Raw genomic sequence first — 221,260 nt, 5'->3', positions numbered from 1 at the left:
TTAAGACAGTACTTTCCGAAAGGCATCGACCTGTCGGTCTACTCACAGGCCAAACTCAACGCAGTAGCACGAAGGCTGAACGAGCGACCACGAAAGACCCTGGATTACGAAACACCGGCTGAACGATTCCATCGAACTATTGCATCGACCGGTTGAATCCGCCCCCGCCGTGTGGACAACGGCGCTGCACACAGGACAGGCCTGTGCACAGCCGGCCTGCTGCCAGTGCCGCCGTTGCCCACACTTGAACACTGACGCGCCCTCGTTGCGGGCTTGCCCAAAATAGAAAAATAGTAGCGAAACGAACCGAACTCCCGCGCATTGTTATCGGGAGTGACAACGGGGTAGCGATAGGGCGGCAAATTGAGCAAGCGTTTTCAACCGTCGTCCCGCCACCGCACGTCCGCCGATGGGACGATGACTTTGGGTAGTCGGATAACGAAGCCAGACTAGCCGATCGTCGGGGCGAAGGGCTGCCAGAAACGCTCGCTGTGCGGATAACGTTTTACGCGTTTTTCAGTGCACGGCGCAAAACCATACTGCGTCGTCGCAGAGCAGACCAGGGAGCAAAACGATCTGGTGGGTCATGGGTGGGTCCTGTGATGCGTTAGACGGATGAAATACGGCACTCGATACGAGGCCATCGTCGAATGGTAAGGGCGCGCGCTGGTCTGAACAACTCGCTTTCGGAGCGACGTTCAGTTTCCGATGACGTATCGATCCGGATCGATCGATCAAAGGATCCGTCGACCGATTCAGCCCAAGGGGCATGATGAGGAAATGGATGCGGCGAATCTGCATCCGTCAGGCGAGCGTTCCACGCCCCAGCGCGTTTGGCCAGTTGCAGGCATATGACGCCGGCGTGCGACACGCCGCCGCTGTCCTTTCCGGAACACTGCGCAAATGTCATGCCGCCGAAGTAGATAACCGGCCATTCATAGCCATGGTTCGGCCGTTTCGGACACTTGTCAGTAATCAATCGCCCTATCGTGGACGCAATGCGTTCAGGCAGTCCGACGACAGCCAACTGTAATGCGAACGACTCTCCATGTTCATGCAGGAACCCTAAGGTCTTACCGTTGTAACCAACGGTAAGGAGACGGTAAATGTCGACATTCCACCTGTCACAACGATGCAATAAGCTGTACCTACGACTTTCGATGTCAGCAGTTGCGGGAGCGGCCGCGCTCGCATTCGCTACGATGCCCACAGGGGTGTCTGCGGCAAGGGACGATCATGCGGCCCAGACCCTAACGCCAATCAAGCATGTGATCATCGTTGTCGGCGAAAACCGAACGTTCGACCACGTGTTCGGCACCTACCAACCCCCGCAAGGCCAATCAGTGTGGAATCTGCTGTCGCGGGGCATCGTCAATGCGGATGGTTCGCCGGGCCCGAACTTCAACAAGGCGCAGCAATACGAAGCGCAATTGGTTGGACCGGCAAAATTCGCGGTAGCCCCGCCGAACAAAACCCCGTACATGCCGCTGCCGGCCCCCAATACCGGCGGTGCGCCGACGGCGGCCAGCGACGCAAGTCCGCCACCTTTCGCGACGCACGATGCGGCCGTGCAGGCCGAAGGCACGGCACTCGAGGCGTCCGACATCGATCAGTTGCTGAGCGGCGCGACAGGACTGCCGAAGGATGTAAAGGATTCGCGGGTGGCCAACTACAACGCGTTGCCGAGCGGTCCATATCTGTTGCAGCCGCCACTCTACGATGCGTACATGGGAGGTCCGGTGCACCGCTTCTATCAGGCGTGGCAGCAAGCGGATTGTGCCGTCGCACATGCGAGCCGCGAGAATCCGAGCGGGTGCCTCGGCGATCTGTTCGCCTGGGTGGAAACCACCATCGGCGCGGGCAGCAACGGCAAGCCGCAACCGACGCCATTTACCGATCAGACCACCGGCGAAGGCTCGAATGCGCTCGGCTTCTACAACGTCAACAACGGCGACATGCCGTACTTCACGAAACTGGCCCAGCAATACGCGATGAGCGATAACTATCACCAACCGGTGATGGGCGGAACCGGGGCGAACAGCATCATGATCGGTGCGGCTGATGCGTACTACTACACCGACGGCAGCGGCAATGCGGCAACGCCGCCGTCGGATCAGATCGAGAACCCTGATCCGTTGGCCGGCACCAACAACTGGTACACCCAGGACGGTTACTCGGGGGGCAGCTATAGCAACTGTTCGGATCCGGGCCAGCCCGGCGTCGGCGCGATCCGCCAATACCTTGAATCGCTGCCCTACGATCCCAAGCCGAACTGCGCGCCGAAGCACTATTACCTGCTCAACAATTACAACCCGGGATATAACGGCGACGGCACGGTGCTCGACAGAACGAAGTCGCCGTTCACGATCCCCCCGTCACCCGTGCGCACCGTCGGGGACACGCTGCTCGATCGCAAGATCCCGTGGAAGTACTACGGGGAGGGCTGGAACAGCTTCATCAAGGATCCGTCGACAAGCGTCTACTGCAACATCTGCAATCCGTTCCTGTACGAGACGTCGATCATGACGAACCAGCAGGTCCGGGACACACATCTTGCGGACTTGCCAGACCTGTACGCGGATATCCAGGCGGGCCAGCTGCCAGCTGTGTCGTTCGTGAAGCCTGGCGGACTGCTCGATGGACATCCGACATCGTCGAAGTTTGGGCTTTACGAGGCATTCGTGAGAAAACTGGTCGACGCGGTGAAGAGCGATCCGAAGCTATGGGCCACTACGGCGATCCTCATCACCACCGACGAGGGCGGCGGCTACTACGATTCCGGCTATGTGCAGCCCATCGACTACTTCGGTGACGGCTCGCGTATACCGATGATCGCAGTGTCGAAGTATTCCGCTGGCGGGCGCATTTCGCACGGCTATGCGGATCACGCGTCGTTGGTCAAGTTCATCGAACGCAACTGGGGGCTGCCACCGATTACCGGACGTAGTCGTGACAACTTGCCGAACCCGGTCCAGCACAGCGACAACCCCTACGTGCCGGTCAATGCGCCCGCGATCGGCGACCTGTTCGATCTTTTCGACTTCGACCGGGACTCCGACACGCACGGGCATCATGACGGGTCGCACCCGGACCATGATGCAGGCAACGGCGGTAAGGGCTGGTGGCCTTTCTGACCATAACCTGGAACGCTCGCGCGACCGGTACAACGTAAAGTAGGACCGCCGCGCGTTCCGGCGGCGGTCACGGGGGGCAGATGATTGGTGCGATCCTGCGGCTGACCGGCGATTTGAAGGCTGTGCGGGCACTCGAGGGCTGAGGGAAACTGAATCGCAACCACGCAGTGCTATCGGATGCCCACCCGCCGCGCGGTCGCATCGATCGCCGCTTCTGCCTTCGAGACGATTTCGTCGATTTCCGGCCGGCTGACCACGAGCGGCGGCGACAGCAACATCCGGTCGCCGCTCGCGCGCATGATCAGATTGCCGTTGAAGCAGAAGTCGCGGCACATCGTACCGACATCGCCGCCATTCGCGAAGCGCTTGCGCCCGAGCGGCTCCTCGGCGAGTTGCACGCCCGCCACGAGGCCCGCGCCGCTGATCTCGCCAACGATAGGATGACCGGCGAACGTCTCACGCAGTTTGTTCTGAAAGTACGGACCCGTATCCACTTTGACGCGCTCCACGATCCTCTCGTCGCGCAGCAGTTTCAGATTCGCAAGCGCGACGGCCGCTGCGACCGGATGCCCGGAGTAGGTGAGGCCATGATTGAAGTCACCGTTGTCGATCAGTGCGCGGGCGACGCGATCATGTAGACCGACAGCCCCCATCGGCACGTAACCGCTCGTCAGTCCCTTCGCGAGCGTGATCAGGTCCGGCTCGAAGCCGAAGTGCTGATGCGCGAACCATTCGCCGGTTCGGCCGAAGCCGCCGATCACTTCGTCCGCGACGAGCAGCACGTCGTACTTGCGGCAAATGCGCTCGATTTCCGGCCAATACGTGTCAGCCGGAAAAATCACGCCGCCCGCTCCCTGGAAAGGCTCACCGATAAATGCGGCGACATTGTCCGCACCGAGTTCGAGAATCTTCGCTTCGAGCTGCCGCGCGCGAGCCAGTGCGAATTCTTCCGCCGTCTGATCGCTTGCCGCTTCGCCGAAGAAATAGGGCTGATCGATATGTACGATGTTCTCGACTTTCGATGGCATCTGCTCATGCATATAAGCCATGCCGCCGAGCGTGCCGCCCGCGATCGTCGACCCGTGATAAGCGTTTTTGCGCGCGATGACGAACTTCCTCGCGGGCTGTCGTTGCGTCGCCCAGTATTGATGGACGATGCGCAGCACGGTGTCGTTGCCTTCCGAGCCGCTGTTGCAGTAGAAGAAGTGATTGAATGGGGCGGGCGTCAGTTCGGCGAGCAGGGCAGACAGTTCAATCACGGGCGGATGCGTCGTCTTGAAGAACGTGTTGTAGTACGGCAATTCCCGCATCTGCCGGAATGCGGCGTCGGCCAGTTCCTGGCGGCAGTAGCCGATGTTCACGCACCACAGTCCCGCCATGCCGTCGATGATCTTGTTGCCCTCCGAGTCCCACAGGTACACGCCTTGCGCCTTGACGATCACGCGAGAACCCGCGCGATTGAGCGAGCCCATATCCGAGAACGGATGGATGTGATGCGCGGCATCGAGCGCGCGGTATTCGGCGGTGCTGCGCGATGTGGCTTGCGAGGTCGGCGCGTCTTTCGTGCCGCCATGCTGCGACGTTTCCTTTTCCGCATACATCACGTCTTCAGTCTTATAGCTCATACTGCCTCCGTCTTTTCAAGGTTCTCATTGACCGACTGGCCCGCGGCACTCACACGTGCAGCAGCAAATGCCGGCGTTCCCACGAACTGATCACGCGGAAAAACGCTTCGTATTCGGTCTCTTTCAACGCGAGGTATGCGCGGACGAACTGCTCGCCGAGTACTTCGGCAATCGGTTCGCACGCGCTCATCGACGTCAAGCCTTCTTCGAGATTGCGCGGTAATTGATAGGGCAGGGCATAGCCGTCGCTCGCCAGCGGTTCGGTCGCGGCGAGCCGCTGTGTGATGCCGAGATAGCCCGCCGCCAAGGTCGCGGCAATCGCCAGATACGGATTGCAATCGACACCCGGAATCCGGTTCTCGATGCGGCGCGCGACCGGCGCGGAATGCGGAACCCGGAAGCCGACCGTGCGATTGTCATAACCCCACGCGACATTGATCGGCGCGGCCATGAAACGCGACAGACGCCGGTACGAATTGATGTACGGCGCGAAGATCGGCATCAGCGCCGGCGTGTATTTCTGCAAGCCGGCGATAAAGCCGGTGAACAGCGAGGTCGGCTCGCCGTCGGCGGCGGTGAAGAGGTTGTGGCCGGTTTCCATATCGACGAGGCTTTGATGCATGTGCATCGCCGAGCCCGGCTCGCCTTCCATCGGCTTCGCCATGAAAGTCGCGTACATCTTGTGACGCAACGCCGCTTCGCGCACGGTGCGCTTGAATAGAAACACACTGTCCGCGAGCTTGAGCGGATCGCCGTGCATGAAATTGATTTCCATCTGCGCGGCGCCGACTTCGTGTATCAGCGTATCGACTTCGAGTTCCTGCACGTCGCAGTACTCGTAGATGTCTTCGAACAACGGGTCGAATTCGTTGACCGCTTCGATCGAATACGCCTGGCGTCCGGTTTCCGCGCGACCCGTGCGTCCGACCGGCGGTTGCAACGGCAGATCGGGATCGCGGTTCATGTCGACCAGATAGAACTCGAGCTCCGGCGCGATCACCGGTTTCCAGCCGCGCGCCTTATATAGATCGAGCACGCGCCGCAACACGCAGCGCGGCGAGATTTCGACCGGGGTGCCGTCGAAATGCACGCAATCGTGAATCACCTGCGCGGTCGGGTCGACTGCCCAAGGAATCATCCGGATCGTGCTCGCGTCGGGTACGCACACCATGTCGGGATCGGTGACGCCGGTCAGCGAATCGCTTTGCGGATAGTCGCCGGTGACGGTCTGGATCATCACCGCCTGCGGCAGACGCATCGATTCGCCCGATTCGAACTTGCTGCGCGGAATGATCTTGCCGCGCGCGATGCCGGCCATGTCCGGAATAATTGCTTCGATTTCGGTGACATGATGCTTTTTCAGAAATTCGTCGATGTCATGCATGATTGTTCTCTCTGTTCTGGTCCGCGACCTGGGTCATGTGTGCAGGGCTTCGTGTATGCGTGCGCTGGCGTTACTGACGCTGATTGCTTCGATCAGGCCGTCCGCTGCGAGGGCTTGGACCTCGAGGTCTACGCCCAGTCGCGCGATGCCCTGACCGTGCAATGAATTGACCCGCGCTTCGTGGGCGCAACCCGCGAGGCGCTGCAGCATGCCGCCGCGCGTCAGTACGATCGAATGCGATGCGGCGTATTGCGCGTCGAGCGAGTCGTCCTTGTTCCCGCGATGGTCGTTCAGTCCGCCGACCACGTGCGACGGATGAGCGCGGAGCATCGTTCTATCGGCGGTAATTCCTGCTATTGGTTGGTTTCGCATAACGAATAGGCGTGTCGATCCCACGCCGCACATCACGTGAACGGCGTTAAATAGCGCGCGCGGCGAGGTGGGAAAACGCCAAGGCGAGTCGACGCCAAAGCGAATCCGCGCAATAACGCGCAGCGCTTACCCGATTAGAAGCGGTTCGATTGAATCCGTCGCGATGCGCGGTGATCAGTCAGTGTGCCGCGCGGACGCAAGCAGCCAGCTCGCGAAAACGCGCGCAAACGGACGAATCGAGCAGCGAAAAGAGATGAAAGAGGAGAGGCGCTACGGCAGCAGCGAAGCGACTTCGTCTGTGCGCACCGCGATGAACGCGCGGGTGGAGAGGACGTTGCGGCGCCGAACGGAACGACGCGACAGGACTGTGATGACGGACAGAAAGCGGCGAAACGCAAGGCTGCCGTTGCTGCCGTCGGCGCTGGCGCCGTCAGCGCAAGTACAACGCGCCTGACTGCGATTCCAATTCACCAAAGGGCCTCGGACTCTCACGATGACACTCGACTGGCGTAGTTGAGGGTATTGAACGGCCTGTTTCGAATCCACAGCGGATATTGAAGAAACAGGACACGGGTTGATCGAGAAGAAACGGTACTGGACGGTAGTAGCTTAATTCGCCGCGCCGCCCACAAGATCTCCCACTAGCTAGGATATACGAGCTAAAAATGCCGTCAATTTATTTTTAGGTTTTGGCAAAGCGGCATCGAGCCTGATGCCGCGTGTTTCGTCTACTGTTCATTCACTCCGCGAGACGTGCGCGCACCGTGTATTCGCCTTCGTTGCCCTTGTCTTCGAGCATGTGTGCCATCGCCATATTGAAGTCGGTCGGCAGTGGCTCGACCGGATAGCCGCGCTTTTCCCACGCATCGAGACCGCCCTTCAGCGCGCGCACATGATGAATGTTCTTCCGATGCAATTGCCTGACGATGCGCTTCGCGGTCGCCTCGTTGGGACACACGCAATAGACGACGATCGGCCGCTTCAGGTATTCCGGATGAATCGGATCGGGCGACTCGAGATCGAGCGGCCGGGCGCCGGCAATGCGGTGCGATTCCTTTTCGCGCACGGTGCTCGGGCGCGCGTCGAGAATCAGCGGCGGTTCGTTCGACTTCATCATCGCGTCGAGCTGATCGGGCGTGATGCGAGTATGCGCGAGCCAGCGACGAAACTGCAAGCGCCGCAACAAGCGATACACCAGAACCGCCGCGAAGATCACCGCGCGTCGACGCGAAAGACGGATTTAAGCACAGGTGGCGAGTCGGCGTTGTGAAAGAACGCCGACGAAATCGCGCGCGACAGACGAATGGGCGCGGCCCACGACGCGGCGCGGCCTGCACGCGCCGCGCGGCAAGTGGATCAAACCGGGTTGAGAAGCATGATTTGCCTCGCTTCAGGCGAGGCGGTCCGGGAAGAGGCCCGTTGCCTCACGCATCCTCGGACGGATCATAGGGCACCACGCGCTCATGCTCGTCCGCGTGATTGCGCGCGACGATCGCGCGCGCCGCGGCGTTCGCGTCGAGATTGAACGCCTGATGCGGCACGCCCGGCGGAATGAACAGGAAGTCGCCCGGCTCGGTGATGACCGACTCGCGCAAGCCCGGGCCGTAGCGCGTCTCGATCTTGCCTTCGAGCATATAGATCGCGGTCTCGTAGTCGGCGTGAAAGTGCGGCTCCGCATGGCCGCCAGGCGGGACCACGACCATGTACATCGACAACCCGGTGCTGCCCGCGGTGCCCGCCGAAATGCCGACGAAATAGGGCAGCTGCTGCATCGTCGCCATTTCCCGTTCGGGGCGCACCTTGACCACCGGGGCTCGCGCGTCGTGCGTAACGTTTGACATGGTCGCTCCTTTCGTCGCCGCCGTGCCGGGCGGCTTCACGCATGCCGAACTGAAAGTCTAGACGATACGGGCGCCAATGTCGGACGGGATCGAGCGGACCTGGTGAAGCGCGAGCGACCGCGAAATCGCGTTGCTACAATGGTCGGCATACCCCGACAGAGATCACGGAGACAGCGCATGGCCACGCTTCAGCCCATCAGCCGCTACCCGGTCCCCGAGCCGAGCGAGTGGCCCGAAGACATCAGTGCCCGCATTCTCGAAGTGCAGGAGAAAGCGGGTTTCGTGCCGAACGTGTTTCTGACGCTCGCGCATCGGCCCGACGAATTCCGCGCGTTCTTCGCTTATCACGATGCGTTGATGCTGAAAGAGGGCGGTCTAACGAAAGGCGAGCGGGAGATGATCGTGGTCGCGACGAGCGCGGTCAACGATTGTCTTTACTGCGTGGTCGCCCACGGCGCGATTCTGCGCATCTACGAAAAAGCGCCGCTGCTCGCCGATCAGGTCGCGGTCAATCACCGCAAGGCTGACATCACGGACCGCCAGAAGGCGATGCTCGATTTCGCGCTGAAGGTGTGCCGCGCGTCGGGCACGGTCGACGAAGAAGACTTCCAGACACTGCGCGGCCACGGCTTCACCGATGAAGACATCTGGGACATCGCGGCAATCACCGCGTTTTTCGGGCTGTCGAACCGGATGGCCAACGTGATCTCGATGCGTCCGAACGACGAGTTCTATCTGATGGGGCGTGTGCCGAAAGCCGCGGCGGATACACCGAAAAAGTAGCCTCGGCTGGAATCGCTTCAGCATCTCTATCGGCAATTCGCATCACGCCTGCACGGGGCGAGATGAACGCCGCGCGGACGTCATCACCACGGTGTCGTCGATCGGGAAATGCAGCAGTGCCGCGATCAATCCCGCCGCGACCGTCGCTACCCATAGCAGTGAGTACGAGCCCGTCAGATCGAACACGAGGCCACCGAGCCACGCGCCGAGAAACGAGCCGATCTGATGGCTCAGAAAGCACACGCCGAACAGGCTGCCGAGGTGACGGGTGCCGAACACCTTGGCGACTAGCCCGCTCGTCAGCGGTACGGTGCCGAGCCACGTGAGGCCCATCACCGCCGCGAAAATCACCACGGACACAGCGCTTTTCGGCAGCGCGAAGAATGCGGCGATCGTCGCGCTGCGAATCAGATAAAGCCAGCCGAGCACATGATGTTGGCGGAACCGGCCGCCGAGCCAACCTCATGCCCAACTGCCCGCCATGTTGAACAGGCCGATCAGCGCAAGCGCGGTGGCGCCCAGCCCGATCGGCATATGACACAGCGTCAGATACTCGGGCAGATGCGTCGCAATGAACGCGAGCTGAAAGCCGCAGGTGAAGAAGCCGAGCGTCAGCAAGCGGTAGCCGCGATGGCGCATCGCTTGTGACAGAACCTCGCGCAGCGGCGCCGCGGGCGCGTCCTCGAACCGCGCCTGAGCCGGTCGCGTCGAGCCACGCCTGCCAGTCTTCACTCGCGGCGTTCACGTGAATCAGCGTCGCGCGTCGCAGGCTCGGGACGCCGCGCTCGTCGCGCAGCGTTTCCAGATAAGCAGGGCTGCACACGGGCACGAAGCGCTCGCCGAACAGGCGCGTCCATGCCGTGCCGGCGATCGGCGCGCGACTCATGCGGATCGCAAAGTCGAAGCCGTCGACCGGAAAGCCGACCTGGCGACGCGAGGTGTCCACGCTCACGACGACATGCGGCCAGCGCGCGCGAAAACCGGCGAGGCGCGGCAGCAGCCAGCGCGACGCGAAGGTCGGCGCGCAGCTGAGCGCGATCGGCCGATCCGCGCGATGATTGGGCAGACGTTGCGTGCCGATCGCGATCAGCGAAAACGCCTCGGAGACGTACGATAGATAATCCGCGCCAACCGCCGTTAGCGAGATGCCGCGCGGCTCGCGCACGAACAGTTCGACGCCGAGCGCTCCCTCGAGTCCGACGATGCCGTGACTGATCGCGCTCGGCGTAACGTTCAGCTCGGCGGCGGCGAGCTTGAAACTTTGATGCCTGCCGGCCGCTTCGAAAAAGCGAAGCGCGGGCAGGGGCGGCAGACGAAGCGGCATGTGCGTTCCCCAAGGCGCCGCGTCGTGCGCGGCGCGCGTGCCGGGTGGTGTTGGCGGGTGTAACGAGCTTGCTGTTTGGCGCAAGCATACCTTGCGCCGGCGCCTGGCGAGTGGGTGGTCAAACCGCCGGCAAAATCGCCGCAAGAAGCCGCCGCTGCAAAATCATGGCAAGGCCTGTCGATTTTCCGCGGCCTCGTTCGTCGTCCCTACAGGAAGGGCGGCAAAGCGACGATGCCCGCTCGTCTTCCGTCCGTTTTTCTGACGATTTCTCGCAAGGAGATGACTGATGAACGACGCAAACACTTCGATGCATACGCTGAAACCGGCCCGCGAACTGGCCGACTTGCCCTCGCGCTTTCCGGACGAGAGCCCCGAATATCGACGCGCGCGCAACGCGTTGCTCGCCGAGGAGATCGAGCTGCGCCGCCGGATCGAGCGTGTCGCCGCGCAGCGTCGCGCGCTGCCGGCGGGCGGCGTCGTGCCGGAGGATTACCGCTTCGACGGCGAAGCGGGCCCGGTCACGCTATCGCAGATGTTCGGCGCGCACGACACGCTCGTGACCTACAACTGGATGTTCGGACCGCAACGCGCGCGGCCGTGCCCGATGTGCACGTCGCTACTGAGCGCGTGGGACGGCGAAATGCCCGATATCCTGCAGCGCGTCGCGTTCGCGGTGATCGGCCGCTCGCCGATCGACAGGCTGGTCGCGTTCAAGCAGGAGCGCGGCTGGCGGCATCTGCGGCTGTATTCGTCGGGCGGCAACACGTTCAATCGCGATTACGCGGCCGAAGATCCCGCCGGCGACGACCTTCCCGCGTTGAACGTATTCACGCGCACGGGCGGCGTCGTGCGGCACTTCTGGGCCGAGGAGATGGGGCCGTCGACGTCGGACCCCGGACAGGACCCGCGCGGCGCGCCCGATCTGATGCCCTTGTGGACGATCCTCGACATGACGCCGGGCGGCCGTGGCACCGACTGGTATCCGAAGCTGGCGTATTGAGCGGCGCTGCCCTGGAGCGATCGAGCGCTACGAATGCGTCTGCGCCGCGTGGCTCTGGGCGAGCGCGGTCCACAGAAACGTGCCGACCGCGCTCGCCCGCATCGGCAGGCTGAACAGATAGCCCTGCACCGCGCGCGCGCCGAGCGCCTTCACGACCTGGGCCTGCAACGGAGTTTCGAGTCCTTCGACCACGCATTCGTGCCCGAGGTTGCGGCATAGGTCGATCACGGATTTGATGATCTTCTTCGATGCGCTGTTGGTATCGACGTCGCTCACGAAGCTGCGGTCGATCTTGATCGCGTCGAATGGCAGCCGATGCACGTAGCTGAGGCTCGAATAGCCGGTGCCGAAATCGTCGAGCGACAGCCGGCAGCCGGCCTGCTTCAGCATCGTCATCGCGCTGTGCGCCTGCTCGAAATCGCGCGTCAACGCGGTTTCGGTCATTTCGAACGTCACGCGATGCGGCGACACGCCGCTTGCCGCGACGATGTCGATCAGGCGGCGCGCGCGCGCCGACGTCGAGATATCGATCGCGGACAGGTTGAACGACAGATACAGATCGGCGGGCCAGTGCGCGACCTCGGCGAGCGCCTGGCGCAGCAGCACGTCGGTGATGCCGAGGATCAGCTCGGTCCGCTCGGCAATCCGAATGAATTCCTCCGGCCTGACCATGCCGAGCCGGGCGTTGTGCCATCGACCGAGCGCTTCGAGGCCGATCGGCCGGCGCGTGAGCAGATCGTAGATCGGCTGGAACTCGAGGAACAGCTCCGCTTCGAGGTCCGCATGGCGCAGCTCCTGCGTGACGAGGCTTAGACGCCGCATCTGCGTTTCGTGTTCGGTCGAGAAAATCACCGGCATGCCGCGGCGGTTTTCCTTGCCGACGTAGAGCGCGGCGTCGGCACGTTCGAACACCTGCGCGACCGTGGAGCCCGCGTCGGGAAACGCGGCCCAGCCGATCGTGCCCGACAGTTCCGCGACATTGTCGGCGACTTGATAAGGCTGGCTGAGCGCATCGCAGATACGCTGCCCCAACTCGACCAGCGCTTCGTTCGACACCTTGTGGCGCACGAGCACGCCGAATTCATCGCCGCCCAGACGCGCGAACATCAGGCCCGTTTCGCCGATCAACACGAGCCGCGTGCCGACTTCCTGCAGCACGAGGTCGCCGCTCGCGTGACCGTAAATGTCGTTGACCTGCTTGAAGCCGTCCAGATCGATGAGGCCGACGTTGAAGCCGCCACCGGTTTCGAGCGCCTGCTCCGATATCGCGTTCAGCGCCGCGAAGAAACTGCGCCGGTTCGGCAGGCCGGTCAGACTGTCGATGCTGGCGAGCCGGTAGTTGTCGTCGCTGAGCCGTTGGGTGTTGTGCTGGCTTGCCTGCAGTTCGCGTTGCGCGTGTACCGCGTCTGCAAAGGTGCGCCAGTAAAGCTGGATGACCGCCGCGAGCGCGACGCCGACCAGCGCCATGTCGACGGCCATCGCGAAGAACACCGGCGAGCCGCTCGACACGAGGAAGCCGGAGAAACTCAGGATGACGATGCAAAGCAGTAGAAGCGCGGGCTTGCGCAGATGGATCAGGCAGAACATGCTGCCGACCAGCGTCGTCGCCATATAGAACGCGACCTGCGCCTGCTGGTAGGCGGTGCCGTACGGAAACAGCAGCACCGACCAGCCGCTGAACGCGACGCCGAACACGCCGACGATCCATGTCACGCTGCGCAATTCGCGGACCGCCTGAGCGTCCGTCATCTTATGGTTGCGTTTGCGCCACCAGCGCACGCAGCGAAACACACACAGCGCGCCGAGCGTGCCGGGCACATACATCGACAGCCAGGCCGGCGCGCTGTCCAGATGCGTCGCCGCCACCGCCGCCGTGTTGACGAGCAGGATGAAGTAGAGAAGCGGTACCTGGCGGCGGAACGCGTGCAACTGCGCACGCATCAGCTCCCGGTCACCCTCGGCGACCGACAGTACCTTCTTCAATCTCGCAAGCCAAGCCATCGCCATCCCTTTAACGTTTGCGCGCTAAACGCAGCTGTTTATATCGGCGCGAGGCTGATTAACTTGAGCGCTCAAAGGGGTAACGGAGCATCGCAGTCAAGGGTCCGTGAACCCGGCTGCGCGCTTACGGATAGTCGGGCGGTAAGTACTACCTGGCGGCGCGTGTTGGCGGCGCTGGAACCAGACGTTTGTGCCGGATGCCGATCGCGAGACTCGAGCAAAAGGCGGCCTTCGCGCATGCTCAAAGCGTGGGGCACGACAGCACCCGCTGCGGCCGCATGGCGGTGCCGGGCTGGCCGGCCGGCGCGGGCGTGCCACGCGGCGCGGCCGAGACGAGCCGGACCGCGTCGGCGCCAGCATTCGCGAGCACGTATTTTTCCGGGCTGTCATCCGGCTGCCAATACGCGCGAAACACGTCGCCGTCGCTGAACACGAGCAGCTTGCCGTGCACGGTTTTTCCGCCGCCAACGAAGTCGACCGGTTCGCCGTCGCGTAGAGAAAAGCTCTGCGCGGCGCTGGAATTGGTCGCACCGACGAGGGTCGCGCACGCGTTGTCGTCGGCCGCGGCCGCCGCCGACGACAACGCGGCGAGCAGCGCGCATGTTGCAAAGTGGCGAATTCTCACTTCTTTATGTCTTGCCGATAGTTAACTTGTGACATGTGTCGCAAATGGCGCGCCCGCGCATCGCGAAAAGGGCTATCGTCATCGGGAAGCCGGCGCGGGATCGCGTAACGCGACCTAAAGTACTGAAATTGCAACGGATTGTGATGCGCGGCGAATGCTCATAAGGCGGCGCGCGCGCATAAGCTCGCGATTCTTATGGCAGTTTGGGGCGCAAAAACGTCAAACCGGCGCCTCCGCCTTGATACAAGCCTTACACCAAGGGTTTGCGCGAAGGTGCGCCTATGCGTTAGTGTGTCGGTCCCGGCGCCTCAGAGGGCGCCGGTTCCATGATTACCATACGGGAAGTGCTATGAACAAACAGGAACTGATTGATGCAGTCGCCGCAGCGACGGGCGAAAGCAAAGCGGCAACCGGCCAGACCATCGACGCGATCGTCGAGGCAGTGACCAAGGCCGTGGTGAGCGGCGATACGGTGCAACTGGTCGGTTTCGGTTCGTTCTCGACCGGCGCGCGCGCGGCACGCGTGGGGCGCAATCCGTCGACGGGCGAAGAGATCCAGATCGCCGCGGCCAAGACGGTGAAGTTCACCGCAGGCAAGGCGTTCAAGGAAGCCGTCAACGCGTCGTAAGCAACGCGCTTCACGCCGGAGCATTCGCGATGCGCGCCGCAGCCCCGCTGTGAGGCGCGCGTGAGTGATGCGTCGGGCGTGAGGATCACGCGCTGCCCAGCCCGGCCAGGCGATTCGCCGGCAGTTGGTGCGGCGCGTGTGTCTGGCTCCTTGAGCCAGGCGTTCGTGGGCTCGACCGGCTTCGATCGAGTCTAAAGCGGACCCGCCGCGGCCATCGCGATCGGGCGGTCCGTGCGTTGCCCTGTCAGCCCGCGCGACGCTTGCGGGTTGCCTCGGCGAGCGTGGCGAGCACCGGTTCGGTCTGCGCCCAGCTCACGCAGGCATCCGTGATCGACACGCCGTAACGCAACGGCACACCGGCCTTCAGGTCCTGACGGCCTTCTTCCAGATGACTTTCGAGCATCACACCGATGATGCGGCGCTCGCGCTCCGACAGTTGCCGCGCGATATCGTCCGCGACCTCGATCTGCCGCAAGTGCGATTTGTTCGAGTTCGCATGCGAGCAGTCGATCATCACCTGCTCGCGCAGACCCGCTGAACTCAGCGCTTCACAGGTCGCCTGCACCGACGCGCTGTCGTAGTTCGGCCCTTTCTTGCCGCCGCGCAGGATCACGTGCGCGTCGTCGTTGCCGCGCGTTTCGAAGATCGCGGCCATGCCCATTTTCGTCATGCCCATGAACGCGTGGCTCGCACGCGCCGCGACGATGGCGTCGGCGGCGATCTGCACGCCGCCGTCGGTGCCGTTCTTGAAGCCGATCGGGCAGCTCAGGCCCGACGCGAGCTGACGATGACTCTGGCTCTCGGTCGTGCGCGCGCCGATCGCACCCCACGCGATCAGATCGGCGATGTATTGCGGGCTCAACAGGTCGAGAAACTCGGTCGCCGTGGGCAGGCCCAGACCGTTGATGTCGAGCAGCAATTGCCGGGCGAGACGCAGGCCTTCGTTGATGCGGAAGCTGCCGTCCAGACGCGGATCGTTGATGTAGCCTTTCCAGCCCACCGTCGTGCGCGGTTTCTCGAAGTACACGCGCATCACGATCAGCAGATCGTCCCGATAGTGATCGGCGGCGGCCTTCAGCTTGCGCGCGTATTCGATCGCCTGGTCGTGGTCGTGAATCGAACAGGGGCCGACGATCAGCACGAGCCGGTCGTCGCGGCTGTGCAGAATGTCGGCGATTTCGACGCGAGTCTTCTCGACCAGCGACTGCACCGCGGGCGGCACCGGCAGTTCGTCCTGCAGCAGCGCGGGGGAAATCAGCGGACGGACCGCGCCGATGCGCACGTCGTCGATGCGCGTGGTGTCCTGGGTGGCGTCGGCCGAGCCGACTTCCTGATCGTGCAGGGGATTGTCGAGGGCGCTCAAGATGTTCTCCGCAATCGGTTGATGAGGCGGCCTTGCCGCCTGATTATGCGAGCGCCGCCGCGATGAGGGCGTGCGGGCGCCGCGTGGGTTTGACGTGGACCGTGCGGGTTGGGTTACTGCGTGCCTCGGGCGAGGTTTGACGCAAGGTCTTGCGTCGGGCTTGACGCGAAGCCGACGCGACCGCGCACGGATGCGCTGGCGCGATTATGACACCCGCGCCGGCCTCATGGCAGGTGGACCGGCGGGCAGGCGGCGCGGCGGATTCAGAGCTTCTTGAGCAACGCCATCGCGGCGGCCGGATTGCGCTCCTTGAAGCCGCTGATCACATATAGATAGACGTCGCGCGTGGCGGCTTTCGCGGGCGGCTCCGCGCAGGTCTCGAGATCGTCGGGCGTGATGCCCGCGGCGAGCTGGCGCGCGCGTTCGGCCCATGCGTCGAGCGCTTTCGTCGAATAGCCGTTGGCTTGCTTTTCGCTCGTGCCCATGATGCGCGCGTAGACGAACGGCGCGGTGATGTCGGCGATCTGCGGATACTCGCTGTCGGCCGCGAGCACGACCCCGACCTTGTACTTGCGCGCCAGCGCGATGAGTTCCGGTGTCCTGAACGACTCGTGACGAACCTCGACCGCGTGCCGCAGCTTCTGTCCTTCGATGCTCGCGGGCAGCAGCTTCAGAAAGGCCTCGAAATCGTCGGCGTCGAATTTTTTGGTCGGCGCGAACTGCCAGTTGATGGGCCCGAGCTTCTGCTTGAGCAGCAGCACGCCGCTTGCGAAGAATCGCTCGATCGTGTCGCCGGCTTCGGCGAGCACCTTGCGGTTGGTCGCGTAACGCGGCGCTTTCAGCGAGAACACGAAATCGTCGGGCGTCTCCTGATACCACTTTTCATAGCTGGCCGGTTTCTGCAAACCGTAGAACGTGCCGTTGATTTCGATCGACGTCAGATGCCGGCTCGCATATTCGAGTTCGCGGCTTTGCGTCAGGTCTTCCGGATAAAACGGCCCGCGCCACGGCGCATAGGTCCAGCCGCCGATGCCGATGCGAATGCGTGCGGCGGACGTGGATCTGGACGACGTTTCGGTTGATTTTTTCGTTGGCGCTTTCTTTGCGGCCTTCGGTTTGTCGCCGCGTTCTTCGTCAGACTTCTCGCTTCGCTTGTTGCTTTCCTTCGCGCTTGTCGCTGCGGGCACTTGGGCTCTCCTTCGGGCTGCGGCGGGAAAGCTCGTAGATTAGCCGCTTTTCTCGCGGCGCGCGGCGCTGGCTTCGTCGAAACGACGGCTCGCTGCGGCCACTTCCACGCGAAAGCGCTGCAACGCGCCGAGTGCGAGGTCGGGCGGCGTCAGCGCGACCCACAGCACGTCGATCAGCTGATCGGCGGTGGCGTCGATATCGATCTGCCGGTTCGTCAGCGTCGCGTCCCACAGCACATGCTCCATCGGGCCGAACACCATCGAGCGCAACAGGCGCAGCGGCATGTCGGAGCGAATCTCGCCGCTTTGCTGGCCTTGCGCGAGCACGCGCATCAACGGCGCGGTGTAGCGGCGCTGCAGTTCGGTCAGCGCTTCGCTCAGTTCGTGATGCCGCGCGCGGCCTTCGGACAGCACCAGCGCGCACAGATCGGTGCCATTCACGAGCATCAGCCGCAGATGCATGCGCACGATGAACGCGAACTGCTGGCGCACGTTGCCGTCGCGCGGCAGGCCCGCTTCGATCGCGTCGATGATCTCGTCGTACCAATCGCCGATGACACGAGCGCACAACTCGCGCTTGCCGCGAAAGTAACTGAACACCGTCGCCTCGGAAACGCCCAGGCGCTGCGCGATTTCCGCGGTCGTCGCGCGTTCGTAGCCCTTTTCGGAGAACACGTCGCGCCCCGCCTGAAGAATCTCCTTCACGCGCTGCTGCGACTTGCGCCCGGCCGGCTGGCGACGCGAGACAGGTAATCCGGCCTTCTCGGCAACCGTCATATGAGTAAAATTCAGATTTTTGATGCGGATTGGGGCTTGAGCCGGCGATTGAACGCTGCGTCTGTGCCCGATGAACGCGATCGTAGCACCGAATCGGCCGGCTGACGCGGGTTTGTAAATTTCTGAGTAACACTCAAAAATACCTATTGACGCTTACGTCAATCTGGCGTGAAATGCGCGTTGACATGCTTTCGCGTGCCGCTTCGCGCTCCACCAGCGGCCGCCCACGAACTCAGGAGACACCGCAATGCCCAATCTGCCCGGTTTGCAGTTCCCGCTCGGCGAAGAGATCGAAATGCTGCGCGACAGCATTGCGTCGTTCGCCGCCAAAGAAATCGCGCCACGCGCCGGGGAAATCGATCGCACCGATCAGTTCCCGATGGACCTTTGGCGCAAGTTCGGCGACCTCGGCGTGCTCGGCATGACGGTTTCCGAAGAGTACGGCGGCGCGAACATGGGCTATACCGCGCACATGGTCGCGATGGAGGAAATTTCGCGTGCGTCGGCATCGGTTGGCCTGTCGTACGGCGCGCATTCGAACCTGTGCGTGAACCAGATTCATCGCAACGGCACCGACGCGCAGAAGCGCAAGTATCTGCCGAAGCTCGTGTCGGGCGAGCACGTCGGCGCGCTTGCGATGAGCGAGCCGAACGCGGGCTCGGACGTGGTCAGCATGAAGCTGCGCGCCCAGAAGAAGGGCGATCGTTACGTGCTGAACGGCACCAAGATGTGGATCACCAACGGCCCCGACTGCGACACCCTGGTCGTCTATGCAAAGACCGATCCCGAAGCGAATTCGCGCGGCATTACCGCGTTCATCGTCGAGAAGGGCATGAAGGGTTTCTCGGTCGCGCAGAAGCTCGACAAGCTCGGCATGCGCGGCTCGCACACCGGCGAGCTGGTGTTCCAGGACGTCGAAGTGCCGGAGGAAAATGTCCTTGGGGCATTGAACGGCGGCGTCAACGTGCTGATGAGCGGTCTCGACTACGAACGCGCGGTGCTCGCGGGCGGCCCGACCGGCATCATGGTCGCGGTGATGGACGCGGTCGTGCCGTATATCCACGACCGCAAGCAGTTCGGCCAGTCGATCGGCGAATTCCAGCTGATCCAGGGCAAGGTCGCCGATCTGTACACGACGCTGCAGGCATGCCGCGCGTATCTGTACGCGGTCGGCCGCCAACTCGACACGCTCGGCAACGACCATGTGCGCCAGGTCCGCAAGGACTGCGCGGGCGTGATTCTGTACACGGCCGAAAAGGCGACCTGGATGGCTGGCGAGGCGATCCAGATTCTCGGCGGCAATGGCTATATCAACGAGTATCCGGTCGGTCGTCTGTGGCGCGATGCGAAGCTCTATGAAATTGGCGCGGGCACGAGCGAGATTCGTCGCATGCTGATCGGCCGGGAGCTGTTTGCCGAAACGCTGTGATGCAAGCGCGCGTGAGCCCCCTCAATACGCCGCACTTTGGAGAAGCGACGTCATGCCGATCATCGAATCAAAACTGAACCCACGCTCGGACGACTTTCGCGCGAACGCGGTGGCGCTCGAAGCGCTCGTTGCCGATCTGCGCGCGAAGATCGAGCAACTCGCGCAGGGCGGCGGCCAGGCCGCGCGCGACAAGCACACGAGCCGCGGCAAGCTGCTGCCGCGCGAGCGGATCGCGCAACTGCTCGATCCGGGCACGCCGTTTCTCGAACTGTCGCAACTCGCCGCGTACGGCATGTACAACGACGACGCGCCGGGCGCCGGCGTGATCACCGGCATCGGCCGCATCGCGGGACAGGAGTGCGTGATCGTCTGCAACGACGCGACCGTGAAGGGCGGCACCTACTATCCGGTCACCGTGAAGAAGCACGTGCGCGCGCAGGAAATCGCCAGCGAAAACCGCTTGCCGTGCGTGTACCTCGTCGACTCGGGTGGCGCGAATCTGCCGAATCAGGACGACGTATTTCCCGATCGCGATCACTTCGGCCGCATCTTCTACAACCAGGCGAATCTGTCGGCCGCGGGTATTCCGCAGATCGCGGTCGTGATGGGCTCGTGCACCGCGGGCGGCGCGTATGTGCCGGCGATGAGCGACGAGTCGATCATCGTCAAGAACCAGGGGACGATTTTTCTCGGCGGCCCACCGCTCGTCAAAGCCGCGACCGGTGAAGTGGTCAGCGCCGAAGATCTCGGCGGCGGCGACGTGCATACGCGTCTGTCGGGCGTCGTCGATCATCTTGCGCAGAACGATGCGCATGCGCTCGGCATCGCGCGCAGCATCGTCGGCCATCTGAACCGCGTGAAGCCGGCGCCGCTCGTATTGCAGGAGCCGAAGCCGCCGCGCTACGACACCCAGAGCATCTACGGCGTGATTCCGGTCGACACGCGCAAGCCGTTCGATATCCGCGAAGTGATCGCGCGTATCGTCGACGATTCCGCGTTCGACGAATTCAAGGCGCGCTACGGCACCACGCTCGTCTGCGGCTTCGCGCATATCTGGGGGCACCCGGTCGGCATCGTCGCGAACAACGGCATTCTGTTTTCGGAGTCGGCGCTGAAGGGTACGCACTTCATCGAACTGTGCTGCCAGCGCAAGATCCCGCTCGTGTTTCTGCAGAACATCACCGGCTTCATGGTCGGCCGCAAGTACGAAAACGAAGGCATTGCGAGGAACGGCGCGAAGATGGTCACCGCGGTCGCGACCGCGAAGGTGCCGAAGTTCACGGTGATCATCGGCGGCTCGTTCGGCGCGGGCAACTATGGCATGTGCGGCCGCGCGTATTCGCCGCGCTTCCTGTGGATGTGGCCGAACGCGCGCATCTCGGTGATGGGCGGCGAGCAGGCCGCGTCGGTGCTCGCCACCGTCAAGCGCGACGGCATCGAAGCGAAGGGCGGCAACTGGAGCGCGGAGGAAGAAGAGTCGTTCAAGCAGCCAATCCGCGAGCAATACGAGCGTCAGGGCCATCCGTACTACGCGAGCGCGCGGTTGTGGGACGACGGTGTGATCGACCCCGCGCAAACTCGCGACGTGCTTGGGCTGGGTTTGTCGGCGGCGATGAACGCGCCGATCGAAGACACGCGTTTCGGCGTGTTCAGAATGTGATGGCCCGCGTCACCGCGATGCGACCGCGTAGGGCAAAGGAGTGTTACGCATGCAATACGAAACGCTGAAGGTCGAGTTTACCGGCCAGATCGCGACGGTTGCGCTCAATCGTCCGGACGTGCGCAACGCGTTCAACGAAACGATGATCGCCGAGCTGACCGCCGCATTCACCGCGCTCGACACGCGCGACGACCTGCGCGCGGTCGTGCTCGCCGCGAACGGCAAGGCGTTCTGCGCGGGCGCCGACCTGAACTGGATGAAGAAAATGGCCGGCTACTCGGACGACGAGAACCGCGCCGATGCGATGCGGCTCGCCGGCATGCTGTCGGCGGTATATCGCTGCAACAAGCCGGTGATCGCGCGTGTGAGCGGCGACGCATACGCGGGCGGCATGGGCCTGATTGCCGCGTGCGACATCGTCGTCGCGGTCAACAGCGCGCACTTCTGCCTGTCCGAGGCGCGGCTCGGGCTGATTCCCGCGACGATCGCGCCATACGTGATTCGTGCGCTCGGCGAGCAGGCGTCGCGGCGCTACTTCCTCACCGCCGAGGCGTTCGACTGCGCGACCGCGTTGCGGCTGGGTCTGGTCAGCGAAGTGGTCACCAGTGCCGAGCAGCTCGATGCAACGGTCGCGCAGCTCGCGCAGACGCTGTGCGCGAACGGCCCCCAAGCGGTGCGCGCCTGCAAGCGGCTCGTGCAGGACATCGCGGGCCGCGAGTTGAGCGACGCGCTGATCGAGGACACCGCCGTGCGGATTGCGAAAACGCGGGCCGGCGCAGAGGGCCGCGAAGGCGTGGCGTCGTTCCTCGAAAAGCGCACGCCGGGCTGGCGCAACTGACATGCTCCGCTAACAACCATCGCCCCGTACCGCCCATTTCATCGAGACACTCATGTTCAACAAGATCCTGATCGCCAACCGGGGTGAAATTGCGTGCCGCGTCGCGGCGACCTGCAAGCGGCTCGGCATCGCGAGCGTGGCCGTCTATTCGGACGCCGACGCCAACGCGAAACACGTCGCCGCCTGCGACGAAGCGGTGCATATAGGCGGTTCGACGGCGGCGCAAAGCTATCTGCGCATCGAGCGGATCATCGAAGCCGCGCGCGCGACCGGCGCGCAGGCCGTGCATCCGGGCTACGGCTTTCTTTCGGAAAACGAAGACTTCGCGCATGCGTGCGAGGCGGCCGGCATCGTCTTTATCGGACCGCCGGTCGAAGCGATTGCCGCGATGGGCTCGAAGGCCGCCGCGAAAGCGCTGATGCACGCGGCCGCGGTGCCGCTCGTGCCCGGCTATCACGGCGACGACCAGGAGCCGCAGCTGTTGCAGCGCGAGGCGGACACGATCGGCTATCCGGTGCTGCTGAAGGCGAGCGCGGGCGGCGGCGGCAAGGGTATGCGCGTGGTCGAGCGCAGCGCGGACTTCGCGGCCGCGCTGTTGTCGTGCAAGCGAGAGGCGGCGAGCAGCTTCGGCAACGATCGCGTGCTGATCGAGAAGTATCTGACCCGGCCGCGTCACGTCGAGGTCCAGGTGTTCGCCGATCAGCACGGCGGCGCCGTTTATCTGTTCGACCGTGACTGTTCGGTGCAGCGGCGTCATCAGAAAGTGCTCGAGGAAGCGCCCGCGCCGGGGCTCCCGGCCGAGGTCAAGCGCGCGATGGGCGAGGCGGCCGTGGCCGCCGCGCGCGCGGTCAACTACGTTGGCGCGGGTACGGTCGAGTTCATCATGACGCCGACCGGCGAGTTCTATTTCATGGAGATGAACACGCGGCTGCAGGTCGAGCATCCCGTCACCGAGATGGTGACGGGGCAGGACCTCGTCGAATGGCAGTTGCGCGTTGCCGCGGGCGAGAGTTTGCCGCTCACCCAGCAGCAGTTGAAGCTCGACGGCCACGCGATCGAGGCGCGCATCTACGCCGAGCATCCGGCGCGCGGCTTCCTGCCGTCCACCGGCACGCTCAAGCATCTGCGCATGCCCGAAGGCGTCGAGTTCGCGATCGACGCGGCCGGGCTCGGCGAGCCGGGCCGCAAGGCGCCGGTGCGTATCGACAGCGGCGTGCGCGAGGGCGACACGATCACGCCGTTCTACGATCCGATGATCGCCAAGCTGATCGTGCACGGCGCGACGCGGGGGGAGGCATTGGCGCGCCTCGCGCGTGCGCTGCATGCCTGCGAGGTGGTCGGGCCGCACACGAACGTCGAGTTTCTGCGGCGCATCGTCGCGAGCGAGCCGTTCGCGACCGGCGAGCTCGACACCGGTTTGATCGAGCGTCATCACGACGTGCTGTTCGCGCCGGCACAGAAGCCGTTCAAGGAAGCGCTCGCGCTCGCGTGCGCCGCGTTGTTGACGCGCGAGGGCGGCACCGCGCACGGCGCGTCGCCGTGGGACGCGTTGTCGCACTGGCGGCTCAATAGCGGCTACACGCAAACGCTCGGCTGGCGCGTGATCGACGACGGCGCCAACGACGACAGCCCCGACGCGTTCACGGTCGTTTTCGCGCGCAGTGGGGACACGCAAGCGCTCGTGCAAACACTCGAACACGACGGCGTGCGCGAGGACTTCACATGGTCGGTCGGCGCGGGCGCCCATGAATTGCGCGCGACGATCGGCGATGCGCGCGTGACGGGGCGTGTATTCGTCGACGGCGACAGGTTCCACGTGTTCTGCCACGGCGAGACGCTCGCATTCGAATGGCAGAACCTGCTCGCGCATGCCGCGGATGCCGAGCACGGCGAAGGCCGTCTGACCGCGCCGATGCCGGGCAAAGTGATCGCGGTGCTGGTCGAACCAGGCGCGGTGGTCGAGAAGGGCGCGCCGCTGATCGTGATGGAAGCGATGAAGATGGAGCATACGATCGGCGCCCCGGCGGCGGGCACGGTCGCCGAGGTGCTGTATGCGGTCGGTGATCAGGTCGCCGACGGCGCGCAACTGCTGGTGCTGGAGGTGCAGCAGGCGGGTGAATAAGCGCGTCGAGTGGCAGAAGAGCGAGTAGGTGAATCAGGCGAGCCGCGCGTAGCCCGCGGCGCGCGCTTCGCTTTCCAACTCGCCGATGCGCGCGTAGTCGGTCAGCGGCAACGTCGAAAAACCCCTTAAACGCAGCCGTTTTGCGCGCTCGGGGCGGACGCTCAGCGCCTCGTTCAACGCGTCGCGCAACGCGGCGATCGTGGCCGGCGGCACATTGGCCGCGGCGATCAGCGGCAAGCCGGGCGAGGCGGCGGTCATGCCGATCGCGCGCACGCGCCCCGCGAGTTCCGGCAGCACGTCGCAAACGAAGGCGAAGGTCACGCAGTCGATCGCGGTGACGTCCGCGCGATTGTCCGCGACCGCGCGCAGCGAGCCGACATGCGAGCCCGTGCGCAGCACCGCGCCGAAGAACATGCCGGCGCGCGCGAGCGGCGCGACCGCGTGACGAAATGCGTTCATGCCGCTGTTCGAATCGTCCTGGTTGTAGGCGGCGCGTGCGCCGCGGCACGAGGCGAGTGAGTCGAAGCGCGCGTCGGCGCGCGTGACCAGTACGCTCGAGTAATGCGCGCCGTCGCAGCCGGGCGCATCGAAACAGGGTGTCGCGACCAATTGCACCTGCGCGTGCAGCCCCTGCATCAGCGGATAACCGCAGGTCTGGGAAATCAGCAGATTCGGGCGCCGCCAGAAGCCGTGCAGTTCCTCGTCCGGTTCGACGATGCGGCACGCGGGCTTGACCCGGCGCAGCACGTCGTCGAGCCACTCGCGCCATTCGAGGTCGAGCGCGGGTGTCACGTTGTACATCGGCAGGGCGGCGATCCAGCTCATGAAGGCGTTTCTCGCGCCTAATGTCTGACCAATTTGAATTCATCGAGACCGAGCCGCACCGGCTCGCTCGGCGTGAATTGCCATCGCTGCGCGGCTACGGAGAGGATCTCGTCCTGCGCATCCTCGAACGCGACCAACAGGTCCTGCTTGCGACGGCTCACGGCGCCACAGAACTCGACCAGCGCGTCGGCGCTAACTTCAAAAATCTGCGCACGATCGTCGCAGCACACGCGGAACGCGACCGTCGCGCATTCCGTCACACAGGGCCGGAACCCTTCATCGACATAGACCGACATGGCGAACTCCTTCGGACGCCTGAATCGACAGGATGACAAACCGCGCCTGCCAGGTATGTGGGAGAACCGGCATTGACGGCCAAATGCCCGGGCCGCGGCAGGCGCGACGGTCCGGAAACTGGCGGAAAGTAAGCCAGAAACTGGCGGCGGACTCGTTGAAGTCCGAGCCAGGACCGCGGCGTAAACCGTGGCCGGAGGGAGACGGCGGCGGTTCGACTCGCCATCGGTCTCGCCTGCTAGTGGGCCGCCCCGGGTCAGAATCGCGGCGGCACTGCTCAGAAAACGCTTAAATCGGGCGCTCCAATCCAATGTCGAAATCGACGCGAGAGCCGCTCGCGCCGGTCTCGGACTGTGTTTGGATTTTCTCACCAACCTCGCGGTGCAGATCGGCGTAGGTATCCACTTTACGATTAGCGCGCGTTTTGTGCAGGCGATGCGTCCGGCGGGGCTGGCCGGGTTGCGTGAGCGGCCGGGATATTGAGCCGACGGATCAGCGGGCCCAATGTCGTCGCCTGAATCAGTAGGCTGAATACCACGACGAGATACGTGACGCCGATGAACATTTCGCGTCCGTGAAACTCCGGCAGCGACAGCGCGAGCGCAATCGAGATGCCGCCGCGCAGTCCGCCCCACGTCAGCACGACAGCCGAATGCGGACTGAGCCGCCGGAAGTTCTGCAGCGCGAGCAGCGGAATCGCGACGCTGACGCCGCGCGCGAACAGCACGACCGGAATCGCCGCCAGCCCGAGCCAAACGATCTCGACGCGCAGCGACAGCGCAATGATTTCGAGTCCGATCAGCCCGAACAGCACGAGATTGAGCAACTCGTCGAGCAGGTCCCAGAAGTTGAACAGATGCTCGCGCGTCTTCTCCGACATCGACGTCGACGCGCCGTGATTGCCGATCACGAGCCCCATGATCACGACCGCGAGAGGCGCTGACACGTGCAGCGCTTCGGCGAGACTATAGCCGCCGGTCGCGAGCGCGAGTGTGATCAGGATTTCGACCGGATAGCTGTCGATACCTCGCAGCAGCAGCGACGCGCCGAAGCCGAGCGCCGCGCCGAGCACGAGCGCTCCGGCGACTTCGCGCAGCAGATCGAATGCGATCGCACCCGCGGAAAATTCGTTCGCGCCGGTCGCGAGTCCCACTAGCGTGACGAATGCGACGACGGCCGTGCCGTCGTTGAACAGCGATTCGCCGGTAATCTTGGTTTCGAGGCTTTCGGGCGCCGCCGCGCGCTTGAGCACGCTGAGTACCGCGATCGGATCGGTCGGCGAGATCAGCGCGCCGAACACGAGACACCACAGCAGGCTCACCGGCTGGCCGAGCCATTGCGCCGCGTAGTAAAAGCCGAAGCCGACCACCGCGATCGAAATCAATACGCCGATCGTCGCGAGCATCAGCACCGCGCGCCGCTGCGTGCGCATCTTCGACAGATCGACGTGCAGCGCGCCGGCGAACAGCAGCAGACTTAGCAGGCCGTGAAACACGATGTCGGCAAAATCGATCTGCACGACGATCTTGCGCGCGGCGATCGCCATCGCCGGATAGTAGAACCCGAGCGCAGAAATGCCGACGCAGACGACGAGCCCCACCGCGGTGATGCCGAGCGTGTCGGGCAACCTGATGAATCGATAATTGAGGACGCCGAACAGCGCGACGATGGCGAACAGCGCACCGGCAATCTGGAAGACGCTCATCGTGCACGCTCTCCCGCTTCGCGGCGGCGCGAACGCGTGATCAGGGTGGCACCGAGGTAACTCGCGCGACAAGGCATAAAACAGGCAGGCAGAGAATGCCGACACAATTGCGATATTGAACTAGCGAGATGTTTCACCAGCAATTCCTTATTCAGGCTCATTCAATCCGATAAGCGATCTGCGGTCTGTAATGACACGATCTTTGCCGCTGGCGATCGAGCGACGTACCGGGACGGACGCTTTATTCAAACGCAGCGGACGATGCGGCCAGACGCAGCGTGCTTTTTATCGGACCACGAGCGGATGACGGCGAACCGGGCGGAGCCAGGCTCGCCAGAGGGCACCACGATGGGCAATGGCAGTGTTCGGACTACTGAAGCGCCGGAGGAGTTCCGGTCTTTATTTTGAGATATAGCTTTTTATTTCGAGATGGTTCGCGGGGCTTGATTCGTCGAGGCTATTCAATCGAATCTGAATAAACGGTATGAATCTGTAATCCGAATTTGCTGGTCCGATGACTTCACATTGCATGGAGCCTTGTGATTCATTGTTCCAAAATCTGTAAAGCATATATCTAATCTCACAGTAAAACTGTTTTGCTCGTCATTGAGCATCGTTGACGCCGGAATTGGCAGGTCGAGAGCAGGGAAAGCCCTAACCGGGAATCGCCCAGGATATGACAATTGTTGACAAACGCGAGTCGAGAATGACGCAGCATCGATACATGGCGAAATGCTGTTGTGTAGCAATGGGTGAAGACGGAGAAGAGCATGGAGCAAACCTATCGTTATCGGGGATTCGACATCGTGGTCAACGCGTTGCGCGCGACCGATATGTCCACCCATGTCGGCAGTGCCACGGCGCGGCGCGCGTACGTGGCGAGCGTCACGTTGAAGACGCGGCTGATCGGCGGCGAGTGGTCGACCGCTTTCCGGGTAGCTTCGGTGCCCGGTCGTTCGTCGACCGATCTGCGGGAAGTGCTGGCGGCTGGATTCGCGGCCGCCACTCGGGTCGTCGACGACGTGGTAAGCGTGATGGGCGACGGGTTCGCGCGCAAGGCGGCCTGAGTTCCACACGGGGCGCTCGGCGCCGTGGTGCCACGCGGCAGGCGTGATCGCGCACAGGGGTGCCCAAGCGGTCCCGGCATTTCAAAGCGCTCGCGATCGTTGACCGTCGACTACGGTTGTCGGTCGTGGCGAGCGTCGAAATAACCACGTGTATCCCTGCGGTGCGTGTGGGTCCCAGGCAGGGCGTGCTCGTCTCCTCAGCGTCCTGTTGTTTTAATCCCGCCCCCCTGTGCGGGATTTTTTTTGTCAGTCGACATTGCGGGCGCTCGGTAATGCACTGCCACATCCGCACGGCAGGAAAAAACAACAATTTTAACTTTTGTTTGCATTGCGTTTCTTGCTTAATCGTTATAGTCGAACGGGAATCACGAAAATGTGATTCGGGGTTCACTTTTTATATTTTATGCACAAGCGACACAATGAAAAGTGCATGTTTAGCTCGCGATTTATGTCGGCTGTGTCAAATGCGGGTGAAAAAGCAAGCGGAACAAATAATGCTTATTCGAAAATCCTTTCTGTTTGCCATTATTGTCTCCGTCGTGGGGACGACTCAGACCGATAGTCCGGCCCGCGCGCATGAATGCGGCGGACGGCACACTGGCCACGTGATCGCTTGCTAACGGGGCAGCAAGGAAAAAAGCCTCGAACACGAGGCGTGATCGAGGCTGCCGAAGGACAGACTCAATGCCTGTCTGGGAAGGTCGATCGGACCCGTGATCGACCTTCCCACTATAGCGAGTTACCCGCCGAGCAACTGTGAACAAATGTCGCGGTCGAATCGACCGGCGAATTCGCGAATAAATCTGAATCGTAGCGTCGGATTCGACTAGCATGCGCGCACAGGCTTTCCGGCGGGCGAGATCGCCGCAGTCGAATTCGATGCTGATCCGGATTCCCTGGTCAATGCCGCGGCGCCGACCGTGCGCACGACGTTCACGGGTCTTTACGGCGTCGACGCGGCGATGCCGTCGCACATGATCGACGAGATCGTGATGCGCGAGGAAGGGCACGAAGCGGTCGAGGCCTTTCTCGATCGGTTCAATCATCGTTTCGTCACGCTGCTGTATCGGGCATGGAAGAAGTACCGCTATCCGGAAAGCTTTCGCGCGGGCGGCAGCGATGCGCATTCGCGCAATCTGTTGTGCCTCGCCGGCTTTGGCTGGGGCGACAAGCCGCAACGCGCCGGCTTGTCCGATTCGCGGATGCTCGCGCTGCTCGGTCTGCTGATCCAGCGAACGCGCACACCTGAAGGGCTCGCGGGTGCGTCGGCAAGCCTGTCGCAGCCGATGCGGGCCGACACGAACGATGTGGCGGTCGTCGCGTTCTATCGCAATCCGGGTAGCGGGGATGGTTGGAAGTATGTGATCGGGAAGAAGAAGCTCGAAGCGGACAAGCCGTTGAAGATCTCGTTGATGGATCAGTTTCTAGTGCCGGCGGGCAGTGCGGCCCACGATTAAGAGGGCCGCCGACTCAATCCGTGCGACCGAGATAGCCCGGTAGCCCCAATGCAGAGTCGCTCCTGGCCAGCTGCAAGGCTTCCTTGAGCAAAGCTGTGAACTTTTCGTCGCTATCGGACCGCGGCAACGTCGCGCGAAAGAAGTCGGCCCAGCGAAATTCTTCCAGCGGGACACTGGTCTTTTCATAGCCGCCGGCATCGCGGACCGCTGCCGCGAGGCTTCGGTATTCATCGTCCTTCATTTCCCACACGTGCTCCGCCAATTCGGCAAACGGCCGGCGCACGCCTTGCGCGTCATACGGAAAGGTCCATCGCTGGTTTTCCATGCTGAGCCAGAACGATGCCCACGTGTACGACGAAAGATCCCGCACCAGCACGACCGGAACCGCGCGCACGCCCACCTGCCACAGCGCCGCCGCCACATGGTGATGATCGATCGCGAACGGTATGCCGTTGGGTCCGCAGACGACCGGTATCGGCTTTTCGGCGATGGCCATCTCCAGGTCATGGCTGCTCAGGGACCGGTATTGGCGGGCTTTTTCGCGGACCTCCCGCGCGCCGTGGGTCATTTGTGTGGGACGGAGCTCTTCGATTTGCCGCGTGTCCATGTCGGTCTCCTTGTCTGGATGCGTTGACGCGACTCCCGCAAATTTCATGCCCCCGGGCGAGCCGTCGCCCACTTTCCGCCAGACGTCTACGGCGCATCGTCCACACACAGCACCGGATCGCTGACCAGACAATCCGCATCAGACGCGGCAGGTCCGCCGCCGCGCGTTTTCAACGACGTCTGCTGCGCGGCGATGCGCAATCCCTTGGGCAGCAGCACCCACATGCGCAGCCGCTCTTTGGTGTGGCTCGCCTGGGTCTGCGCGGTTTGACCGAAGCCGTAGAAGTAGTCGGCTCTGACGGCGCCCTGAATCGCACCGCCCGAGTCCTGCGCGAGCATCAGGCGGTTGATCGCGCCGGGTGCCTGAGGGTCGTCACGCGTGGACACGAATACCGGCGCGCCGAGCGGCGTGGTGCGCGGATCGACGGCCACCGAGCGGCCCGCCGACAGCGGCACGCCCAACGCGCCCAGCGGACCGTTCGGTGAATCGGGGATCACACGAAAGAACACATAGCTCGGATCCGAAACCGCATACACGGGATGAGGTTTCGGCGTGGTCGTCGCCAGGGTGAAACCGCGTAGCAACGGCGACGTGGGTTCGCCATCGTCACCGTCGGCGGGCGCCGCGTTGCCTTCGTTGCTCGTAGCGGGCGCGCCGTCGTCGCTGACGTCGACCTCCATCTCCATGCCGCGCACGACGAGCTTGCGCGCGCCGGCCGTCGCGTTGCCGCTGTGCGCGAGCGGCGGCAGGAACGGCCGGCCGTTCTGTTCCGCATAGGCGAAGCGGCGAATCGAGCCGTCGCTCATGCGGACCTTGCCCGCGCCTTGCAGCTGCATCGAGTACAACATCACGGGGTCGTCGACATAGGCGAGGATCGGCGCCTTCAGTGCGCCGCGCTCGATCTCGGCGCGGGTGTAGTACGGCACGATGCGCCCGCCATCGAGCCGCAGGCGAATCTTCTTGTCGCGGATATCCGGCACGCTATCGCGCAGGTCCAGCGCGTAGACGCCTTTGAGGTCGCCACTCGTCGTATCGCTGAGCGGGATCACGTTACGTCCATCGATGCGAGCCGCGCTCACGTCACCTCGCGCGCGGTCCGGCAGGCGCCGCGCGTCGAGGTAGAGCATGTCGGCCGGCGTGCCATAGACCGGATAAAGATAGGCGCCGCCGTACTGCTGGCTGCCATTGAGCAGCGGCTCGTAGTAGCCGGTCATCGTACCGTCGAGCGAGCGGTCGGGATTGCGGATCTGGTACGCGTTGAAATACGTTTCGAAGAATCGCCGGATCGCCGCGACGTCGCCAACGTCCACCGTTCGCGCGGCATTGCACGGTTCCGACCAGCCGCTGCGCGCGCCGAGCACGGTGCAACTGCGGCGAAACGCTTCCCATGACGCGGTGACGTCGTCCGTGTCCCACCCGGGCAGGTCGGCGAAAGCGATCGGCTCGTAGTAAGCGTGGCGCGTGGCGAAGCCGCCGCTCAACGCAGCCTTGGGACGCGGGTGATTGGAGCCGGTGGACGTGCCCGAGACCGTCGCGTGTGTCGTTACGGGAGCCGGCATCGGCCCAGGCATCGTCGGCGGCGCGGGTGGCGATGCTTGCGCCGTCGGCGTCGCCTGCTCGACCGGCGATGTCGCGGTATGGCTCGTGTCCCCCAGGATGACGCTGGTCGCGGGCGTGTTGCTCGCGCAAGCCGCGAGCGTGGCTGTCAGCGCAAGCAGGAGAAGCTGAGCCCGTTGCATGCGGCCTCCTTGCGGACCATCGCGAACGTCGCGCGCGCTAGCCTGGCGGCTTGACGGCATCGATGGTGAACGTGGCGGCGCCGAACGCGCCGGCGCAATCCGCCGTGCCTGCCGGGCAACGCGGCTTGCCCGCGAACGGCGAGTAGCGCGGGCCGCGACGCGCGGCCGCTTGCTGCTGGGCATCAGCGGGGAATGACTGGAACGGCGCCGCGGACTTCAATCCACCGTCGGAAAAATCGCGCGGTGTCGTCGATACGAGCGTCAGAAAGTGGTTGGGACCGGGCGGGTTGCCCGCCAGCATCGGCCAGCTGGCGCGCGGCAACGACAGCGTCTGACCGGCGGCGATCCGGTTGTTGCGATCGAGTCCGTTCGGAAACAGCATCAGGTACTGACCGTCCGGATCGACCATGAACACATACACGTAGCCCGCGCGGTTGCTGTCGAGTTTGAACTGCAGATAATCCTTGCCGATCGTGGCGGACGTGCTGCGCGGTGTGGCGGTGATCTGAATCGATGGATCGGCCAGCGTCACGATTCGCTCGAGTTCGCTCGCGGGGGTGAAGGGCGCGAGGTCGTCGGCCTGCGCGGGTGGTGTGGCGGGCGCGGCAACCGTGGCGGGCGAGGCAGGAGCAACCGGGGCAACAGGGGCAACAGCAGCAACGGCTGCCGGTCTTTGAGCGGCATTGCCAGGCGTCGGCGCAGCCGTGTCGCGCGCATCCGTGCTTGCCGTGACAGCCGGGCGCGCGGCCGGTGGCGAACGCATGGCAAACCACGTACCGACCGCCGCGAGCGCCACGACGCAAACGGCACCTGCTGCGATCAAGCCCGTGCGTTTCTTTTGACTACCGCCAGCCGCAGGAACGGACGCTGTGCCTGGCTCATTGCGCTTCGCCTCGACTGTCGCGGCCGTCGTTGTTCGCGGCGCACTGGTACCCGCTGTCTCGACGGAAGCGCGAGTCGTGGGTTCGATCGTCGCAGCGGCGTCATCACGCGTATCGATGGCAATGCCCAGTTCGTCCGCCAGCGCCTGAACGCTTTGCGGGCGCTGTTCGGGGCGGACCGCGAGCGCATGGTCGATCGCGCGCAGGAACCGCTCGCTATAGCGGCCGGCCGCCGCCGTGGCGAGCGGCACATACGTGTCGCTCATCAGTCTGCCGACCGACGGCGGCGGTGTCTTGCCCTGAATCGCGAAATAGATGACCGCGGCGAGTGCGTACACATCGGTCCACGGCCCCTGTTTCAAGGCCGCCACTTCGGCATACTGCTCGACGGGCGCATAGCCGGGCTTCAGGATCACCGTCAAGGCCTGGGTCATGTCGCCGATCACGCGCCGCGCCGCGCCGAAGTCCAGCAGCACGGGGCGGCCGCTGCCCTTGAGCAGCATGATGTTGTCCGGCGCGATGTCGCGGTGATAGCACTGCGCCGCATGCAATACCGCCAGCGCTTCGAGCAGCGGCGCGAGCAGGGCGCGCAGCCATGCTTCATCGGGTGGGGCGCTCATGCGGCGCAAGCCGTCGCGCAGCGTCACGCCCTCGTAGTACGGCATCACCATGTACGCGGTGCCGTTGGCCTCCCAGAACCGGTACACCTTGACGAGCGAATGATGATCGAAGCGGGCGAGCAGCCGAGCCTCGTTGATGAAGCTTTTCAGGCCGGCGCGAAAGGTGTCTTCATGACGTTCCGAGCGGACCGACACTTCGGCCGCGCCGACGCGCGAGGCCAGCGCAGCGGGAATGTATTCCTTCAGCGCGACGTGACGTCCTAGCTGGGTGTCGTAGGCGAGATAGACGATACCGAAGCCGCCTTCGCCAATCAGATCGACGATCTCGAACTCGCCGAGCCGTGTGCCCGCGGGCAGCGCATGTTGCGCGTTCGAACCCTGCGCGGCGGGGCGGGTGACGACTGTGCGATCGGCGTTCGCCGCTTCGGCGGGGTTCTGCTGGCCGTCCGGTCCGGACGCCCGTTGCACGATCACGGTTTTGTCGTCGGGGCTGCTCATCGGCTGTGGCTCCCTGGAGGGTACGACGGCAGAGCCCGGCACACGCGAGCGCCACCCTCACGCGCAGGCGCGTCCGTCTTTAAGACGAATGAGCGGGTCATTTTTTGAAATCAGGCGGGCGCGCGTGCCTGAGCGGGTGGTCCGCGTGCGGCCGCCGGTTTCAAAATCGGCCGGCCGGATTCGTCTATACGGTGTTAGTCAACCGCTGCGTGCAGCTTGCGGGTTGTACGCGCATTCCATCCCAGCCGCTTCCTTTTGCCTTCTTGCAGGAAGTTGAAGTGAACGAGCGCCAAGGCTTATCGAGCGGGATGGCACACCGCGTCGTGCGACGCGACTCGCGGCGCGCGGTCGTCGCATGGGCACACCGGATCGATGCCGCGTGGATCGCGGGCGCGCTCGTCATGGGCTCGATGCTGCTGGGCGCGGCGGGCAATACGCTGGCCGCTGGCACGTCCGCCGCCGCGGCGCGGCCCGCGAGCGCCGTGGCCCTCGCGCCCGAGTCGTTCGGCTTTCGTCAGGCCGATGAACGCGAACGCGACGCCGAAACGATCAACACGTTGACGTCCGAGGGACGTCTGCTGCTGTCGCGAGACCGCGTCAAACTCCCTGCCTACGACTATTGCAGCATGTCCGTCGCGGCCGCCGAGCGCGGCGACTTCCGCGACAGCGTCGATGCCGCGGCGCGCGCCCTGGTGGTGGCCGGGCAGACCAACAATGCGGATCTGGCGGCCCTGTCCAAACGCGATCTCGCGATCGCCTACAGCTATGCCGGCGACCTCGACAACGCCGAACGCTACGCCCGCGATGCGCTCGCTTCGACGCCGAAGGCGCCCGAGCAGGTCTTTGCTCCGGCCAACAAGGTGCTCGGCGATGTCGCGTTGCGCCGGGGCAAGCCGCAGCAGGCGCTGGCCGCCTACGAAGACGCGCTCACGACCGCCTCGCCGCGTTACAAACCGCTGGTGCTGATGTCGATCATCAACGCGCAGCTCGCCGAGGGCGATACGCCTGGCGCGCGCCAAACCTTCGATGCCGTCGGCGCACCGGCCACCGCTGAACTCGCGCCCGCCTACCGGCGCATCGAAGGCAATCTGCTGCTGGCCGAAGGCAAGCCCGAGGATGCGAAACATGCGTTCGAAGCGCTGTTGAGCCAAAGCGGCAATTCCAGCGACGCCAACTACGACCGCCTGTGGGCCCACGAAGGAATCGGCCGCGCCGACCTCGCGCTCGGCGACAAGCCGCATGCGCGCGAAGCCTACCTGCTGGCCGTCGACGACTCCGAGAAAATCCGCGCGCGGTTTCGCAGCGACGAGTTCAAGACGGCGCTGTTCGGCGACACGCAAACGGTATTCGAAGAGGCCATCGCGCTGACGGTCGAAGCCGGCGACTACGAGAGCGCCTGGAGCCTGTCCGAACGCAGCCGGGCGCGTGCGCTGCTCGACGTCGTGCGCAACCGCGTCGACGCCGGCGTCGACGACCGTCAATTGAACGGGCAGGTGCCGAGTCTTGCCGCGACGCGCGGCGCGCTCCGGCCCAACGAGGCGATCGTCGAATTTCACAGCCTGCCCAACGAGCTGATCGTCTGGGTGGTGCGCAACGATGGCCTGACCGGCCACACCTTGCCGATCGCGCGCGCGGACATGGATGCCGCCGTGACCGACCTGCGCAATGCGATCGTGCGCCGGCGACCGGCCGCGCTGACCTATGGCGACAAGCTCGATGCGTTGCTGATCGCGCCGCTCGGCTTGCGTGCGAACGAGCGGCTCATCATCGTGCCGCACGGCGCGCTGCACTATCTGCCGTTTCAGGCGCTGCACGATGCCGACGGCTTTCTGATCGAACGCCATGCGATCGCGCTCGAACCATCGGCGAGCGTCGCGGTACAACTCGCGCAACGCCAGCAGAAGATCGCGAGCGATCTGGTCGCGTTCGGCAATCCGACCATCACACCTGCCTATGCGCTGCCAGGGGCCGAGGCCGAAGTGCAGGGCATCGCGCCGCTGTTCGCGCGCAACGAGGTGTTTCTGCATAGCGATGCCACGCGCCTGAGCTTTCGCGACAACGCGCCCGCCGGACGCGTGTTGCACGTGGCGACGCACGCCCAGGCCGACACGATCGATCCGTTGCACTCGAGCATCCTGCTCGCGCCCGCGACGCAGCCGGCCGACGGCCCGGACGCGCTGCTGGCCAAAGACATCTACAACCTGAAGCTCAACAACGTCTCGCTCGTCACGCTGTCGGCCTGCGAGACGGGGCTTGGCCGGATCGCGCGCGGCGACGAAATTCTCGGCTTCACGCGGGCGTTCTTCTATGCGGGCGCCACCAGCCTGATCGTGTCGATGTGGCCGGTCGCGGACGAATCGAGCGCGCTGACGATGCGCACTTTCTACGCGCAACTCGCGCAAGGCCATGACGCGATCGACGCGATGCGCACCGCGCAACTGGCGGTTCTGCACACGCCGCGCTTCGCGCATCCGTTCTTCTGGGCGCCATTCGATCTGATGGGTGGCTGGCGTTTGACCATCGCGCGTCAGCAGCAGGGATGAACCAAACAGACCCTAGACCGATGAACAGACTCCGACTGATCGCCGCGGCGGTGTCCTGCAGTAGTGCGCTTGCGTGGGGTCAGACGCTGCCGAACGCGGGCAGCATCCTGAACCAGACGGCGCCGCGCGAGACCCGGCCGGCGCCGCCGGGCGGCACTCAGGCGTTACCCGCCGTGCCGCCGCCGGCGGCGCCCGTGACGGCGCCCGGCCCGACCTTCCTGCTGAAGAGCATCACGTTGAAGGGCAACGACACGATCGCCAGCGACGCGCTGCTTGCGCCCGTTCAGGACAAGCTCGGCAAGCAAACCAGCTTCGCCGGGCTCGAAGCGATTGCCGCGCGCATCACGCAGATTTATCGCGATCACGGCTATCTGCTCGCCCAGGTGGTGATCCCGCCGCAGGACGTCACATCCGGCAACGTCGAAATGAGCGTGCTCGAAGGGCGCGTCGGCCATGTGCGGCTCGACATCGCGGCCGGCACGCCGATCCGCGAAGATCTGTTGCGCGCGCGGGTCGCGCAGATTCCGTTGGGCAAGCCGCTGCAGCAGCACGAACTCGAACGGACCATGCTGCTGCTGTCCGATCTGCCGGGTATTCAGGTTTCCTCGGCAATCGAAGCGGGCGAGGAGCCGGGCACGGTCGATCTGACCGTCAACGTCGCGCCGGCCAAACGCTGGACCTTTGCGCTCGATGTCGACAACTTCGGCGCGGAGTCCAGCGGTACCTGGCGGCTCGGCGCGCTCGCGCGTCTGAACTCGCCGTTCATGATCGGCGACAACCTGGACCTGCGGCTGCTCGCCAGCGAACGCAGCGACACCCTTTACGGGCGCGTCGGCTACGAAGCGCCGATCAATGCGCAAGGTACGCGCGTCGGGGTCGCGGTGTCGCGGCTCAACTATGCGCTCGGCCAGGAATTCGCGTCGCTCGATGCGCAGGGCGAGGCGACCGTGGTGGACTTCACGCTCACGCATCCGCTCGTGCGCACCCGCAATCAGAGCCTGTTGGGGCGCGTCAATCTGGAGTATCGCGACCTGATCGACAACGTCGGCATCGTCGATCAACACAATCCCAGATCGCTGGTGGAGGGCAGTATCGGCCTGAGCTATGAAAGCCGCGACGCGCTGTTCGGCGGCGGCTTCAATAGCGCGGATGTCGAGCTGTTGATCGGCAGTCTGCATTTCCGCAACGCGCAAGCCGAGGCGCTCGACGCCTCGCCGCTCGGGCGCAACACGCAAGGCACCGAAGTGCGCGCCACTTTCTTCGCCAACCGCCTGAACGCGATCACCGAGCGGCTCAGCGTGTTCGCCGGCGTGTCCGGCCAGTGGGCCGGAACCACGCTCGACAGTTCGTCGCGCTTCCTGCTCGGCGGCCCGCACGCGGTGCGCGCTTATTCGCCGTCCGAGGCACTGGTCGACGAGGGGTTCGTCGCCACCCTCGAAGGGCGCTTTGCGATCGATGCGCGGGCGACCGTGTTCACGTTCTTCGACTTCGGTACCGGTTGGTACAACGCCACGCCGCGTCCGGGCCAAGGATCGAACGTGATCACGCGCAGCGGCGCGGGTCTCGGCGCGTTCTGGGCCGCGCCGGGCGGCATTGCGCTACAGGGCACCGTCGCATGGCGCACGACCGGGCCCGATACGACCGGCAACGACAGGCTGCCGCGCTTTTATGTGCAACTGACCAAGACGTTCTAGCAGGCAGCGAAACGCAACGACACGCAACGAAACGAGACGAAACACAACGACAAGCAGCAGCAATCTGTGCCGAGGTGTGCGATGAACAAGCGATGCAATGTGCGACCCGGGCATGTGAGCACGATCGCCGGCGCGGTCGCCGTGTTATTCGCGGCGTCGTATATGCCGCTCGCGCTCGCGAATCCGACCGGCGCACAGGTGGTGGCCGGCACGGTCAGCATCAACTCGCCGGGCGCGGGACAGATGCACATCACGCAGGGCTCGTCCAATGCGATCGTCAACTGGAACACGTTTTCGATCGGTAGCGGCGAAGCGGTCAGGATCTCGCAGCCGTCGGCTTCCGCCGCGCTGCTCAATCGCGTGACGGGCAACGACCCCAGCGTGATCGCCGGACGCCTGCAGGCCAACGGCAAGGTGTTTCTCGTCAATCCGGCGGGGGTGATCTTTGCGCCGGGATCGTCGGTGAACGTGGGGTCGATGATCGCCTCGACACTCAATATCTCCAATGCCGATTTTCTTGCCGGCAACTTCCATTTCGTCGGCGCGTCCGCGGCGGCGCTCAGCAATGCGGGCTCGCTGACGGCGGCTGCGGGCGGCACCATCGCATTGCTCGGCGGCACGGTCAGCAATAGCGGCACGGTCAGCGCAAAGCTGGGCAGCGTCGCGCTGGGCGCGGGCAACGACATCACCGTCGACTTTGCCGGCGACGGTTTGACCACCCTGAAGATCAACCAGGGCGCGGCGCACGCGCTGATCGGCAATACCGGCACGCTGGCCGCCGACGGCGGCACCGTGGTGATGAGCGCACAGACGGCCGACGCGCTGGCGGGCACCGTCATCAACCAGCAAGGCATCGTGCGCGCGCAGAGCCTGAGCGAACACGACGGCCGCATTCTGCTCGACGGCGGCACGAACGGCGTGACACAGGTGAGCGGGACGGTCGACGCCAGCGGCGGCGCGGGGCAAGCCGGCGGCAGGATCGACGTGACCGGCTACGACGTGGCGCTGCTGGCCGGAGCGTACGTCGATGCGAGCGGCGCCGCGGGCGGCGGAACCGTGCACTTCGGTGGCGGCCCGGCGGGTACGGACCCCTCCGTTCGCAATGCCAATGCGATCTGGATGTCGCCGACCGCCAGTCTTCACGCGGATGCGCTCGTCGACGGCAATGGCGGCAACGTCGTGGCTTACAGCGAAACGGCCAGCCGCATTTACGGCACGTTGACCGCGAAGGGCGGGCCGCAGGGCGGTAACGGCGGCTTGATCGAAACGTCCGGCCACACGCTCGACACGACCGGCATGAGCGTCGACGCATCGGCGGCGAAGGGTCAGGGCGGCAGGTGGCTGCTCGATCCGTTCGAGGTCGACATCGTGACGCAGGTGCCGGATGTCACCGCGGCGCCGGTCCCGACGCAGACCGCAGCCGATTCGAACACGATGACGTTCGGGCCGATCACGGGCAGCACGTTCATCCTGAACACCGCGCTTACCGGTCCGCTGAGCCTCGGCACGTCGGTGACAGTACTGACAGGGACCGATCCCAACTTCGGCGCGGGCGATATCGCCGTCGACGCGCCGCTCAACCTCACGACCGGCACGCTTCCCGCCACGCTGAAGCTGAGCGCGACGGGATCGGTGCTGGTCAACAACACCATCACGTCGAGCGCGGGGCCGCTCAGCCTCGTATTCGATGCGAACGTGGGCGGCACGAGTCCGCTCAGTCTGGTCTCGTTCCAGGGCGTCACGGTGAAGACCAACGGCGGCAGCGTGACGTTGGGAAGCGGTGGCGCGAGCCCGGTCCTGATCCAGAACTCGAACATCGACACCGCGGGCGGCGATCTGACGGTCACCGGCACGTTCCCGATCAATGGCGTGGCGATTGGCTATCTGGTCACATCGTCGTCGGGCATTTTCATCGACTCGTCGACCATTTCCACGGAGGGCGGCGTGTTCTCGCTGTCGGGTGTCGCGCTGGGCCCGAACGCCAACGGTGTGGCGATCAACGGCACCAGCTCGCTCTCGACGACGAGCGGCGCGCTTCGCATCACCGGCACGGCTACCGCCGGCGGCGGAGGCAACGACGGCGTGATCGCGCAAGGTGACAATACGATTCAAACCGGCAGCGGCGCGCTCACCATCAGCGGCGCCGGCAGTTCGAATATCGAGGATCAGGGCATTGGCGTGCTTCTATCCGGCACTTCAGCCAGCACGGCGAGCGGGGCACTGAGCGTGAACGGCAGTTCTTCTGGCAGCAGCGCGATGGGCGTGTTCCTGAGCGGCGGCGCCACGGTGGGCGAGGGTCCCGCGCTGCAGCCCGGGCTCAGCAGTTCGGGCGGCGCGATCACGATCAACGGTAGCGTGGCGCAAAGCGCGCAAGGGGGCTTCGGCGTCGAGATTCAGAACACCACGATCTCTAGCACGACCGGCTCGATCGGCGTGACGGGCAATGTCACCGGCACCGCCGCCGGCGGCACCTTCGCGGACGGCGTCTATTTTTATGGCACCACGTTGAGCACCGGCAGCGGCGACATTTCCGCCGCCGGCAGCGTGTCGTCGAACATGAACGTCAGCATCGGCCTCGACATGCATGGGTCGTCGGTCCAGTCGACGAGCGGCAACCTCGAGTTCACCGGACAAAGCGTGGGAGCCGCGGTCAACGGCGACTCGGTGATCGGGCTGATGTTCGAGAACACGCTCTGCGTGGACTGCATCCAGACAGCCCCCGTATCGGTGACGACCGGCACGGGCACGGTGAGCCTGTTCGGCAGCGGCACCGGTCCGTTCGTGCAGGGTGTGCTGATCACCGACGGCACGACGATTACGTCGACCAACGGCGGGGCGATCGATATCCGCGGCGCAGTGAGCGGCCCGGCCGGCAGCAGTCCGAACCTGCAGAACGACTATGGCGTGCTAATCGCCAATGGCGCGATCAGCGCGACCGGGACGCGTACCACCACGATCGGCATTGCCGGTTCGACCACGACGTCCGATCCGGGCGTCGCGATCGGCCTTGCGGTGCCCGAGACCGAGCAGAGCGAGTTTGGGCTGATCAATCCGAGCTCCATCGCCACCGGCGGCGGCGTGACGAGCGCGGTCGCCAATGCCACCGCCGACAACGTGACAATCTCGACGACGAATCCCGCTTCGATCGTGTTGCGCGCATTCAATGACGGCACGGCGAGCAGCCTCGCCATCACGCAGGCGACGCTGTCGTCGCCGGGCGGCGTGCTGTCGATCATGCCGGCGTCGGTGGACCCGTCGAGCTTTTCGATCACCGCTCAGAACGCGACGCCGATCACGCTGCTCGGCACGGGCGGCGGTCTCAGCATCGACGCCCCGACTTTCTCGACCTTCGCGTCGATTCCCAGCATCGTGCTCGGGTCCAGCACGCAAACCGGGCGCATCACAGTGAACGGGCAGTGCGTATCGGCCGGCTCGCCTTGCGTGCCAACGCGTCCGGGCTTCGCGAACAATCTCACGCTGTCCAACCCGGGCGCGGGCAGTCAAGGAATCGCGCTGACCTACGGCATCTCGACTCCGGGCCACACCTTGATGCTGCTGTCGGCGGGTCCCGTCACGGACCCTGGCGGCATCCAGGCCGCCGGGCTGATTCTCGCCGGCCCCGGTACCTTCACGCTGACCGATCCGCAAAACGACGTCGGCGTGCTGGCGATGGCCAACGCGGGGAGCGTCGACTTCTCGAACTCGCATGGCTTCGTGATCGGCCCGCTGACGAGCCAGACGTTCGACTCCGCCGCGAGCCAGTTGAGCCCGATGAGCGTGACGAACTCCACGCTGACCGGCAGCCTCGTCGCGACCGCTACGACCGGCAATATCGGGCTGGGCGCGAGCACGCCGTCCGCGACGGCTCCGAATACGAATCTGAGCGCGCGCGGCTCGATCGATCTGGTGATGGAGAACGGCGTGTTCGTCGATGCGAACTCCGGCACACTTGGCGCCGGCAATGCATGGCGCGTCTGGGCCAGCACCTGGAACGGCGAGACACGCGGCAGCGTGCAGCCGAACACCGCGCAGCCCAATTTCTACGGCTGCCTGTTTGGCTCGGGCTGTAGTTGGGGCGGCACGGTGCCCACCACCGGCAATCATTTCGTCTATGTCGCACGGCCGACGGTCACGGTCACCGCGGACGGCGCGACGCGCTACGTCGGCGCACCGAACCCGGGGTTCACCTACACGACGAGCGGTCTGATCAACGGCGACACTGCCGCGGGCACGTTGAGCGGCTCGGAGACGACCACGGCCACTCTGACTTCACCGGCGGGCGGTTATCCGATCGACCCCAACGTCACGTCCAGCGTGGGCTATATCGTCAACGAAGTGCCGGGCACGCTGACGGTGATTCCGTTTCAGAGCACGATCCCGAATCCGCAGGGCCCGATCCCCAATCCGGTCGCGCAAAGCGGTCTGCAGACGTTTTTCAGCAGCCAGGAGCAGACGTTCGTCTACGAAAACAATCTGCAGGGCACCAACATCTGCATCGGCTCGAACCAGCCGCTCTTCAGCACGACGCCGCCTGGCGAGAAACAGGACATCCTCGCGGTCGAATGGAAGCGGGTGCGTTCGCAGCCGAACCTGAACAGCTGCATGCTGACCAACACCCAGCACGGCTGCGGTGACTTCTAGCGGGAGCCGGGCGAAGCGGGCGGGACGGGTGGCGCGGCGCCTGCGGGCGAATGCAGCGCGCGCAGTTGCGCGATGGCGGCCTCGGCGCTCGCGACGAACCGTTGCGAGAGCCGCCATGCTTCAACGACCTCCTGATGGACGGGCTGCTCCATGCCGAGGTGAATCCGGAAGAATCGTTCAGCGTGGATGGCCGGGTGGTAATGCTGGCGCACCCGCTTCGCGTCGATCAGCCGCCGGTTGCCGAACAGCTTGCTCAATGCCCACGAAAACGCGCCGTCTTCTCCGCCGACGCGACGAAAGAACGCGTCGAGCGGAAACCCGCCCAGCGCGCGATACACCGCCCGCCGGATCACGAGACTGCTTGGCACGGTGTTGCTGAGGATTGCGGCATATTTATCGAAATCGGGATGCTCGACGATCGCGCGCGGAAAGCCCGCATAATCGACATCGAGCCGCACCGATGCCTCGCCCGGATAACGCTGCAGATAGCCACTCGCCGCGGCCAGCGCGCCGGGCAGATATTCGTCGTCGGCGTCGATGAATCCGAGCAGATCCTCGGTCGCGTGCATCGCGGCCCAATTGCGCGCGGCGGCGACGCCGCCGTTCACGTACATGCGCAGTACTTCCACGCGCGCGTCGAGGCGGCCGTAATGTTGCGCGACTTCGATCGAAGCATCGGTCGAGCCATCGTCGACGACGATGATTTGTGCCGCCTCCGGCTGGATCAGGCAGCTTTCCAGTGCGCGGCCAAGCGTTGCCGCCATCTGCAGACAGGGAATGATGATCGAGATCGGCATGATGCGAGCCCCGTTCCGATGCTGATCCGCCGCGTTACGCCTGTGCCGGGCCGGGCATCAATTGCGTCGCCTGGGCGTCGTCGCCGATCCACACCGCGAACGCCGTGAAGTTGTCGTGATTCGTGCTGGCGCTCGCGCGCACCTGTTGCGCGAGCGCGTCGAGCCAGGCGCCGGGTGTCGCCGCATGGGCCAGCGCGTCGGCGATGCCGGCGTCATCGGCGTACTCCCACAGGCCGTCCGTGCAGATCAGGAAAGCGTCGCCGTCATGCAGCGGGAAAGTACCGTCGACGCCCGCAATGGAGAGTGCGTCGCGCGTGCCCAGCGCCGCATACAGCACGTTGCGGCGCGGATGATGACGCATCTCCTCCTCGGCGAGCAGCCGCGCGTCGACCATCTGCTGAACCATGCTGTGGTCGCGCGTGCGCGCGCAGATCTCGCCATGGCGGAAACAGTAGAGGCGGGTGTCGCCGCAATGGGCCCACGCGGCCGTCGCGCATTCGCGGTCGATGGCGAGCACCACGGCCGTCGAGCGCATGTCTTTTTCATTGCCTTTGCCGCGCAACTGTTCTTCGACGATGTTCTCATTGGCATGCGTGAGCGCGCTGATCAGCCGGTCGCCCGTCGGCGGCAATTCGGCAACGGTCAGGTAGCGCAAATCCGCCAGCACCGAAGCGACGACGAGGCGCGAGGCGGTGTCGCCGCCGCCGTGTCCGCCGGCGCCGTCGGCGACGACGCAATAGTAGAGCCGTTCGCTCGACCAGTCGCCGAACGAATCTTCGTTGCGCGGGCGGTCGCCCCGGTCGGTCAGGCTTGCGGTGGCAAGTTGCACCGTTGACCTCTCGTATGCTCGCGGTCTGTCGAGCTCATTCCTGCGCGTGCGACTGCGCGGACAGAATGCCCAGAACCAGCAGGATGACGATGCGATTGCCCGGCGATATGTCGATGCCGAGGTTGTGCTCGATCCATCGGCCGATTTGCGTGCGGGCGAAGTCGGCGGGTATCGAGCCTTTTTTCAGCGTGACGCCAAGCTTGCGCGCCCGGTAGTGATACGACGCGATGCCGTAACGCGCGGCCACCTGCGACAGACCGCCTTTCTCGTTCGACAGCCAGCCGAGACTGCCGGCGAGCAGCATGCGCTCGGCATCGTCGAGCGAAGCGATGAAATGCGACGCGGATTCGCGTACCTCGGCTTCGTGCAGACCGTATTGCAACAGGACCGAGCCGATCGGATCGGGATGAAAAGCCGTTTGCCGGTCGATTTCGAGCATCACGTCGCCTTCGTCGAGCGACACGTTGCGCTGATGGCTCGCGCTGCGCAGACAGTCGATCAGATAGCGGCGGAAATAGGCGCACACGGCATGGCTGGTCGAAGGCGCGCTGTGCAGTGGGAAAGTGGGCAATGCCGTCGGCGCGGTATCGAGGCGGAACACCTTGAGATAGAGGAACTGCGAGATCAGTTCTTCCTTGTCCTCGCCCAGCGCCTGCAATTCCGATGGATGGTAGCCGGTCAGCGCGCGGCGCACGATCGTATAGATCGACGCCATTTCGTCGTGGCTCAGGCAGGTGCGGCGTTGCCACAGGTCGGGCAGTGCGCTTTCTCCAGCGTGGTCGGCAATTGCAGCGCTTTGGATATCTGCCACTTTTCACCCCGAGGTGGTGAGCCCCGCTTCTTAAGGGCGGAGCCCGGCTGCTGACACTACCCATTTCGCCGCGTGTGTGGTGCGCCGGTTTTCTGTCCCCAATGAATCCGGCACTCGCTTTGCCGCCATATCGGGCAGATTGCGTATGCCAAACGCTTGCAATACCGGCAATTCCGCCGTGCAACCGGCGCGTGATTGGAAAACAGACTTAGTCTATTGGCACGTTTTATTTATTACAAGGTAAAACTTAATATGTTATTCACCACTTTGGCGACGGGTTCTATCGCTACCAGGACTAACCCTGAACGCAACGTAAGCGCTTACCGGCAATCCAGGAAGGTCAAATTTTTTAAAAAATCCGGGCACCTGATTCGTTTACCCAGATGTCGGGCGATCCCGCCAATCGACCGTCCTGAAAGGGCGTGCTGATGAGGTCGTAAGACGACTGTCCGAGCTTGCGATTGTAATGGTGCCAGAACGAAAAGGTTAAAACGTCTTAAGTGTTTATGGAGTTTAATGGTATTACATATACTGTTTCGCTTAATAAACCAAATCCGTTTCTATTGCTATCCGGCTTTGATTTTCCGGGCTGCGTGCTATTCTCATATCGGATTGCCGCCGAGAAAGGACAACGCTCGCTAAAAACATCGCAATAGCTGGCGAAGGCAATCTAATCAGAGTTAACACGTATTTCCGGGAACGCTGATTCCCGGCGGGCAAGGGCAACCCGTACCGGTCACTTACGGTGCGTCGAGACTACTCATCCGAGACCGATACCAGACATGGCCACGCTTCTCGCGGGCGAAATGCTTGCCGACATATCAGCTGCCAGTCCATGCGGGGACGACCTCGAGTACGACCCTGACTTCCTTGCGCTCGAGCAGGTTGTCCACGGCAAGCCGGAGGTGCAGTTCGGCGAGACCATGGTCGCCGCCACGCCGCCTGACTGGAAAGTGGCCGAAGCGCTGTCGCTCGATCTGCTCGCAAAAGGCCGCGACTTGCGCGTCGCGGTACACCTGGCGCGCGCGCTACTCAATCGCCGTCGTTTCGCCGGCTTCGCCGAGGGCCTCGCACTCGTCGAAGGCTTGCTCGAACAGCGCTGGGACCATGTCTATCCACAGCTCGATCCCGACGACGACAACGATCCGACCGCCCGCGTCAACGCGCTCGCCGCCCTCGTCGAACCGTCCGGCATGCTGGTGGACGTGCGCGACGCACCGCTCGCGTCGTCGCGCGCGCACGGTGGCGTCAGCTTGCGCGACATCGAATATGCGACCGGCGAAGTGCCGCTGCCCAAGGGCGTCGAGGCGGCGTCGCTGAGCTCGATCGACGCGGTGATCGCCGACGCCCACCAGGACGCCGCCGAAGCGCACACGGCCTTGCTCGCGGCCACGCATAGCGCGATGCGCATCGAGACGGTATTGACCGAGCGTGTCGGCGCGGCGCGCTCCATCGATCTGTCGCCGCTATCGAGGCTGCTGCGCCGTGCAGCCGACTTTCTCGGCGAACGTCTCGACGTCCCGGGCGGAGCGCCGCAAGCATCGCCGAACGGCGACGTGACCCCGGGCGAAAGCGCCGGCGCGGCGCCGGCACCGGTGCCGCTGTCCGGCGACATCACGGACCGTCAGGACGTGATCCGCATGATCGACAAGATCTGCGCGTACTACGAGCGTCACGAACCCTCCAGCCCGTTGCCGCTGCTGCTGCGGCGCGCGCGCCGGCTGGTCGACAGGAACTTCATGGAAATTCTGCAGGACCTCGCGCCCGAAGGCGTGCGCCAGGCCAGGCAGGCCGGCGGTATCGAAAACGAGTAAGCAGTCAGGCGGGGATGGGCTTTTTCGCTTCTAGCAACGCCAGTCATGCGGCACGCTGCTCGCGGCCGTGCGGCGTCAACCAGGGGAATGGTCGTGGCCAAGGAAAGCAGCCAGAAATTCATCGCGCGCAATCGAGCGCCGCGAGTTCAGATCGAATATGACGTCGAAGTCTACGGGTCGGAGAAAAAGGTCAATCTGCCCTTCGTCATGGGCGTGCTGGCCGATCTCTCCGGTCAGCCGGCGGACCCGCTCGCGCCGGTGGCGGATCGAAAGTTTCTCGAGATCGACGTCGACAACTTCGACGAGCGTCTGAAGTCGATGAAACCGCGCGTCGCCGTGCAGGTGCCGAACATGCTGACCGGTCAGGGCAACCTCGCGGTCGACATGACCTTCGAGAGCATGGACGACTTTTCGCCCGCGGCGGTCGCGCGCAAGGTGGACGCGTTGTCGAAGCTGCTGGAGGCGCGCGGCCAGTTGCAAAACCTGCTGACCTATATGGACGGCAAGACCGGCGCCGAGGAGCTGATCGCGAAACTGCTCAACGATCCTGCGTTGCTGCAGTCGTTGGCGTCCGCACCGAAGCCGCAGCAATGAGCGTGATCTACAGGGGAGTCTGACCATGGCTGAACCTAGCACCCAAGGGCAAGCGCAACCCGGCGAGGCGTCGCTTGAAACGAGCGATTTCGCGAATCTGCTGCAAAAGGAATTCAAGCCGAAGAGCGAGAAGGCGAAGGAAGCCGTCGAGACGGCGGTGCGCACGCTCGCCGAACAGGCGCTGCGCGATACGAACGTGATTTCGGGCGATGTGCTCGCGACGATCGAATCGCTGATCGCGCAGATCGACGAGAAGCTGACCGCCCAGATCAATCAGATCATCCACTCGGAAGAGTTCCAGAAAGTCGAGAGCGCGTGGCGCGGCTTGCACTATCTGGTCAACAACACCGAGACGGACGAGACGTTGAAGATCCGCGTGATGAACGTATCGAAGGGCGATCTGTACAAGACGCTCAAGAAATACAAGGGCACCGCGTGGGATCAAAGCCCGATCTTCAAGAAGCTATACGAAGAGGAATACGGCCAGTTCGGCGGCGAGCCGTATGGCGCGTTGGTGGCCGATTATTACTTCGACAACGGCGGGCCCGACGTCGATCTGCTGACGCAGATATCCAGGATCTCGGCGGCCGCGCATGCGCCGTTCATCGCCGGCGCCGATCCCGCGGTGATGCTGATGGATTCATGGCAGGAGCTGGCCAATCCGCGCGACCTGACGAAAATCTTTCAGACGCCTGAGCATGCCGCGTGGCGCTCGCTGCGCGAATCCGAGGATGCGCGCTACGTCGGTCTCGCGATGCCGCGTTTTCTCGCGCGCGCGCCGTATGGCGCCAAGACCAATCCGGTCGAGGAATTCGATTTCGAGGAAGACACGGCCGGCGCGGACAGCGGCAAATACGCATGGGCCAATGCCGCCTATGCGATGGCGAGCAATATCAACCGCTCGTTCAAGATGTACGGCTGGTGTTCGCGGATTCGCGGCATCGAGTCGGGGGGCGCCGTCGAGAACCTGCCGGTGCACGCGTTCCCCACCGACGACGGCGGCATCGACATGAAGTGCCCGACCGAAATCGCCATTAGCGATCGCCGCGAAGCCGAACTCGCGAAGAACGGCTTCATGCCGCTCGTGCACAAGAAGAACTCCGATTTCGCCGCCTTCATCGGCGCGCAGTCGCTGCACAAGCCCGCCGAGTTCGAAGACCCCGATGCCACCGCGAACGCGAACCTGGCCGCGCGTCTGCCCTACCTGTTCGCCTGCAGCCGCTTCGCTCACTACCTGAAGTGCATCGTGCGCGACAAGATCGGCAGTTTCAAGGAGAGGGACGACATGCAGCGCTGGCTGCAGAACTGGATCCTTCAGTACGTCGACGGCGATCCGGCGCACTCGACGGAAGAGTCCAAGGCACGACGCCCGCTCGCGGCTGCCGAGGTGGTCGTCGAGGAAGTCGAAGGCAATCCCGGTTATTACACGTCGAAGTTTTTCCTGCGTCCGCACTACCAGTTGGAAGGCCTGACCGTATCGCTACGGTTGGTTTCGAAGCTTCCGTCCGCCAAGGCGGCATGACGGAAATCCCCATTCAGTGACGAATTGCTTTGAGCGGAGAAGAAGATGGCCATCGACATGTTCATGAAGCTGGGCGATATCAAGGGCGAGTCTCAGGACAAGACCCACAAGGAAGAAATCGAAGTGCTCGCGTGGAGCTGGGGCATGAGCCAGAGCGGCACGATGCACATGGGCACGGGCGGCGGCGCCGGCAAGGTGTCGGTGCAGGACCTGTCATTTACCAAATACAGCGACAAGGCGAGTCCGCCGATCATGGCAGCCTGCACCAAAGGCACGCACATCGACACGGCGTTGCTGACGGTGCGCAAGGCAGGTGGCGACAATCCGCTCGAGTACTACAAGATCACGTTGAACGGCGTGCTGATCAGTTCGTATTCGACCGGCGGCTCGGGCGGCGAAGAACGCTTCACCGAGAACGTCACGCTCAACTTCGAAAAATTCCATGTCGAGTACCAGCCGCAAAACGCGAAGGGCGAGAAGGAAGGCGGGGTGGTCGAAGTGAAGTGGAACATCCCCGCCAACGCGACTACCTGATCGGCTGAACGCAAAGGGCGACTGCACTGCGGCGGTCCTGCCGTCGCAGTGCGGCGGCGGGTGGGACGACTCGAGCCAGACCGGAGCGAACCGGCATGAACGCAGAAGAATGCTTGCGCGAAGGCGATCTCGACGGATGTCTGCGCGAATTGCAAAAACAGGTTCGCAAGGATCCGTCGAAAGCCGCCTATCGCGTCTTTCTATTCCAGTTGCTCGCGGTGACGGGCGCCTGGGATCGCGCATTGACGCAACTGAACGTCGTCGGCGAACTCGACGCGGCCGCGTTGCCGATGGTGCAAACCTATCGTGAAGCGTTGCAATGCGAGGCGCTGCGCGAAGCGGTTTTCAAGGGCGAGCGCGCGCCGCTGATCTTCGGCGAGCCGACCGGCTGGCTTGCGTTGCTCCTCGAGGCATTGCGGCTCGACACCGCGGGCGATAGCGGCGCGGCGGCCGCCGCGCGCGCGCGGGCGCTCGACGAGGCGCCCGCCAGCGCCGGCGCATTGAATGGCGAACCGTTCAGGTGGCTCGCCGACGCCGACAACCGGCTCGGCCCGACTCTCGAAGCCGTGCTGAACGGCCGCTATTACTGGATTCCTTTTTCGCGCATCAAACGGATCGAAATCGAGCCGCCGTCCGACCTGCGCGACCGCGTCTGGATGCCGGCCGTTTTCACGTGGGCCAACGACGGCCAGGCCGCCGGTCTGATTCCCGCCCGCTATCCGGGCACGCTCGCCGAGCCGAATCGAGCGTTGTGGCTCGCGCGCCTGACCGAATGGATCGGTGACGATCCCGTGCTCGCGCGGCCGGTGGGACAGCGTATGTTCGCCTCCGATGCGAACGACTACGCGCTCTTCGACGTGCGCACCATCGAACTGACGAGCGGCGACGCGCCTGCCGAACAGGACGGCGCGGCCGCTCCGGATCATGGCTGAACTGACCGCGCGTGATCGCCTGCAACCGTCGCTGCTCGACCGGCTGACCGATCTCGAACCGGAGGCGAAGCAGGAAGCGCGCGAGCGGCGCGTTCTGTCGATGCGTGCGCTGCGCGAGAGCGTGCAGCGCGACCTCGGTTGGCTGCTGAACGCGAATGGCCTCGCGTCGGTGCAGGATCTGAGCGGCTATCCGTATGTCGCGACCTCCGTGATCAATTTCGGCCTGCCGGACATCGCCGGCAAGACCGCCTCAGGCATCGATCCGTCGCGGCTCGAGCGGCTCGTGCGCGATGCGATCTGGGCGTTCGAGCCGCGCATTCTGCGCGACACCGTGCGGGTCAGTTCGATGCAACTCGAAGAGACGACCGGGGGGCGCCACAACACCGTGTCGTTTCTGGTGGAGGGCGATCTGTGGGCGCAGCCGTATCCGGAGCGGCTCTACTTCAGGACCGAACTCGACCTGGAAGTCGGCGAAATCCGCGTGATCGACCAGGGCGGGCCGCGCTGAAGCCATGAATCCAGACCTGATCAAATACTACAGCCAGGAACTGCAGCATCTTCGCGAGATGGGCGGCGAGTTCGCGCGCGAATTTCCGAAGATCGCCGGGCGCCTCGGACTGGAAAACCTCGAATGCGCGGACCCCTACGTGGAGCGTCTGCTCGAAGGCTTCAGTTTCCTCGCGGCGCGCGTGCAACTGAAGATCGACGACGAGTTTCCGCGCTTCACCCAGCATCTCGCGGAGCTGGTGTACCCGCATTACCTCGCGCCCACGCCGTCGATGGCCGTGGTGCAGATCCAGCCGGACCTGACCAGCTCCAATCTCGCGGACGGCGTGCGGGTTCCACGCGGCAGTACGCTGCGCAGCGTGCTCGACAAGAACGGCTCGACGCGCTGCGAATACCGCAGCGCGCACGAACTGACGCTTTGGCCGCTCGACATCACGGAAGCGCGGTTTTTTACGCACGCGGGCTCGCTCGGTGGCATCGACAGCGCGCTGCCGGCGAGCATGGCGGCGGGCGCCGCTGTCAAGGCCGGCCTCAGGCTGCGCCTACGCGCCACCGCTGGTCTGAGAATCAACCAGCTGAAACTCGACCGGCTGACGCTGTATCTGCGCGGCGCGGACGGGATGGCCACGCGTATCCACGAGCGTCTGCTCGGTTCGGTGAGCGGCGTCGTCGTGATGCCGGCCAAACGTCCGGCGTCCTGGCATGTGCAGTTGCCGGCGAGCGCGCTGCGGCCGCTCGGGTTTGCCGACGATCAAGCATTGCTGCCGGTCAGCCGACAGTCGTTCCAGGGCTACCGGCTGTTGCAGGAGTATTTCGCGTTTCCGCAGCGCTTCATGTTTCTCGCCATCGACGGTTTGCACGCGGCGTTGCGGCGTTGCGCGGACACCGAAATCGAAGTCATCGTGTTGCTCAAACGCGGTGATCCGCTGCTCGAACAATCGCTCGATGCCAATAATTTCGCGCTGCATTGCACGCCCGCGATCAATCTCTTTTCGCGGCGTACCGATCGCATCGCGCTGTCGGACGAACAGTTCGAATATCACGTGGTGGCCGATCGCACCCGGCCGATGGACTTCGAGATCTATCAGATCGAGAGTGCGACCGGCTATAGCGCGGGCGCCGGCGGCGAGCAGCGCTTCGAGCCGTTCTATCACGCGCGCGATCTCGGCGCCACCTATCGCGCCGGCGCGTACTACCAGGTGCGCCGCGAAAAACGTCTGCCGTCGGCGCGTCAGCATGAGCGCGGCCCGCGCACGAGCTACCTCGGCAGCGAGATGTTCATCGCGCTGGTGGACGCGAGCAACGCGCCGTTTCGCGCTGACCTGCGGCAACTCGGCTTGCAGGTGCTGTGCACGAATCGCGACCTGCCACTGACGATGCCGGTCGGCGTCGGCCCCGCCGATTTCACGCTCGATGTCGAAGCGCCGGTGCAGAGCGTGCGCTGCGTGAGCGGCCCGAGCCGGCCGCTGCCGTCGTATGCGCACGGGGCCGTGGCGTGGCGGCTGTTGAGTCACCTGTCGTTGAACTACTCGTCGCTGCTCGATAACGATGCACAGGAGGGCGCCCGCGCGCTGCGCGATCTGCTGAGTCTCTACTGTCCCGCCGACGAGATCGCGAGTCAGCGGCTGATCGAGGGCGTGCGCTCGATCGATTCGCGCTCGGTGACGCGACGCTTGCCGGGCGCGGGACCGATCGTATTCGGCCGCGGTCTCGAAGTGACGCTGACGCTCGACGAAGCCGCGTTCGAAGGCGCCGGCGCGTTTCTGCTCGGTGCCGTGCTCGCGCAATATTTCGCGCAATACGTATCGATTAACTCGTTCACCGAGACCGTCGTGAAGACGCTGTCGCGCGGCGAGATCATGCGCTGGCCAGCGAGGGTCGGACAATGCCGGACGCTCTGACACTGTTGCGCCGGCTCGAAGACGATGCGCGCCGCTTCGACTTCTTCCAGGTCGTGCGGCTGCTGGAGAACGCGTACGCGGACAAGCCGCGCGTCGGCGAGTCGATGCAGCCGCGCGACGATGCGATCCGTTTCGTGCAGGAGCCCGAACTGGTTTTCCATCCGACGACGCTCGGTGACTTCACCCCGGCCGGCGAGCATCACGCCGCGCGCCTCGCGGTCAAGTTCTTCGGCCTGCTCGGGCCGCATGGTCCGTTGCCCACCCATCTGACCGAGTACGCTCGCGACCGCGCCCGCAACGCGAACGATCCGACCTTCGCGCGCTTTCTCGATGTCTTTCACCACCGGATGGTGTCGCTGTTCTATCGCGCGTGGGCCAATGCGCAACCGGCCGTGAGTCTCGACCGTCCGGGGCGCGATCGCTTTTCCTTTTATGTCGGCAGCGTGTTCGGGCTGGGCGAGCCGACGCTGCGCGAGCGCGACGCGGTGCCCGATTTCGCCAAACTGCACTTCGCCGGATTGCTGGGCGGCCCGACCCGTCCGGCCGCCGGTTTGAGACTCGTGCTGGCGCGTTTTTTCAACCTGCCGGTCGACATCGAACAGTGGGTCGGCCATTGGATGACGCTGCCCGCGAATTCGTTGTTGCGCCTGGGCGCAGCGGACGGTTCGGCCGCGCTCGGCGTGTCGACGCTGCTCGGCGCGCGCGTCTGGGATTGCCAGCATAAATTCCGCATCGTCATCGGACCGTTGAGCCGCGCTGATTACGAGCGCTTCCTGCCGGGCGGCGAGAGTCTGAAGCGCCTCGTCGACTGGGTGCGCAATTACGCGCGCGACGGGCTCGATTGGGATCTCCGGCTGGTGCTGAAACAGGAGGACGTGCCACGCCTGAAGCTCGGGCGCCACACGCGGCTCGGTTACACCACGTGGACGCTCGGCCACCCGGCGCGCGGCGATCAGCGGCAGCTGGTGTTGCGGCCGACCGGCCCGGACGGCCGTTCACGGATTGCCGTGGCGGCCCGCGAGGCGTCCGCGGGGGCGCCGCCATCGACATCATCGAGGGAATAGAAAAATGGCCGAGATCAAACGGGCAGCGTTGTTCGGCAAGCTGAACAAGCTCGGATTCCGTGCAATCGAGAGCGCGAACGTGTTTTGCAAGTTGCGCGGCAATCCTTATATCGAACTGTCGCACTGGTTCCACCAGATCCTGCAACTGCAGGACTCCGACCTGCACCGCATCATCAAACACTACGGGCTCGAGCCTTCCGCGTTGGCGCGCGATCTGACCGAAGCGCTCGACCGTCTGCCGCGCGGTTCGGCTTCGGTGACCGACATCTCGTCGCAAGTCGAGGAGGCGGTCGAACGTGGCTGGGTGTTCGGCTCGCTGATGTTCGGCGAGTCGCAGGTGCGCACCGGCCATCTGGTGGTCGGCCTCCTGAAGACGCCGTCGCTGCGCAACGGGCTCTACGGCATCTCGCGTCAGTTCGAGCGCATCAAGCTCGATTCGCTCGTCGACGAATTTCACGGCCTGCTGCGCGAGTCGCCGGAAGCGGCGATGAGCGCGAGCGATGGTTTTCAGGCGGGCGGCGCGCAGCGCGAAGGCGGCGACGCGGACACCACGGGCGGCCCGGTGCCGGCCGCCGCGCTGGGCAAGCAGGAAGCGCTGCGGCGCTTCACCACCGATCTGACCGAACAGGCGCGCAACGGCAAGCTCGACCCGATCGTCGGGCGCGACGAGGAAATTCGCCAGGTGATCGACATCCTGATGCGCCGCCGCCAGAACAATCCGATCCTGACGGGCGAAGCGGGCGTCGGCAAAACCGCGGTGGTCGAAGGCTTCGCGCAGCGCATCGCGGCGGGCGACGTGCCGCCGTCGCTGCACGACGTGCAGTTGCGCACGCTCGACGTCGGTCTGTTGCAGGCGGGCGCGAGCATGAAGGGCGAGTTCGAGAACCGCTTGCGGCAGGTGATCGAGGAAGTGCAGGCCTCGGAAAAGCCGATCATCCTGTTCATCGACGAAGCGCACACGCTGGTCGGCGCGGGCGGGGCGGCCGGCACCGGCGACGCGGCGAATCTGCTGAAGCCGGCGCTCGCGCGCGGCACGCTGCGCACGGTGGCCGCGACCACGTGGGCCGAATACAAGAAGCACATCGAGAAGGACCCCGCACTGACGCGGCGCTTCCAGGTCGTGCAGGTCAGCGAGCCGGACGAGACCCGCGCGATCCTGATGATGCGGGGTGTCACCTCGACGATGGAGCAGCACCACAAGGTGCAGGTGCTCGACGAAGCGCTCGAAGCCGCGGTACGTCTGTCGCATCGCTACATTCCGGCGCGGCAGTTGCCCGACAAGGCGGTCAGCCTGCTCGACACCGCCTGCGCGCGCGTGGCGGTCAGCCAGCATGCGACGCCTGCATCGGTCGACGATTCGCGCAAGCGGATCGTCGCGCTCGAAACCGAGCTGACGATCATCGGCCGAGAAAGCGCGGTGGGTGTCGACACGCGGGAGCGTGAAGCCGCCGCGGCGGAAAAGCTCGCCGCCGAACAGGCGCGTCTCGCCACGCTCGACACCCGCTGGCAGGCGGAAAAACAACTGGTGACGCGGATTCTCGCGCTGCGCGCGCAACTGCGCGGCGAGACCGGCAAGGTGGAAGGCGCGGCGCAAGCCAGCAGCACGAACGAAGCGAACGAAGCGAACGAAGCTGCGAACGGAACGGTAGACGAAACAGCGGCCACCGGCGCGACTGACAACCCCGCCAGCGACACCGCGACGCGCGAAGCGCGGCTCGCCGAACTGCGCGAGTTGCAGGCGCAGCTCGCGCAGCATCAAGGCGAAGATCCTCTGATCCTGCCGACCGTCGACCAGCAGGCGGTCGCCTCCGTCGTGCAGGACTGGACCGGCATACCGGTGGGCCGGATGGTCCGCAACGAAATCGAAAACGTCCTGAAGCTCGCGGAGAACCTGAACCGGCGCATCATCGGCCAGGCTCATGCGACGGAGATGATCGCGCGGCGCATTCAGACTTCGCGCGCGGGTCTCGACAATCCGAACAAGCCGATCGGCGTGTTCATGCTCGCTGGCACCTCCGGAGTCGGCAAGACCGAGACCGCGCTGGCGCTCGCCGAGGTGCTGTATGGCGGCGAGCAGAACGTCATCACGATCAACATGAGCGAGTATCAGGAAGCGCATACGGTGTCGTCGCTGAAGGGCGCGCCGCCCGGCTACGTCGGCTACGGCGAAGGCGGCGTGCTGACCGAGGCGGTGCGCCGCCGTCCATACAGCGTGGTGCTGCTCGACGAGGTCGAGAAGGCGCATCCCGACGTCCACGAGCTGTTCTTCCAGGTGTTCGACAAGGGCTGGATGGAAGACGGCGAGGGCCGCGTGATCGACTTCAAGAACACGCTGATCCTGTTGACCACCAATGTCGGCACGGATCTGATCACGAGCTTGTGCAAGGACCCGGAGCTGATGCCGGAGCCGGAGGGTATTGCGAAAGCGCTGCGCGAGCCGTTGCTGAAGGTGTTTCCGCCGGCCTTGCTCGGGCGCGTCGTGGTCATTCCGTACTTTCCGCTGTCCGACGAGATGCTCGGCGCGATCATCCGGCTGCAGCTCGGCCGGATCGAGAAACGCATCCGCGTGTCGCACAAGATTCCGTTCAGCTACGACGACGACGTCGTGAAGCTGATCGGCAGCCGCTGCACCGAACTCGAAAGCGGCGGACGCATGATCGACGCAATCCTGACCAACACGCTGTTGCCGCGTATCAGCACCGAGTTTCTGACGCGCATGATGAACGGCAGCCCGGTCACGAAAGTGCAGATCGGCGCGCGCGACGGTGAATTTCTCTATACGTTCGATTGATCGAAAGGGGAGGATGCCTTCTTATGCCGCAACAAGTCAGCATGGGCGCGACGCTGCAATGTTCGTTCGGCGCGGCGCCTTCGACGCTCGTGGTCTTGCCGGTCAACCGGGTGATGGGCGAAGGGCCGCCCGCGGCCAACATCATGGATCACATTCCGCTCGTCAACATCATGCCGTTCGGCGTGTGCAGCTCGCCCGCCAATCCGACCGTCGCCGCCGCGACGGCGGCGGCGTTGGGCGTGCTGACGCCGATGCCGTGCATTCCGGCCACCATGACGCCGTGGACGCCGGGCGCGCCGACCGTGCTGCTCGGCAACCAGCCGTCGCTCGACAACGTGTCGACCTGCATGTGCAACTGGGGTGGCGTGGTCACGATCGTCAATCCGGCGACAGTCAAGACGATGATTCCGTGACATGACCACGCAAAACCCGAACCGACACATCACCGTCAGTTGCGCGCCTGCCGGCGAGGATCTGCTGTTTCTGCATCTGGGCGGCACCGAGGAGTTGGGGCGCCTGAGCGAATGGCGGCTCGATCTGCTTGGCAAGCGCAACGATCTGCAGGCCGGCGATCTGCTCGGGCATGACATCTCGATTGCGCTGTCGTTGCCGGAGGACGGCGAGCGGCAATTCAACGGGATCGTCACGGCGTTCCGGATCGTCGCACCGGGCGACAACACCCGCAACCGCATGGCGCGCTATGAAGCGGTGGTGCGTCCGCGGCTGTGGCTGCTCACGCGCGCGTCGCACAGCCGCTTTTTCCATGAAAAGAGCGTGCTCGATATCGTGACCGGCGTGCTGCAGGACTACAACATCGACGTCAGCAATAAATGCCAGGCGACCTATCCGCCGCTGCAGCACTGCGCGCAATACCGGGAGACCGATTTCGCCTTCGTGAGCCGCCTGATGGAGCACGAGGGCATGTACTACTACTTCGAGCACAAAGGGGGCAAGCACACGCTGGTGTTGACCGATTCGAGCGACGTTCACGGACCGATCGAACACTATGCGTCGATTTCGTACGATGCGTGGTACGAGCCTTCGAACGAGAAGGAATGCGTGTATGCGTGGAGTTCGGGCGCGGAATTGCAGACCGGCAAGTACGAAGTCAACGACTACGATTTCGAAAAGCCCACCTTGAGCAATCAGCAAGGCCTGCTGTCGCGCGCGACGCGGCCGAAAGTGTACGATCCGCCGGTGTACGCGATGCAGGAACATCTGAGCGGCCACGCGCAGTCCAGCGATGGCGACCGCTATGCGAAGGTCGGCATCGAGATCCGTCAGGCGCGCAACGACAGCATTTCGGGCCGATCGAGCGCGCGCGGCATCTGGCCGGGCGGTCAGTTCAAGCTCGAAAATCACGCCTGCGATTCGCAGAACCACGAGTATCTGGTGGTCAGCGCCGCGTACGAGATCAATTCGGATGTCTATGTGTCGACGGTGCGCCACGATCCTTCGCTGCCGCTCTTCGACTGCGCGTTCACCGCGTTGCGCAAGGAAAACCACTTCCGCTCCGAGCGGCTGACGCCGCAGCCGGTCGTGGCGGGCCCGCAGACCGCCATGGTGGTCGGCCCGGACGGCGAAGAAATCCTCACCGATAAATATGGCCGCATCAAGGTGCAGTTTCATTGGGAGCAGTTCGCTCCGCCGGCCGATGCCGACGCGCGCATGAAGCGGTGCTGGGTGCGGGTGTCGCAGAGCTGGGCCGGCAAACGCTGGGGCACGTTCTTCTTGCCGCGGATCGGTCAGGAGGTGGTCGTCGAGTTCGTCGAGGGCGATCCGAACCGGCCGCTCGTGACCGGTTGCGTCTACAACGCGAACACGATGCCGCCGTACGAACTGCCGGCCAATCAGATGTTCTCGACGCTGAAGAGCCATTCGACCAAGGGCGGCAGCGGTTTCAACGAAATGCGTTTCGACGACGACAAGGGCAGCGAGCAACTGTTCTTCCACGCCGAGAAGGACCACGAGACCTGGGTCAAGAACGACATGCTGAGTAACGTCGGCAACGACCGGCATCTGAAAGTGACCGGCAACGAGTTCGTGGCGATCACCGGTGCGCGCCACGACGCCGTGACGGGCGACCAGAACGCCCAGGTCGATGGCAACGCGTCGCTGAAGGTCGGGCAGAAGTTGCAGGAAAAGGTCGGCATGGACTATGCGATTGACGCCGGCATGAATATCCACATCAAGGCCGGCATGAACATCGTGATCGAAGCGGGCGCGAGCATTACGCTGAAGGCGGGCGGCGCCTTCGTGGTGGTCGGGCCGGTCAGCGTGGCGGTGTCGGGCACACCGATCCTGCTCAATTCGGGCGGCTCGGCGGGCTCCGGCAGCGGCTCGTCACCGACCGCGCCGAGCGCGCCCAAAGACGCCGACGACGGAACCAAAAAAATCAAATCGTGAGTGATGCACCTGACCGCTCGTGGGGAGCCAAGTGAACTATCCGATTCTTTCGCTGCGGGTTGCGCGATTCAACGACGAGACGCTGGCCGAGCCGATCGCGATCGCGTTCGGCCCCGCCGGAGGCACGATTGGCCGGGCCAACGACTGCACGCTGGTGCTGCCCGATCAACAACGCGCGATCTCGCGCGTTCACGCGCGCGTCGAGTTTCGCGGCGGCGACTATCTGCTGTGCGATCTGGGCAGCAATCCGAGCGTGCTGAATCAGCGCGCGTTGGGCGGCACGCGCGAGGCGAGGCTCGCGGACGGCGACCGTCTGCTGATCGGTCCGTATCTGCTCGAGGTGTCGATCGGCGAGCAGGCGGCCGGCGTGCGCGGTCTGACGGGCGGGCGTGATCCGCTGAGTGCCGCGCAGGTGCTCAGTGGACCGTTGCCGGCCGATTCGCAAGGCGACGCGTTGCGGATCGGCGCGCTCGATCCGCTCGGCCAGCCGGGCTTCGGCGAACCGCAGCGGATCTCGTCGGGTCCGGGCTTTGCGGGCTCGGAAAGCGATCATGTGTCGCCGGAGTTGCAGGCGTTTTCGGCGCCGCAAGCGTCCCGGCCCGACCCCGGCCGGCCTGCCACACCCACGGGGGGCATTCCGGCGGACTACGACCCGCTCGCGGATGCGTTGGCGCAATGGGAAACGCCCGGGCAGGCGGGCAGCGGCTCGCCGGCCGCGCCGCATCCTGCGCACGAGTTGCCGGGGTGGCCCACTGCGCCCGCGCCGGCGGCCGCGCCTTTGGGCGGCCCGACCGGCTTGCCGCCGGGATTGCTCGATCCCGGCGCGGCAGGGTCGGCGGCGACACCGTTCGATGATCTGTTCGGGATCCCGACAACGCCGTCGACGCAGTTTGCGCCACCGACCCCTTTGGCTCCCGTGGTGCCGGTGGTCGTGCCGGTGGTCGCGCCGCAGGCCGCCACCGCGCGGGTGGCTGTGCCTGGCGCGGCGCCGGGGCCGTCGTCCGCTGCGCAGCCCGCGTTGGAGCCCGTGGCGCAGCAGCTTCAGCAGCCGGTTCCGTCCGCGGGCCCGATCACGTCAGCGCCTGCCGCGCCGGCGCCGATCGCCCAGCCGGCCCCGGTTCGCCACGCGGCCGCCGCCACTTCCGCGAGCCAGAACCCAGCCACCCTGCAGGCGCTGCTCGAAGGCCTCGGCCTCGATCCGTCGCGCGCGCCGAACCTGCCCGAAGCGGAGTTCGCGCGTCTGATCGGCACGATGCTGCGCGACGCGCTGCGCGGCACGATGGGCGTGCTGCGCGCGCGCTCGATGACCAAACGCGAAGCCCGTCTCGACACGACGATGATCGTCGCGCGCGACAACAATCCGCTCAAGTTTTTCCCGGACGTCGACAGCGCGCTGGCGCAGATGCTGACTGGCCGATCGGCCGGCTATCTGCCGCCCGACGAGGCGCTCAGGCGCGCCTTCGACGATATCGAGGCGCACGAGCTCGCGGTGCTCGCCGGCATGCGCGCGGCGCTCGCGCACGTGCTCGGACGCTTCGATCCCGCTTCGATCGAAGCGCAGCTGAAAGACTCCGGTGCGCTCGAAAAAGTGCTGTCCAACCGCAAGGCGAAACTGTGGGATCTGTTCGTCGCATTGCAGGGCGCCGTCGCGCGCGAAGCCGACGACGATTTCCAGAAGCTCTTCGGTCAGGCGTTCAATGACGCATACGAGGCCCAGATCGACGAACTGCGCGCGGCCCGCGAGCGTCAGCCGAAGCATCCCGCCGATCCCACCTAGAAACGTTTGAACGAGACAACATGTCCTGGAACAGCAAAGTCATCTGGTCGGAGGGGATGTTTCTGCAGCCCCAGCATTTGCAGCAGCACGACCGCTATCTGCAGCGGCAACTGGAGACGCGCGCCGCCGGCCTGCGTCCGTACAGTTGGGGCTTTACCGCGCTGGAGATCGACGAGTCGCTGCTCAAGCTCGGCAAGCTCGCGCTGCTGTCGTGCTCCGGCGTGATGCCGGACGGCACACCGTTCGATCTGCCCGCCGACGATGACTTGCCCGAGCCGCTGGAGATTCCCGAAGGCACGCGCAACGTGCTGGTCCAACTGGCGCTGCCGGTGCGCAGGCCGGGTGTCGCCGAAACCGGCAACGACGCCAGCGAGGAGAACTTCGCGCGACACCGTGTCGCCGAATTCGACGTCAGCGACAGCAACGATCCTAATGCCGGCGCGGCGTTGCTGCAGATCGGCAAACTGCGCGTGCGTCTCGCGCTCGCCCCCGAAGTGGCGAATGCCTACACGACGCTCGGCGTCGCGCGCGTGCTCGAACGGCTGCCCGACAACCGCGTCGTGCTCGAAAACGACTACAGCCCGCCGTGTCTCGACTATCGGGTGGCGCGCCGTCTCGCGGCGTTCGTCGACGACCTCGTGGGCCTTCTGCATCAGCGCGGCGAAGCGCTGGCCGGACGGCTCGCACAGCCCGGCGTGACGGGTGTCGCGGAAGTGGCAGATTTCCTGTTGCTGCAGTTGATCAATCGCCACGAGCCGCTGGCCGCGCATCTCTCGACGATGACCGGTCTGCATCCCGAGGCGCTGTACCAGGCGGCGGTGCAGTTGGCCGGCGAGCTGGCGACCTTCAGCCAGGCGTCGAAGCGGCCGCCGGCGTATCCGGTGTATCGCCATGAGTGGTTGCGCGAAACCTTCGCACCGGTGATCGACGACATTCGCGCGTCGCTGAGCATGGTGATGGACCCGCACGCCGTGGCGATCCCGCTCGAAGAACGCAAGTTCGGCTTGCGCGTGGCGATCGTGCCGGACAAGACGCTGTTTGCCGGCGCCACCTTCGTGCTCGCGGTACGCGCGCAAATGCCGGCCGAGCACATCCTGACCGGCTTCGCGCCACAGGTGAAGATCGGCCCGATCGAACGCATTCGCGATCTCGTCAATCTGCAATTGCCGGGCGTCGGCCTGCGCGCGTTGCCCGTGGCGCCCCGGCAACTGCCGTTCCATGCGGGCTTTACCTACTTCGAACTCGATCGCGGCAACGAACTGTGGAAACAGTTCGCGAATTCCGCGGGCATGGCGTTGCACGTCGCCGGCGACTTTCCCGGACTGACGATGGAGTTCTGGGCAATTCGCCGCTGATGCATTGATTGAGGAAGTTCATCGTGAGTCCAGACGAACCGCGTGGCCCCGCCGACGATCCCGGCGCGACGATTCTGATTCCGACACCGGGCGGCGCGCGGGCGGCGTTCATGGCGGCCGCGGCAACGCCCGCGCCGATGCTGCCCGGCGGCGGCGGTCTGAATCCGCTGTTGCGCGCGGCCAACCCGCTGATCGAACTGGCGCTGCCGTTGCGGCAGTTGCCGACCCATCCGAATGTGGAAGACCTGCGCAACCAGCTGATGCAAATGGTGCGCAGCTTCGAGACGCAAGGCCGCGCCAACGGCATCGACGACGAGAAGCTCGGCGCCTCGCGCTATTGCCTGTGCACGTTCCTCGACGAAGCGATCGCCAGCACGCCATGGGGGGCGGGCTTGTGGGGCAGCCGCAGCTTGCTGGTGACATTCCACAACGAGGCCTCGGGTGGCGAGCGCTTTTTCCTGATCCTGCAGCGTCTCGCGCAGAACCCCGCGGGCAATATCGACGTGCTCGAATTGATCTACGTGATTCTCGGCCTCGGTTTCGAAGGACGTTACCGTCTGATCGACGGTGGCCGCACGCAGCTCGACACGATCCGCGAACGCCTCGAACAGATGATTCGCGGACAGCGCGGCGCGGCCGAACGCGATCTGTCGCCGCACTGGCTGCCGGTCAAGGTCGAACGCAAGCCGTTGCTGCAACTCGTGCCGTTGTGGGTGGCGGCGGCAATCGCCTGCCTCGTGCTGGTGATCGTCAATCTGGTGTTGAGCTTCAGGCTCAACGACATGTCCGACCGCGTGTTCGAAGCGCTGCACGCGATCCGCGTCGCGCCGGCTCCGGTGCTTGCGTCGAAGCTGGCGGCGGCGCCCAAACCTGCGCCGAAGCTAGCGCAGTTCCTCGCGCCTGAAATCGCCCAAGGCCTCGTGCGGGTCTCGGAGTTGCCCGACCGGACCGTCGTCACGATCAATGGCGACGGCCTGTTCGGCTCGGGCAGCGCCGATCTGGCCGCGGGTTTCGTCCCGCTCATCCAGCGTATCGGCGACGCGTTGAAGGAAGTGCCGGGCAACGTGGTGGTCGCGGGTCACACGGACAGCCAGCGAGTCTTGTCCGCGCGCTTCCCGTCGAACTGGCATCTGTCGCAGGCGCGCGCCGAAGCGGTGCGCGACATGCTCGCGTCGCGGGCCGGCAACCCAGCCCGCTTCAGCGCCGAGGGGCGCGGCGACGCCGAGCCGATCGCACCGAACGACACGGCCGCGAATCGTGCGCGCAACCGCCGCGTCGATATCACGGTGCTGGCGCCGGGAGCGGCATCGTGAAGGCCTTCGGGATGAGTCCGTCGCGGGTGGCACAGGGGAGCCGGGTATGAAAATCTTTGGCTGGCTCAGACGAGCCATCGTGCTGTCGTTGCTCGGCGTGCTCGCGCTGTCGCTGATCGTGTGGGTCGAGGGGCCGCTCGTCGCGTACGCGGGTCATGAGCCGCTCGAAAGCAACAGCAGCCGCTGGGCCGTGATCATCGTGTTGCTGCTGGTGTGGGCGGTGTACTGGAGCGTGCGCTGGATCGCGGTGCGTCTCGCCAACATCCAGTTCACTCGCGTGGTGGCAGAGGGACCGGCCGAGCCCGCGCCCGGCAAGAAAGAATCCGAGGCCGACATCGCCGCGTTGAAGCAGCGTTTCGAAACTGCCATGGCGACCTTGCGCAAGGCGCGGGTCAAGGGGCGCTTCGGTAGTCAGTACGTGTACCAGTTGCCGTGGTACATGTTCGTCGGCGCGCCCGGCACGGGCAAAACCACCGCGCTGTTGAACTCCGGACTCAAGTTTCCGCTCGCCGAGCGGCTCGGCAAGCAGTCGATCGGCGGCGTGGGCGGCACGCGCAATTGCGACTGGTGGTTCACCGACGATGCGGTGCTGCTCGATACCGCGGGCCGCTTCACCACCCAGGATAGTTTCGCCGAAGCCGATCAGGCCGCGTGGGCCGGCTTCCTGCAACTGCTGCGCAAGTATCGGCCACGCCGGCCGCTGAATGGCGTGATCGTGGCCTTGTCGACGCGCGACCTGCTGCAACTGTCCGACACGCAACGCGCGCAGCAGGCGCAAGCCGTGCGCGAGCGTCTCAGGGAACTGTACGGCAAGCTCGGCATGCGTTTTCCGGTCTACGTGATCGTGACCAAATGCGATCTGCTCGCGGGTTTCGCGGAATTCTTCGACGACCTCGGCCGCGACGAGCGCGAACAGGTCTGGGGCATGACGTTCCCGTTCACCGAGCGAGGCTCACCGGACGACGCACTGGCCGCATTTCCCGCCGAATTCGACGCGCTGGAAAAGCAGCTGCAAGCCCGCGTGCTGAACCGTATGCAGCGCGAGACCGATGTGCGCCGGCGTGCGCTCGTCTATGGATTTCCGCAGCAGTTCGCGGGTCTGCAAGCCGTACTGAAAAGCTTTCTCGACGAAACCTTCAGTACCTCGCGCTTCGAGGAGTCCGCGTTGCTGCGCGGCGTGTATTTCACGAGCGGCACCCAGGAAGGCCGGCCGATCGATCGCGTGATGAGCGCGGTCGCCTCGGCGCTCGGCTTCCAGCAACAGGTCGTGTTGCCCGATCCGGCGAGCGGGCGCGCTTACTTCATCACGCGGCTGCTGCGCGGCGTGATCTTCGAGGAAGCCGGCCTCGCGGGCGTGAACCAGAAGCTGGAGCGGCGCCGCGCCTGGTTTCAGCGCGCCGCGCTGGCGGCGATCGGCATCGTCACGGTGCTGGCGCTGGTTCTGTTCTTCGTCAGCTATCAGCGCAATCGCGCTTACGTCGCCGATGTTCGACAGCACGTTGCCGGGTTGCAGAAGCTCGCGCAGACCACCCAGCCGGGCGACAACCCGCTTGCGCTGCTGCCGCTGCTCAATGCCGCGCGCGACCTTCCCGGCGGTTATGCGGACCGCGACAGGAGCGTGCCGTGGCTGTCGCGCCTCGGCCTTTATCAGGGCGACAAGCTCGGCCTCGAAGCGCAGACCAGTTATCGGCGGCTGTTGCGGCAGACTCTGTTGCCTCTGGTCGTGAGCCGCATGGAAGAAGAATTGCGCCGCGGTGACGCGAACAATCCCGACTTCCAGTACGAAGTCTTGCGCGCATATCTGATGCTGGGCGATTCGCTGCACTTCGACGCCGACTCGGTGCGCTTGTGGGCCGATGTCGATTGGCGCCGCGGGCCGTTGCGCGATGCCAGCGACGATCAGCGCAACGATCTCGACGGCCATCTCGCCGCGCTGTTCCAGCCGGCGCGCTTCGATGCGTCGCTGCCGCTCGACAAGGATCTGATCGCGCAGGCGCGCGCGACGCTCGCCAAAATGCCGCTGACGCAGCGTCTGTTCAACCGCGTCAAACGCGATCTCGAACAGAGCAGACTGCCGGAGTTCAGCGTCGCCGACGCGGCCGGGCGCAATGCCGCGCTGGTGCTCGTGCGCAAGAGCGGCGCGCCGTTGACGCGCGGTGTTTCAGGCGCGTACACGCGGGCCGGCTATCAGAAGTTCGGCCAGTTGCGCGATGCGGCGGTGATCGATATCGCGAAGGACGATTGGGTGCTCGGCCGTCAGGAATCGGTATTGACGCCGAACGGTATCGAGGATCTGAAGGCGGGCATCACCCGGCTTTACTACGACGAGTACATCCGCCAGTGGGACGCGTTGCTCAACGATATCGACGTGGTGCCGTTCGACGGCGTGCAGCAGGGGGCACGCGTGGCGAATGTGCTCGCGGCGTCCGACTCGCCGCTGCGCTCGCTGATGCTGGCCGCGGCGCAGGAAACCACGCTGGGCAGCACCAAAACGGGCGGTTCGCTGACGGAGCAGGGCGTTGCCGCATTGACCAACAAGCTCGATGCGGCCAAAAAACGCCTCGAGAGCGCGCTCGGCAACCAGCCGGAAGACGCGGCACCGCCCGCGCCGGCCGAACTCAATCCGGTCGACGCGCATTTCCAGGCGCTGCACGAACTGGCCGGCAAACCCGGCGCACCGGGCCCGGCTCCGCTGGACGCGCAACTCGCCGCGCTGAAGGACGCCGCGACCTATCTGGAGGCCGCGGACTCGGCGCGCCGTCAGGGCTTGCCGCCGCCACCCGGCGATGCGTTGAACAAGCTCAAGCTGGTGGCCCAGGGGTCGCCGCCGCCGCTCGCGACGGTGGCCACCAGCGTCGCGAGCGGGGCGGGGTCGCTGATGGTGGGCGGCGAGCGGGCGCGCCTGAACGCGTTGTGGCAGGCGAACGTGGCGCAGCTGTGCCGGCAGGCACTCGACGGTCGCTATCCTCTCGTGCGCGGCTCGACGCGCGACGTCGCGCCCGACGATTTCGGCAGACTGCTGAGCCCAGGCGGCCTGATCGACGATTTCTTCCAGAAGAATCTGGCAACGATGGTCGACATGTCGGGACCGCAGTGGAAATGGCGCAGCGGCGTCGATACGCTCGGCATCCCGGTCGACGTGCTCGGCCAGTTCCAGCGCGCCGCGCAGATCCGCGACGCGTTCTTCCGGGCCGGCGGCCGGGACGTGTCGGTGCGCTTCACGGTGAAGCCGCTCACCATCGATCCATCGATTAGCCAGTTCACGCTCGACATCGATGGGCAGCAAATGGTCGTCAAACCCGACACGCCGCAATCGATGGTGTTCCAGTGGCCGAGCGGCAAGGGCACCGGCCAGGCGCACGTCGAGTTCACGCCGGCGGGCAGCACACCGGCGGCGCGCGCCGACGGACCGTGGGCACTGCTGCATCTGATGGACGACGCGCGTCTGCAACCCACCGCGCAACCCGACCGCTTTCGCCTGAGCTTCGACTCGGATGGCCGGCGCGCGGAGTTCGAACTGGCAGCCAGCAGCATCGTGAATCCGTTTCGCCGTGCCATGCTCGAGCAGTTCCGCTGTCCGGATCGGCTATGAGCGGCGAGCTTGCGCAGGAGCCGACATCCGGGCCCGGCTTCTTCGGCAAGGTGCGCACGCATGGCGACTTCGTGGGACGGCGCTTGCCAGTCGAGTTCGTCACGCGCTGGGATGAGCGCTTGCAGGAAGGCATGTTGCTCGCGCGGCAGCGCTTTGGCGCGCAGTGGCTGGAACTGTATCTGAATGCCCCGGTGTGGTGTTTCGTGCTGGGCGCGGGTCTGTATGGCCCGAGCGCGTGGGCGGGTGTTCTGACGCCGGGCGTGGACCGTGTGGGGCGCTATTTTCCGTTCACGATCGCAGAGGCGATCGACGGCGCCGAACTCGCACGGCGACTGGCCGATGCGCAAGGATGGTATGACCGCCTGGTGGCGCTCGCATTGTCGACACTGACGCAGGAATTCGCCCTCGATGCTTTCGACGCGGCGTTGCGAGCCGAGAGCCTGTTCAATGGGGATCGCGCATCGATGCCGTGGCGGCTCGCCATCCCTGATGCGGCCGACGGCGGATTCGCCGCCTTGCTCGAACAGACCGTCGCAATGGGACACGCGCTCTGGTGGAGCGACGGATCGCCGGCCGTGCCGGCTTCGGCGAGAATTTCCGCGGGCACGACGACCGGCTTGCAGTTCGCGAGTCTGCTCGACGTCGGCACGCAAGAGTGGGATTCGGTGATCGACGTAATTGCGAACCCGGGCGCACAGCAACGGCATCACTGACGTCGCCGCCGCGGGTAAGGGTAAGCGTTTCAAATTGACTTCCCATCATTCGTCTTTAAAGGATGAGGCTGTCATACGCCGGTTCCCGCCGGTGTTCGCCGACGGTCCGTAAAGGGGCGCTGGCGGCCTCACCGCAACTCCATTCTGCGGAGATCGCCGTATGTCACGCCTGACCCATCCGTCTTCCGCACGACGCATTCCGGGCGGCGTTCTGTCCGCCACGCTGTGCTTGCTCGCATTGCTGTGCACGGCCTCGCGCGCAGCCGAACCGGTCCTGAACGAGCAGGACATCAACGAGCAGTCGGTGACGCGCGCGCTCGAACCCGACCAGTCGAGCGAGTCGGGCGAGAACGTCGTGACGCGCGGCTTCGTGCTGTCGAACAAGCCGCCGTCCGCCGCGCCGCGCCCCGCGCCCGCGAGAAAACCCGCCGCGCAAATCCTGATCACGTTCGCCACCAATTCGGCCACGCTCACCGACAGCGCGAAGGCCGCACTCGACAAGGTCGCCGGTGCATTGCAGTCGGAGAAACTCGCGGCGTACCGGTTTCGCGTCGAAGGGCACGCCGATCCTCGCGGGTCTCCCGATGCCAACATGAAGCTCTCCGAAGACCGTGCGGCCGCGGTGGTCGCATATCTGACGCAGAAAGACGGCATCTCGGCGGAGCGGCTATCGTCGCTCGGCAAAGGTTCTTCCGATCCGTTGAACAAGCGCAATCCGACGGCGCCCGAGAACCGTCGGGTGACGATCGTCACGGTCACGGATTAGGCGCTGTCGAGGTTGCCGCCGATGACACGTTATCGCGTGTATTGCAACGTGGCGACGGGCGCGGCGCTGCTGTTCGCGTGCGTCACCACGATCGCGCTCGCCGCGGGTCCGCAGGACTCGAACAACGCCGCCGACAGACCCGCGGCCGTCGACGACGACACCGGAGCGGTGCGCTTGCCGCTTGCCCGGCTCGCCGCCGCGTTGGCCCCCGACGCGCGCCTGCAACTGTTCACCGTGACGGACCAACCCGGCCTCCATGTGATGCAGGCGGCCAGCCTCGAGCAACAGGGCGCGATGTTCACGCGCGTGGTGGCATTGCTCGAACGCCGCGATATGCCTCGCGACCGCGTGGTGTCGGCGGCGGCCATCGCGGCTCACGCGCGGCGCTTTGGCACCGACCCCGCCGGGCTGACGGCGGGCAACAACTTCAGCACGGAGGAGTTGGCGCATTTTTTCGAACTCGCGCGCGAGCAGGGCGTGGTGCTGAACCAGGGCGAGCGCACGTTGCAGACGATTCTCGTGCGATGGCGTTTGATTCGCGAGGAGCAGGGGATCTCGAAAGCGACGAACGCACACGATTTTCTGATCACCATTCCCGGGCTGGGTCGCGCGCCAGGCGGCGAGATGATCGACGCCACCGTCAGGGCCGCGATCCTCAGTCACGAATTAGGCCATTGGCGGTACTTTTCGGACGGCGCATACGCACATGCGTGCCGCGCGTTCTGGTGGCAGGTATTGAGCTTCGAGGAACGCGCGGAGTTGACCCGGCAACTGGAGAATCTCGGCTACGACCCGAGCGACCGGATCGTGATCGATGAGATGCAGGCCTATTTGCTGCATACGCCTGCGCGCTATATGCCGATCAGCGACACGCCGGGACCTGGCGGCGTCGATGTCGGCAAGGTGCGGCGGCGCTTGCAGGAGGCGGTCGCGAGAGCGAGCGGATAGCAAGGACGAAGCGAGCCGCGCGAATCGCGCGACACACGCTGTCGAGGTGACGCATGACGGATTACGCAGAACCCAACCGCATTTTGCCGCGCCTGTCGCACGCGCATGCGACCGCTGCGTTTAGCGACGAGGTGGCCCCGCTGCTGGTCGACCTGTGGGCTGATGATTATGTTCGGCGCGTGGCATCGTGCGAATTGCTCGAAACTTCCATGGGTCAGTTTTCATATCTGTTCGATATGACGACCGAGCGCCTCGTCGCGGTGTGGGGAATCAGTCAGGGAAAGAGTACGGTGCCGCGCAAGGAAATCGCGACGCGGATGCGCGGACATCCGCTCGCCAACGGCGGGACCTATCACCGGGGGCACGCCATTGCGCACACGCTCGGCGGCTCGACCGATATCAACCTCGTGCCGCAGCTGGGCAAGATCAATTCGGGGCCGTTCCAGGCGTTGGAACGACTGGCGGTCAGCCATGCGGGAGCGCTTTACTTCATCTACTAGCTGTACGGGCCGGGCAATAGTCAGGTGCCCGTTGGCGTGGAGCAGGGGCTTCTGATGCCGGGGGCGACTGCGTGCACGTTCAAGCTGGCGACGTTTGGGAATTGAGGCAAGCGCGGCGGTCCGCAATAAACGACGCTATGCGCGTCTTTTTGAAAGCCGCGCGCCGCGATTGGGGAAATACGCCGTGTGTCGGCCTTCGTCGGTTAACCCCTCGACGAATCGGACCGTCTACGATAAACAGTACCGCAGACACCGACGTAACGGACCCCGATGATGCCATCCGCTCGCCGTTTCCTCGTCATGCTGGCCTCAGCCTTCCTGCGCGCACGCGCGGGCGGTGCGCTGGCGCTGTTTGCGTCGGCGGTGCCGCTCGTCCACGCGGACGTGGTCGTCTCGTTCGCCGAGAGTCCCGTGTCGGTGATTCGCGGCGCCTCGCTGTATCGGACGGGCGAGGGCGCCAGGCTGCGCGACGACGACATCATCGAAACCGACGCCGGCAAATCCGCGCAGCTCGAAGACGGTGCGGGGACGCTGATCGCGCTCGGGCCGCAAACGCAAATACTGCTCAAAACGCCGTCGGCGTCGCACAATGCCGCGGCGGGACCGCTGCGAATCACGATGCTGAGCGGCTGGCTCAAGGTTGGCTGCAACGTGAGCGCAGGCGCGCAACCGCCGCTGTCGATCGAGCTTCACGGCCTCGACATCAAACCTTCAGGCAATGGTCCGTGGTCGGTCGTCGCGATGACCACCGGCGAGCGCGCCGCAATCTTCGCGGAGTCCGGGGATGACGCGATCGTCGTCGTTCGCGCCCCTGCCCAGGCGCCCAGGCAGATCCTGCACGCGGGCCAGTACCTCGAGCGACATGCCGACGGGCCCCTGCGCGCGCAAGCCCGGCCATCCGCAGAGTTCATCGGCACGATGCCGCCAGGCTTTCGGGACGCGCTGGTCGGGGTGGCGGGACGGCTCGCGAGCAGGCACGAACTTGCCGCGCCACTGCGCGCCGTCGATTACGCCGACGTCTCCGACTGGCTCACGAGCAGCGTCAGCGAGCGTGCCACCTTCGTCAAACGCTTCGTGCCGCGCCTGAAGACAGCGGCCTTCCGCGCGCAGGTCGACGCCCATCTGGACGTTTTGCCGGAATGGCGGCCGATATTGCATCCGCCGCCACCACGCCCGGCGAGCGAGCCACACAAAAGGCCCGCGCAAGCGCCGCCGCTCGCGCGTCCGCAATCCGGCGCCGGATCGTTGTACCGGGACAAACCCACGCCGGACGACGCCGACGACGCGCATTGACATACCATGCACCACCAGGCGTTGACTCCCTTGCAACCATTCGCGTGGAGCGGCCATGAACCTGTCGTTGACTCTGAAATTCAATCTCGCCTTCCTCGTCGTGTTCGCCGCGGGATTCGCCGCGACGGGTTTCGTGGCCGACCGGGTGTTGCGGGAAAACGCCGTGCAGACGACCGTGCGCGACGCGAGCCTGATGATCGAAGCCGCTACCGCGGCGCAGAACTACACGTCCGATCAGGTGACGCCGCTGCTTTCCACGCAGATCAAATACGCGTTCGTCCCGCAGTCGATTCCCGCGTATTCCGCCGTCGAGAGCCTGCTCGCGATCCAGAAGAAGTTTCCGGGCTTCTCGTACAAGAGCGCGATGCTCGATCCGACCAACCCGCGCGACCGCGCCACGGACTGGGAGACCGATGTGATCCGGCGCCTGCATGACCACCCCGAATTGCCCGAACTGATTGGCGAACGCGCGACGCCGTCGGGCCCCAGCCTGTACATCGCGCGGCCCACCCGCATCGACTCGGCCGCGTGCCTCGAATGCCACAGCACGCCCAGCGCGGCGCCGCGCACGATGATCGACAAATACGGGCCGGCGAACGGCTTCAACTGGCCCCTGCATGAAACGATCGGCGCGCAGGTCGTGTCCGTGCCGATGTCGCTGCCGCTGGGACAGGCGCACAGCGTCTGGCGCACGTTCATGCTGTCGTTCGCCGCGGTGTTCGGATGCGTGCTGATCGCGCTGAACCTGATGGTGCATTTCCTCGTGACGAAGCGGCTCAAGGCTTTGTCGCGCGCGGCCGACGAAGTCAGCCTCGGCAAGCTCGACACCGCATCGTTTTCGACGCGCGGCGGCGACGAAATCGCCTCGCTCGCGGTCTCGTTCAACCGCATGAAAACGAGTCTCGTCGAAGCGCTGCGGATGCTGGGGGCGTAAGCTGGTGTGATCGGCCAGCGCCCCTCGACCGGAACCCGAATGAGCAACGAAGCAACGCCTACGCGCATTGGCAAGTACCGCATCGACCGCGTGCTGGGGACGGGCGCCATGGGCGTCGTCTATCTCGCGTTCGACCCGCACCTGGAAAGACCGGTGGCGCTGAAAACCGTGCGTCGCGAACTGCTCGCCGGCGAGGACACGAGTGGCGACATGCTGCTGCGTTTTCGCAACGAGGCACGCGCGGCCGGTCGGCTCGCGCATCCGAACATCGTCACGGTCCACGATTTCGGCGAAGACGGCGATAGGGCTTATATCGTGATGGAGTACGTCGCCGGGCATGGCCTCGATACATTGCTGGTGCCGGGCCACGCGTTGCCGCTGTCGGACGCTTTCCACTGGCTCACGCAACTGCTCGCCGCGCTCGCGTATGCGCATGAGGCCGGCGTCGTGCACCGCGATATCAAGCCCGCGAATCTGCTCGTCACGGCGGCGGGGCTTCTGAAGGTCGCAGATTTTGGCGTCGCGCGCATCGGCTCATCCGCAACCTCGTCCGGGTGGATGATCGGCACGCCGAGCTACATGTCGCCCGAGCAGTTCGAGGGCGAATCGGTGGATGCCCGCGCGGACCTGTTCTCGGCCGGCGTCGTGCTGTACCGGATGCTGACCGGCCGCCAGCCGTTCGTCGGCTCGCCGGCCACGATCAGGCAGAAGATCATCAAAGATGCGCCGGCCCGGCCATCGGAAATCGTCTCCGCGTTGCCGCCGGCGCTCGACGCGATGGTCGCGAAAGCACTCGCGAGGCGGCCGGACGACCGCTTCGGTTCGGCCGCGCAATGGCTCGCGAGCTTGAGGTCGTTGGCCGTCTCACTGGCGGCGGCCGACGATGACCGGACTATCGTGATGCCGTTCGCGAATTGGTCAGCGTCCGCTTCCTTGCCAGCGCATGCGACGGGCGTCGACCCCGCACCTATACCCGTGCCTTCGGCGCCGCCGAGTTGGCCGCCCGAGATGCTCGCGCGCATCGAACGCCAACTCGCGACCCAGATGGGCCCGCTCGCGAGCCTGCTGGTGCGACGCGCGGCCACCCAGACGAATGACCTGCCGACGCTCGGCGCGCAGCTGGCGGCGGCGTTGCCGGACACGGCGCGGCTCGAATTCGAGCAGGCCTTCGCGCGGCTGACGGCTGGCTTGCCCGATATGTCGATGATGACCACGTCATCGCCGGGCTCACGCGTCGCGACGGCTGCCGCAAAGGTATCGGCTGTATCGCCCGCGAGCGCCGCGGGCACGTCACCAGACAGTGCGATCGATCAGGCCGGCATCGATGCCGTCGCCGTTAAGCTGGCCGTCTATCTGGGCCCGATCGCGAAGATGATCGCCAGTCGGGAGGCGCGGCACGCCGCGAATTTCGACGAGTTCGTCCAGCGGGTCGAGCACTGCATCACCGACCCCGCGCAACGCGGTCGATTCCGGCACGATGTCGATTCATCCCGTTAGCGCCTCGACCGGCAAGCCTCTCCCTGACCGGCTTCACTGCACGCAGGTAAACGAGCTCGCGCTGTTCACGTCGCCCGCGCCGTTATAGCTGGGCCACGCCGGATACTGGCATAGCGGCCGCGTGCGTCCCGGCACACCCTCGGTATCGGTGACCACCTGATGCGCCGGCGGTGTGCCGTGCTCGACCCAGTTCTCCAGCGTCGTCAGCGAGTCCCACGACGCATTGAACTCGGTGCCGACCGCGTGCTGCAGCCCCGGAATCTCATAGAAGCGCGCGAACGAGCCGACCGCGCCAAAGCCCATCGTCACCAGCATGCGCTGATAGTAGATCTCGGTTGCCCGCGTGCTGACGGTCTGATCGACGGTGCCGTGCGCCATCAGCAACTTGCCGCCGTGCCGCATGAAGGGCGTCAGGTTCGCATCGGTCGCGTCAAGCCCCGACAGCATGCTGACGCGGCCGGACCATCGACCGGCAATCGCGGGGTTGTACTTCAGCGAGTCTGCGTCCGGGTTGTCCATCACCGTGTAGCGGACGAAGTCGTCGGCGATCTGGCCGTCGAACATTGCGGTGCTTTGCAGCGGATACGACGGCTGCGTCGTGCCGAGCGCGAGCGTCGTGACGGTGCCTTCGAGCGGTGAACTGCTGCCCACCCCGAGATCGGCGCCATACACGTTATAGCCGGGATACAGCGTTTCGCCGCTTTCGAGCGGGTACGCAAACACGAGCGGCGTGTTCATCGTGTTCAGCGCCGCGATCTGCCGGTCCGACAGGCACGTGTCGCCGCGCGCGATACCGCCGGCGCAACGCAAAGGCTTGCCGTCGACGCTGGCCGTCGCCGGGTTGAACGTCGCATTGCACGCCTGCACGTTGCTGATGAGACCGTCGACCACGCCGTCGAGTCCGTCGCAAGCCTGCATGACCGCGTTGAGCAGCAGCGCGCGCTGCGCTGTGTCGAGATATGCGCCGGGCGCCGCGAAGCCTTCGGTCACGCGCAATTGCTGCAGGCTCAGCGTCGTAAAGTCGTACGCGGGATAGAACGCGATGATGCCGTCCCAGTCGCGCGGCCAGCGCTGCGCGACGGTCAGCGCCTCGCGCCCGCCAGTTGAGCCGCCCGCGAAATACGCCCTGGACGGATGCGTGCCGTAATGCGCGTCGATGATCACGAGCGAGGCGTCATGCGTTTTCTTCAGCGCTTCTCCCATGAAGTTGTCGTAGGCCTCGGCGTTGACGGAGAACGCGCCGTTCACCGAACCGTTGGTCGCCTCGTGCCCGGAATCGCTCGCGAACACCGCGTAGCCGCGCGACAACGGTCCCGGCAGAGCCGCCGGCGCGCTCGGCACGTTACCTGTGATGGCGGGAATCGAGCCGTCGAAACCCCCGCCGCCGAGCATCAGGATCTTGCCGTTCCACTGGTCCGGCAACGCGACGTTGAACAGGATGTCTGGCGCGGATGGATCGACCGGATGAATCGCGCCGGCCACGAGGCAGTACGATCCGGTAGCCGTCGCGCCGCTGCCGCTCGCCGCCACCTGGGTCGCCGAGGTGACGACGGCGCCTGTCGTCGGCAGACCGATCTCACGGGCGCGGATGGTCAATCCATTCAGATTCGGACAGCTGAGTTTCGATCGGGGTGGTGGCTCGTGCCTTTTGCATGCCTCGCCCTGGCATTGTCCTGCTGACGAACCCGCGTATGCGACGTAGCTCCACATCGCGCACAGCGCCAGCACACAGCACGCCCCCACCCACGACGGCACGCGCCCACGCGCGCGCCACGACTCTCTGCTCAAGTTCATCGCCGTGTCTCCTTCCAATGAGGCCTGGAGACGGCACCGGACGTCGCGGCATCAGCCCCCTATGCCATGACGTACCCATGACCTTTGACCTTTGTTGTTTTTGCCCACGGCGCGGCCACCGCGTGCGCAACGCCACGTCGCGTCTTGCGCGCAATACCGCCCGACACCGCATATCCGCACTTGCATTCGATTTGGTAGAAGTCTTTCATCGGCCTGTCGATGTGGTTCCGGTCGGCCAGAATCAACCAATCAATCATAGTCGCTAACTCACGCAACGCGCGCCGAATCGTCATCGCGGGCACGCCAGAGTGTCGTACTCGCTCGACACTGCGAAGCCGGTGCGATGTTGATGGCCAATTCGGCGAGCCTGTATGCGCAAACTGCGTCGGAGCCCGAACCTCATCAAGTTACCCGCGCGGAAGTCATGCACGAACTCGAGGAGCTGGAAGCGGCCGGATATAACCCGTCGGTCGGCGACGATGGTTCGTATCCCGTCGACATTCAAGCTGCCGAAGCGAAGGTCGCGGCCATGCATCGAGCGGAAAGAGGCGCGGCGATGAGTGCGGGACAGAGCGGGCAACTGGTGCGCACGCATTGAGGGCAAAGGCGAGAACCGGAACGGAACCGGGTTGGCTGCGTCATCGTATGTAGGTCGAGGCCGGCAATCGCTAATTGCGCCCGGTCGTCGCGGAGCTGTTCGTCAGCGGGAGCAGTAGCTGGTTGCTCCCGCTGCGGACAAAGGCACGAAGCGTTCGCACTGAACCAGATTCTCCGCATTCATCGGCTTCGTCAAAAAGAACCCTTGCACATAGTCGCAACCTGCGTCGCGCAGCGCATGCAGCTGTTGATGCGTTTCGACACCTTCGGCCGTCACTTTGATGGCGAGTTCGTGCGACATCTGAATGATGCCCCGAACGATCGAGGCGGCCGCCGCGTCGCGTCCCAGCGTTGCCGTAAACGAGCGGTCGATCTTGACGATGTCCGGCGAAAAATCGGCCAGATAACGCAGGCTCGAGTATCCCGTTCCGAAGTCGTCGATGGCGATGCGCACGCCAAGCCGCTTGAGCGCCATCAGCGTTGCCTGCGCGAGTGAGGGGTTTTCCATCAACGCGCTTTCGGTCAGTTCGATCTGGAGGCAGCGCGGCGGCACCCGGTGTTTTCGCAGCGCCTGGTCGACTATGGCGACAAGCGAGTCATCCCTGAGCTGACGCGCGGACACGTTCACCGACATGGACAGCTCTTTTCTTCCGGCGGCCTGCCAGACGGCCAGTTGAGCGAGGGCCGCGTCCACGACCCATGCCCCGACTTCGACGATGAACCCGCTTTCTTCGAGGATCGGAATGAAGCTGCCCGGACCCACCAGGCCTCGTGCTGGATGATTCCATCGAACCAGTGCTTCGACGCCTTTCACCGCCAGAGAGGCTGGCTCATGAATACCCTGGAAATGCAGCACGAATTGGTTCGACGCCAGCGCCGTGGGCAGATTGCACTCGAGTTCGAAATCGCCGAGCACATCGCTGGATGCTTCGTCGGCGAACCGGAAGCCGTTGCGACCGCCTTTTTTCGCCGCATACATCGCGATATCCGCGCTCGTCAGCAGCGCCTCGTGATCGCGGCCGTGCTCGGGAAAGATCGATATGCCGATCGACGCCGTGACGAATGGCGCGGCGTGGTCTTTTCGAACGTCGCTTGAAAACAGGTTGAGAAGAGACTGCGCCAGGCTCGCCAACGTGGCCTTGTCGCTCTCGCCCCTGACGATCACCGCGAACTCGTCTCCGCCGAGGCGCGCTACACAGGCATCCGGCGCAAGCGCTCCCTGAATGACTTTGGCGATGTCCTGCAACAGACGGTCAGCGGCCGTATGGCCCAGCGTATCGTTCAGGACCTTGAATCGGTCGAGATCGACGAACATCAGACTGAAGGCGACGTTCTGCCTGCAAAGCGTCTTCATCTGGCGGATCAGCGCGCCCCGGTTAGCCAAACCTGTCAGGCCATCGGTGTAGGCCAGATGGTCGAGCGCCGCGAGGCGTTCCTGTTCCAGCGTGATGTCTTCGCTGACACCGACGATGCGCACCACGTTCGCGGAGCCGTCGCACACGGGATAGGCCGTGCTTCTGATCCAGCGCAGGCAACCATCCGGACGGCGGATGCGGTATTCGACGCGACCTTCCGCCACTTCGGACGCGACGCGGTTCATCTCGGCGAGCAATGGCTCCAGATCTTCCGGCACCACGAGATCGAGCCACGCGGAAGGCCTGTTGCCAAGCTCTTGAGGCGTAATGCCGAACACGCTTTCGACACCTGCGCTGACATGATGACAGTGTTCAAAATGCGAGCTATACGAATAGAACACGAGCCGGACATGCAACTCCATCTCATGCATCAATTCATCGCGTTCGCGCAGTGTCTTCAACAGCTCGGATTGCTGGGTGACGTCCTCGGAAGCACAAAGCAGCGCGCTCACCGCACCGTCGTCGCCCGTCACTGGCGTGAGCGTGGAGTTCCACCACCTGGTACGCCCCCTCGTCGTCGCGCAGCTTCCAGTGAACGATGTGCTCTTGCCGGAAACGGCGCCCGCCAAAGCCTTCTCGGCCGCCGTGCGGTCCTCGCCGGTCCAGAATGCGAGCCAGTCCGCGCCGGACAGTTGCTCCGGTGACTCCGCTTCCATCAACATCGCGCCATGCTCCGACACCCGCAGCATTTTTCCGTCGGTAGCGAGCACCTTCAGGCAGTCGCGATTCGCGTGCAGAAGCCCGCTCGCCAGTGCGGTGGCGGCGCTTTGCCGCGCGTAATCCAGGCCGAGTTTGCGACGAACGATCGCGAGACCGGCGACGCCCGACACCATCGACAATGCGACACGTAGGGTAATCGCCGCTTCACCGGCCGCTTGATGCACAAGAGCACCGATGCCAACGCCGGCAACGACGGCAATGCAGAGACTCGACAACGGTATGGTCCTGCGTTGACCGTACCGCGACAGGAAATAGGAAAGAAACTGCTGGTTGCGGGCTGACCAGCCATTGGCATATGCGTCGCTATCGACCCGGGACTCAATCGGGTTGGTTTCTTTAGGGCACGAAGCCGCTTTGAATCTCACGCTGTTCTCCGACTACCGGGTTGAGCGACGGCTCGAACGCTGCGAGCCGCCTCACTTTTATTATTACGGTAGGAAGTCACAAATCTTTAATGCGGGGAAACGCGCGGGAACCGCGGTTCGCGTGAGATCGGGGGCGGATTGCGCGCCCATCAGCCTTGGTGGGGCTTGACCTGCGCGAACTGACGAATGCGCTCCGCAAGAGCGGGTATTCCCGAGTCGCGAGCCACGTAGTGAGCGACCTGCCGGGTTGCCAGATCGATGGTCACCTGATCGTCGGGGGTCTTCGTGTTGGGTCCGTCAACGGCGGGATGGTATTCGATACGCAGTTGCCTCGCGTTGGCGACGAGCCGTAAATAGCCGAAGTTGCGGTCGTCGTAGCTTTCGAGGACCACGGCATCCGTGTCTTTCGACGCAGCCTGGATCAACTGCGGCGCGCGAAGGGGCGGCTGTCCGTTGGTGGTGAGTCGCTGTACGGCGTGACCGCCGTTCCCGCAAACGATGTAAGGGATGTGGGTGCCATCGGAACGGGTTCGCGTAAAGCGCTGATAGTTGTGCGCGTGTCCCGCGAGGTCGGCATGCGGCCAGATACCGACCTCATTGCAAACCGTATCGATCTGCTGTTGCATGTCGACGCTCCAGCCATGACGGCCGCGCGCCACATAGGGCGGATGGTGATGCGCGAAAAGCAGGGCGCCTCGATAGTTCTCTTTCTTCACCCGCAATAACGCCGCTTTCAGGAACTTCAACTGGCTGTTGCCGATGTGACGGTCCGCGATCACGCCTGGGTCCTCGAGCGTATTGCTGTACAACGCAATGATGCGCACGAACGGCGCCTCGAACGTGAAGAAAACGCCTGGCTGAATTTGCGCCGTCCGTGAAAGATTGCCCGCATCGGGAGAGACCTGGAAGCAGTCGGAGCAGAAGTTCCTCAGAAACGCCTGCAGGCTCTTCTCATGCTGCAACGGCGAAACCATTCCGTCGTGGTTGCCGGCAGCGGCGAGAATCGGCGCATGATAGTTGCGGTACGGCTCATAGAACTGATCGTAGTAGTACTGCGCTTCGCCAAAGCTGTAGACGATGTCGCCCAGCAGGAAGTTGAATTGCGGCACCTCGGCGGGATCGGCTTCGTCGAAGTCGCTGACCATCTTGTCCGAAACTTCATTCTGGGTGGACGGACCTTTCGTACTACCGCAATCGCCGGTGGCGTGAAAGACGATCTGTCCGTTCGCGCTGATCGTATCGAGGAGCTTCTGGTTGTTGTCCACCACCTCCGCAAAGGTCAGCCGGGGCTCGGTGCCGCCGCGCGGTGGCGGAAACGGCAGCGCCTTCAGCTTGTGCTCGCGGTTCAGTTCGTCGATGACCTTGTAGGCTGCGGCATCGGATGCGTGCCTGACCACGAAAGTTTGCGGGTCCGGCGTGGGTTGTGGCTGCGAGAAAACGGGCGCGGCGAGAATCCTGTCGCTGCGATTGCCGCGTGCGGCTGGCGATTCATCTGAACGCTTTTTCGGCATTTGCAATCCTCCTTGATCGGCGAACGGGAGCGGCCACGCTGTTGTCGGCAAACCGTCGGCATGTGACGGCGCCGTCGCTGGCCGGATGCACGGTTCAGACGAACCTGAAACGGGGAAGTTCAGATTCGCTTGCCGTTGCGCGACCCGTGCGGCCCGAATTGCGGCGCACCGCTGTTCCGTGCGAAAGCCGGGCGTCGATGTGATGCAGATGCAGCGTAGCCGCCGCCGTCAACATGATGAAGAATGCAATGAAGTTGGACACCCCCATGCCAACCCGCGTATCGAAACGGATCCTTCGCAACTGCGCGGGCGCCAGCGCGGCTCAGTCCAGTCGCGGCTTGAACGCATACTGCCCAATCTCGCCGCCGCGCGCGACCACCGCCGTGCTCTCGGGAATTTCCTCCCAAAAGCCCGGCAAGTCCGCGAGCGGCTCGGACAACACGAGGAACGCATTCTCGCCGGCCGTCTTGATGCGCTCGTCGTCGGGATACAACTCGCGCAGATGACGGAACGACGTGCTGTGAAACAGCGAGCGCGACTGTCCTTCGCTCGAATAGCGGACCGCGATGATCTGCTCGCCGTCGGTCGCGCACACGGTCATGTTCAGCGGTTCATCCACGCCATGCCGGCGGCCGGTGGCTTCGACGAATCCGACCATCCGTTCGAGCGCGGTGACGGGCGCGAGCTCCAGCCCGAAGGTCAGCGCGAGAAAAAACAGCACCTCGGAATCGGTCGAGCCTTCGATGGACGGGAACAGATCGGGGTCGATCTTCACCATCAGGTCGCGGCGCACCGCCGGATAGTTGCGCACCAGGCCGTTGTGCGCGAACAGCCAGCGGCCGTGGCGGAACGGATGACAGTTGGTTTCCTGCGACGGCGTGTCGGTCGCCGCGCGCACGTGCGCGACGAACAGCGGCGAGTGGATTGCCCGCGCGGCCTCGCGTAGATTGCGGTCGCTCCACGCGGGCTGGATGCAGCGGTAGCGAAACGGAATGTCAGTGGGATGTCCATACCAGCCGATCCCGAAACCGTCGCCATTGGTGGTGGTGGCGCCGAGCCGGGAATGCATGCTCTGATCGATCAGCGAGTGCCGGGCGTTGAACAGCACGGTTTCGAGCTGAAGCGGATTGCCGGTATAAGCGAGCCAGCGGCACATGATTGCTCTCCTGTCGGTTGCGCGTGACAACCCTACACCACCCGCGGGCGGCGATTGTAGGACCAAAGTCCGATTGAGGCAGACACCGTACCTGTCACTATGCCAGATGGCGTTTAGGTGCTTGCGTGCCGGGCATCGCTTTGAGCTTGCACCGGCCTGATCTGATAGAGGCAGGACGCGCATGAGCCACTTTCTGGACAGGTTACGTTACTTTACGGCCCCCCCGTCCCCAGATCTCGGATGGTCATGGTGCTGTCACAGATGAACACCGGCAATGGGAGGATGCTTACCGCCAGCGCTGGCAGCACGACGAGATAGTTCGCTCCATGGGCGTCGTCACCGGGATCGTCTGGGTTTCGCTGATCCTGATCTACCTGTCGGAAGTGCGGCGCACACCGGTCGTGGGTTCCGTCGCTTAGCCGTGTTCGTGTTTGCTCCGCGCGAGTGGTCGACTGCGCCGTTGCCGCTCGACGGACCGCCCCGCAAAAGACGAGGCGGCAAATGTGCAGCACTGAGATTCGCGCAGGCTGCAGGCTCTGCCGGCCAGCCTGCTTTTTTGCTGATGGAGGTGCCGATGAAACGCCGTGAACTGTTGGTTGCGCTGGCCGCAGGCGCGCTCGCCGAGGGTTCTACCGGCCTGGCGCAGGCAAGCCAGGCGAAATTCACCGGTCAGATTGATCTGCCCAAGCCCAACCTCAAAGGCACGATGTCCCTCGAAGAAGCCATCGAGAAGCGCAGGTCCGTGCGCAGATTCGCGCCAAAGCCGCTGCCGGTCGAGGCCATTGGCCAACTGCTGTGGGCCGGGCAGGGCATCACCAGCTCGGACGGCAAGCGCGCGGCTCCGGCGGCCGGCGCTTTGTACGCGCTCGAACTTTACGTGGTGACCGCCACGGAGGTGATGCACTATCTGCCTGATGGCCACCGGGCCGAGACGCGGGCGACCCACGACCTGCGCCCCGAGCTGAGAGCACTGGCGGTCAACCAGGCGTCCGTCGAGGCGGCCCCGGCCTTGCTCGTGGTGGCCGCCGACCCCAGTCGGCTGACCGCGAGGTATGGCGGGAGAGCGAATCTGTATGCCGATCTCGAGGTCGGGCACGCGACCCAGAACATGCTGCTCCAGGTCGTCTCGCTTGGGCTCGTCGCGGTGCCCGTGGGCGCCGTCGACGGAGCTCCGGCGGCGCGCCAGCTCGGCCTGCCTCACGCCCAGACCGTCGTCTATTTGGTCCCGGTAGGTTTTCCGGTCTAAGTCATTGCGTGAGAATGAAATGAACGCGCCCCACCCGCGAACGAAAGGTGCCCGATACTTTCAAACAGGACCTGGACCTCGCGTTCGATACGCTGACGGCAATAGAAGACACCTACAAGGCATCGCCCGCTCCCTGACACGCGGGCTCGAGGACTGGGGTCCTTCCCGGCGCGACGGCATGCGCGGACATCGATGCACCGGCCAGCAGTGCGGCAAACACGAACTTCGAAGGAGCGGGTATCGTGTGTGCCATGTCAACTCCGCGTGGTGCCTATGAAGCCGATTCTCGTGCGCTCGACCCTGGTGGAATATTCGAAGCGTCGTGCTGTCCGTTTCGCGATGACGGTGATCGCGACGATCATGGCCGGATGCGTTTCCTCCTCACAGCTGAGCGGTCATGTCACACCTTCGCAAGCTTCCGAGGCCAAGGCGCTCGACCTGGCGGTCGCCAATCCGCAACGCAGTCAGACCGCCCGGGCGCGCGACGTCTATCGTCACCCGGCGCAGACGTTGCGCTTCTTCGATCTGAGTCCGACGCAAACCGTGCTGGAGATCGCGCCGGGCGGCGGGTGGTACACGGACATTCTGGCGCCCTATCTGCACGACGCGGGTCACCTGTACGAAGCGCAATATCTGAGCACGTCCGAGGACCTGGCCTCGGAAGACCGGTCAATCGATGCAGAGTATTTGCGTAAGCTCGCGGGCGCCCCCGCAATCTACGGGAACGTCGTGGTCGGCACATTGCACGCGGGCCAGTTTTTCGGCTTCGATGCACACGAGCGGTTCGATCGCGTGCTTACTTTTCGCAACATTCACAACTGGATCAAGGATGGGCAGCTCGATGCCAATCTGCGTGCGTTCCATGACGCGCTGAAGCACGGGGGCGAACTTGGCGTGGAAGAACATCGCGCCCGGCCCGGCTCGACGGTACAGCAGATGATCGAAACCGGATATGTGACTGAAGCTTTCGTGATTGACCGGGCACAGGCGGCCGGCTTCGTGCTCGCGCAACGCAGCGAAATCAACGCGAACGCGCGAGATACGAAAGATTATCCGCATGGCGTATGGTCGCTGCCGCCGGGCTACGCGGGCGGTGACGTCGACCGCTCGCGCTACGCCGCAATCGGTGAATCGGATCGCATGACGCTGAGATTCGTCAAGCCTTAGCGTGTTCTACGGGCGCCAGCCGCGGGCGGTAATCGGCCGACGCGTTGGGCTGCGCTCAGTTTGTTGCACGACCCGCAGTAGCGTATCGACGGCAGGACGGCCGGGTAGCTGCATCGTCGCGCTCGGAAACAAATCGTTCGATTCGAACGGGGTTCTCTCTTGCGATTCAGACTACAGCTTCGATGCGTACCGGCATCGCGCTCATTACCGGCATGGCGTTGATCGGATCAAGACCAACTGTAGTGCTGAGCAACTGGTTTGGATTGGCGCCGGCGTAGGTCTCGGGTTCCTCGTCGGGCAACGGTCCCCAGCCGTGCGGGATGGACACGACGCCTCGGCGCAGCGCGGCGTCCCCTTTGACGATGGCTCGAATGCGGCCGTGCGGCGAAACAATGGCCACGCACTGGCCTTCGGTCAGTCCTTGAGCAGCCAGGTCATCGGGATGCACAAAGGCCGGATTGAACGGCATGCGCCGGCGGACCGCGGGCAGGTGGTGGTACATGGTGTTCTGCACGTCGCGCACGCGCCGCACCGCCAGGCGATGCGTGAACCCCGGCGGCGCCCCCGCTTCGTTCAGTACGCCCGCCAGTTCGCACTCGACGTCGTCCGGCATCACGTCGAAGCGCGCGGCGTTCCCTGGCTCGCCGGGCTGCACGATCATCGGTTCGATCTCGTAGACTTTCCCTTGTGGGTACAGCTTCAGTTCGTCAAATGAGATCGAGCCGTGGCGAACCAGGGTCGCCAGCAGCTCTTCGGTGGTCGGAGCTGTGCGCATATCGAGCGGAACGTCGTCGAACATGATGGTCTTGCCCAGGCGCCGCGCCAGATCCCAGAATACGAACCAGTCGTCCACGACTTCGGATCCCTCCGGCGGCGTCGCCACGGCGGCCGAGTATTGTGCGTAAGGCTGAAACATGATGTAGGACTCATAGTCGCGCGAATGCAGGTCGGCGCGCTCGAACATCAGCTTCGGTGGAATCACATAGTGCGCGAGCCGCGCGGTGTTAGTCATGAAAGGCTCGATGCATACCAGCAGTTGCAGTTGGCGCAGCGCATCGGCGATGCGGCGCTGGTCGGGCACGGCATCGACTGGATTGCCGCCGTCGACCAACAGCGCGCGGATCTGGCCGGCGCCAGGCGTAGTGATTTCCTGGGCCAGCGTGCCGCTCATCTTCTGGCCGAACAGCATGCCATAGCCGCCGACACGGCTCTTCCAGCCGGATTCCCAGGAACGGCGTGGCGCAATCACTTCGGCGCGGCGCTGGTAGCGTGGGGCGACTACGCCGGGGTTCGGTACAGGGTCGCCGGGGCGAGCGAAGCGGCCACACACGACGTTGAGGCATTCGACCAGATGCTCGGCCAGATTGGAGTGCGGCGCCATGTTGGGCCCGGTTCCCGACGCGGCCGAGCCACGCTTGCGGCGCAGGCCGCCGGCCTCCCGCACGGGTTCCGCGAAGGCCGCAGCGGCGGCTTCGAGCCCTTCGACGCTTACGCCGGCGCGCTGGGCGACGTATTCGGGCGTGAACGGCTCGACCGCGCGCGCCAGTCGCCGCAGGTCCTTGACGTAGCGCGCGCAGAATTCAGCATCGTGCCAGCCGCGACACAGAATGATGCGCAGCAGGCCAGCCAGGACGGTCGGGTCCTCGCCCGGCAGCACCTGCAGGAAGACATCGGCATGGCGGGCGGTCTCTGTCTCTCGTGGATCAATCACCACCAGCTTCAGGCCGCGCTCCTTCGCTTCGTGGAGCTGCTTGACCGGATTCTGCAATGCAAAGTTGAACGTGGATAGCGACACCAGCGGATTGGTGCCGACGAACAATAGCGCGTCGGCGAGCGCATACGGATCTTTGCCGGCAGCCCAGCCGCCCAGTCGCTCAAATGCCACCCATTTGGCCGACTGGTCGATGGTCATTGTAGAGAAAAACGAATTCGAACCCAGCGCCGCGAGGAAGGCGGGCAACATATGATTGGCGGCGAGGTTAGAGTAGTTCATGGTGCCGCGAAAGGCTGCGACCGCATCGGCGCCGTGGCGCTCGATCAGTGCCTGGAGTTGCGCCGCGATCTCGGCCAGCATCACGTCAAGCGGCATCTGCACGAAACTGCCATCGGGCTGCCGTTTCAGCGGGTGCAGGAGCCGCTCCGCGCTGTTATGCGCCTCATGCAGATACGCACCCTTGATGCAGGCGTAGCCGCGCGTGAGCGGATTGTCGCGGTCGCCCCGCGCAGCAACGACGCGTCCGGCGTCGTCCAGGGTCAGGCGCAGTGAACAGTTGCCGGCGCAGATGCGGCAGGCGGTGACGGCTTCGCGTGGCACGGCGAGCTCCTCGTGTAGTGTGGCCCACACCTCGTAACCACCCACAACTTTCGGCGTAAAGGTTAAAGCCGAGCCGGATACCTGCGCGATGACAGAGCACCCGCATACGACTAGCGCTAGATCGCCGCCAGATTGCGGTCGTCCATTCGTTATTATAAACGACGTTCATATTTTGGCAAATAGCCCGACGACCTGTTGCGAGCGCGGCTGCCCGCAAGTCCGGCACGCCGCGCCCCGGCAGGGACATCGGGCCTCGCGACGGCCCGTCGCACGAGAAGCACGCCCTCACGAAGATGGGAGGTCAGATCTATATTGGGCTATTTCGTGCATGTATGGACCCGACGCAATGCTGCACCAGCCAGTGCAGCCGGGCATTGAACAATTGGCCGCGCCTCTGCGCTGTCGAACTCAATCCTCGCCGGCGTCATGAGAGCCCAAGCTATCGCTCTTCCCGATCAACTTTCTCGCGATGGCCTCCGCGCGCGTCATGTCATCGTCAGGCGCTGGTGCCGCGTTCGCACCTGCCTGCGCGGTGGCGCTGGTGCTTAGCGCTCCGTCGCGTTGATGCGTATCGACCGCCACTGTCATCGAGAGGCCTCGCTTTTCTAGCGCCCTGCTGCTGTCTCACACGACTTTGGCGCGCCGTGCTTTCGCCCGTTGTCGGCCAGAGGGCGATGTCCGCGTCTCTCATATGAATGACGGCTGAGTCCGTGAAACCGGCCCGTCGCGCTTCACGTCTGCAGTACCGCCGGAGGGCCGAGCGAACGGGCGTAGTTCGCAATGGGCGCGTTGAGCTGCTTCATGCAAAATAGTCACATCCAAGATGTGGAGGATGACTCCGTGGGTATCAACTTCGACTTGAACGACTTGCAGGCGTTTCGAGCAGTAGTGGAACTGGGAAGCTTCCGCAAGGCCGCCGAGGCGGTGAGCATTTCGCAGCCGGCCTTGAGCCGCCGGATCGACAAGCTCGAGGAAGCACTCGGCGTGCGTCTATTCGAGCGCACCACGCGCAGCGTCACGCTCACCACCGTCGGCCGGGTATTCGCGCCGAGCGCCGAGCAACTGCTTGATGATCTCGACGTCGCTTTGCTCGGCATCCGCGATGTTTCTTCGAGCCGACTGGGACATGTCACCATCGCCTGCGTGCCTTCGGTGGCCTACTACTTCCTGCCGAGCGCCGTCGCGAGCTATCATCGCCGCTTCCCGCGCATCAGGGTCAAGATGCTGGATATGAGCGCGAATGACGTGCTTGGCGCCGTCATCAGCGGAGAGGCGGATTTCGGCGTGAGTTTTCTGGGCAGCCAGGAGTCCGAGGTCGAGTTCAAGGTTCTGCTGCAGGAGCGCTTCGTGGCCGCCTGCCGCCGTGATCACCCGCTCGCGCGCAAAAAGCGCGTGACCTGGAACGAGCTTTACGAGCACGAGTACGTCTCGGTGGACAAAACTTCCGGCAACCGACTGCTGCTCGATCAGGCGCTGTCGGCCGTGGCGCCGCGTGCGCCGAGCGTCTGCGAGACGCGTCACGTAACGACCATGCTCGGTTTAATCGAAGCGGGGCTCGGTGTCGCCGCAGTGCCGTCGATGGCCATGCCCGGGCGCGATCACCCCATCCTCACGAGCGTGCCGCTCGTCGAACCGGTGGTGAAGCGGCGCGTGGGAATCGTGAGACGCCGCGGACGTCCACTTACACCGGCTGCGCAGGAGTTTCACAGGACGATTGTCGAGATGAAGCGCGGCGGCGTCGCATGCAGCGATGCCGTGGGCAATAACACGTCTCCAAAAGAGCGGCCAGCCAGGAAAACCGCATCGTGAGGTTGGCAAGACCGCTTCGTTCGCTCTATCTGCAGGTTTTGCTGGGCATGATGCTCGGCATGGCGCTCGGTCACTTCTTGCCGCAAGCGAGCCCGCTGCTCAAGCCCTTGAGCGACGGGTTCATCGGCCTCGTGAGGATGATGATTGCGCCGATCGTTTTCTGCACGATCGTCTCGGGGATCACGTCGCTTGCGAGCGGGAAGGCCATCGGGCGCACAATTTTTCAGGCGCTGGGACTGTTCTATTTTTTGACAGCCGTGGCGCTTGCGCTCGGACTCGTCACGGCCTTCGTGCTGCGGCCCGGCGCGGGCATGCACATCGACGCTAACCATCTGGACGCGAGCATCCTCGCGCAATATGCGAAGCACGCGCAGCCGGGCGGCCTTGTCGCATTTGCGCTGAGCGTCATCCCCGAGACGATGCTTGGCGCCTTCGACAAGGGCGAGGTCCTGCCAGTGCTGCTGCTCTCGCTGCTCTTCGGCTTTGCGCTAAATTCCTGTCCGGAGGCGGGCAGGCCGGTGCTCGTGCTCATCGACGGCATTGCCCAGGCCCTGTTCCGCATCCTCGCGATGATCATGCGACTCGCTCCGCTCGGGGCATTCGGCGCGATGGCTTTCACGGTGGGCCGCTACGGCATCCGCTCGGTCGGATCGCTCGGGATGTTGATGGTGTCCTTCTACGTGGCATGCCTGCTGTTCATTGCGCTGGTGCTCGCTCCGCTCGCGCGGCTGCACGGCTTCGCACTTTGGCGGCTCTTGCGCTACATGCGCGAGGAGTTGCTCATCGTTCTCGCGACATCGTCGACGGAGCCGGTACTGCCGCGCCTGATCGCGAAGCTTGAGGCGCTCGGCTGCGACAAGGGCGTTGTGGGGCTTGTGCTGCCCGCAGGCTACTCGTTCAATCTCGACGGCACCGCGATCTATTTGACGCTCGCCTCGATGTTCATCGCGCAGGCGTGCGACGTGCCGCTTTCCGCGCCGCAGATCGCGATGATGCTCGCCGTTATGTTGCTCACGTCCAAGGGGGCGGCGGGTGTGTCGGGCAGCGGATTAGTGGCGCTCGTCGCGACGCTGACGGTGATTCCCGATCTGCCCGTCGCCGGGGTGGCGCTACTGGTGGGCATCGACCGCTTCATGTCCGAGGCGCGCGCCCTGACGAGCGTGATCAGCAACGCCTGCGCGGTGATCTTCGTTTCGATGTGGGAGGGTGCTTGCGATCGTAAGCGTCTTGCGCGAATGCTCGGGGCGGCAGCGCCAGGCGGCGCGGACGGTGCGGGGGATCCCGCGAGAGATACCTCGGGGATGTGACAGGAAGGCCGCCTGAGGCAAGCCTTCATTCAGGTTTGCGTCAATGAGCGGAGACGGTATCTAGCCCTGTCGATTTGACGTCTGCCTGTACGCCAGGTGAAGCGAGGTAGTCGAGCAGGGCTTTCGCTTCCTTCGGATGCTGTGCGCTGACGGGAATGCCGGCGGCGAAACGCGTGACCGACTGCAGGGACTCAGGAATCTTTCCGACGAAGGTCGCCCCCTTGACGGGCAGCAACTCGCTCACCTGCTGGAAGCCGATTTCGTAGTCGCCGTTCGCCACCACCGAGGCTACTGGAATCCGCGGGATCATCTTCGCCTTCGCCTTGACCTGATCCTCGATGCCGAGCTTCCTGAACAACTCCCGCTCAATGTAGACACCGCTTGCGCTGTCCGAGTACGCGATCGACTTCGCATGCAGCAGGGTCTGCCGAAGACCTTCTGCCGAACTGATATCGGGTTTCACCGCTCCTTCGCGCACGACCATGCCGATGCGCGAATCGGCCAGCTCGACCCGCGATCCGGGGATGACCTTGCCTTTCCGGATCAGTTCGTCAAGCGCATATCCGACCATGATAACGGCGTCGGCGGGCTCGCCACGCTCAAGCCGGTTGGGGATCGCTTCGGGCGATTTGCCCATCGACGGACCAAGCGCGGTGTCGAGCGTGTTGCCCGTCCCGGATGCGAACTTCGGGCCGAGCACCTTGTACGCTGCGGTAAAGCCACCCGAGCTCATGACGTGCAGCTCGGCGGCTTGCACGTTCGCCGCAACAGCCGAGGTTGCGACCAGTGCTGCGGCGCATAGTGTCAGAAACAGATTTCTCATGATCGGAGTCGTGTCAGATTGTGTGTTTAGCCGCATGCGGAGCGAGACGCGAATCAGTGCGCCGGAGTCAGCGTCGCTGCGCGGCGGCGATAGAGTGCAAACGTCGCCATCAGGGCGCACGCTGCCGCGAAGCTCATCCAGTAGCCAGGTGCGGCCTTGTCGCCGGTCATGTGAATGAGCGCCGTGGAGATCGCCGGTGTGAAACCGCCGAATACGGCGGTCGCGAGGCTATAGGCGAGCGAGAAGCCCGCGACGCGTACCTGCGCCGGCATCACTTCCGTCAGTGCGACGATCATCGCGCCGTTATAGATGCCGTACATGAACGAGAGCCAAAGGAGGGCGAGCAGCATGTTGAGGAAGCTGGGCGCGTGAGCGAGCAGCGACAGGGCCGGGTGCGCGGTCGCGATGGCGAGCACCGTCATGGCGATGAGGAGCGGCCGGCGGCCGATCCTGTCGGAGAGGGCTCCGCCGATCGGCAGCCACACGAAGTTCGACACGGCCACACACAGCGTCACAAGCAAACTATCGGCGGTGCTGAGGTGCAGGACCGTCTTGCCGAAAGTCGGCGCGTAGACCGTGATGAGATAGAAGCTCGCGGTGGTCATCGCCACCAGCATCATGCCTGCAATCACGACGGTCCAGTTCTGGACCAGCGTCGTGAATACCTCCTTCATGCTCGGGCGATGCTGGCGAGCCTTGAACTCCTCGGTTTCCTGCAGATTACGACGCAGCACGAACAGGAACGGCACGATCATGCAGCCGACGAAGAACGGCACGCGCCATCCCCACGCCGCGATGGTAGCGGCGTTCAGCGATTGGTTGAGCGCGAAGCCGAGGCCCGCGGCCACGACGATCGCCACCTGCTGGCTCGCGGACTGCCAGCTCGTGAAGAAGCCCTTGCGGCCGGGCGTGGCCATCTCGGCGAGATACACCGACACGCCGCCCAGCTCCGCACCCGCGGAGAAGCCCTGCAACAGCCGCCCGAGCAGCACAAGCGCGGGTGCCACAAGGCCAATGGTCGCGTAGCCCGGCACGAACGCAATGAGGATGGTGCCGCTCGCCATGATGGAGAGCGTGACGATGAGCCCCTTGCGGCGGCCGACGTCGTCGATGTACGCGCCGAGCACGACCGCGCCGAGCGGGCGCATCAGAAAACCGGCACCGAAGACCGCGAACGTCATCATCAACGAGGCAAATTCGCTCCCGGCCGGAAAGAAGACGTTGGCGATCTGCGTCGCATAGAAGCCAAACAGAAAGAAGTCGAACTGCTCCAGAAAATTTCCGGCCGTCACGCGGAAAACCGCCGCGGCCTTTGAATGTCCCAGCGAAAGGGTAGAGGGTGAGGGGTGCATCAATGTGTCTCCTGAAATCCCGAGATATGCGGTGGTCCCGCTCTTTGTCTTTTCGGGAATTTTGGCCCGTGGCCAATCAAACGATAAGTGCAATCTTCTGAACGATTGATGTCGAATGGTTATCAATCGGCGCCCTTTTTCGCCGCCGCCGCGCGTTAGCTGTGCGCCAGCGCGTGGCGGCGACCATCAGAGGCCAGCGGTCAGGCCACGAAACGACACTGGGAAGCGGCCGTACGCGTGTCCATATTGCGTCCGCGGTTCAAATGATCGTCAATTTCCGCAGCGCAGCCCAGCATGCGCGGATAGAGGAAGATCGTGAACGCGGCCGTTTCAAGGTCCGCCTCGCTGAACTCCCCGCGCTTGAGCGGCTGCCACAGCATCTTCAACAGCAACGCGGCAATCACGGCATCGACATTGACGCAATAGACATTGCGCGAGACACCTGCGTCGAACAAAGCCTGCACCAGCACACGGTAAAACGCATGAAACGCGTTGTACTCGCCGCGGGCTTCATAAAGGTTGGCGATGAAGATTTCCCGCGGGTCGTGGTTCACCGGCTTGTCTTTGAAGACCGGATGATTAACACCCGGAAGTTTCGCAATATCGAGGCTCCCCAACTGCTTCTGGCGCGTCTTGTACTGCGCGTATCGCTCGACGGAGCGCCGGGCGAGCGCTTCGAGGTCCACGGTATGACGAGCATCGGTCGGATCTTCAAGGCCGCTGCTGCTGAACACCTCGTTGAGGAACGCAATGCCTTCGTAGCCGTTGCCGCCATGCGTATATCCAGTGTGCGTGAGGAACCCCGCCAGAGCCTTGTTTAGCTGCACCCGTTCGGGACTTTCCGGGCCATCGGCAGATACCGCGCCCTTTGCGCCTTGCGCCGAAATGGCGCCGGGTCCGTTCGTGAGCAGCAAACCGACAAGGGTCTTGAACGCGAAAAGGTCGTCGACAGTCGGTTTCAGGTTTAGCAGCGCTGCGAAGGCGATTTCCGTCAGAGTGCGTTCGCCGAGTAATTCTTCGGTGGCGAAGCCGCAAAATCCGTCCGGGCCGTGCTGCGAGGCGTCCGCTGAGGCGCCGATCATGGTGCCGAAGAGCTTTGTCCACCACGGCAAGCTTTCTGCGGTCAGGCGGGAGATCCGCTTGCGCATGAGCGGGCCCCAGGCGAGTGTCGTCGTGATCGCCGCGAGTACTGCTTCCGGGCGCGGATGGCCCGGGCCACACGACAGCCATCGGATGATTGCGGAACTTACGCCGCGCGAGGCGAGCCCGCCCAGCATGGCTTGCGCCTCTGGATCGGCTTCATCGCAGAACAGCGCTGCAGTGTCCGCGGTGTGGACGGCCTCGACATCAAAGGTCTCGTCGAACGCGTCCGTGAGCCTGGCTGTCGCGAAGCCGTCGATCATCAGTGCTGCCGCCTCGCGCGCAGCACGCTGGCGATTCGGCCCGACGATCGCCGCCGCGGCCGCGAGCACGGCGTTGGGCGCATTGCCCGCCTCGCGCGAAGCCTGCGCGGCCGCCAGTTCTGGTGTCCCGTGCAGATTCACTGCAGCGCCAACAGCCACGTCGATGAGCTTTGTGTCGTTTGCCCCGCCGAACTCCCGCAACAGCGCGAGGCAGATGTTCTCCTCGAGCGAGTGCGTCGCTGCTTCGAGCATGGATACCCCGTGCAGGCTGCTCACCTGCGTTTTTGCGTCCATCTGCGAGGCGCCCGAAGCGTCCTTCAAGGGTTGGCGCGGCGGGATTGCGCCGATCTGGCTGTTCGCCCGCGTAATCTGTTCGTTGTACGGCGCGACTGCTTCCACGACCGGCAGGGCGAGGTAGTCTGGCAGTTCGATCCCCTGATCCGAGCCAAACCACGGTTTGAGCGAGAGGCTGCCTTCCGGCTCAAAGTCGGGCATCGTCGCGTTCGCGCGCATCACTGCGGTGAGCGCGGCGGGAATGTGCGCGATGTTTGTCACAACGGCGCCCTTCACCGAGCAGCATGGATCGTCCGGCGTAAAAAGACGCTCGACGCCGAACTTCTCCATGAACCAACGCTCCTTTGCAAGAGCATCGTCGGCGCCGCCCGCCATTGCGCCCGCATGCCCCACCGCGCGCGTCAGACGACTCTTCCAGCGACCTACCACGCAGGCAATGACGGGTTTCGTAAATGTGGCGTCGGCCTCGTAGTAGCCGCCCGGCTCACAGTACAGTACGGCAGCCTTGCTGCGCGCGTCGTTGGCGAGGGCAAAGGCGAACTCCGGCGCCGCATAGTGGATGTAGACGTCCTTGCCGCTGGATACGACGGTCGATGTACCCCAGCCGCTCATGCGCAGATATTGCGCAATGGTGGTGCTAAACCCGCCCGAGTTGGAAAAGATCGCGATCGAGCCCCGCCGCAAAGTTGCGCCGGGATCATCGCCGCCGAGCGCACCCCCGATGCGCACCCGCTGCCAGGAGTCCGCGACGCCCAGCCCGTTAGCGCCAAAAATGTCGATGCCTGCTTGCTGGCCCATCGCGCGAATTTCCCGGGCGTCGTGCACGGAGATCTTCTCCGTAATGATAAAAATCTTGCGCAGATCGGGATTGACGCGGATCAGTTCGGCCACCCCATCGCGCGCGGCCGACGGCGGCAGATAGACGACGCCGCAATTGAAACGATGCCCGGCTTCGAGGCCTTCGCGCACGTTGTTATAGACGGGGATGTCGCCGGCAGGCGTCACGAGCACCTGCCCGCGCTTGCCAGGCGCGGTGCCGAATACGATATTCCCACCGGAAAACGCGTGGCTCACCGGCGTCACGTCCGACGACTCGCCGCCCAGAATGTTGAGCACACAAACGCGGTCCTCGCGCGTGACTATTTGTGCAAGCGACTGGATGCCGACGAAATACCTGAAATGATTATTGCCTTGCTTGACCATGTCGATCTCCTTACGCCTTTGCCGTATCCGCCTGCGGTTGCGTCTGACGCGCGCCGATGCGCGTTGCGACCTGCGCGCGTCCTCCCGATTGCATCCACGCATCGGCCTTCCGTGCGTACTGGATCACTTCGCTGATGTCGGAGTCAAAGCCGAACAGGCGATAGGGAAGGCCGAGCGAATCACAGGTGTCGCGCAGTGCCGACATGCCACGAACAAGGTTTGGACCGCCGCGCCCAAGGACGACATAAAGCGGGGTGGGACCGTGCTCGCTGAAGTGCTCGCGTAGCGCATCGGCCATCGCGCGCAGTGTTTCGTAGATATCGGTGTTGTTGGACTTGCCGCCAATGATGAACAGTACGTTGGACTGCTTCAGCCAATGTCGGAAGCAGATGCGCGCCACTTCCTTCATTTTTTCGTAGGGAGGATTGCCGCCGAAATCCGAAGAGATGATGGCTGCGTCGCCCAACATCTCCGTGACGAGCGAGTTGGCCCCGCCGCCGAACGTGGGCGCGAGGATCGTTCCCTTGTCATTGATCACATAGACATCGCTTTGACCCTGGTGCGTGCGAAGCTGGTTGATCTCCTGCTCGAAGTCTGAGTAGTCGGCAGCGAACAGGTGAGCAGGCAGGCCGAGGCGCGAGAAGCGCGGGTCGTCACGGTCGAACCCGCACTTGAAGTCGCAGGCCACGGGTGTGAGCCGACCGTTCTTGTCCTCGCGCATGCGGATCGGATTCAGCTCGAGCGTCGTCATGCCGAAGTCGTGAAAGAGCTCCCAGAGCTTCGGCAATTGCTGCACGAGTGGGGAAATGATCTCGCGCGGCGCGCCGATCTCGCTCAACGCATTCGCGACGACGAACGCCTTCAGGCCGGTCAATGCATCAAAGGGCACCATTGCGACGTGCTTTGGATCGACCTCTTCGATGTCCATGCCACCCGCGTGCGACAGCGTCATGGTGGGAGCGCGAAAGCGGGTGGAATCGGTGATCGAGAAGTAGACTTCATGTTTGGCCGGTACGCCTGCTTCGAACGTGACGCCGTTCGCCTTGGCCCTCACATGACCCACGACGTGCTCGGCGAAGTACAGCCGCTCTTTCTCGGCGAGCGCCGTCTTGAGATCTGTCGCGCGCCCGAGCAACCCGGCCTTGCCCTTCTTGCCCACGCCGCCCTTGAATACCGGCTTGATAAAGACCTGCCCGTGGCGGTCGATCAGCGACTTTATCTCCTCTTCGCTGGCGCTCGGCCCCAGCACTTCGCTGGCCGGGAATCCGACGAATTGCAATAGGCGCGCGCCGTGCAACATTCCGGTGATCTGCATATGAGTGTCTCCTGAAATTCAAGGCAATGACGAATGAAGCAGGTACTGAGTTCGCTTAGCTCGCTGCGGAAGGCGCGAAATGCTCGTCTGCCGTGGACTCGCTTGAAAGCGGCGGCAAGATTCACAACGCGAGGTGGGTCATGCGAGATGGGCATCGGCTACCGTTGGCGGCACCCGTGACCGGGTTGCACTGGAATGCGGCGAAACGCTGTTCTGCGTTTCGCGCCTGTCTCCGATGCGTTCTCTGTCGACGCGTTTATGAACTTCTTGAGCATCGATATTTGCTCAAGACGCCCCGAACGAGAAGTGCAATTTTTTGAAGCATTGATGTTCAACGGTTATCAATATCGTCGAACGCCGTTACATTGCGGCGACAAGTGCTGCTTTCATGGTGGGCCTCACGGCGATGTTCAGGATTGCGCAGGGAACTGGCCGAACTGAAGGAACAGGCCGAACCAGTCCTCCATGTGCCACGTGGTGGTCATGCGCTTGAAATTTCGGCGAAAGCTCTAACCGGTCGACTTCGCAACTCAACCCAGTCGCACGCGGCCAGCTTTACCGTCGGCATCGTTGGGTGCAACTTTCTTGATGTCACTTCCGACCCAACGCTCTTCAGAAGATTTCAGATGCGATCGCATCGCCGCTTCTGCAGCAATAGGGTCTCCTGCTTGCAGTGCATGCAGAACATTTTCGTGCTCTTCAACCGCAGCCATCCATGTGGCCGTATTTTCGACGAGTTCGCTAATCCTCGCCCCGATCGGATCGCGCCTCGCGTCAAACAGATCGGCCACATACCGGCTCAACACCGTATTGCCGGCCGTTTCGGCGATGATCAGGTGGAATTGCCGGTCCGGTTCCACAGGAGATTTGCCGGCAGAGGCGAGGCGATGCATCGCATCCAAGCTGCGCCGCAACCGGTCCAGAGAGCCGGCCGTAAGCCGCGTGCTGGCGAGCACGACGAGGCTGCCTTCGATTACGGCCCGGGCCTGCATGATTTCCGTCGGACTTTCGCCTAATACAGCCAGTGACCCTTCACGTTCGTTTGCGGTTTCGAGCACATAGACGCCCGAACCCATGCGGGTCTCGACGCTGCCGCCGATTTCCAGTGCGATCAACGCCTCGCGCAGAGACGGGCGCGAAACACCCAGTTGCTGCGACAACTCGCGCTCCGGCGGCAGTCTCGACCCCGGCGGGAAATCCCCTCCGTGGATGAGGCCGCGAATCTGGTCGGCGACTAATTGGTAAAGCCGCTTTGGCTCGGTCTGTTTCATTTTGCTGCCGGAAGGATAAATGGCCCGGGTCGTCTGTCGACCAGCGATCAAAGTCTACCACGCAAGCCTGACAAGGTTTTCAGCGCATTTCGCAGGAACAGTTCGGGTTTGCCCTTGGTAAGGCCAGAAGAAGTATCTTGCAAATTGGCTTGACCAAAATCGCCGTTTATTCTTTAATCTGCATCAGATTGGCCTGACCGACGGCAGCGCCTCTACACAAAAGAAGGAGACACGTGTGACAGATCTGAGCACTGACCTGGCCCCGCGCGTGGTGGACGGCTTCGCGTTAAAGGAACCCCCGGAGCTATTGAAACTGAGCGGACTGGGCAAGCGGTTTCCCGGTGTCGTTGCACTGGAGGACGTGCACTTCCAATTGCGCCGTGGCGAAGTGCACGCGATTTGTGGCGAAAACGGCGCTGGCAAGTCGACCCTGATGAAAATCGTCAGCGGGCAATACCAGCCGGATGCCGGCACGATCGTTTTTCGCGGCATGGAAAGGCGGTTCGCGTCCTCACTCGAGGCACAGGAAGCAGGCATTGCGATCATTCACCAGGAACTGAACCTGGTGCCGCACCTGTCGATTGCGGAAAACATCTACCTGGCACGCGAGCCCAAACGCGGGCCGTTCATCGATCGCGCACGACTGAATGGGAACGCCCAGCGCGCGCTCGCCCGCATTGGATTGTCGTTGCCGCCCACGAGGCTGGTGGGGACGCTGTCGATCGCCCAGCAACAGATGGTCGAAATCGCCAAGGCGCTCTCGCTCGACGCCCAGGTGCTGATCATGGACGAACCCACTTCGTCGCTCACGGAATCCGAAACCATGCACCTGTTCCGGATCATCAAGGAGTTGCGCGAGAGCGGGGTCGGTATTGTCTACATCTCTCATCGTCTCGATGAACTGAAGCAGATTGTCGACCGCGTGACGGTGCTGCGCGACGGGCACCACATTTCAACCGACGATTTCGCGGCGACCAGCATGGATGAGATCGTTGCGCGAATGGTCGGCCGGGCGCTGAACGATGCGTACCCGCCGCGCCGCTCGGTCCCGACGCAGGACGTGCTGCTGCGGGTCGGCAATCTGTCGCGCGCACCGGCATTTGGGCCGGTTTCGTTCGAACTGAGGCGAGGCGAGATTCTCGGCTTCGCCGGTTTGATGGGCGCAGGCCGGACCGAAGTGGCACGGGCGATTTTCGGCGCTGACCAACCGGACGGTGGCGAGATTCATATGGGGAGCGAGCGCGTCTCGATCCGCTCGCCTATCGATGCGATTCGCCACGGTATCGCGTATCTGTCGGAAGACCGCAAGAGCGACGGCCTCGCGCTGAAGATGCCGGTCGCGACCAACATCACGCTGGCCAATATCGAGGCGGTGTCGGGTCGCGCCGGCTTCATTCGTTTCGCCGAAGAAGCGGCCATCGCACAGCGTTACGTCGAAACGCTCGGGATCCGCACGCCGACCGTCCATCAACTCACGCGCAACCTGTCCGGCGGCAATCAGCAGAAGGTTGTCATCGGCAAATGGCTGTTTCGCGAATCGAAGATTCTGTTTTTCGACGAGCCCACGCGCGGGATCGATGTCGGCGCGAAATACGCGATCTACACGCTGATGGACCAGCTCGCCGCGCAGGGCATCGGCGTTGTGCTGATCAGTTCGGAATTGCCTGAAATTCTCGGCATGTCCGATCGCGTCGCAGTATTCCACGAAGGCCAGATCGCCACGATCCTGGAGACGCGCCACACCAATCAGGAAGAAATCATGCACTTCGCATCGGGACGAAATCATGCTTGAAATAACAACCGAACAGACCACTACTGTCGACACCAGCGCGAAGCTCCGGCGTCGCGACCTGATTCAGAAATTTGCCGCGCTCGGCAGTCTGATCATGCTGGTGGCCGTCTTTTCATTGACCAGTTCCGCTTTCTTCTCGGTCGACAATGGCATGACAGTGGCCTTGCAGGTGACGTCGATTGCCTATCTCGGCGTGGCGGCAACCTGCGTGATCATTACGGGCGGAATCGACCTGTCCGTGGGTTCCGTACTCGCGCTGTCTGGTGTGGTCGCCGCGTTGCTCGTCAAGGCTGGCGTGCCGATTCCTCTCGGCATGCTCGGCGGCGTCGTGGTGGGTGGCCTGTGCGGATTCGTTAATGGCCTGTGCGTCACGCGTATGGGTCTGCCGCCTTTTATCGCCACGCTCGGCATGATGCTGGTCGCGCGTGGTCTCGCGCTTCAGATCACTGGCGCGCGCCCGGTTTCGGGACTCGGCGACGCGTTCGGCGAACTCGGAAATGGCGCGTTGTTCCGCATCTCGCATATCGGTGCAGACGGGTTCCCCGATACGGTATTTCCGGGGATCCCGTATCCCGTGATCATCATGGTCGTGCTGGCGGTGGCCGTGTCGATCATGCTGACGCGCACCTCGCTTGGCCGCCACATCTACGCAGTCGGATCGAATGCCGAAGCCGCGCGGCTCTCCGGCGTCAATGTCCGCCGCGTCACCTTGTTTACCTATGTGCTGTCCGGCGTGCTCGCCGGTCTGACGGGCTGCGTGCTGATGTCGCGCCTCGTCACGGCGCAACCGAACGAAGGCGTCATGTACGAGCTCGATGCGATCGCCAGCGCCGTGATTGGCGGGACCTCCCTGATGGGCGGTGTAGGCACGATCTCCGGTACGGCCATCGGTGCGTTTGTGATCGGGGTGCTGCGCAATGGTCTGAACATGAACGGCGTATCGAGTTTCATCCAGCAAATCATCATCGGACTGGTCATTCTCGGCACGGTCTGGATCGACCAGGTCAGAAACCGTCGATGAAGCACATCGAATGAAGCCATTCGAGAAGTCCAACAAAGCAGTGCAATCACCAACCCAAGGAGTGAGACATGAGGAAGACGTATCTGGTATTGGCCGCCGCACTTTTGACCGCAGTGACGGCGCACGCGAATGCGGCGGGCGGAGAGATCGCCGTGATCGTCAAGACGGCCAACTCGAATTATTGGCAGAACGTGCAAAAGGGTGCAACGGAGGGCATGAAAGGGCTGAACGGCTACACGATGACGTTTCAGGGACCGGCGACCGAGTCAGCCGTGGCGGACGAGGTCAATATGGTCGAGAACGCGGTGAACCGGCATGTCGCGGCGATCGTGCTCGCGCCGTCCGATCCCGACGCGCTGATCCCGGCAATGAAGAAGGCCTGGGAGGCAAAAATTCCGGTCGTCCTGATCGATTCGCTCGTGTCCGATTCCGGCAAGCAGTATTACCAGTCGTTTCTCTCGACCGATAACGTCAAGGCCGGTGAGTTGTGCGCGAAAGCGATGATCGACCGTGTCGGACAGACGGGGAAAGTCGCTGTGATGTCGTACGTCGCCGGCGCCGGTTCCGAGATTGGCCGCGTGGGTGGGTTCCGGAAGTATCTCGCGCAGCACTCGAAGCTGCAGGTTGTCGGACCGTTCTACTCGCAGTCGCAGATGGCAACCGCGCTCAATCAGACGACCGACGTGCTGTCGGCCAATCCGGATCTGAAAGGCATCTTCGGTGCGAATGAACCGACTGCTGTGGGAATGGGGCGCGCGTTGGCGCAGTCCGGGAAAGCCGGCAAGATCGTCGCGATCGGCTTTGACGGCAATCAGGACCTCCAGGGCTTCATCAAGGACGGAACCATCCAGGCCATCGCTGTCCAGGGCTCGTATCAGATGGGCTACAAGGGTGTCAAAACGGCGGTGGATGTCATCGAACACAAGCCGGTTACGAAGCAACTGGATACCGGTGTCGTGATGGTCGAGAAGGACAACATCGATCAGCCCGCCGCGAAGAATGTCTTGTATTGAAGCGCGATGCGGACGACGCCAGACGGCGTTGTCCGCCCTTGAGTCCAGCGCTACTCAAGACGCGCTGTGAAGCGTTGAACATCCAGCAATGAATCCCTGGGAACGGAATTCCTGATGAAAGCAAGTGATCTGCGTGAGGTGTCGCGTGCCGGGGTGCAATTGAGCGCACTGGGTATGGGCTGTTCGCAACTTGGCGGTTTGTATCGCACGATGCCGCCGGAACAGGCGCGCGCGCTGATGGACGAAGCATGGTCGCTCGGTCTGCGCTATTTCGACACTGCGCCGTTCTACGGCTACACGCTTTCGGAACGCCGCGTGGGCAACGCGTTGTCAGCGCGGCCACGCGACGAGTTCGTGCTGAGTACGAAAGTCGGCAGGCTTCTTCGGCCGGATCCGACTGTTCAATGCGGCGACGACGGCTGGGCTGAGCCGCTTCCTTTCCGGCCGCACTACGACTACAGCTTCGACGGCGTCATGCGGTCTTTCGAAGACAGCCAGCAGCGTCTCGGTATTGCGCAGATCGATCTGCTGTATGTGCATGACATCGGTCGAATGACACATGGGGATGCAAACGTCGAATTCTGGAAACAGCTGACAGAAGGGGGCGGTTTCCGCGCGCTCGACACGCTGCGCAACGCGGGGGTGGTCAAAGCCATCGGCCTCGGCGTGAACGAGTGGCAGGTCGCGCATGAAGCCATGCAGGAATTACAGCTCGATGTGACGTTACTGGCGGGCCGCTATACCCTCCTCGAGCAGGATTGTCTCGCGCCGTTTCTCGACAATTGCGTACGGTATGGGAATTCGATCGTGGTCGGCGGTGTGTTCAATTCTGGCGTGCTGGCAGGTAACGGCAAGTTCAATTACGGGGACGCCCCCGCCGGTGTCGTGTCGCGCGTCAACCGGCTGGCTGAGGCTTGCCGCGAATTCGAGGTTCCGCTACCCGCTGCGGCACTGCAGTTTCCGCTTGCGCATCCTGCGGTTGTGTCGTGCGTGGTGGGCGCGCGCAGTGTCGAACAGCTTCAGCAGAACGTCGCGTGGTTTGAGCAGGCGCTGCCAGCCGGATTGTGGCAGGAGCTGAAGTCGGACGGTCTGATCGCGGACACCGCACCTTTGCCCGAGGTGGTCGAGTGAGCCTGCGTATCGACGCACATCACCATTTCTGGCACCTCGCGACACATTTCGGCGACTACGCCGGTTGGCTTGCCGCCTGTGAAGATTACTGTGACCGGTATGCGGGCGATGAGGACAAAGACGCTGTATTCGGCGGCAACGCTTATCGCTTCTACCGGCTCGAAGAATAGGGAGAGTGTAGTGCAACGAATGGGAATGGTCATCGGTATCGATCCGCGGCACATCGACGAATACAAACGCTTGCATGCGCAGGTGTGGCCGACGGTGCTCGATCGCCTGAAACGCTCGAATGTCACCCGCTACTCGATTTTCCTGCGGGAGCCCGAGAACCTGTTGTTTGGTTACTGGGAATACGTCGGAACTGACTATGAAAGCGATATGGCCGAGATTGCGAGCGACCCGGAAACACAACGTTGGTGGAGCCTGTGCAGCCCGTGCCAGAAACCGTTGGTGAGTCGTGCGCCGTCGGAACACTGGGCACAGATGGAAGAAGTCTTTTACCTCGAATAGCGTTGTCTCGACACGGCACTCGTTTGACCTCGCCATGAAGAAACAAATTAACCGGGCTCGCATCGAAACCGCACTATGGCTTCGCGGGTTCTGTAGCTGAAAAAGGAAACCTCATGCTCACTATTATTTGTGAAACTCCCGGCGTACTACGCGCTGAGACGCGCTCACGGCCACCGCGCGATCGCGGCGAAGTGTTGCTGCGCGTGCGACGCGTCGGCGTATGCGGCACCGACCTGCACATCTTTACCGGCAATCAGCCATTTCTCGCCTACCCCCGCGTGATGGGACACGAACTGTCAGGGACGGTCGAAGAAGCCGACACGGATTCCGGCCTGGACGCCGGCGACCCGGTCTACGTGATGCCCTACCTGTCATGCGGTCAGTGCATTGCGTGCAGGAACGGAAAAACGAACTGCTGCGTGAACATTCAGGTATTGGGCGTGCATCGTGATGGCGCATTGACGGAGTATCTAAGTTTGCCGCGTCAGTTCGTTCACAAGGCTGAAGGAATCACGCTCGATCAGGCGGCAATGATCGAGTTTCTCGCCATTGGCGCGCACGCGGTTCGTCGCGCGGACGTTCAGGCGGGACAGCGCGTGCTGGTAGTCGGTGCAGGTCCGATCGGTATGGCCGCAATGATCTTTTCACGTCTGCGCGGGGCCACGGTGACGGCGCTCGATACACGGCTCGATCGTCTCGACTTCTGCGCTGAGAAAATTGAAGTGGCGGCTACTGTGCAAATCGGTGATACCGACGTCGCCGAGCTGGCGAAACTCACCGACGGCGAATTCTTCGATGTGGTCTTCGATGCGACGGGTAATCCGGCTGCCATGGAGCGTGGCTTTGAGTTTATTGCGCACGGCGGGAAATACGTGTTGATTTCCGTGGTGAGAGACAAGATCACTTTCTCCGATCCGGAGTTCCACAAGCGCGAAGCCACCTTGATCGGAAGCCGCAATGCGACTGCGGAAGATTTCGAAACTGTGCTCAGGGCCATGCGTGCCGGTCAGGTGCCCGATGCGGCACTCAACACGCACCGGATGAAGCTTGCCGATGTTCCTGCCGAATTTTCGAAACTGCTCGAACCGTCCGCAGGTGTAGTGAAAGCCATCATCGAATGCTGACTCTGACGCATATCGGATATTTGCCATGAGCCAGCCAATTCTCCAGTTCGGCACTAGCCGCTTTCTTCAGGCGCATGTCGACCTGTTTGTTTCGGAAGCCATGACGCGGGGTGCCGCGCTCGGTGGCATTACAGTCGTGCAGACCACCAGCAGCGAGTCCAGTCAGAAGCGTATTGCAGCGCTGGCAGAGGGCGGGGGATATCCGGTACGGGTTCGAGGTATGCGTCACGGCGTGCTGGTGGACGAGATGCTGAGCGGCAACGCGGTGCGCGTAGCATGGCACGCCGAGTCTCATTGGGCACAAGTGCGAGACGCCGTGGCAGAGCACGTCGAAGTGATTGTTTCCAATACGGGAGACAGGGGATTCCGGCTTGATGACCGAGATACCGCGACGCTCGTGAATCATCCGGAGCGCGTGCCACAGAGCTTTCCGGCCAAGCTGCTGGTGTTGCTTCATGCCCGTTGGGAACGAAACCCTGATGCGCCGCTTTCCCTTTTTCCATGCGAACTCGTGGTCAATAACGGCGATACGTTGCGCGAACTTGTCGTGACTCTCGCGGTAAAGTGGCGGCTGCCGGAGCCGTTCACTACCTACCTTCGAACGCGTTGCATATGGGCCAATTCGCTCGTCGACCGCATCGTTTCGCAGGCGATCGAACCGGTGGGCGCCGTTGCCGAACCGTATGCGCTCTGGGCGATTGAGCAGCAGCCGGGGCTGGTTCTACCCTGCACCCATGAAAACATCGTTTTGACTGACGATCTGCAGCACTTCGAGCGCCTGAAGTTGTTCCTGCTCAATCTCGGTCACAGCTATCTGGCGGAGCGGTGGCTAGAGGACCGCCGACCGGTTGACGAGACCGTATGTCAGGCAATGAACGACCCGATACTACGCGCCAGTCTGGAAACTGTCTGGGCGGAAGATGTGCTCCCGACATTTGCGGTCCTCGGTCAGCGCGAGCAGGCTCTCGCCTATCTCGTCGAGTTACGCGAGCGCCTACTCAATCCGTTTCTTGAGCACCGGATAGCGGACATCGCGCAGAATCACACAGAAAAATTGCAGCGGCGTTTTCTGCCGCTCGTGCAACTTGCCGACAAACTCGGCGTGAAGCCTGGACCGCTGCGAATACGCGCGATGCTGGAGCGCGTCGCATGTCGTTTGCCTTGACGTTCTTCACGTCCTGATAGACGTACGACGCGATTATCGACCGGTCCCGCGTTACATTTCCGACGTCGGCCCTCGTATGCCAGTGCTCGAACAGATCCGGGGCGATTTCATGACAACGACCTCAGGGGCAACACCACGGCGCGCTTTTCAAAACCGATTCCCAGCGCAAATTCGGGAATAATCGGACGCCCAATAAAAAGCAAACGTTTGACTGACCGTATTTAACATTTAAAACGCTTAACTTTGCTCTGGAATAGCCGATATATAGATTGGAATTATTTGGGGCCGCGCATTAAGTTCCGCTGTACAATGCGCCGCTCATCCTGAGCGAAAGGGTATCTCATGAGTTACACGCTCGTACCGCAGCGGCGGGGCTCTCAGTTGCCTTGGCTGAAAAAATAAGACCTGGGCGCGGCTCTCCTGAAGAGGTCTCTAAAGGGCGAGTGTATCAACGGTGCCGCCTCACGATTTGGGAATTATTATGGCGGACGCAATGATGTAACGAATAATGGTTATCCTGATTCCGTAAGTAAAAATTACAGCAGATTGCCCGACCGGTACGCGGTGCAGTCTGCAACAAACAATATGGCCAGTTCGACGGGGATGGCGTATGAGCAGTGCATCAGACATTTCGAATCTCTTCCGGATGTTGGGCGTGAGCCCGTCGCATTATCAAGAAATAGAAAGAATAGAGCAGGGGCAAGGTTCGCGTGGGCGTTGGTCCATGCAGACCACCTCGTCGCCAGGGGACACGACCCGGGACGACTCGGCTCGCGAGGCTGAAGCCGTTCTTCCCACCGATGTGACTGAAGTGGCGCCCGCCGCGCCGCCCCAGCTGATTGCGCCAGCCGTCCCCGCTGCCGTGTCCGGATCTCTTCCGGTATTGCAAGCCGCCCCCGAACAGCCGGTCCTTCAGTTCAATCCCGAACCTGTCACCGCTCCTCAACAGCCGGACTCTCTGAGCGCCGTGTTTGCGCGCCTGCGGGAACGGAGCGAGCCTCAAGAAGGTGTTCCGCAACGCCAGACGTCATGAACTTCGTCACAGTCTTTTCCGTCAATGACGGCCTGGTCAAAACCACGGTGGCCGCGAACCTGCGCGTCGTGCCGAACCGGCGCACGCGCTAGAAGACCTTTCCATGGCACAGATCAAACGTAGGCTGAGCAAGACGGAGCAGCGGCGGCAAACGCGCAACACGGACCAGAGTGACGATGCCGGAAGTTGGGACGACAAACTTCTGGAAGCGGGGACACCGCTATGGGCGTCGAGCTGGCTGCGGCTGGCAGTGACGCTATTGGCCGCGCTGTTGTTCACTTCTGCCATGACGGTCAATCTGGCCGTGTCGAAGCAATGGACGTTTGGCATCCTTTGCATGGTCGTCGCGGTTCTGCTGAACCGCATTCGCGGCAGGATCATCACGGTGTCCCTGGTGGCATTGTCGGTGTTTATGTCCTTGCGCTACCTGTACTGGCGCGTGACGCAGACGCTGTCCTTTACCACCTCGCTCGACATGACCTTTGGCTGCCTTCTGCTGCTGGCCGAAGGGTACGCGGTGCTCATGCTGTTGTGCAGCTACTTTCAGACGCTCTGGCCTCTGCATCGCCGGCCTGCGCGATTGCCGGCCGATAGCTCGGCATGGCCGACGGTGGATGTGTACATTCCCACGTTCAATGAGCCGCTGCAGGTCGTGCGGCAGTCGGTGCTGGCCGCCACGCTGCTCGACTGGCCGGCCGACAAGCTGCGCGTGTATGTGCTGGACGACGGCCGTCGTGACGAATTCCGGCAATTCTGCGAGCAGGCTGGCGTGGATTATCTGACCCGGCCGGACAACGCGCATGCCAAAGCAGGCAATCTCAACGCGGCACTCTCCAGGACGAGCGGCGAGTACATCGCAGTGTTCGACTGCGATCACGTCACCACGCGCTCGTTCCTGCAGGTCTGCATGGGTTGGTTCCTGAAAGATCCGAAGATGGCCATGGTGCAGACGCCGCACGTCTTCTACTCGCCCGATCCGTTCGAGCGCAACCTCGAAACCTTCCGCAAGGTGCCCAACGAGGGTGACCTGTTTTACGGTGTGCTGCAAAACGGCAACGACTTGTGGAATGCCGCTTTTTTCTGCGGTTCCTGCGCGGTGCTGCGGCGTTCGGCGTTGGAGGATGTAGGCGGCGTGGCGACGGAAAGTGTCACGGAAGATGCGCTCACCGCGCTCAAGATGAGCACGAGGGGCTACAACACGGCCTATCTCGCCATCCCTCAGGCAGCGGGTCTCGCCACCGAGAGTCTGGGGCGTCACGTCGGTCAGCGCATACGCTGGGCACGAGGCATGGCGGAAATATTCCGTCGCTTCAACCCGCTGTTGATCGCCGGGCTAACACTGCCTCAGCGTCTGTGTTACCTGAGCGCGATGATGCACTTTTTCTTCGGCTTGCCGCGCATCGTGTTTCTGATCACACCGATGGCGTATCTGTTCTTTGGCGCGCACGTCTTTCATGCTTCCGCGCTGATGGTGCTGGCCTATGTCGTGCCGCACCTCGTGATTTCGAGCCTCGGCGCCTCGCGCATTCAAGGGCGTTTCCGACATTCGTTCTGGAGCGAAGTCTACGAAACGGTACTGGCCTGGTACGTGATTCTGCCCGCGTTGCAAGCCGTACTCTTTCCAGGCAGCAAAGGCTTCAACGTGACGTCCAAAGGCGGGGTGATCCGTCAGTCCTTCCTGGACTGGGCGATGGCCCGGCCCTACATCGTTCTGCTGCTCATCAATCTGACCGGATTCATGGTGGGTGTCGCAGGTCTGATCCGCAGTCCGGGCTGGCCCGAAGCGACGAGCATTCTGTTCAACCTGGTATGGGTAACCTACAACATCATGAACCTCAGCGCGGCCGCGGGGGTAGCGAGCGAATCGAGACAGCTGCGTCTCGCTCCGCGGGTCCAGATCGAACTGCCGGCCGCCGTGATTCACGCCGACGGAACTCGCATCGACTGTCAGACCAGCGACTATTCGCACGGTGGTCTGGGGCTGGTGCTGCCTGAGGGCGCACCGTTGCCGGAGCACGGCGATCGCATCACGGTGGCGGTGTTGCGCGACGACTACGAGGACGTTTTCCCGGCCGAAGTGCAGGTGTGCCGCGGACGCACCATCGGCGTGAGTTTTCCGACCCTGACGATCGCTCAGGAGCGCGCCTGGATAGGGGCGACGTTTTCGCGCGCCGACAGCTGGATCGCCTCATGGGGCAGCTATCGTCCCGACAGGCCGCTGCGAAGCCTGTTCGAGGTGCTCGGCGTCGGCATGCGCGGCTTCGGGGAGTTGTTCCGGCATCTGTTCCTGGGTGGGCGTGAGCGCCTTGGCCGTTCGTCCGCAGACCCGGCAAGCGACTTGGGAACAAAGCAATCGTGAGTGTCGGCTACCTGTCGCTTTTGCGCTCCTTGACGAGCGCGCGCCGGTTGGGCGCGGTGTTGTGTTCGGTCCTGTTGCTCGGAGCGGGCGACGTGCTGGCCGCGACGGTGCCGGCAGCATCGTTCGCATCGCAGGCGTCTACGCCGGCGATGCCCGCGTCGGCTGTCCCGGTCGATGCCGTGCGGCAAAGCCCGCACCCGGAACTCAGCGCGGCGGCGCCGGCCGACGCGTATACCTACCGGATTCCGCTGCTGCGGCAAAGCACGGAGCAGGGATTGACCTTGCTCGGCGAGGATGCCTATGCGGGCATGGACTTCGGTTTGCGCCGCGACGAGCGCGTGGTCAGCGCGCGGCTCGTGCTGGACTACAGTTACTCGTCCACATTGCTGCCTGCGCTCTCGCATCTCAAGGTGTTGCTCAACAGCGTCGTGGGGGCGACCGTAGCGTTGCCCGAACCGGCGCCGCGGACGCCGGCGCATATCAGTGTGGATCTGCCGGTGTCGCTGCTGTCCGGGTTCAACCAGCTCACCCTCGAGTTGATCGCGCATAGCAAGGCGAGCGATCAGGGCAACAATCCGCTGAGTTCCGACCTGTGGCTGAAGCCCGGGCCGGACAGTGCGCTGGAACTGACCGTGGTTCCGGCGACCCTGTCCAGTGACCTGTCGCAACTGCCCGCGCCGTTCCTCGACGTGCGCGATGTGCGCAGGGTGGACCTGCCCGTCGTGCTGCCGCAAGCGCCTCGCGCGCAGCGCCTCGAATCGGCCGGTATCGTGACCTCGTGGCTGGGTGCGCAGGCGGGCTATCGCGGTGCGCACTTCTCCGCGAGCCTGGGTGCGATACCCGCGCACGGACATGCGGTGGTGCTCGCGCTGCCGGGCGAGGTGCCGGGCTTGACCCTGCCTGCGGTGGAAGGGCCGATGCTGGCCATCGTGCCCAACCCCAATGACGCTAACGGCAAGCTGCTGCTGGTCATGGGCCGCAACGACGCGCAGATCCGCGAGGCCGCGACCGCGCTGGTGCTTGGCGCGAAGACGCTGTCGGGCTCTCGGGTCGAGATCGACGCCCCGGTTTCCGTTGTGCCGCGCAAGCCTTATGACGCACCCAACTGGCTGCCGGGTGACCGCCCGGTGCAGTTGGGCGAGATGCTATCGGCGGACCGCTTGACGGTGCAGGGCTTTCGCCCTGGGGCGATCAATGTGGACCTGCGTCTGCCGCCGGGTCTGTTCGGTTTTGACAACAGCGGCGCGGTGCTGAACCTGCATTACCGTTATACGGCCCGTCCGGCGTCAACGCGCTCGGAGCTCGGTGTGCTGGCCGGCAACACGCCCCTGCAGACCTTGCCGCTGACAGGCGACGCGTCGGACGGTTATGCGGTGATACGCGTTCCGACCTATCTGCTGCCGTCGTTGACGACGCTGCAATTCGACTATCGCTACGAGTCCGTGGCGCCGCAAGACCACGTCGAGGATGTGCCCGGCGGCCCGCTCCTGAGCGCCGTCGATCCGACTTCGACGATCGACATTTCCCAACTGCCGCGTTACGCCGCCATGCCGGATCTGCGCGCCTTTGCAGACGCAGGCTTTCCGTTCACGCGGATGGCCGATCTGTCCGAGACGGCGGTGATCCTGCCCGCACAGCCGGTCGCTGGCGACTATTCCGCTTACCTGACGCTGATGGGCAGCATGGGTCAAACCACGGGTTATCCGGTACTGGGCGTGACGGTGGGCGATCCAGCGCAGGTTGACGCGCTGCGTCGCAAGGACCTGCTCGTGCTGGCGTCGGGCGATAACCAGCCCTTGCTCAAAGCATGGCGTGATGATCTGCCGCGCGGCTTCTTCGCTCCGGTTGCTTCATCGGACCGCTGGATCGCCGCGTGGTGGGAAAGGCTGACGGGTGGGCATACGCAGGCTGAACGCGAGGCCGCCATCGCCGCACTGTATAGCAGCGACGACCATGACGGCATGTTGGCGGGACTCGAGTCGCCGCTGGCTCGCGGCCGCAGCGCGGTGGTCGTAGCGGGCAATACGCCGGACGGTCTCGACGCTGTCGTGGACGTGCTGCAAGCCAACCGCTATCTCATCAGCAAGCGTCCGGACGACAAGATCAGCGGCAGCCTCGTGGTCGTACATGACGGCACGCTCACCACGCTGAGCAACGATCAAAGCTATTTCATCGGGTCCTTGCCGCCTGGGCTCGCGCTCGAATGGTTCTTCGCGAGCCACATCCTGCTGCTGCTCGTGGCGACGCTCGCCAGCGTCGTGCTCATAGGTTTGCTCGGCGGCGTGTTTCTGCACCGGCGTGCCCTGAATCGATTAGACCTGGATATTCCCCAGACATCGCAACGTGAAGAAGGACGAAGAGGTTCTCATGTTTAGAAGACGGCCTGACATCTCCCGGGCACGCCTTGCGCGTTGCATGACTGCGCAACCAGTATGGCCGGCACTGTTGCTCGGTTGTGTGTTCGTCACATCGACGGTAACCCAGGCCGCGCAACCAGCGGCGGCTGCCGCCGCTGCGCGGCAGGACGCGTCGGCTTCGGCCGGCGGCGCGGCCAACCCGTCCGCGTGGCCGGCAACGGGAGATAGCAACGCGGCGCCGCTGCAGTCCGCGCCGGACGCCGGAGCCGCTACCGCGGCTTCTTCGACGGTGACCTATTCGCTGCAGCAACTCGGCGCGCAATACGCGCTCAACCTGCGCGGCGTCGACGGCAGCAATACGCTGCCGGTCGGCGTGCGCGACGATCGGGTCGTCACAGGTGCGCGACTGAACCTGCGCTATGCCTATTCGCCGGCGCTGCTGCCCGATCTGTCGCACATCAATGTGCTGGTCAACGATCAGGTGGCGGCATCGATCGACGTGCCCAAAAACACCTCCGGCACCAACCTGCAGCGCACTATCACGCTGCCGCCGTATCTGTTCACCGCGAACAGCAAGCTGCGTCTGCAACTGATCGGCCACTACACCAACCAGTGCGAAGACCCGCTGCATTCGAGCCTGTGGGCCAACATCAGCAACGACAGTACGCTGAGCATCGACACCCAGCCGCTGGCGCAGGCCGGCGATCTGGCTCGCCTGCCGCGACCCTTCTTCGACGAGCACGATATTCGCCGGTTGAACCTGCCGTTCGTGTTCGCCGGCAATCCTGATACGGCCGCGCTGGAAGCGGCCGGCGCCGTGTCGTCGTGGTTCGGCGCATTGGCGACCTATCGCGGCGCGCAATTCCCGGTATCGATCTCTACCGTGCCTGCCAGGGGCAACGCGGTCGTCATCGTCGACAGCGCGGCGCAAGCGAGCCTGGCGGACTCGCCGCTGCAAGGTCCGACTCTCGCCGTCGTGACCAACCCCAACGATCCCAACGGCAAGCTGTTGCTGGTGATGGGCCGTGACGGCAAGGAACTCAAGCAGGCCGCCGACGCGCTGGTCACGGGCAGCCAGACGCTGTCGGGTTCGAGCGCGCTCATCACGCGGTTCGCCGACCTCGCGCCGCGCAAGCCGTACGATGCGCCGCGCTGGCTGCGCACCGACCGTCCGATGTCATTGGGCGAACTCGTCGACGCCAAACAATTGCAGGTGTCGGGCTACAGCCCCGATCTGATCCGCATCAATATGCGCGTGCCGCCCGACCTGTTCGGCTGGCACGCGCCCAACGTGCCGATCGACCTGCATTACCGCTATACGCCGCAGCCTTATATGGTCAATTCGTCGCTGCTGTTCAGCGTCAGTGACCAGTTCATGAAGTCGATTCCGCTGCTCTCGCTCGAACGGCTCGAGGGCGGCAGCAAGCTGCGGGGTGAAGTTTTGCCCGACAGCAGCCTGCCGCGCCAGGCGAAACTGGAAGTGCCGCTGGAGGCGCTGTTGCAGCCGAATACCCAGTTGCAGTTCCGCTACATGTACGACTACATCAAGCAGGGCGAGTGCCGGGACATCATCATCGACAACGTGCGCGGCGCGGTCGATCCCGAATCGACGATCGATCTGTCGCAGTATCCGCACTACATCGCCATGCCGAACCTGGCCTCGTTCGCCCAGGCGGGCTTCCCGTTCACGCGCATGGCCGACCTGTCCGGAACGGATGTCGTATTGGGCCCCAACGCGGGCACACCGGAATACAGCACGTATCTGGCGGTGATGGGCCGCATGGGCGATTCGACCGGCTATCCGGCGCGCGGCGTCACCGTGCTGCGCGGTCAGCGCATCGACGCAATGCCGTCCGACAAGGATCTGCTCGTGATCGCCTCGGGTGCGGATCAAGCCTGGCTCAAGGACTGGGCGCAGACCATGCCCGCGGCGTATGACCACAGCGCGCAGTTCGCCGTATCGGATCTGCCGGGTCGCGTGCTGGGCTGGTTCCATGCCAACCCGCGCCTCGACGCCGAACCCCGCCGCCTGTCGCTGGCCTGGTCGGGGCCGGGCGTGAGCGCCGTGCTCGCAGGCTTCGAATCGCCGAAGCAACCGGGCCGCAGCGTGGTCATGCTGGCCAGCAATCAGCCCGACGGCCTGAAGGATGCGGTCTCCGCGTTGCTGGATGCGCCGAATTCGGGCAAGCAGCCCATCCAGGGAAGCCTCGTGTCCATCCGCGGCACGGAAGTCGATTCGCTCGTGAGCGAGCATACCTACTACGTCGGGCATCTCGGCATCTGGCGCGGCCTCGACTGGTGGCTGGCTTCATTCGGCCTGTCGCTCGCGTGGGTGCTGAAGGCGCTGGGCATCATCGCGCTCGTGCTGATCGCGGTTGGTCTGTTTTCGTTCTTGCGGCGCCGCCAGGCCCGGCGCGACGCTGAAGCCCGTGAGCGGCTGCGGGCATCGCGGCAGCAACAATCATAAGCAAGGAAAGTCATGTCAGTCAGACGCAGCCGCAACCGGGCCTGGATTCTCGGACTGATGGTCGCATCGGTCGGCCACCCGGGCTGGGCGCAGGATGCTACGTCCAACATGCTGCTGGAACAGGGCCGCTACTGGCAAACGCATGACAAGCCCGATCTGGCCGCGCAGTCCTGGTCGAAACTGCTGCTGAGCGACCCGAAGCAGCCCGAGGCGCTGTATGGGATGGGCACGATCGCCGTCGGCAAGCAGCAGTTCGCGGCGGCGAACGGGTATCTGGCCAGACTTCGTGCGGCCGCGCCGGGCAGCCGCTTCGTGCCGCTGCTCGAGCAGAGCTTGCGCCTCGCGGTCGAACCGGGTAAGTCCACCTTCGCCAAGGCGCGCCAGATGGCGCAAGACGCCGTCAACCAGAAGGATCAGGCCGCGTTGTTGGCGGCCATCGCCGAATATAACAAGGCCTTGGGCGGTAAAGCGCCACAGGGCAGTGTGGCGCGAGAGTATTACAGCTATCTCGGCTATACGGATGGCGGTGTGGATCAGGCCATCCAGGGCCTCGAGCGCCTCAATGCCGAGACGCCGAACGATCCGAACACCATGTTGCCGCTGGCCCAGCATATGGTGCGCGACGAACAGGATCGCGCGGCGGGTGTCGCCCTTCTGGAAAAGCTTGCCGCTCGTCCGGACATCGGCGGCGAAGCGACGGAAGTCTGGCGCTCCGTGCTGACTTGGGTCACGCCCACGCCGAAAAACAGATCGTGGTTTGAAGACTATCTGAAGCTGCATCCGGACGACGACGAAATACGCCATCAGATGCTGGCGCCGCATCCGCTCGCACCGGCCGGTCCGGTCGTGGATGCACGACTGACACGCGGTTTCGCCGCGTTCAAGTCAGGCGACATCACCACGGCCGAACAGTCCTTTTCCGCTGTGCTGCGTGACAAACCCGACAGCACGGATGCGCTGGGGGGACTGGGCCTCGTGCGCATGCAGCAAGGTGACCTGGCGCAGGCGCAGACGCTGCTGTCGCGGGCGGTGTCGCGTCCGGGCGCGGGCGCGAACTGGGCCAAGGCCCTCAATTCCGCGCGCTACTGGCTGCTGGTGAACCAGGCCGAGGGCGCGCAAAACGTGGGCGACTTCGCCGCCGCGCGACGCGAACTCGATCAGGCGTTGCGTCTGGATCCAGCCGAGCCGGGCGGGCGCAATGCGTCGGCCCGGTTGGATGCGGCGCAGGGCGATCTGACGCGTGCTGAAAAGGGCTACCGCGACGTGCTGGCGACAAGCCCCGATAACCGCGAGGCGGCGAGCGGCCTCATCGATATCCTGGCGCAGACGGGACGCGCCGATGAGGCCCAGAAGTTGATCGACGGCATGTCACCCGAACAGAAGGCCGGCATCGGCGGGCTCGATCGGCTGCGCGCCGCCGTCGCCGCCGCTCGGGCCGATGCCGCCGCGCAGCGTGGCGATCTGAGCACGGCCCGGCACATTCTGGAAGACGCCCAGCGCAGCGCGCCCGACAACCCGTGGATTCGTCTGGAGCTGGCGCGCTACGATCTCAAACAGGGTCATGCCGACGAAGCGAAGCAACTCGTCGACGGTCTGCTCGTCACGAACCCGGACAATCCCGAAGCGCTCTATGCGAGCGCGCTGCTGGCCATGCAGATGGGCGACTGGACGCGCGCGCAGGACACGATGACGCGCATCTCCACCGCCTCGCGCACGCCGAACATGATTGCGACGGCGCAGCAGATCGATTTTCAGATGGTCGTGGCGCAAGCCTCGCAAACGGCGCTCGAAGGCAATCTGGAGGATGCGCGCAGTATGCTGGCGCGGCTCGAACCCGCGGCGGGTCAAGACCCGGCCAAGGTGGGCGCGTTGGCGCAGGCGTATGTCGACGCGGGCAACACGCCGCGCGCCATGAGCCTGATGCACGGACTGATGCCTAACGGTCTGAAGGGCAGCGGCCCGGATGTGCAACTGGCTTATCTGGGCCTGTTGCTCAAGACCGGCCAGTATGTCCAGGCCGGGCTCGCGATGCGTGAGTTGCACGGCCAGACGCTGACCGCGGACCAGCGCCGGCAACTGGACGAGCTGAACTACCTCTACACCGTGCGACTGGCTGACCAGCAACGTCAGCAAGGTGACCTCGCGCAGGCCTACGACACGCTGGCGCCGATCCTCGCGAAGCGGCCCAACGACAGCCTTGCCACGGCCGCGCTCGCGCGCATGTACGCCGCCGATGACAAGTATGACCAGGCACTGTCGCTTTACCAGAAGGCGCTCGTCAACGACCCCAACAATCCGGGTTTGCAACTGGGCGTCGCGATGGCGGCAGTGCAGGCCGGCAAGAACAGCGTTGCCGATGCGGCATTGAAAGAGGCCGTTGCGAAGGCGCCCAACGATCCCGACGTGCTGGCCGGCGCCGCGCGCATTTACGTCATGCAGGGCAAGCCCCGCGAAGCGCAGTCGCTGCTGGAATCCGCCATTGCCGCCAAGGAAAAGCGGCTCGGCGTGCAGGCGCAAGACGTCCACGTGGCGGGCAATCCCTTTGTCCACCACGACGACGCTCACCGTCGTCAGGTCCACCACAGTCGCCTGCCCGCTGCCGAAACGTTCGCCCCGCAACCCGCGGCGCCGGATTGCGTGCTGGCGAACCAGAAGCCGGGTTTCGGGCCCGCTGCTGCTCCGGCTGCTCCGGCTGCTACCGCGGCGAGCGCGACTGCCTCGACCGTGACATCCACGGCTGTGCGCGAGCGCTCGTCCTCGGGTCCATCCGCTCTGCCAACCGTGGCGGGCACGCCGGTCGGCGGCCTGGCGCCGCAAGACACGGGCGCGGTGAGCGAGCCTCAGGACGGTTCGCCGTCGCTCGAGCAAATGCGTAATGAACTCAGCGACCTCCGTGCGCAGCGTTCACCGGAAGTCAGGGGTGGGCTGTTCGTCTCGTCGAACAACGCAGCACCCGGTACGGGTCAGTTGACGAGCGTGCAGCAAGCTCTGGAAGGGGTGCTGCCGGTCGACAACGGCAAGCTTTCCATTCGCGTGACGCCGGTTGAACTCGAGGGCGGCACGTTGGGTACCGACGTCTTCAGCGCCAGTCAGTTCGGCGGCGGCCCGGCCGCCACCCGGGCGCAGCAGGCCGGCAAGGTCGCCGCACCGGGCAAACAGACCGCCTACGGCGTCGGTCTGGGTCTCGGCTACGAGACTGGGAACTGGGTGGCCGACATCGGCACCACGCCTTTGGGTTTCAAGTACACCAATGTCGTTGGCGGCGTGATGTTCAGGAACTCCATCGATGGCGGGCAGGGCAGTTGGTTCAACGTGGGCGTATCGCGCCGCGCCGTGACGGACAGCATCACGTCTTTTGCTGGCTCGACCGATTCGCGATCCGGCTTGAGCTGGGGTGGCGTGACTGCCACCGGCGTGCATGGTGCGATCGGCCTCGACAATCAGGACTACGGCGTCTACGGCTACGGTTCCGCGAAATACCTGGACGGTCATAACGTCCAGTCCAACGTCGGTGCCGAGGTCGGCGCCGGGACGTACTGGTACCTGCTGCGCACGGAAAACAGCATGCTGAGCGCGGGCGTGAACCTGAGCGGCATGATCTACGACCACAACCAAAACAACTTCACCTACGGCAACGGCGGCTACTTCAGCCCGCAGCGGTTCTATGCGTTCAACCTGCCGCTCACGTGGGCGCAGCGTTCGGAGCGCTGGACCTACAAGCTGCAAGGGGCCGTCGGTGTGCAGTACTACCACCAGGCCGGCTCGCCGTATTTCCCGACCGACAGCGGGTTGCAGGCGGCAGCAGTCTCAGCGGCTTCGACGATTGGCCTCGCCGACGGCGCGATCCATCCCGACCAGTCCTCGACCGGCTTCGGCTACAACCTGCTGGCCACGGCCGAATACCGCTTCACCAATCATCTGACTGGCGGAGCCTCGGTGGGCGCCAACAACTCGTCCAGCTACCGGCAGTGGGCGGCGGGCCTGTATCTGCGCTATACCCTTGCGCCACAGACGAAGGCGCTGGATATGCCGGTCATCCCTTACCAGTCGCATTACAGCGATCAGTAGCCCGCCATACTGATCGATCGGACATTGATTATTTTTCAGGAGTCGAAGAGTCATGCTTGCTTCCGTACTTGCTGGTCTCAGCATTCTCATAGTCGGCGATAGCCATCTGAGCGAACCCGGTTATCTCATCGATACGTTGCAGGATCAGTTGATCGCCGCTGGCGCGCAGGTGCATACCTACGGCGTCTGCGGCAGTATTCCTGGCGATTGGGTGAAGTCCGTGCCCGGCACATGCGGTGGCGCCGAGCGTAACGGCAAGGCATCCCTGGTCATCGACCACAACGCGAAGACCCAACCCGTCGATCAATTGATCGCCGCGAACAAGGCCAAGCTCGTCATCATCGTCCAGGGCGACACGATCGGCGGATACGGCAAGGACGATTTCCCGAAGGCCTGGGCCTGGCAGCAGGTCACGGCGCTGACGCAGGACCTGGCCGCCAACAAGACGGCTTGCGTCTGGGTAGGGCCGGTCTGGGGCACCGAGGGCGGCAAGTATCAGAAGAGCTTCGCCCGTGTGAAGCAGCTGTCGTCTTTCCTCGCCGCCAATGTCGCGCCGTGTCAGTACATCGACTCGCTCACGTTTTCCAGGCCGGGCGAATGGGCGACGGTCGATGGTCAGCATTTGACGACGACCGGCTACAAGTACTGGGGCACGGACATCATGAAGGCACTGGTCAAGCTGCCTGTCGTTCCGCAGAAATGACGCGCCGGGCTTCGAGCCGCGCCTGTCCAGGTTTCCCGTTTGAGAAAAGAATGAAAAATTTCCTCTCCTCCCTGTTGTTGTCCGGCTTCGCTCTGTCCGGTCTCGGTTTGACCGTGCAGCCGGCCATGGCCGCAGAAATTCCGCTATACCCGACCGGTCCCGCGGAGGACTCGTCATTCGTGCGTTTTGTCGATGGCGGTTCGGGTCCGGTCGACGTGAGCGCGGCGGGGTCGAAAGCGCGTCTGACGCTCGACGCCGCGAACCCGGCCACTCACTTCCTTCCGATCGCCGCCGGCAAACCGGTGGCCGGCACACTGAGAGCCGGTAGCGCGCACCAGGACGTATCGGCGACGGTGCAGCCTGGCGAGTTCGTCAGCATCGTTGCGCTCGATGGCGCGGCTAAAGCGGGTGGCCTGCATACGGCGACGGTCCGCGAAAAACCCGACGACTTCAATGCGCTCAAAGCTTCGGTGGCTTTCTACAACCTCGACGCTGGCTGCGCGACACCCGCGCTGAAAGTGCCGGGTCGCGACATCGTGCTGCTCGACGGCGTGGCTGTGGGACAAGCCAGGCGGCGCCAGGTCAACCCGGTCGCCCTCTCGGTGCAACTGGTCTGCGGCGGCCAGCCGGTGGGGCAGCCGCTCAGCCTCGGTACGCTCGCGGCGGGGCAGCGTTATACGGTGTTGCTCGTGCCGGGCGGGGCGCATTCGCGCATCTTCATGGCGAACGACGCGGTGAGCCACTGATCGCATTTGCGCCTCCTCCTTGAAAGCGACGCCGCTCATCGCCGATTTCCGGCTGTTCCCCGTTTGTGATCTGGTTACGACGGGCAGAGCGGGGTTCGGTGTGTTGCGCGATGGCGCGTCGGTCCAGATATCTTTTTCGATTGAGAACGATGCATGGTTTTCGCGTCCCTCGAATTCCTGACGCTGTTTCTGCCGGCCTTTCTGGCGATCTACGTCGCGTTGCCCGCGCGTTGGCGCAATGGCGTGCTGCTGTTTTGCAGCTGGCTTTTCTATGGCTGGTGGAGCCCGGTCTTTCTACTGCTGTTCATCGCGCTGACCTTCTGGGGCTGGTTCGGCGGCATGGTCATAGACAGGGCGCCGAGCCAGCGTGCACGCGGTGGCTGGCTGGCCGTGTTCATCGTCGTCAACGTCCTGATATTGGGCTGGTACAAGTACGCCAACATCGTGGTCGATAGTCTCGACAGTGTGCTGGGGGCAGGCCATGCAGGGTCCATCCCCTGGCGGCACGTCGTGCTGCCCATCGGGCTTTCGTTCATCGTGCTGCAATCCATCTCCTATCTGATCGACGTGCAGCGCGGCACGGTGGCGGCCGATCGCAGCATGATCCGTTACGGCGCCTATCAGGGGATGTTCGTGCATCTGATCGCGGGGCCGATCATTCGCTATGCGTGGGTGAGGCGCGAGCTGGTGTCGCGCGAGGTCGACTGGGACGGTTTTGCAGCCGGCGCAAGGCGGCTCATGGTGGGCATGAGCATGAAGGTGCTGGTGGCCGACACACTCTCGCCGATGGTCGACGCGATCTTCTCGTTGCACGCGCCCACGCTGGCCGACGCCTGGCTGGGCTGCGGTTTCTACACGCTGCAGTTGTTCTTCGATTTCGCGGGCTACAGCGCCATGGCCATCGGGTTGGGGCAGATGCTGGGCTTTCGCTTTCCCGAGAACTTCAACCATCCGTACCTTGCCAGCAGCATTCAGGATTTCTGGCGCCGTTGGCACCTGTCGTTGTCGAGCTGGATACGCGATTACCTGTACATCCCGCTGGGCGGCAACCGCCACGGTGAGTGGCAAGCCTGCCGCAATCTGTTGCTGACCATGGCGATCGCCGGCCTGTGGCACGGCGGCGATAGCTGGAACTTCCTGCTGTGGGGCCTCGCTCATGGCATGGCCCTGATGGTCGCGCGCCTCTGGCGCCGGTTCGATTTGCTGACCATGCCGTCCTGGTTATCGCACGTGCTGACGCTGGTTTTCGTCATGCTCGCGTGGACACTGTTTCGCGCGGCGGGTTTCCCTGCCGCGCTCGCCATGTATCGCGGCCAGTTCGGTTTGAATGGCATCGGCTTGAGCGACGCGACGCTCGTGCTGCTGCGGCCCGTGCACGCTCTGGCTGCCGGGTTGGGCATCGTGTGCGTGCTGCTGCCGCTCTGGCAACCGCGTTGGGATTGCCTTCCCGACACGGCGCTGCGGCAGCTATGGCAGGCGGGGTGGCCGCTAGCGGGTTTTCTGTTGTCGTTCGGTCTGATCGTCGCGCGCGGCGCGGTGCCTTTCCTCTACTTCCAGTTCTGACGCCATGGAAGATCCCAAGCCGCTACCTCAATTACCCGCCTCGCGCGCCAGCAAGATCGCTGCCGTCATCCTGATGGTCTTCCTGTTCGCGGGCCTGCTTTCCAATCTCAGGTTCGCGTCGACGACCGAATCGGTGTTGCCTCATGCCGTGACCCGGGCCGGCATTCTGGACGGTGCGGTATCGAAAGAACTCGCCAGTCGCATGGCCGATACGCCGATCGCCGCCGACGCGGCGCGCGCGCAGCGTGCGCTGGGCTGGCTGACGCTGCACGATCTGGGGCCGCGCGTGCGGCAGGGCTGCCCGGGCTGGTTGTTCCTGCGCGACGAACTCAGCGTGTATGCCGATAGCGACAGTCATCTCGCCACGCGCGCGGACACGGTGGCCGCCGTGCAGCGCGAGCTGGCGAGGCACGGTATCGCGCTGCTGGTCGTCGTGGTGCCCGACAAGTCGCGTATCGAGCCGCAACATCTGTGCAGTCTGTATCGTCCGGTTTCGTTGGGTGCGCGTCTCGCTGAGTGGACCTCGCGTCTGAGCGCTGACGGCGTGCAGGTGCTGGATCTAAGTGCGGCGCTGCGTGGCGCGCCGGGCGGCGCTTTTTTTCGGACTGACACGCACTGGACCGAGGACGGCGCGGGTGCCGCGGCGCAGGCCGTGGCGCAGCGCATCCGTGCGATGGGGGTCCCGCTGGGTTCGAGTAAGCCCGACTATCGCGTCACAGACAAGCCTCCCGCCCGGCGGCCCGGCGATCTTGTGCGTCTGGCCGGCCTGGATGATTTGCCGCCGTCCTGGCAGCCGAGGCCTGAGAATGCGGCCAGCCGTGACTACATTCCTCAGGCTCAGGCGGCCGCGTCAGCCGACGATCTGTTCGGCGATGCCGATCTGCCTGGCATCGTCGTGATCGGCACTTCTTATTCGACGACGTCCGATTTCGTGCCTCAGCTCGCTTTGGCACTCGGAACAGGCGTGGGTAATTTCGCACGCGAGGGCGGCAAGTTCGGCGGCTCGGCGCGCGCCTATTTCGCGAGTCCGGCTTATGCTCAGACGCCGCCCAGGCTCGTCGTTTGGGAATTGGACGAACGGGATCTGCAGTCGCCGCTCGAAGCGGAAGATACGGTCGTCGTGCCGAAATCCAGCGCCATAGACTCACGGACTCCGCATGTCGAAGCCAGCACACTTTAATTGCCGTAGTTTGATGGCGATGATGCTAGGGGCGGGCGCGCTGCTCTACGCCGGTCTGCCCATGGCTGCGCCGCTGCCGGTGATCATTACGGTGGATGCCGCGGCCAACCGGCATCCAATCAGCCCGCTCATCTATGGCTTGAACTTCGGGACAGCGGAAATCCTGCGGGATCTGCGCGTGCCGATCAACCGCTCGGGCGGCAACACCGCTTCGGCTTACAACTGGCGCCTCGACGCTCACAACACGGGCCAGGACTGGTTTTTCGAAAGCCTGCCGACCGATCCAAAAGACATCTACCAATATAACGACCGTTTCGCGGCGCTTACCCGTGACGGACACGCTTCACCGATGCTGACCATCCCGATGATCGGCAGGGTAGCGCGACTCGATAAGGACGGTAAGCCGCTCGTCAGTTTTTCGGTCAACAGGTACGGCAAGCAGCAGAGTGTCGACGCTCACGGTTTGTCTGACGCGGGCAACGGCATCGCACCCGACGGCACCCCTATCAGGAACGACCCGGACGATGCTTCGTTGCTGGACGATCCGCAGAGCCAGCAGGAGCGCGTCAGGCAACTCATGCGTGGATCCGGTAGTGCCGGCTCGGACGGCGTGCATTACTACCTGATGGACAATGAGCCGAGTCTGTGGCACCTCAACCATCGCGACATGCATCCCATCGGCGCCCATGCCAGCGAGGTAGCGAACAAGGTGATCGCCTATTCGCACGCCGTGAAGGCGGCAGACCCGGGCGCGCGGGTCGTGGCGCCGGAAGAGTGGGGTTGGACCGGGTATCGTTTTAGCGGCTTCGATCAGCAGTACTTCGCCGCGCACGGTCAGGGCAATCCGCCGGACAGGGAAAACGAAACGCGAGGCATGGATTACGTCCCGTGGCTGCTCACGCAATGGAAGCAGGCCGGCCGCCCTGTCGACGTTTTCAGCCTGCACTTTTACCCACAGGGCGGAGAATTCAAGGAAAACCAGAATGCGGCCACGGCTGAAACGCCTGCCATTGAACTCGCCCGTAACCGCTCCACGCGCGATCTGTGGGATACGAGCTACAAGGATCCGACCTGGATCGATAGCGTGGTGGCCCTGATTCCGTTGATGCGGCGGTGGGTCGACAGCTATTACTACGCGGGTACGCCGATCGCGCTGACGGAATACAGTTGGGGCGGCGATACGACCATGAACGGCGCCACGGCCCAGGCCGACGTGCTGGGCATCTTTGGCCGGGAAGGGTTGGACATTGCCACGCGCTGGGGCACATTGAATCGGGACATGCCGGTCTACAAGGCGATCAAGCTCTATCGCAACTACGATGGCCAGGGCTCGGGCTTTGGCACCACCAGCATCGCCGACACGCAGCCCGACCCGGATCGGGTCTCGTCTTTTGCCGCCCTGCGTGATCACGACCGCGTCATGACCATCGTGGTGATCAACAAGCAGCTTGATCAACCGGCTGACGCCACAATTGCGATCAACAACTTTGATGTGACTCAAGGCAAAGCCCAGACCTGGCAACTCATGGACAATGCCATATCCCGTCTGCACGACACCGACTATGCGAGCGGCCAATTGCACCTTACTCTGCCGCCGAAAACCGTAACCTTGCTGGTTTTGCACGGCGCGGGCCGGCAATGACTCCGTTGCTCGCATGCTGGTGCGGGCCAATGCCAGCCCGGTGGATGCCGGCCTTGAGCCGCTCGATCTGATCGTGTATCGCGCGAGCCATGCGGGTACGTCGCGCCAATCGCCGTCGCGACTCGCAGGTTCAGACCGATCGTACGGGGCAATGCTGTGCGCCCGAACCATTTGATTGAGCAATGCATCTGCGCAATCGTGGAAAAGCGGGCGCGAATTCTGTGTGTTCGGCAAACGCTCAATGATCGTTCGCGACGCGGCACGCGTGATCGAGCAGCCCTTCGGCCGTGCCGCTGCCGCCATCGATGTCGATACCGCTGTTGACGATCAGCCAGCCATCCCGAGCCGCGGACGGTCCCGCGCCGGTAACCAGGATGGTTTGCGTGGCCATCGCCGCCGGATCCGGATTGTCGCGGGCGACGATCCGGAACGGGTTGTCGGCGCCGCTCAGCGAGTTCACCCGCATGATCCTGTAGCGCTCGCCATCGAGCGTCTCCCAACGCCACTCGCCGGGCGTGTCGTGAGCGTGATCGGCGAGCGCGGCGCTGACTTCACGCCGCATGCAATCGATGTGGATATGCAGCTGGTTTTGCGAGCGACGAGATTCGGAGTTGATTTCGAGGCCGAGCTGATCGTCGGGCAACTCGCGTTTGACCGCCTGCTGCACGTAATGACGCGAATCCCACGCGTCATGCCAGTAGTCCTTCGCATCGGGCGCGAGGATCAGCGGACTTTCGATGCCGGTGATGCGATCGGTCGGCATCAGCAGAAACTGCGAGCGGCCGAGAATGTCCTTCAGGACGACGTATCGTTGGTCGAGATCGACGACCGTGCATTGACCCGGTGTGCCCGTGGCCTGCTGCGACGGCACGCAGCGGATGTCGACGATCTTCCACAGCGCGTTGGAATCGACCGTCGCGAGGCGCGCGCAGGCGCTGGCGGCGAAAGCGACCGCGAGCACGGCGCTCAAGTGAACGACGCGGTGTGCGAGGCCGCGAGATGAGAGGGCGGTGGCGGGGTTCGTCATCGTCGCTTAAGGGGAGGTTCGGGGGACAAAGCGTCGGAATGCGGGCTGCAACGCGCAGGCATTAAAGCACAAACCTGATGGCGCGCACGTGAAACACGGGCTTCAAAGCACCGGCGCGGGCAACGTTCCCAGTACCTGTTCGATCGCGACACCGATGGCCAGCAGGCGCCTGTCCGAGCCGAGCGGTCCATCGAGTTCGAGGCCGACCGGCAGCCCGCTCGCGCTGATACCCGCCGGCAGCGACAGCCCCGGAATGCCGGATGTGCTGGCCGGGTCGGTATTACGCAGGAACGCTTCCATCGTATCGATTGGTGGACCGCCGTCGATCGTGACCGTCGACGAGCCGTTCAGATCGTCGATCGGTACCGCGACGAGCCGCGTCGTCGGAAACAGCAACGCGTCGAGACCGGCATTCGCGAACGTCGCGGCGACGTAGTTCCGCAGCCGCGGTCGCCAGTAGTTGAGCGCCGCCGAGTAGTGCGAGCCGAGCACGTCGGCGAGCACGTCGTCGTAGATCGCGCGCACATCCGGGCTCGCGATGCGCACGGCCAGTGCGGCGACGGTTTGCACCGGTGCGCGATTCGCGACCAACCACGCGAGCACGTCGTCGCGCGCTTCGTGAATGGCGAGCGGACCGCCGACCATCCCGTTCAGATACTCCAACTCGTGCATCGCGACCGGCACGAACGTGACGCCCGCCGCTTCGAGCTTTTGCAGTGAAGCGCGCGCGACGTCCTCGACCTGTCGCTCGAGAGCATCCCACAGCGGCGCGGGCAAGCCGATGCGCAAGCCATCGAGCGCAATCGCAGGCAACGCGCCGTCGCCGGTGATCACGCCGTCGAGCAGCGCCAGGTCAGCGACGCTGCGTGCCATCGGCCCGACGGTATCGCGCGTATGGCTGATCGGCACCACCGCGTTGGGGTCGTGATAGCGCCGCTCGGCACCGCCATTGCCGACCGATGGACGCAAGCCCGCGGTGCCGGTCAGCGCGGCCGGGATGCGGGTCGAGCCGCCGGTGTCGGTGCCGAGTCCGGCGGGCGCGATGCGCGCGGCGATCGCCACCGCGGTGCCGCCCGACGAGCCGCCCGGTATCAGCGACGGATCGTACGGATTGCGCACCGGCCCCGCGTGCGCGGACAGGTTGGTACTCGTGATGCCGAACGCGAGTTCGTGCATGTTGGCCTTGCCGAGCACGATCGCGCCCGCGTCGACGAGGCGTTGCACCGACGGGGCGTTGGTGTTCGGCACGAAGCCCGCGAGCGCGGGCGTGCCGGCCGTCGTCGGTAGACCTGCGGTATTGATGTTGTCCTTGACGACGATCGGCAAACCGGCGAGCGGCAGACGTGCCCGCTCAGCCGGCGGCAATGCGTCGATGCGCTGCGCCGCGGCGAGCGCGCCGTGGAAGTCGAGCGTGGTGAGCGCATTCAGGTGCGTGAGCGCGGCGGCGCGCGCGAGCAGGGTGGCGACGTAGTCGGCGGCGTTGAGGCGGCCCGATTGCAGCGCCTCGACCGCTTGTGTCGCGCTGAGCGCGAGCTGTGCGTCGACGGTCCATGTCATGACCGGCGTCTCCGTATCGATGGGTGCGTCGCGGGCGGCGCGAGTTTCGACTGCATCCGTCGAAGTAGCGGACAGGTCACGCAGGCAGACAGCGAACGCAAGGGTTCACCTATTCTGGCACATCCGCCTGAAACCCGATGCCGGGCGATGCGCAACGCGTGTCGCGCTCGCTGTCATCGATATCGATGCGCTCCGGGATCGCCTTATTGGTGATTATCGATCCACATACGCCCCCAGTCCGACGCGTAGGCGAGCGCATGCTCTTCGTCGAAGAAGTAGTCGAGCGCGTCGAACGAATAAGCCTTGCGCGTATTCTCGTCGCGCTGCTCGATCGTCAGATTGGCGGCGAATAATCCGTTGGGGAGCGGTTGCGTTGCCGCTTCGACCTCGTAGCCCTTGTAGCGGATGTGTGAGTTCATGATCTTGACTTGTCTGTGTGCCCGCGAATGTCGTGCGGAATACCAATGCGTGTGGCGCGGCCCTGTCGTTGCCATAGGTGAGTGAAGCGGCGGGCAGGTCAAGCGTAGGGTGCGCTGCGCAGCGGTTGAACCAATCTTTCGTCGAAAGCAAATCAGCGCGGGGCCGCAGTGGTAATCAGAAGCCGGGATTGGATCGAAGTCGCTGTGTCCGGTGACTCTATTCGCGTGGAGGCATGGCGTCTGTTATGTGGCGCACGGTCGCTCGGCGCAAAGCGTGGCGCCGCGCGCGATTGCGGCGGCGTCACGGTGCCCGGGGAGTATTCAGACCGCGTGCAGCACGCGCGCGGGACGACCGTCAGCGGCGATGGAGGTGGCGGGGCTCGGTGCGCAGGCCAGGCTCGCAGTCGCATGGCTCGACGCGGCTAGCGCTTTGCAATGCACTTGAGCGCGCGGCCGATAAGCATATGGCGAACCGTTGGTTGGGCGCGTGCGGGTCTGACGATAAGATCGGCTCGTCTCCTCCATGACATCTCCTTAGACATGGGACTCGGTCTCGCTACGCAAGTGGTGGGGCCTTTTTTTCGTGGGCCGTTGGAGGACGATCTGCCGCCGTGCCATCGCGGCAATGCCGGCATGCGCGTGCTTGCGTGGAGGCCGGTTCGCGATGACGCCGCTTTTAGCATGCTACGATGCCCGCAGTGATTTTTCGCGAGATCGAGTCCAGCATGGCAACCCTGTATGAGACGCTCGGCGTGCCCGCGCACGCCACCGACGACGAAATCAAGCGGGCCTACCGGAAAGCCGCGATGAAGTGGCATCCGGACCGCAACCACGGTGCCGAGGACGTGGCGCGCGCGGCGTTCCAGGAAATCAAGGACGCGTACGCGATCCTGTCCGATGCCGAGCAGCGCAACGTCTACGACGCGGTCTACACCGAGCAGATGCGCGAGTGGGAGGCGCAGCACACGCGTCGGCAACGCGCGCAGGCGAAGCGCGAGGCAGCGGCGCGCGCGGCCGACGAAGCCGCGTATGCCGAGATGGTGTCGATCGCGATCCGCTTCGGCGACCAGGGCCACAATCGCGACGTGCTGTTCGGCGTGCTGCTCGGGCGGCAATGCGAACCGCAGCGCGCCGCGCAGATCGCCGACAGCGTCGCGGCGTTGCAGGCCGCGCGCCGCGACGAGGCGGACGCCGCGCAAAACGCCCAGCGCGCGGGAAAGACCGCGAAGAGCGCGCAAGCGGCGCAAGCCGAGGCGTCCGAGCCCGAACTGGCGGACCGCGCGCAAGACACCGGCGCGGCCTCGCAAACCGCCCCTCACGACACGCAGCCTTCCAGACGCGAGAACCATGCGAAGCGCGACGAAACCGTCAGCGACATGCATCCGGCCGGCGCGCTCGGCAACCTGTGGTTTCAGTTCCTCAACAGCCTGAAGTTCTGACTCGCCGCCGACGGCGACCGGGCCAGGCCCATCGTGCCGGACCGGCGGGCCGGCGGCAGCGTCGGTTGATCTGGCAAATATTGACAGGGTGCTGAAACAGTGGGCCGGACACTGGTACACTGCCCATCGTTCGCAAAGTTGTGCTCTGTGCCCGTGAGTCGAGATACCTGGTGCGAATCCCGAGGCGCAAATAATAAAGACGCCGTAGTGTCACGGGGGCGCAAGACTGGAGCGGCACAATTCCGCCCAGAGGCCAATAAAAAAACATCGGTACGGGGTAAGCGTGTCCAGAAAATATAAGGTGTTGTTTCTCTGCCGCGATAATTCGATCCGCAGCATCATTGCCGAAGCTTTACTGCGCGAACTGGCGGGGCACCGGTTCGACGCGTTCAGCGCGGGCCCTGAACCGGCCGCGCGCCTTCATCCACTCGCGGTCGCGCAATTGCGGCCCGGCATTTCCGGGCGCGCGGTGCTGAGCCCTAAAAGTTGGCTCGAATTCACCGGCGAATGGGCGCCGCGCATGGATATCGTGATCGCGCTCGACGAATTCGTCGGCGGACTGCACGCGCCGGTATTTCCCGGCGCACCGGCGTTCGTCTATTGGACTATTACCGATCCGCTCGCGGGCGGCCACGGGTCCGCTGACGAGCAGGCCCGTCTTTTCGACAAGACCTTCTGGCAGATCGTCCGGCAGGTCAGCGCGCTTATCGAGCTGCCGCAATATGCGCAGCCTGCCTCGAATCACGCGAATCTCGTCGATGCGGCGAATGCCGTCAATGCAGGGAATGCGGTGAATGCCGTAAATGTGGCAAGCGGTGGCGCAAAACCGGTGCGTGGCACGGCGGTTCGTTTCGAAGCCGCAGCCATTGTGCCCGCGCCTTCGAGCGCGGCGGCCTGCACCTAGCGGTTATTCGGGCGCCCGAGCCGCGTGCCGGCGAACGGGTCATTCGACCAGTCCACCTGTTTTTTCGGTTGGGGCGCGGGCGCCGGTTTTGCGGCCAATTCGAAATGCTCAATGCTCTGGCCGGCACTAATAGCCTGCTTCAACCATTGCGGCATTTCGCCATTGCCGTCCCAGCTGTCTCCGGTCGCATTGCGATAGCGCTCAGCCTTTTTGGCCAATGACTCGGTCGCCAGCGCTGCGGCAAGGTCTTCTGGTCTGATACCAAACTCTTCCATACGATGGCGGAGATAGGCAATCATGCTATCTCGCTTCCTTTCGTCCATAGGATATTCGTCCTTCTAAAACGTGCAGCGTGCTGTCGAAGACAGATTGCGGGGAAAAAGCTGCGAAGCATCGAGCCCGACTGAATGGGGCCGGCCCGCGGTGGGGTTGTCGATTGACGGAAATGCCATGTGCCGGGTTAAAAACGTTGCTCCCTGAATTGCAATACGGCCTCGGACGAAGACGGCCGCTGGAACAACCGACCCTCGAACCGAGAGTCTCGATCAGCAAATATTTCAGCATGTCGCAACGCGACGAACGAGGCCGGTAAGCCTGACGTTCGCTATGAAAAACTCTGTGTCTCGATGCAATGATTGCGAATGGATGGAGTCATTCCACGCTGTCCGTCTTTCACCGGACTTTCGTCGATGTGCGGGTTCGCTTTTTGTGCGTTGTAGCAACATGATAGCGCAATGCGCGAGCAAAGCACGCTTAGTTCACGTTGAATTTGTCGATGAATGCGGTTTATCGAACGGTGTGGACGATTGCCGACACTGCTGGAAGCTCCTGGGATTGAATTCCGGGGTGCGCGAACTATAAAAGAAGGACGACAAGCTGCGAATGCAGACTTACAGCCGCCTTGTGCACGCCGATTCCGCCGACGCTCGGGAACGCGTCGAGTATAGGTTGCAAGCGCGGTAATTCTTCATCTGTTTAGTTCGGTGACCCGTCGCAGCAGTAGCGCATTGGCATCGACCCGTTCCTCGGCCCGATTGGGCAGGTTGGCTGTTCGCGGATCAATTCTTGTGGAGGACGAACACTGCTGCGCCGGCTTCGAGGAGTCCGGAAATGAGAGTACGTATATTGATGATTGCCGCGACCGCCGTTCTGTTTCTCGCGCCGAGAACGGCCATCGCCGAGGAGTTGAGCGGCCAGGCGGACCACGCCGTGTCGGGTCGCGCGATGATGGAGCACGATGCGGACGAATCGGCGCAGGCGACGACCGACATGTCGTTCGGTCAGAACTGGGACCCGCGTGAGCAGGGCATACGCAACGCGTCGTATGGTGGTGTTCCGGCGGGCGAGTCGCAAGCGGGAGGCCGGCGCAGCCAGTCATGCTCGTTCAGCACGGAGTGCAAGACTTATTTCGGTCAATGACCAGAGTTCGCGAGCGGCAGCGGGGCGTCAGGAACGACCCCGGATCGCGAGGCAACGAACAGGTGCCGAGCGCTGCCGCCGCCTTTCACGCGCTTGATCGCAAGCGCATGCCATTTCACGCGAATGCCAATTCCCGCTGGGCATCAGCGCAGCGCTCGCCGAGGCGAGCGACGATATCGTCGACGCCGCGCGCCGCGTCGTTCTCCGCCGCTTCGTAGTAGCCGCGGAACTCCTCGAGCAGAGCGCGCCATGACCCATGCCAGCGCGTTTCTCTTAGACAGGCGCCGGACGAATCGGCTATACGCAACACGCCGTTGTCCGGATAGAACGTCAGCGTGACGAGGAGGCCGTCGATGACGCAGGCGGCGGTGCAGGGGCGAGTCGTGACCATGTGGTGTCCTTTCGATAAACCAATGTGTGTGCGTTAGACGGTGACGCGAGCTTTAGCAAACGCTGTGCCTGTGAGGCCCACATGACTGTGGCCATCTGCTCAGGCGTCCTTTCTCGTTGCCTTGACGGCAAAATTCGCTCGATCAATAAGCCGTGTTCGCAGTATTCCAATGATTGACGACAATTTTTTGTATTCGTCGCGCAGCGATGCGTAATCGCTTCAGTATCATCCATTAAGGGTTTGTGCGGAGACGTTCGACGATTGCCAATCTGCCGCCCGCCCACCGCTTTTCAATGCATATCGAATGCGCCGATTCGACTGTTGTCAGGCAACCGGACAGAGTCAGAGCGAGGACGGCGTCGCCGGGTATCTGAACTCAGCGAATTGCAGCGATCATATTTTTATGGCAAATGAATCGCCCACCGTCATAAAAGATTTGACGCGGCAAACCCGATTAATCGGGAATGGCGATGCGCAGCCACTTGTCTTGCCATTCCTTTGCGCGTTTGCTAGCATCCCCGAAACCGTTTGAAATAGTCATAACGTTCGGCAATTTCCGGACCCGCTCACGTTGGGTCGCCCGGTAGTCCATCTCGTTGCGAGGAATATGTTATGGCTAGCTCTCTACCCCTCCGCTGACGCTCGTGGGAACGCATGTGCAAAGCCGCGCGGCTCCTTGCGCAAGCTCATCCGCCACGACTCCGCACAACGATTGCATCGCATGGAGAAGCACGCGCTTTTCGCGATTGGCTCTCCGGGACAAATCGACGCATTAGAAAGGAACCGCTATTGGTTTCAAAAAGCGCAACCCCGTTCGATAAAAGCGATTAATAGTCCGTTTTTCTTTTTATTCGAAGCGACTGCACTTGCCGGCGCTAAACGTAGTACGCGATCTGCGACAAAACATTTGCCGTCACATCGACGCAATCAAAAGGAGCATTTCATGGCTTGTAATTCTACGGACTCCGGGCTCATGCAGGTGAAGGCGATCGCGGTTGCGTTGGTGGTTTGCGTCGCCGCGGCGGGTCCGGCGCTGGCACAGGACAACGCGGCCGCGTCCGCGCCGGAACAGCGGGCAATTGGCGCCGCCGCGCTGCTGCACGTTCAGGCGCGCGTCGTCGCGATCGATCCCGCGACGAACAGCGTGACGCTGCGCGGCCCGCAAGGCGGCGAGGAAACTTTCGACGTGAATCCGCAAGCCGCCGACGTCAGCAAGCTGCATGTCGGCGACGTCGTGACGATTGCGTACAAGAGGGCGGTGCTGGTCGGCGTCGACAAACTCGCGCCGAACGGAATCCGCCAGCGCATCGATACCGAAGTCACACAGCCTGCGGCGAACGGTGTCGTTGCATCGGCGCGGCGCGTCGAGGTCGTCGCGACGGTGCGCAAGATCGATCGCAAGAAGCGCACGATCACGCTGCGCGGGCCGTCGCGCACGGAAACGCTCGACGTGGCGCCGGACATTGCGCTCGAGAAACTGAAGGTCGGCGATTCGGTGCGCGCGGTGTTCGTCTCGGCCATCGCGGCGTCGGTGTCGCGCAATGGCGCGGACGTCAAATAACGGCGATCGAGAAGGCTTAAATAAACTACGCTGAAGCGTATCGAGGTGCACGGCGTAGAACCGCAACCGACGGTTCGATGTCGCGCGCCGGCCATTGCGGCTCAGGTTTCACGATGGTCATCGCGTCGCGCGCGAAGGAGCGGGGAATGGAACAGAGCGAAACGGAAACCACTGCCGAATCGGAGCGCAAACGGCTGGTCCGCAGCAAGATACACGTGGGCATCGCGGCGCTCGGCACGTTGTCGTCGGTGTTCGGGATCGGCATTGCGATCATCGGCGGGATCAACTTCGACCAGACCAAGGTGCTGATCGGCGTCGGCATCATCGTCGTGTCGACCATTCTGTATGTCTCGATGCTTTTCGTCGCTGCCGATGATTAGCCGCTTCGCTTCCCTTTAGCGCTCGCTCCCGCTGCCGATCCACTTTTGCTATCGCCCCCGCGAATAGTCGAATTGTTGGCGCATCGCACCGCCCGTATATTGACTGCAGCGATACACAACAACTCGATGGCACGCCGCACGGCGGCCTACAGGAGCGCAGCAATGAATCGGATCGATCTGGAGGGGCGCACGGTCGTCATCACCGGCGGCGCGCGTGGCATCGGCTACGCGGTCGCGCAGCGGGCGTTGCGCTCGGGCGCGTCGGTCGCGTTGTGGGACGTCGATAGCGAACGGCTCGCGCGCAGCCAGCGCGAGCTGAGCGAACTCGGCAAGGTGAGCGCCATCACGGTCGAGCTGACCGACGACGCCGCGGTTCAGCAGGCCACCGCGCAAACGGTCGCCGGGCACGGCTCGATCGACGTGCTGATCAACTGCGCGGGCATCACCGGCGGCAACGGCGCGACCTGGGAGCTTGCGCCCGACATGTGGCGCCGCGTGATCGACGTGAATCTGATCGGCCCGTACCTGACCTGCCGCGCGGTCGTGCCGCAGATGCTGAAGCAGGGCTACGGCCGCATCGTCAATATCGCGTCGGTGGCGGGCAAGGAGGGCAATCCGAATGCTTCGCACTACAGCGCATCGAAAGCGGGGTTGATCGGGCTCACCAAGTCGCTCGGCAAGGAACTCGCGACCAGAAACATCCTCGTCAATGCGGTCACGCCGGCCGCGGCCAAGACCGAAATCTTCGATTCGATGTCGCAGCAGCACATCGACTACATGCTGTCGAAGATTCCGATGAACCGTTTCCTGCTGCCGGAAGAAGCGGCGTCGCTGATCCTGTGGCTGTCTTCTGAAGACTGCGCGTTCAGCACCGGCTCGGTATTCGACCTGTCGGGCGGCCGCGCCACCTATTGAGCGCACTGCTCGCGCACTGCTCGCGCATTGCTCACGTCCCGCAGCGTATTGCACACGCGTCGAACGCGCGTTGTCGAGCCGCTTCGACGCCTCTCTCACGGAGCCCTTTCATGGCCATGCCTACCATCCGGCACGTGCGTGCCTTCATCGTTCGCGGCGGCGGCGCGGACTATCACGACCAGGCCGGCGGACACTGGATCGACGATCACATCGCCACGCCGATGGCGCGTTATCCCAAGTACCGCCAGAGCCGCCAGTCGTTCGGCATCAATGTGCTCGGCACGCTGGTCGTCGAGATCGAAGCGAGCGACGGCACCGTGGGCTTCGCGGTGACGACCGGCGGCGAGATCGGCGCGTTCATCGTCGAAAAGCATCTCGCGCGTTTTCTCGAAGGGCAGCTGGTGACCGACATCGAGAAGATGTGGGATCAGATGTACTTCGCGACGCTGTACTACGGGCGCAAGGGCGTCGTGCTGAACACGATTTCCGGTGTCGATCTCGCGCTGTGGGATCTGCTCGCGAAGGTTCGCAAGGAGCCCGTGTATCAGCTCTTGGGCGGTCCGGTGCGCGACGAGCTGGTGTTCTATGCGACCGGCGCGCGGCCCGATCTCGCGAAGGAGATGGGCTTCATTGGCGGCAAGCTGCCGTTGCAGCATGGTCCCGCGGAAGGCGAAGACGGACTCAGGCAAAACCTCGACAAGCTCGCCGACATGCGCTCGCGCGTCGGCGACGACTTCTGGCTGATGTATGACTGCTGGATGAGCCTCGACGTGCGCTACGCGACGCGGCTCGCGCAAGGCGCGCACGAATACGGCCTCAAATGGGTCGAGGAATGTCTTCCTCCCGACGATTACTGGGGTTACGCCGAACTGCGCCGCAACGTGCCACGCGGCATGATGGTGTCGACCGGCGAGCACGAGGCGACGCGCTGGGGCTTCCGGATGCTGCTGGAGATGCAGTGCTGCGATCTGATCCAGCCCGACGTCGGCTGGTGCGGCGGCATCACCGAGCTGATCAAGATTTCCGCGCTCGCCGATGCGCACAATGTGATGGTGGTGCCGCATGGGTCGTCGGTGTACAGCTATCACTTCGTCGTCACGCGCCATAACTCGCCGTTCTCCGAGTTTCTGATGATGGCGCCGAAAGCCGACGAAGTCGTGCCGATGTTCAGTCCGCTGCTGCTCGACGAGCCGGTGCCGGTGAACGGGCGCATGAAGGTGCCGGACACGCCGGGCTTTGGCGTGCGGCTCAATCCGGAATGCGCGCTGGTGCGGCCTTATCAGCATTGAACGTGTCGAACGTTTTGAACCTGTGCCGAACGGCGAACCGCCGCAAAGGAGATTAAGGTGCTGCTCAAGGACAAAGTCGTGATCGTCACCGGCGGCTCGCGCGGCATCGGACGCGCGATCGCGGTGGCCTGCGCGCGCGAAGGCGCGGACGTGGCGATCAACTACTGGGGCGACAACGACGCATCGTATGGCCGGCGCTCGGCGGTCGAGGAAGTCGTCGGCGAAATCGAGGCCTTGGGGCGGCGCGTGATCGCGGTGGAAGGCAACGTCGCGGCGCGCGACACCGGCCAGGAGCTGGTGCGACGGACGGTCGACGCGTTCGGCAAGCTCGACGTGCTCGCGAGCAATGCCGGCATCTGCCCGTTTCACGCTTTTCTCGACATGCCGGCGGACGTGCTCGAATCGACGGTCGCGGTCAATCTGAACGGCGCGTTCTTCGTCACGCAGGCTGCCGCGCAGCAGATGAAAAAGCAGGGCACCGGCGGCGCGATCGTCGCGACGAGTTCGATCAGCGCGTTGGTGGGCGGCGGCATGCAAACGCATTACACGCCGACCAAGGCCGGCGTGCATTCGCTGATGCAGTCGTGCGCGATCGCGTTGGGGCCGTTCGGCATCCGCTGCAACTCTGTCATGCCGGGCACGATCGCGACCGATCTGAACGCCGAAGATCTCGCCGACGAAGCGAAGAAGGCCTACTTCGAAAAGCGCATTCCGCTCGGCCGCCTCGGGCGTCCCGACGACGTCGCTGATTGCGTCGTGTTTCTCGCGTCGGACCGCGCGCGCTATGTGACGGGCGCCGCGCTGCTCGTCGACGGCGGCCTGTTCGTGAACCTGCAATAAGCGACGACGCGCGATGCGGGCGTCAATTGACCGTGACGGGCGTAGTCGGCGTGCCGGGTGCGGCGGCCGGATCGTCGCGCGCGAGGTCGCGCGAGAAGCCGCGCAGCAGTTCGATGAAGCGCAGCGCCGGCTCGGCGAGCTGCTCTTCCTTGCGCGTGAGAATGCCGAAACCCGCGAGACTCTTGCCGATTTCGAGTGGCAGCGCGACCAGCAGCCCGCCGCGCACATGATCGCGCACGACCGACTCCGGCAGCATCGCGACCGCATCGTAATTCTCGAGCAATTGCAGCGTCGCGAAGATCGACGCGCATTCGGTCAGATTGACTGGCGTGGCGAGCCCGGCACGCGCGAGTTCTTCCTCGAACAGCACGCGCGCCGGACTCGTGACGGGTTGCGCAACCCACGGCCACGCGACCAGTTCGCGCAACGTGATGCGCGTGCGCCGCGCGAGCGGATGCACGGCGCGCACGACGAGCAGCAGCGTTTCGCGCGCGAGCGGCTCGAAGCTGAAGTCGTTGTGCTGCAGAGGGTTGGTCAGGCGCCCCAGCGCGAGATCGACCTCGCGCCGATGCAGCAATTGCACGACCTGATCGCTTGTTTCACCGAGGATGCGCACGCTGAGCAGCGGGCTTTCGGTCTTCAGCGCGGCGACCGACATCGCCAGCAGATCGGGCGCGGCGCCCATGATCGCGCCGACGGTCAACTGGCCGTGACCGCCGCGGCGTTTGACATCGAGGTCTTCGGCGAAGCGTGTGAGCTCGGCGAGCGCACGGCGCGCGTAAGCGAGCGTGACGACGCCGAGCGGCGTCGGCGTCATGCCGCGCGCGTTGCGCTCGAACAGCAGGAAGCCGAACGCTTCCTCGATGTCGCCGAGCATGCGGCTCGCGCTCGGTTGCGCGACGTTGACGGCCTCGGCGGCCTGATGCAGGTTGCGGGTGTCGTCGAGTGCGACGAGCAGGGCGAGATGCTTGAACTTAAGACGATTGACGAGTGCGACGGCGGCTGAATGTTGGCTCATGGTGCCAGTAGGAGTGCCCGTGCGATTCGGTTTGTGGATCGACCAATCCCAACAACGGATTGAGAGGCTATCGATGCAGGAATTATAGTCGTTCGAAGAGCTACAGGAGACAGGCCGCAATGGAGACAATCGCTTTCCGGATGGTGCTGAACCCCGGCATGCGCGAAGAATACGAACGGCGTCATACGCAGATCTGGCCCGAGCTCGTTGACGCGCTGCACAACGCCGGCGTGCGCGACTACCGCATTTTCTTCGACCCCGACACGCATCATCTTTTCGCGGTGCTCTCGCGCACCAGCGATCACACGATGGACCAGTTGCCGCAACTCGACGTGATGCGCAAATGGTGGGATTACATGGCCGACATCATGCAGACCGCGCCCGATCACACGCCGCTGTCGCAGCCGCTCGAACCGGTCTTTCGTCTCAGTCATTGAGTCGCGCTGAACGCAGCTGAACCCCGCAACGACGCACGAACCTCGAAATGCTTTTAACCGGACGAAGGTGCCGCATGCAGGTTGTCGATTCGCATATCCATCTGTGGGATCTGAAGACGCATCGCTATCCGTGGCTGGAGAACCCGGGCGTGTCGTTCGTCGGCGATGCGCGCGATCTGAAGCACGACTATCTGCTCGACGATCTGCTCGGTGAAGCGGGCGACGTCGACGTGCTGAAGCTCGTGCACGTCGAAGCGAATCACGATCCGGCCGATCCCGTCGAGGAAACGCGCTGGTTGCAGTCGATTGCGGATCGCGACGCCTCGCGCGGCATGCCGAATGCGATCGTCGCCGCCGTGGACCTGTCCGCGCAAAATGCGCCCGCGTTGCTCGAAGCGCATGCGTCGTTCGCGAATACGCGCGGCATCCGGCAGATTCTCAACGTGCACGACAACAAACTGTTCGATTACGTCGGCCGTCATTACATGCGCGAGCCGCAGTGGCGCGAGCATTTCGCGTTGCTGCGCCGTTACGACCTGTCGTTCGATCTGCAACTGTATCCGTCGCAAATGGAAGAGGCGGCCGCGCTCGCGCGTGCGTATGCGGACACGCTTCTGGTCGTCAATCATGCGGGCATGTTCGTCGATCGTAATAGCGTGGCCGGTTACCGCGCGTGGCGCGAAGGCATGCGCCTGCTCGCGGCGTGTCCGAACGTCGCGGTGAAGATCAGCGGGCTCGCGATGTTCGATCATCACTGGACCGTCGAAAGCCTGCGGCCTTATGTGCTCGAAACGATCGATACGTTCGGCGTCGAACGTGCGATGTTCGCGTCGAATTTTCCCGTCGACCGGCTGTTCGGTTCGTATACGGATTTGTGGCGCGCGTATGCGGCGATCATTGGCGATGCGAGCGAGGCTGAGAAGGACGCGCTGTTTCGGCGCAACGCGGAACGGTACTACCGGATTTGACGCGCCGCGCGTCGAAGAGAAGACCGCCGCAAAAAAGGAGACACGCAGTGCAGCCATCCCCTTCCACGGTGCCGCGACTCGAATTGCGGCACGCGAGCAAATCCTTCGGCCGGGTGCGCGCGCTGTCCGACGGCGACCTCGTGCTGTGGCCCGGCGAGGTGCATGCGCTGCTCGGCGAGAACGGCGCGGGCAAATCGACGCTCGTGAAAATTCTCGCCGGGGTGCATCAGCCCGACGCCGGCGAGCTTCTGGTGAACGGCGAGCCACGTCGCTTCGCGACGCCGGCCGAAGCGCGCGACGCCGGGCTCGCGGTCATCTATCAGGAGCCGACGTTGTTCTTCGATCTGTCGATCGCGGAGAACATCTTCATGGGCCGGCAGCCGGTCGACCGCTTCGGCCGCATCCAGTACGACGCGATGCATCGCGAGGTGGACGGACTGCTTGCGTCGCTCGGCGTCGAGTTGCGCGCGGATCAGCTGGTGCGTGGTCTGTCGATCGCGGATCAGCAGGTGATCGAAATCGCGAAGGCGTTGTCGCTGAACGCGAGCGTGCTGATCATGGATGAACCGACGGCCGCATTGTCGCTGCCCGAAGTCGAGCGGCTCTTCGCGATCGTGCGCAAGCTGCGCGAACGCGACGTCGCGATTCTGTTCATCACGCACCGGCTCGACGAAGTGTTCGCGCTGACGCAGCGCGTGACGATCATGCGCGACGGCGCGAAAGTCTTCGACGCGCTGACCGCCGATCTGAGCACCGACGCGATCGTCGCCAGGATGGTCGGCCGCGATCTGCAAACGTTCTATCCGAAGGCCGATTGCACACCGGGCGACGTGCGTCTGTCGGTGCGCGGCCTGACGCGCATCGGCGTGTTCAAGGATGTCTCGTTCGACGTGCGCGCCGGCGAGATCGTCGCGCTCGCGGGCCTCGTCGGCGCGGGACGCAGCGAGGTTGCGCGGGCGATCTTCGGTATCGATCCGCTCGATTCGGGCGAAGTGTGGCTGGCCGGCAAGCGGCTCGACACCGGCAAGCCCGCGGCCGCGGTGCGCGCCGGGCTCGCGCTGGTGCCGGAGGATCGCCGCCAGCAAGGGCTCGCGCTCGAACTGAGCATCGCGCGCAATGCGTCGATGACGGTGCTCGGACGGCTCGTTCGACATGGGCTCATTTCGACGCGCAGCGAAACGCAGCTCGCCAACAAGTGGGGCACGCGTCTGCGCCTGAAGGCGAGCGACCCGGAGGCGCCGGTCGGTACGCTGTCGGGCGGCAACCAGCAGAAGGTCGTGCTCGGCAAGTGGCTCGCGACCGGCCCGAAAGTGCTGATCATCGACGAACCGACGCGCGGCATCGACGTTGGCGCGAAAGCCGAGGTGTATGGCGCGCTCGCCGAACTCGTGCGCGATGGCATGGCCGTGCTGATGATTTCGAGCGAGTTGCCCGAGGTGCTCGGTATGGCCGATCGCGTACTCGTGATGCACGAAGGCCGCATCAGCGCGGAGCTCGCGCGCGCCGACGCGAACGAGGAGCGCATCATGGGCGCCGCGCTCGGTCAGGGACTGTCACCATTGGGACGTGCAGCATGATGCGCCATTCGACCCATCCCGCGCCGGTGCGGCAGTCGCTGCCGAAGCGTTCCGCCGCTTCATCGGGCGGTCTCGTCGCGAGCGTCGCGAAGAGCCGCGAAACCACGTTGTTCGTCGTGCTGATCCTGCTGATCGCGGGGACCGGGCTCGCGAAGCCGCAGTTCCTGAATCTGCAGAACCTGCGCGACGTGCTGCTGAACGTGTCGATCATCGGTCTGCTAACGGCTGGGATGACCGTCGTGATCCTGATGCGGCATATCGATCTGTCGGTCGGCTCGACGGTGGGTATCAGCGCGTACGCGGTGGGCAGCCTGTACGTTGGGTTCCCGCATATGCCGGTGCTCGTCGCGCTGGCCGCGGGGCTCGCGATCGGGCTCGTCGCGGGCGGCATCAATGCGCTGCTCGTCGCGGTGGGGCGCGTGCCTTCGCTCGTGGCGACGCTGTCGACGCTGTACATCTTTCGCGGCGCCGATTACGCATGGGTGCACGGCGGCCAGATCAACGCGACCAGTCTGCCCGACGCGTACTCGCGGCTCGCGACCGGCACGCTGCTCGGCATCCCGACGCTCGCGCTGATCGCGATCGTCGTACTCGCCGGCCTGTCGGTGTATCTGAAGCAGTTTCGCGGCGGTCGCGAGCACTATGCGATCGGCTCGAATCCGGAAGCCGCGCGGCTCGCGGGCGTGAACGTCGAGCGTCGCGTGATGTCGGGCTTTTTGTTGTCCGGGGCGATTGCGGGCTTCGCGGGCGCGTTGTGGCTCGCGCGCTTCGGCACCGTCGATGCCAGCACCGCGAAGGGCATCGAATTGCAGGTCGTCGCGGCGGCGGTGGTCGGCAGTGTCGCGATTACGGGCGGCGTCGGCACGATCCTCGGCGCGACGCTCGGTGCGCTCGTGCTCGGCGTGATCAGCATCGCGCTCGTCGTGCTGCACGTGTCGCCATTCTGGGAGCAGGCGATCCAGGGCGCGCTGATCGTCGCCGCGATCGCCGCCGATACGCTGCTGGCTCGCTCCGTCGCCAAACGCATGATGAGGAAACGCGATCATGGCTAAACCCGATTCCGCGCTGCTCACGCGCAAGCGCGAAACGCCGCTGCAATGGGAAGTGTTGCTGGTGATCGTGCTGATCGTGTCGCTGGTGTTGGGCCGCTGGCTGTCGCCGGTGTTTCTGACCGGCGCGAACCTGAGCAACGTATTCGCCGATCTGACCGAGATCGCGCTAATGGCGCTGCCGATGACGCTGATCATCGTCGCCGCCGAAATCGATCTGTCGGTCGCGTCGGTGCTGGGCGCGTCGAGCGCGCTGATGGGCGTGCTGTGGCACATGGGGCTGCCGATGCCGGTCGTGATCGTTGTGGTGCTGATCGCCGGCGCGCTGGCGGGCCTGCTGAACGGCCTCGTGATCGTCAAGCTGAACCTGCCGTCGCTCGCGGTCACGATCGGTACGCTCGCGCTGTTTCGCGGTCTCGCGTATGTGCTGCTCGGCGATCAGGCGGTCGCGGATTTTCCGGCCGCGTATACGGCGTTCGGCATGAACACGCTTGGCCCCACGTTCATTCCGTTGCCGTTCGTGATCGTGATCGTCGCCGCCGTGCTGTTCACGGTTCTGCTGCAAGCCACCGCGTTCGGCCGCAGTCTCTATGCGATCGGCGCGAATCCGACCGCCGCCGCGTTCTCCGGCATCGAGGTCGCGAAGATCCGTTTGCGCCTGTTCGTGCTGTCGGGTCTCGTCAGCGCGCTCGCGGGCATCGTCTATACGCTGCGCTTCACGAGCGCGCGCGGCGATAACGGCGAGGGCTTCGAGCTGTCGGTGATCGCCGCGGTGCTGTTCGGTGGCGTCAGCATTTTCGGCGGACGCGGCTCGATGGTCGGCGTGCTGCTGTCGCTGCTGATCATCGGCGTGCTCAAGAACGCGCTGACGCTCGACGATGTATCGAGCGAAACGCTGACCATCGTGACCGGCGTGCTGCTGCTCGCGTCGGTGCTGATTCCGAACCTCGTCGCTCGCTGGCGGGCGGCACGCGACCGGCGTTTCATCGCGAAGTCCGCCGCCACGTCTTCTTCATCCGCAACCTAGCTTCCCCTCTCTGTCCAACAACAACGCAGGAGACACTTCATGTTCAAACCTCTACGTCACACCGGCATGGCCGCGCTCTGCGCCGCGTTGCTCGCGATCAGCTGCGGCGGCGCGTTCGCCGCTGAACTGAAAAGCGGGCTGAAGATCGCGTTCGTGCCGAAGCAGATCAACAACCCGTACGAAGTGATCGCCGACGACGGCGGCCTCGCCGCGATCAAGGAATTCGGCGGCGTGGGCAAGGCGGTCGGGCCGTCGGATGCGGGCGCGTCGTCGCAGGTGTCGTACATCAACACGCTGATCACGCAGCACCAGGATGCGATCGTGATTGCCGCCAACGATGCGAACGCGGTCGTGCCGTATCTGAAGAAGGCGATGGGTCAGGGCATCAAGGTCGTCACGTTCGACTCCGACACCGCGCCCGAGGGCCGCCAGCTGTTCGTCAATCAGGCGAACGCCGAAGGCATCGGTCGCGGCCAGGTGCAACTGGTCGCGAAGCTGATGGGCGGCGAGGGCGAGTTCGCGATTCTGTCGGCGACGCCGAACGCGACGAACCAGAACACCTGGATCAAGTGGATGCAGGAGGAACTGAAGAAACCGGAGTACTCGAAGATCAAGCTCGTCAAGATCGCGTACGGCAACGACGACGATCAGAAGTCCTTCGTCGAAACGCAGGGCTTGCTGCAGGCGTATCCGAACCTGAAGGCGATCGTCGCGCCGACGACGGTCGGCATCGCGGCGGCGGCGCGCTATATCTCGTCGTCGTCGAGCAAGGGCAAGGTGGCGGTGACGGGCCTCGGCACGCCGAACCAGATGCGCGCGTTCGTGAAGAACGGCACCGTGACCGCGTTCCAGTTGTGGGATCCGAGCGAGCTCGGCTATCTGGCCGCGTACGCGGCGGCGTCGCTCGCGTCGGGCACGATCACGGGCAAGGAGGGCGAAACGTTCGACGCCGGCAAGCTCGGCAAGCGCACGATTGGCGCGCACGGCGAAATCATTCTCGGGCCGCCGACCACGTTCGATGCGAGCAACATCGACAAGTACAACTTCTGAGCTTCGGCAACGCCGACTGTCCACCTGATCGCCGTTGGCGGTTAGTGGGCAGTCAGCGCAGCGGATCTCGGGGCTTTCGCGTGCGGTCCGCTCAGCGGCGGATCGCAAAACGCCGCGCATAAGCGGCGGATGGTGAGCCGCTTCCCCACACCGCGCCATCGATCAGTTCCCTTGTGACGTCCTCGCCGGGCACCGGCACGTTCACGCGCGCGCCGGCCTCGCGATACAACTGCGTCTGGTTGATGCGCGCGGCGACCGCGTCGTAGTCGTTGTGCGCATCGATGATCCCCCAGCGCTCGAACTGCGTGAGGAACCACGCGCCTTCGAATGGATGCGGATAGTTGACCGCGCCGTCGTCGAAGAAACGCATCGGCAGGCGGCGCGGGTTCGCCGTGTCGAGGAGGTCGCCGAGCCGCGCCGCGATCAGCGTCTCGTCGATACCGATGTAATCGGGCCGCGCGAGCCAGCGGGCGATCTCGTCGCGATGCCCGGCGCCGTCGAGCCAGCGGCACGCTTCGAGCACGGTCTGCACGAGCGCGCGCGTCGTGCGCGGATGCGCATCGACGAAATCGCGTCGGCAGGCGAGCACTTTCTCGGGATGCTCGGGCCACACCTCGCTCGAATAAGCGATCGTTTTGCCGACGCCGTGCGCCTCGGCCATTTCATTCCAGGGCTCGCCGACGCACAGACCGTCGAGCCGGTCTTCGGCCAGCGCGGCGACCATTTGCGGCGGCGGAATCGCGACACTGTCGATGTCGCGCAACGGATCGACGCCTTGCGCCGCGAGCCAGTAGTACAGCCACATCGCATGCGTGCCGGTCGGGAAGGTGTGCGCGAACACCGGCTTGCGGCCGAGCGTCGCGAGCGCCTCGCGCAAGGTCCCATGCTTCGCGAGCGCATCGGCGAGCCGATTCGACAGCGTGATCGCCTGGCCGTTGCGGTTCAGCACCATCAGCACGGCCATGTCGGTGCGCGGGCCGCCGAGGCCGAGCTGCACGCCATACACGAGCCCGTAAAGCGCGTGCGCGGCGTCGAGATCACCGGCTAGCAGCTTGTCGCGCACGGCGGCCCACGACGGCTGGCGGCACAGTTCGAGCGTGAGCCCGTGCGCATGGCCGAACTCGAGCAGCTTCGCCGCGATCAGCGGCGCCGCGTCGGACAACGCGACGAAGCCGAGCCGCAGATGGGTCTTTTCAGGCGGCTCCGCAAAGGCCGCGGCGGTGACGGAAGTGGCTGGATTCATGAGCGCATCATTTGAGCGAGCCGGCCGACGCGACGACCTCGCGCGCCACCTCGGCGAGTTTGACGCCCTGGTTCATCGCGCGTTTGCGCAGACTCGCGTAGGCGGCCGGTTCGGTGAGTTTCTGCTGATCCATGAGCAGGCGTTTCGCGCGATCGATCAGCTTGCGCTCGGCCAGTTCGTTTTCGGCCTGCGCGAGCCGCTCGCGCAATTGCGACTCCTGCGCGAAACGCGCGAGCGCGACTTCGAGAATCGGCGCGAGCCGCTCGGTCGCGAGGCCTTCGACCAGATACGCGGTGACGCCCGCGTTGACCGCTTGGCGGATCAGTTGCTGGTTCGCGTCGTGGCTGAACATCAGCACGGGGCGCGGCGCGCTCGCGTGCATCACGGCGAGCTGTTCGAGCGTATCGCGCGACGGCGACTCCGTATCGATGATGATGACGTCGGGCCGCTCGTCCTGAACCGCGCGATGCAGCGCCTGCGGCGTCGCGGTGCCGGAGAGCATTTCGCAGCCGAGACAGGCGAGCGCGTCGCGCAGATCGCCGATGGGTTTGTCGGTGTCGGTGACAAGAAGAACACGCAGCATGGAGTCGGGGGAAGGGACATCTGACCATCAGTAAAGCAATGGATATGCCAGTCTTCGCGCGACGGGGCTTGGCGAGGTGTGAGAGCGCATTCGCGCGAATGGCGGGGATCGATTGGGGTTTTTTGCGGGCGATCGCTGCGAATCGTCCGCGAAAGAGGGACGCGGCCACGCCGGTCGCGCTGCACCGGCGAGGGGCATGCAGGACAGCGGACGCCCGATGCACCGAAGCAGCGCATCGCGTTCGTCGCGGCCGCAGCCTTGGAGCCTTAAAGCCAGCGCGAATAACTGCGCGGTGAAAACAGCAAGGTCACCGCCATCATCACGGCGATGCAGCCGGCGAGCATGATCCACGCGGCGACGAATCCGCCGCTCCAGCCGCGCACGATGCCGGTCACGAGCGGCGCAACCGCCGCGCCGAACGCGCCGGCGCCCATCGCGACCACCGGCAGACTGGTCAGCAATGACGTGCCGTAGAAGCTCAAGCCGGTCGCGTCGCGAATCGCCGTCAACAACGGGCTGATCGAGGTCAGCAGCGGGTGCAGATAGAGCTGGAGGAGCGGGTGGTCGAGCAGGTGCGCAAAAGCGCGGGTGGGGAGGATTTGGGGGCGGTGTTTGGAGTTTAGCGAGACGTGCTGCGACGTGCGTGGTCGCCGAAGCGGCGTGCCGCCAGATTCCAATCAAGACGCCGCGCGTGTTGCGGCGTACGACGTTCGCGCATGCGCTGGAGAGCATCCCGAATGTCAGGGAAGACGTCTATTTCACGCGCTTGGGCGGCGAGGCTGACGTAGCGCGTTCAAGCAGAACGCGGAGTCGGAAGGGATGGCGCGAGTCTGTCGGGCCTCGCGCTTTCGCATGGGTTCGGGCGGGCTGCCCGCATCGCCTGCACAACATCACAGGTACGCAGGGCGGCGCCGTGACCCCTGCTTACCTCCGCCGCGCCGCTTGCCGTGGCGCACCGCCGCCACTCGCACGCTCGTCCTTGTGGCGGAAATTGATGCGCCCCTTGGTCAGGTCGTAGACCGACAATTCGAGCGTCACGCGATCGCCCGCGAGAATACGGATATGGTTCTTGCGCATGCGCCCGGACGCATAGGCGCCGACCACGACGCCGTTGTCGAGCGTCACGCGGTAGCGGCTATCCGGAAGCACTTCGTCGACAATACCGTCAAGTTCAAGCAGTTCTTCTTTCGCCATGCATAACTCCTGGTCGATGGGATAAAGGGGAAACCGGCCGCAGGCATTGCGAGCGGCGCGACTGTGGATTCGTTTGAAAAGCAGCGGCGCCCGAAAGCACGCTGCGCGACATGAGTGACGCGCCGATGACGCCGCTCAAAGATCGGTCACCGACTGACCGCTCACCTGGCCGTCGATCAGCCGTTCCGCATGCGCCATGCACGCGATGCGCGCCTTGCCCATGCCGTCGAACGGAAACAGATACTGCAGGCGAAATACCCGGCCGTCGGCCGCCGGATTGGCGCCGACGCGGCAGATGCGCACCGAAGCGTCGTAACCGGCGCCCGGATTGCGGGTCGCTTGCGCGCCCGCGGGGCGGCGCGGATAAACGAGCGGGTGAATTTCGTAACCTTTGTAGGTCCTGACTGCTGGATTCATGAGAAACATGTCCTGTATTGCGTGGTCCACGCGCCGCGTGCGGGGCGCTGCTTCCGGCAACGCTCCTTTGACGCGTCACGGTACGGACCGGCGGCGCAGCACCGATGGGCGCGCCGCGTTAAAAATGGTTGGCACAGGCCTGCTAGACCCGACGGGCTCAATGACAATGGCTCGAGCGGTCGCGCGAAAACGCGGATTCGACCGAAAAAACGCTGAAGCGGCGCGTCAATTCGGGCGCCGGACGCATGATGCTGAACCGCTCGGTGTACTTCTCGCGACGGCGAATGCGGGCGGCGCATTGCCGGAGTGACGGGATCGCCGATAAAGGGCGGTCGAACAGTCGGGGGTGGTGCGGAGATGCCGGGTTGAGACTGCCTGGTGCTGCCAGTGCTATATGGGTGCGAGGTGCAACTATTGCAATATGATGCCTGAAATAGCCCTGATTGGATAGTGCAAACTTCAGCGCACGACCGGAACGCCCGACTGGCAGGGCTTCGCGGGCGGTTGGCGAAGTCGTGTCGGAGGCGGGACGGGCGACGGACGCGCAAATTGCGCGAGTGGCGCGCGCGAGGCTCCTATCCGAACGCGTGCGTCAGCGCGACGTTTCGGCGACGCGCTTCTGCAATTCGCGCGCGGCCGCCAGCGGCAGGCGCGCATCGTTCCAGCCGGCCAGCCATTCGACTTCCTTGGCCGTGAAGACCTGACCATGGTTGCGCAGCGCGTACTGCAGCGAATCGATGATGTGGTTGCGAATGATCTCCGGCGTGCGCTTGTCGTCGAGCACGGCGCGAAGCGCTTCGAGTGTGGCCATCGGTTGGTTCCGTTCGGTTGGGTGTCGGCGGATCAGTGTTTATCGCACGAAAAAAATGCGCTGGCGAGGTAGACAAAATTGCCGTCCGGCGTCGAGTCGCGGCGCCAGCGCGAGGCCGCTACAATGGCGACTTCCTGAATTGCGGACCGAGCGGGCGCGCCGGCGTCCGCTGCGGGCATCTGGCTTCGTCGTCATCCGCTATCGCGCGCCGCCTCCTTCGAACCTCGCGTTTTTTCCATGCGCAACCCGAACGTGTCTCCTGTCAAAGACCTGCTGCTGAAGCGCTACGCGCCGATCGCCGACGGCATCGCCGCGCTGCTCTATCCGTGCGCCGAGGTGGTGATTCACGATCTGCGCGATCAGACCATCGCGTATCTGGTGAACAATCTGTCGCGGCTCGAGGTGGGCGCGCCGTCGGTGCTCGACGACGCGCACTTCGCGGCGCGCGGCCAGACCATCGGCCCCTACGAGAAACTGAACTGGGACGGCCGCCGCCTGCGCTGCGTGAGCAACATCCTGTTCGACGACGACGGCAAGCCCGCCGGCATCCTGTGCGTGAACTTCAACATCGCGGTGTTCGAGGATGTGCGCTCGACGCTCGATCTGTTCATCAAGGGCGGCGCGATGACGGACGCGCCTGCCGACGATCTGTTCCGCGACGACTGGCAGGACCGCATCAACACGTATCTGCACGCGTGGCTGCGCGACCGGCAAATCGGCATCAATGCGCTGACGCGCGAGCACAAGCGTGAAATCGTCGAGGCGCTGCACGCGCAGGGCGCGTTTCGCGGCCGCAGCTCGGCGAATTACGTGGCCGCGGTGCTGACGATGGGCCGCGCGACCGTCTACAAGATCCTGAAGCAGATGAAAGAGGGCGGTTGAGCTCAGGCGCGCCGTGCTTGAAAATGCATCGACGACGCCCAAAATAAGGTCACACACCATGCGCTACCGACACTACAAAGGCGGCATTTACGAACTGGTCTGCGAGGCCACGCTCGAATCGGATCCGACGGTCACGATGATCGTCTACAAGGCGGCCAATGGTACGATCTGGACCCGTCCAGCGACGGTGTTTTTCGAGCTGGTAGAGCAGGAAGGCGTCAAGGTGCCGCGTTTTGCGCCGCTCGATGAGTTCAACAACGAGGCAGATGCGTCCCCCGCGGACTCACCCATGCTGCCGTAATCACAGGAACAGGAAAACCGAATGCGTCTTTTGCTTGCCATCATTCTGCCGTGGCTGCAGTTTTTCACGATCGGCCGTCCGTTTGCGGGCATCATCTGCCTGATTCTGCAAATCACGCTGATCGGCTGGGTGCCGGCGGCCATCTGGTCGGTGTATTCGCTGAGCCAGTACAACACGGACAAGAAAATTGCCCGCGCAATGGGCAACGGGCGGTGAGACACAGCGCGTGAAAGCGTCGGCTAGCGGGGCGCCAGGCCCCTACGCTACCGCTCACTGTGCCGGTATCGCGACCGCATCCGGCACTTCGATCACCACGTCGGTTTCCGCGACCGCCACGCACGGCAGGATATAACCGTCCGCCTTTTCCTCGCGGCTCACGCCGGGCCATTCAATCGAGTAGCGCACACGCCCAGACGTCATCCGGCACAAGCATGTTCGGCACGTGCCGTTGCGGCACGAACGCGGCAAACGCAGATTGGCGAAAGCGGCGGCTTCGAGAATCGTCAGCGAATCGGGCGCATCGAAGCTCTGGCCGAGCGGTTCGACGCGAACCACAGGCGGGCGGGTGGGGGCGGACATCGTGCAGGTCAATGACTAGGTGCGCGACACTTTACACGGGATCGGACACCGCTTTATGCCGCGCCGCAACATCGGCGCGTCAGTCGCGCCTTCAAGAAAAAATCGGGGAAATCTTGCACCTGGCCCGAACTCGTCTAAAGTAAATCAATTCACCTCCGCGTGGCGCGAACTGACGATGCTGCGTCGAGGCGACGGCCCGCGTCGGCTGCATGGGACAAGGAGGAACGAGCGGCGGACGCGATAGCAAGCAATCAGCGCGTGCATTACCCGAGCGCATCGTACGCGCACTCTTCCAGGTGACTCCCATGCAGATCCAATTCCCGAACGAAGCCCCTGAATATTCAGGTCGCGAACTTACTTTGGCGTTTCCGGCAATGGTCGATGGGCAGAGGGTGGAGTGCATGATCACTGCGGAAGCGCTCGAAGATCACTTCGGCGCTGCGTCCCCCCGGCTGGAGGACATGATCGTCGCGTTCGACGCGCACCGGCCGCGCATCGAGGCCGCCACGCGCCGGCTGTTGTCGGAAACGCGCGCGCAGTGTCTCGTGCTCAGAAGCGGTTACGTGCGGTTTTACGAGGCGAACTGGCGTAACTGACCGATCTGAAACTATCGGCTGGCTACCGGTACCGAAGCTTCGGCAAGCGCGACTGCTGCCGAAGCGCGAAGTTCGGATTCACCCGTGCCGCTGCCGCTGGCTGGCCTTCGTGCAAGCCGCGACTACGTGCAATGCATCGGCGGCACGCAGCCAACTCCATTACTTTCAAATGATCCGCCGCAGCGCCCGATCCTTGAACACCACATGGTGCGCGATCGCCGCGAGCGCGTGCAGTCCGATTACCCAATAGAACACGTTGCCGAGCCACTCGTGCGCGTCCTTCAACAGCGGCCGCGCGATCGCATCCGCGCGCACCAACGTGAAGCTGATGTCCGTCCATGCGAGCGACACCGGCCGCCCGCCCGCATTGACCATCAGCATGCCGAGCAGCGGCTGCGCGAAGATGAACACATAGAGCGCGAGGTGCGCGGAGCGCCCGAGAAAAGCGAGCAGCCGATTGCTTTCGAGCTCCTCCGGCGCGCCGGCCCACAATCTCCACAGCAGCCGCAACACGGCCAGCCCGAGCACCAGCGTGCCGGCCCAAAAATGCACGCCGGTCCAGAACGCGCGGCTGTCGGAGCCGCGCGGGCCGCGGATTTCGATGGCCAGATAGGCCAGCGCGACCAGCAGAAAAATCATCCAGTGGAAGAAAATCGCGGGCTTCGTGTAGCGGTCCGCCGTGCGGTTATATGAGGACATCAAGACTCCTGGGGTGGCGACCCGGTCGATCGTCATTCGAAACATCGGATGATAAACGGTCCCCGAACCCGACGACACATTCGACCCCCCGGCCGCGCGACCTCCTCATTCGCTGCCGAGATAGAAATACCGGAACAGGAAAATGGCCGCGATGATCCACACGACCAGCTTCACCTGGCGCGCCTGGCCCGTCAGCAGCTTGAGTCCCGCGTACGAGATGAAGCCGAACGCGACGCCGTTCGCGATCGAGTAGGTGAACGGCATCAGCAGCGCGGTCAGCGCGGCCGGCACGACTTCGGTCGCGTCGTCCCACGGCAGGTCGACCAGTTCGCGCAGCATCAGGCACGACACGTACAGCAGCGCGGGCGCGGTCGCATACGGCGGCACCACTTCGGCGAGCGGCGCGAAAAACAGCGCCGCGACGAACAGCACGGCGACCGTGATCGCGGTCATGCCGGTACGGCCGCCGGCCTGCACGCCCGATGCGCTTTCGATATACGCAGTCGTCGACGAAGTACCGAGCATCGAGCCGGCGAGAATCGCGGTGCTGTCCGCGAGCAGCGCGCGGTTCAGCCGATGCATCTTGCCCTCCACCAGCAGCCCCGCGCGGTTCGCGACGCCCATCAGCGTGCCGGTCGCATCGAACAGCTCGACGAGGAAGAACACCAGCACCACGTTCAGCACGCCGCTCGACAGCGCGCTGCGGATATCGAGCTGCAACAGCGTCGGCGCGATCGACGGCGGTGCGGACACGATGCCGTGAAACTGGTTGCCGCCAAAGAAAAAGCTCAGGATCGTCACGGCGACGATACCAATCAGGATCGCCCCGCGCACGCGCATATGATCCAGCGTGACGATGCCGAAGAAGCCGACCGCCGCGAGCACGACGTGCGGGTCATGCAGATTGCCGAGCGTGACGAGCGTGGCCGGATTGCCGACCACCACGCCGGCCGACTTCAGCGAAATGATCGCGAGAAAGAGACCGATGCCGCCGGTGATCGCGATGCGGATCGAATGCGGAATGCCCTTGACGATCACCTCGCGCACGCGGAACAGCGTGACGATCAGGAACAGGCACCCGGAGATGAACACCGCGCCGAGCGCGGCCTGCCACGTGTAGCCCATGCCCTTGACGACCGTGTATGCGAAGTACGCGTTCAGGCCCATGCCGGGCGCGAGCGCGATCGGGTAGTTCGCGTACAGACCCATGATCAGCGACGCGAGCGCGGCCACGAGGCAGGTCGCGACGAACACCGCGCTCTTCGGCATGCCGGCGTCGCCGAGAATCGCCGGGTTCACGAAGATGATGTAGGCCATCGTCAGGAAAGTGGTCACGCCGGCTAGCACTTCGGTGCGCAGGTTGGTGTCGACGGCGTCGAAGCCGAAGTAGCGGTTGAACGAGTCCATGTGGCGGGTTTTCTCTCTTGCGTCGTTCAGACAGTGCTTTTGTCATCGAGGCGGTGACAGCGCGGCGCGGCAAGGCAGGCCGCGCGGCGGCGTTACGGCGGAATTGTAGTCACGAATGGCAGCGCCCCGGCGCCTGTGGCGGCGCCGGCAGGCCGCCCGGGCCCGTCAGGCGGGCGGTTTGCCGTGCGACTGTGGCGCCTGCGCATCACCGCGAGGCGCCTGACGCGCGAGCCAGCGATCGAGTTCGCCAGCAAACGCCTTGCCATCGCGCGCGCTGAAGGCGGCCGGCCCGCCCGTGTCGACGCCGCTCGAGCGCAACTGGTCGAGCATCGAGCGCATGCGCAGCCGTTCTTCGATCGTGCCGGGCGTGTACCAGTTGCCGCGCGGATCGAGCGCGTGGGCATTTTTTGCCAGCACGGCGGCGGCGAGCGGGATGTCGGCGGTGATCACGAGGTCGCCCGCGACGACGCGCTCGACGATCAACTGATCGGCGGCGTCGAAGCCGGCCGGCACCTGGATCGCGCGGATCAGCGGCGACGGCGGCACGCGCAGGAACGAATTGGCGACCAGCGTCAGCGGCATGCCGGTGCGGCGCGCCGCGCGATACAGCATGTCCTTGACGACGGCCGGGCAGGCGTCGGCATCGACCCAGATTGGCATGGTGCGGGTTCCTGCTGTGTGCGGCTGGTTTGCTGCGTGGGGGATGGAGGGACCGGATGATACCTTGGCGCGACGCAAGCCGTGCCATGCCGCTCGCGGCGGGCGGCATTCAGGCTGCGACTACGCCAGCCGCGACCGCTTTACTGCACGGCCGTCGGGGCGTTGCCTTGCTGCTGCTCGCGGTGTTGCGCGACGATGCGGCCCGCGCGCTGCGCGTTCTCCGGATAGTTGATCCAGTCCAACGGGTCGTAGCCGGCGGCGAGCCATTCCGCGAGGTCAGCGCGGACCTGGGCGCGCGTTTTCGGCGCCGACGGGTCGGCGGGCTGCGTCACCGCTTGCGCGTAGACGGTGCTGATACCCACGGCGGCCAACAGCGCGCCGAGTCCAATGCGGGAAGACAGTTTCATGGCGGGCTCCTGCGGAGCGGAAAAACAGCCGGACCTGGTGGTTTTTCGGTGCGCCGGGTAAGGCAGTACAAGCAACGCACCACTTCTGCCGGCAAATCGAACCCGCCGCGAGCCTCATTCGCCACGTCAGCGCAAGCAACGCGCAAGCGGGTGGGTATGCCGAAACGTCGACGCTAATCCGCGCCGAATGGATGTCCTGACAAATATCGTCCTATCACGCCGATGGCTTGTTGAAGCGTTCGAGCCCCGCACTCACGAGGTCGATCGGCAGCGGAAACACGATCGTCGAGTTCTTGTCGGCGGCGATCGTCACCAGCGTCTGCAGATAGCGCAACTGCATCGCCTGCGGTTGCCGCGCGAGCGTCTGGGCCGCCTCCAGCAACTGCTTCGATGCCTGCAACTCGCCTTCCGCGTGAATCACCTTCGCGCGCCGTTCGCGCTCGGCTTCGGCCTGACGCGCAATCGCGCGGATCATCGTTTCATTGATATCGACGTGCTTGATCTCGACGATCGAAACCTTGATGCCCCATGCGTCGGTTTGCGAGTCGAGCACTTTCTGGATGTCGGTGTTCAGCTGCTCGCGCTCCGACAGCAGCTGGTCGAGGTCGTGCTTGCCGAGCACCGCGCGCAGCGTCGTCTGCGCCAGCTGGCTGGTCGCCTCGAAGTAGCGCGCGACCTGGATCACCGCCTTCTCCGGATCGACGACGCGGAAATACACGACCGCGTTGACCTTGACCGACACGTTGTCGCGCGTGATCACGTCTTGCGTCGGCACGTCGAACACGATGGTGCGCAAATCCATGCGCACCGCCTGCTGCACGATCGGAATGATCAATACGAGCCCGGGCCCCTTGACCTTCCAGAAGCGGCCGAGCATGAACACGACGCCGCGTTCGTACTCGCGAAAAATCCGCACCGACGACGCAATCAGCGCGATCACGAGCAGGATCAGGATGCTGCCGAAGCCGAATGTGAAGCCGATCATGAGCGTTCTCCTTGTAAGGCGTCGACCGACGTAACGGGCACCACGGTCAGTGTGAGGCCGTTGCGCGCCGTCACGCGCACGCTCTGACCCGGGGCGGCCGGCGTGGTGCTCGAGACGCGCCAGCGCTCGCCGTGCACGCGCGCCCAGCCGGCCAGCGGGCCGCCCGCCGCGTGTTCGGGTTCGGGCAGCAAGCCGCCGTCCAGCACCACGCCGACGCAGCCGATCAGCGCCTCCGAGCCCGTCACGACCGGCCGCCGCCGCGCGCGCAGCGCGAGCCGCGACACGCCGAGCACGAACGCGACGCTGAACACGACGACCGCGGCGATCAGCGGCAGCGGGATGCCGTAGCCGGGCACGTCGGTATCCATCAGCATCGTTGCGCCGACCACGAACGCGACCACGCCGCCGAAGCCGAGCGAGCCGAAGGTCGGCAGGAACGCTTCGCCGATCAGGAAGGCGATGCCGAGAAAGATCAGCCCGAGGCCGACGTAGCTGATGGGCAGCATCTGCATCGCGAACAGGCCGAGCAGCAGGCTGATTGCGCCGACTACGCCGGGCAGCACGAAGCCCGGATTGGCGAATTCGAAGAACAGGCCATACATGCCGAGCATCAGCAGAATCAGCGCGACGCTCGGATCGGTGATCACGGCGAGAAAGCGGCTGCGCCAGTCGGGTTCGAGCGTGATCAGCGGCGCATGCGCGGTGTGCAGCGTGACGCTGCCCGCGCTCGTGACGTACGTGCGGCCGTCCAGCTGGCGCAGCAGGTCCGGCACGTCGCGCGCGACGATATCGATGACGTGCTGCGCGAGCGCTTCCTCATCGGACAGGCTCACCGCTTCGCGGACCGCGCGCTCGGCCCAGTCGGCGTTGCGGCCACGCATCTGCGCGAGGCCGCGGATGTAGGCGGCGGCATCGTGGACCTGCTTGCGCAGTTCGGTCGATTGGGTGTCGAGCGGCAGAGCACTGGCGGCTTCGGACGATGCGCCGGGTGACGCAGGCGCAGGCGCGGACGCGCCGCCAGGCGGCGTGCGCATGTCCGGCAGCCCCGGCGTGCCTGGGGTGGCTGGCGTTACGGGCGGGCCGCCGGCGGGCGGCTCGTTGCCGCCGATGCCCATCTGGATCGGCGTCGCGGCGCCGAGGTTGGTGCCCGGCGCCATCGCCGCGATGTGGCTCGCGTAGACGATGTAGGTGCCGGCGCTGGCCGCGCGCGCGCCGCTCGGCGCGATGAAGGTCGCGACCGGCACCGGCGAGGCGAGGATCGCCTTGATGATCTGCCGCATCGACGTATCGAGGCCGCCGGGCGTATCGAGTTGCAGGACCGCGAGCTGTGCGCGCTGGCTGGCCGCGCGCTGCAAACCACGCACGATGAAATCGGCGGTGGCCGGTCCGATCGCGCCATTCACCGGAATCACGACGACGCTGTTGGCGGTCGCGGTGGCGACGTTCGCCGCGCTCGCCGCATTGGCCGCTTGCAGCGGCGCCAGCGCTTCGCGCGTCGCGAAGCCGAACGCGCATAGCACGCCGAGCACGGCGATGCCGCGCATCAAACGGCCCACGATGCCGCCGCGGATAAGCGGCCTGCGCGGACCGGACTGCCGGAGCGGGAGACGCGGAGTCGTGTTCATCGCTGACGGCCGTCGCGCCAGCCGGTGCGAACCGGCGGCGCGGGCCCCTACCCTCGATCAAGGCTGGCCTGTTGCCGCTTAAAGCTTAGTCCGATTCGGCGCGTCGCGTGAGATCGAGCCCCGCGGCCCGGGCCGGCCGGTAGTCGGTCGGGCGCATGCCGGTCCATTTGCGGAACGCGCGATGAAACGCGCTCGGCTCCGCGAAGCCGACGGCGTTGGCGATATCGGCGATGGTGCGCTGCGTGCGCTGCAGTTCGGCGATCGCGATGTCGCGCCGCAGCGCGTCCTTGATCGACTGATACGTGTGGCCCTCCTGCTTCAGGTGCCGCCGCATCGTCGCCTCGGCGACGTGCAGGCGCGCGGCCATCTGATCGGCCGCGGGCCAGCCCGACATCGGCAGCGCGCGCAGCGTCTTGCGCACGCGCGCGGCGAGCGAACCCGGATTGCGGTACTTGACGATGAAGCTGCCCGGCGCATCGCGCAGAAACGGCCGCGCCGAGCGCGAAGTCTGGATCACCGGCAGTTCCAGAAACGCAGGGTCGAGATCGACGGACGACGCGGGCTCGTCGAAATACATGTCTTCGCAGAACATCAGCCGGTATTCGTGCGCGGCCGGCGGCGCGGCGCAGCGAAAGCGCGCTTCGAGCAACGGAATGCGCCGGCCGACGAGCCAGCACACGAGCCCGTACACGAGGATGAAATACGTCGCGTAAGCGAACATGGCCGGCTTGCGCGTGCCCGCGCGCTCGACGAACTTCAGGCGCACACGCTGCGCGTTGGTGTCGATCGTCGCGCCGAGATCGTCAAGCACGAGCCGCATGAAGCCGACCGCGCGCGCAAGCGCCTGCGCGCCGTTGCGCGCGCCCAGCGCCGTCTGCGTCATCGCGATGAAGCTGCCGCTTTTCATCGGATGCGAGTCCTGGCCGAAGAATTCGTCGTCGAGCGCGCGTGCGATGCCGGCCCACAGCGCGCCGTATTGCGCCGACGATACGCGGCTTTTCGGCGACGCGAGCATCGCCGCGGCAATGCCGGCCGCTTCGGCGAGCGTTCGCGCGTCGAGGCCGCGCGCCGTCGCGAGCGCGAGCGTTTCCTCGACGAGACTGACGGAGATCGTGCCTTTGTCGCTTTTCATCGGGATTCGGCTTTTCTGGCAAAAGCGCTCAGCATAGGCTGGATCGTGGTTCATGAAGCCCCTGAAATGGCGAGGCTCCATGCACGTGCATGGTAGCAGGATGGCAAAAGCGCTCAGCAAGAATGAGCGGAGCGAGCATCGAACGGCGCGGGCCGCTTGCCTACACTTGCCGCATCACCGCGATCGCCAGCACGGCCGCCAGCACCAACGAGGACGCAGTCATGGACAGCTTCTACACCGACGAACAACGGATGATCCGCGACGCCGCGCGCGACTTCGCGACCGAATGCCTCGCGCCGCACGCGGCGCAATGGGATCGCGACGCGCAACTGCCGGCCGGGGTCGTCGCGCAGCTGGGCGAACTCGGCTTTCTGGGCATGATGGTGCCGGCCGAGTGGGGCGGCTCCTACACCGATTACGTCGCCTATGCGCTCGCGCTGGAAGAGATCGCGGCCGGTTGCGCCGCCTGCGCGACGCTGATGAGCGTGCACAACTCGGTCGGCTGCGCGCCGATCCTGAACTTCGGCAGCGCCGCGCAGAAAGACCGCTATCTGCGCGAGCTCGCCATCGGCCGGACGATCGGCGCGTTCTGCCTGACCGAGCCGCAGGCGGGCTCGGAGGCGAACAATCTGCGCACCCGCGCGCAGCGGCGCGACGGGCAGTGGATTCTGAACGGCAGCAAGCAGTTCGTGACCAACGGTGCGCGCGCCGGTCTCGCGATCGTCTTCGCGGTCACCGATCCCGAGCGCGGTAAGCGCGGCCTGTCCGCCTTCATCGTGCCGACCTCGACGCCGGGTTTCGACGTCGGCCGGCCGGAGCACAAGCTCGGCATTCGCGCATCGGACACCTGTCCGATCTCGCTCGATCAGTGCGCGGTGCCCGAGGCCAATCTGCTCGGCGAGCCGGGCGAGGGTCTGCGCATCGCGCTGTCGAATCTCGAAGGCGGGCGCATCGGCATCGCCGCGCAGGCAGTCGGCATTGCGCGCGCCGCGTTCGACGCCGCGCGCCGCTACGCGAACGAGCGCGAACAGTTCGGCAAGCCGCTGAAAGACCACCAGACGATCGCGAACATGCTTGCCGACATGGCGACGCGCCTGAATGCCGCGCGCCTGCTCGTACATCACGCGGCACGGCTGCGCTCGGCGGGGCGGCCGTGTCTGTCGGAGGCGTCGCAGGCGAAGCTTTTTGCGTCGGAGCTTGCGGAGGAGATCTGTTCGAACGCGATCCAGATTCATGGCGGCTACGGCTATCTGGAGGACTATGCGGTCGAGCGCCACTATCGGGATGCACGGATCACGCAGATTTACGAAGGGACGAGCGAAGTGCAGCGGATGGTGATCGCGCGCCATGTTTGAGGGCGGCGTTTGAGCGCACAATAGCCTGGCCGTGGATGCTCGCCTGGATCACCGCGGCGAAAATAACCGAGCGCGCCCCGCGCCACTCGCAACTACGTTGCATGAGACCAGAGTAAGCGCTAAAGCGCTAACTCTGGTCGACAGGAGACGACGATGACAGCAGCGAAAGCCTTTCTCGAAGCGCGCGATCTGCTAGTGCGCCATCGCACCGACTACGAGCGCGCGTACCGCGAATTCGCGTGGCCCGCGCTCGGCGAGTTCAACTGGGCGCTCGACTACTTCGACGCGATCGCGCATGACAACGACAACCCCGCGCTGTGGATCGTCGACGATCCTTCCAGCGACGGCCTGCGTCTGTCGTACGCGCAGATGTCGGAGCGCTCGTCGCGGATGGCGAACTTTCTGCGCGGCGCGGGCGTCGGCCGCGGCGACCGTGTGCTGCTGATGCTGCCGAACCGCGTCGAGCTATGGGACGTCATGCTCGCCGCGATGAAGCTCGGCGCGATCGTGCTGCCCGCCACCACGCAGCTATCCGCCGACGACGTGCGCGACCGCGTGCAGATCGGCGGCGCGAAGTTCGTCGTGGTCGACAGCGCGGAGCTGGGCAAATTCGATGCGCTCGACGTGCCGCTCACCCGCCTGTCGGTCGGTGCGCCGCGCGACGGCTGGATCGATGTTGCCGCCGCGTACGAGGCTTCGCCGCATTTCGCGCCGGACGGCGTCACCCACGCCAGCGATCCGCTGTTGCTGTACTTCACGTCCGGCACCACCTCGAAGCCGAAGCTGGTCGAGCATACGCACCAGAGCTATCCGGTCGGGCATCTGTCGACGATGTACTGGATCGGCCTGCAACCCGGCGACATCCATTGGAACATCAGCTCGCCGGGCTGGGCCAAGCACGCGTGGAGCTGCTTCTTCGCGCCGTGGAACGCGCAGGCCTGCGTGTTCGTGTTCAACGTCCCGCGCTTCGTGCCGAAAGACACACTCGCCGCGCTCGTGCGCTTCAACGTCACCACGCTGTGCGCGCCGCCGACCGTCTGGCGCATGCTCGTGCAGGAGCCGCTCGGCGACTATCCGGTGAAGCTGCGCGAAATCGTCGGCGCCGGCGAGCCGCTGAATCCGGAGGTCATCGAGCGCGTCAAGCACGCGTGGGGCATTACGATTCGCGATGGCTACGGCCAGACCGAAACGACCTGCCAGATCGGCAATTCGCCGGGCCAGCCGGTCGTGGCCGGCTCGATGGGGCGTCCGTTGCCGGGCTACCGGGTCGAGCTGCTCGACGCCGACGACCAACCGGTCGGCGAAGGCGAAATCGCGCTGCCGCTCGCCGAACGGCCGCTCGGCCTGATGACGGGTTACGCGAACAACGCCAACGCGACCGCGCAGTCGATGCGCAACGGCCTCTATCGCACGTCGGATGTCGCGCTGCGTCGCGACGACGGCTACTACGTGTATGTCGGCCGCTCGGACGACGTGTTCAAGTCGTCCGACTATCGCCTGAGTCCATTCGAACTCGAAAGCGTGCTGATCGAACACGAGGCGATCGGCGAGGCGGCCGTCGTGCCGAGCGCGGACGCGTTGCGTCTGTCGGTGCCGAAGGCGTTCGTCACCGTGCGTCACGGCTACGAAGCCGGTCCCGAACTCGCGCGCGCGGTGTTCGCGTTCTCGCGTGAAAAACTCGCGCCGTACAAGCGGATTCGCCGTCTGCAATTCAGCGAACTGCCGAAGACGATCTCCGGCAAGATCCGCCGCGTCGAATTGCGGCGCCGCGAAATGGAGCGCGCGGCCGAGCCCGCGCGTCTGCCGGACGAGTATTGGGAAGAGGATTTTCCCGACTTGCGGTGACTGTCTTTATTCCTCGCCATTGCTGGTTTGCCGCCCCGGTTTGAATCGCACGCGTTGAATTCGAGCTTCGGATTCGACGCGTCGGGGCACTGTTTTCTAAATCACAGGAGTCTCAGCATGAGCACCCTTGCTTCGAACGAGACCGGCCGCGACGTTGCCGGCGCCGTGGCCACCGTCAAACTGCTGATCAACGGCGAGTTCGTCGAATCGAAGACGACCGAGTGGCGCGACATCGTGAACCCGGCCACGCAGGCGGTCCTCGCGCGCGTGCCGTTCGCGACCGTGGCGGAAGTCGACGCAGCGGTGCGCAGCGCGCATGCCGCGTTCAAAACGTGGAAGGACACGCCGATCGGCGCGCGCATGCGCATCATGCTGAAGTACCAGGCGCTGATTCGCGAGCATATGCCGCGCATCGCGAAGACGCTGTCGGCCGAGCAGGGCAAGACGATTCCCGATGCCGAGGGCGACATCTTCCGCGGTCTTGAAGTCGTCGAGCACGCGTGTTCGATCGGCACGTTGCAGCAGGGGGAGTTCGCCGAGAACGTCGCGGGTGGTGTGGACACTTACACGCTGCGCCAGCCGCTCGGCGTATGCGTCGGCATCACGCCGTTCAATTTCCCCGCGATGATCCCGCTGTGGATGTTCCCGATGGCGCTCGTGTGCGGCAATACCTTCGTGCTGAAGCCATCCGAGCAGGACCCGCTGTCGACGATGCAGCTCGTCGAACTGGCGCTCGAAGCCGGCGTGCCGAAGGGCGTGCTGAACGTCGTGCACGGCGGCAAGGAAGTCGTCGATGCGCTGTGCGCGCATGAACTGGTGAAGGCGATTTCGTTCGTCGGCTCGACGGCGGTCGGCACGCATGTGTATCGCCTCGGCAGCGAACACGGCAAGCGAGTGCAGTCGATGATGGGCGCGAAGAACCACGCGGTCGTGCTGCCCGACGCGAATCGCGAACAGACCCTCAACGCGCTCGCCGGCGCCGCGTTCGGCGCCGCTGGGCAACGCTGCATGGCGAGTTCGGTTGCGGTGCTGGTCGGTGCCGCGCGCGAGTGGCTGCCCGAGCTCGTCGCGAAGGCGAAGACGCTGAAGGTCAACGCGGGTCACGAGCCGGGCACCGATGTCGGGCCGGTCGTGTCGCGCGCCGCGAAGCAGCGCATTCTCGGTCTGATCGACGCGGGCGTGAAAGAGGGCGCGACGCTCGTGCTCGACGGCCGCGATGTGAACGTGCACGGCTACGAGCAGGGCAACTTCATCGGCCCGACGGTGTTCACCGACGTGACGGCCGACATGGAAATCTACCGCACCGAAATCTTCGGGCCGGTGCTCGTGGCGGTGAACGTCGCGACGCTCGACGATGCGATCGCGCTCGTCAATGCCAACCCGTTCGGCAACGGCGTCGGCCTCTTCACGCAAAGCGGCGCGGCGGCGCGCAAGTTCCAGAGCGAGATCGATATCGGCCAGGTCGGCATCAACATTCCGATCCCGGTGCCGGTGCCGTTTTTCAGCTTCACCGGTTCGCGCGGCTCGAAGCTTGGCGATCTCGGTCCCTACGGCAAGCAGGTCGTGCAGTTTTACACGCAGACCAAGACGGTCACCGCGCGCTGGTTCGACGACGACACCGTCAACGATGGCGTCAACACGACGATCCGCCTGCATTGAAGGCACACACGGAGACGACATCATGAAGATCGGCTTTATCGGACTCGGCAATATGGGCGCGCCGATGGCGCTGAACCTGCTGAAGGCGGGCCACGCGCTCAACGTGTTCGACCTCAGCGCGGAAGCTGTGCGCACGCTCGTCGACGCGGGCGCGCAGCCGGCCCGCTCACCGCAAGCCGCCGCGAGCGACGTCGAATGCGTGATCACGATGCTGCCCGCCGCGGCTCACGTGCGCAGCGTGCTCGTCGCGGACGATGGCATCCTCGCCGGCATCGCGCCGGGCGTGCCGATCATCGATTCGAGCACGATCGATCCCGCCAGCGTGAAAGCGTTTGCCGAACTCGCCGCGGCTCATGGCAACAGCTTCGTCGATGCACCGGTCTCGGGCGGCACGGGCGGCGCGGCGGCGGGCACGCTGACCTTCATGGTCGGCGGCAGTGCGAGCGCGTACGAGCAGGTCAAGCCAGTGCTGTCGGCGATGGGAAAAAACATCGTGCATTGCGGCGACACGGGCACGGGCCAGGTCGCGAAGATCTGCAACAACCTCGTGCTCGGCATCTCGATGGCGGGCGTCGCCGAGGCGATGTCGCTCGGCGAGGCGCTCGGTATCGACACGAAGGTGCTCGGTAGCATCATCAATACGTCGACCGGGCGCTGCTGGAGTTCGGACACGTATAACCCGATGCCAGGCGTGATCGAGACCGCGCCGTCGTCGCGCGGCTATACCGGCGGCTTCGGCACCGACCTGATGCTGAAAGATCTCGGCCTCGCCACCGATGCCGCGCGCGGCGTGCGTCAACCGGTCTATCTCGGCGCGCTCGCGCAGCAGCTTTATCAAACGATGAGCGCGAACGGCGCGGGGCGCCTGGACTTTTCGGCGGTGATCAAGCTGTATCGCTCGCGTGAGCGCGGCGGTAACGGCCTGGGAGGCACGCAATGATCGACCTCGATTACGCACATGACGGCGCCGTTGCTTTGATCACGTTGAAACGGCCGCCCGCGAACGCTTTCACGCCTGACGGTCTGCTGCAATTGCAACGCACCGTCGAGCAGTTGAACGCCGATGCGCGCGTGCGCGCGCTCGTGATCACCGGCGACGGTCCGAAGTTTTTCAGCGCGGGCGCCGATCTGAACACGTTCGCCGACGGCGATCGCGAAGTCGCGCGCACCGCGGCCGCGCGTTTCGGCGCGGCCTTCGAATCGCTGCAGAACGCGCGGCCCGTCGTCATCGCGGCGCTCAACGGCTTTGCGATGGGCGGCGGTCTCGAATGCGCGCTTGCCTGCGATATCCGCATCGCCGAGCAGCATGCGGTGCTGGCGCTCCCCGAGACGGCGGTCGGTCTGCTGCCATGCGGCTGCGGCACGCAGACGCTGCCGTGGCTCGTCGGCGAAGGCTGGGCCAAGCGGATGATTCTGACCGGCGAGCGCGTCGATGCGGCGACCGCGCTCAGCATCGGTCTCGTCGAAGAAGTGGTGGAGCGCGGCGCCGCGCGCGAAGCCGCGTTGAACATGGCGCAGCGCGTCACCGGTTTGAGCCCGCAGGCGGTCAGCTTCAGCAAGGAGCTGGTCCATCAGGCGCGGCATGGCGTGCCGCGCGCCGCCGCGCTCGCGCTAGAACGCGAGCGCTTCGTCGATCTGTTCGATGGCGCCGATCAGCGCGAGGGCGTCAACGCGTTCCTCGAAAAACGCGCGCCGCGCTGGCAGACGAGCCGTGCATCGCGGGAGACGCAGCGATGAGCACTTTGCACGGCTTTGCGGTCGAAATGCGCGACGCGACGAACCCGCAAGCCGAACCCGACGTGCTGTTTCGCGTCGTCAACCGCGTGGCGATCATCACGCTGAACCGGCCTGCCGCGCTCAACGCGCTGTCGCACGCGATGGTGCGCGAACTCGCGGTGCTGGTCGAGCATTGCCGCACCGATGCCGGGATCGTCGCGCTGGTGCTGAAGGGTGCTGGCGACAAGGCCTTTTGCGCGGGCGGCGACGTGCGCGAGGTACATCGGCTCGCGACGCAGGGCGACCCACGCTGGCTCGCGTTCTTCGTCGACGAATACCGGCTCGATTACGCGTTGCACACGTTTCCGAAGCCAGTGGTCGCGCTGCTCGACGGCATCGCGATGGGCGGCGGCATGGGCCTCGGCCAGGCGGCGCGGCTGCGCATCGTGACCGAACGCAGCCGCATCGCGATGCCGGAGACTCGCATCGGCTTCGTGCCCGACGTCGGCGCGAGCCGCTTTCTGAGCGTGATGCCGGCCGAGCTTGCGCTGTATGTCGGGCTGACCGGCGCGACGCTAGCGGGCGCCGACGCGATGCGCCTGCAACTGGCCGACCTGTGCGTGCCGGCCGATTGGCTCGCGAGCTTCGAGGAACGTTTGCAGCGCATGTCGCACGACGGCGGAATCGACGCGCTGCGCGCCGTGTTCGAGCCGCCGTGCAATATCGTGCCGCACGCACCGCTCGGCGCGCTGACGCAACTGATCCTGCGCCACTTCGACCGGCGTTCGGGCGTCGAGCGCATCGTCGCGACACTGCGTCAGGATCTCGAACGCGAACCGCCGCGCGAGGTGCGGCAATGGCTGCAAGCGACCTACGACGCACTGACCGCCCATTCGCCGACGATGCTGCACGTGACGCGCGAAGCGCTGCTGCGCGGCCGGCAGATGACGCTTGCCGATTGCTTCCGGATGGAGCTCGGCATCGTGAAGCGCTCGATCGAGGAAGGCGATTTCCGCGAAGGCGTGCGCGCGCAACTGATCGACAAGGACCGTCGGCCGCGCTGGTCACCGGCGACGCTCGCCGATGTGCAACCCGAGCGCGTGCGGCATTTCCTGAGTTCGCCGTGGCATGGCGACGCGCATCCGCTGGCGGCGCTGGGCGCGGAGCATGGCGACTGACTTGCGCGGCGTATCGTATGCCGCGCGGTGCGCGCGGCCCGGCGCACCCGCGCCCGCCCTTAGGTCTGCGGTCTGCCTGGCATGTCCCGCCCATCAGCCGCCGGTGCCAATTGTGGTCTGGCGTACACAGACTACGCGCGCCAATTGACATCTTTCCGGGCGCAATCTTAGATAGATAGTTCAGCTCCGTCCCGACCGGCAAAAACTGCTCGCAGCCCTCATCACGGCGCTCGTCCGACCCACGGTGCGTTTATACGTCACCGCTTCCCGCATTCTCGTGCTCTTGATCGATCAGGAGGCAATGCGTATGGAAAAGCCGTCAGATGAGAATCGCCGCTCCAAACCCTTCGGCGACAAACCCGCTTCCCACGTCGAGCAGGGCCCGCATGCAAACAAGCTCGTCCTCACCGCGCTAGGCGGCATTGCGGTTCTGGTGGGCAGCGGTATCTACTGGGTGGTGACCTTTTCGCATCGCGTGCCGGATGCGGATTGCTTTCCTCCCGGCATCGAGTGCGTTAAAAAGATCGCCGCGGTGATGAAGGAAGTCAGCGACGCGGATCGCGCAACCAGCATGGGCGAGAGCTGGCTGCTTGCGTTGCTGGTCACGGCCTTCACGTTCCTCGTGTTCTATGTCCACATTTGCCGTGGAGAAGAAGAACGGGCGCGGACCATCGCGGAACGCGAGTTCGAGGAGAAGAAGCGTATCGCGGAAGAGGAAGGCGAGGCCGCTCCCGACGTCGACTCCCGCTCGAAGGGTGTAGTCGGCATCCTGCGAAGCTGGTTCGCGTCGCGCTGGTGCATTCCGGTGTTCTGCTACGTCCCGGCGGTATTGCTGTTCGGCGGAGAGATATGGGAGGGCTATACCGATGCGGTCGTACTCGCTTTGGCGCTCGCCGCCATTTACGTGGCCGCCGAACACTATTCCGCGCTCGAGCAGCAACGCAAGCTCGTCGACGAGCAGGAAGCGGTGCTCGAGACCATCCGCAAGGAGCTCAGCGACAAGGTGGCCAGCATCGATAACGCGATGGGAACCCGCTATGGTCTTCGCGTGATTTACGACGCCTATCGCGACCCGAACCACGACCAGTCCCGCGCAGAGGAGAGGAAGCGCTTGCAGCCGAGCGCGGCGCACCAGGCTCACGGCGGCGCGGCGAACGTTCAGGAGTCTGAAAAAGGCATTTTTTCGATCTATCGTTTCTTCGATATCGACAAGCAATGGTGGGCGCGCGAGTCCTGGGACGGCTATCGCAGCAGCCCCGCGGCGACGCTCTATCGGACCTTGAAGGAAGGCGCGCGCACGAAGATGACGCTGGTGACGCCTCTCGAATATCCCGAGTTCGACGACGGCTCGATGCAGGACAAGGCACTCTTCTTCGGCAAGTTCATTGGACTCGTATGGCATTACGTCGTGCTGTGGCACGTACGGCGCGCGCTCGAGGCCGACTCGAAAGACGTCGTGTGCGAACACAAGATCCGCATTGCGCAGACTTCGCTGTGGCTGCATGTGGTCGACCGGACCGTCTATCAGATTCTCGGCGACGATCGCGGCAAGGACGTCAAGGTGCGCAACCTGACGCACGACATGGATGAGATCTCGGTATCGCTCGCCCGCTGGGCCAAGCGTGAAATTCAAACGCTGGCGGCGCGTGGCCCGACCGTCGAGGAGTACATCTGCACCTGCCTGACCGATGCCCATCAGGCCATACCCGCGGACGGCGCGGCCACCTTCGGACAGAACGAGGATCACGTACTCGAAAGACTCGGATTCAAGGAATGGGCGAACGAAGGAGACGCGCCATCGGGAATTCGCAAGCGAGTGTTGGCCGCGCGCTGCAAGGGATTGATCCGGGATGCCGTGGCGATCATCGCCACGGCCGAGCCGAGGCAGACGGCGGCCATCGACGGCCAATACGATCCGTCGATCGAAGAGATAGCAGCGGAGGTCGAGTGATGACTACTTCCATCGATGCGATGCTGGCCGACCTGGAGATCATCAGCGGTCTGGTGATGTCCATCGTGGTGCCGACGAACAACACGGACCGGTCGAACTTCACGACGCCGATCTCGCTGATCGTCAGACACCATCTGGTCGGCGGGCAGTCGCCGCTTGCCGGTCGCGACGTGCGCGGTCTCGTCGACCGGCTCAAGCACTGCGCCGGCGCGCTGTGCAAGGTCGGATCGGGCAAGAAGCTGCTCGCCGATTCGCAGTTGATGCGGGGCATTCCTGCGGCACCATATCAGGCGAATCAGTTCTACGTCGAGTTGCTGACGGCGGTGTCGCTCGGTCTTTACTTTCTCGGCGTGCCGATTGGCGAGCCGTGGGACCTGGTGCAGACCTGGGCCGACGAGGAGGGGGGCGGGCTACCGAACGGCATCTGCGTGGCGAAGGCGATCGGCGATATCGTGCGCTCGTCGCGCAAGTGGCATCCCACGCTGCCGGTGGAAGCCGACGCGAACGAGCGCGCCAAACGCAGGGCGTCGACGGATCTGATCGTCCATTCGTTCCTGCCGATGATCCTGTTTCGCGATCTGATCCTGTGGGGCGGCGGACAGCCGGAACCGGAGAATTCCGGGCTGCCGGAACATCCGTCGATCCGCAGTCAGACGGCGACCGGACCCACCGAAGGCGACGAGTCGGATGAACGGTCTTTGCTCGTGCCGTCGATCCATGCGTTGGGCCGCTGTTACGAAGTGTTGCAACTGCAACTTTACCTGAGGGCGGGTTATCCGATTTACTATGCCGTGCCCGAGGCCATTCTGAAGACCGAAATTTTGCGGTCCTGCGCGGCGGGAAAATCCACCGAGGAGTGCTGGGAAGAAATGTGCACGTTCCTGCGTGACAAGATCTTCCGCGGCAAGCTGCCCGACGCCGGCAATCTGCAGAAGCAGTGCGTCTACGTGATCGACCGGACCAAGCCTCCCGCGTGCTTCATCAATCACGATGCGGGGCTGCTGACCTTCGAAGGCATCGATCTCGACGTGGGCAGCCGCGAACTGCCGCTACCGGCGAGTTACATGCTCGACGAACGCAGGGAGCGCTACCGCAAGAGAGTGCTTTCGTTCAAGCCGGCCGATGACGAGGCCGCGCTGCGAAACCTCTTGAATGGCGCAAAGAACAAGGAACTTTTCAAGCATATCTTTCATGGCGCGAAAGATGATCATCCTGATCCGGCTCACGGCAAGGATGCCGCCAACGACGCCGCGAAGGACACCGTCACGGTGAGGTGACGATGCGCGGCGCACTGGGTATCGGGAACGCCGGATGCTAGGAATTTTAAGGTTGCTCCGACGCGGATCGCCTCTGGCGAAGCGATCCGCGCCATAACGAGGCGCGTCGCGCCGTACGTTGGCTGTTTCGTTGCAACGCCAGCAGGCAACTCCACAGTCAAACCTGGCAGGAAGGCACCATGGACAGGAATCGTGTAGAAGGTACAGCGAAGGAGCTCAAGGGCTCGGTCAAGGAAGCGATTGGCAAGGTCACCGGCAATCGCGCGAAACAGGCCGAAGGAGCGGCCGAAAAAATAGCCGGCAGGATACAGGCGAGAATCGGCGAAGAAACCGAAGAGGTACGAGAGCGTGTGAAGAGTTAGCGAGCCGAAACTTCACGTACCCGCAGCTTCATTTATCCCGCCCCCCGGTTTCGGGCGCATCAAGTCAGGCACGCAAGCCGTGCAATGACGCACCGCGTGCGTAGCGCCTCGCACGCCGCCGGTGCTCGCCGCGTCGCGCCCTCGCGGCGCGGCGTTCGACACACGGAACGTGTAAATTTCTGTTACGGTCCGGAGTCAGCCGGCGCACTCGTCGCGCCGGCGCCGCATCGCCCATTCGAGGACGCTTCATGCTGGGATTCGACGTCGGCGCGGCCAGGAAAGTCTGGACCGCGTCTCTGCTCGCGCTGCTATTTTTCCTCATCTATATCGCGTCGACGACGGTGCTCGTCGTCGTGTTCGCGGTGTTTTTCAGCTATCTGATGTACCCGATGGTGGTGCTGGTCGAACGCGTGAGGCCGCGCCGCATGCCGCGCGTCGTGTCGATCGCGGTCGTGTTCGTCGTCGTGGTCGCGCTGCTCGCGGTGGTTGGCTCACTGTTCGGCGTGGAATTGCAGGATCAGGCGACGCGCCTGTTCACGCAACTGCCCGCGCTGCTGCGCACCGATGTGCCGAACCGTTTTCCGTTGCCGCATTTTCTCGAACCGCTGCGCGAGCGGATCGTCGATTTCGTGCGCAGCCAGATCGAGACCGGCTCGGACAACGCCGTGCCGTTGGCGCGCAGCCTCGGGCTCGGCGTCGTCCACGCGGCGAGCAACCTGATCTACCTGGTGCTGATTCCGATCCTGAGCTTCCTGCTGATCAAGGACGGCGAACGGATGCGCGACGCGTTTCTGGCGTTGCTGAACAGCCGGCATCGCGTGCTGTGGAACGAGATCGTCGACGATCTGAACGTGCTGCTGTCGAAGTACGTGCGCGCGCTGCTGTTTCTGTCGCTCGCCACGCTATTTAGCTACGGCGTCGTGTTCTCGCTGCTTGGCGTGCCGTACGCGTTTCTGCTCGCGGTCAGCGCCGGGCTGCTCGAATTCGTGCCGTTCGCGGGGCCGCTTGCCGCGGTCGCGATCACGCTCGTGGTCGCCGTGTTCAGCGGCTATCCGCACCTGTTGTGGCTGGTGATTTTTATCGGGCTGTACCGGCTGTTCCAGGACTACGTGCTCAATCCGTATCTGATGAGCGAAGGCGTCGAGGTCAGTCCGTTTCTGGTGATCGTCGGACTGCTCGCGGGCGATCAGCTTGGCGGCGTCGCTGGGATTTTTCTCGCGGTGCCCGTCATCGCGACGCTGAAAATCGTGATCGGCCGGGCGCGCGTGTTTTACTCGGCGTCGCACGGGCAGGGCGAGGCCGCGCGGCGCGCGCTGACGGGCAGCGCCGACGATGAGGCGTAACGCGCGGCGCGCAGTTGGCGCAGCGACACTAGGCGCTGGCTGGCATCGCTAACCTTCTCCAGCGATGTGAGCTTCGATGCCGGCGCGAGGCATCGTCGCGCCAGCGGCGCTGGCCGCCGCCACTTCGCGCGGCACGCCCTTCACGCGCGAGACCCACAGAACCGCCGCGCATGCGACCGCCACTGCCGCCCAGCCGACGGTTCCATACCCGGCGATGCGGCCATCAGCCGACGTGCTCAGCATCAAGCCGCCGAGCCACGCGCCAGTGCCGGTGCCGAGCGCCTGCAGCGCGCTGTTCGCGCTCAGGAACGCACCGCGTCGCGCGGGCTCGGGGACCGTGGTCAGCAGTGCCTGCATCGGCACCATGCGGCCGTTCATCAACACGAGGAAGCACGGGAAGAACAGCACGAGCGCGTAGAACGGCAGGTTCGGCAGATGCGTGATGAACAGCACCGGCACGAACGACAGCAGCGCCGCGCAGCGAAACACGCGCTGCGTGCCGAAGCGGTCGGCGAATCTGCCGACGAGGCGCGACGTGAAGAAGGTCGCCGCGCCGCCGGCCATGTACAGCCACGACAGCTGTCGCGGCGCGACGCCGTGATTGGCGACCAGCATCGGCGCAATGAACGGGATCACCAGCATGTGCGCGATCATCATCATGAACGTCAGCGCGAACGCGTTCAGATGGCTTCGGTTGCTCAGCAGGCGCCACAGCTCGGGCAGTACTTCCGCGAGCGGCGGCTGCCGGCGGCTCAGATGCGCGGCCAGCGACGGCACCTGTTGCGAGGCCGCGAACCACACCAGCAGCGACAACGCGACCAGCAGGAAGAACGGCGCCGCCCAGCCGAACTGCGCGCCGAGCATCACGCCGGCCGGCACGCCGGCGATCGCCGCGAGCGAGAACGCGGTCATGATCGTGCCGGTCGCGGCGCCGCGCCGTTGCAGCGGGATCACGTCGCCGACGATCGCCATGATCACGGAGCCGAGCACGCCGCCGGTGATGCCCGCGAACGCGCGCGCGGCGAGCAGCAGCGCGAAGCTCGACGCGAGCGCGCACGCGAGGTTCGACAGCGCGAACAGCGCGTAAATGGTGAGCAGCAGACGGCGCCGGTCGAAGCGGTCGATATAGGTCGCCGCGAACAGGCCCGACAGCCCCGAGCACCACGAATACGCGGATACGGCCGTCGCGAACGCAGCCGGCGCGATCTGGAACGCGCTCATGATCTGCGGGCCGAGCGGCATCATGACCATGAAGTCCATGATGATCGTGAACTGCGTGAGCGCGAGCAGCCACAACAAACGACGCTCGTGCCGTGCAGTGATTGAGTACATCGGTTGATTTCCTTTTGTCGTTGTTCGAAGTACGCCGCTAATGCCGCGCGCCACGCGAGCAGAAGCTCAGTCGTCGATCGTTTCGTGGACCGCGACCGCGCCCTGTTTCCAGTAGCTGGCCGCGCGAATCCGCGTTTTGTCGACGCCGCGCTCGCCGCATAGATGCTGACGCACCGCGCGGATCGTCGCCGCTTCGCCGGCGGCCCACACATAGCCTTCGCCGTTCTCCGGCAGCCAGGTCTCGCGCACCGCGTGCAACAGCGCTTCGCCGCGCGTGCCGTTTTGCGTGTTGGCTTCGTTGCGATAGCACCAGACCAGATGCACCTCGGCCTGCGTCGTGAACTCGATGCGCGCCGACGGATCGGCGACCTCGATCACCGCGGCGACGCGCGTGCCGGCCGGCAACTCTTCGAGACGGCGCGCGATCGCGGGCAGCGCGGTGTCGTCGCCGATCAGCAGATGCCAGTCGAAGCCGGTCGGAATCACCAGCGAACCGCGCGGGCCGCCGACGCCCAGATACTGGCCCGCCTGCGCCTGCGCGGCCCACGTCGCCGCGGGGCCCGCGTCGTGCATCGCGAACTCGATGTCGAGCTCGCGGGCGTCGCGATCGAAACGGCGCGGCGTGAAATCGCGCGCGGTCGGCCGCTTGCCTTCCGGGAACACCGGGCCGTCGGGGCCGGCTTGCGGCAGCGTAGGTTTGTCGGCGCCGGGGTCGGGGAAGAAGACCTTGATGTGATCGTCGAACGAGGCTGAGACGAAGTCGTCCAGATCGGCGCCGGTGAAGGTCACGCGAATCAGGTGCGGCGTCAGCGCGCGCACCTGCTTGACCTGCAGCAGACGAAACTTCAACGGGTACCGTACGCGATGCACGGCGAGATCAGGGCGAGTGGGTTGCTCTTGCATGTGGGCGATGCTCCAGTTCGGTTCGGGAGGACGCGCGGGTCGCCTCGTGGACGGGCGCGCGTTGTCAGGCGGTCGGCTCGCTGTCGTTGCCGGGCTTTGCGATGTCGCCACGGTTGCCGCCTTCGATTTCTTTGGCCGCGCGCATCAGGATCGCTGCGATGCGGCGCTGTTCGTCGGCCGGCGCGTTGTCGCGGCGCAGCAGCGCGTTCTTCAGCGTGCGACGCGCTTCATTCAGCTCGGGCACCCAGCCGCCTTCGCTGACGTCGGCCGGCTCCTCGCCGGCAAACGCGCGGCGCACCGAATCCATCTTGCGTGCGATATGCGAGAGTCGCGCGAGCATCAGCTCGACGCGCTCGCGGTTCGCGGCCAGATATTCGCGGCCCGCATCCGCCAGCTCATAGCGCTTGCGGTTGCCTTCGAGCTGCACGGTGACGTAGCCGAGTTCTTCGAGATAGGTCAGCGCTGGATAGACCATGCCGGGACTCGGGCTGTAGAAGCCGTTCGAGCGCGTTTCGAGCGCCTTGATCAACTCGTAGCCGTGACTCGGCTGCGCTTCGATCAGCGATAGCAGCAGCAGTTGCAGATCGTCGGAGCTGAATTTGCGGCCACGCGGGAAACCATCGCCGTCGCCGCCGAAGCCGCCGGGGCCGCCGCCACCGTATCTGCCCGGACCGCCGAAACCACCGCCGAAGCGCGAGCCACGGCCGCCGAAGCGCCATTCGTGATGGCGGCCAAAGGCGTGACGCAAAACGTGCAGCAGGTAGTGGTGGCGGGCGCCGGAGGAAGCGCATGCTTCGGAGGCGCCCAGGTCGGCGACTTCGCTCGCCTGCGGCGACGGAAGGCGGAAACCGGCATGAAAACGGTCGCGCGCGCCGCGCGGACCGGAAAAATGATGAGGATGACGCATCTGGGACTCTCCTATGAGTGTCGTAAGATGCATCTTAAGATATATATCTTAAGATTGTCTGTCAAACTCTTTTTGCGATCTTATCGGCGCACAACAAAGTCTGCGGCATACGAAAACCCCGCTTTCAGAGACAACAAAGTCTGCAGCAAGTCCAAAAAGCGCATTGCAATGCAGCATTTTCTGCCGGGATTAGCAGGGTTTGAACGCCTGAAAGTAGGGCGGAAGCAATGGCGATTTTTCGGTCGCTTAAATAGGGATGGATTGAAGTGATCCCGTGCCTCGGATCAAGCAGACGTCTTCGACTCATGACTTTCGGACTCTTGCTCATGCGGAGATTGTCGCCCTTGCCGAAGACGCGCAACGTCCACTGGTCGGCCTCGTCGACATTGATCCGCGGCAGCGCCAGATCCTCATTCCACACCAGCTCCGCCACGGAATGCATGCTGGCGCTCGGAGATGGTATGGCTGACTACATGAGGGTGCGCATTCGTCCCGCCGGAGGCGGCGCTCCACGAATGTTTCGATGCGCTTTCATGCCGGTGGCCTTCTTAAGGCGGGAAGGAGGTGCGGGCCAGGCTCGTGGATAGCCCATCGCTCGAATCGGGCGACATTCGCGGGCAGTTTCCTGCGAGATCGCTGCTGCTACAGAGTTCGAGCCCTGCCTGACGACGAGACTGGCGCCTCGGCCATTGCATACGCCCAGCGACCGCCCCTGATTAACCCGCTGCGCGGCGCTCAGCGGCCGTTCGCCCTAGCTGACTCTGGAGCGGCGACTCTCGCGTCGGCGAACGCGCACATACGACTACAACTCCAAGTGGTTTAATGACTGCTAGACGGGCGACCGGCAGCATCAGCAATGCAAGCAATGGCACAAAAGGTGGTCGTTCCGCATCCATCCGGTTCGCCGTCTCAGTTGACTGGTTAAATTGTCGCTAACTCAAGCCTCCTTCGTGAAAGCGATATTTACGCCCACGCTCGTTTAGCGGCGCCAGATACTCAAGGGACGCCGTGTCACTTAGTGATTGATTTCTTAGAGCTGAGTAAAGCTGGTAGAACTCTCCGTCTAGATTACCGGCAAATATCCCGGGATCGTCCGACCCCAGTGATACCATCATTTCGGGATCTCCATCCATAACAAACCCCGGAACGCGCATCCAGCGCAGTGAGTGATGCTCAGAAAACGTCTGATACTGGCTAATTCTCACGTTGCTGGACGGAAGCGTTTCTACGATCACGCCTCGCTCGGCCACTTTTCGCATCAAGGCTTGTTGAAGCTGAACGTATGTTGATGCCGTAAAGTAAAAGGCGCTAACCTCGATTGTTTCCTCGGCTTTCTCGCTCGCCGCACATTTCAACGCGACAATACGCGAGGATGGTTCATCAGTGGGTCGCTGCAATCGGTCTTGATCCGACCGCTTACGGCACGCACACGATGCGCCGGACGAAGGCCACCTTGATCTACAAGCGGACGAAGAATCTTAGAGCCGTTCAACTCCTGCTTGGTCACAGCAAATTGAAAGCACTGTTCGATATCTCGGGATTGAGGTCGACGATGCCCTCGAAATATCTGAGCAAACTGAAATTTAACATCGGGACGTGGCTGCGCGACAGGTTGCTCGCCGCCAGCCGCGCTTGCGCCACGGCTAAACCGCGCTTTTCGACCAAGATCCGTCATCCACCGCTAAGTTCGCTGGCTCCGTAGCTGGAACGCCCGGTGCACCATGGCCTACCTCGCTTTGTTGCCGGTGGGCGCCGCAAAGCGCAAGCGGCTCTTCACTCGTTCGGCCAGGAAAGAGACCGCCTTGTACGTCCGGTCGGCTATCATGCCTATCCTCTCCGAAGTAGCTCCTTATGATTTCCGTCCGTAATGTCACGCTGCGCCGCGGCGTCAATGTCGTACTCGATAGCGCGTCCGTCACCTTCACCCCCGGCGAAAAGATTGGCCTTGTCGGCCGCAATGGCGCCGGCAAGTCATCCTTCTTCGGCCTTCTCAACGGCACGCTGCACGAAGACGGCGGCGAGTTCTCGATTCCCGCTGCATGGAAGATGGGCCAGGTCGCGCAGGAGATGCCGGAGACCGAGCAGAGTGCGACCGACTTCGTCATCGAGGGTGACGCCATACTGCTGGCCGCGCAGGCCGAAGTAGCCGCCGCTGAGGCCAGCGACGATGGCATGCGCATGGCGCACGCCTACATGGCCCTGCACGACGCCGGGGCACACGATGCCCCCGCACGTGCCCAGGCGCTGATCCAGGGCCTCGGCTTCAGTGCTGCACAGCTTGGCCAGCCGGTCAACAGTTTCTCCGGCGGCTGGCGCATGCGACTGCAGCTGGCGCGCGCGCTCATGTGCCCGTCGGACCTGCTGTTGCTCGACGAACCGACCAATCACCTCGACCTCGACGCGCTGGTCTGGCTGGAAGCGTGGCTCAAGCGCTATCAAGGAACCCTGGTAGTGATCAGCCACGATCGCGAATTCCTCGACGCGGTGACGCAGGTGACGGTGCACGTCGACAACGCCAAGCTCGTGCGTTATGGCGGCAACTACAGCAAGTTCGAAGAGATGCGCGCCGAGCAACTGCTGTTGCAGCAGGCCGCGATGGCCAGACAGGCGGACAAGATCGCCCACCTCCAGAAGTTCATCGACCGTTTCAAGGCGAAGGCCTCGAAGGCGAAACAGGCGCAGAGCCGCGTCAAGGCGCTCGAACGCATGGAGAAGATCGCACCCGTGCTTGCCGACGCGGAGTTCACCTTCGAGTTCAAGGAGCCCCTCAACGTCCCGAACCCGCTGTTGTCGATGCTGGACACGAGCTTCGGCTACCCCGCGCCGGCCGGCGCACTGCCGGGCACGCCGCCCACGGTCATCGTGCGGGGCATCAACCGTTCGGTGCTGGCCGGGCAGCGGATCGGCATTCTCGGTGCCAACGGCCAAGGCAAGTCCACGCTGGTGAAGACGGTGGCGCACGCACTGGCGCCGATTGCCGGCGAAATCAGCGAAGGCAAAGGCCTGAACATCGGCTACTTTGCACAGCAGGAGCTGGACGTGCTGCGTCCTCTCGACACACCGTTGGAACACATGATCCGCCTTGCCAGGGACACGCCAGCGCACCTGCGTGCCCCCGGCCAGAGTGGCACCGAACAATCGCTTCGCACCTTCCTCGGCACCTTCAACTTCAGTGGTGACATGGTCCATCAGGCGGTCGGCACGATGAGCGGCGGCGAAAAGGCGCGGCTCGTGTTGTGCATGATCGTGTGGCAGCGCCCCAACCTGTTGCTGCTCGACGAGCCTACCAACCACCTCGACCTGGCCACACGCGAAGCGCTAGGCATGGCACTCAACGAATTCGAAGGCACAGTGTTGCTGGTCAGTCACGACCGGTCCCTGCTGCGCGCGGTATGTGACGAGTTCTGGCTCGTCACCAAGGGTGGCGTCGAGCCATTCGACGGCGATCTGGACGACTACCAGCAGTTCCTGCGCGACGAAGCCCGTCGCCTGCGCGAGCAGGCTGCCGCGGAGCAGAAGGTCATCGCCTGAGTTACCTCCAGGCGGGCGGCGGGCGGCGGGCGTTGCATGGCGGGCGACGCGCGGACGTTCGCCAACGTCTTCAGCATTCGTGCGGACAAGCGCGCTCCAATGCAAGATATCGGCCACCTACGGCCGTTGGCGCGTACTTTTACGCGGACAGTTGAACGTCGGTTCGCCCCAAGACAGCAGACATTCTCCGGGCGGATGATGCGCGTCGCGTCGTTGTCCACCCTGGCCGCTGCGTTGACGGCAATGACCCATCAGCTAGCTGCGAGGACATCAGACGGCTGTTACCTACATTGAGTTAGTTGCGTACTGCTACGCAGGAGCAGTGCAACCAGTTCGGCCTGCCTATGCGTATAGGTCTTGGAGAGTATCTGCTTAAGATACCCCCTTGCCGTTCCGATGCCGATTCCCAGCCGCGAAGCCGCTTCCGCAAGGTCCATACCACGCGCAAGCAGGTTCGCAAGCCCAGCCTCGCGCCGGGTAAGCTGGAAGGTCTTGACGAGAACGATCGGATCAATGTCGGACGCTCTGTCTGGTTCCATCACAAAAAGAACCACGCGCGCTGCAGGACTCCGTTCACCCAGAATACCGGCCCTACAGACAGGCACAACGCTGACGATGAGCGGGGGACGTGGCGGCTGGCGCGACAGACAGCAACGCATTGGCACTGCGGGCCGTATCGCCATTTCGCGACCATCCCGGCTAACGTCGTGCCAGCGGGCCGCAGTCGCGACGGCGCGACGCAAATCCTGCGTATCGGAATGCTGGGAAGCAATGACCGTTTCCCTGTTCAACAGCAAACCGTCTCTACGGGCGGCGAGTGCCTCGGCACAGGGATTCACGAGAACCGGACGCGTGGCCGCGTCGAGCAGGATCACGCCGACATTCAGCTCAGCGACAACGTCGAGCGCACCCTGGGCCCGCAAATCGGCGGCAGCCAGACGGCCTTGAATCTCCAGCGCCGTCCTCAGGTGCGGGACGATCAGCTTCGCCGCATCGAGATCCGCGTCGCTGAAATCCACCGCACCCAGATTTCGCCCGACAGAAAAATGAATCTGTCGTCCAGGCAGCCGTACAAGCGGCGCAACAATTCCATAGAAGCCGCCCTCTGGGCGAACTGCTTCGTTGTAAATATCCGAACGTCTGAAGTCCGCATCGGAAATCGCCGACGTTTGCCGCAGCGGTGTGCCAACCGGTATGGCTTTGATCCAGTCCGGGAGACGGGTTTCGAACTCGTGCTGAAGTCGCGCCGCATTGACGGGGACTATCCCCATGGAAACCGCCAAACCGGCAGCATCGGCAATCGTTTCATTTAGCATCACCTTCTGCGCACCGATTGCCTCCGTGATCGAGGTCAGCGCAGTCGGCCAGTCATTGGGGGCGAGCACGGCCCCGTATATGTGCCGAATCGCTCGATGGATAGTTTCGACGCGCGTCATGCTTACTTCCCTCCGGCATCCGATTTCCCTCCCAAATGGGAGTGTTCGGCGTATGTAGGTTGGACGAAAGTATAGGCAAATATTCCCGTCGGATCCGATTCGAGTGAGATATGCCGCACGCTCGAACGGGATAGCACGCAACCACAGTCGGCTCCTGGCTGACGGTCGGTTAATTCGGTACTTAAACCATCCTGTAGCGGAACGAAGCAGTAATGCTGCTTCAAAGCCTTTGTGTGGGCAAGCGCGCCGGCATATGACTGTCGGCGCCCCATGTCGGTGCAAAGGCGCGACGGGAAAATGTCGCCTGCCGGTATCAATACTAAGGAGAACAAAATTGGCCTATTCCATCAATACGGCCGGCAACCCCGAATACAAGGGCAACGATAGACTCATCGTGGGCATTGTGCTCGCGGTTGTCACCTTCTGGCTGTTCGCTCAGACGACGTTCAACGTTTTGCCTTCCATGAGGACCGAGCTGAGGATCAACAACAGTGTCGGCGATATGGCCGTAAGCATAACCGCGCTGTTTTCCGGGGCCTTCATTGTCGTCGCAGGCGGGCTTGCAGACCGGTTTGGCCGTGTGAGAATGACGTATGCGGGGCTCGCACTGAGCGCCGCCGGTTCGTTGCTAATCGCAGCCACCCCGTGCGGTACCGCAATTTTTTTGATGGCCGGACGCATCATTCAGGGCGTATCCGCGGCGTGTATTATGCCGGCGACCTTGTCGCTGATGAAGGCTTATTACGACGGCGAGGCACGTCAACGGGCACTCAGTTTCTGGTCAATCGGCTCGTGGGGAGGATCGGGCCTGTGTGCGCTCTTGGGCGGCGTAGTCGACTCGACGATGGGATGGCGCGCCATCTTCTGGATGTCAATCGTTGTTGCGGTCGCAAGCTGGACGCTCATTCGTGGGACGCCTGAGAGCAAAGTCGTCGAGTGCAGCGCAGCGCCGATCGACTGGACCGGATTAGGCGCCTTCCTCGTTGCAACGGTGGCTTTCAACATGGTGGTGGCTCAAGGGGCGGAGCTAGGGTGGCTAAGTCCGGTCATACTCGCTCTGTCCGCCGCGTTCGCATTGGCTGTGGCCGTTTTCGTTCTCTCCGAACGTTACTGCAGTCACCCATTCGTCGATTTTCGACTATTCGGCAACACCGTGTACCTGGCCGCGACGCTGTCCAATTTTTTCCTGAACGGGGTCGCGGGGGCGTTGCTCATCGTGTTATTGCTCGTTCAGGACGCTTTCGGACTTTCATCGCTGCAGTCTGGCTCGATGACCGCGGGGTATCTCGTCGCCATCCTAATAATGATCCGGGTCGGTGAAAAGTTGCAGCAACGTTGGGGCGGACCACGTCGGCCCATGATCCTCGGCTGCGCGACGACGGGGGGAGGTCTATTCCTCATGACCTTCACGCATCTGCCTGTTGCGCAGTACGTGACTGTCGCATTTGTCGGCTTCACTCTGTTCGGCGTCGGGCTAGGCATCTACGCAACGCCTTCCACAGATGCCGCATTGTCTAGCGTCGGGGATTCGAGGTCCGGAACGGCGTCAGGAATCTACAAGATGGCGTCATCGCTGGGGACCGCGTTCGGCGTGGCGATATCGGCGGCCATCTTTACGGCTCTCACAGAGGTCAATAGCGTATCTCCGACACAATCTTTGGCTGGCCTCGGGTTTGATCAGCTTCGATTCGCAGCTGCCGCTGCACTGTGGTTTAACGTGACAATGGCCCTGCTCGCAATGGCGGCGATCATATTCGGAATGCCGAGGCGAAGTTGTAGCTGGGAGTGTCCCTCATGACCAAATTAACGTATCACCCAGCGATGGACGCCAATCCGGCGACGGATAGCGACCGTACCGCCATCAATGCCGCACAGGACCGGGTCGCAGAAGCCATGCCGATCGCCGGCAAGGCCGTGCTGACCGTCCGACATTCAGATGACTATGCTGTGGACCTAGATGTGTTGGATGCAGCGCAACGGGCGTTGCAGACATACACGCAGCCTTGACCGGCACCGCAAGCAACCGCACCGCCAGCGTTTTGCAGCAACCCCGCCCATCGTCGCGAAGGATGTGATGGCGTCTGTGTCAGTAACATCTACTCCTCATTAAACGTTGTTTGCGGACGGGAGCCGATGACCACCGTTTCGCCTCAACAGTCACCGACAGCACCACCTTGACGAACGGCCGCTGACTCCTTGGCTGAAGTGGGTCGAGGGCGGCCCGTCGCGGCACGCCGCGTTCAGTCCTGTCACGCAAGCCATCCGTGGGACTGGGTTCGGCCAGTTCGGGACGTTCGACACCATCGCGTAGATCGTCAACAATCCTTACCCTTTGCCGCAGAGACTAAAGGCCAGTTCGGCGGTCACCCGTGGCAACTGCAATCGGCAGTAGAACTCCACCAACCATCAGTTCGATCAAGCCGAGACCAGGAGCGACGAACGGACCGCCGCCAACGCTAAACACCCAGCAGTCGATGGCAACGAAAACGAACAATGCGGTTACACATACCCACGCAGTCCGCTGCCCAGAAATTCTGACGCATACGTACAAGAGAACGTTGGGGGTGGTAATCACGAACAGGAACATCAGGAGCGCGCTAGGGTGGACAAAGAACCTGTGACGCGTTTGCGCGGTGAATTGGAGCCACAATGCGTAAAGCAGGGGCAAGACGGCCAATACCCCTGCAAGTTTGGTCGCTAAAATAGGAGCATCGGGGGGACTTGAATGGAAGGCCCCCTGTGGAGAGCGGATGCGCATTGCAAAAGTGCCTCGGATGATTTTTTTAGGTTAGACCTTCGAAATCGTTGACATGCGTCTTGCTTCTTTTCGACAGCGTTTCCAAACCGTCTATTCAGCCCGACCGGCTCTGGGCCTGTGAGCGTTGCGCAAGTGTCTTCTATGAATTGACGTTCGTTTGTGCACGATCTCACGACCGACCATAGCTGAATGTCTGCTTTCCATCATTTTGGGTGACCGCTCCGGGTCGTGCCGCTCGCAGACACGCTATGACCGGCCCGGCTCGGCGATTAACGTTTGCTCCCGACTCGGCAATCGCGACCGGCGCATTTCGTATCAAAGCGACGGCCACTGCGGGCCCACATGTAGCGTACCCAAAGTTGCCATCGACCCTGTTGCGCAGCGGTAGTATTACGCTTTACCTGCTCTTCGCGGTCGCGCTCGACGCTCCTCTGTACCTGTTCGTGGATCTGGCGCAACGTCAAGCCACCGGGTCCTTTCAGTTCGTCCGGATCGGGTTTGTCTGTCATGGCAATGGCTCATTCCTGAGAAGATCGATTTGATCTTGATACATATGGGGAGTCGCGGCAAGCACGCGACCGCTGCCTTCGAATCTGTAGGACTGGCACAATCGAGATGAACTTCTACCCGCTCGGGAATCCTCATGCCAGACGCTGTCCCGCCTTCGCCGCCTTCGCGGACTATAGGCCCCCTGTTTGCCCTGTTTCCCTTCATGCGCCCGTATGCCGGGCGCTGGGCGCTCGCGTTCCTGGCGCTGGTGACGTCGGCGGGCGCCACACTGGCGTTGCCGGTGGCGTTCAAATACCTGATTGACCGTGGCTTTGCTGCGGGTGACCGTACGCATATCGATCGCTATTTCCTCGCGTTATTCGCCGTTTCGCTGGTACTGGCCGGCGCCACGGCACTGCGCTTCTACCTCGTGTCGTGGCTGGGCGAGCGGGTCACGGCCGATTTGCGAAGTGCGGTCTACGACCACGTGCTGGAGATGAGCCCGCAGTTCTTCGAAACCACGCAGACCGGAGAGGTGCTGTCGCGGCTCACCACCGACACCACCTTGATTCAGACGGTGGTGGGCACCAGCCTGTCGTTGGGGTTACGCAACTTCTTTCTGCTTACCGGTGGCGTGGCGATGCTGGCAGTGACCAGCCCTGTACTGTCAGGCTACGTCATCGCTACGCTGGTGGTGGTGGTCGCTCCCATCGTTGTCTTCGGTCGGCGCGTGCGCCGCCTCTCGCGCGCCAGCCAGGACAAGGTAGCGAACGCGAGCGCGCTCGCGGGCGAGGTCCTCAATGCCATGCCGACCGTCCAGTCGTACACGCAGGAGTCCTTTGAGGCGCGGCGGTTTGCCGGCGCGGTGGAGGTGGCCTTTGAGACCGCGCTCAAGCGCATTCGGGCGCGTGCCTGGTTGACCGCCGTGGTTATCGTGCTGGTATTCGCCGCCGTCGTGTTCGTCCTCTGGCTTGGGGCGCAGGCTGTGCTAGCCGGGCGGATGACGGCCGGCCAGTTGTCCCAGTTCATCCTCTACGCGGTGTTCACCGCCGGTGCGGTGGGCGCAGTCGCCGAAGTGTGGGGCGATCTGCAGCGGGCTGCCGGCGCCACCGAACGGTTGTTGCAACTGCTGTCGGCACGCTCGCCGGTGGGGCAGGCCGAGGCGACGGTCACGCTGCCGGCGCGCGGGGACGGCATCCGCTTCGACAATGTTAGCTTTTCGTATCCGTCCCGCCCCGGCATTGCTGCACTCGCCGGGCTCTCGCTCGACGTCCGCGCGGGCGAACATGTCGCGCTGGTTGGACCGTCCGGCGCCGGCAAAACCACGCTGTTCCAACTGCTGCTGCGATTTTACGACCCGCAGGCCGGCAGCATTCTGATCAACGGCGTCCCGACGCGGCAGGTGCCGCTCGTCGAGTTGCGCAAGGGAATCGGGGTGGTGCTGCAGGAATCGGTGATCTTTTCGGGCAGCGTGCTCGACAACATCCGCTACGGCGCGCACGAGGCCACACTCCCGCAAGTGCAGCGGGCTGCCGAAATGGCCGCTGCGGTCGGCTTTATCGCAGAACTGCCGCAAGGCTACGACACGTTTCTAGGCGAGCGCGGAGTACGGCTGTCTGGCGGACAGCGCCAACGCATTGCGATCGCCCGCGCGATCCTGAAGAATCCGCCCGTCCTGCTGCTGGACGAGGCCACCAGCGCGCTCGACGCTGCCAGCGAACGCCTCGTACAGAAGGCGCTGGACAATGCCGCGCAGAACCGCACCACGCTGGTCATCGCGCACCGCCTCGCGACCGTACAGCAAGCGGACCGCATCGTCGTGCTGGAGCAAGGCCGCATCGTCGCGCAGGGCCGTCACGCCGACTTGCTTCTGAGCTCGCCGCTCTATGCCCAGCTTGCCGCCCTGCAGTTTGGCGAGCAGGTTGCGCATACGGGACAGCGCGACGCTGAGTGCGATCGCGTCGACTCGGCGTGAAGACACGATCCAGGTCGGCACGGGCAACCGCAGGGCTCCCAACGGATCGACATGACGCGGTAGCGTAAGGCAATAAGCGGCCAGCAGCGGCCATTTGTGAGAAAAGCTCGAATGGCTGAAGACAAGCTGAGATCGGACAACCCGCCCCGCGTGGCGTTCGTTCCGCCGAAGATATGTCCGCATACCGGAAGCGGCACGGTACGGTACGATGGTGGCCCTGAGGCAACCGTCAGTCTCTTGACCTCGCATACATCGTTGATGGGCGCAGCCCTGTGAATATGCCCCAGAGGAGTAGCCCATGCCGTCCGAGCACGCCGATGTCTTGTCACAGGTACTCAGGCTGATTCGCCTTCGCGGAGATCATGTTTTCCACGGCGAGCTGGGCAGTTCCACCGAAGTGATTTTTCCGCCAGGGCCGGCAACGTTTTTGCATCTGCGTGCCGGCGACCTGTCGGTGTCTCAACGCAATGGCCCCTCCGTGACGCTGCGGTCAGGCGACTTCGTTCTTTTGCCACATGCGGACGGACATACGATTCGAAGCAAGCCGGGCCGGAAAGCACATCAACGCTTCGAAGCGGCGGTGGACTTTACCCCCAGCAGAGATGCTCAGACGTTCAAATGGGCGGCTGATGACGGCATGGCAGGATCCTTTCTCGCAGGATCATTCTATTTTGACGGGGCGCCGTTACGCTCTTTGCTCACCGGGCTTCCCGGTCTGATTCATCTGACATGCGACAAAGTCAGCGAGCCCCCCTGGCTGGCCTCTATCTCGCATTTCCTTGACGTGGAATCGCGTAGCGCCGGCCCAGGGTCATCGCTGATGATCTCGCGGCTGATTGATCTACTCGTTATCCGCACCTTGCGGATGTGGGTCAGCCAGCAAGGCGATCGGCTCGGCTGGCTGTCCGGACTTAGCGACGAACGCGTAGGCCGTGCGTTGAACGCAATGCATCTGGAACCTGACCGTGCATGGACGGTCTCGGCCCTCGCCGAGACGGCGATGATGTCGCGATCGACGTTCTCGGATCGCTTCACGGCGGTGGTGGGACTTCCACCGTTGCGTTACCTGACACGCTGGAGATTGACAATCGCAGCAGACTTGCTAAGCGGAGGGACCCTGAAGGTGACCGAAGTGGCCCACGGTGCCGGCTATGGTTCGGAGGCTGCCTTCAGTCGCGCCTTCAAGGAGGAGTTTGGCTATCCACCGCGTGACGCGCATCGAATCGCACAGACCGGGGTCTTTGTCGCGCGAAGTGCGGAACTCCTTTGAGAGTCCTCTTTACACTGTTGGCTTGATTCGTCAGTTGAAACTGTCATTGCGGCGGTTTCCTTTCAATGGCATCGCGTCGGTCCCCAGGCGGCGCCGATCTGCTCGCTTGTCCGAGTGCGTCGATCGTACGATGGATCATGCAAATCAGACGCCGAGATATGGTCAGTCTCGAATACATTCTTTAGAGTGGATAGCCAAGGTCCTCCGGTATCTGAATAGGAGGAAAGGCTCTCACGCACTATGGTTCGGATCTCTCATGCTCAGGCAACTCAGACGGTTTGCGATAACACTTCTCGTTGCAGCACCCACGCTTCCGTCATGCGTCTGGATCGGAAGCTGGAGCGGAGCCGCTAGCTTCACCGTCGTATAGGCGGTATGAAGGCCGGGCATGCCGCGATGCATAAGTAACGTCGGCTGATCTCGGGCAATTCGTCGATCTGGTGCCGTTCAGTTCCGCCCCAACATAATAGAGTTCTGGATTCCTAAACGGAATCGAGAGATCGAGGCATGCCCACGGATCTTTCAAATGCAGGTTCCAATTCACGACATCGGCACCGATGTCTCTTCAAGGAAGCAATGTAGATGAAACTCATCCTCGCTGTTCTCGCCATGTCAGCATTCGCCTTTGGTACCGGTGCGATGGCTGCGGAAAAGCCCCCCATCGTTCTGGTCCACGGCGCTTTCGAAGACGCCCAGGTCTGGGGTTATGTCACATCCAGGCTTCAAACCGACGGCTTTAAGGTGGTGGCTGTTGATCTGCCAGGGCGTCCGGGCGCGCCAGCCACACCGGACAAAGTCAGCCTTGACCTCTATCGCGACACCGTGGTCGCAGCGCTGAACACATCCCATCGCCCGGCCGTCGTGGTCGGTCACAGCTTCGGCGGCATCGTCATCGCCGACGCCGCGGAAACGGCACCGAAGAAGATCAAGACTTTGGTCTTTGTTGCTGCCTACCTGCCGCAAGACGGCGACTCGCTCGTTTCAATGGCCAGTAAGGATGCCGACGCCAAGATCGGCCCGCACCTGCAGATCGATAAGGAAAAGGGCATTGCCTCCATCGAATATCCGGCACGTGCCGATCTGTTTGCCAATGGAGGTCCTGACAAACTACGCGAGGCAATCCCGGATCTGATCCTGGATGAACCCGTCGGCCCGCTGGCTACGCCTGTACACGTGACTTCCCCCAACTTTGGTCAGGTCGACAAGGTCTATATCCACACAGCCATGGACCAGGTCATCAGCCCCTCGTTCCAGGCCGAGATGGTTGCCGCCACCCCCGTGAGAGCCGAGTACTCCCTGCCGACCGGTCATACGCCGTTCCTCACCGATCCCGACGGTCTGGCAAAGGCGATCGAGGCCGCTGCGAAATAGGCGGCTTACGGTCGGTCCGGGGAAGCGAAGGCGGGAGGCTTCGTCGTCCCGCGCTTTGCCTTCGAGTGTGTGGCTCTGGGCAGAGGGCTGCGATATCCGGGCTTCCGCGCACCGTCCTGCAGGCCGCTCTCCGATGGTCTGTGCCGGGATGCTCTTTCCAATAGAAGCATACGCGTCCGTTGTCTTCGACAATTTCTCGTGTTTTCAAAAGGCAGAACCGATATGTCCCGTCTTCAGATACCCGCCACGATCGCAGATGCACCAGCTGCTTCTCAGCCCTTCCTGGAGGCCGTCAACAAGAAACTGGGTGTTGTACCGAATCTGTTTCGTCTGATAGCCAACAGCCCCGCGGCGCTAGAGGGGTACCTCGGTCTGGCCGGAGCCTTGGCAAAAGGCGCACTTCCAGCACAAACCGGCGAGCGTATTGCTCTCGCCGTCGCCGAAATCAACGGCTGCGACTATTGCATGTCGGCGCACAGCTATTTAGGAAAGAACGTGGTGAAGCTTGACGATGCGGAAATGTCCGCCAATCGAAATGGCGGCTCGAATGAACCAAAGGCTGCCCCTGCTGTGCAGTTCGCCGCGAAGGTCGCGCACGAACGTGGCCGCGTATCCGACGAAGATCTGCGCGTCCTCAAGGAGGCCGGCTACACTGATGCGCAGATCGTCGAGATTGTCGTACACATCGCACTGAGCGTCTTGACGAACTACGCCAACGTCGTTGCAAACACGGAGATTGACTTTCCCGTAGTGCGTACATATCAGGGCCTGAACAACGGGACTCGCACGCTTCTTGATACGTGATGCGTTGACTGGACTGATCGATTGCGTCAATGCATCGTAAGCAGGACAAGCATCCGCGAGCGTATCGAGCCTCAACCGACGAACGTCGTTCAGTGTATCGGGCGGTTGAGCTCACTGCATCGCGCTAATCTCATCAGGCCAAGTCCATTTCCTTTTCACGTTACGTTGAGCCCGAACATGAACGTATCCGAACGCCTCGCGCAAGCGGGCCTAAAATTGCCATCGCCCATCAACCCACTTGGGTCCTATCGAACGGTTTCCGTTTCGGGGAATCAACTGTATGTATCGGGGCTCGGCCCTTTCGAGGATGGCAAGCCAATCGTCGGAATGGTCGCCCGCGATATTTCTCTGGAAAAGGCTCAAGACGCGGCGCGCCTAACGATGCTCATGATCTTGGCCTGTGTCGAACAGGCCTGCGGACTCGACAACGTCCGGCGATGCAGCCGGCTAACAGTTTACGTGCGTACAGCACAGTCGTTCACCCAGCATCCGCAAGTGGCCAATGGCGCCAGTGATCTGTTGCTGACGCTGTTTGGGCAAGACAATCTGCCGGCTCGAAGCGCGCTGGGAGTGCATTCGTTGCCGATGGGCATCCCGGTTGAGATTGACAGCATCTTCGAGTTGAAGGGGTGACGGGCATGGCTCGACGCCGCGCACATACGAGCGCAATGACGCGAAATCCGCATCCCCAGCGGGAGGAGTTAAGCGCACGCCAGAAAACGGACGTAGGGAATTTAAAGATTTCCGATCAGCCGATCGAATATGCTGGGCCTAGTGTCCCGAGGTGGTCGTCCAACTCTAAGACGCGATGCTCGAACTCTACCCCGACCACACTAATCCGGGCTCGCTCTGGGGCGCGGCGAACTCCGCCAGGAAGGCCGCGTAGGATTGCTCCGCACCACAACGAAGCTATGGAATCCCCAAAGGAATGCTGACCATGCACAGGAAGTTATTGGCCGCTGCCATCACCTTGACCGTCTCCGCCGGATCTCTCGCGACCGCTCCTGCCGCTTACAAGGAGCCGCTGGACGCTCAGGCCTTGAACACGATCAAATCAGAGTTCGGCGAGCTCATGGAATTAGCCAACCGGCACGATTTCAAGGCTCTGCACGAGATGTTCTGGCAATCCCCCTCGGCCCTTCTCGTCGCCAAAAGCGCAATTCCCTCCGAGGGGAACTGGGCAGGCTTCTGGGGCAACGAGGCAATCGATCGGAAGCTGCACGACATCGGCACCTCCGGCCCGGTCGTCCTCCGACCGGATTACTCAAAGCTCAAGGTCGTCGGCTTGACGCCGGACGTAGCGCAATCCTACGCGCCGGTGAACATCACGGTCTCGTATGCAGGGCAGGACGGAACACCCAAGCCGTTTCTGATGATCATCAACTGGATAAAGGTCGGGAAGGACTGGAAGGTTGCTTCTGAGATCATCCTGCCCGTACCTCCTGCACCCGTCGCAAAGAGTTAGGCCTTCGCGTGCCGGTGTGCGGAATCCAGACTGGGACCTGGCTGCTGGCAGCAGGTTTCGCTCTATTTGACGTCCGTGAGCTGCAGTATCGAGCGACGGCTCAACTCCGATACCCGCCGTTGCACCTCTGACCGATCGACTGTCAGCAATGGGTCGCAAGCACTCGTTCGCTTTCCGTGGGGCGGGTCATTCGCGACCACCGACCTGTGAATGGCAGGAAAGCGCCCCACATCCGGCTGACCAGCACCGATGCTGGAATGACGGCTCTGGCCGATTATGCCAAGTCGTTGATTATGGAAAGTAGCTGGCCGGCGCCCCCCCCAGAGAGCCGATGGGCAGCGGCCAGTTCGAATTCCAGCCTTTGCATAATTACAGTGCCTTCAGGAAGTTGATCAGCGAGTCCGGTGCCCGATAGCGCTGAGTTCCGGTCTGCGGTTCGTGAAGCCTGGCCAGAGCACGTTCCTTCATGTTGAGATCGGCTTCGACATAGTGGTGCGTCGTGATGGGGCTCTCATGTCCGAGCCATAGTGCAATGACGCTGATGTCGACACCTGCCTGAAGTAAATGCATGGCGGTGGCGTGACGGACGGTATGAGGCGATGCATGTCGCTTTGCAAGGCTGGGGCAGGTTCCGGCTGCGTTCCCGGTAGCCAGTGTTAGCCTCAATGCAACATTGGCTCTCGTCATTGCATGGCCATTCCGGTTCGGAAACAGCGGCGATGTGGGTTGGAATTCAGGATTTACCTTCAGCCATGCCCGTATCGTCTTCGCAGTTGACCGCCACAACGGGACGCTGCGCTGCTTTCGTCCTTTGCCACGCAAATGGACGCAGGCAGAACCCTCGTCCAGGACCACGTCGCCAACTTTTACCCCGATGATCTCCGAGACACGCGCTCCGGTGTTGTACATCAGCAGGAACAGCGCATGATCGCGTTGGCTTAGCCAGGAATCATCCGGCTTACCGATTACAGCCAGCATCTCTTCGCGCGACAGATAGCTAAGCGTTGGGCGCTCGAAGCGCTTGACTGGAACGCCCAAGGCGCATTCGATCACGTGCAATGACGCTACATCGCGATGCGCTGCGAACTTCAGGAACGAGCGAAGCGCCGCGAGTCGCGCATTGCGACTGCGCACGCAATTGTGCCGTTGGCGTTCCAGATGATCGAGGAAGCCCATGATCAGTTCCGGCGTCATATCCGCCAGTGTCATCGTGGCTGGCGACTTGACCAGGCGCGCCTCGGCGAACTCAAGGAAGAGGACGAAGCTGTCGCGATAGGCGGCTATGGTATGTGCACTAAGCGCTCGCTGCTGGGTGAGGTATTCGGCGAACCACGCTTGCACGAGCGCTGCAAACGAAGGCGGTGCCTTGGATCGCCTATTCATTGCCGTCTCCCGCGACATCGGCGAAACGCTCGAACCTGGCGCCGGCGACGGCCATCAGTTCCGGAACTGCCGTCAGATACCAGTACGTGTAGAAGATTTCCGCATGGCCCATATAGGTTGATAGCGCCAGCATCATCTGATCGATGTCGGTGCCCTCGGCATGCCAGAGCATCATGCGACGCACCGCAAAGGTATGTCGCAGATCATGAAGCCGGGGCGCTGCGTGGGCACCACGATTCACCCAGCCGAGGCTGTCACGCAGCGCGTTGAAGACACGTTGAGCCTGTCGTTCACCAAGAGGCTGTCCCAACCGCTGACCACGGCTGCTGACCAGGAACGACATGCTGGGGTTCGTGGCAACCTGCCGTTCGCGCTGCCGCCGGTACCGCGCTAACGCGGCAACCGTGCTCGTATGAATGGGCAACTGTCGTGACTTGGCGAACTTGGTCTGCCGCACAGTCAGCATCCCGCGCTTCAGATCGACATCGGCATCGCGTAGGTGGATGGCCTCCGAGATTCGCAACCCGGTTGAGGCCATCAGGCCAAACAGGGTCTCATACGTCGCTGGGCGCAGACTCCCCTTTGGCCCGAGCCGACGGGCCGCAGCCAGCAATGCAATGACTTCCTCTTCATGGAAGATGTGCGGGGCGACGCGTGCCCGCTCAGGGCCGAAGACCGGTTCCTCCGGAATCTCAGTGTCAGGCTCGAACTGCCTCAGGTAGCGGGCGAAGTGGCGAACAATCGCTAAACGTGCAGCCCAGGTAGCAGGGGTGTCATGGTGCCATTTATCCTGTCGCGCCCAATCCGCCATGAGCTCTGTCGTCAGCGCTCCACGATGATTCAGGCTCGCGACATAACGGGCGAAGCTGGCTAATAGCGTGCTCCGCGAGCGCAACTCGAAACCCAAACGGTGCCGTTCGGCAAGGTAGTTGTCGATCCTCTTCTGCAAGCTGACCCGTGCGCTCATGATTGGCTCCCGGGCCACGGCAGGGCAACAGCCGCCAGCTTCGGCGTGTCGAGCTTGGCGTAGATCAGGGTGGTATTGAGCGAACGGTGGCGCAGCAGGTCGGCTACTTCCTTGAGCGAACTGCCGTTCTCAACCAGGCGGCATGCCAGGGTATGTCGAAGCGCGTGAGCACTGTGGTGTGGCAAGCCGATGCGACAGCAGGCCCGTTTGATCACCTTCTGGATCGCCCTGGGCGTAATCGGCTGGTCTCGCTCCGCCACCTGCCGGACGAAGATCGCCGGATGGCCGCTCATCGGACGCTCATGTTGCAGATAGTCAGCGAGTGCCTGCCCGGTTTCCATCGGCAGCGGTAGCACGTCCTGCCGCAGCGACTTCGTGCCCCTCAACGTCGCTGTGCCTGCGCGCCAGTCGATGTCGCTGATCATGAGTTGCGCGATTTCGGCAGAACGCAGTCCCATGTCCAGCGCCAGACGGACAATCGCATAGCTACGCTTCGGCCAGCGGCGAGCGCCTGCAACCGCGCCCAGGAGGTACTCAACTTCCTCTGGCGCGAGCGCGCGTGGCAGCGATGCGAGCTTCCAATGGACGGGATTCAGGATGACGGCGCTGAGCTTGCAGACCTGGTCGCCGCACGTCGCCCGGTAACGCAAATAACTGCGTAAGGTACAAGCCAGTTGAGAAGCATAGGAGGCCGAGCCTCCGGCCCCTGACTGTGACGAAAGGAACCGACGAATATCGTCAGGGCGCAGCTTTCTCGGATCGACTGCGCGCCGCTCGAAATTCTGTCGCAAGAACAAACCGACTATGCGGAGTTGATTACTCCGTGTTGTGGCTGCCAGTCCCCGCGCATCGTGCAGATACGCATCGTAGCGGCGTAATTCGTCAGCAATGTGAGTCGGAAGTGGTCTACAAGACCGGGCCCTGGCTTCGTGCAAACTGGTTGGCTTCATAACGGTCCCCTGAAGTGGAACCGTTACTCCAGATCAACGCTGAAATTATGTCGAGTTCCCAGCTGAACCGCCTGCTGCCGGCCCCTTGTTTGCCGGGCCTCGTCGGCAATCGGCTCGGCTACTTTCCATAATCAACGACTTTGCATAATCGGCCCGAGCCGTCATTCGAGCATCGGTGCCGGTCAGACGGGTATGGGGCGCTTTCCTGTCATTCACAGGTCGGTGGTCGGGAATGACTCGTCCCGCGGAAAGCGAACGAGTACTTGCGACCCATAGCCGCCTTTGGGGTTAGCGCGCGGTCAACGGCGGCTTCAAAGAGTCCACCGGTCAATCGTGCGGCGCCGACGGCCGGTCGCTGTTCGGGGCCAAGGTGCCGTTTGCGTATGCACCTTCATGCTTCAACGAGGAAGTCTGACTTGATGTTCACCAATCCGCGCGGTAAACACGATCGCTCGCTGCCCACGGACAGGACGCGATCAATTCAGGTCTCTCTAGCGCATCCGGGGCCTTCAGCCCGAAGCGAACGGCTGCAACTGCCATTGCGTCCGCGGAACATAGAGATCGCAGGCCCACACGGTGTCGATGGCATAACCTCACTCACTCGCCGCTGCCGTAAGGCCGGGTGATCACTTCGAGGTAGTGGCCGTCAGGATCGCGAAAATAGACGCCGCGCCCACCATCGTTGTGGTTGATCTCGCCCGGCCGGCTACCCCTCGGATCGGCCCAGTATTCCAGTCCGCGATCCTTGATCCGTGTGAAGACAGCGTCGAAATCAGCTTCGCTGATCAGGAAGGCGTAATGCTGCGGCTGGATCCGGCCCTCAACTTTGGCAAAATCGAGCGAGACCCCGTTGTCCAGATCGACGACGTCGAAGTGGCCGAAGCGATTCGGCGCTGGCCGGCCGAGCATTTCGGCCAGAAACCTGGCTGAGGCGCTCTGGTTCGAGCACCAGACAATGGTGTGATTGAGCTGGGCGACCATAACGTGGGCTCCGGCGACCTGGGAATAGAGTGGTTTGAGCGTAGACGGTCCGTTTCAATCGCGCCTGTCAGTGCGTACGTGCTGACTTTCGGGCGCAGCGACCGATCCCATGCCAGCTGGTCGGCGTGGCTGGCCCGATAGCCGGCCTGCCCACTGTTGCGCCTGATCTCGCGACAGATCGTGGACGGTGATCGCGACAGTCGCGGGGCGATTGACTGAATCGAATCGCCCGCGACGAGGCCTCGCGAAATCTCCTCGCGTTCGGCAAGCGTCAGCGCCAGCCTGGATCGCTGGCGGGGTACAGGCTGGATTCCTCCAGTTTGCGCCAGAATTCCCTGTACTGACGAGTGATTGCGGTCAAATAGCCGGGCGATGTGCTGCAACGACTCGCCTTTACGCCAGCGTTCCCACATCAATGCCTTCTGGCTTTCGCTGTAATAGATCCGGCGCCTCTGTTTCATTTGCAACACTCCCGCCGCTCATGCGACGTTCATTGTGTTGCATCGACCGGTTGAATCCGCCGGGTAAAGCCGAGGTTCGAATGCCCGAACGAAAGCATGGTCGAAGGGGCAGTAGATGGCCCTGTGCCTGCCTTTGGCGACAGCGATCCTTCGCGGTTGACGTCGCCGAAGGCACATTGGTCGAAAAACCGTCGCGAACCGTTGCCGATAGTCGTCGCGGCTGCCGTGCAGAAAACGTCATCTCGCACTTACTGGAGCGTGATTTCGCCATCAAACTCCACTTTCAGCTTGAGCCCTGCAACTTCCAGCGTTACTTTTGCGGGAAACGATTCCGTACCTGCGATGGTGCCGTCAGCAAGGGCCTTGGCTACCGCGTGCTCGATCTCGCGCTGCGAATTGACGCCAACCATTTTTAAGAACTTGCGTATGCTGAGGTTGAAGACTTCTTCATTCATTGACAGCTCCCATTTTCCGATGAAGGAGAGATTCCCGACAGTGAAGTTAAGCCCAGCCGGCGGGCATCGACATGCTATCGAGAGCAACTGGCGACGATCTTGTCGCCGCCGAGGGTGGTGAGTTCGACTTCCGCATTCACTGCTCCATCGGCGAGGGACGTGATCTTGCCGCCACGTTACGCGACTGCTACGCGGCCTGAGCTAGTTCAAAAGGTGAGCGCGGCAGGGATTCGCCATCCACGAATGCAGTGGCACTGCGCGCGGCAAACGCGAAAGCGCATTCTTGACTCGCGAACTCTCCGAGATTCCCGAGTGAAGTAGCTTCACCGCCTTCCGCTAAGATTGATGCACGCGCTACAAAGGCTTTGCCATGCTTCGTGACGCAGGGCTGAATTACTGCGCCGTGGCGATATAGAGCCATGGCAACTCCTCTCATTGATGTTCGCGGAATCGGCGATGGCAGTTTAATGCCCATCTTGGTCAAGGGAAAAATGTTACCTTTCCTCGCAGGACGCATAAATAATACATAAAGGCCAATTGGTGGTTTGGCGGGGAGTAATTTTTAGCCCGTTTGCCAAAGGGATTCTGATGGCCAGCCGATTACCACGTGCCCCGCTAACCCTTCCCTACGTCTGGATGGTTCCGCGTCGCGGCATGCCGGAGCCTTTGGCCCGAAGTGAACGTCATACGCCACATCAGCTCTCATTTGGCAACGTCAAGAAGTCACGGGTTACGCATGCAACGCCTTGGCACGCAACACGTCATCATGATCCAGGGTCGACGCGCCCGGAACGTACCCTCGGGACTCGTTCGATCAAATCGTTCAACGCGATGATAGACAGTTACACCTGCAAGGAACTCAGCCGGTCGACACCACAGATGGGAGGTAACGAAGGGGGTGCAATGAGTGAATCGTTGATGGGAACTTTGATCGGCTCGTTGGTGCTAGTAATTGCGGCGATTTCCATGGTAAGCCACTATCGTCGCGAACATCGTCGCGAACATCGTCGCGCTCAGTCCGACTTCAGCCGATCGCGTATCCATCCCAAAGTCGAAATTCATAAGCGTTCTTTGAAAACTGCGCGTCCAAAATAAAATGCCAGTCGCACCAACGACGGACTGGCTTTCTTCGCGCTCAAGTATCGGGCGTACTTCGCCCGCTCGATCCATATAACCGCGACGCCACTCCCGCGTCAGTCCCTCGCGCAGAGTAAGCGCAAAGTGGCCGTCTCTCCGGCACCCTTCACACCGCGACGCACCCGCGGGCGCGGACATGCATACCTCGGTGAAAACGACGGGGAGTTGTCCCGCGACTACCGACATCTCCCGTGCCCGCTTAACGCGCCTCCTCGTCAGGCCGTTCGTTGGTATCGCTTGGATACTTGGACTCTCCATAACGAATCAACAGCACACCTAGAGCTATCAGCAAGATGGCGCCGGCCGAGGCGACAAGATGCAGCTCCGTATTCGCGCCAGCGCGCAGGATCACGTCGCGCGCGATCGAGACCATCGCTATGTAGAGCGGAAAACGCACCGGCAATTGCCCCGCCTTCAGGTATTGCCCGACCATGGCGAACACTTCGAGGTATAGAAACATGAGCAGCAGATCGGTCAGTGTAACGTCGCCGGAGTCCGCCATGTTCCAGATTAGGTGCCCCATCGCCAGGGCGGTCCCGATGCCGATGACCAGCAAGCCGACCAGTTCGGCCATCTCTATCACCTGCTCGAGCCGCCTCTTGATGCTGTGGTGCAGAGCGCCTTCATACTTCATGCACATTGCCCCTCGTGGGGTTGGAATGGTATTGCAACGTAGCGGCTCGTCGGCACCAGTGCACCGAGTGCTTGCCACGCCTGCAGCGGACGCAGTGTGACCGCGCAGGACGTGCCGTTGAGAAAGAGGGATAGTGACCAGTGCCGATGGACGCAGCACAGATTGCGGGCTTCACGCGGATCAAACGGGCAGCGCCCATTTGCAGCTGTCTCCCGCTCTTTGGGAAACGACACCCGAGGCGCCGCTATGTAACGTAGCATATTGGCGTGGCGCACAGCTGCGTCACAGAGTCGCCACAGGTTTGGCATAGTATCGGGATTCGACCGTCACGCGATCAGCGCGGCTGGTGCGAAAGGCCTCATGCAGGTTCTGCCGACCGCCCATCCGCAGGTGGTCGCGCTGAACAAGGACTTGTCCGACCCCGCCGAGAACGTGCGCATCGGCTCTTCGATCCTTCGTGGTTATCTCGACGCGACGTAAGGCGATCTGAATCTGGCATTAATGCGCTACAGCGGCGGCAGCAAGGGCTACGCGCGTCGCGTCGCGCTCAGTATGCGGCAGTTTGCGATCGGTCTGCGCAGGGGGTGAGTCCCTTTCCCGCGCTGCTCGACCTGCATTTACACGATTTCCAGGCGCGGCGTCGGATTGTCTCCCAAGGCGTCGAATGATCTGACGCATGCGTAACGCGGCTTCGTTGTTCGCAGACCGTGGGCCGTAGCCGGTGGGTTGTCGTGTCAACCGCTGCGCAGTGGCACTTCGCTACCGCACCGCGATCGGGGTTATGTGCAATTACTGCAATCGCGTCTTCAACTCGTTCGCGAGCTGGCGAATCGCGGTTTTTGTCTCCGCATCTTCGGCGAGCGCGTTCAGCAAACCGAAGTCGTGGATGGTGCCGTCATAACGGATCGTCGCGGCTTCGTTACCCGCTGCGTCGAGCTTGCGGCCGTAGGCTTCACCCTCGTCGCTCAGCACGTCGAACTGCGCAACCTGAATCAGCGCAGGCGGCAGGCCCTTCAACTGATCCACTGAGGCACGCAACGGCGACGCGTAGATCTCGTTACGCTGGGCCTGATCCGTCGTGTAGGCATCCCAGAACCATTTCATCATGGGGCGCGTCAGGAAGTGGCCCTCCGCATAGGCGTTGTAGGATCCATCAGCGAAATTGTTATCCGTCACCGGCCACATCAAGCCCTGGAAGCGGATCGCCGGGCCTTGCATGTTCTTCGCCATCAGGCTGACGACCGCGGCCATGTTGCCGCCCACGCTGTTGCCGACCACCGCGAGGCGGCTACCATCCACGCCGATTTCTCCGCCATGGGCAGCAACCCACTTCGTGGCGGCATAGGCCTGATTGATTGCGACCGGATAATGCGCCTCCGGCGACGGCGTGTAGTTCACGAACACCGCCACTGCGCCGGATTGCACGACGAGGTCGCGCACCAGACGCTCGTGCGTCTGGAAGTCGCCGAGAATCCAGCCGCCGCCGTGGAAGAACATGAACACCGGCAGGGTGCCCGTCGCCCCTTTAGGACGGACGATGGTCAACGGCACGGTGATGCCGTCCTGCTCGATGGTCTTGCTGGATACGTCGATTCCGGACAGATCGACCTTCACGCCGTTCTGCGCGTCGACCAGCACCTGACGCGCCTTCGCTGGCGGCAGTGTGTTGAGGGCGGGTCCCGTGCCGCTGTTCAGCGCCTGGAGGAACTGGCTTGTCACGTGGTCGGGCGTAGCGGGCGCAGCGGAGTTCGCCGCGACTGCACACGTAGTGCTGGCAGCAAGGGTGACGGCAACCAGCAGGGGCTTCAATGATTTCATGGCGGATGCTTTCTTCAGATCGGGTTAGAGGATGGTCGTAACGAATTGGATCAAAGGAGGGTGAGCGTGACGTCGATGTTGCCGCGCGTAGCGTTGGAGTACGGGCAGACGATATGAGCCTCGTCGACCAGGGCCCGCGCCGCTTCGCGCTCCATGCCGGGCAGCGCGATCTTCAGTTCGACCTCGATGCCGAAGCCGTCCGGGAGGGCGCCGATGCCGACGCTGCCGTCAATCGAGACATCTGCCGGGATGGCGATCTTGTCGCGGGCAGCGACGAACTTCATCGCACCGAGGAAGCACGCGCTGTAGCCAGCGGCGAACAGCTGTTCGGGATTGGCGCCTTCACCGCCTGTACCGCCCAGTTCCCTGGGGGTGGTCAGCCTTAAGTCGAGCTTGCCTTCGGGGACGACGGCACGGCCGTCGCGACCGCCAGTGGCGTGGGCGCGAGCGCGATAGAGAACTTTTTCGAGTGACATGCTGAAGCTCCAATACAAAGATGTGGTTGAGGAGATAGTCGACGGTGCGTGTTATGCGCGGCCGCCATCGGTCTATGCGCGGGCGGCGATGACGCCAGTCAGTACAAAAACGCCAATCAGCTTCGTGTTCATGGTCATTGATCCGCCTGTATGAATCTATGGATAGATAGATAAATGAGCGAGGAGAGATATGATGTCCTCGCTTTCCGCCTAACCTCGCCTATCTATGCAAAGATAGATAGGCGGCACAATTAAAGAGGTGAATCAACACCTCACCTTACAGCTTTACTGCACTACCGCTTTATCGCACTTACTTTCAAGGTAGCCTCGATATCTTCGAGCCGGGCCTTCGTCTTAAACAACCGGCTTGTCAGTACACTGCCCTGATAAGCCGCGAAGAGGGCGCGCGCGGCATTTTCCGGTTTGCCGTTGACCGTCAGCGTACGCTCCTGCGCACCTTGCGCGAGCACTTTCGCCAGCCAGCTTTCGTTGGCCTTGAAAAAAGCCTGTATCGAGTGCCGGATGTTGTCCGGCAGCGATTCGATGTCGGCTGCGAGCATGCCGCACAGACAAATCTGATTGCCGTCCCCCAGGGTCCTGCCAAACAACTTCGTGTATTTGCTGAGCTTCGCATCGGCCGGCAACGCAGCGTCGATTGCCTTGACGGTATTGAGCACTTCGCTGCTGTACTCATTGACCGCTTCAAGTACCAGATCGTCCTTCGACGGGAAGTAGTAGTGGATACTCGACGTCTTCACGCCGACCAGTGCCGACAGATCGCGGTAGCTAAAGCCGTTGTAACCGCGGAGCATGATCAGCGTGATCGCGTGGTCGAGAATCTGCTCGCGTACTGTTGATGTCGTGTCCATAGGCTTAACTTTATCTACTGATAGGTAGTCAGTCAAGGGGATTTTTCTAACTATGTTGTTTCAGAGCTCGATGGGTCGGGTCGGAAAGGCCGCGTGTCCGCGCCGTGCGTTCTCTTGCATGCTGACACCGCGCGACCGCGTGTATCGATCCGGGCCAATGCGCTAGCGCGGCAGTGTGTGCTCGTACATGTATCGGCGCGACCACGGCAGCGTCGCCGCGCTGCGCCCGGCCTTGCGGCAGACGATCTGGTAGATCGAGACGTCGTCGTGCTCGAACGCGTAGGCGCAACCGGCCAGATAGACGCGCCAGATGCGGAACTTCACTTCATCGACGAGCTTCTTGGCCTGCTCGGCTTGCGCCTCGAAGTTCCCGCTCCAGGTGTTGAGCGTGCGGGCATAGTGTCGCCTCATGTTCTCGATGTCGACCGCCTCCAGTCCGCCGCTCTGCAGCGCCTCGAGCGCGAGACTGATGTTCGGTAGCTCGCCGTCCGGGAACACGTAGCGGTCGATGAACTCGCTACCACCGAGGCTGGTCTCGCGACTGTCCGCGCCGGTGGACGTTATCCCATGGTTCATCGCGATGCCGTCGTCGGTGAGCAACGCGCGGATCCGAGAGAAATAGTCAGTCAGATTCCTGCAGCCGACGTGCTCGAACATGCCGACACTCGTGATGCGGTCGAACTGGCCTTCGACGTCGCGATAGTCCTGCAGGCGGATCTCAATGCGGTCCTCGAGTCCCGCTGCTTTCACGCGCGCAGCGGCGAGATCGAACTGGCTCTGCGAAAGCGTGATACCTACACAGCGCGCGCCGAACTTCTGGGCCGCGCGCAGCACGAGCGCGCCCCAGCCGCAGCCGATGTCGAGCAGGCGCTGTCCGGGCTGCAACTGGATCTTGGTGAGGATGTGGTCGATCTTCTTGAGTTGGGCGGCGGCGAGGTCTTCGTCGCCGTTCTCGAAGTACGCGCACGAGTAGACCATGTTTTCGTCGAGCCACAGTTGGTAGAACTCGTTCGAGACATCGTAGTGATATTGGATTGCCCGCTTGTCGGACCGCCTCGTGTGACTCATGGCGCGCATGACGCGCACAGCAGAGAGGGTGTTCGTCACAGTGCTACGGGCGAGCGCATAGCCGATGTCGATGATGTCCGTGAGTCTGCCTTCGATATCGATCTTGCCGTTCACGTAGGCCTCGCCGAGATTGTCGAGACTCGGATCGAGGAGCAACGGCAACGCGGATGCGCTCCTGACGTTCAGCGTGACATGAGGCTCGGCGAACGTCCCAAAATCGAAGTGCTCACCATTCCACAACACAAGGCGCGCTGGAAGGTTTGACGTCGACCGTATTTCCTCCGACCAGTGGGCCAGTTTTTTTCCCCAAAGCATCAAGATTCTCCTTTTTCCGTTGTAGCGATTTCTGCCTGGCTGCCGATCGGGCACCGGGCGTGAAGAGGCGAGCCCGCGGGTGCCGCATGCGAGACGGGCGCCGCCTGCCCATGCGACGCGAGCAGTCTGGACACTCGACGCCCAGATCCGCTGCCCGTCCGATCGGCGGAGAGCGAGGGAGCAGAAGCCGGCCCGTGTAGTCTAGGACGCGTGGTTTGGGGGCCGCTATACCGGTTGCGCAAAGCAGATTTTCGAAGATGGTGAGTTGCCGAGAGGCGGCGTCTGTGCGTCAGGGCGGTGCCCAGCGCGCAAAACAGTATTCTGGAAAAGGGACTTCCGGGGCGCACGGGCTGCCCTTTACCGTACTTGTCCCGCAATCGGCCGGATGAAGAGGGATGCGCACCGCGCGGTTGCGTGCGCGCGTTGCTACTGCCTTACCACATTCCAGCAACACTGAATGTCACAAGGAGCGTATGAGTCTGTGCAAGTTCCTCCGTAAGAGATATGTCCTCCTCGCGTCGCTTTGCTCGCACCGGCCCAGACCGCACCGCCCGCGGTCAAGGCGCGCGCCTGGGTCTTAATGGACTCGTCGAGCAATCAGATCCTCGCCTCGCAGGACGCCGAGGCGCGCATGGAGCCTGCGTCGCTCACGAAAATCATGACGGCGTATCTGGTCTTTCAGGCGCTGCTGGACAATAAAATCCGCATGGACGAAACGGTGTGGCCCAGCGATGCCGTTCGTTCCGTCGGCAAGGACGAATCGAGGATGTTCATCGAGGCGAACAAGCCGGTGTCCGTTCACGATCTGCTCTATGGGTTGATTGTAGAGTCCGGCAACGATGCCGCGATTGCACTGGCGGAAATCGTGGGCGGCACGCAATCGCATTTCGTCGACATGATGAATGCCCAGGCCCAGGCGCTAGGGATGAGCCACACGCACTTTGCGGACGTCAACGGCATGCCTGAACCGAATCACTACACGACGGCAGGCGATCTGGCGATTCTCGCGATGCGCCTGATTCACGATTTTCCGCAGGACTATCCAATTTTTTCGGTCAGGACGTTCAGCTACGACAATATCCGACAGCTAAACCGTAATCGCCTGCTCTGGCGCGATCCGACTGTTGATGGTCTCAAGACCGGACATACCGATGCCGCCGGGTATTGCCTGATCGCCAGCGCTCTGCGGCCCGTACCCGGCGCCCCCGGCATGACGCGGCGTGTCATCAGTGTCGTGATGGGCGACCCGACAGGATCCGACCGTGTGCGCGACAGCCTGAAAATGCTCGACTTCGCCTACGATGCGTTCGAGGAAGTCGCGTTCTACAAGGCCGGTCAGGCGGTCGAGACGTCCCGCCTCTACGAGGGCACGGCATTGAGCGTCAGGGTGGGCGTGGCGAAGGACCTGATGCTGACCGTGCCCGCCGGTCAGGATCGCGGCGTCAAGCCGAAGGTCTCAATCGTGTCACCGCTCGTCGCGCCGCTCGCGGCGGATCAGAAGGTGGGGAACGTCGAACTCGTCTCAACGGACGGCCGGGTTCTCGCACAGGCGCCGCTTGTCGCGCTCGACGCAGTTCCGCGGGCCGGACTCCTTGCGCGAGCGTGGGACTTCATGCTGCTGCACCTCGATCGGCCCGGCTGACGGGATCGGGGCCCGGCTCGCGGCGTCCTGCGCCAGCATGCCAAGCGACGGCGTCCGTGCGCGGACGCGCGCCGGCGCGCGGCCTGCGTTGTCCGTCCTCGTCAGCCGCCGGTGACAGGCGGGAAAAACGCGACTTCGCTGTCCTGACGCACGACGAACGTGCCAGCGACCAACTCGTGGTTGACCGCGGTACGCACCGGGCGGCCCTCGCTCAGGGCGTCGGCTATCCGCGCGTTGCGCGAGGCGAGTCTCGCCCGGAGGGCGTCCACCGTCAGATGCGGCGCGTCGATATCGACGGTTTCGTGCTGGATGCCAATTTGTTCGCGAATGCTCGCGAAATACTTGATGGTGAGTTTCATCGTTGCATTCCTGTTGCGTGGGCGGTGGGGCAACGCTAAGTCAGCCCGTCCGCATCATGGCCTGCTCGTCGCGCGTTCTGGCTTCGACCCACTCGGCAGAGCCGTCGCGGCGAACCTCTTTCTTCCAGAACGGCGTATGTGCATTCAGAAAGTCCATCACGAACTCGCACGCCTTGAACGCGGCCGCGCGATTCGGCGCGGCCACGACCACGACCACGACGGCATGACCGACCGCGACGCGGCCGATCCGGTGAACGACCTTCACGCATCCACCTTCCAGCGTGCAACGGCCTCTTCGACAATGCTCCATAGCGGCTGTTCCGTCATGCCGGGATAGCGTTCAAGCTCGAGTGCGACGACGTCGTCGAACTCGCCGCTGTTGCGCACGAGCCCGATGAAGCTGACCACCGCGCCCACGTTGGCGTTGCGCATATCGGCGCGATGTTGGCCTGAACGTCGATCGGCTGGTGCTCTACCCGCACTTCGAACCCCGCGGCGATGCCCGCGCGCGGCGTCGCGTTTTCGCCATGTTCGCGGGGGCGCCGCGACATCGCGCAGGGCAGCCGGGGGCGCGCGTGGGATGCGTCATCAAGTCTTCTTCTCCAGGGACGTTTTGTGAGGCGCGCTGCTCGCGGTCAGCCGCCGACCAGCGACACGCGGACCGTGGGCCAGACCTTGCCCGAATCAGGCTTGCGCCGGATCGCGCACGGCTCCGGATACCGGTCGTCTCGCGCGCTCCAGCGCGCACGCACGGCCGCGGCCAGTTGCTCTACCGGCACGGCGTCGCCGAGCCACGCGGCCGAGACCTGCATCGCGAAGGGCGCTCGCCCGTGCCGCGACCAACGAGCCGTTCGTCGTCATCGCGATGCCCATCGGCTTGCCGCTGACTGTCGTAAGACATGCGAGCTGTTCAATGAGCCATTCGAGTCCGCGCCGCAGGAGCGGTTCGCCGCCGGTGATGCGAATCTTTTCGACGCCGAGCGACGAGAATGCTCCCGCGACCTTCTCCATCTGATCGAACGACAGCCGCTCGGACGCGCGCAGGGACGGGTAATCGGCATCGAAGACGTCGCGCGGCGTCGGTGATGGGGGGCTTGGCGATGGCGTTCACGATCTCTTCGAGAGTCCGTAGCTGGCGACAAGGGTAGGGCATCGGGCTTCACTCCACTGGCCTCCAAAGCCGGACGATGCCCGCGAACAAGTTGCGCTTAGGATAGCGCACCAGCCTTGCGCCCCGAATGCACAGTCCGCGTCTGATTAAAGCAGTACGTTGCGCGAGCGCGGCCGGCTTGCCGGGCTTCATGCGCATGCCGCACAGAACGAAGGAAGCTCCGAGCGACGTCAACGCGCTGCGGGTCATGTCGCGCTCGCCGACTGACGCGCCGCCCGACATCACGATCAGGTCGGACTGCGCACGCAATGCGCGCAGGGTCGCGTGGATCGCACGAGCGCGAGTCTCCTCGCGGCCGTGGTCCGAGGTGCGCTGGTGGCTTCGTCGAGCGCTTCTGCGGGCACTGGCGCGCCGAAGGGTCGCTTGCCGGTGACGCTTCGCACGCGGCGACACTAAGAAAAATGCCGTGCGCACGGTGTCCCGCGCGCAAGGCGTTGTTGACGTAGCGCGGTGGCCGCCTAGTGCTTGACCGGCACCAACTTGCCGCGGAACAGATGGTATTGGTAAAGATTGTAGCCGACCATGATCGGGAAGACGGTGCCGATGCCGAAGAGCATGAAAGTGAGCGTCGCGCTATCCGAGGCGGCGGCGGCAACGGTCAGCTGGCCCGGCACGATGTACGGGAACAGGCTGATGGCGAGCCCCGCGAACGAGATCACGAAGAGCAGCGTCGCCCCCACGAACGGGCCGTGTTCGCCACGCATGTGGATCGCGTAAAGCACATACAGGAACGCCAGCGCAGCGAGCACCGCAAGCGCGATCAGTAGATGGAAGACGCCCTGTTCCTGCCAGCGCGTCACGCCGACCGGGCTCAGCTTCAGCGTCGCGAACGAAACCACGAGGGCGGCGGCCACGGTCGTGAAGACGGAAACGATGGCGTAGCGGCGCGCCGAGCTCTCGAGTCCGCCCGTGGTCTTCTTCACGAGCCAGGTCGCGCCGAGCAGGCAATAGCCGGATACGACGCCGATCGCCGTGACCGCCACGAAGCCGAGGCTCGAGGCGCCCGGCACGAAGCCGGTAAGAATCCTGCCGAGCACGATGCCCTGCGAGACCGCGGCGAGCAGGCTGCCGATGCCGAAAACGCGGTCCCACACGGTCTTGCTCGAGTGGGCCGCGTGACGGAACTCGATGGCCGCGCCACGCATGATGAAGCTCGCGATCAGCACCATCACGGGGACGTAGAGATCAGAGAGGATCATCGCATAGGCTGCCGGAAAGGCGCCAAAGAGGGCGCCGCCGAGCACGACGAGCCAGGTTTCGTTGGCGTCCCAGACGTGGCCGATGGACTGGACCATGAGGTCGCGGTCGCTCTGGCGGCGCTGCAGCAGCGTAAGCACGCCCACGCCGAGGTCAAAGCCGTCCGTGACGACGTAGAGCACGAGCATCAGGCCGATGAGCCCGAACCATGCGTGATTCAACAGGTCCTGGGTTGATGCGGGGGTCATGATGACTTCCTGTAAGGTGAAAGCGAATTGGTGAGACGGCGCAGATCAATAGTCGACGGCGTGCGCAACGGCCTGGCGTGCGGGCTCGGCCGGCGGCATCAGGTCGAGATCGGGACCTTGACGCAGCCAGCGCCGGGCGAACACGAAGAACGACACGATCAGGATGACGAACAAGGCGCAGAACATGATCATGCTGCCCAAAACGGTGCCGGCCGGAATGGCGGAGGCGGCATGCTCGGTGCGCAGAAGACCGTAGACGAGCCACGGCTGGCGGCCCACCTCGCGCACGATCCAGCCGCATTCGACGGCAATGTACGGCAGCGGGATCGCCAGCACCCAGGCGAGCAGCAGCTTGCGCTGCGCAAGCAGCTTGTCGAGGTGGCGGCCCGACTTGCGCAATGCGTAGAGGGTCCAGAATGCGAGCACCATCAACAGGAAACCGACCCCGGCCATGACGCGAAACGCGTAGTAAAGCAGCGGGATCATCGGCGGCTGATTCTGGACGGGAATGTCTTTCAGACCCGTGACCTGACCGTGCAGGCTGTGCGTGCCGAGAACGCTCAGCAGGCCGGGCACTTCAAGCGACCAGTCGTTGCGTTGTTTGGCGGCATCCGGCCATGCAAGGAGCGACCAGCTCGCACCGGTGCCGGGTGCGTTCGTTTCCCAGTGGCCCTCGATCGCGGCGCCCTTGGCTGGCTGCGTTTTGAAGACGTCGACGCCGCTCGAATCGCCGAGCCAGATCTGCACGGGCGCGACGAATACCAGCAGCAGGAGGGCGAGCTTGAACGAGCGGACAAAGAACGCCGGATCGCGACGCTTAAACAGGTAGTACGCCGAGATGCCGGCGATCACGACGAGGCCTGTTTCGAGTGCGGCGAACCACATGTGCGACGCGCCCCAAGGCATGTCCGGGCTGAAGATCGCCTTGAGGTAGTCGGTGACGACGAGCTTGCCGTCCACCACCGTCACGCCGCTCGGCGTTTGCAGCCACGAGTTCGCGACCATGATCCAGAAAGCGGAGAGGGACGAGCCGAACGCGACCATCGCGGTGGCGAACAGGTGCACGCCTTTGGGCACGCGACCCCATCCGAGCATCATGATGCCGACGAAGCCCGCCTCCAGCATGAACGCCATGGCCCCCTCGAAGCCGAGGACATTGCCGAAGAACTGGCCGGTGTATTGGGAAAACGGTCCCCAGTTCGTGCCGAACTCCAATTCCAGGGGAATGCCGCTCACGACGCCGACGGCGAAGTTCAGCAGCAGCAGCTTGCTCCAGAACCGCGCGTGGCGGTACCAGACGACGTCGCTCGTCTTGACCCAAAGGATTTCGACGACGAGCAGAAAGGCGGACAGGCTGATCGTGAGGATCGGCCAGAGTATGTGGAAGATCGCGGTCAAGGCGAACTGACCGCGGGCCAGATTCAGGGCTTCGATAGACATGGTGATCACCAGGTGATTAGAGAACAGGAAAGCGCGCGACTCGACCCGACAGTGGGGAATCAGAACGCAGGCAGCACGGGCGGCTCGGACGAACGGTGCAGCAACACCGGAATCGACTTCGAGGTCGGGGTGTTGCAGTCGTCGCCCACGCTCGACAGCGGGACGAGCGGATTCGTCTCCGGGTAGTACGCCCCGATGCAGCCGCGCGGAATGTCGTATTCGACGAGGCGGAAGTGGTCCGCACGGCGTTCGATGCCGTCGTCCCAGACCGTGGTCATGTCGACCCAGTCGCCGTTCTCGAAACCGAGCGTGGCTATGTCGGTCGGGTTGATGAAAACAACGCGTCGCTGGCCGAAGACGCCGCGATAGCGATCGTCGAGCGCGTAGACCGTCGTGTTGTACTGGTCGTGAGAGCGCGTGGTCATCAGCGTCATCAGGCGTTCGCCGTGAATCGCCTTCGCACGGGCGATCGGCGTGTCCTGCTGCACGGCGTGCACGACGAAGTTCGCCTTGCCGGTCGAGGTCTTCCAGTCGCGCTCGCGCGAGGCGACGCGCAGATGGAAGCCGCCCGGGTGCTGGATGCGCTCGTTGTACCGGTCGAAGCCCTCGATGGCCTGCTCGATGGCGTCGCGGATCTTCGCGTAGTCGCGGGCATACGCGAGCCAGTCCACCTTCTCGGCGCCGAGCGTGGCGTGCGCGATGTTCGCGACGATTGCCGTCTCGGACATCAGGTTCGGCGAGGCGGGCTTGTTCATGCCATACGATATGTGCACCATGCTCATCGAGTCTTCGACCGTGACCCCCTGAGCGATGCCGTTTTGCACGTCAATCTCGGTGCGGCCGAGCGTCGGCAGGATCAGCGCATTGGCACCGTGCACAAGATGGCTGCGGTTGAGCTTGGTCGTGATGTGGACCGTGAGGTCGCAGGAACGCAGGCCGTCGAAGGTGCGACGGGTGTCCGGGGTCGCCATGGCGAAGTTGCCGCCCAGCCCCATGAACACCTTCACTTTGCCTTCGATCATGTGCTCGACCGTCTCGACGACGTCGAGACCATGCTCGCGCGGTGGATCGAAGTCGAACACCTTGCCCAGCCGGTCAAGGAAGGCCTGCGTGGGCTTGTCCTCGATGCCCACGGTCCGGTTGCCCTGCACGTTCGAGTGGCCGCGCACGGGACACAGGCCGGCGCCCTCGCGGCCGATATTGCCGCGCATCATCAGCAGGTTTGAGAGCATGTGCACGGTCTGCACCGAATGCTTGTGCTGCGTAATGCCCATGCCCCAGGTGGCGATCACGCGCTTGCCGTTGGCATAGATGCGCGCGAGACCTTCGACGTCTTCGCGGGCGACGCCGGACTGCGCTTCGAGAAGCGGCCAGCTCTCGCTGCGCAGGTCGTCGGCGAACGCGCTGAAGCCGAGAGTGTGCTGGTTGATGAAGTCGAGATCGAGCACGCGTTCCGTGCGGTTTTCAATCGCCTTGTCGTCGAGCTCGATGAGATGCTTGGCCACGCCCTTGATGAGCGCGAAGTCCCCGCCCAGTTTCGGCTGGATGAACGTCGAGGCGATCTTCGTGCTGCTGAAGGTCAGCATTTCGACCGGGTGCTGCGGGCTCGCGAAGCGTTCGAGACCGCGTTCGCGCAACGGATTCACCGATACGATTGTGGCGCCGCGGCGCGACGCTTCACGCAGTTCGCCCAGCATGCGCGGATGGTTCGTGGCCGGGTTTTGCCCGAAGACGATAATGGTGTCCGCCAGTTCGAAGTCGTCGAGCGTGACCGTGCCCTTGCCTACGCCCACCGTCGTCGGCAGGCCGCGGCTGGTTGCTTCGTGGCACATATTCGAGCAGTCGGGGAAGTTGTTCGTGCCGTACATGCGCACGAACAGCTGGTAGAGGAACGCGGCCTCGTTGCTCGCGCGTCCCGACGTGTAGAACGCGGCTTCGTCCGGCGAATCCAGCTGGTTGAGATGCCTTGCAATGAGCGCGAAGGCGTCGTCCCAGGCTATGGGCCGGTAGCGGTCCGTGCGGGCGTCGTACACCATCGGGTCGGTGAGCCGGCCATGCTGCTCGAGTTCGTAATCGGTCTGCTTCATGAGCGATTCGACCGTGTTCGCCTCGAAAGTCGCCGGTGTGACGCGCTTGGTCGTGGCTTCGGCCGCGACGGCCTTCACGCCGTTCTCGCAGAATTCGAATGTCGACGCGTGCTGGCGATCGGGCCATGCGCAGCCGGGGCAATCGAAGCCGTCCGGCTGGTTCTGCTTGAACAGGGTACGATAGTTGCTGCCGGCAACGCGCTCCTTGATCAGATTGATGGCGACGTACTTCAGTGCGCCCCAGCCGGCGGCGGGGTGGTGATACGCCTCGATTTTGCCTTTTTGCTTTGCCTTGTCCATGCCCTTGGCTCCGTTGACTTCGCGCGGGCCCCGGTCTTTTTTCGACAGAGCCGCATACTGCGATTGATTGGCGTAAGCGTAAAAGCAAAGGCCGCGTTCACGAGTGCACAGAATCCCCCGACTTGCTCGAGTACAGTTCGTCGAGTGGCAGCACAGTCGAAGCGCTGTGCTGCGTGCGGCGTTCAGGGGGAAGGACTGTGAACCTTTATGAAAGGCTCGCCGACGACATCGAAAATCTGATTCGTAAAGGCGTGTATCGGCCCGGCGACCGGGTGCCATCTGTTCGACAGGCGAGCCAGCAGCACCGCATCAGCATCACGACGGTGATTCGCGCGTATCTGCTGCTGGAAAGCCGGGGAATGCTGGAAAGCCGCCCCCAGTCAGGCTACTTTGTGAGCCTGCGCGCGCAAGAAGGCGACCGCTCCGCGCACGGGTTGTGTCCGACACGACCGATTGCCGTGTCTGCTTCCGTCGACGTGAGCCGGCTCGTGCTCTCGACGCTGCGCTCGATCAGTGTCGACCGCGCCGTGCCGCTCGGCTCGCCCTATCCCGATCCCGAGCTCTTTCCGTTCGAGAAGCTCAATCGCTATGCGTGGGCGGTCGGCCGCAACAAGGCGCTGTGGGGAGTGACGAACGGCTTGCCGCCCGGCAGCCCTGACCTCCTGCGGCAAATTGCCCGGCGCTACCTCGAGAACGGCATGACCGTCGATCCGAACGAGATCATCGTGACGGTAGGCGCAACGGAGGCCATCAATCTGTGCCTGCAGGCCGTCGCCAAGGCGGGCGACGTCATTGCGGTCGAATCGCCGACCTTCTACGCGATGCTCCACGCCATCGAGCGTTCGGGCATGAAGGCGATCGAGGTGGCGACGCACCCGGAGTACGGCATCGACATCGACGAGCTCGCGCGGATCATCGACTCGCAGCCGATTGCCGCCTGCATGGTGATGCCGAACTTCCAGAATCCCCTCGGTTTTCAGATGCCGGACGAGCGCAAGCGCGCGCTCGTGGAACTGCTTGCCGGCGCGGACGTTCCGATCATCGAAAACGGCGTCTGCAACGAGCTGTACTTCGGCAAATCGCATCCGAGCACGCTGAAGTCGTTTGACATAAAAGGAACGGTGCTGCACTGCGCGTCATTTTCGAAGAGTCTCACGGCGGCTTACCGCATCGGCTGGGCGCTGCCCGGCCGCTATCGCGACCAGGTAGAGAAGCTGAAATTCCTGAACACGCTGACTACCCCGGTCATTCCACAACTGGCGATTGCGGAATATCTCGAGCGCGACGGCTATGAGCATCACTTGCGGCGCGTGCGCAGGAACTACGCGCAGCAGGCCAGTCTGATGAGAGCGATGGTCACGCGCTTCTTTCCTGCCGGCACGCGCATATCGAGCCCGGCGGGAGGCTACGTGCTGTGGGTCGAGCTACCTTCGAAGGTCGACTCGATGATGCTCTACAAGCTTTTGCTCGAAAAGCGCATCACGATTGGCCCCGGCTACATGTTCTCGGTATCGGACAGCTACCGGAATTTCATCCGCCTCAACTACAGCAGCTCGTGGTCGACCGAAATCGAGCAGGCTGTCATCACGGTCGGCAAGCTGGCGACGGCGTGCGCGCGCTGAAGCAGGCTGCCAGGCACGCTAAGGCCTCTGAAAGCGGCCGGTCTCGTCGGCTTTATCATCGCACCGGAGAAAAGGGGAGCGGGTTCGCCAGACCGACCGAGCGGACATGGCCCATCGTTCGAAGCACACCACGGCGCGTGGCACGCTGGTTTCGCCATCAAAGGGCTAGACATGAGATGTTCTCCGGATCTGGACGTTAGCTAAGCTCGTAGTGCGGGCCGGGCTGGATCGCGGGCGGCACTTCCTCGTCGCTCAGTTCGAGCACGGCGCGTTCGATGTTGCGCGTCATGGCATCGAGTGCCAGGCTGTTCGGTGCGAGGCCGAAGGGGTCCGCGATTTCGCTCGCGATGGCTTCCAGCGCGAGCAAGGTGTAGGACACGAATACGCAGATGAGCGGCGTGGCAAAGCCAATTGAGTCGATGAGGCCGAAGGGGAGCAAGGCACAGTAGGCGTAGACGGTTCGATGGAGCAGAACGCCGTAGGCGAAGGGAATCGGCGTCGCGTGGATCCGCTCGCATCCGCCGACGGCCGCGCCGAGTTCGTCGAGCGGCCTGTCGAGCATCCAGAGGTGCATGTCGGCCAGCACGCCCGCGCGATTGAGCGCCGCGAGACGCTTACGCGCTTCGTCGAGCAGCAGCATCGGCGTGAAGAGGCGGCCGCGAAGCTCCGAGGCCTGTGCGGTGCCGAGCAGCTTCGCAAGGTCGGCTGACGGGTCCGAGTGACGGAGTTGATGCTTGAGCGCATAGGCGAATGCGATCAAGAGGCGAACGAAAGCGGCGTTGTCGAATAGGGCGCTGTCGCCGGGCACGTAGCGGCGGACCTGCGAGGTGAGCGTACGCGCGGCGATGAGCACGTTGCCCCAAAGGCGGCGTGCTTCCCAATAGCGCTCATAGCTGGCGCTGTTGCGAAACGCGAGGAAGATCGTCAACGCGACACCGCACAGCGTGAAGGGCGTCGTATTCAACGGAACCTTTTCGCCGAAGATGCGGCCGTGCGTGCACATGGCCAGCACGCTCACGAGCGTCATGAGCGCCAGTTGCGGAAGGATTGCCTTAAGGACAGATCCGCGCCACACAAAGAGCATGCGAAACCAGTTGGGCGCCGGGCGGACGATCATGACGGAGATAACGTGTGGGCAGTCAAAAGGGGCGTTTCACTCTCTGTAAGAGCGTGAATCACGGTGCAGGACGTGTTTGCCTGCTGCTCGCGGGTGCATAGCAGGAGATTAAATGCGATCGGCTGCAGGCTTGAGATACATTTTTGCGGCTTCGTCAGGGGTACAGTTCCGATAGTTGTATGTGCCTGCAGAGGCATCCTGGCAATCGTCAGCGGTTCTTCAGCCTGGCGCTATTGGCATCGTTTTTCCATGGCAGCACCTTATACGAGTGAAGGTGTTGCATTTCAACTTTGAGAACGCGCAGCCTTTGCCGCTTGTCGCCATTCTTCAAGGAAAAACTGGAAGCCGCCCAGTTGCTGCGCGAGGTAGCCGCCCGTGGCCATCGATTCCGGTGCGCGACGATCTCCGGTAGGTGGGTACTCGTCAGAAAAATTGGCTGTACGAAACACGATGTCCCAGATCGGAAACACAGCGCCGTAATTGCAGGAGTTTCGCCCCGCCGCCCGCAGGCCGTGATGCAGCCTGTGAAAGCGCGGCGAGACGATCAACCGGTCGCCGAGCCAGCCGAACGAAAGCTTGATATTCGCATGGCTCAGGCTTTCGATGAAGCGCATGATCAGGAACAGCAGCGGAAATTGCAGCGGGGGAATGCCGATCGCGAGACCAACGGCGCCGAACCAGACGCCGGCGACCAGTTCATCGAGCACATGGTTGCGGTCATCCGACCAGAAACTCATCTGCCGCTGCGCATGGTGCAATGCATGAAGTGCGTACGCGCTGCGAGATGAATGCGACAGGCGGTGACGCCAATAGTCGGTACAGTCGAGTATCAACGCATACGCAATGAAGGTGATGACCGGATGCCCGAGAAGCGGTGGTATAAGCATCTCGAGCGTCGGCGGTATGTAGCCGTGCGCGATCACAAAACCGTACACCCATACCTGTACCTGATAAAACAGCAGGAAGCTAAAGACAGGCAATACGCCGACCCGGTTGAAAATCGTATAGAACGCGTCGATCACCACGGCTTTCCGGTTTTCCCAGCGCTCGATCGGAAAGAACACTTCGAGCGGCCAGCACACTGCGTACGTGACGATCACCGCGAATAGGCCGTAGACGCCGACAAGCGCCCAGTCGAACGACAACTCCTCCCAGTCCATCCAGCCGAAGTGATACAGCACCGGCAGAATGAGATGCGTGTCGATTTCACCGGCCAGCATACTGAACCACCTGTCGAGAAATACAAGCATGATGCGCCCTACAGGTTTTCAGCTGTAACGAAACCAGGCCGGCTCATTTGAGTGCTGAGGAAGATGCCGTGCGGCGAGCGCCCCACGTCGATGGTTTCGTAGTTGCCACTGGCCGGATCCAGCACGGCGACCTGTTCACGGAAACGCAGCGTCACCCATAGCTTGCCGTCGGGTGCAACGCTGATATCGTCTGGCCCCCCAGCGTGAAGCGGATACGTGCGAAGCAGTTCAAGCGTGGCGGAGTCGAGCGCTGCCAGCGAGCCTCCGACACGGTTCGTGACGTAAAGCGTCCTGCGGTCCGGCGTGAGGAAGACATTGTGTGGACCGACACCGGTTTTGACCCGCCGCAGCACGTCACCCGTTACTGGGTCGACTTCCGCCACATGGTCGCTGCCCATCACGCAGACCAGCACCTTGCCGTTGTGCCAAAGCACGCCGGCGGGCGTTGAGCCGAGTTCCGACTTCCAGCGGATCGTCATGTTCGTCAGGTCGAACGACACGAGCGTGCCAGACTCCTGCATCGAATTGAAGCTCCACCGCGAGTCCGGCGAGAAGCCCAGATGGCTTGGCATCTCGCCGGGCGAGAAGCGCTTGACCAGCGTCAGGTCATCGGACCGGTACACGTCGACGTAGTTGATCCGCAGTGCGTTGATGACGAGGTAACGTTGATCGGGTGTAAAGCCGAGCTGATAGGGATCGGCAATGACTTTGTGGCCAAGCGACGTGCCGTTGCGCGGGTCGACTATGAACAGCGCATTGCCGCTGGCGTCGGCGATATAGAGCTTGCTTTTATCCGGCGAAAGGGCCCAGTGGCTGGGCTCACGCATTGTCGGCAAGGTTCGGACAACTTTGCGCGACGTCATGTCGATGACCGAGACGCTGGCTTCGCCGGAGTTCATCACAATCGCGAGAGAGGGGGAGGCCGCATTGGCGAGGCTCGAACGAAGGGCGAGAAATGGCGACAGGCCGAGTCCCAGCGGAACGGCGAGCCCACAGCCAAGCAGCGCGCGACGTGAAAGCTTGATGGAATAGGGCATTTCGGAGTTAGATTGCGCAATGATGCTCAAAGCTCAACGAGTGCAAGGCCTTCCTTGCCGACTCCACAGAGGGGGAAAAGGCCAATCCCCAGGAATACCTGCCAGCCGCGTGCCGGGCGCTATTCCGAGTTCGGGCGAACCCGCCGCTTCGTCGAGCCCGACACTTAGCGATGCCGGTCAAATGCCTGCGCTAAATTCGGCGAGCTTGCCGAGCGCTGACCAGTCGAGATCTTCCCAACCGCGAGCGACAGCAGCTACCAGACGGTCACGAACGACGCTTGCAACTGGCATCGGCACTGAAAGCTGTTCCGCTTCCGCCAAAGCGAGACGCAGATCTTTGACCGCCAGCGGCAAAGTCATACCGGGCGGCGAATATCGTTGTTCGACGATCTTTCTTCCGTATGCCTTATGCACTTTTCCATCAAAGAGGGACTCCGTGAAGACGGAGAACGCGACCTTGGGGTCAACGCCTGCCTTATGCAGAAAGGCCAGCACTTCACCCATACTCTGCAACGTGGCCGCCGTCAGCGCATTGCCGGCGAGCTTGAACGTGTTGGCTAACTCAGGGTTTTGCCCAACATTGAAAATGCGTTGCCCTAGCCGATCAAGTAAAGGAAGCGATCGCTCCACATACTCATCGGGGCCCGCAGCGAGAATGTACAGCTTCCGGGCGGCAGCGAGGTCTGGGTTCCCAAGGACGGGGGCTGCAACGTAGCCTTGCCCCAGACGGGAGTGGCGCTCCGACGCCCGGCGTGACGCGTCAGGGCTTATCGTGCTCATTGAAATGTGGATTGCATGCGTATCGAGCACATTGGCCAATGATATCGAGACCGAGTCGGTCGCTTCATCGTCAGGCACCATGCTAATGACGATTTCGCAGTGGGCGAGATCAATCCACTTCATTGCAGCCTTGGCGCCCGCTGCCTCTAGAGCGGCTACGTTATTCCCACACTTGCTGAAGATGACCGTTTCATAGCCGTCGTCCAGCAGATTTCGGGCGAATGCAGTTCCCATGCGCCCGAGACCTACAATGCCGACACGGGTTGGCTGTGGCGCTGTACCTGGCTGGCTGGTACTCCGGTCTAAAGCGCTTGCGTCTGAATTTCGTGTGGAGGTCGTCATCATTATTCAATGAAGGTGTATCACCGGACACCATTGCACGCGCGTAACTCGCCCGGTCTCGGGGAGCGTGCGAAACAGCGGTGCTGCGTAGTCACGTGCAGAATAGCTGTCGCATGCATGGTGCGGAAGGACCTAATGGGGAACTCTGCTTTGCGCACAGGGGTATGCCGCAATGGCGTCTGCGCATCTGGCGATGCGTGCGCCGGGCATCGGGTGTCGCGTTTGTCCGGGCCCCACTGTGCTTGCAGTGGATCGTTGGGGCGCCGCGGCGAAGAACTGCGCCCGTTCGCGGGGCAGTAACGGCTGTTTTGCCGGTGTTTTAGCGTTACCGTCCTTGCCATCGATGTCTCGCGCGCCGGTGCGGCCCGCCGTGTCGGCATCTACAGCAGACGCGACTGTGACCGCTCGAAGGGGTCTGCACAGCGCGCCATTCGCTTTTGAGGATAAGGCCGCCAGAATTCGCGGCGGTCATGCTGCTCGCGGAGATTGACCTGGGGGGCGGAGCCTGTCAACCCGCATGGGTCACCGCCGGGGCCGTTCAGCTTTCCCAGTAGCCTTCCTGACCGAATATCGCTGCGTAGAAGTCGAGAAACGCCCGTACCTTTGATGACACAGTCTTTTTGGGGGGATAAACGCCCCATACCGCAGGCGCCGCGCGCGTAGGTTGTGCTTCCCACTCAGGAAGGATCTGCACCAGCTTGCCTTTCCGGAAAGCGGGGCCGATGGCCCAGGTGGGTAGCAGGGCTATGCCGCGGCCGGCAATGGCGAGATCCAGTACCGCTTCGGTATCGTTGACACGCAAGCGGCTCTGGAGTCGTACAGATACTTCTTGAGGAACCGTGCGATGCGTGCGGTTGACGAAAAACCATGTGTCGTCTGTCGACAGGGGCATGCGTAGCGTCGTGTGGCTTGCAAGTTCCTCCGGAGACGCTGGGGTGCCGTGCTGTGCCAGATAGGCCGGGCTCGAACATACAATCCTTCGATGTACTGCCAGTTGCCGCGCCATCAATTGCGAATCCGGCAGAACACCAATTCTGATGGCGAGATCGATGCCCGAATCAATGATGTTCAGGACGTCGTCGGTGACGACCGCATCGATATCGATTTTGGGGTAGCGATCCATGAAATCCGGCAGATGGCGTATCACATGTCTGCGCCCAAATGATGTCGGCATCGTAACGCGCAGGAGCCCGCGCGGGGACGTATTGAGTGATGCTGTGATTTCGCGTGCTTCGTCCAGGCTCTTGATGACGATGAGCGCGTGTTCCCTGAAGACCCGTCCCCCTTCGGTGGTCACCAGGCCTCGCGTCGATCGATTGAAAAGCGCGATTCCCAGATCCCGTTCCAGTTCGTTGATATAGCGCGAAACGGTAGACGTCTTAATCCCAACTTTATCTGCCGCCTTGCTGAAACTTCCGAGCTCCGCCGCATGAAGAAAAGCGCGTATTGCAGAGAAGTAGTCCATGGTCCGCTTCCGGGATAGCTAGTCGAGGTTGTTGCCCAATGCCTGCCGCACTCTCGAGCCATGCATGCAGCTCGGGCAATCGCCTGGGGGGGCTGAATATTTTACTGTACCGGGCGTGAGCTGATGGTACGAATGGCAACGCGCTCTGAACACATGGACGCGGGTTGCCTGTTTTGGGCTCCACGCAAGGTTTAAGTCGCGAGCTGCAACGGGAATGACAGGGCCTGGCACCCTTGTCGGAGAAGCAACCGAAGGACTGGTGTATCCGCTAGGTTGCCGGCTCGCCTTCGCGCTCTTTCACGACGATGGTGCGCCGCAGCGTCCACAGTTCCATTAACTGGCGCAGCAATTCATACTCGATGGGACGCAGCCGAATGTCACGTGGAATACCTGGTGGCGCGTCGGTGCTCGTGTGTGCCTGTGCGTGGATCTTGTCGATAGCGGTGCAGACAACATCGCGGAACGGCGCACTTCCTCCCGCCGGAATTGGCGAGTCCCGCACAACGGCTGCCGTTCCCAAAATCCGCCGCAGCAGCGAGAGCGTCGCAACGGTCTTGCGTCGCTGAGGCGTGCGGCTTGGCCAACTGCGTCGATAAATCTCCTCGGCGTGTGTGCTTGCGAGGCCCGCGGCGCGCCGCAGTGCCTCGATCTCACCGTCGCATCGATGCGAAATTCCTGCCGCAGCGGCCAGATACGCGAGGTTGGTTTCGACCGCGCGCTCAACGGCGTCGCCGAGACTTTCGCCGCCTTTCGCTGACCAGACGATCCAGGTAGCGAGCACTGCGGCCAGACAGCCGAGCAGGTTGTTTCCGAGTCGGTCGAGTGCGTACATGAACTCGTTCGCCGGCTTGGCGAAATCGGCGACCAGCACGAACGACGGGGTAAGGAACACGACATACAAGCTATAGCTGACGCGCCGTAGTCCCATCGTAAGGCACACCAGCGGGAAGACGACCAACGAGATCGCGAGCGGGCTGTGAATAATCAGCCCGATTACCGCGGCGAGCGCGGCGCCAGCCGCACTTCCGGCCGCGCGTTCCAAGCTTCTGGACAGCGTCGTGCCGCTAGCGGGTTGCAGCACGAACAGTGTCGCCATGGTTGCCCAATAACCAAACGGAATGTGAAAGCTTCGCACGACGACGAACGCGGACGTCGTCGCCAGGCAAAGCCGCGCTGCGTGGCGCAGGCCGGGCGAGCCAGGCCGCAAGTTCGCCCGCAGCGTTTTGAGCGCGTTGCGCGTGGTGCCGAGCGTCGCGCGCCACCAGTCCTGTTCCGTTGCTGCGGGCGGATAGCGTTGCGCGTTGACTGACAAAAGGCGGATGGAGAGCGAATGGTCCATGGCCTGTTCGAGTCGCCGGGCGATTGTTGGCAGGCGCGCGCGCAGTTCATACGGGAACGGCGAAAGCGGCTTTTCAAGGATCAACGCGATGCGGGCAAGCACTTCTGCGAGCATGCCGAGACAGCGTGCGAGCCGTACCGCGCGGTCTCGCCCAAGGCGGCACGGAGCGTTTCCGGGAATCAACGCATTGTCGGCCGCCGTTGAGACGACGATCAGGGTGACGAGGATCTGGTCGGCGTCGTCGAGGGCGAGTTGCAGATCGCCGAACAGCTGGCGTCCTTCTACGCGCGACTGGGGCAAACTGATCAGCGCTTTGCGTGCGGCTTCCAGCGACTGCCGGACCATTGCACGAAATTCGGTCGCGTGCCGCGTCCAATCGGCGCGCGTGGCGGCGGGATCAGTGGCCAGCGAGGCAATATCGCGTGCCGAATCGGACAGACGCTGATACACGAGCCGGACGGCATAACGGCTTGGTCCGAACGGGTGAATGCGCCAGATGCTAAAGCTGAGGACGGTCGCCACGAGGCAACCGCTCAGGTAGATGCCGAGTAGCGGTGCACCGCCGCTGATGCTGTGCATCGGACTATCCACCATGACGATGCAGGTGGTCGCCGTCACGAGCGCGAGCTGGTAGGCGGCGGGCGACCAGATGGAGGCAAGCCCGGCGCAGAACGAGACGGCTAGCACCGCGGCGCAGGCCGCGAATGCGCCCGCGCCTGAGGCAAGCGCTGTCAGGCCGCCACACACGGTGGAGAGCACGGCGAATCCCATCATCGACGCGAAGCGGCGGCGCGACGAACCAGCCGCATCGGCGAGGCACGTCCAGAACGCGCCGATCGCGGCCCAGGAGAACAGAGGGTTATGCAAAATCTGTCCGACGAGCAGCATCGCGGTCGACGCGCTAGCTGCCCGGAGACCCTCGGACAGGCTTGCTTCCTCGATGGCGAAAGAAACCATCCACGCGGGGCGCTGACGCGCGAGGTTGCGAAAGAAGGCCTGCTTTCGATGCGGCAGGCGACGAAAGATAGAAAGGATCACGCGACGCTCCTCTTCAACTGATGGCGACGCGCATACGTCGTGGCGAAGACAAGGCGAGCGTACCAGATGCCGCAGGTGTCAGGCCTAACGGACGACAACGGCTATGTGTTCTCGGCCAGCCGATGCGCGTTTATCGCGAGGTTTCAATTTTGCGGGAATAGCAGGGCCGAAGTTATCCCCTTTTTGCAAAGGTGATTCTTGGTGCGCGCGATTCTAGCCACGAAAATTTGCTCCTATAGTGACATCAACTTGTTGCGCAACGCCCTATCTCACGCGCATAAGTGTGCCGTTCTTCACTAGTCCACTTTCTGGAGGTATTCCATGCTGGACAAAACCGTAGCTTCAACGCTTGAGTTCAATGATGAAGTGACTCAAGGCGCTCAATACTTCGAATACACTTCGTCGGCCAATCCGATCGGCGCGAAGCTGATTTCGCGAGTTCCGTATCGTTCTTTCCTGACCTCGCTTTACGACAGCGGTCCGACGCGTGTAGTGCCGCTTGACCTGTCTGCTGAACTGCGTTGCGAGGGCCCTGCTACCGGTCCTGGGCTGATCGCCAACTTCGTGCGTATTCTCGCAGGCGAGAAGGTTTCATTGAACCCGAACGCGACTTCGCAGGTTTTTTACGTTCTGGAAGGCTCGGGCGCCGTAGTACAGCCAAAGACTTCATTTCAGTTCGCCAAGGGGGATTTTTTTGCGCTTCCTGGTGGCGCAGAAGCAGTGCTGACGGCTGACTCGACCGCGCGGCTCTACTACGTCAACGATGCGCCGTTGCTCGCCTATCTGGGTGCGGACGTCGGGCAAGCGCGCTTTTCGCCGACGCTTTACCCCGCAGTCCGCGCCGAAGAGGAACTGCTGAAGGTCGCTGGAGCACCGGGCGCTGGTCAGCGCAGTCGCGTCAGCATTCTGCTTGGCAACGCGAAATTTCCGCAGACTCGCACGGTGACCCACACCATGTGGGCAATGTTTGGCGTTATTGCGCCGAACACGGTGCAAAAGCCACACCGCCACCAGTCGATCGCGCTCGACTTCATTTCGGAGTGCAAGCCCGGTTGCTATACGCTTGTCGGAACGGAACTGGATGAGCAGGGCAACATCGTCAACCCGGAGCGCGTCGACTGGGAACCAGGCATGGCTTTCGTCACGCCGCCGGGCTACTGGCACGCACACTTCAATGAGTCCGGGGAAAACGGCTACGTGATCCCAATCCAGGACGCGGGTCTTCAGACGTATCTGCGGTCGCTGGATATCCAGTTCGCACATTGATTGCGCACCGGGTGCTTTACTCCGGGTTGCGTGTGTGCGTCTTGACGGAACAAGGCGGTCAGCGTTTCATCGCAACAGACGCAGCGCACGCGGTCTCTGGATTCGAGGTGTCGCGGCACGCGATGTGCCGTTGGCAGAACTTGCTCACCGCAAAGCATCCGGAACTAACGACGACACGAGGGGGCTAACCAGCCCAAAGTCTGGCGGAGACCAAAAGTCTCCGCCTTTTTGCTGCACCCGGGTTTCGTCGAGCAATCGCAAGGGTGTTCTTATGCCGTGAAGCCGGCCCTCGTTCCCGGGATGCCCAGAGACTTGATTTTGTCAGCCTCGCCAAGCGGCACCTGATGCTTCAGGTAGACGAATGTTTTGTCCCTGTCGAATTGTGCGGTGATCTGCTGCGCCGGCATGTCGAGTAGCCGCGACAGCATCGCAAGTTTGCCGGGTTCAAGGTCTTCGGGAATTTCCTTAGGGTCGACCCAGATGGACTTCACGAGAACATTTGTAGCCAGCACCGTCCCGTTCCTGTCTATTATCTTTCCGCGCTCAGCACCAACATCGATGATGTGTTCAACTCGCGAGGCGCCTTCCTTTTCATAGAACTTGCGGTCGATAACCTGAATCCAGAAGGCACGGGCCGCGCAGGACGCAAACGCAATCGACATGAAAATCATCACTAGCGTCGACCGTCCGCGGGAAACGTTTCCCTTCACGAGTGGCGTTTGATTGAAAGTGACGTTTCGCGGCATCTAATAACTAGTGAGTGTGATTTCCGAAACGATCGACGATCCGCTGGCACACTGGGAATTTCTTTGCTTGTGCTGTCGAAAGACGGATTCGGCAAAGAAGCGAGCGGGTGTGCGGAGTCAGAAAAATAAAAAAATCCGGAACCTACGGGGTTGGACGCGACAATACGTCGCTCGGATTGGGCATGTGGTTGGCGCCGCCACATGCATTGCAAAACTACGCTGATACCTGCGGGCTGCTCGAAACGACGAGCGGCGGGATCGAGAGAAAAACGATCCCGAGCGCGGATATAAGTAGGTTCATTTTTCCGGCCACGCTATAGGAGATCACACCTGCGACGCCACCCACGCAAAATGCTGCCATCGTCAGCGCTTTGGCTTTCAGTTCGTGGAAGTGCTCAACCTGATCAGGCGGCTCATTCCTCTGAAGTGCATGAGCGAAGATAAGACCGAGTTTCACTCCGATATCGGTCGATGTGCCCGAAAAATGAGTGGTGCGCACCCGGAAATTGGAAACCACGGCGGCGGTCGCGTTCTGGCAACCCATGAGAAAACTCAATCCGAAAACGAGCACCAGGCCGCTTGCGGTGTGAACCTTCACGTCTATAACTGCGAGAACCACAAGGGAGACGGCTTCCGCCATGAAGATGATCGCGCACGCGTGCGCCCGGTTACCTGCACCGCGAAACTCGAGAAGAAGCGCAGAAAGCATCGCTCCCACAATGAAGAGCACGATGATCACGAGGAGTGAGAGCCCCGAACGCGGGTCGCCTGTGGCGATCCTGTCTGCCAATGACGTCACATTGCCAGTCATGTTGCCCGAGAAAATACCCGCGACAGAAAAGCCCGTCGCATTGAGAAAGCCGGCGACTGCCGCGAGCGACCAGGCCAAACGCAGTTCGTGACGTGATGACAGGACGGTTTGGTCTAGAGGCATTTGCTGGAGATCCCTGTTTCTGGCGTGGTGACGCATCGATCCGCGATGCTCGAAAGAGACCAGGTGTTTTCCGCCTTGGCTTGTGTTCATGTGCATCAAGCATGACAGCGGACACGCAAAGGATACCGATGTGACTCACGTCACAAGAAGCTCTCTGCCGGGAAATCAGATTTGCGGGAAAGGGTCCACCTCGACGGCTCGCCTGTAGAAGTGCATGCAGGTCATTAGGCCATCAAACATGGCGGCGTGGGTTTTGTGACATGGCGCTTGGGGAGGCAGAACACGTTGCGGCTTCCATGCCCGTCGCCGGCGTCGTGTGTGATAGGGGAGCTGCTGCAGTCGCATGTGGTTGGGAGGATCTCGACTGGACAGCGTTGGTGCACTCGCCGAATTTGGCGCCGGTACTTAAGCTTTAGCATCCTTGCGAATACTTCAGCGGATGCTTTTCGGCGGTCCTCGGGCCAGTGAGTCGGCAAACGCTCTTCCTAGCGGGAAGCGTTTTCCCGGATAAAGCCAAGATGGGTGACTAGCGCGTTGCGTGCGGCAATTGGGTCGTGACGCTCAATAGCGTCGTAGATATGCCGATGCTGTTCCATCAGATGCGACAAGTCTGCGTCTCTTTTCTCGAATGTTGAGTAGGTTTCTTCAATCGATTTCTGTACGAGGTTGTACAGACCGTGCATCACATGAACAAGGACGATGTTGTGAGTAGCCTCGGCAATTCGCAAATGGAAAGCGGCATCAAGCAGCGGCAGCGATGTTTGCCCAGCGTGCACGGCGTATGGGTCCGGCTTGGTAAACGCCGATTCGAGGGCGTTCAAGGCATCTTTGACCTGCCGGATATCGGATTTCGTCGCGCGTGTGGCTGCCAATTCGACTGTCACGGCTTCCAGTCCTTCACGCATTTCCAGAATATCTCCTGCCGCCTTGCGGTGGCGCGCTATCAAGTGCGCCAGCGGGTCCGCGATGAGGGGCGAACTGGAGTTTGCGACGACATATCCGCCTCCCGTCCTGGATTGAATCAGTTTGCTACCTTCCAGTCGGAGCAATGCTTCTCGTAACGACGGGCGAGATACGTTCAAACGTTGCGCCAGGTCGCGCTCCGATGGCAGCGATTCTCCAGCTCGCAGTGTCCCGTCAACAATCAGTTGTTCGAGCTGATCGCAGACGGCGTCGGACAAGCGGAATCGGGGTGGTGGGGTGATTGGAGAAAAAGACATCTGCGCCGGCTCCTTCGCGTCTCTAGATTTTTTGGTTCAACTTCCCGCCTGATTCATGCGGGAAGTTCTGGTCGTGAATGCGATTAACGCGTCAACTTTCGCTTGGTTTCGTCGGACAACTGAACGTTGCTCTCGCTGCTACAAACGCCGACTCCCGGGCCGCAATCCAGCGACAAACCGGGACGATTTCACCGAGCAAATCGCGGCCGAGCTTGGTTGCTTCATATTCGACTCGTGGAGGAATCTGCGCGAATACAGTGCGCGTGACCAGTCCTTCCTTCTCTAACATTCGTAAGGTTTGGGACAACATCTTTTGGCTTATACCGTCGACTTGCTCGAGAACCCTCGAGAATCGTAGTGGTTGGTCTGTTTCGGCGACTACCTGAAGTACTTTCAGTGGCCATTTCGAGGTAACGCGTTCAAGGACATCGCGCGCAAACGTGTCCCGCTCCGAAGTAGTGCCGGTATACGAGGTCTTCGGATGCCGGTTCGGTCCAGTAACCATAAGGGTAGTATGGTCCAGTAAGGAGATTCGATCATTCCGGGAACTGTAAAGGCAGTGTGGTCGTTCGTCAATGCTCCGGCTGCCGGACCCAATCGATCCGTCGGGGGCCGCTACGGGCGATCGACGGGCGGGGGAC

180 protein-coding genes and 13 pseudogenes are annotated in these 221,260 nt (G+C 63.4%); 104 read left to right on the top strand and 89 right to left on the bottom strand.

Going from position 1 to position 221,260, the window contains the following annotated elements; genetic code table 11:
- Both F6X39_RS08735 and F6X39_RS08730 read left to right on the top strand, forming a co-directional pair.
- Nucleotides 1–156, top strand: a pseudogene (locus F6X39_RS08735) (IS30 family transposase); the annotation flags it as partial.
- A gap of 1,112 nt (nt 157–1,268) precedes the next feature.
- A complete protein-coding gene (locus F6X39_RS08730; protein ID WP_187616333.1) occupies nt 1,269–3,134 on the top strand; it encodes an alkaline phosphatase family protein in 1,866 nt (621 codons plus the stop codon).
- 170 nt (nt 3,135–3,304) lie between these two features.
- Here the strand turns inward: F6X39_RS08730 and F6X39_RS08725 are convergent, their stop codons facing one another.
- The 6 genes and pseudogenes from F6X39_RS08725 to F6X39_RS08705 all read right to left on the bottom strand — a co-directional run bounded on the left by F6X39_RS08725 (nt 3,305) and on the right by F6X39_RS08705 (nt 8,356).
- Nucleotides 3,305–4,759 carry an aspartate aminotransferase family protein gene (locus F6X39_RS08725; RefSeq protein WP_187616332.1) on the bottom strand — a complete coding sequence of 485 codons (1,455 nt, stop codon included), beginning with the start codon at nt 4,757–4,759 and terminating at the stop codon, nt 3,305–3,307.
- A 49-nt stretch (nt 4,760–4,808) separates the two neighbouring features.
- On the bottom strand, nt 4,809–6,143 hold the full coding sequence (locus F6X39_RS08720) for a glutamine synthetase family protein (RefSeq protein WP_187616331.1): 1,335 nt from the start codon (nt 6,141–6,143) through the stop codon (nt 4,809–4,811).
- Nucleotides 6,144–6,203: 60 nt separating this feature from the next.
- A pseudogene (locus tag F6X39_RS36675) lies at nt 6,204–6,452 on the bottom strand (gamma-glutamyl-gamma-aminobutyrate hydrolase family protein); the annotation flags it as partial.
- Between the two features lie 333 nt (nt 6,453–6,785).
- Nucleotides 6,786–6,989, bottom strand: a complete 204-nt coding sequence (locus F6X39_RS36670; RefSeq protein ID WP_260330502.1) for a hypothetical protein — start codon at nt 6,987–6,989, stop codon at nt 6,786–6,788.
- 265 nt (nt 6,990–7,254) lie between these two features.
- Nucleotides 7,255–7,734 (bottom strand): annotated as a pseudogene (locus F6X39_RS08710) (rhodanese-like domain-containing protein); the annotation flags it as partial.
- 205 nt (nt 7,735–7,939) lie between these two features.
- The gene (locus F6X39_RS08705; RefSeq protein WP_187616330.1) at nt 7,940–8,356 is read right to left on the bottom strand and encodes a cupin domain-containing protein; all 417 of its coding nucleotides are present in this window, start codon (nt 8,354–8,356) and stop codon (nt 7,940–7,942) included.
- Between the two features lie 177 nt (nt 8,357–8,533).
- On the opposite strand from F6X39_RS08705, the gene F6X39_RS08700 reads away from it, so the two are divergent.
- On the top strand, nt 8,534–9,139 hold the full coding sequence (locus F6X39_RS08700; RefSeq protein WP_187616329.1) for a peroxidase-related enzyme: 606 nt from the start codon (nt 8,534–8,536) through the stop codon (nt 9,137–9,139).
- A 42-nt stretch (nt 9,140–9,181) separates the two neighbouring features.
- On the opposite strand, the pseudogene F6X39_RS08695 reads toward F6X39_RS08700, so the two are convergent.
- Nucleotides 9,182–9,820 (bottom strand): annotated as a pseudogene (locus F6X39_RS08695) (MFS transporter); the annotation flags it as partial.
- A 4-nt stretch (nt 9,821–9,824) separates the two neighbouring features.
- Nucleotides 9,825–10,463 (bottom strand): annotated as a pseudogene (locus tag F6X39_RS08690) (LysR substrate-binding domain-containing protein); the annotation flags it as partial.
- Nucleotides 10,464–10,749: 286 nt separating this feature from the next.
- Between F6X39_RS08690 and F6X39_RS08685 the strand changes: the two are divergent.
- Nucleotides 10,750–11,463, top strand: coding sequence for a DUF899 family protein (locus tag F6X39_RS08685; protein ID WP_187616328.1), 714 nt, complete (start codon nt 10,750–10,752; stop codon nt 11,461–11,463).
- 27 nt (nt 11,464–11,490) lie between these two features.
- Here the strand turns inward: F6X39_RS08685 and F6X39_RS08680 are convergent, their stop codons facing one another.
- Together F6X39_RS08680 and F6X39_RS08675 are read right to left on the bottom strand one after the other, a co-directional pair.
- Nucleotides 11,491–13,464, bottom strand: a complete 1,974-nt coding sequence (locus F6X39_RS08680; protein WP_187616327.1) for a putative bifunctional diguanylate cyclase/phosphodiesterase — start codon at nt 13,462–13,464, stop codon at nt 11,491–11,493.
- 241 nt (nt 13,465–13,705) lie between these two features.
- Entirely contained in the window at nt 13,706–14,089 is a 384-nt protein-coding gene (locus tag F6X39_RS08675) for a hypothetical protein (RefSeq protein WP_176078989.1), read from the bottom strand.
- Between the two features lie 349 nt (nt 14,090–14,438).
- On the opposite strand from F6X39_RS08675, the gene F6X39_RS08670 reads away from it, so the two are divergent.
- Nucleotides 14,439–14,717, top strand: a complete 279-nt coding sequence (locus tag F6X39_RS08670) for an HU family DNA-binding protein (protein WP_013092091.1) — start codon at nt 14,439–14,441, stop codon at nt 14,715–14,717.
- 244 nt (nt 14,718–14,961) lie between these two features.
- Here the strand turns inward: F6X39_RS08670 and F6X39_RS08665 are convergent, their stop codons facing one another.
- The 3 genes from F6X39_RS08665 to F6X39_RS08655 all read right to left on the bottom strand — a co-directional run bounded on the left by F6X39_RS08665 (nt 14,962) and on the right by F6X39_RS08655 (nt 18,044).
- Nucleotides 14,962–16,080, bottom strand: a complete 1,119-nt coding sequence (locus F6X39_RS08665; protein WP_311539229.1) for a 3-deoxy-7-phosphoheptulonate synthase — start codon at nt 16,078–16,080, stop codon at nt 14,962–14,964.
- Nucleotides 16,081–16,343: 263 nt separating this feature from the next.
- Nucleotides 16,344–17,267: a DUF72 domain-containing protein gene (locus tag F6X39_RS08660; RefSeq protein WP_187616326.1), complete on the bottom strand. Its 924-nt coding sequence runs from the start codon at nt 17,265–17,267 to the stop codon at nt 16,344–16,346.
- A gap of 39 nt (nt 17,268–17,306) precedes the next feature.
- Nucleotides 17,307–18,044 carry a TetR/AcrR family transcriptional regulator gene (locus F6X39_RS08655; RefSeq protein WP_187616325.1) on the bottom strand — a complete coding sequence of 246 codons (738 nt, stop codon included), beginning with the start codon at nt 18,042–18,044 and terminating at the stop codon, nt 17,307–17,309.
- 247 nt (nt 18,045–18,291) lie between these two features.
- On the opposite strand from F6X39_RS08655, the gene F6X39_RS08650 reads away from it, so the two are divergent.
- The 4 genes from F6X39_RS08650 to F6X39_RS08635 are packed head-to-tail and all read left to right on the top strand — an operon-like array spanning nt 18,292 to nt 24,093.
- The gene (locus F6X39_RS08650; protein ID WP_187616324.1) at nt 18,292–19,473 is read left to right on the top strand and encodes an isovaleryl-CoA dehydrogenase; all 1,182 of its coding nucleotides are present in this window, start codon (nt 18,292–18,294) and stop codon (nt 19,471–19,473) included.
- A gap of 52 nt (nt 19,474–19,525) precedes the next feature.
- Nucleotides 19,526–21,133, top strand: coding sequence for a carboxyl transferase domain-containing protein (locus F6X39_RS08645; RefSeq protein ID WP_187616323.1), 1,608 nt, complete (start codon nt 19,526–19,528; stop codon nt 21,131–21,133).
- A 49-nt stretch (nt 21,134–21,182) separates the two neighbouring features.
- A complete protein-coding gene (locus F6X39_RS08640; RefSeq protein ID WP_187616322.1) occupies nt 21,183–21,971 on the top strand; it encodes an enoyl-CoA hydratase/isomerase family protein in 789 nt (262 codons plus the stop codon).
- 52 nt (nt 21,972–22,023) lie between these two features.
- Nucleotides 22,024–24,093 carry an acetyl/propionyl/methylcrotonyl-CoA carboxylase subunit alpha gene (locus F6X39_RS08635; protein WP_187616321.1) on the top strand — a complete coding sequence of 690 codons (2,070 nt, stop codon included), beginning with the start codon at nt 22,024–22,026 and terminating at the stop codon, nt 24,091–24,093.
- 33 nt (nt 24,094–24,126) lie between these two features.
- Here F6X39_RS08635 and F6X39_RS08630 read toward each other — a convergent pair whose 3' ends face one another.
- The 3 genes from F6X39_RS08630 to F6X39_RS08620 all read right to left on the bottom strand — a co-directional run bounded on the left by F6X39_RS08630 (nt 24,127) and on the right by F6X39_RS08620 (nt 26,917).
- The gene (locus tag F6X39_RS08630) at nt 24,127–24,918 is read right to left on the bottom strand and encodes a phosphate/phosphite/phosphonate ABC transporter substrate-binding protein (protein WP_184064717.1); all 792 of its coding nucleotides are present in this window, start codon (nt 24,916–24,918) and stop codon (nt 24,127–24,129) included.
- Between the two features lie 17 nt (nt 24,919–24,935).
- Nucleotides 24,936–25,214, bottom strand: coding sequence for a DUF1488 family protein (locus F6X39_RS08625; protein ID WP_018423012.1), 279 nt, complete (start codon nt 25,212–25,214; stop codon nt 24,936–24,938).
- A gap of 410 nt (nt 25,215–25,624) precedes the next feature.
- Nucleotides 25,625–26,917 carry a cation:proton antiporter gene (locus tag F6X39_RS08620; protein WP_187616320.1) on the bottom strand — a complete coding sequence of 431 codons (1,293 nt, stop codon included), beginning with the start codon at nt 26,915–26,917 and terminating at the stop codon, nt 25,625–25,627.
- Between the two features lie 770 nt (nt 26,918–27,687).
- Here F6X39_RS08620 and F6X39_RS08615 point away from each other — a divergent pair.
- Together F6X39_RS08615 and F6X39_RS08610 are read left to right on the top strand one after the other, a co-directional pair.
- Entirely contained in the window at nt 27,688–27,984 is a 297-nt protein-coding gene (locus F6X39_RS08615; protein ID WP_187616319.1) for a hypothetical protein, read from the top strand.
- Between the two features lie 836 nt (nt 27,985–28,820).
- Nucleotides 28,821–29,255 (top strand): annotated as a pseudogene (locus F6X39_RS08610) (type VI secretion system baseplate subunit TssG); the annotation flags it as partial.
- Between the two features lie 199 nt (nt 29,256–29,454).
- Here the strand turns inward: F6X39_RS08610 and F6X39_RS08605 are convergent.
- The 3 genes from F6X39_RS08605 to F6X39_RS08595 all read right to left on the bottom strand — a co-directional run bounded on the left by F6X39_RS08605 (nt 29,455) and on the right by F6X39_RS08595 (nt 33,786).
- Complete coding sequence (locus F6X39_RS08605) at nt 29,455–30,048, bottom strand: ParB-like protein (RefSeq protein WP_187616318.1); 594 nt, start codon at nt 30,046–30,048, stop codon at nt 29,455–29,457.
- Between the two features lie 86 nt (nt 30,049–30,134).
- Complete coding sequence (locus F6X39_RS08600; RefSeq protein WP_187616317.1) at nt 30,135–31,787, bottom strand: murein transglycosylase A; 1,653 nt, start codon at nt 31,785–31,787, stop codon at nt 30,135–30,137.
- 37 nt (nt 31,788–31,824) lie between these two features.
- Nucleotides 31,825–33,786, bottom strand: coding sequence for a serine/threonine-protein kinase (locus F6X39_RS08595; RefSeq protein WP_187616316.1), 1,962 nt, complete (start codon nt 33,784–33,786; stop codon nt 31,825–31,827).
- 278 nt (nt 33,787–34,064) lie between these two features.
- Here F6X39_RS08595 and F6X39_RS08590 point away from each other — a divergent pair, with 278 nt between their 5' ends.
- From F6X39_RS08590 to F6X39_RS08580, 3 genes are all read left to right on the top strand, one after another.
- Nucleotides 34,065–36,329, top strand: a complete 2,265-nt coding sequence (locus tag F6X39_RS08590; protein ID WP_316251669.1) for a CHAT domain-containing protein — start codon at nt 34,065–34,067, stop codon at nt 36,327–36,329.
- 20 nt (nt 36,330–36,349) lie between these two features.
- Complete coding sequence (locus F6X39_RS08585) at nt 36,350–38,023, top strand: ShlB/FhaC/HecB family hemolysin secretion/activation protein (protein WP_187616315.1); 1,674 nt, start codon at nt 36,350–36,352, stop codon at nt 38,021–38,023.
- 81 nt (nt 38,024–38,104) lie between these two features.
- On the top strand, nt 38,105–42,664 hold the full coding sequence (locus F6X39_RS08580) for a beta strand repeat-containing protein (protein ID WP_187616314.1): 4,560 nt from the start codon (nt 38,105–38,107) through the stop codon (nt 42,662–42,664).
- Here F6X39_RS08580 and F6X39_RS08575 read toward each other — a convergent pair.
- The 3 genes from F6X39_RS08575 to F6X39_RS08565 are packed head-to-tail and all read right to left on the bottom strand — an operon-like array spanning nt 42,661 to nt 45,101.
- Nucleotides 42,661–43,461, bottom strand: a complete 801-nt coding sequence (locus tag F6X39_RS08575) for a glycosyltransferase family 2 protein (protein WP_222945156.1) — start codon at nt 43,459–43,461, stop codon at nt 42,661–42,663. The two genes, F6X39_RS08580 and F6X39_RS08575, sit on opposite strands and share 4 nt — an antisense overlap.
- Before the next feature lie 34 nt (nt 43,462–43,495).
- Nucleotides 43,496–44,290 (bottom strand): PP2C family protein-serine/threonine phosphatase, encoded by a 795-nt coding sequence (locus F6X39_RS08570; RefSeq protein ID WP_187616313.1) that lies wholly within the window; start codon nt 44,288–44,290, stop codon nt 43,496–43,498.
- A 34-nt stretch (nt 44,291–44,324) separates the two neighbouring features.
- Nucleotides 44,325–45,101, bottom strand: coding sequence for a hypothetical protein (locus F6X39_RS08565; RefSeq protein ID WP_184054677.1), 777 nt, complete (start codon nt 45,099–45,101; stop codon nt 44,325–44,327).
- A 782-nt stretch (nt 45,102–45,883) separates the two neighbouring features.
- On the opposite strand from F6X39_RS08565, the gene tssA reads away from it, so the two are divergent.
- The 22 genes from tssA to F6X39_RS08455 all read left to right on the top strand — a co-directional run bounded on the left by tssA (nt 45,884) and on the right by F6X39_RS08455 (nt 73,854).
- The gene (gene tssA, locus F6X39_RS08560; protein WP_187616312.1) at nt 45,884–46,915 is read left to right on the top strand and encodes a type VI secretion system protein TssA; all 1,032 of its coding nucleotides are present in this window, start codon (nt 45,884–45,886) and stop codon (nt 46,913–46,915) included.
- Between the two features lie 93 nt (nt 46,916–47,008).
- Entirely contained in the window at nt 47,009–47,509 is a 501-nt protein-coding gene (gene tssB, locus F6X39_RS08555) for a type VI secretion system contractile sheath small subunit (protein ID WP_184031811.1), read from the top strand.
- Nucleotides 47,510–47,534: 25 nt separating this feature from the next.
- Nucleotides 47,535–49,031 carry a type VI secretion system contractile sheath large subunit gene (gene tssC, locus F6X39_RS08550; RefSeq protein WP_187616311.1) on the top strand — a complete coding sequence of 499 codons (1,497 nt, stop codon included), beginning with the start codon at nt 47,535–47,537 and terminating at the stop codon, nt 49,029–49,031.
- A 45-nt stretch (nt 49,032–49,076) separates the two neighbouring features.
- Nucleotides 49,077–49,565 (top strand): Hcp family type VI secretion system effector, encoded by a 489-nt coding sequence (locus F6X39_RS08545; protein ID WP_184031795.1) that lies wholly within the window; start codon nt 49,077–49,079, stop codon nt 49,563–49,565.
- Nucleotides 49,566–49,660: 95 nt separating this feature from the next.
- Nucleotides 49,661–50,497, top strand: coding sequence for a type VI secretion system accessory protein TagJ (locus tag F6X39_RS08540; protein WP_187616310.1), 837 nt, complete (start codon nt 49,661–49,663; stop codon nt 50,495–50,497).
- On the top strand, nt 50,490–51,005 hold the full coding sequence (gene tssE / locus F6X39_RS08535; RefSeq protein ID WP_187616309.1) for a type VI secretion system baseplate subunit TssE: 516 nt from the start codon (nt 50,490–50,492) through the stop codon (nt 51,003–51,005). The genes F6X39_RS08540 and tssE overlap by 8 nt, the downstream gene beginning before the upstream one ends.
- A gap of 4 nt (nt 51,006–51,009) precedes the next feature.
- Entirely contained in the window at nt 51,010–52,905 is a 1,896-nt protein-coding gene (gene tssF, locus F6X39_RS08530; RefSeq protein WP_184066347.1) for a type VI secretion system baseplate subunit TssF, read from the top strand.
- Nucleotides 52,890–53,969: a type VI secretion system baseplate subunit TssG gene (gene tssG / locus F6X39_RS08525; RefSeq protein WP_187616308.1), complete on the top strand. Its 1,080-nt coding sequence runs from the start codon at nt 52,890–52,892 to the stop codon at nt 53,967–53,969. Before tssF ends, tssG begins: the two co-directional genes overlap by 16 nt.
- Nucleotides 53,970–53,973: 4 nt before the next feature.
- On the top strand, nt 53,974–56,760 hold the full coding sequence (gene tssH, locus F6X39_RS08520) for a type VI secretion system ATPase TssH (RefSeq protein ID WP_187616307.1): 2,787 nt from the start codon (nt 53,974–53,976) through the stop codon (nt 56,758–56,760).
- A 23-nt stretch (nt 56,761–56,783) separates the two neighbouring features.
- Nucleotides 56,784–57,173 (top strand): DUF4280 domain-containing protein, encoded by a 390-nt coding sequence (locus F6X39_RS08515; protein WP_018422989.1) that lies wholly within the window; start codon nt 56,784–56,786, stop codon nt 57,171–57,173.
- A gap of 1 nt (nt 57,174) precedes the next feature.
- A complete protein-coding gene (locus F6X39_RS08510; protein ID WP_187616306.1) occupies nt 57,175–59,166 on the top strand; it encodes a type VI secretion system Vgr family protein in 1,992 nt (663 codons plus the stop codon).
- Between the two features lie 31 nt (nt 59,167–59,197).
- Nucleotides 59,198–60,943: a type VI secretion system-associated FHA domain protein TagH gene (gene tagH / locus F6X39_RS08505; protein ID WP_187616305.1), complete on the top strand. Its 1,746-nt coding sequence runs from the start codon at nt 59,198–59,200 to the stop codon at nt 60,941–60,943.
- Between the two features lie 20 nt (nt 60,944–60,963).
- Nucleotides 60,964–62,298: a type VI secretion system baseplate subunit TssK gene (tssK, locus tag F6X39_RS08500; RefSeq protein WP_187616304.1), complete on the top strand. Its 1,335-nt coding sequence runs from the start codon at nt 60,964–60,966 to the stop codon at nt 62,296–62,298.
- A 23-nt stretch (nt 62,299–62,321) separates the two neighbouring features.
- Nucleotides 62,322–63,611 carry a DotU family type VI secretion system protein gene (locus tag F6X39_RS08495; RefSeq protein WP_187616303.1) on the top strand — a complete coding sequence of 430 codons (1,290 nt, stop codon included), beginning with the start codon at nt 62,322–62,324 and terminating at the stop codon, nt 63,609–63,611.
- A gap of 46 nt (nt 63,612–63,657) precedes the next feature.
- Nucleotides 63,658–67,203 (top strand): type VI secretion system membrane subunit TssM, encoded by a 3,546-nt coding sequence (gene tssM / locus F6X39_RS08490; RefSeq protein ID WP_187616302.1) that lies wholly within the window; start codon nt 63,658–63,660, stop codon nt 67,201–67,203.
- Nucleotides 67,200–67,916: a type VI secretion system-associated protein TagF gene (gene tagF, locus F6X39_RS08485; protein WP_187616301.1), complete on the top strand. Its 717-nt coding sequence runs from the start codon at nt 67,200–67,202 to the stop codon at nt 67,914–67,916. Before tssM ends, tagF begins: the two co-directional genes overlap by 4 nt.
- Before the next feature lie 160 nt (nt 67,917–68,076).
- Nucleotides 68,077–68,682, top strand: coding sequence for an OmpA family protein (locus tag F6X39_RS08480; RefSeq protein WP_187616300.1), 606 nt, complete (start codon nt 68,077–68,079; stop codon nt 68,680–68,682).
- 21 nt (nt 68,683–68,703) lie between these two features.
- Nucleotides 68,704–69,630, top strand: coding sequence for a hypothetical protein (locus tag F6X39_RS08475; protein ID WP_187616299.1), 927 nt, complete (start codon nt 68,704–68,706; stop codon nt 69,628–69,630).
- 53 nt (nt 69,631–69,683) lie between these two features.
- Entirely contained in the window at nt 69,684–70,130 is a 447-nt protein-coding gene (locus F6X39_RS08470) for a DNA/RNA non-specific endonuclease (protein WP_222945154.1), read from the top strand.
- A gap of 270 nt (nt 70,131–70,400) precedes the next feature.
- A complete protein-coding gene (locus tag F6X39_RS08465; protein ID WP_187616298.1) occupies nt 70,401–71,423 on the top strand; it encodes a hypothetical protein in 1,023 nt (340 codons plus the stop codon).
- A gap of 55 nt (nt 71,424–71,478) precedes the next feature.
- Nucleotides 71,479–72,357, top strand: a complete 879-nt coding sequence (locus tag F6X39_RS08460) for a DUF3365 domain-containing protein (protein ID WP_187616297.1) — start codon at nt 71,479–71,481, stop codon at nt 72,355–72,357.
- Nucleotides 72,358–72,396: 39 nt separating this feature from the next.
- A complete protein-coding gene (locus F6X39_RS08455; RefSeq protein WP_187616296.1) occupies nt 72,397–73,854 on the top strand; it encodes a serine/threonine-protein kinase in 1,458 nt (485 codons plus the stop codon).
- 33 nt (nt 73,855–73,887) lie between these two features.
- Here F6X39_RS08455 and F6X39_RS08450 read toward each other — a convergent pair whose 3' ends face one another.
- A complete protein-coding gene (locus F6X39_RS08450; RefSeq protein ID WP_262413663.1) occupies nt 73,888–75,648 on the bottom strand; it encodes a tannase/feruloyl esterase family alpha/beta hydrolase in 1,761 nt (586 codons plus the stop codon).
- 59 nt (nt 75,649–75,707) lie between these two features.
- Entirely contained in the window at nt 75,708–75,941 is a 234-nt protein-coding gene (locus F6X39_RS08445; protein ID WP_187616295.1) for a hypothetical protein, read from the bottom strand.
- Nucleotides 75,942–75,991: 50 nt separating this feature from the next.
- Between F6X39_RS08445 and F6X39_RS08440 the strand changes: the two genes are divergently transcribed.
- Nucleotides 75,992–76,246, top strand: a complete 255-nt coding sequence (locus F6X39_RS08440) for a DUF4148 domain-containing protein (RefSeq protein WP_187616294.1) — start codon at nt 75,992–75,994, stop codon at nt 76,244–76,246.
- Nucleotides 76,247–76,348: 102 nt separating this feature from the next.
- On the opposite strand, the gene F6X39_RS08435 is transcribed toward F6X39_RS08440, so the two are convergent.
- From F6X39_RS08435 to F6X39_RS08420, 4 genes and pseudogenes are all read right to left on the bottom strand, one after another.
- Nucleotides 76,349–78,349, bottom strand: a complete 2,001-nt coding sequence (locus tag F6X39_RS08435; RefSeq protein ID WP_262413684.1) for an EAL domain-containing protein — start codon at nt 78,347–78,349, stop codon at nt 76,349–76,351.
- Between the two features lie 545 nt (nt 78,350–78,894).
- Nucleotides 78,895–80,256 (bottom strand): metallophosphoesterase family protein, encoded by a 1,362-nt coding sequence (locus F6X39_RS08430; RefSeq protein ID WP_187616292.1) that lies wholly within the window; start codon nt 80,254–80,256, stop codon nt 78,895–78,897.
- A 169-nt stretch (nt 80,257–80,425) separates the two neighbouring features.
- Nucleotides 80,426–80,569: pseudogene (locus F6X39_RS08425) on the bottom strand (divalent metal cation transporter); the annotation flags it as partial.
- Nucleotides 80,570–80,578: 9 nt separating this feature from the next.
- Nucleotides 80,579–81,412, bottom strand: a complete 834-nt coding sequence (locus F6X39_RS08420; RefSeq protein WP_018422973.1) for a class II glutamine amidotransferase — start codon at nt 81,410–81,412, stop codon at nt 80,579–80,581.
- A gap of 181 nt (nt 81,413–81,593) precedes the next feature.
- On the opposite strand from F6X39_RS08420, the pseudogene F6X39_RS37580 reads away from it, so the two are divergent.
- The 3 genes and pseudogenes from F6X39_RS37580 to F6X39_RS08405 all read left to right on the top strand — a co-directional run.
- Nucleotides 81,594–81,738, top strand: a pseudogene (locus F6X39_RS37580) (nitrate reductase); the annotation flags it as partial.
- A 248-nt stretch (nt 81,739–81,986) separates the two neighbouring features.
- Nucleotides 81,987–82,658 carry a SagB/ThcOx family dehydrogenase gene (locus tag F6X39_RS08410; RefSeq protein WP_187616291.1) on the top strand — a complete coding sequence of 224 codons (672 nt, stop codon included), beginning with the start codon at nt 81,987–81,989 and terminating at the stop codon, nt 82,656–82,658.
- Between the two features lie 273 nt (nt 82,659–82,931).
- Nucleotides 82,932–83,825 (top strand): methyltransferase, encoded by an 894-nt coding sequence (locus F6X39_RS08405; RefSeq protein ID WP_221311448.1) that lies wholly within the window; start codon nt 82,932–82,934, stop codon nt 83,823–83,825.
- 166 nt (nt 83,826–83,991) lie between these two features.
- Here F6X39_RS08405 and F6X39_RS37345 read toward each other — a convergent pair whose 3' ends face one another.
- Nucleotides 83,992–86,139, bottom strand: coding sequence for a molybdopterin-dependent oxidoreductase (locus tag F6X39_RS37345; protein ID WP_187616290.1), 2,148 nt, complete (start codon nt 86,137–86,139; stop codon nt 83,992–83,994).
- An 840-nt stretch (nt 86,140–86,979) separates the two neighbouring features.
- Between F6X39_RS37345 and F6X39_RS08395 the strand changes: the two genes are divergently transcribed.
- Nucleotides 86,980–87,948, top strand: coding sequence for a LysR family transcriptional regulator (locus tag F6X39_RS08395; RefSeq protein WP_187616341.1), 969 nt, complete (start codon nt 86,980–86,982; stop codon nt 87,946–87,948).
- Nucleotides 87,945–89,255 (top strand): C4-dicarboxylate transporter DctA, encoded by a 1,311-nt coding sequence (gene dctA / locus F6X39_RS08390; RefSeq protein ID WP_187616289.1) that lies wholly within the window; start codon nt 87,945–87,947, stop codon nt 89,253–89,255. Before F6X39_RS08395 ends, dctA begins: the two co-directional genes overlap by 4 nt.
- Nucleotides 89,256–89,295: 40 nt before the next feature.
- Here the strand turns inward: dctA and F6X39_RS08385 are convergent, their stop codons facing one another.
- The 5 genes from F6X39_RS08385 to F6X39_RS08365 form a co-directional block, all read right to left on the bottom strand.
- Nucleotides 89,296–90,078, bottom strand: coding sequence for a substrate-binding domain-containing protein (locus F6X39_RS08385; RefSeq protein ID WP_187616288.1), 783 nt, complete (start codon nt 90,076–90,078; stop codon nt 89,296–89,298).
- A gap of 53 nt (nt 90,079–90,131) precedes the next feature.
- Nucleotides 90,132–91,430: an MFS transporter gene (locus F6X39_RS08380; RefSeq protein WP_187616287.1), complete on the bottom strand. Its 1,299-nt coding sequence runs from the start codon at nt 91,428–91,430 to the stop codon at nt 90,132–90,134.
- Nucleotides 91,431–91,630: 200 nt separating this feature from the next.
- A complete protein-coding gene (locus F6X39_RS08375; protein ID WP_187616286.1) occupies nt 91,631–94,330 on the bottom strand; it encodes a CoA-binding protein in 2,700 nt (899 codons plus the stop codon).
- A gap of 10 nt (nt 94,331–94,340) precedes the next feature.
- Complete coding sequence (locus tag F6X39_RS08370; protein ID WP_187616285.1) at nt 94,341–95,645, bottom strand: ATP-grasp domain-containing protein; 1,305 nt, start codon at nt 95,643–95,645, stop codon at nt 94,341–94,343.
- A gap of 530 nt (nt 95,646–96,175) precedes the next feature.
- Entirely contained in the window at nt 96,176–96,916 is a 741-nt protein-coding gene (locus tag F6X39_RS08365) for a FadR/GntR family transcriptional regulator (RefSeq protein WP_187616284.1), read from the bottom strand.
- Between the two features lie 244 nt (nt 96,917–97,160).
- Here F6X39_RS08365 and F6X39_RS08360 point away from each other — a divergent pair, with 244 nt between their 5' ends.
- From F6X39_RS08360 to F6X39_RS08280, 18 genes are all read left to right on the top strand, one after another.
- Nucleotides 97,161–98,708: a sugar ABC transporter ATP-binding protein gene (locus F6X39_RS08360; protein WP_262413680.1), complete on the top strand. Its 1,548-nt coding sequence runs from the start codon at nt 97,161–97,163 to the stop codon at nt 98,706–98,708.
- The gene (locus F6X39_RS08355; RefSeq protein WP_184062789.1) at nt 98,701–99,729 is read left to right on the top strand and encodes an ABC transporter permease; all 1,029 of its coding nucleotides are present in this window, start codon (nt 98,701–98,703) and stop codon (nt 99,727–99,729) included. Before F6X39_RS08360 ends, F6X39_RS08355 begins: the two co-directional genes overlap by 8 nt.
- A 68-nt stretch (nt 99,730–99,797) precedes the next feature.
- Complete coding sequence (locus tag F6X39_RS08350; protein WP_187616283.1) at nt 99,798–100,742, top strand: ABC transporter substrate-binding protein; 945 nt, start codon at nt 99,798–99,800, stop codon at nt 100,740–100,742.
- Nucleotides 100,743–100,856: 114 nt separating this feature from the next.
- Nucleotides 100,857–101,873, top strand: coding sequence for an aldo/keto reductase (locus F6X39_RS08345; protein WP_187616282.1), 1,017 nt, complete (start codon nt 100,857–100,859; stop codon nt 101,871–101,873).
- The gene (locus tag F6X39_RS08340) at nt 101,870–102,043 is read left to right on the top strand and encodes a hypothetical protein (RefSeq protein ID WP_184031630.1); all 174 of its coding nucleotides are present in this window, start codon (nt 101,870–101,872) and stop codon (nt 102,041–102,043) included. The genes F6X39_RS08345 and F6X39_RS08340 overlap by 4 nt, the downstream gene beginning before the upstream one ends.
- Nucleotides 102,044–102,068: 25 nt before the next feature.
- A complete protein-coding gene (locus F6X39_RS08335) occupies nt 102,069–102,383 on the top strand; it encodes an L-rhamnose mutarotase (protein WP_222945151.1) in 315 nt (104 codons plus the stop codon).
- Nucleotides 102,384–102,496: 113 nt separating this feature from the next.
- Nucleotides 102,497–103,507 carry a zinc-binding alcohol dehydrogenase family protein gene (locus F6X39_RS08330; protein WP_187616280.1) on the top strand — a complete coding sequence of 337 codons (1,011 nt, stop codon included), beginning with the start codon at nt 102,497–102,499 and terminating at the stop codon, nt 103,505–103,507.
- A 25-nt stretch (nt 103,508–103,532) separates the two neighbouring features.
- Complete coding sequence (locus F6X39_RS08325) at nt 103,533–104,672, top strand: mannitol dehydrogenase family protein (RefSeq protein ID WP_187616279.1); 1,140 nt, start codon at nt 103,533–103,535, stop codon at nt 104,670–104,672.
- Nucleotides 104,673–105,282: 610 nt separating this feature from the next.
- Complete coding sequence (gene bcsR / locus F6X39_RS37575) at nt 105,283–105,705, top strand: BcsR/BcsP family cellulose biosynthesis protein (RefSeq protein WP_410449898.1); 423 nt, start codon at nt 105,283–105,285, stop codon at nt 105,703–105,705.
- Nucleotides 105,706–105,808: 103 nt separating this feature from the next.
- Nucleotides 105,809–108,064, top strand: a complete 2,256-nt coding sequence (gene bcsA / locus F6X39_RS08320; protein WP_187616278.1) for a UDP-forming cellulose synthase catalytic subunit — start codon at nt 105,809–105,811, stop codon at nt 108,062–108,064.
- Nucleotides 108,061–110,439 carry a cellulose biosynthesis cyclic di-GMP-binding regulatory protein BcsB gene (bcsB, locus tag F6X39_RS08315; protein ID WP_316251668.1) on the top strand — a complete coding sequence of 793 codons (2,379 nt, stop codon included), beginning with the start codon at nt 108,061–108,063 and terminating at the stop codon, nt 110,437–110,439. The genes bcsA and bcsB (F6X39_RS08315) overlap by 4 nt, the downstream gene beginning before the upstream one ends.
- Before the next feature lie 40 nt (nt 110,440–110,479).
- A complete protein-coding gene (gene bcsB / locus F6X39_RS08310) occupies nt 110,480–112,888 on the top strand; it encodes a cellulose biosynthesis cyclic di-GMP-binding regulatory protein BcsB (protein WP_187616277.1) in 2,409 nt (802 codons plus the stop codon).
- A gap of 12 nt (nt 112,889–112,900) precedes the next feature.
- Entirely contained in the window at nt 112,901–116,956 is a 4,056-nt protein-coding gene (locus F6X39_RS08305; RefSeq protein ID WP_187616276.1) for a cellulose biosynthesis protein BcsC, read from the top strand.
- A 52-nt stretch (nt 116,957–117,008) separates the two neighbouring features.
- Complete coding sequence (locus F6X39_RS08300) at nt 117,009–117,659, top strand: SGNH/GDSL hydrolase family protein (RefSeq protein WP_187616275.1); 651 nt, start codon at nt 117,009–117,011, stop codon at nt 117,657–117,659.
- Between the two features lie 50 nt (nt 117,660–117,709).
- Entirely contained in the window at nt 117,710–118,405 is a 696-nt protein-coding gene (locus F6X39_RS08295; protein WP_262413653.1) for an alginate O-acetyltransferase AlgF, read from the top strand.
- A gap of 219 nt (nt 118,406–118,624) precedes the next feature.
- Nucleotides 118,625–119,968, top strand: a complete 1,344-nt coding sequence (locus tag F6X39_RS08290) for an MBOAT family O-acyltransferase (protein ID WP_262413652.1) — start codon at nt 118,625–118,627, stop codon at nt 119,966–119,968.
- Nucleotides 119,969–119,972: 4 nt separating this feature from the next.
- Complete coding sequence (locus F6X39_RS08285; RefSeq protein ID WP_187616273.1) at nt 119,973–121,148, top strand: alginate O-acetyltransferase AlgX-related protein; 1,176 nt, start codon at nt 119,973–119,975, stop codon at nt 121,146–121,148.
- Nucleotides 121,126–122,790: a glycoside hydrolase family 44 protein gene (locus F6X39_RS08280; RefSeq protein ID WP_187616272.1), complete on the top strand. Its 1,665-nt coding sequence runs from the start codon at nt 121,126–121,128 to the stop codon at nt 122,788–122,790. Before F6X39_RS08285 ends, F6X39_RS08280 begins: the two co-directional genes overlap by 23 nt.
- A 238-nt stretch (nt 122,791–123,028) precedes the next feature.
- Here F6X39_RS08280 and F6X39_RS08275 read toward each other — a convergent pair whose 3' ends face one another.
- The 3 genes from F6X39_RS08275 to F6X39_RS08265 all read right to left on the bottom strand — a co-directional run bounded on the left by F6X39_RS08275 (nt 123,029) and on the right by F6X39_RS08265 (nt 125,793).
- Nucleotides 123,029–123,817, bottom strand: coding sequence for a CDP-diacylglycerol diphosphatase (locus tag F6X39_RS08275; RefSeq protein WP_187616271.1), 789 nt, complete (start codon nt 123,815–123,817; stop codon nt 123,029–123,031).
- Nucleotides 123,818–123,919: 102 nt separating this feature from the next.
- On the bottom strand, nt 123,920–125,374 hold the full coding sequence (iaaH, locus tag F6X39_RS08270) for an indoleacetamide hydrolase (protein WP_187616270.1): 1,455 nt from the start codon (nt 125,372–125,374) through the stop codon (nt 123,920–123,922).
- A 203-nt stretch (nt 125,375–125,577) separates the two neighbouring features.
- Complete coding sequence (locus F6X39_RS08265) at nt 125,578–125,793, bottom strand: transcriptional regulator (protein ID WP_184062756.1); 216 nt, start codon at nt 125,791–125,793, stop codon at nt 125,578–125,580.
- A gap of 725 nt (nt 125,794–126,518) precedes the next feature.
- Between F6X39_RS08265 and F6X39_RS08260 the strand changes: the two genes are divergently transcribed.
- Both F6X39_RS08260 and F6X39_RS08255 read left to right on the top strand, forming a co-directional pair.
- Entirely contained in the window at nt 126,519–127,232 is a 714-nt protein-coding gene (locus F6X39_RS08260) for a J domain-containing protein (protein ID WP_187616269.1), read from the top strand.
- A 283-nt stretch (nt 127,233–127,515) separates the two neighbouring features.
- The gene (locus F6X39_RS08255) at nt 127,516–128,136 is read left to right on the top strand and encodes an arsenate reductase ArsC (RefSeq protein ID WP_187616268.1); all 621 of its coding nucleotides are present in this window, start codon (nt 127,516–127,518) and stop codon (nt 128,134–128,136) included.
- On the opposite strand, the gene F6X39_RS08250 is transcribed toward F6X39_RS08255, so the two are convergent.
- Entirely contained in the window at nt 128,133–128,459 is a 327-nt protein-coding gene (locus tag F6X39_RS08250; RefSeq protein ID WP_184011295.1) for an H-NS family nucleoid-associated regulatory protein, read from the bottom strand. The genes F6X39_RS08255 and F6X39_RS08250 overlap by 4 nt on opposite strands.
- A 787-nt stretch (nt 128,460–129,246) precedes the next feature.
- Here F6X39_RS08250 and F6X39_RS08245 point away from each other — a divergent pair.
- The gene (locus F6X39_RS08245) at nt 129,247–129,555 is read left to right on the top strand and encodes a hypothetical protein (RefSeq protein ID WP_187616267.1); all 309 of its coding nucleotides are present in this window, start codon (nt 129,247–129,249) and stop codon (nt 129,553–129,555) included.
- Nucleotides 129,556–129,670: 115 nt separating this feature from the next.
- Here the strand turns inward: F6X39_RS08245 and F6X39_RS08240 are convergent, their stop codons facing one another.
- Complete coding sequence (locus F6X39_RS08240; RefSeq protein WP_184031549.1) at nt 129,671–129,946, bottom strand: hypothetical protein; 276 nt, start codon at nt 129,944–129,946, stop codon at nt 129,671–129,673.
- Between the two features lie 943 nt (nt 129,947–130,889).
- Here F6X39_RS08240 and F6X39_RS08235 point away from each other — a divergent pair.
- The 5 genes from F6X39_RS08235 (at nt 130,890) to F6X39_RS08215 (ending at nt 134,931) form a co-directional block, all read left to right on the top strand.
- Nucleotides 130,890–131,507 carry a copper-binding protein gene (locus F6X39_RS08235; protein WP_187616266.1) on the top strand — a complete coding sequence of 206 codons (618 nt, stop codon included), beginning with the start codon at nt 130,890–130,892 and terminating at the stop codon, nt 131,505–131,507.
- Nucleotides 131,508–131,653: 146 nt separating this feature from the next.
- Complete coding sequence (locus tag F6X39_RS08230; RefSeq protein WP_187616265.1) at nt 131,654–131,887, top strand: hypothetical protein; 234 nt, start codon at nt 131,654–131,656, stop codon at nt 131,885–131,887.
- Nucleotides 131,888–132,049: 162 nt separating this feature from the next.
- Nucleotides 132,050–132,802 (top strand): SDR family NAD(P)-dependent oxidoreductase, encoded by a 753-nt coding sequence (locus F6X39_RS08225; RefSeq protein WP_184031531.1) that lies wholly within the window; start codon nt 132,050–132,052, stop codon nt 132,800–132,802.
- Between the two features lie 110 nt (nt 132,803–132,912).
- Nucleotides 132,913–134,091 (top strand): L-rhamnonate dehydratase, encoded by a 1,179-nt coding sequence (gene rhmD / locus F6X39_RS08220; RefSeq protein WP_187616264.1) that lies wholly within the window; start codon nt 132,913–132,915, stop codon nt 134,089–134,091.
- Between the two features lie 57 nt (nt 134,092–134,148).
- Nucleotides 134,149–134,931, top strand: a complete 783-nt coding sequence (locus F6X39_RS08215; protein ID WP_184062740.1) for an SDR family NAD(P)-dependent oxidoreductase — start codon at nt 134,149–134,151, stop codon at nt 134,929–134,931.
- A 22-nt stretch (nt 134,932–134,953) separates the two neighbouring features.
- Here the strand turns inward: F6X39_RS08215 and F6X39_RS08210 are convergent, their stop codons facing one another.
- Nucleotides 134,954–135,949 (bottom strand): LysR family transcriptional regulator, encoded by a 996-nt coding sequence (locus F6X39_RS08210; RefSeq protein WP_184054564.1) that lies wholly within the window; start codon nt 135,947–135,949, stop codon nt 134,954–134,956.
- A gap of 119 nt (nt 135,950–136,068) precedes the next feature.
- Between F6X39_RS08210 and rhaM the strand changes: the two genes are divergently transcribed.
- The 6 genes from rhaM (at nt 136,069) to rhaS (ending at nt 142,057) form a co-directional block, all read left to right on the top strand.
- Nucleotides 136,069–136,386 (top strand): L-rhamnose mutarotase, encoded by a 318-nt coding sequence (rhaM, locus tag F6X39_RS08205; protein WP_187616263.1) that lies wholly within the window; start codon nt 136,069–136,071, stop codon nt 136,384–136,386.
- A 74-nt stretch (nt 136,387–136,460) separates the two neighbouring features.
- A complete protein-coding gene (locus F6X39_RS08200; protein WP_187616262.1) occupies nt 136,461–137,354 on the top strand; it encodes an amidohydrolase family protein in 894 nt (297 codons plus the stop codon).
- 47 nt (nt 137,355–137,401) lie between these two features.
- A complete protein-coding gene (locus tag F6X39_RS08195; protein WP_187616261.1) occupies nt 137,402–138,931 on the top strand; it encodes a sugar ABC transporter ATP-binding protein in 1,530 nt (509 codons plus the stop codon).
- The gene (locus tag F6X39_RS08190; protein WP_184031485.1) at nt 138,928–139,983 is read left to right on the top strand and encodes an ABC transporter permease; all 1,056 of its coding nucleotides are present in this window, start codon (nt 138,928–138,930) and stop codon (nt 139,981–139,983) included. Before F6X39_RS08195 ends, F6X39_RS08190 begins: the two co-directional genes overlap by 4 nt.
- The gene (locus F6X39_RS08185) at nt 139,976–141,007 is read left to right on the top strand and encodes an ABC transporter permease (RefSeq protein WP_187616260.1); all 1,032 of its coding nucleotides are present in this window, start codon (nt 139,976–139,978) and stop codon (nt 141,005–141,007) included. The genes F6X39_RS08190 and F6X39_RS08185 overlap by 8 nt, the downstream gene beginning before the upstream one ends.
- A 39-nt stretch (nt 141,008–141,046) precedes the next feature.
- Nucleotides 141,047–142,057, top strand: coding sequence for a rhamnose ABC transporter substrate-binding protein (gene rhaS, locus F6X39_RS08180; RefSeq protein WP_184066155.1), 1,011 nt, complete (start codon nt 141,047–141,049; stop codon nt 142,055–142,057).
- Between the two features lie 91 nt (nt 142,058–142,148).
- Here the strand turns inward: rhaS and F6X39_RS08175 are convergent, their stop codons facing one another.
- The 6 genes from F6X39_RS08175 to F6X39_RS08145 form a co-directional block, all read right to left on the bottom strand.
- Nucleotides 142,149–143,300, bottom strand: coding sequence for a CmpA/NrtA family ABC transporter substrate-binding protein (locus F6X39_RS08175; RefSeq protein ID WP_187616259.1), 1,152 nt, complete (start codon nt 143,298–143,300; stop codon nt 142,149–142,151).
- Between the two features lie 7 nt (nt 143,301–143,307).
- Complete coding sequence (locus F6X39_RS08170; RefSeq protein ID WP_187616258.1) at nt 143,308–143,883, bottom strand: ANTAR domain-containing response regulator; 576 nt, start codon at nt 143,881–143,883, stop codon at nt 143,308–143,310.
- Between the two features lie 266 nt (nt 143,884–144,149).
- Nucleotides 144,150–144,560: a hypothetical protein gene (locus F6X39_RS36655; RefSeq protein ID WP_262413649.1), complete on the bottom strand. Its 411-nt coding sequence runs from the start codon at nt 144,558–144,560 to the stop codon at nt 144,150–144,152.
- A 247-nt stretch (nt 144,561–144,807) separates the two neighbouring features.
- The gene (gene infA / locus F6X39_RS08155) at nt 144,808–145,077 is read right to left on the bottom strand and encodes a translation initiation factor IF-1 (protein ID WP_184031475.1); all 270 of its coding nucleotides are present in this window, start codon (nt 145,075–145,077) and stop codon (nt 144,808–144,810) included.
- Nucleotides 145,078–145,212: 135 nt separating this feature from the next.
- Entirely contained in the window at nt 145,213–145,494 is a 282-nt protein-coding gene (locus F6X39_RS08150) for a hypothetical protein (RefSeq protein ID WP_187616257.1), read from the bottom strand.
- A gap of 592 nt (nt 145,495–146,086) precedes the next feature.
- On the bottom strand, nt 146,087–146,305 hold the full coding sequence (locus tag F6X39_RS08145; RefSeq protein WP_187616256.1) for a hypothetical protein: 219 nt from the start codon (nt 146,303–146,305) through the stop codon (nt 146,087–146,089).
- Between the two features lie 237 nt (nt 146,306–146,542).
- On the opposite strand from F6X39_RS08145, the gene F6X39_RS08140 reads away from it, so the two are divergent.
- From F6X39_RS08140 to F6X39_RS08130, 3 genes are read left to right on the top strand one after another with little or no spacing between them, the layout of a single operon-like run.
- The gene (locus F6X39_RS08140) at nt 146,543–147,187 is read left to right on the top strand and encodes a transcriptional regulator (RefSeq protein WP_187616255.1); all 645 of its coding nucleotides are present in this window, start codon (nt 146,543–146,545) and stop codon (nt 147,185–147,187) included.
- A gap of 58 nt (nt 147,188–147,245) precedes the next feature.
- Nucleotides 147,246–147,488 (top strand): DUF1653 domain-containing protein, encoded by a 243-nt coding sequence (locus F6X39_RS08135; protein WP_187616254.1) that lies wholly within the window; start codon nt 147,246–147,248, stop codon nt 147,486–147,488.
- A gap of 21 nt (nt 147,489–147,509) precedes the next feature.
- Nucleotides 147,510–147,704 carry a YqaE/Pmp3 family membrane protein gene (locus tag F6X39_RS08130; RefSeq protein ID WP_090806541.1) on the top strand — a complete coding sequence of 65 codons (195 nt, stop codon included), beginning with the start codon at nt 147,510–147,512 and terminating at the stop codon, nt 147,702–147,704.
- 54 nt (nt 147,705–147,758) lie between these two features.
- On the opposite strand, the gene F6X39_RS08125 is transcribed toward F6X39_RS08130, so the two are convergent.
- The gene (locus F6X39_RS08125; RefSeq protein ID WP_187616253.1) at nt 147,759–148,067 is read right to left on the bottom strand and encodes a 2Fe-2S iron-sulfur cluster-binding protein; all 309 of its coding nucleotides are present in this window, start codon (nt 148,065–148,067) and stop codon (nt 147,759–147,761) included.
- 305 nt (nt 148,068–148,372) lie between these two features.
- On the opposite strand from F6X39_RS08125, the gene F6X39_RS08120 reads away from it, so the two are divergent.
- Complete coding sequence (locus F6X39_RS08120) at nt 148,373–148,663, top strand: DUF1488 domain-containing protein (RefSeq protein WP_026226687.1); 291 nt, start codon at nt 148,373–148,375, stop codon at nt 148,661–148,663.
- A 165-nt stretch (nt 148,664–148,828) separates the two neighbouring features.
- Here F6X39_RS08120 and F6X39_RS08115 read toward each other — a convergent pair whose 3' ends face one another.
- The 7 genes from F6X39_RS08115 to F6X39_RS08085 form a co-directional block, all read right to left on the bottom strand.
- A complete protein-coding gene (locus F6X39_RS08115; protein WP_184054536.1) occupies nt 148,829–149,362 on the bottom strand; it encodes a cytochrome b in 534 nt (177 codons plus the stop codon).
- Nucleotides 149,363–149,467: 105 nt separating this feature from the next.
- Entirely contained in the window at nt 149,468–150,769 is a 1,302-nt protein-coding gene (locus F6X39_RS08110; RefSeq protein ID WP_187616252.1) for an NCS2 family permease, read from the bottom strand.
- Nucleotides 150,770–150,934: 165 nt separating this feature from the next.
- Nucleotides 150,935–151,429, bottom strand: coding sequence for a YaiI/YqxD family protein (locus tag F6X39_RS08105; RefSeq protein WP_090806534.1), 495 nt, complete (start codon nt 151,427–151,429; stop codon nt 150,935–150,937).
- Nucleotides 151,430–151,569: 140 nt separating this feature from the next.
- Nucleotides 151,570–151,836: a DUF4148 domain-containing protein gene (locus tag F6X39_RS08100; RefSeq protein ID WP_184062720.1), complete on the bottom strand. Its 267-nt coding sequence runs from the start codon at nt 151,834–151,836 to the stop codon at nt 151,570–151,572.
- A gap of 214 nt (nt 151,837–152,050) precedes the next feature.
- On the bottom strand, nt 152,051–152,821 hold the full coding sequence (locus tag F6X39_RS08095; protein WP_187616251.1) for a slipin family protein: 771 nt from the start codon (nt 152,819–152,821) through the stop codon (nt 152,051–152,053).
- Nucleotides 152,818–154,446, bottom strand: a complete 1,629-nt coding sequence (locus F6X39_RS08090; protein WP_187616250.1) for an NfeD family protein — start codon at nt 154,444–154,446, stop codon at nt 152,818–152,820. The genes F6X39_RS08095 and F6X39_RS08090 overlap by 4 nt, the downstream gene beginning before the upstream one ends.
- Before the next feature lie 85 nt (nt 154,447–154,531).
- Nucleotides 154,532–155,578 carry an AraC family transcriptional regulator gene (locus F6X39_RS08085; RefSeq protein ID WP_187616249.1) on the bottom strand — a complete coding sequence of 349 codons (1,047 nt, stop codon included), beginning with the start codon at nt 155,576–155,578 and terminating at the stop codon, nt 154,532–154,534.
- A 221-nt stretch (nt 155,579–155,799) separates the two neighbouring features.
- On the opposite strand from F6X39_RS08085, the gene F6X39_RS08080 reads away from it, so the two are divergent.
- From F6X39_RS08080 to F6X39_RS08035, 10 genes are all read left to right on the top strand, one after another.
- On the top strand, nt 155,800–156,933 hold the full coding sequence (locus F6X39_RS08080) for an acyl-CoA dehydrogenase family protein (protein WP_184066390.1): 1,134 nt from the start codon (nt 155,800–155,802) through the stop codon (nt 156,931–156,933).
- Between the two features lie 153 nt (nt 156,934–157,086).
- A complete protein-coding gene (locus F6X39_RS08075) occupies nt 157,087–158,778 on the top strand; it encodes an AMP-binding protein (RefSeq protein ID WP_187616248.1) in 1,692 nt (563 codons plus the stop codon).
- Between the two features lie 117 nt (nt 158,779–158,895).
- A complete protein-coding gene (locus tag F6X39_RS08070) occupies nt 158,896–160,437 on the top strand; it encodes a CoA-acylating methylmalonate-semialdehyde dehydrogenase (protein ID WP_187616247.1) in 1,542 nt (513 codons plus the stop codon).
- Between the two features lie 22 nt (nt 160,438–160,459).
- On the top strand, nt 160,460–161,377 hold the full coding sequence (gene mmsB, locus F6X39_RS08065; RefSeq protein ID WP_187616246.1) for a 3-hydroxyisobutyrate dehydrogenase: 918 nt from the start codon (nt 160,460–160,462) through the stop codon (nt 161,375–161,377).
- Nucleotides 161,374–162,174, top strand: coding sequence for an enoyl-CoA hydratase (locus F6X39_RS08060; protein ID WP_187616245.1), 801 nt, complete (start codon nt 161,374–161,376; stop codon nt 162,172–162,174). Before mmsB ends, F6X39_RS08060 begins: the two co-directional genes overlap by 4 nt.
- Nucleotides 162,171–163,331: an enoyl-CoA hydratase/isomerase family protein gene (locus F6X39_RS08055; RefSeq protein ID WP_187616244.1), complete on the top strand. Its 1,161-nt coding sequence runs from the start codon at nt 162,171–162,173 to the stop codon at nt 163,329–163,331. The genes F6X39_RS08060 and F6X39_RS08055 overlap by 4 nt, the downstream gene beginning before the upstream one ends.
- A gap of 307 nt (nt 163,332–163,638) precedes the next feature.
- On the top strand, nt 163,639–165,282 hold the full coding sequence (locus F6X39_RS08050; protein ID WP_187616243.1) for a hypothetical protein: 1,644 nt from the start codon (nt 163,639–163,641) through the stop codon (nt 165,280–165,282).
- Nucleotides 165,282–166,559: a hypothetical protein gene (locus tag F6X39_RS08045; RefSeq protein WP_222945150.1), complete on the top strand. Its 1,278-nt coding sequence runs from the start codon at nt 165,282–165,284 to the stop codon at nt 166,557–166,559. The genes F6X39_RS08050 and F6X39_RS08045 overlap by 1 nt, the downstream gene beginning before the upstream one ends.
- Nucleotides 166,560–166,738: 179 nt before the next feature.
- Nucleotides 166,739–166,921, top strand: a complete 183-nt coding sequence (locus tag F6X39_RS08040; protein ID WP_018425391.1) for a CsbD family protein — start codon at nt 166,739–166,741, stop codon at nt 166,919–166,921.
- 248 nt (nt 166,922–167,169) lie between these two features.
- Nucleotides 167,170–168,264, top strand: a complete 1,095-nt coding sequence (locus F6X39_RS08035) for an AI-2E family transporter (RefSeq protein ID WP_187616241.1) — start codon at nt 167,170–167,172, stop codon at nt 168,262–168,264.
- Nucleotides 168,265–168,312: 48 nt separating this feature from the next.
- Here the strand turns inward: F6X39_RS08035 and F6X39_RS08030 are convergent, their stop codons facing one another.
- From F6X39_RS08030 to F6X39_RS08010, 5 genes are all read right to left on the bottom strand, one after another.
- Entirely contained in the window at nt 168,313–169,596 is a 1,284-nt protein-coding gene (locus F6X39_RS08030) for an MFS transporter (RefSeq protein WP_184011232.1), read from the bottom strand.
- 66 nt (nt 169,597–169,662) lie between these two features.
- Complete coding sequence (locus F6X39_RS08025; protein ID WP_187616240.1) at nt 169,663–170,499, bottom strand: siderophore-interacting protein; 837 nt, start codon at nt 170,497–170,499, stop codon at nt 169,663–169,665.
- A gap of 64 nt (nt 170,500–170,563) precedes the next feature.
- Complete coding sequence (locus F6X39_RS08020) at nt 170,564–171,406, bottom strand: PadR family transcriptional regulator (protein ID WP_184069014.1); 843 nt, start codon at nt 171,404–171,406, stop codon at nt 170,564–170,566.
- Nucleotides 171,407–171,530: 124 nt separating this feature from the next.
- On the bottom strand, nt 171,531–171,848 hold the full coding sequence (locus F6X39_RS08015; RefSeq protein ID WP_187616239.1) for a hypothetical protein: 318 nt from the start codon (nt 171,846–171,848) through the stop codon (nt 171,531–171,533).
- A gap of 490 nt (nt 171,849–172,338) precedes the next feature.
- The gene (locus F6X39_RS08010) at nt 172,339–172,803 is read right to left on the bottom strand and encodes a hypothetical protein (RefSeq protein WP_187616347.1); all 465 of its coding nucleotides are present in this window, start codon (nt 172,801–172,803) and stop codon (nt 172,339–172,341) included.
- On the opposite strand from F6X39_RS08010, the pseudogene F6X39_RS08005 reads away from it, so the two are divergent.
- Both F6X39_RS08005 and F6X39_RS08000 read left to right on the top strand, forming a co-directional pair.
- Nucleotides 172,725–172,993: pseudogene (locus tag F6X39_RS08005) on the top strand (tyrosine-type recombinase/integrase); the annotation flags it as partial. The gene F6X39_RS08010 and the pseudogene F6X39_RS08005 overlap by 79 nt on opposite strands.
- Nucleotides 172,994–173,257: 264 nt before the next feature.
- Nucleotides 173,258–174,937: an ABC-F family ATP-binding cassette domain-containing protein gene (locus tag F6X39_RS08000; RefSeq protein WP_187616238.1), complete on the top strand. Its 1,680-nt coding sequence runs from the start codon at nt 173,258–173,260 to the stop codon at nt 174,935–174,937.
- A gap of 281 nt (nt 174,938–175,218) precedes the next feature.
- Here F6X39_RS08000 and F6X39_RS07995 read toward each other — a convergent pair whose 3' ends face one another.
- The gene (locus F6X39_RS07995; RefSeq protein WP_187616237.1) at nt 175,219–176,373 is read right to left on the bottom strand and encodes a helix-turn-helix transcriptional regulator; all 1,155 of its coding nucleotides are present in this window, start codon (nt 176,371–176,373) and stop codon (nt 175,219–175,221) included.
- Between the two features lie 334 nt (nt 176,374–176,707).
- On the opposite strand from F6X39_RS07995, the gene F6X39_RS07990 reads away from it, so the two are divergent.
- The 8 genes from F6X39_RS07990 to F6X39_RS07955 all read left to right on the top strand — a co-directional run bounded on the left by F6X39_RS07990 (nt 176,708) and on the right by F6X39_RS07955 (nt 186,505).
- A complete protein-coding gene (locus tag F6X39_RS07990; RefSeq protein WP_262413633.1) occupies nt 176,708–178,171 on the top strand; it encodes an MFS transporter in 1,464 nt (487 codons plus the stop codon).
- Nucleotides 178,168–178,380, top strand: a complete 213-nt coding sequence (locus F6X39_RS07985; RefSeq protein ID WP_187616235.1) for a hypothetical protein — start codon at nt 178,168–178,170, stop codon at nt 178,378–178,380. The genes F6X39_RS07990 and F6X39_RS07985 overlap by 4 nt, the downstream gene beginning before the upstream one ends.
- A gap of 1,394 nt (nt 178,381–179,774) precedes the next feature.
- Nucleotides 179,775–181,595 (top strand): ABC transporter transmembrane domain-containing protein, encoded by a 1,821-nt coding sequence (locus F6X39_RS07980; RefSeq protein ID WP_187616234.1) that lies wholly within the window; start codon nt 179,775–179,777, stop codon nt 181,593–181,595.
- A gap of 298 nt (nt 181,596–181,893) precedes the next feature.
- On the top strand, nt 181,894–182,865 hold the full coding sequence (locus tag F6X39_RS07975) for an AraC family transcriptional regulator (RefSeq protein ID WP_187616233.1): 972 nt from the start codon (nt 181,894–181,896) through the stop codon (nt 182,863–182,865).
- 582 nt (nt 182,866–183,447) lie between these two features.
- Nucleotides 183,448–184,236 (top strand): alpha/beta fold hydrolase, encoded by a 789-nt coding sequence (locus F6X39_RS07970; RefSeq protein ID WP_187616232.1) that lies wholly within the window; start codon nt 183,448–183,450, stop codon nt 184,234–184,236.
- Nucleotides 184,237–184,458: 222 nt separating this feature from the next.
- Entirely contained in the window at nt 184,459–185,040 is a 582-nt protein-coding gene (locus F6X39_RS07965; protein ID WP_187616231.1) for a carboxymuconolactone decarboxylase family protein, read from the top strand.
- Nucleotides 185,041–185,217: 177 nt separating this feature from the next.
- Entirely contained in the window at nt 185,218–185,673 is a 456-nt protein-coding gene (locus tag F6X39_RS07960) for a RidA family protein (RefSeq protein ID WP_026225479.1), read from the top strand.
- 295 nt (nt 185,674–185,968) lie between these two features.
- Nucleotides 185,969–186,505 carry a hypothetical protein gene (locus F6X39_RS07955; RefSeq protein ID WP_262413629.1) on the top strand — a complete coding sequence of 179 codons (537 nt, stop codon included), beginning with the start codon at nt 185,969–185,971 and terminating at the stop codon, nt 186,503–186,505.
- A gap of 369 nt (nt 186,506–186,874) precedes the next feature.
- Here F6X39_RS07955 and F6X39_RS07950 read toward each other — a convergent pair whose 3' ends face one another.
- The 6 genes and pseudogenes from F6X39_RS07950 to F6X39_RS07925 all read right to left on the bottom strand — a co-directional run bounded on the left by F6X39_RS07950 (nt 186,875) and on the right by F6X39_RS07925 (nt 191,702).
- Nucleotides 186,875–187,888 carry a tyrosine-type recombinase/integrase gene (locus tag F6X39_RS07950; RefSeq protein ID WP_187616230.1) on the bottom strand — a complete coding sequence of 338 codons (1,014 nt, stop codon included), beginning with the start codon at nt 187,886–187,888 and terminating at the stop codon, nt 186,875–186,877.
- Complete coding sequence (locus F6X39_RS07945) at nt 187,881–188,855, bottom strand: tyrosine-type recombinase/integrase (RefSeq protein WP_184048211.1); 975 nt, start codon at nt 188,853–188,855, stop codon at nt 187,881–187,883. The genes F6X39_RS07950 and F6X39_RS07945 overlap by 8 nt, the downstream gene beginning before the upstream one ends.
- The gene (locus tag F6X39_RS07940; protein ID WP_262413628.1) at nt 188,852–189,646 is read right to left on the bottom strand and encodes a site-specific integrase; all 795 of its coding nucleotides are present in this window, start codon (nt 189,644–189,646) and stop codon (nt 188,852–188,854) included. The genes F6X39_RS07945 and F6X39_RS07940 overlap by 4 nt, the downstream gene beginning before the upstream one ends.
- A gap of 756 nt (nt 189,647–190,402) precedes the next feature.
- Nucleotides 190,403–190,786, bottom strand: coding sequence for a VOC family protein (locus F6X39_RS07935; RefSeq protein WP_187616228.1), 384 nt, complete (start codon nt 190,784–190,786; stop codon nt 190,403–190,405).
- An 86-nt stretch (nt 190,787–190,872) separates the two neighbouring features.
- Nucleotides 190,873–191,247: pseudogene (locus F6X39_RS07930) on the bottom strand (helix-turn-helix domain-containing protein); the annotation flags it as partial.
- A gap of 248 nt (nt 191,248–191,495) precedes the next feature.
- Nucleotides 191,496–191,702 (bottom strand): DUF6494 family protein, encoded by a 207-nt coding sequence (locus F6X39_RS07925; protein WP_116120373.1) that lies wholly within the window; start codon nt 191,700–191,702, stop codon nt 191,496–191,498.
- Nucleotides 191,703–192,605: 903 nt separating this feature from the next.
- Here F6X39_RS07925 and F6X39_RS07920 point away from each other — a divergent pair.
- On the top strand, nt 192,606–192,797 hold the full coding sequence (locus F6X39_RS07920; protein WP_187616227.1) for a hypothetical protein: 192 nt from the start codon (nt 192,606–192,608) through the stop codon (nt 192,795–192,797).
- A gap of 241 nt (nt 192,798–193,038) precedes the next feature.
- On the opposite strand, the gene F6X39_RS07915 is transcribed toward F6X39_RS07920, so the two are convergent.
- Nucleotides 193,039–193,473 (bottom strand): phosphate-starvation-inducible protein PsiE, encoded by a 435-nt coding sequence (locus F6X39_RS07915; protein ID WP_134137945.1) that lies wholly within the window; start codon nt 193,471–193,473, stop codon nt 193,039–193,041.
- A 261-nt stretch (nt 193,474–193,734) separates the two neighbouring features.
- On the opposite strand from F6X39_RS07915, the gene F6X39_RS07910 reads away from it, so the two are divergent.
- The gene (locus F6X39_RS07910) at nt 193,735–193,953 is read left to right on the top strand and encodes a lytic transglycosylase domain-containing protein (RefSeq protein ID WP_262413625.1); all 219 of its coding nucleotides are present in this window, start codon (nt 193,735–193,737) and stop codon (nt 193,951–193,953) included.
- Nucleotides 193,954–194,262: 309 nt separating this feature from the next.
- On the opposite strand, the gene F6X39_RS07905 is transcribed toward F6X39_RS07910, so the two are convergent.
- Nucleotides 194,263–195,291, bottom strand: a complete 1,029-nt coding sequence (locus F6X39_RS07905) for an alpha/beta hydrolase (protein WP_187616226.1) — start codon at nt 195,289–195,291, stop codon at nt 194,263–194,265.
- A gap of 50 nt (nt 195,292–195,341) precedes the next feature.
- Nucleotides 195,342–195,767, bottom strand: coding sequence for an organic hydroperoxide resistance protein (locus tag F6X39_RS07900; protein WP_187616225.1), 426 nt, complete (start codon nt 195,765–195,767; stop codon nt 195,342–195,344).
- Here F6X39_RS07900 and F6X39_RS07895 point away from each other — a divergent pair.
- Nucleotides 195,766–195,921 carry a hypothetical protein gene (locus F6X39_RS07895; protein ID WP_187616224.1) on the top strand — a complete coding sequence of 52 codons (156 nt, stop codon included), beginning with the start codon at nt 195,766–195,768 and terminating at the stop codon, nt 195,919–195,921. The genes F6X39_RS07900 and F6X39_RS07895 overlap by 2 nt on opposite strands.
- Nucleotides 195,922–196,060: 139 nt before the next feature.
- On the opposite strand, the gene F6X39_RS07890 is transcribed toward F6X39_RS07895, so the two are convergent.
- On the bottom strand, nt 196,061–196,636 hold the full coding sequence (locus F6X39_RS07890) for a TetR/AcrR family transcriptional regulator (protein ID WP_187616223.1): 576 nt from the start codon (nt 196,634–196,636) through the stop codon (nt 196,061–196,063).
- A 162-nt stretch (nt 196,637–196,798) separates the two neighbouring features.
- Nucleotides 196,799–198,019 carry an SAM-dependent methyltransferase gene (locus tag F6X39_RS07885; protein WP_187616222.1) on the bottom strand — a complete coding sequence of 407 codons (1,221 nt, stop codon included), beginning with the start codon at nt 198,017–198,019 and terminating at the stop codon, nt 196,799–196,801.
- A gap of 520 nt (nt 198,020–198,539) precedes the next feature.
- Here F6X39_RS07885 and F6X39_RS07880 point away from each other — a divergent pair.
- A pseudogene (locus F6X39_RS07880) lies at nt 198,540–199,661 on the top strand (D-alanyl-D-alanine carboxypeptidase family protein); the annotation flags it as partial.
- A gap of 101 nt (nt 199,662–199,762) precedes the next feature.
- On the opposite strand, the gene moaD reads toward F6X39_RS07880, so the two are convergent.
- The 8 genes and pseudogenes from moaD to F6X39_RS07845 all read right to left on the bottom strand — a co-directional run bounded on the left by moaD (nt 199,763) and on the right by F6X39_RS07845 (nt 206,463).
- Nucleotides 199,763–200,020 (bottom strand): molybdopterin converting factor subunit 1, encoded by a 258-nt coding sequence (gene moaD / locus F6X39_RS07875; RefSeq protein WP_187616221.1) that lies wholly within the window; start codon nt 200,018–200,020, stop codon nt 199,763–199,765.
- 40 nt (nt 200,021–200,060) lie between these two features.
- Nucleotides 200,061–200,571: pseudogene (locus tag F6X39_RS07870) on the bottom strand (molybdenum cofactor biosynthesis protein MoaE).
- An 84-nt stretch (nt 200,572–200,655) separates the two neighbouring features.
- Nucleotides 200,656–200,832 (bottom strand): hypothetical protein, encoded by a 177-nt coding sequence (locus F6X39_RS37570; protein WP_187616220.1) that lies wholly within the window; start codon nt 200,830–200,832, stop codon nt 200,656–200,658.
- Nucleotides 200,813–201,097, bottom strand: a pseudogene (locus F6X39_RS36645) (radical SAM protein); the annotation flags it as partial. The pseudogene F6X39_RS36645 and the gene F6X39_RS37570, both read right to left, overlap by 20 nt.
- A gap of 82 nt (nt 201,098–201,179) precedes the next feature.
- Nucleotides 201,180–201,584, bottom strand: coding sequence for a molybdopterin-binding protein (locus F6X39_RS36350; RefSeq protein WP_410449918.1), 405 nt, complete (start codon nt 201,582–201,584; stop codon nt 201,180–201,182).
- 65 nt (nt 201,585–201,649) lie between these two features.
- A complete protein-coding gene (locus F6X39_RS07855) occupies nt 201,650–202,636 on the bottom strand; it encodes a cytochrome d ubiquinol oxidase subunit II (protein WP_187616219.1) in 987 nt (328 codons plus the stop codon).
- A gap of 45 nt (nt 202,637–202,681) precedes the next feature.
- Nucleotides 202,682–204,076: a cytochrome ubiquinol oxidase subunit I gene (locus tag F6X39_RS07850; protein WP_187616218.1), complete on the bottom strand. Its 1,395-nt coding sequence runs from the start codon at nt 204,074–204,076 to the stop codon at nt 202,682–202,684.
- Between the two features lie 59 nt (nt 204,077–204,135).
- On the bottom strand, nt 204,136–206,463 hold the full coding sequence (locus tag F6X39_RS07845; RefSeq protein ID WP_187616217.1) for an FdhF/YdeP family oxidoreductase: 2,328 nt from the start codon (nt 206,461–206,463) through the stop codon (nt 204,136–204,138).
- A 197-nt stretch (nt 206,464–206,660) separates the two neighbouring features.
- On the opposite strand from F6X39_RS07845, the gene F6X39_RS07840 reads away from it, so the two are divergent.
- The gene (locus tag F6X39_RS07840; RefSeq protein WP_187616216.1) at nt 206,661–208,085 is read left to right on the top strand and encodes a PLP-dependent aminotransferase family protein; all 1,425 of its coding nucleotides are present in this window, start codon (nt 206,661–206,663) and stop codon (nt 208,083–208,085) included.
- 196 nt (nt 208,086–208,281) lie between these two features.
- Here the strand turns inward: F6X39_RS07840 and F6X39_RS07835 are convergent, their stop codons facing one another.
- The 6 genes from F6X39_RS07835 to F6X39_RS37340 form a co-directional block, all read right to left on the bottom strand.
- A complete protein-coding gene (locus F6X39_RS07835) occupies nt 208,282–209,202 on the bottom strand; it encodes a bestrophin family protein (RefSeq protein WP_187616215.1) in 921 nt (306 codons plus the stop codon).
- A 284-nt stretch (nt 209,203–209,486) separates the two neighbouring features.
- Nucleotides 209,487–210,422, bottom strand: a complete 936-nt coding sequence (locus F6X39_RS07830; protein ID WP_262413617.1) for a sterol desaturase family protein — start codon at nt 210,420–210,422, stop codon at nt 209,487–209,489.
- 38 nt (nt 210,423–210,460) lie between these two features.
- The gene (locus F6X39_RS07825) at nt 210,461–211,489 is read right to left on the bottom strand and encodes a YncE family protein (protein WP_187616213.1); all 1,029 of its coding nucleotides are present in this window, start codon (nt 211,487–211,489) and stop codon (nt 210,461–210,463) included.
- Nucleotides 211,490–211,666: 177 nt separating this feature from the next.
- A complete protein-coding gene (locus F6X39_RS07820; protein ID WP_187616334.1) occupies nt 211,667–212,611 on the bottom strand; it encodes an NAD(P)-dependent oxidoreductase in 945 nt (314 codons plus the stop codon).
- 538 nt (nt 212,612–213,149) lie between these two features.
- A complete protein-coding gene (locus tag F6X39_RS07815) occupies nt 213,150–214,076 on the bottom strand; it encodes a LysR family transcriptional regulator (RefSeq protein WP_187616212.1) in 927 nt (308 codons plus the stop codon).
- 268 nt (nt 214,077–214,344) lie between these two features.
- Complete coding sequence (locus F6X39_RS37340) at nt 214,345–216,453, bottom strand: FUSC family protein (RefSeq protein ID WP_187616211.1); 2,109 nt, start codon at nt 216,451–216,453, stop codon at nt 214,345–214,347.
- A 321-nt stretch (nt 216,454–216,774) separates the two neighbouring features.
- On the opposite strand from F6X39_RS37340, the gene F6X39_RS07805 reads away from it, so the two are divergent.
- On the top strand, nt 216,775–217,719 hold the full coding sequence (locus F6X39_RS07805; protein ID WP_187616210.1) for a cupin: 945 nt from the start codon (nt 216,775–216,777) through the stop codon (nt 217,717–217,719).
- A 269-nt stretch (nt 217,720–217,988) separates the two neighbouring features.
- Here F6X39_RS07805 and F6X39_RS07800 read toward each other — a convergent pair whose 3' ends face one another.
- The 4 genes from F6X39_RS07800 to F6X39_RS37565 form a co-directional block, all read right to left on the bottom strand.
- The gene (locus F6X39_RS07800) at nt 217,989–218,381 is read right to left on the bottom strand and encodes a hypothetical protein (protein WP_187616209.1); all 393 of its coding nucleotides are present in this window, start codon (nt 218,379–218,381) and stop codon (nt 217,989–217,991) included.
- Nucleotides 218,382–218,679: 298 nt separating this feature from the next.
- Entirely contained in the window at nt 218,680–219,489 is an 810-nt protein-coding gene (locus tag F6X39_RS07795; RefSeq protein WP_187616208.1) for a YoaK family protein, read from the bottom strand.
- 395 nt (nt 219,490–219,884) lie between these two features.
- The gene (locus F6X39_RS07790) at nt 219,885–220,619 is read right to left on the bottom strand and encodes a FadR/GntR family transcriptional regulator (protein WP_116120410.1); all 735 of its coding nucleotides are present in this window, start codon (nt 220,617–220,619) and stop codon (nt 219,885–219,887) included.
- 91 nt (nt 220,620–220,710) lie between these two features.
- Nucleotides 220,711–221,124 carry a winged helix-turn-helix transcriptional regulator gene (locus tag F6X39_RS37565; protein WP_187616207.1) on the bottom strand — a complete coding sequence of 138 codons (414 nt, stop codon included), beginning with the start codon at nt 221,122–221,124 and terminating at the stop codon, nt 220,711–220,713.
- Between the last annotated feature and the right edge of the window lie 136 nt (nt 221,125–221,260).

Origin of the sequence: Paraburkholderia sp. UCT2, assembly GCF_014397665.1 — a bacterium.
Taxonomy (GTDB): Bacteria; Pseudomonadota; Gammaproteobacteria; order Burkholderiales; family Burkholderiaceae; genus Paraburkholderia; species Paraburkholderia tuberum.
Note: the sequence above shows the minus strand (reverse complement) of the source record. Positions and strands in the feature narration are given on the sequence as shown.

What these genes read in the sequence shown, in the direction of transcription:
- F6X39_RS08280 (WP_187616272.1), top strand. Translation starts at nt 121,126, where the DNA reads ATGTCGAAGCCAGCACACTTTAATTGCCGTAGTTTGATGGCGATGATG.
- F6X39_RS07920 (WP_187616227.1), top strand. Translation starts at nt 192,606, where the DNA reads ATGAGTGAATCGTTGATGGGAACTTTGATCGGCTCGTTGGTGCTAGTA.
- F6X39_RS08510 (WP_187616306.1), top strand. Translation starts at nt 57,175, where the DNA reads ATGACCACGCAAAACCCGAACCGACACATCACCGTCAGTTGCGCGCCT.
- F6X39_RS08105 (WP_090806534.1), bottom strand. Translation starts at nt 151,429, where the DNA reads ATGCCAATCTGGGTCGATGCCGACGCCTGCCCGGCCGTCGTCAAGGAC.
- F6X39_RS08080 (WP_184066390.1), top strand. Translation starts at nt 155,800, where the DNA reads ATGGACAGCTTCTACACCGACGAACAACGGATGATCCGCGACGCCGCG.
- F6X39_RS08615 (WP_187616319.1), top strand. Translation starts at nt 27,688, where the DNA reads ATGGAGCAAACCTATCGTTATCGGGGATTCGACATCGTGGTCAACGCG.
- F6X39_RS08145 (WP_187616256.1), bottom strand. Translation starts at nt 146,305, where the DNA reads ATGGCCACACTCGAAGCGCTTCGCGCCGTGCTCGACGACAAGCGCACG.
- F6X39_RS08265 (WP_184062756.1), bottom strand. Translation starts at nt 125,793, where the DNA reads ATGAACTCACACATCCGCTACAAGGGCTACGAGGTCGAAGCGGCAACG.
- F6X39_RS08385 (WP_187616288.1), bottom strand. Translation starts at nt 90,078, where the DNA reads ATGAGAAATCTGTTTCTGACACTATGCGCCGCAGCACTGGTCGCAACC.
- F6X39_RS07960 (WP_026225479.1), top strand. Translation starts at nt 185,218, where the DNA reads ATGAACGTATCCGAACGCCTCGCGCAAGCGGGCCTAAAATTGCCATCG.
- F6X39_RS37570 (WP_187616220.1), bottom strand. Translation starts at nt 200,832, where the DNA reads ATGCAGGTCTCGGCCGCGTGGCTCGGCGACGCCGTGCCGGTAGAGCAA.
- tagF (WP_187616301.1), top strand. Translation starts at nt 67,200, where the DNA reads ATGAGCGGCGAGCTTGCGCAGGAGCCGACATCCGGGCCCGGCTTCTTC.
- bcsA (WP_187616278.1), top strand. Translation starts at nt 105,809, where the DNA reads ATGGCACAGATCAAACGTAGGCTGAGCAAGACGGAGCAGCGGCGGCAA.
- F6X39_RS07935 (WP_187616228.1), bottom strand. Translation starts at nt 190,786, where the DNA reads ATGGTCGCCCAGCTCAATCACACCATTGTCTGGTGCTCGAACCAGAGC.
- F6X39_RS08455 (WP_187616296.1), top strand. Translation starts at nt 72,397, where the DNA reads ATGAGCAACGAAGCAACGCCTACGCGCATTGGCAAGTACCGCATCGAC.
- F6X39_RS08230 (WP_187616265.1), top strand. Translation starts at nt 131,654, where the DNA reads ATGGAACAGAGCGAAACGGAAACCACTGCCGAATCGGAGCGCAAACGG.
- F6X39_RS07805 (WP_187616210.1), top strand. Translation starts at nt 216,775, where the DNA reads ATGCTGGACAAAACCGTAGCTTCAACGCTTGAGTTCAATGATGAAGTG.
- F6X39_RS07790 (WP_116120410.1), bottom strand. Translation starts at nt 220,619, where the DNA reads ATGTCTTTTTCTCCAATCACCCCACCACCCCGATTCCGCTTGTCCGAC.
- F6X39_RS07985 (WP_187616235.1), top strand. Translation starts at nt 178,168, where the DNA reads ATGACCAAATTAACGTATCACCCAGCGATGGACGCCAATCCGGCGACG.
- F6X39_RS08045 (WP_222945150.1), top strand. Translation starts at nt 165,282, where the DNA reads ATGACTACTTCCATCGATGCGATGCTGGCCGACCTGGAGATCATCAGC.
- iaaH (WP_187616270.1), bottom strand. Translation starts at nt 125,374, where the DNA reads ATGACATGGACCGTCGACGCACAGCTCGCGCTCAGCGCGACACAAGCG.
- F6X39_RS08685 (WP_187616328.1), top strand. Translation starts at nt 10,750, where the DNA reads ATGAACGACGCAAACACTTCGATGCATACGCTGAAACCGGCCCGCGAA.
- F6X39_RS08035 (WP_187616241.1), top strand. Translation starts at nt 167,170, where the DNA reads ATGCTGGGATTCGACGTCGGCGCGGCCAGGAAAGTCTGGACCGCGTCT.
- F6X39_RS08580 (WP_187616314.1), top strand. Translation starts at nt 38,105, where the DNA reads ATGAACAAGCGATGCAATGTGCGACCCGGGCATGTGAGCACGATCGCC.
- F6X39_RS08540 (WP_187616310.1), top strand. Translation starts at nt 49,661, where the DNA reads ATGAACGCAGAAGAATGCTTGCGCGAAGGCGATCTCGACGGATGTCTG.
- F6X39_RS08435 (WP_262413684.1), bottom strand. Translation starts at nt 78,349, where the DNA reads ATGCTGCGGGTGTCGGAGCATGGCGCGATGTTGATGGAAGCGGAGTCA.
- F6X39_RS07825 (WP_187616213.1), bottom strand. Translation starts at nt 211,489, where the DNA reads ATGCCCTATTCCATCAAGCTTTCACGTCGCGCGCTGCTTGGCTGTGGG.
- tssH (WP_187616307.1), top strand. Translation starts at nt 53,974, where the DNA reads ATGGCCGAGATCAAACGGGCAGCGTTGTTCGGCAAGCTGAACAAGCTC.
- F6X39_RS08285 (WP_187616273.1), top strand. Translation starts at nt 119,973, where the DNA reads ATGGAAGATCCCAAGCCGCTACCTCAATTACCCGCCTCGCGCGCCAGC.
- F6X39_RS08335 (WP_222945151.1), top strand. Translation starts at nt 102,069, where the DNA reads ATGGTCATCGGTATCGATCCGCGGCACATCGACGAATACAAACGCTTG.
- F6X39_RS08250 (WP_184011295.1), bottom strand. Translation starts at nt 128,459, where the DNA reads ATGGACGAAAGGAAGCGAGATAGCATGATTGCCTATCTCCGCCATCGT.
- F6X39_RS08050 (WP_187616243.1), top strand. Translation starts at nt 163,639, where the DNA reads ATGGAAAAGCCGTCAGATGAGAATCGCCGCTCCAAACCCTTCGGCGAC.
- F6X39_RS08100 (WP_184062720.1), bottom strand. Translation starts at nt 151,836, where the DNA reads ATGAAACTGTCTTCCCGCATTGGACTCGGCGCGCTGTTGGCCGCCGTG.
- tssE (WP_187616309.1), top strand. Translation starts at nt 50,490, where the DNA reads ATGGCTGAACTGACCGCGCGTGATCGCCTGCAACCGTCGCTGCTCGAC.
- F6X39_RS08575 (WP_222945156.1), bottom strand. Translation starts at nt 43,461, where the DNA reads ATGCCGATCTCGATCATCATTCCCTGTCTGCAGATGGCGGCAACGCTT.
- F6X39_RS08130 (WP_090806541.1), top strand. Translation starts at nt 147,510, where the DNA reads ATGCGTCTTTTGCTTGCCATCATTCTGCCGTGGCTGCAGTTTTTCACG.
- F6X39_RS08275 (WP_187616271.1), bottom strand. Translation starts at nt 123,817, where the DNA reads ATGACGAACCCCGCCACCGCCCTCTCATCTCGCGGCCTCGCACACCGC.
- F6X39_RS08475 (WP_187616299.1), top strand. Translation starts at nt 68,704, where the DNA reads ATGACACGTTATCGCGTGTATTGCAACGTGGCGACGGGCGCGGCGCTG.
- F6X39_RS07830 (WP_262413617.1), bottom strand. Translation starts at nt 210,422, where the DNA reads ATGCTGGCCGGTGAAATCGACACGCATCTCATTCTGCCGGTGCTGTAT.
- F6X39_RS07965 (WP_187616231.1), top strand. Translation starts at nt 184,459, where the DNA reads ATGTCCCGTCTTCAGATACCCGCCACGATCGCAGATGCACCAGCTGCT.
- tssA (WP_187616312.1), top strand. Translation starts at nt 45,884, where the DNA reads ATGGCCACGCTTCTCGCGGGCGAAATGCTTGCCGACATATCAGCTGCC.
- F6X39_RS08450 (WP_262413663.1), bottom strand. Translation starts at nt 75,648, where the DNA reads ATGAACTTGAGCAGAGAGTCGTGGCGCGCGCGTGGGCGCGTGCCGTCG.
- F6X39_RS07795 (WP_187616208.1), bottom strand. Translation starts at nt 219,489, where the DNA reads ATGAACACAAGCCAAGGCGGAAAACACCTGGTCTCTTTCGAGCATCGC.
- F6X39_RS07815 (WP_187616212.1), bottom strand. Translation starts at nt 214,076, where the DNA reads ATGGACTACTTCTCTGCAATACGCGCTTTTCTTCATGCGGCGGAGCTC.
- F6X39_RS08000 (WP_187616238.1), top strand. Translation starts at nt 173,258, where the DNA reads ATGATTTCCGTCCGTAATGTCACGCTGCGCCGCGGCGTCAATGTCGTA.
- F6X39_RS07925 (WP_116120373.1), bottom strand. Translation starts at nt 191,702, where the DNA reads ATGAATGAAGAAGTCTTCAACCTCAGCATACGCAAGTTCTTAAAAATG.
- F6X39_RS08015 (WP_187616239.1), bottom strand. Translation starts at nt 171,848, where the DNA reads ATGCATTCCGTGGCGGAGCTGGTGTGGAATGAGGATCTGGCGCTGCCG.
- F6X39_RS08260 (WP_187616269.1), top strand. Translation starts at nt 126,519, where the DNA reads ATGGCAACCCTGTATGAGACGCTCGGCGTGCCCGCGCACGCCACCGAC.
- F6X39_RS08355 (WP_184062789.1), top strand. Translation starts at nt 98,701, where the DNA reads ATGCTTGAAATAACAACCGAACAGACCACTACTGTCGACACCAGCGCG.
- F6X39_RS07905 (WP_187616226.1), bottom strand. Translation starts at nt 195,291, where the DNA reads ATGAAATCATTGAAGCCCCTGCTGGTTGCCGTCACCCTTGCTGCCAGC.
- F6X39_RS07820 (WP_187616334.1), bottom strand. Translation starts at nt 212,611, where the DNA reads ATGACGACCTCCACACGAAATTCAGACGCAAGCGCTTTAGACCGGAGT.
- F6X39_RS07895 (WP_187616224.1), top strand. Translation starts at nt 195,766, where the DNA reads ATGCTGAAGCTCCAATACAAAGATGTGGTTGAGGAGATAGTCGACGGT.
- moaD (WP_187616221.1), bottom strand. Translation starts at nt 200,020, where the DNA reads ATGAAACTCACCATCAAGTATTTCGCGAGCATTCGCGAACAAATTGGC.
- F6X39_RS08300 (WP_187616275.1), top strand. Translation starts at nt 117,009, where the DNA reads ATGCTTGCTTCCGTACTTGCTGGTCTCAGCATTCTCATAGTCGGCGAT.
- F6X39_RS07995 (WP_187616237.1), bottom strand. Translation starts at nt 176,373, where the DNA reads ATGACGCGCGTCGAAACTATCCATCGAGCGATTCGGCACATATACGGG.
- F6X39_RS08725 (WP_187616332.1), bottom strand. Translation starts at nt 4,759, where the DNA reads ATGAGCTATAAGACTGAAGACGTGATGTATGCGGAAAAGGAAACGTCG.
- F6X39_RS08720 (WP_187616331.1), bottom strand. Translation starts at nt 6,143, where the DNA reads ATGCATGACATCGACGAATTTCTGAAAAAGCATCATGTCACCGAAATC.
- F6X39_RS07955 (WP_262413629.1), top strand. Translation starts at nt 185,969, where the DNA reads ATGCTGACCATGCACAGGAAGTTATTGGCCGCTGCCATCACCTTGACC.
- F6X39_RS08295 (WP_262413653.1), top strand. Translation starts at nt 117,710, where the DNA reads ATGAAAAATTTCCTCTCCTCCCTGTTGTTGTCCGGCTTCGCTCTGTCC.
- F6X39_RS08240 (WP_184031549.1), bottom strand. Translation starts at nt 129,946, where the DNA reads ATGGTCACGACTCGCCCCTGCACCGCCGCCTGCGTCATCGACGGCCTC.
- F6X39_RS08125 (WP_187616253.1), bottom strand. Translation starts at nt 148,067, where the DNA reads ATGTCCGCCCCCACCCGCCCGCCTGTGGTTCGCGTCGAACCGCTCGGC.
- F6X39_RS07855 (WP_187616219.1), bottom strand. Translation starts at nt 202,636, where the DNA reads ATGACCCCCGCATCAACCCAGGACCTGTTGAATCACGCATGGTTCGGG.
- F6X39_RS08305 (WP_187616276.1), top strand. Translation starts at nt 112,901, where the DNA reads ATGTCAGTCAGACGCAGCCGCAACCGGGCCTGGATTCTCGGACTGATG.
- tssK (WP_187616304.1), top strand. Translation starts at nt 60,964, where the DNA reads ATGTCCTGGAACAGCAAAGTCATCTGGTCGGAGGGGATGTTTCTGCAG.
- F6X39_RS37565 (WP_187616207.1), bottom strand. Translation starts at nt 221,124, where the DNA reads ATGGTTACTGGACCGAACCGGCATCCGAAGACCTCGTATACCGGCACT.
- F6X39_RS08070 (WP_187616247.1), top strand. Translation starts at nt 158,896, where the DNA reads ATGAGCACCCTTGCTTCGAACGAGACCGGCCGCGACGTTGCCGGCGCC.
- mmsB (WP_187616246.1), top strand. Translation starts at nt 160,460, where the DNA reads ATGAAGATCGGCTTTATCGGACTCGGCAATATGGGCGCGCCGATGGCG.
- F6X39_RS08645 (WP_187616323.1), top strand. Translation starts at nt 19,526, where the DNA reads ATGCCGATCATCGAATCAAAACTGAACCCACGCTCGGACGACTTTCGC.
- F6X39_RS07970 (WP_187616232.1), top strand. Translation starts at nt 183,448, where the DNA reads ATGAAACTCATCCTCGCTGTTCTCGCCATGTCAGCATTCGCCTTTGGT.
- F6X39_RS07800 (WP_187616209.1), bottom strand. Translation starts at nt 218,381, where the DNA reads ATGTCGATTGCGTTTGCGTCCTGCGCGGCCCGTGCCTTCTGGATTCAG.
- F6X39_RS08630 (WP_184064717.1), bottom strand. Translation starts at nt 24,918, where the DNA reads ATGAGCTGGATCGCCGCCCTGCCGATGTACAACGTGACACCCGCGCTC.
- rhmD (WP_187616264.1), top strand. Translation starts at nt 132,913, where the DNA reads ATGGCCATGCCTACCATCCGGCACGTGCGTGCCTTCATCGTTCGCGGC.
- F6X39_RS08650 (WP_187616324.1), top strand. Translation starts at nt 18,292, where the DNA reads ATGCCCAATCTGCCCGGTTTGCAGTTCCCGCTCGGCGAAGAGATCGAA.
- F6X39_RS08020 (WP_184069014.1), bottom strand. Translation starts at nt 171,406, where the DNA reads ATGCGTCATCCTCATCATTTTTCCGGTCCGCGCGGCGCGCGCGACCGT.
- F6X39_RS07890 (WP_187616223.1), bottom strand. Translation starts at nt 196,636, where the DNA reads ATGGACACGACATCAACAGTACGCGAGCAGATTCTCGACCACGCGATC.
- F6X39_RS08235 (WP_187616266.1), top strand. Translation starts at nt 130,890, where the DNA reads ATGGCTTGTAATTCTACGGACTCCGGGCTCATGCAGGTGAAGGCGATC.
- F6X39_RS08595 (WP_187616316.1), bottom strand. Translation starts at nt 33,786, where the DNA reads ATGAGCAGCCCCGACGACAAAACCGTGATCGTGCAACGGGCGTCCGGA.
- F6X39_RS08480 (WP_187616300.1), top strand. Translation starts at nt 68,077, where the DNA reads ATGTCACGCCTGACCCATCCGTCTTCCGCACGACGCATTCCGGGCGGC.
- F6X39_RS08135 (WP_187616254.1), top strand. Translation starts at nt 147,246, where the DNA reads ATGCGCTACCGACACTACAAAGGCGGCATTTACGAACTGGTCTGCGAG.
- tssF (WP_184066347.1), top strand. Translation starts at nt 51,010, where the DNA reads ATGAATCCAGACCTGATCAAATACTACAGCCAGGAACTGCAGCATCTT.
- F6X39_RS08375 (WP_187616286.1), bottom strand. Translation starts at nt 94,330, where the DNA reads ATGGTCAAGCAAGGCAATAATCATTTCAGGTATTTCGTCGGCATCCAG.
- F6X39_RS08705 (WP_187616330.1), bottom strand. Translation starts at nt 8,356, where the DNA reads ATGTCAAACGTTACGCACGACGCGCGAGCCCCGGTGGTCAAGGTGCGC.
- F6X39_RS08545 (WP_184031795.1), top strand. Translation starts at nt 49,077, where the DNA reads ATGGCCATCGACATGTTCATGAAGCTGGGCGATATCAAGGGCGAGTCT.
- F6X39_RS08150 (WP_187616257.1), bottom strand. Translation starts at nt 145,494, where the DNA reads ATGAATCCAGCAGTCAGGACCTACAAAGGTTACGAAATTCACCCGCTC.
- F6X39_RS08585 (WP_187616315.1), top strand. Translation starts at nt 36,350, where the DNA reads ATGAACAGACTCCGACTGATCGCCGCGGCGGTGTCCTGCAGTAGTGCG.
- F6X39_RS07915 (WP_134137945.1), bottom strand. Translation starts at nt 193,473, where the DNA reads ATGAAGTATGAAGGCGCTCTGCACCACAGCATCAAGAGGCGGCTCGAG.
- F6X39_RS08655 (WP_187616325.1), bottom strand. Translation starts at nt 18,044, where the DNA reads ATGACGGTTGCCGAGAAGGCCGGATTACCTGTCTCGCGTCGCCAGCCG.
- F6X39_RS08635 (WP_187616321.1), top strand. Translation starts at nt 22,024, where the DNA reads ATGTTCAACAAGATCCTGATCGCCAACCGGGGTGAAATTGCGTGCCGC.
- F6X39_RS07885 (WP_187616222.1), bottom strand. Translation starts at nt 198,019, where the DNA reads ATGCTTTGGGGAAAAAAACTGGCCCACTGGTCGGAGGAAATACGGTCG.
- F6X39_RS07980 (WP_187616234.1), top strand. Translation starts at nt 179,775, where the DNA reads ATGCCAGACGCTGTCCCGCCTTCGCCGCCTTCGCGGACTATAGGCCCC.
- F6X39_RS08030 (WP_184011232.1), bottom strand. Translation starts at nt 169,596, where the DNA reads ATGTACTCAATCACTGCACGGCACGAGCGTCGTTTGTTGTGGCTGCTC.
- F6X39_RS08605 (WP_187616318.1), bottom strand. Translation starts at nt 30,048, where the DNA reads ATGGACACGCGGCAAATCGAAGAGCTCCGTCCCACACAAATGACCCAC.
- F6X39_RS08625 (WP_018423012.1), bottom strand. Translation starts at nt 25,214, where the DNA reads ATGTCGGTCTATGTCGATGAAGGGTTCCGGCCCTGTGTGACGGAATGC.
- F6X39_RS08115 (WP_184054536.1), bottom strand. Translation starts at nt 149,362, where the DNA reads ATGTCCTCATATAACCGCACGGCGGACCGCTACACGAAGCCCGCGATT.
- bcsR (WP_410449898.1), top strand. Translation starts at nt 105,283, where the DNA reads ATGAGCAGTGCATCAGACATTTCGAATCTCTTCCGGATGTTGGGCGTG.
- F6X39_RS08075 (WP_187616248.1), top strand. Translation starts at nt 157,087, where the DNA reads ATGACAGCAGCGAAAGCCTTTCTCGAAGCGCGCGATCTGCTAGTGCGC.
- F6X39_RS08350 (WP_187616283.1), top strand. Translation starts at nt 99,798, where the DNA reads ATGAGGAAGACGTATCTGGTATTGGCCGCCGCACTTTTGACCGCAGTG.
- F6X39_RS08430 (WP_187616292.1), bottom strand. Translation starts at nt 80,256, where the DNA reads ATGCCGAAAAAGCGTTCAGATGAATCGCCAGCCGCACGCGGCAATCGC.
- F6X39_RS08405 (WP_221311448.1), top strand. Translation starts at nt 82,932, where the DNA reads ATGAAGCCGATTCTCGTGCGCTCGACCCTGGTGGAATATTCGAAGCGT.
- F6X39_RS08245 (WP_187616267.1), top strand. Translation starts at nt 129,247, where the DNA reads ATGAGAGTACGTATATTGATGATTGCCGCGACCGCCGTTCTGTTTCTC.
- F6X39_RS08040 (WP_018425391.1), top strand. Translation starts at nt 166,739, where the DNA reads ATGGACAGGAATCGTGTAGAAGGTACAGCGAAGGAGCTCAAGGGCTCG.
- F6X39_RS08175 (WP_187616259.1), bottom strand. Translation starts at nt 143,300, where the DNA reads ATGAATCCAGCCACTTCCGTCACCGCCGCGGCCTTTGCGGAGCCGCCT.
- bcsB (WP_187616277.1), top strand. Translation starts at nt 110,480, where the DNA reads ATGACTGCGCAACCAGTATGGCCGGCACTGTTGCTCGGTTGTGTGTTC.
- F6X39_RS08095 (WP_187616251.1), bottom strand. Translation starts at nt 152,821, where the DNA reads ATGATCGGCTTCACATTCGGCTTCGGCAGCATCCTGATCCTGCTCGTG.
- rhaM (WP_187616263.1), top strand. Translation starts at nt 136,069, where the DNA reads ATGGAGACAATCGCTTTCCGGATGGTGCTGAACCCCGGCATGCGCGAA.
- F6X39_RS08515 (WP_018422989.1), top strand. Translation starts at nt 56,784, where the DNA reads ATGCCGCAACAAGTCAGCATGGGCGCGACGCTGCAATGTTCGTTCGGC.
- F6X39_RS08420 (WP_018422973.1), bottom strand. Translation starts at nt 81,412, where the DNA reads ATGTGCCGCTGGCTCGCTTATACCGGCAATCCGCTTCAGCTCGAAACC.
- F6X39_RS08440 (WP_187616294.1), top strand. Translation starts at nt 75,992, where the DNA reads ATGTTGATGGCCAATTCGGCGAGCCTGTATGCGCAAACTGCGTCGGAG.
- F6X39_RS07850 (WP_187616218.1), bottom strand. Translation starts at nt 204,076, where the DNA reads ATGTCTATCGAAGCCCTGAATCTGGCCCGCGGTCAGTTCGCCTTGACC.
- F6X39_RS08190 (WP_184031485.1), top strand. Translation starts at nt 138,928, where the DNA reads ATGATGCGCCATTCGACCCATCCCGCGCCGGTGCGGCAGTCGCTGCCG.
- F6X39_RS08470 (WP_222945154.1), top strand. Translation starts at nt 69,684, where the DNA reads ATGACGGATTACGCAGAACCCAACCGCATTTTGCCGCGCCTGTCGCAC.
- F6X39_RS08025 (WP_187616240.1), bottom strand. Translation starts at nt 170,499, where the DNA reads ATGCAAGAGCAACCCACTCGCCCTGATCTCGCCGTGCATCGCGTACGG.
- F6X39_RS08060 (WP_187616245.1), top strand. Translation starts at nt 161,374, where the DNA reads ATGATCGACCTCGATTACGCACATGACGGCGCCGTTGCTTTGATCACG.
- F6X39_RS08090 (WP_187616250.1), bottom strand. Translation starts at nt 154,446, where the DNA reads ATGAACACGACTCCGCGTCTCCCGCTCCGGCAGTCCGGTCCGCGCAGG.
- F6X39_RS07975 (WP_187616233.1), top strand. Translation starts at nt 181,894, where the DNA reads ATGCCGTCCGAGCACGCCGATGTCTTGTCACAGGTACTCAGGCTGATT.
- F6X39_RS08055 (WP_187616244.1), top strand. Translation starts at nt 162,171, where the DNA reads ATGAGCACTTTGCACGGCTTTGCGGTCGAAATGCGCGACGCGACGAAC.
- F6X39_RS08680 (WP_187616327.1), bottom strand. Translation starts at nt 13,464, where the DNA reads ATGGCTTGGCTTGCGAGATTGAAGAAGGTACTGTCGGTCGCCGAGGGT.
- F6X39_RS08210 (WP_184054564.1), bottom strand. Translation starts at nt 135,949, where the DNA reads ATGAGCCAACATTCAGCCGCCGTCGCACTCGTCAATCGTCTTAAGTTC.
- tssG (WP_187616308.1), top strand. Translation starts at nt 52,890, where the DNA reads ATGCCGGACGCTCTGACACTGTTGCGCCGGCTCGAAGACGATGCGCGC.
- F6X39_RS08410 (WP_187616291.1), top strand. Translation starts at nt 81,987, where the DNA reads ATGAAACGCCGTGAACTGTTGGTTGCGCTGGCCGCAGGCGCGCTCGCC.
- F6X39_RS07945 (WP_184048211.1), bottom strand. Translation starts at nt 188,855, where the DNA reads ATGAGCGCACGGGTCAGCTTGCAGAAGAGGATCGACAACTACCTTGCC.
- rhaS (WP_184066155.1), top strand. Translation starts at nt 141,047, where the DNA reads ATGTTCAAACCTCTACGTCACACCGGCATGGCCGCGCTCTGCGCCGCG.
- F6X39_RS08365 (WP_187616284.1), bottom strand. Translation starts at nt 96,916, where the DNA reads ATGAAACAGACCGAGCCAAAGCGGCTTTACCAATTAGTCGCCGACCAG.
- F6X39_RS08185 (WP_187616260.1), top strand. Translation starts at nt 139,976, where the DNA reads ATGGCTAAACCCGATTCCGCGCTGCTCACGCGCAAGCGCGAAACGCCG.
- F6X39_RS08640 (WP_187616322.1), top strand. Translation starts at nt 21,183, where the DNA reads ATGCAATACGAAACGCTGAAGGTCGAGTTTACCGGCCAGATCGCGACG.
- F6X39_RS08330 (WP_187616280.1), top strand. Translation starts at nt 102,497, where the DNA reads ATGCTCACTATTATTTGTGAAACTCCCGGCGTACTACGCGCTGAGACG.
- F6X39_RS08120 (WP_026226687.1), top strand. Translation starts at nt 148,373, where the DNA reads ATGCAGATCCAATTCCCGAACGAAGCCCCTGAATATTCAGGTCGCGAA.
- F6X39_RS08225 (WP_184031531.1), top strand. Translation starts at nt 132,050, where the DNA reads ATGAATCGGATCGATCTGGAGGGGCGCACGGTCGTCATCACCGGCGGC.
- F6X39_RS08380 (WP_187616287.1), bottom strand. Translation starts at nt 91,430, where the DNA reads ATGCACCCCTCACCCTCTACCCTTTCGCTGGGACATTCAAAGGCCGCG.
- tssC (WP_187616311.1), top strand. Translation starts at nt 47,535, where the DNA reads ATGGCTGAACCTAGCACCCAAGGGCAAGCGCAACCCGGCGAGGCGTCG.
- F6X39_RS08670 (WP_013092091.1), top strand. Translation starts at nt 14,439, where the DNA reads ATGAACAAACAGGAACTGATTGATGCAGTCGCCGCAGCGACGGGCGAA.
- F6X39_RS07835 (WP_187616215.1), bottom strand. Translation starts at nt 209,202, where the DNA reads ATGATCGTCCGCCCGGCGCCCAACTGGTTTCGCATGCTCTTTGTGTGG.
- F6X39_RS08085 (WP_187616249.1), bottom strand. Translation starts at nt 155,578, where the DNA reads ATGAAAAGCGACAAAGGCACGATCTCCGTCAGTCTCGTCGAGGAAACG.
- F6X39_RS08465 (WP_187616298.1), top strand. Translation starts at nt 70,401, where the DNA reads ATGATGCCATCCGCTCGCCGTTTCCTCGTCATGCTGGCCTCAGCCTTC.
- F6X39_RS08200 (WP_187616262.1), top strand. Translation starts at nt 136,461, where the DNA reads ATGCAGGTTGTCGATTCGCATATCCATCTGTGGGATCTGAAGACGCAT.
- F6X39_RS08620 (WP_187616320.1), bottom strand. Translation starts at nt 26,917, where the DNA reads ATGAGCGTCTTCCAGATTGCCGGTGCGCTGTTCGCCATCGTCGCGCTG.
- F6X39_RS08170 (WP_187616258.1), bottom strand. Translation starts at nt 143,883, where the DNA reads ATGCTGCGTGTTCTTCTTGTCACCGACACCGACAAACCCATCGGCGAT.
- F6X39_RS07845 (WP_187616217.1), bottom strand. Translation starts at nt 206,463, where the DNA reads ATGGACAAGGCAAAGCAAAAAGGCAAAATCGAGGCGTATCACCACCCC.
- F6X39_RS08370 (WP_187616285.1), bottom strand. Translation starts at nt 95,645, where the DNA reads ATGCAGATCACCGGAATGTTGCACGGCGCGCGCCTATTGCAATTCGTC.
- F6X39_RS08445 (WP_187616295.1), bottom strand. Translation starts at nt 75,941, where the DNA reads ATGACGATTCGGCGCGCGTTGCGTGAGTTAGCGACTATGATTGATTGG.
- infA (WP_184031475.1), bottom strand. Translation starts at nt 145,077, where the DNA reads ATGGCGAAAGAAGAACTGCTTGAACTTGACGGTATTGTCGACGAAGTG.
- tssM (WP_187616302.1), top strand. Translation starts at nt 63,658, where the DNA reads ATGAAAATCTTTGGCTGGCTCAGACGAGCCATCGTGCTGTCGTTGCTC.
- F6X39_RS07900 (WP_187616225.1), bottom strand. Translation starts at nt 195,767, where the DNA reads ATGTCACTCGAAAAAGTTCTCTATCGCGCTCGCGCCCACGCCACTGGC.
- F6X39_RS08700 (WP_187616329.1), top strand. Translation starts at nt 8,534, where the DNA reads ATGGCCACGCTTCAGCCCATCAGCCGCTACCCGGTCCCCGAGCCGAGC.
- F6X39_RS08600 (WP_187616317.1), bottom strand. Translation starts at nt 31,787, where the DNA reads ATGCAACGGGCTCAGCTTCTCCTGCTTGCGCTGACAGCCACGCTCGCG.
- F6X39_RS08110 (WP_187616252.1), bottom strand. Translation starts at nt 150,769, where the DNA reads ATGGACTCGTTCAACCGCTACTTCGGCTTCGACGCCGTCGACACCAAC.
- F6X39_RS08345 (WP_187616282.1), top strand. Translation starts at nt 100,857, where the DNA reads ATGAAAGCAAGTGATCTGCGTGAGGTGTCGCGTGCCGGGGTGCAATTG.
- F6X39_RS08140 (WP_187616255.1), top strand. Translation starts at nt 146,543, where the DNA reads ATGCGCAACCCGAACGTGTCTCCTGTCAAAGACCTGCTGCTGAAGCGC.
- F6X39_RS08460 (WP_187616297.1), top strand. Translation starts at nt 71,479, where the DNA reads ATGAACCTGTCGTTGACTCTGAAATTCAATCTCGCCTTCCTCGTCGTG.
- F6X39_RS07950 (WP_187616230.1), bottom strand. Translation starts at nt 187,888, where the DNA reads ATGAATAGGCGATCCAAGGCACCGCCTTCGTTTGCAGCGCTCGTGCAA.
- F6X39_RS08325 (WP_187616279.1), top strand. Translation starts at nt 103,533, where the DNA reads ATGAGCCAGCCAATTCTCCAGTTCGGCACTAGCCGCTTTCTTCAGGCG.